Annotated in this window: 191 protein-coding genes, 5 pseudogenes and 1 riboswitch (2 of these 197 cut by a window edge); of the genes and pseudogenes, 98 read left to right on the top strand and 98 right to left on the bottom strand. The window is 58.1% G+C overall.

Annotation, left to right across the window (positions count from 1 at the left end; genetic code table 11):
• Window positions 1-238 carry the 3' portion of a hypothetical protein gene (locus ABCS64_RS10040; protein WP_418891699.1) on the top strand. The gene continues 1,124 nt to the left of window position 1, outside the view, so only the last 238 of its 1,362 coding nucleotides appear in the window; the start codon falls outside the window, past its left edge; it ends in the stop codon at window positions 236-238.
• A gap of 48 nt (window positions 239-286) precedes the next feature.
• Here the strand turns inward: ABCS64_RS10040 and ABCS64_RS10035 are convergent, their stop codons facing one another.
• The 6 genes from ABCS64_RS10035 to metK all read right to left on the bottom strand — a co-directional run bounded on the left by ABCS64_RS10035 (window position 287) and on the right by metK (window position 7,633).
• A complete protein-coding gene (locus tag ABCS64_RS10035; protein WP_418891698.1) occupies window positions 287-1,795 on the bottom strand; it encodes a rhomboid family intramembrane serine protease in 1,509 nt (502 codons plus the stop codon).
• Between the two features lie 540 nt (window positions 1,796-2,335).
• The gene (locus ABCS64_RS10030; RefSeq protein ID WP_418891697.1) at window positions 2,336-2,914 is read right to left on the bottom strand and encodes a hypothetical protein; all 579 of its coding nucleotides are present in this window, start codon (window positions 2,912-2,914) and stop codon (window positions 2,336-2,338) included.
• A 146-nt stretch (window positions 2,915-3,060) separates the two neighbouring features.
• Window positions 3,061-3,885, bottom strand: coding sequence for a methylenetetrahydrofolate reductase [NAD(P)H] (gene metF / locus ABCS64_RS10025; protein ID WP_418891696.1), 825 nt, complete (start codon window positions 3,883-3,885; stop codon window positions 3,061-3,063).
• Between the two features lie 41 nt (window positions 3,886-3,926).
• Window positions 3,927-4,271, bottom strand: coding sequence for a phage holin family protein (locus ABCS64_RS10020; RefSeq protein WP_418891695.1), 345 nt, complete (start codon window positions 4,269-4,271; stop codon window positions 3,927-3,929).
• Between the two features lie 123 nt (window positions 4,272-4,394).
• Complete coding sequence (gene ahcY / locus ABCS64_RS10015) at window positions 4,395-5,810, bottom strand: adenosylhomocysteinase (RefSeq protein ID WP_418891694.1); 1,416 nt, start codon at window positions 5,808-5,810, stop codon at window positions 4,395-4,397.
• Between the two features lie 147 nt (window positions 5,811-5,957).
• Window positions 5,958-6,052, bottom strand: a riboswitch (S-adenosyl-L-homocysteine riboswitch).
• Between the two features lie 414 nt (window positions 6,053-6,466).
• Complete coding sequence (gene metK / locus ABCS64_RS10010) at window positions 6,467-7,633, bottom strand: methionine adenosyltransferase (protein ID WP_418891693.1); 1,167 nt, start codon at window positions 7,631-7,633, stop codon at window positions 6,467-6,469.
• A 246-nt stretch (window positions 7,634-7,879) separates the two neighbouring features.
• Between metK and ABCS64_RS10005 the strand changes: the two genes are divergently transcribed.
• The gene (locus ABCS64_RS10005) at window positions 7,880-8,740 is read left to right on the top strand and encodes a lysophospholipid acyltransferase family protein (RefSeq protein WP_418891692.1); all 861 of its coding nucleotides are present in this window, start codon (window positions 7,880-7,882) and stop codon (window positions 8,738-8,740) included.
• A gap of 282 nt (window positions 8,741-9,022) precedes the next feature.
• Here ABCS64_RS10005 and ABCS64_RS10000 read toward each other — a convergent pair whose 3' ends face one another.
• From ABCS64_RS10000 to ABCS64_RS09980, 5 genes are all read right to left on the bottom strand, one after another.
• A complete protein-coding gene (locus ABCS64_RS10000) occupies window positions 9,023-10,048 on the bottom strand; it encodes an NAD-dependent epimerase (RefSeq protein WP_418891691.1) in 1,026 nt (341 codons plus the stop codon).
• A complete protein-coding gene (locus ABCS64_RS09995) occupies window positions 10,045-11,370 on the bottom strand; it encodes a UDP-glucose dehydrogenase family protein (RefSeq protein ID WP_418891690.1) in 1,326 nt (441 codons plus the stop codon). Before ABCS64_RS09995 ends, ABCS64_RS10000 begins: the two co-directional genes overlap by 4 nt.
• A gap of 52 nt (window positions 11,371-11,422) precedes the next feature.
• Entirely contained in the window at window positions 11,423-12,604 is a 1,182-nt protein-coding gene (locus ABCS64_RS09990; RefSeq protein ID WP_418891689.1) for a glycosyltransferase family 4 protein, read from the bottom strand.
• Entirely contained in the window at window positions 12,601-13,695 is a 1,095-nt protein-coding gene (gene rfaQ, locus ABCS64_RS09985; protein ID WP_418891688.1) for a putative lipopolysaccharide heptosyltransferase III, read from the bottom strand. The genes ABCS64_RS09990 and rfaQ overlap by 4 nt, the downstream gene beginning before the upstream one ends.
• Window positions 13,696-13,779: 84 nt before the next feature.
• Window positions 13,780-13,923, bottom strand: coding sequence for a hypothetical protein (locus ABCS64_RS09980; RefSeq protein WP_418891687.1), 144 nt, complete (start codon window positions 13,921-13,923; stop codon window positions 13,780-13,782).
• A 114-nt stretch (window positions 13,924-14,037) separates the two neighbouring features.
• Between ABCS64_RS09980 and tviB the strand changes: the two genes are divergently transcribed.
• Window positions 14,038-15,312 (top strand): Vi polysaccharide biosynthesis UDP-N-acetylglucosamine C-6 dehydrogenase TviB, encoded by a 1,275-nt coding sequence (gene tviB, locus ABCS64_RS09975; protein WP_418891686.1) that lies wholly within the window; start codon window positions 14,038-14,040, stop codon window positions 15,310-15,312.
• A 28-nt stretch (window positions 15,313-15,340) separates the two neighbouring features.
• On the top strand, window positions 15,341-16,390 hold the full coding sequence (locus ABCS64_RS09970; protein WP_418891685.1) for an NAD-dependent epimerase/dehydratase family protein: 1,050 nt from the start codon (window positions 15,341-15,343) through the stop codon (window positions 16,388-16,390).
• Between the two features lie 53 nt (window positions 16,391-16,443).
• Here ABCS64_RS09970 and ABCS64_RS09965 read toward each other — a convergent pair whose 3' ends face one another.
• The 8 genes from ABCS64_RS09965 to msbA are packed head-to-tail and all read right to left on the bottom strand — an operon-like array spanning window position 16,444 to window position 25,406.
• Window positions 16,444-17,838 (bottom strand): O-antigen ligase family protein, encoded by a 1,395-nt coding sequence (locus tag ABCS64_RS09965; protein ID WP_418891684.1) that lies wholly within the window; start codon window positions 17,836-17,838, stop codon window positions 16,444-16,446.
• 9 nt (window positions 17,839-17,847) lie between these two features.
• Window positions 17,848-18,030 (bottom strand): hypothetical protein, encoded by a 183-nt coding sequence (locus ABCS64_RS09960; RefSeq protein WP_418891683.1) that lies wholly within the window; start codon window positions 18,028-18,030, stop codon window positions 17,848-17,850.
• Window positions 18,011-19,171, bottom strand: coding sequence for a glycosyltransferase family 9 protein (locus ABCS64_RS09955; protein WP_418891682.1), 1,161 nt, complete (start codon window positions 19,169-19,171; stop codon window positions 18,011-18,013). The genes ABCS64_RS09960 and ABCS64_RS09955 overlap by 20 nt, the downstream gene beginning before the upstream one ends.
• Entirely contained in the window at window positions 19,168-20,430 is a 1,263-nt protein-coding gene (locus ABCS64_RS09950; protein WP_418891681.1) for a glycosyltransferase, read from the bottom strand. The genes ABCS64_RS09955 and ABCS64_RS09950 overlap by 4 nt, the downstream gene beginning before the upstream one ends.
• Window positions 20,427-21,605: a glycosyltransferase family 9 protein gene (locus ABCS64_RS09945; RefSeq protein WP_418891680.1), complete on the bottom strand. Its 1,179-nt coding sequence runs from the start codon at window positions 21,603-21,605 to the stop codon at window positions 20,427-20,429. The genes ABCS64_RS09950 and ABCS64_RS09945 overlap by 4 nt, the downstream gene beginning before the upstream one ends.
• The gene (locus ABCS64_RS09940) at window positions 21,605-22,426 is read right to left on the bottom strand and encodes a polysaccharide deacetylase family protein (protein WP_418891679.1); all 822 of its coding nucleotides are present in this window, start codon (window positions 22,424-22,426) and stop codon (window positions 21,605-21,607) included. Before ABCS64_RS09940 ends, ABCS64_RS09945 begins: the two co-directional genes overlap by 1 nt.
• A complete protein-coding gene (locus ABCS64_RS09935) occupies window positions 22,423-23,586 on the bottom strand; it encodes a glycosyltransferase family 4 protein (RefSeq protein ID WP_418891678.1) in 1,164 nt (387 codons plus the stop codon). The genes ABCS64_RS09940 and ABCS64_RS09935 overlap by 4 nt, the downstream gene beginning before the upstream one ends.
• A complete protein-coding gene (gene msbA / locus ABCS64_RS09930; protein WP_418891677.1) occupies window positions 23,583-25,406 on the bottom strand; it encodes a lipid A export permease/ATP-binding protein MsbA in 1,824 nt (607 codons plus the stop codon). The genes ABCS64_RS09935 and msbA overlap by 4 nt, the downstream gene beginning before the upstream one ends.
• Before the next feature lie 371 nt (window positions 25,407-25,777).
• Between msbA and ABCS64_RS09925 the strand changes: the two genes are divergently transcribed.
• Window positions 25,778-26,557 (top strand): glycosyltransferase family 2 protein, encoded by a 780-nt coding sequence (locus tag ABCS64_RS09925; protein WP_418891676.1) that lies wholly within the window; start codon window positions 25,778-25,780, stop codon window positions 26,555-26,557.
• Between the two features lie 932 nt (window positions 26,558-27,489).
• Here the strand turns inward: ABCS64_RS09925 and ABCS64_RS09920 are convergent.
• Window positions 27,490-28,377 (bottom strand): lysophospholipid acyltransferase family protein, encoded by an 888-nt coding sequence (locus ABCS64_RS09920; RefSeq protein ID WP_418891675.1) that lies wholly within the window; start codon window positions 28,375-28,377, stop codon window positions 27,490-27,492.
• A 134-nt stretch (window positions 28,378-28,511) separates the two neighbouring features.
• On the opposite strand from ABCS64_RS09920, the gene ABCS64_RS09915 reads away from it, so the two are divergent.
• From ABCS64_RS09915 to ABCS64_RS09890, 6 genes are all read left to right on the top strand, one after another.
• Window positions 28,512-29,171 (top strand): DUF484 family protein, encoded by a 660-nt coding sequence (locus ABCS64_RS09915; protein WP_418891674.1) that lies wholly within the window; start codon window positions 28,512-28,514, stop codon window positions 29,169-29,171.
• A 100-nt stretch (window positions 29,172-29,271) separates the two neighbouring features.
• Complete coding sequence (xerC, locus tag ABCS64_RS09910) at window positions 29,272-30,270, top strand: tyrosine recombinase XerC (protein WP_418891936.1); 999 nt, start codon at window positions 29,272-29,274, stop codon at window positions 30,268-30,270.
• Between the two features lie 99 nt (window positions 30,271-30,369).
• On the top strand, window positions 30,370-31,530 hold the full coding sequence (locus ABCS64_RS09905; RefSeq protein WP_418891673.1) for an STAS domain-containing protein: 1,161 nt from the start codon (window positions 30,370-30,372) through the stop codon (window positions 31,528-31,530).
• Between the two features lie 17 nt (window positions 31,531-31,547).
• A complete protein-coding gene (hslV, locus tag ABCS64_RS09900) occupies window positions 31,548-32,084 on the top strand; it encodes an ATP-dependent protease subunit HslV (protein WP_418891672.1) in 537 nt (178 codons plus the stop codon).
• Between the two features lie 128 nt (window positions 32,085-32,212).
• Window positions 32,213-33,544, top strand: a complete 1,332-nt coding sequence (hslU, locus tag ABCS64_RS09895) for an ATP-dependent protease ATPase subunit HslU (RefSeq protein ID WP_479686658.1) — start codon at window positions 32,213-32,215, stop codon at window positions 33,542-33,544.
• Window positions 33,545-33,763: 219 nt separating this feature from the next.
• Window positions 33,764-34,273 carry an ankyrin repeat domain-containing protein gene (locus ABCS64_RS09890; protein ID WP_418891671.1) on the top strand — a complete coding sequence of 170 codons (510 nt, stop codon included), beginning with the start codon at window positions 33,764-33,766 and terminating at the stop codon, window positions 34,271-34,273.
• Between the two features lie 143 nt (window positions 34,274-34,416).
• On the opposite strand, the gene ABCS64_RS09885 is transcribed toward ABCS64_RS09890, so the two are convergent.
• The 3 genes from ABCS64_RS09885 to ABCS64_RS09875 all read right to left on the bottom strand — a co-directional run bounded on the left by ABCS64_RS09885 (window position 34,417) and on the right by ABCS64_RS09875 (window position 37,492).
• The gene (locus ABCS64_RS09885; RefSeq protein WP_418891670.1) at window positions 34,417-35,919 is read right to left on the bottom strand and encodes a butyryl-CoA:acetate CoA transferase; all 1,503 of its coding nucleotides are present in this window, start codon (window positions 35,917-35,919) and stop codon (window positions 34,417-34,419) included.
• Between the two features lie 173 nt (window positions 35,920-36,092).
• Window positions 36,093-36,542, bottom strand: a complete 450-nt coding sequence (gene dtd / locus ABCS64_RS09880; RefSeq protein WP_418891669.1) for a D-aminoacyl-tRNA deacylase — start codon at window positions 36,540-36,542, stop codon at window positions 36,093-36,095.
• Window positions 36,539-37,492 carry a cation diffusion facilitator family transporter gene (locus ABCS64_RS09875; protein WP_418891668.1) on the bottom strand — a complete coding sequence of 318 codons (954 nt, stop codon included), beginning with the start codon at window positions 37,490-37,492 and terminating at the stop codon, window positions 36,539-36,541. Before ABCS64_RS09875 ends, dtd begins: the two co-directional genes overlap by 4 nt.
• A 225-nt stretch (window positions 37,493-37,717) precedes the next feature.
• Here ABCS64_RS09875 and ABCS64_RS09870 point away from each other — a divergent pair, with 225 nt between their 5' ends.
• The gene (locus ABCS64_RS09870; RefSeq protein WP_418891667.1) at window positions 37,718-38,497 is read left to right on the top strand and encodes an IclR family transcriptional regulator; all 780 of its coding nucleotides are present in this window, start codon (window positions 37,718-37,720) and stop codon (window positions 38,495-38,497) included.
• Here the strand turns inward: ABCS64_RS09870 and pbpG are convergent, their stop codons facing one another.
• Window positions 38,498-39,409 carry a D-alanyl-D-alanine endopeptidase gene (pbpG, locus tag ABCS64_RS09865; RefSeq protein ID WP_418891666.1) on the bottom strand — a complete coding sequence of 304 codons (912 nt, stop codon included), beginning with the start codon at window positions 39,407-39,409 and terminating at the stop codon, window positions 38,498-38,500.
• 761 nt (window positions 39,410-40,170) lie between these two features.
• On the opposite strand from pbpG, the gene ABCS64_RS09860 reads away from it, so the two are divergent.
• Window positions 40,171-42,009 carry a phosphoenolpyruvate carboxykinase (GTP) gene (locus tag ABCS64_RS09860; protein ID WP_418891665.1) on the top strand — a complete coding sequence of 613 codons (1,839 nt, stop codon included), beginning with the start codon at window positions 40,171-40,173 and terminating at the stop codon, window positions 42,007-42,009.
• Between the two features lie 145 nt (window positions 42,010-42,154).
• Here the strand turns inward: ABCS64_RS09860 and ABCS64_RS09855 are convergent, their stop codons facing one another.
• The 3 genes from ABCS64_RS09855 to uvrA all read right to left on the bottom strand — a co-directional run bounded on the left by ABCS64_RS09855 (window position 42,155) and on the right by uvrA (window position 46,519).
• Window positions 42,155-42,883, bottom strand: a complete 729-nt coding sequence (locus tag ABCS64_RS09855) for a DUF599 domain-containing protein (RefSeq protein ID WP_418891664.1) — start codon at window positions 42,881-42,883, stop codon at window positions 42,155-42,157.
• A 342-nt stretch (window positions 42,884-43,225) separates the two neighbouring features.
• The gene (locus tag ABCS64_RS09850) at window positions 43,226-43,519 is read right to left on the bottom strand and encodes an HU family DNA-binding protein (RefSeq protein WP_418891663.1); all 294 of its coding nucleotides are present in this window, start codon (window positions 43,517-43,519) and stop codon (window positions 43,226-43,228) included.
• Window positions 43,520-43,645: 126 nt separating this feature from the next.
• Entirely contained in the window at window positions 43,646-46,519 is a 2,874-nt protein-coding gene (gene uvrA / locus ABCS64_RS09845) for an excinuclease ABC subunit UvrA (protein ID WP_418891662.1), read from the bottom strand.
• Window positions 46,520-46,736: 217 nt separating this feature from the next.
• Here uvrA and ssb point away from each other — a divergent pair, with 217 nt between their 5' ends.
• A complete protein-coding gene (gene ssb, locus ABCS64_RS09840; RefSeq protein WP_418891661.1) occupies window positions 46,737-47,207 on the top strand; it encodes a single-stranded DNA-binding protein in 471 nt (156 codons plus the stop codon).
• Window positions 47,208-47,400: 193 nt separating this feature from the next.
• On the opposite strand, the gene msrAB is transcribed toward ssb, so the two are convergent.
• From msrAB to ABCS64_RS09810, 6 genes are all read right to left on the bottom strand, one after another.
• Window positions 47,401-49,044 carry a bifunctional peptide-methionine (S)-S-oxide reductase MsrA/peptide-methionine (R)-S-oxide reductase MsrB gene (gene msrAB, locus ABCS64_RS09835; protein ID WP_479686657.1) on the bottom strand — a complete coding sequence of 548 codons (1,644 nt, stop codon included), beginning with the start codon at window positions 49,042-49,044 and terminating at the stop codon, window positions 47,401-47,403.
• Window positions 49,045-49,533: 489 nt separating this feature from the next.
• Window positions 49,534-50,601 carry a tartrate dehydrogenase gene (locus tag ABCS64_RS09830; RefSeq protein WP_418891660.1) on the bottom strand — a complete coding sequence of 356 codons (1,068 nt, stop codon included), beginning with the start codon at window positions 50,599-50,601 and terminating at the stop codon, window positions 49,534-49,536.
• A 319-nt stretch (window positions 50,602-50,920) separates the two neighbouring features.
• On the bottom strand, window positions 50,921-51,688 hold the full coding sequence (gene xth, locus ABCS64_RS09825; protein ID WP_418891659.1) for an exodeoxyribonuclease III: 768 nt from the start codon (window positions 51,686-51,688) through the stop codon (window positions 50,921-50,923).
• A gap of 103 nt (window positions 51,689-51,791) precedes the next feature.
• Entirely contained in the window at window positions 51,792-52,313 is a 522-nt protein-coding gene (locus ABCS64_RS09820) for a glutaredoxin family protein (protein ID WP_418891658.1), read from the bottom strand.
• Between the two features lie 11 nt (window positions 52,314-52,324).
• Window positions 52,325-54,388: a M3 family metallopeptidase gene (locus ABCS64_RS09815; protein ID WP_418891657.1), complete on the bottom strand. Its 2,064-nt coding sequence runs from the start codon at window positions 54,386-54,388 to the stop codon at window positions 52,325-52,327.
• Window positions 54,389-54,579: 191 nt separating this feature from the next.
• Entirely contained in the window at window positions 54,580-55,521 is a 942-nt protein-coding gene (locus ABCS64_RS09810) for a phosphoribosylaminoimidazolesuccinocarboxamide synthase (RefSeq protein ID WP_418891656.1), read from the bottom strand.
• Between ABCS64_RS09810 and ABCS64_RS09805 the strand changes: the two genes are divergently transcribed.
• Window positions 55,513-55,773 (top strand): hypothetical protein, encoded by a 261-nt coding sequence (locus tag ABCS64_RS09805; RefSeq protein ID WP_418891655.1) that lies wholly within the window; start codon window positions 55,513-55,515, stop codon window positions 55,771-55,773. The genes ABCS64_RS09810 and ABCS64_RS09805 overlap by 9 nt on opposite strands.
• A gap of 196 nt (window positions 55,774-55,969) precedes the next feature.
• Here ABCS64_RS09805 and fba read toward each other — a convergent pair whose 3' ends face one another.
• The 5 genes from fba to gap all read right to left on the bottom strand — a co-directional run bounded on the left by fba (window position 55,970) and on the right by gap (window position 61,953).
• Window positions 55,970-57,034, bottom strand: coding sequence for a class II fructose-bisphosphate aldolase (gene fba / locus ABCS64_RS09800; protein WP_418891654.1), 1,065 nt, complete (start codon window positions 57,032-57,034; stop codon window positions 55,970-55,972).
• Between the two features lie 14 nt (window positions 57,035-57,048).
• A complete protein-coding gene (pyk, locus tag ABCS64_RS09795) occupies window positions 57,049-58,515 on the bottom strand; it encodes a pyruvate kinase (RefSeq protein ID WP_418891653.1) in 1,467 nt (488 codons plus the stop codon).
• 151 nt (window positions 58,516-58,666) lie between these two features.
• The gene (locus ABCS64_RS09790) at window positions 58,667-59,452 is read right to left on the bottom strand and encodes a hypothetical protein (protein WP_418891652.1); all 786 of its coding nucleotides are present in this window, start codon (window positions 59,450-59,452) and stop codon (window positions 58,667-58,669) included.
• Between the two features lie 199 nt (window positions 59,453-59,651).
• Complete coding sequence (locus ABCS64_RS09785; RefSeq protein ID WP_418891651.1) at window positions 59,652-60,821, bottom strand: phosphoglycerate kinase; 1,170 nt, start codon at window positions 60,819-60,821, stop codon at window positions 59,652-59,654.
• A 130-nt stretch (window positions 60,822-60,951) separates the two neighbouring features.
• On the bottom strand, window positions 60,952-61,953 hold the full coding sequence (gene gap / locus ABCS64_RS09780) for a type I glyceraldehyde-3-phosphate dehydrogenase (protein ID WP_418891650.1): 1,002 nt from the start codon (window positions 61,951-61,953) through the stop codon (window positions 60,952-60,954).
• Window positions 61,954-62,429: 476 nt separating this feature from the next.
• Here gap and pgi point away from each other — a divergent pair, with 476 nt between their 5' ends.
• From pgi to ABCS64_RS09755, 5 genes are all read left to right on the top strand, one after another.
• Window positions 62,430-64,067 (top strand): glucose-6-phosphate isomerase, encoded by a 1,638-nt coding sequence (gene pgi / locus ABCS64_RS09775; protein WP_418891649.1) that lies wholly within the window; start codon window positions 62,430-62,432, stop codon window positions 64,065-64,067.
• 132 nt (window positions 64,068-64,199) lie between these two features.
• Window positions 64,200-65,837: an alpha-D-glucose phosphate-specific phosphoglucomutase gene (locus ABCS64_RS09770; protein ID WP_418891648.1), complete on the top strand. Its 1,638-nt coding sequence runs from the start codon at window positions 64,200-64,202 to the stop codon at window positions 65,835-65,837.
• A gap of 94 nt (window positions 65,838-65,931) precedes the next feature.
• Entirely contained in the window at window positions 65,932-67,206 is a 1,275-nt protein-coding gene (gene glgC, locus ABCS64_RS09765; RefSeq protein ID WP_418891647.1) for a glucose-1-phosphate adenylyltransferase, read from the top strand.
• Between the two features lie 134 nt (window positions 67,207-67,340).
• Window positions 67,341-68,792, top strand: coding sequence for a glycogen synthase GlgA (gene glgA, locus ABCS64_RS09760; protein WP_418891646.1), 1,452 nt, complete (start codon window positions 67,341-67,343; stop codon window positions 68,790-68,792).
• Window positions 68,793-69,597: 805 nt separating this feature from the next.
• Window positions 69,598-70,977 (top strand): IS1380 family transposase, encoded by a 1,380-nt coding sequence (locus ABCS64_RS09755; RefSeq protein WP_418889980.1) that lies wholly within the window; start codon window positions 69,598-69,600, stop codon window positions 70,975-70,977.
• A gap of 594 nt (window positions 70,978-71,571) precedes the next feature.
• Here ABCS64_RS09755 and ABCS64_RS09750 read toward each other — a convergent pair.
• The 8 genes from ABCS64_RS09750 to ABCS64_RS09715 form a co-directional block, all read right to left on the bottom strand.
• On the bottom strand, window positions 71,572-75,573 hold the full coding sequence (locus ABCS64_RS09750; RefSeq protein ID WP_418891645.1) for a cobaltochelatase subunit CobN: 4,002 nt from the start codon (window positions 75,571-75,573) through the stop codon (window positions 71,572-71,574).
• Between the two features lie 88 nt (window positions 75,574-75,661).
• Window positions 75,662-76,021, bottom strand: a complete 360-nt coding sequence (locus ABCS64_RS09745) for a DUF2149 domain-containing protein (RefSeq protein WP_418891644.1) — start codon at window positions 76,019-76,021, stop codon at window positions 75,662-75,664.
• 5 nt (window positions 76,022-76,026) lie between these two features.
• Entirely contained in the window at window positions 76,027-76,608 is a 582-nt protein-coding gene (locus ABCS64_RS09740) for a MotA/TolQ/ExbB proton channel family protein (RefSeq protein ID WP_418891643.1), read from the bottom strand.
• Between the two features lie 581 nt (window positions 76,609-77,189).
• Window positions 77,190-78,044, bottom strand: coding sequence for a cytochrome c1 (locus ABCS64_RS09735; RefSeq protein ID WP_418891642.1), 855 nt, complete (start codon window positions 78,042-78,044; stop codon window positions 77,190-77,192).
• Window positions 78,041-79,276 (bottom strand): cytochrome b, encoded by a 1,236-nt coding sequence (locus ABCS64_RS09730; protein ID WP_418891641.1) that lies wholly within the window; start codon window positions 79,274-79,276, stop codon window positions 78,041-78,043. The genes ABCS64_RS09735 and ABCS64_RS09730 overlap by 4 nt, the downstream gene beginning before the upstream one ends.
• Before the next feature lie 52 nt (window positions 79,277-79,328).
• Window positions 79,329-79,937 (bottom strand): ubiquinol-cytochrome c reductase iron-sulfur subunit, encoded by a 609-nt coding sequence (gene petA / locus ABCS64_RS09725; protein ID WP_418891640.1) that lies wholly within the window; start codon window positions 79,935-79,937, stop codon window positions 79,329-79,331.
• A 646-nt stretch (window positions 79,938-80,583) separates the two neighbouring features.
• Window positions 80,584-80,880, bottom strand: coding sequence for a hypothetical protein (locus tag ABCS64_RS09720; protein ID WP_418891639.1), 297 nt, complete (start codon window positions 80,878-80,880; stop codon window positions 80,584-80,586).
• 56 nt (window positions 80,881-80,936) lie between these two features.
• A complete protein-coding gene (locus ABCS64_RS09715; RefSeq protein WP_418891638.1) occupies window positions 80,937-81,548 on the bottom strand; it encodes a glutathione S-transferase N-terminal domain-containing protein in 612 nt (203 codons plus the stop codon).
• A gap of 322 nt (window positions 81,549-81,870) precedes the next feature.
• On the opposite strand from ABCS64_RS09715, the gene ABCS64_RS09710 reads away from it, so the two are divergent.
• The 4 genes from ABCS64_RS09710 (at window position 81,871) to ABCS64_RS09695 (ending at window position 85,910) form a co-directional block, all read left to right on the top strand.
• A complete protein-coding gene (locus ABCS64_RS09710; protein WP_418891637.1) occupies window positions 81,871-82,128 on the top strand; it encodes a SemiSWEET family transporter in 258 nt (85 codons plus the stop codon).
• A gap of 196 nt (window positions 82,129-82,324) precedes the next feature.
• Window positions 82,325-83,722, top strand: a complete 1,398-nt coding sequence (locus ABCS64_RS09705; RefSeq protein ID WP_418891636.1) for a DHA2 family efflux MFS transporter permease subunit — start codon at window positions 82,325-82,327, stop codon at window positions 83,720-83,722.
• 131 nt (window positions 83,723-83,853) lie between these two features.
• A complete protein-coding gene (locus ABCS64_RS09700) occupies window positions 83,854-84,240 on the top strand; it encodes a DUF488 domain-containing protein (RefSeq protein WP_418891635.1) in 387 nt (128 codons plus the stop codon).
• A 1,028-nt stretch (window positions 84,241-85,268) separates the two neighbouring features.
• Entirely contained in the window at window positions 85,269-85,910 is a 642-nt protein-coding gene (locus ABCS64_RS09695; RefSeq protein WP_418891634.1) for a transaldolase family protein, read from the top strand.
• Between the two features lie 211 nt (window positions 85,911-86,121).
• Here ABCS64_RS09695 and ABCS64_RS09690 read toward each other — a convergent pair whose 3' ends face one another.
• The gene (locus ABCS64_RS09690) at window positions 86,122-86,475 is read right to left on the bottom strand and encodes an MmcQ/YjbR family DNA-binding protein (RefSeq protein ID WP_418891633.1); all 354 of its coding nucleotides are present in this window, start codon (window positions 86,473-86,475) and stop codon (window positions 86,122-86,124) included.
• Between the two features lie 195 nt (window positions 86,476-86,670).
• Between ABCS64_RS09690 and ABCS64_RS09685 the strand changes: the two genes are divergently transcribed.
• Window positions 86,671-87,252, top strand: coding sequence for an NAD(P)H-dependent oxidoreductase (locus ABCS64_RS09685; RefSeq protein ID WP_418891632.1), 582 nt, complete (start codon window positions 86,671-86,673; stop codon window positions 87,250-87,252).
• A 245-nt stretch (window positions 87,253-87,497) separates the two neighbouring features.
• Here the strand turns inward: ABCS64_RS09685 and ABCS64_RS09680 are convergent, their stop codons facing one another.
• Entirely contained in the window at window positions 87,498-87,905 is a 408-nt protein-coding gene (locus ABCS64_RS09680) for a VOC family protein (RefSeq protein ID WP_418891933.1), read from the bottom strand.
• A gap of 27 nt (window positions 87,906-87,932) precedes the next feature.
• Here ABCS64_RS09680 and ABCS64_RS09675 point away from each other — a divergent pair.
• The 4 genes and pseudogenes from ABCS64_RS09675 to ABCS64_RS09660 all read left to right on the top strand — a co-directional run.
• A pseudogene (locus ABCS64_RS09675) lies at window positions 87,933-88,155 on the top strand (IS1595 family transposase); the annotation flags it as partial.
• A gap of 261 nt (window positions 88,156-88,416) precedes the next feature.
• Complete coding sequence (locus tag ABCS64_RS09670; RefSeq protein ID WP_418891631.1) at window positions 88,417-89,460, top strand: lysophospholipid acyltransferase family protein; 1,044 nt, start codon at window positions 88,417-88,419, stop codon at window positions 89,458-89,460.
• Between the two features lie 84 nt (window positions 89,461-89,544).
• Window positions 89,545-90,342, top strand: a complete 798-nt coding sequence (locus tag ABCS64_RS09665; protein WP_418891630.1) for a phosphatase PAP2 family protein — start codon at window positions 89,545-89,547, stop codon at window positions 90,340-90,342.
• A 67-nt stretch (window positions 90,343-90,409) separates the two neighbouring features.
• Entirely contained in the window at window positions 90,410-92,917 is a 2,508-nt protein-coding gene (locus tag ABCS64_RS09660; protein ID WP_418891629.1) for a PEP/pyruvate-binding domain-containing protein, read from the top strand.
• A gap of 132 nt (window positions 92,918-93,049) precedes the next feature.
• Here ABCS64_RS09660 and ABCS64_RS09655 read toward each other — a convergent pair whose 3' ends face one another.
• The 8 genes and pseudogenes from ABCS64_RS09655 to ABCS64_RS09620 form a co-directional block, all read right to left on the bottom strand.
• Window positions 93,050-94,696 carry a tannase/feruloyl esterase family alpha/beta hydrolase gene (locus tag ABCS64_RS09655; RefSeq protein ID WP_418891628.1) on the bottom strand — a complete coding sequence of 549 codons (1,647 nt, stop codon included), beginning with the start codon at window positions 94,694-94,696 and terminating at the stop codon, window positions 93,050-93,052.
• Between the two features lie 98 nt (window positions 94,697-94,794).
• Window positions 94,795-95,199 (bottom strand): acyltransferase, encoded by a 405-nt coding sequence (locus ABCS64_RS09650; RefSeq protein WP_418891627.1) that lies wholly within the window; start codon window positions 95,197-95,199, stop codon window positions 94,795-94,797.
• Window positions 95,200-95,394: 195 nt separating this feature from the next.
• Entirely contained in the window at window positions 95,395-96,156 is a 762-nt protein-coding gene (locus ABCS64_RS09645) for an alpha/beta hydrolase (RefSeq protein ID WP_418891626.1), read from the bottom strand.
• 302 nt (window positions 96,157-96,458) lie between these two features.
• Window positions 96,459-97,643, bottom strand: coding sequence for a DEAD/DEAH box helicase (locus ABCS64_RS09640; protein ID WP_418891932.1), 1,185 nt, complete (start codon window positions 97,641-97,643; stop codon window positions 96,459-96,461).
• A 447-nt stretch (window positions 97,644-98,090) separates the two neighbouring features.
• Window positions 98,091-98,300, bottom strand: a pseudogene (locus ABCS64_RS09635) (nuclease-related domain-containing protein); the annotation flags it as partial.
• Window positions 98,301-98,490: 190 nt separating this feature from the next.
• Entirely contained in the window at window positions 98,491-99,462 is a 972-nt protein-coding gene (locus ABCS64_RS09630; RefSeq protein ID WP_418891625.1) for an Acg family FMN-binding oxidoreductase, read from the bottom strand.
• Window positions 99,463-99,729: 267 nt separating this feature from the next.
• Complete coding sequence (locus tag ABCS64_RS09625; RefSeq protein WP_418891624.1) at window positions 99,730-100,722, bottom strand: CAP domain-containing protein; 993 nt, start codon at window positions 100,720-100,722, stop codon at window positions 99,730-99,732.
• 13 nt (window positions 100,723-100,735) lie between these two features.
• Window positions 100,736-101,272: a hypothetical protein gene (locus ABCS64_RS09620; protein ID WP_418891623.1), complete on the bottom strand. Its 537-nt coding sequence runs from the start codon at window positions 101,270-101,272 to the stop codon at window positions 100,736-100,738.
• Here ABCS64_RS09620 and ABCS64_RS09615 point away from each other — a divergent pair.
• Both ABCS64_RS09615 and ABCS64_RS09610 read left to right on the top strand, forming a co-directional pair.
• Window positions 101,271-102,236, top strand: a complete 966-nt coding sequence (locus ABCS64_RS09615; RefSeq protein ID WP_418891622.1) for an AEC family transporter — start codon at window positions 101,271-101,273, stop codon at window positions 102,234-102,236. The two genes, ABCS64_RS09620 and ABCS64_RS09615, sit on opposite strands and share 2 nt — an antisense overlap.
• A gap of 35 nt (window positions 102,237-102,271) precedes the next feature.
• Complete coding sequence (locus ABCS64_RS09610) at window positions 102,272-103,909, top strand: NAD-dependent malic enzyme (protein ID WP_418891621.1); 1,638 nt, start codon at window positions 102,272-102,274, stop codon at window positions 103,907-103,909.
• Window positions 103,910-104,073: 164 nt separating this feature from the next.
• On the opposite strand, the gene ABCS64_RS09605 is transcribed toward ABCS64_RS09610, so the two are convergent.
• The 7 genes from ABCS64_RS09605 to ABCS64_RS09575 all read right to left on the bottom strand — a co-directional run bounded on the left by ABCS64_RS09605 (window position 104,074) and on the right by ABCS64_RS09575 (window position 115,640).
• Entirely contained in the window at window positions 104,074-104,823 is a 750-nt protein-coding gene (locus tag ABCS64_RS09605) for an SDR family oxidoreductase (RefSeq protein WP_418891620.1), read from the bottom strand.
• A 562-nt stretch (window positions 104,824-105,385) separates the two neighbouring features.
• Window positions 105,386-105,775 (bottom strand): DUF2934 domain-containing protein, encoded by a 390-nt coding sequence (locus ABCS64_RS09600; RefSeq protein WP_418891619.1) that lies wholly within the window; start codon window positions 105,773-105,775, stop codon window positions 105,386-105,388.
• A gap of 161 nt (window positions 105,776-105,936) precedes the next feature.
• A complete protein-coding gene (gene malQ / locus ABCS64_RS09595) occupies window positions 105,937-107,496 on the bottom strand; it encodes a 4-alpha-glucanotransferase (protein ID WP_418891618.1) in 1,560 nt (519 codons plus the stop codon).
• A gap of 53 nt (window positions 107,497-107,549) precedes the next feature.
• Window positions 107,550-109,580, bottom strand: a complete 2,031-nt coding sequence (glgX, locus tag ABCS64_RS09590; RefSeq protein ID WP_418891617.1) for a glycogen debranching protein GlgX — start codon at window positions 109,578-109,580, stop codon at window positions 107,550-107,552.
• Between the two features lie 5 nt (window positions 109,581-109,585).
• Complete coding sequence (gene glgB, locus ABCS64_RS09585) at window positions 109,586-111,787, bottom strand: 1,4-alpha-glucan branching protein GlgB (RefSeq protein WP_418891616.1); 2,202 nt, start codon at window positions 111,785-111,787, stop codon at window positions 109,586-109,588.
• A gap of 70 nt (window positions 111,788-111,857) precedes the next feature.
• Window positions 111,858-114,317, bottom strand: a complete 2,460-nt coding sequence (locus ABCS64_RS09580; protein WP_418891615.1) for a glycogen/starch/alpha-glucan phosphorylase — start codon at window positions 114,315-114,317, stop codon at window positions 111,858-111,860.
• A 579-nt stretch (window positions 114,318-114,896) separates the two neighbouring features.
• Window positions 114,897-115,640: an SDR family oxidoreductase gene (locus tag ABCS64_RS09575; RefSeq protein ID WP_418891614.1), complete on the bottom strand. Its 744-nt coding sequence runs from the start codon at window positions 115,638-115,640 to the stop codon at window positions 114,897-114,899.
• A 90-nt stretch (window positions 115,641-115,730) separates the two neighbouring features.
• On the opposite strand from ABCS64_RS09575, the gene ABCS64_RS09570 reads away from it, so the two are divergent.
• The 4 genes from ABCS64_RS09570 (at window position 115,731) to ABCS64_RS09555 (ending at window position 118,733) form a co-directional block, all read left to right on the top strand.
• Complete coding sequence (locus ABCS64_RS09570) at window positions 115,731-116,558, top strand: 16S rRNA (uracil(1498)-N(3))-methyltransferase (RefSeq protein WP_418891613.1); 828 nt, start codon at window positions 115,731-115,733, stop codon at window positions 116,556-116,558.
• Between the two features lie 146 nt (window positions 116,559-116,704).
• Window positions 116,705-116,944 (top strand): hypothetical protein, encoded by a 240-nt coding sequence (locus ABCS64_RS09565; RefSeq protein WP_418891612.1) that lies wholly within the window; start codon window positions 116,705-116,707, stop codon window positions 116,942-116,944.
• Window positions 116,945-117,013: 69 nt separating this feature from the next.
• Complete coding sequence (argA, locus tag ABCS64_RS09560) at window positions 117,014-118,333, top strand: amino-acid N-acetyltransferase (RefSeq protein WP_418891611.1); 1,320 nt, start codon at window positions 117,014-117,016, stop codon at window positions 118,331-118,333.
• A gap of 127 nt (window positions 118,334-118,460) precedes the next feature.
• On the top strand, window positions 118,461-118,733 hold the full coding sequence (locus ABCS64_RS09555) for an oxidative damage protection protein (protein WP_418891610.1): 273 nt from the start codon (window positions 118,461-118,463) through the stop codon (window positions 118,731-118,733).
• A gap of 144 nt (window positions 118,734-118,877) precedes the next feature.
• Here ABCS64_RS09555 and rpiA read toward each other — a convergent pair whose 3' ends face one another.
• Complete coding sequence (gene rpiA / locus ABCS64_RS09550) at window positions 118,878-119,537, bottom strand: ribose-5-phosphate isomerase RpiA (protein WP_418891609.1); 660 nt, start codon at window positions 119,535-119,537, stop codon at window positions 118,878-118,880.
• A gap of 332 nt (window positions 119,538-119,869) precedes the next feature.
• On the opposite strand from rpiA, the gene ABCS64_RS09545 reads away from it, so the two are divergent.
• Complete coding sequence (locus ABCS64_RS09545; RefSeq protein ID WP_418891608.1) at window positions 119,870-120,244, top strand: diacylglycerol kinase; 375 nt, start codon at window positions 119,870-119,872, stop codon at window positions 120,242-120,244.
• A gap of 208 nt (window positions 120,245-120,452) precedes the next feature.
• A pseudogene (locus ABCS64_RS09540) lies at window positions 120,453-120,948 on the top strand (transposase); the annotation flags it as partial.
• 470 nt (window positions 120,949-121,418) lie between these two features.
• Here ABCS64_RS09540 and ABCS64_RS09535 read toward each other — a convergent pair.
• Together ABCS64_RS09535 and ABCS64_RS09530 are read right to left on the bottom strand one after the other, a co-directional pair.
• Window positions 121,419-121,850, bottom strand: a complete 432-nt coding sequence (locus tag ABCS64_RS09535; RefSeq protein ID WP_418891607.1) for a hypothetical protein — start codon at window positions 121,848-121,850, stop codon at window positions 121,419-121,421.
• Window positions 121,843-122,346, bottom strand: coding sequence for a hypothetical protein (locus ABCS64_RS09530; RefSeq protein ID WP_418891606.1), 504 nt, complete (start codon window positions 122,344-122,346; stop codon window positions 121,843-121,845). Before ABCS64_RS09530 ends, ABCS64_RS09535 begins: the two co-directional genes overlap by 8 nt.
• A gap of 1,018 nt (window positions 122,347-123,364) precedes the next feature.
• Between ABCS64_RS09530 and ABCS64_RS09525 the strand changes: the two are divergent.
• Window positions 123,365-123,457 (top strand): annotated as a pseudogene (locus ABCS64_RS09525) (diacylglycerol kinase); the annotation flags it as partial.
• A 293-nt stretch (window positions 123,458-123,750) separates the two neighbouring features.
• Here ABCS64_RS09525 and ABCS64_RS09520 read toward each other — a convergent pair.
• The 3 genes from ABCS64_RS09520 to ABCS64_RS09510 form a co-directional block, all read right to left on the bottom strand.
• Complete coding sequence (locus ABCS64_RS09520) at window positions 123,751-124,581, bottom strand: histidine phosphatase family protein (RefSeq protein ID WP_418891605.1); 831 nt, start codon at window positions 124,579-124,581, stop codon at window positions 123,751-123,753.
• 590 nt (window positions 124,582-125,171) lie between these two features.
• Window positions 125,172-125,618, bottom strand: a complete 447-nt coding sequence (locus tag ABCS64_RS09515; RefSeq protein ID WP_418891604.1) for an ACT domain-containing protein — start codon at window positions 125,616-125,618, stop codon at window positions 125,172-125,174.
• A 17-nt stretch (window positions 125,619-125,635) separates the two neighbouring features.
• Window positions 125,636-126,988 (bottom strand): phenylacetate--CoA ligase family protein, encoded by a 1,353-nt coding sequence (locus ABCS64_RS09510; RefSeq protein ID WP_418891603.1) that lies wholly within the window; start codon window positions 126,986-126,988, stop codon window positions 125,636-125,638.
• A gap of 175 nt (window positions 126,989-127,163) precedes the next feature.
• On the opposite strand from ABCS64_RS09510, the gene ABCS64_RS09505 reads away from it, so the two are divergent.
• From ABCS64_RS09505 to ABCS64_RS09490, 4 genes are all read left to right on the top strand, one after another.
• Entirely contained in the window at window positions 127,164-128,813 is a 1,650-nt protein-coding gene (locus tag ABCS64_RS09505; protein WP_418891602.1) for a thiamine pyrophosphate-dependent enzyme, read from the top strand.
• 67 nt (window positions 128,814-128,880) lie between these two features.
• Window positions 128,881-129,375, top strand: a complete 495-nt coding sequence (locus ABCS64_RS09500; protein ID WP_418891601.1) for a 2-oxoacid:acceptor oxidoreductase family protein — start codon at window positions 128,881-128,883, stop codon at window positions 129,373-129,375.
• A 133-nt stretch (window positions 129,376-129,508) separates the two neighbouring features.
• A complete protein-coding gene (locus tag ABCS64_RS09495; protein ID WP_418891600.1) occupies window positions 129,509-130,879 on the top strand; it encodes a phenylacetate--CoA ligase family protein in 1,371 nt (456 codons plus the stop codon).
• A 141-nt stretch (window positions 130,880-131,020) separates the two neighbouring features.
• Window positions 131,021-131,452, top strand: coding sequence for an ACT domain-containing protein (locus tag ABCS64_RS09490; protein ID WP_418891599.1), 432 nt, complete (start codon window positions 131,021-131,023; stop codon window positions 131,450-131,452).
• Here ABCS64_RS09490 and miaA read toward each other — a convergent pair.
• The 3 genes from miaA to ABCS64_RS09475 all read right to left on the bottom strand — a co-directional run bounded on the left by miaA (window position 131,424) and on the right by ABCS64_RS09475 (window position 135,327).
• On the bottom strand, window positions 131,424-132,416 hold the full coding sequence (gene miaA, locus ABCS64_RS09485; RefSeq protein WP_418891598.1) for a tRNA (adenosine(37)-N6)-dimethylallyltransferase MiaA: 993 nt from the start codon (window positions 132,414-132,416) through the stop codon (window positions 131,424-131,426). The genes ABCS64_RS09490 and miaA overlap by 29 nt on opposite strands.
• A 3-nt stretch (window positions 132,417-132,419) precedes the next feature.
• Window positions 132,420-134,297, bottom strand: coding sequence for a DNA mismatch repair endonuclease MutL (gene mutL, locus ABCS64_RS09480; RefSeq protein WP_418891597.1), 1,878 nt, complete (start codon window positions 134,295-134,297; stop codon window positions 132,420-132,422).
• Between the two features lie 73 nt (window positions 134,298-134,370).
• Window positions 134,371-135,327 carry a DctP family TRAP transporter solute-binding subunit gene (locus ABCS64_RS09475; RefSeq protein ID WP_418891931.1) on the bottom strand — a complete coding sequence of 319 codons (957 nt, stop codon included), beginning with the start codon at window positions 135,325-135,327 and terminating at the stop codon, window positions 134,371-134,373.
• A gap of 572 nt (window positions 135,328-135,899) precedes the next feature.
• On the opposite strand from ABCS64_RS09475, the gene ABCS64_RS09470 reads away from it, so the two are divergent.
• The 4 genes from ABCS64_RS09470 to ABCS64_RS09455 are packed head-to-tail and all read left to right on the top strand — an operon-like array spanning window position 135,900 to window position 139,514.
• Complete coding sequence (locus ABCS64_RS09470) at window positions 135,900-137,444, top strand: acyl-CoA carboxylase subunit beta (protein ID WP_418891596.1); 1,545 nt, start codon at window positions 135,900-135,902, stop codon at window positions 137,442-137,444.
• Window positions 137,445-137,478: 34 nt separating this feature from the next.
• Entirely contained in the window at window positions 137,479-137,883 is a 405-nt protein-coding gene (locus tag ABCS64_RS09465) for an OadG family protein (RefSeq protein ID WP_418891595.1), read from the top strand.
• Window positions 137,884-137,888: 5 nt separating this feature from the next.
• On the top strand, window positions 137,889-138,383 hold the full coding sequence (locus ABCS64_RS09460) for an acyl-CoA carboxylase biotin carboxyl carrier protein subunit (RefSeq protein WP_418891457.1): 495 nt from the start codon (window positions 137,889-137,891) through the stop codon (window positions 138,381-138,383).
• A gap of 3 nt (window positions 138,384-138,386) precedes the next feature.
• The gene (locus tag ABCS64_RS09455; RefSeq protein ID WP_418891456.1) at window positions 138,387-139,514 is read left to right on the top strand and encodes a sodium ion-translocating decarboxylase subunit beta; all 1,128 of its coding nucleotides are present in this window, start codon (window positions 138,387-138,389) and stop codon (window positions 139,512-139,514) included.
• Window positions 139,515-139,882: 368 nt separating this feature from the next.
• On the opposite strand, the gene meaB is transcribed toward ABCS64_RS09455, so the two are convergent.
• The 4 genes from meaB to lptM form a co-directional block, all read right to left on the bottom strand.
• The gene (gene meaB, locus ABCS64_RS09450) at window positions 139,883-140,887 is read right to left on the bottom strand and encodes a methylmalonyl Co-A mutase-associated GTPase MeaB (RefSeq protein WP_418891594.1); all 1,005 of its coding nucleotides are present in this window, start codon (window positions 140,885-140,887) and stop codon (window positions 139,883-139,885) included.
• Window positions 140,888-141,261: 374 nt separating this feature from the next.
• Entirely contained in the window at window positions 141,262-143,418 is a 2,157-nt protein-coding gene (gene scpA / locus ABCS64_RS09445; RefSeq protein WP_418891593.1) for a methylmalonyl-CoA mutase, read from the bottom strand.
• Window positions 143,419-143,880: 462 nt separating this feature from the next.
• On the bottom strand, window positions 143,881-145,125 hold the full coding sequence (gene lysA / locus ABCS64_RS09440) for a diaminopimelate decarboxylase (RefSeq protein WP_418891592.1): 1,245 nt from the start codon (window positions 145,123-145,125) through the stop codon (window positions 143,881-143,883).
• Window positions 145,122-145,355: an LPS translocon maturation chaperone LptM gene (gene lptM, locus ABCS64_RS09435; RefSeq protein WP_418891591.1), complete on the bottom strand. Its 234-nt coding sequence runs from the start codon at window positions 145,353-145,355 to the stop codon at window positions 145,122-145,124. Before lptM ends, lysA begins: the two co-directional genes overlap by 4 nt.
• A gap of 43 nt (window positions 145,356-145,398) precedes the next feature.
• Between lptM and cyaY the strand changes: the two genes are divergently transcribed.
• Window positions 145,399-145,716, top strand: coding sequence for an iron donor protein CyaY (gene cyaY / locus ABCS64_RS09430; RefSeq protein WP_418891590.1), 318 nt, complete (start codon window positions 145,399-145,401; stop codon window positions 145,714-145,716).
• Between the two features lie 72 nt (window positions 145,717-145,788).
• Here the strand turns inward: cyaY and ABCS64_RS09425 are convergent, their stop codons facing one another.
• Window positions 145,789-148,137, bottom strand: coding sequence for a penicillin-binding protein 1A (locus tag ABCS64_RS09425; RefSeq protein WP_418891589.1), 2,349 nt, complete (start codon window positions 148,135-148,137; stop codon window positions 145,789-145,791).
• Between the two features lie 193 nt (window positions 148,138-148,330).
• On the opposite strand from ABCS64_RS09425, the gene ABCS64_RS09420 reads away from it, so the two are divergent.
• From ABCS64_RS09420 to aroB, 7 genes are all read left to right on the top strand, one after another.
• The gene (locus tag ABCS64_RS09420; RefSeq protein ID WP_418891588.1) at window positions 148,331-149,410 is read left to right on the top strand and encodes a pilus assembly protein PilM; all 1,080 of its coding nucleotides are present in this window, start codon (window positions 148,331-148,333) and stop codon (window positions 149,408-149,410) included.
• Complete coding sequence (locus tag ABCS64_RS09415; protein WP_418891587.1) at window positions 149,407-149,985, top strand: PilN domain-containing protein; 579 nt, start codon at window positions 149,407-149,409, stop codon at window positions 149,983-149,985. The genes ABCS64_RS09420 and ABCS64_RS09415 overlap by 4 nt, the downstream gene beginning before the upstream one ends.
• A complete protein-coding gene (locus ABCS64_RS09410; RefSeq protein ID WP_418891586.1) occupies window positions 149,982-150,653 on the top strand; it encodes a type IV pilus inner membrane component PilO in 672 nt (223 codons plus the stop codon). The genes ABCS64_RS09415 and ABCS64_RS09410 overlap by 4 nt, the downstream gene beginning before the upstream one ends.
• Window positions 150,650-151,171: a pilus assembly protein PilP gene (locus tag ABCS64_RS09405; RefSeq protein WP_418891585.1), complete on the top strand. Its 522-nt coding sequence runs from the start codon at window positions 150,650-150,652 to the stop codon at window positions 151,169-151,171. Before ABCS64_RS09410 ends, ABCS64_RS09405 begins: the two co-directional genes overlap by 4 nt.
• Window positions 151,168-153,267 (top strand): type IV pilus secretin PilQ, encoded by a 2,100-nt coding sequence (locus ABCS64_RS09400; RefSeq protein ID WP_418891584.1) that lies wholly within the window; start codon window positions 151,168-151,170, stop codon window positions 153,265-153,267. Before ABCS64_RS09405 ends, ABCS64_RS09400 begins: the two co-directional genes overlap by 4 nt.
• Before the next feature lie 84 nt (window positions 153,268-153,351).
• Window positions 153,352-153,888: a shikimate kinase gene (locus ABCS64_RS09395; RefSeq protein WP_418891583.1), complete on the top strand. Its 537-nt coding sequence runs from the start codon at window positions 153,352-153,354 to the stop codon at window positions 153,886-153,888.
• Window positions 153,876-154,961: a 3-dehydroquinate synthase gene (gene aroB, locus ABCS64_RS09390; RefSeq protein WP_418891582.1), complete on the top strand. Its 1,086-nt coding sequence runs from the start codon at window positions 153,876-153,878 to the stop codon at window positions 154,959-154,961. Before ABCS64_RS09395 ends, aroB begins: the two co-directional genes overlap by 13 nt.
• 910 nt (window positions 154,962-155,871) lie before the next feature.
• Here aroB and pntB read toward each other — a convergent pair.
• Window positions 155,872-157,299 carry a Re/Si-specific NAD(P)(+) transhydrogenase subunit beta gene (gene pntB, locus ABCS64_RS09385; protein ID WP_418891581.1) on the bottom strand — a complete coding sequence of 476 codons (1,428 nt, stop codon included), beginning with the start codon at window positions 157,297-157,299 and terminating at the stop codon, window positions 155,872-155,874.
• An 18-nt stretch (window positions 157,300-157,317) separates the two neighbouring features.
• Window positions 157,318-158,925, bottom strand: coding sequence for a Re/Si-specific NAD(P)(+) transhydrogenase subunit alpha (locus ABCS64_RS09380; protein ID WP_418891580.1), 1,608 nt, complete (start codon window positions 158,923-158,925; stop codon window positions 157,318-157,320).
• 115 nt (window positions 158,926-159,040) lie between these two features.
• Between ABCS64_RS09380 and ABCS64_RS09375 the strand changes: the two genes are divergently transcribed.
• From ABCS64_RS09375 to glmS, 3 genes are all read left to right on the top strand, one after another.
• On the top strand, window positions 159,041-159,736 hold the full coding sequence (locus ABCS64_RS09375; protein WP_418891579.1) for a hypothetical protein: 696 nt from the start codon (window positions 159,041-159,043) through the stop codon (window positions 159,734-159,736).
• Window positions 159,733-161,091: a bifunctional UDP-N-acetylglucosamine diphosphorylase/glucosamine-1-phosphate N-acetyltransferase GlmU gene (gene glmU, locus ABCS64_RS09370; protein ID WP_418891578.1), complete on the top strand. Its 1,359-nt coding sequence runs from the start codon at window positions 159,733-159,735 to the stop codon at window positions 161,089-161,091. The genes ABCS64_RS09375 and glmU overlap by 4 nt, the downstream gene beginning before the upstream one ends.
• 175 nt (window positions 161,092-161,266) lie before the next feature.
• Window positions 161,267-163,096, top strand: coding sequence for a glutamine--fructose-6-phosphate transaminase (isomerizing) (gene glmS, locus ABCS64_RS09365; RefSeq protein WP_418891577.1), 1,830 nt, complete (start codon window positions 161,267-161,269; stop codon window positions 163,094-163,096).
• Window positions 163,097-164,190: 1,094 nt separating this feature from the next.
• On the opposite strand, the gene polA is transcribed toward glmS, so the two are convergent.
• The gene (gene polA / locus ABCS64_RS09360) at window positions 164,191-167,013 is read right to left on the bottom strand and encodes a DNA polymerase I (protein WP_418891576.1); all 2,823 of its coding nucleotides are present in this window, start codon (window positions 167,011-167,013) and stop codon (window positions 164,191-164,193) included.
• 42 nt (window positions 167,014-167,055) lie between these two features.
• Here polA and ABCS64_RS09355 point away from each other — a divergent pair, with 42 nt between their 5' ends.
• From ABCS64_RS09355 to ABCS64_RS09320, 8 genes are all read left to right on the top strand, one after another.
• A complete protein-coding gene (locus ABCS64_RS09355) occupies window positions 167,056-167,781 on the top strand; it encodes an LOG family protein (protein ID WP_418891575.1) in 726 nt (241 codons plus the stop codon).
• A 129-nt stretch (window positions 167,782-167,910) separates the two neighbouring features.
• Window positions 167,911-168,270 (top strand): DUF2782 domain-containing protein, encoded by a 360-nt coding sequence (locus ABCS64_RS09350; RefSeq protein WP_418891574.1) that lies wholly within the window; start codon window positions 167,911-167,913, stop codon window positions 168,268-168,270.
• 103 nt (window positions 168,271-168,373) lie between these two features.
• Window positions 168,374-169,114, top strand: a complete 741-nt coding sequence (locus ABCS64_RS09345) for a BPSS1780 family membrane protein (protein ID WP_418891573.1) — start codon at window positions 168,374-168,376, stop codon at window positions 169,112-169,114.
• Window positions 169,115-169,119: 5 nt separating this feature from the next.
• A complete protein-coding gene (locus ABCS64_RS09340; RefSeq protein WP_418891572.1) occupies window positions 169,120-169,896 on the top strand; it encodes a BPSS1780 family membrane protein in 777 nt (258 codons plus the stop codon).
• 10 nt (window positions 169,897-169,906) lie between these two features.
• Window positions 169,907-170,599, top strand: a complete 693-nt coding sequence (nadD, locus tag ABCS64_RS09335; protein ID WP_418891571.1) for a nicotinate-nucleotide adenylyltransferase — start codon at window positions 169,907-169,909, stop codon at window positions 170,597-170,599.
• 7 nt (window positions 170,600-170,606) lie between these two features.
• On the top strand, window positions 170,607-170,999 hold the full coding sequence (gene rsfS / locus ABCS64_RS09330; RefSeq protein ID WP_418891570.1) for a ribosome silencing factor: 393 nt from the start codon (window positions 170,607-170,609) through the stop codon (window positions 170,997-170,999).
• A gap of 20 nt (window positions 171,000-171,019) precedes the next feature.
• Window positions 171,020-171,490: a 23S rRNA (pseudouridine(1915)-N(3))-methyltransferase RlmH gene (gene rlmH / locus ABCS64_RS09325; protein WP_418891569.1), complete on the top strand. Its 471-nt coding sequence runs from the start codon at window positions 171,020-171,022 to the stop codon at window positions 171,488-171,490.
• 201 nt (window positions 171,491-171,691) lie between these two features.
• Window positions 171,692-172,339, top strand: coding sequence for a Maf family protein (locus ABCS64_RS09320; RefSeq protein WP_418891930.1), 648 nt, complete (start codon window positions 171,692-171,694; stop codon window positions 172,337-172,339).
• Window positions 172,340-173,027: 688 nt separating this feature from the next.
• Here ABCS64_RS09320 and ABCS64_RS09315 read toward each other — a convergent pair.
• Window positions 173,028-174,248: a hypothetical protein gene (locus ABCS64_RS09315; RefSeq protein ID WP_418891568.1), complete on the bottom strand. Its 1,221-nt coding sequence runs from the start codon at window positions 174,246-174,248 to the stop codon at window positions 173,028-173,030.
• Window positions 174,249-174,304: 56 nt separating this feature from the next.
• Window positions 174,305-175,588, bottom strand: a complete 1,284-nt coding sequence (gene trhP / locus ABCS64_RS09310) for a prephenate-dependent tRNA uridine(34) hydroxylase TrhP (RefSeq protein ID WP_418891567.1) — start codon at window positions 175,586-175,588, stop codon at window positions 174,305-174,307.
• A 115-nt stretch (window positions 175,589-175,703) separates the two neighbouring features.
• Between trhP and rng the strand changes: the two genes are divergently transcribed.
• The gene (gene rng, locus ABCS64_RS09305; protein WP_418891566.1) at window positions 175,704-177,158 is read left to right on the top strand and encodes a ribonuclease G; all 1,455 of its coding nucleotides are present in this window, start codon (window positions 175,704-175,706) and stop codon (window positions 177,156-177,158) included.
• 716 nt (window positions 177,159-177,874) lie between these two features.
• Here rng and ABCS64_RS09300 read toward each other — a convergent pair.
• The 4 genes and pseudogenes from ABCS64_RS09300 to ABCS64_RS09285 all read right to left on the bottom strand — a co-directional run bounded on the left by ABCS64_RS09300 (window position 177,875) and on the right by ABCS64_RS09285 (window position 181,483).
• Window positions 177,875-179,008: a Fic family protein gene (locus ABCS64_RS09300; RefSeq protein ID WP_418891929.1), complete on the bottom strand. Its 1,134-nt coding sequence runs from the start codon at window positions 179,006-179,008 to the stop codon at window positions 177,875-177,877.
• A 207-nt stretch (window positions 179,009-179,215) separates the two neighbouring features.
• Window positions 179,216-179,374: pseudogene (locus ABCS64_RS09295) on the bottom strand (Lrp/AsnC ligand binding domain-containing protein); the annotation flags it as partial.
• Window positions 179,375-179,820: 446 nt separating this feature from the next.
• The gene (locus tag ABCS64_RS09290; protein WP_418891565.1) at window positions 179,821-180,741 is read right to left on the bottom strand and encodes an AraC family transcriptional regulator; all 921 of its coding nucleotides are present in this window, start codon (window positions 180,739-180,741) and stop codon (window positions 179,821-179,823) included.
• A 280-nt stretch (window positions 180,742-181,021) separates the two neighbouring features.
• On the bottom strand, window positions 181,022-181,483 hold the full coding sequence (locus ABCS64_RS09285; RefSeq protein WP_418891564.1) for an Lrp/AsnC family transcriptional regulator: 462 nt from the start codon (window positions 181,481-181,483) through the stop codon (window positions 181,022-181,024).
• Between the two features lie 178 nt (window positions 181,484-181,661).
• Here ABCS64_RS09285 and leuA point away from each other — a divergent pair, with 178 nt between their 5' ends.
• Window positions 181,662-183,317, top strand: coding sequence for a 2-isopropylmalate synthase (leuA, locus tag ABCS64_RS09280; protein WP_418891563.1), 1,656 nt, complete (start codon window positions 181,662-181,664; stop codon window positions 183,315-183,317).
• Window positions 183,318-183,397: 80 nt separating this feature from the next.
• Here leuA and ABCS64_RS09275 read toward each other — a convergent pair whose 3' ends face one another.
• Entirely contained in the window at window positions 183,398-184,642 is a 1,245-nt protein-coding gene (locus ABCS64_RS09275) for an MFS transporter (protein ID WP_418891562.1), read from the bottom strand.
• 412 nt (window positions 184,643-185,054) lie between these two features.
• Here ABCS64_RS09275 and ABCS64_RS09270 point away from each other — a divergent pair, with 412 nt between their 5' ends.
• From ABCS64_RS09270 to ABCS64_RS09260, 3 genes are read left to right on the top strand one after another with little or no spacing between them, the layout of a single operon-like run.
• On the top strand, window positions 185,055-185,438 hold the full coding sequence (locus ABCS64_RS09270; protein ID WP_418891561.1) for a transcriptional repressor KorB C-terminal beta-barrel domain-containing protein: 384 nt from the start codon (window positions 185,055-185,057) through the stop codon (window positions 185,436-185,438).
• Window positions 185,439-185,454: 16 nt separating this feature from the next.
• Window positions 185,455-185,778, top strand: coding sequence for an antitoxin VbhA family protein (locus tag ABCS64_RS09265; protein ID WP_418891560.1), 324 nt, complete (start codon window positions 185,455-185,457; stop codon window positions 185,776-185,778).
• Window positions 185,768-185,920 (top strand): hypothetical protein, encoded by a 153-nt coding sequence (locus ABCS64_RS09260; protein WP_418891559.1) that lies wholly within the window; start codon window positions 185,768-185,770, stop codon window positions 185,918-185,920. Before ABCS64_RS09265 ends, ABCS64_RS09260 begins: the two co-directional genes overlap by 11 nt.
• Here the strand turns inward: ABCS64_RS09260 and ABCS64_RS09255 are convergent.
• Complete coding sequence (locus tag ABCS64_RS09255; RefSeq protein WP_418891558.1) at window positions 185,898-186,212, bottom strand: hypothetical protein; 315 nt, start codon at window positions 186,210-186,212, stop codon at window positions 185,898-185,900. The two genes, ABCS64_RS09260 and ABCS64_RS09255, sit on opposite strands and share 23 nt — an antisense overlap.
• Here ABCS64_RS09255 and ABCS64_RS09250 point away from each other — a divergent pair.
• The 16 genes from ABCS64_RS09250 to hprK all read left to right on the top strand — a co-directional run bounded on the left by ABCS64_RS09250 (window position 186,187) and on the right by hprK (window position 199,752).
• Window positions 186,187-186,819 (top strand): riboflavin synthase, encoded by a 633-nt coding sequence (locus tag ABCS64_RS09250; RefSeq protein WP_418891557.1) that lies wholly within the window; start codon window positions 186,187-186,189, stop codon window positions 186,817-186,819. The genes ABCS64_RS09255 and ABCS64_RS09250 overlap by 26 nt on opposite strands.
• Entirely contained in the window at window positions 186,819-187,970 is a 1,152-nt protein-coding gene (ribBA, locus tag ABCS64_RS09245) for a bifunctional 3,4-dihydroxy-2-butanone-4-phosphate synthase/GTP cyclohydrolase II (protein WP_418891556.1), read from the top strand. The genes ABCS64_RS09250 and ribBA overlap by 1 nt, the downstream gene beginning before the upstream one ends.
• Before the next feature lie 46 nt (window positions 187,971-188,016).
• Window positions 188,017-188,496: a 6,7-dimethyl-8-ribityllumazine synthase gene (ribH, locus tag ABCS64_RS09240; protein WP_418891555.1), complete on the top strand. Its 480-nt coding sequence runs from the start codon at window positions 188,017-188,019 to the stop codon at window positions 188,494-188,496.
• Window positions 188,493-189,281: a transcription antitermination factor NusB gene (gene nusB, locus ABCS64_RS09235; RefSeq protein WP_418891554.1), complete on the top strand. Its 789-nt coding sequence runs from the start codon at window positions 188,493-188,495 to the stop codon at window positions 189,279-189,281. The genes ribH and nusB overlap by 4 nt, the downstream gene beginning before the upstream one ends.
• A gap of 367 nt (window positions 189,282-189,648) precedes the next feature.
• On the top strand, window positions 189,649-189,840 hold the full coding sequence (locus tag ABCS64_RS09230) for a hypothetical protein (RefSeq protein ID WP_418891553.1): 192 nt from the start codon (window positions 189,649-189,651) through the stop codon (window positions 189,838-189,840).
• Between the two features lie 435 nt (window positions 189,841-190,275).
• Window positions 190,276-191,283 (top strand): thiamine-phosphate kinase, encoded by a 1,008-nt coding sequence (gene thiL, locus ABCS64_RS09225; RefSeq protein ID WP_418891552.1) that lies wholly within the window; start codon window positions 190,276-190,278, stop codon window positions 191,281-191,283.
• Between the two features lie 196 nt (window positions 191,284-191,479).
• On the top strand, window positions 191,480-192,412 hold the full coding sequence (locus tag ABCS64_RS09220) for a hypothetical protein (RefSeq protein ID WP_418891551.1): 933 nt from the start codon (window positions 191,480-191,482) through the stop codon (window positions 192,410-192,412).
• A 48-nt stretch (window positions 192,413-192,460) separates the two neighbouring features.
• Window positions 192,461-192,967: a phosphatidylglycerophosphatase A family protein gene (locus ABCS64_RS09215; protein WP_418891550.1), complete on the top strand. Its 507-nt coding sequence runs from the start codon at window positions 192,461-192,463 to the stop codon at window positions 192,965-192,967.
• 11 nt (window positions 192,968-192,978) lie between these two features.
• Window positions 192,979-193,539: a CinA family protein gene (locus ABCS64_RS09210; protein WP_418891549.1), complete on the top strand. Its 561-nt coding sequence runs from the start codon at window positions 192,979-192,981 to the stop codon at window positions 193,537-193,539.
• Between the two features lie 229 nt (window positions 193,540-193,768).
• Window positions 193,769-194,782 carry a recombinase RecA gene (recA, locus tag ABCS64_RS09205; RefSeq protein WP_418891548.1) on the top strand — a complete coding sequence of 338 codons (1,014 nt, stop codon included), beginning with the start codon at window positions 193,769-193,771 and terminating at the stop codon, window positions 194,780-194,782.
• 22 nt (window positions 194,783-194,804) lie between these two features.
• The gene (recX, locus tag ABCS64_RS09200) at window positions 194,805-195,416 is read left to right on the top strand and encodes a recombination regulator RecX (protein WP_418891547.1); all 612 of its coding nucleotides are present in this window, start codon (window positions 194,805-194,807) and stop codon (window positions 195,414-195,416) included.
• A gap of 3 nt (window positions 195,417-195,419) precedes the next feature.
• The gene (gene lptB, locus ABCS64_RS09195) at window positions 195,420-196,214 is read left to right on the top strand and encodes an LPS export ABC transporter ATP-binding protein (protein ID WP_418891546.1); all 795 of its coding nucleotides are present in this window, start codon (window positions 195,420-195,422) and stop codon (window positions 196,212-196,214) included.
• A 92-nt stretch (window positions 196,215-196,306) separates the two neighbouring features.
• Entirely contained in the window at window positions 196,307-197,782 is a 1,476-nt protein-coding gene (locus ABCS64_RS09190; protein WP_418891545.1) for an RNA polymerase factor sigma-54, read from the top strand.
• A gap of 143 nt (window positions 197,783-197,925) precedes the next feature.
• On the top strand, window positions 197,926-198,237 hold the full coding sequence (gene hpf, locus ABCS64_RS09185) for a ribosome hibernation-promoting factor, HPF/YfiA family (RefSeq protein WP_418891544.1): 312 nt from the start codon (window positions 197,926-197,928) through the stop codon (window positions 198,235-198,237).
• A gap of 106 nt (window positions 198,238-198,343) precedes the next feature.
• Window positions 198,344-198,805, top strand: coding sequence for a PTS IIA-like nitrogen regulatory protein PtsN (gene ptsN, locus ABCS64_RS09180; RefSeq protein WP_418891543.1), 462 nt, complete (start codon window positions 198,344-198,346; stop codon window positions 198,803-198,805).
• Entirely contained in the window at window positions 198,802-199,752 is a 951-nt protein-coding gene (hprK, locus tag ABCS64_RS09175) for an HPr(Ser) kinase/phosphatase (RefSeq protein ID WP_418891542.1), read from the top strand. Before ptsN ends, hprK begins: the two co-directional genes overlap by 4 nt.
• Window positions 199,753-200,296: 544 nt before the next feature.
• On the opposite strand, the gene ABCS64_RS09170 is transcribed toward hprK, so the two are convergent.
• The 5 genes from ABCS64_RS09170 to metH form a co-directional block, all read right to left on the bottom strand.
• Window positions 200,297-201,277 (bottom strand): FHA domain-containing protein, encoded by a 981-nt coding sequence (locus ABCS64_RS09170; protein ID WP_418891541.1) that lies wholly within the window; start codon window positions 201,275-201,277, stop codon window positions 200,297-200,299.
• Window positions 201,278-201,290: 13 nt separating this feature from the next.
• The gene (gene ttcA, locus ABCS64_RS09165; protein WP_418891540.1) at window positions 201,291-202,238 is read right to left on the bottom strand and encodes a tRNA 2-thiocytidine(32) synthetase TtcA; all 948 of its coding nucleotides are present in this window, start codon (window positions 202,236-202,238) and stop codon (window positions 201,291-201,293) included.
• 75 nt (window positions 202,239-202,313) lie between these two features.
• Complete coding sequence (locus ABCS64_RS09160) at window positions 202,314-203,114, bottom strand: pteridine reductase (RefSeq protein WP_418891539.1); 801 nt, start codon at window positions 203,112-203,114, stop codon at window positions 202,314-202,316.
• Between the two features lie 242 nt (window positions 203,115-203,356).
• Window positions 203,357-204,532 carry a UDP-N-acetylmuramate dehydrogenase gene (gene murB, locus ABCS64_RS09155; protein WP_418891928.1) on the bottom strand — a complete coding sequence of 392 codons (1,176 nt, stop codon included), beginning with the start codon at window positions 204,530-204,532 and terminating at the stop codon, window positions 203,357-203,359.
• A gap of 273 nt (window positions 204,533-204,805) precedes the next feature.
• Entirely contained in the window at window positions 204,806-208,507 is a 3,702-nt protein-coding gene (gene metH, locus ABCS64_RS09150; protein ID WP_418891538.1) for a methionine synthase, read from the bottom strand.
• 1,529 nt (window positions 208,508-210,036) lie between these two features.
• Between metH and ABCS64_RS09145 the strand changes: the two genes are divergently transcribed.
• The 3 genes from ABCS64_RS09145 (at window position 210,037) to ABCS64_RS09135 (ending at window position 213,597) form a co-directional block, all read left to right on the top strand.
• The gene (locus ABCS64_RS09145) at window positions 210,037-211,011 is read left to right on the top strand and encodes an NAD-dependent epimerase/dehydratase family protein (protein ID WP_418891537.1); all 975 of its coding nucleotides are present in this window, start codon (window positions 210,037-210,039) and stop codon (window positions 211,009-211,011) included.
• Window positions 211,008-211,568 carry a sugar transferase gene (locus tag ABCS64_RS09140; RefSeq protein ID WP_418891536.1) on the top strand — a complete coding sequence of 187 codons (561 nt, stop codon included), beginning with the start codon at window positions 211,008-211,010 and terminating at the stop codon, window positions 211,566-211,568. The genes ABCS64_RS09145 and ABCS64_RS09140 overlap by 4 nt, the downstream gene beginning before the upstream one ends.
• A 73-nt stretch (window positions 211,569-211,641) precedes the next feature.
• Complete coding sequence (locus ABCS64_RS09135; RefSeq protein ID WP_418891535.1) at window positions 211,642-213,597, top strand: polysaccharide biosynthesis protein; 1,956 nt, start codon at window positions 211,642-211,644, stop codon at window positions 213,595-213,597.
• Window positions 213,598-213,954: 357 nt separating this feature from the next.
• Here the strand turns inward: ABCS64_RS09135 and ABCS64_RS09130 are convergent, their stop codons facing one another.
• Window positions 213,955-214,911: an NAD-dependent epimerase/dehydratase family protein gene (locus ABCS64_RS09130; RefSeq protein ID WP_418891534.1), complete on the bottom strand. Its 957-nt coding sequence runs from the start codon at window positions 214,909-214,911 to the stop codon at window positions 213,955-213,957.
• Window positions 214,912-215,454: 543 nt separating this feature from the next.
• On the opposite strand from ABCS64_RS09130, the gene ABCS64_RS09125 reads away from it, so the two are divergent.
• From ABCS64_RS09125 to ABCS64_RS09085, 9 genes are all read left to right on the top strand, one after another.
• Window positions 215,455-216,441: a glycosyltransferase family 2 protein gene (locus ABCS64_RS09125; protein WP_418891533.1), complete on the top strand. Its 987-nt coding sequence runs from the start codon at window positions 215,455-215,457 to the stop codon at window positions 216,439-216,441.
• 244 nt (window positions 216,442-216,685) lie between these two features.
• The gene (locus ABCS64_RS09120) at window positions 216,686-217,474 is read left to right on the top strand and encodes an ABC transporter permease (protein ID WP_418891927.1); all 789 of its coding nucleotides are present in this window, start codon (window positions 216,686-216,688) and stop codon (window positions 217,472-217,474) included.
• Window positions 217,475-217,478: 4 nt separating this feature from the next.
• The gene (locus ABCS64_RS09115) at window positions 217,479-218,696 is read left to right on the top strand and encodes an ABC transporter ATP-binding protein (RefSeq protein WP_418891532.1); all 1,218 of its coding nucleotides are present in this window, start codon (window positions 217,479-217,481) and stop codon (window positions 218,694-218,696) included.
• Window positions 218,693-219,388 (top strand): methyltransferase domain-containing protein, encoded by a 696-nt coding sequence (locus tag ABCS64_RS09110; RefSeq protein WP_418891531.1) that lies wholly within the window; start codon window positions 218,693-218,695, stop codon window positions 219,386-219,388. The genes ABCS64_RS09115 and ABCS64_RS09110 overlap by 4 nt, the downstream gene beginning before the upstream one ends.
• A gap of 68 nt (window positions 219,389-219,456) precedes the next feature.
• Window positions 219,457-222,501, top strand: a complete 3,045-nt coding sequence (locus tag ABCS64_RS09105) for a methyltransferase domain-containing protein (protein WP_418891530.1) — start codon at window positions 219,457-219,459, stop codon at window positions 222,499-222,501.
• Complete coding sequence (locus tag ABCS64_RS09100) at window positions 222,498-223,832, top strand: glycosyltransferase (protein ID WP_418891529.1); 1,335 nt, start codon at window positions 222,498-222,500, stop codon at window positions 223,830-223,832. The genes ABCS64_RS09105 and ABCS64_RS09100 overlap by 4 nt, the downstream gene beginning before the upstream one ends.
• A 57-nt stretch (window positions 223,833-223,889) precedes the next feature.
• Window positions 223,890-225,569: an acyltransferase family protein gene (locus tag ABCS64_RS09095; protein ID WP_418891528.1), complete on the top strand. Its 1,680-nt coding sequence runs from the start codon at window positions 223,890-223,892 to the stop codon at window positions 225,567-225,569.
• A 172-nt stretch (window positions 225,570-225,741) separates the two neighbouring features.
• On the top strand, window positions 225,742-227,133 hold the full coding sequence (locus tag ABCS64_RS09090) for a glycosyltransferase family 4 protein (protein WP_418891527.1): 1,392 nt from the start codon (window positions 225,742-225,744) through the stop codon (window positions 227,131-227,133).
• Window positions 227,134-227,188: 55 nt separating this feature from the next.
• The gene (locus ABCS64_RS09085) at window positions 227,189-228,016 is read left to right on the top strand and encodes a symmetrical bis(5'-nucleosyl)-tetraphosphatase (RefSeq protein WP_418891526.1); all 828 of its coding nucleotides are present in this window, start codon (window positions 227,189-227,191) and stop codon (window positions 228,014-228,016) included.
• 145 nt (window positions 228,017-228,161) lie between these two features.
• Here the strand turns inward: ABCS64_RS09085 and ABCS64_RS09080 are convergent, their stop codons facing one another.
• The 4 genes from ABCS64_RS09080 to ABCS64_RS09065 form a co-directional block, all read right to left on the bottom strand.
• Window positions 228,162-228,482: a hypothetical protein gene (locus tag ABCS64_RS09080; protein ID WP_418891926.1), complete on the bottom strand. Its 321-nt coding sequence runs from the start codon at window positions 228,480-228,482 to the stop codon at window positions 228,162-228,164.
• Window positions 228,400-228,711 (bottom strand): lysophospholipid acyltransferase family protein, encoded by a 312-nt coding sequence (locus tag ABCS64_RS09075; protein ID WP_418891925.1) that lies wholly within the window; start codon window positions 228,709-228,711, stop codon window positions 228,400-228,402. The genes ABCS64_RS09080 and ABCS64_RS09075 overlap by 83 nt, the downstream gene beginning before the upstream one ends.
• Before the next feature lie 307 nt (window positions 228,712-229,018).
• Window positions 229,019-229,954 carry a carbohydrate kinase family protein gene (locus ABCS64_RS09070; RefSeq protein WP_418891525.1) on the bottom strand — a complete coding sequence of 312 codons (936 nt, stop codon included), beginning with the start codon at window positions 229,952-229,954 and terminating at the stop codon, window positions 229,019-229,021.
• Window positions 229,955-230,068: 114 nt separating this feature from the next.
• Window positions 230,069-230,686, bottom strand: the 3' portion of a protein-coding gene (locus ABCS64_RS09065; protein ID WP_418891524.1) for a DUF3426 domain-containing protein. It continues 381 nt past the right edge of the window; the window shows 618 of its 999 coding nt (coding positions 382-999); the start codon falls outside the window, past its right edge; the stop codon is at window positions 230,069-230,071.

Genomic DNA, 230,686 nt, shown 5'->3' with positions numbered 1-230,686 from the left:
TAAAGAGGCACTGGTTCTGCTCAAGGGCTTCGACAAACGCTTTCCGGGTCACGCCGACATCCCCGCCGTCTACCTTTTTGTCGCGCAGGTTCTGAGCGAAAACCTGCATCAGGACGCACTCGCGCAACAGATATTAAACGGCTTGCTGGCGCGCTACCCGGATCACCCAGTGCGGATAGAGGCGCGCCAGTTGCTCGCGGTGATTGCGCAGATGCAGGCGAAGCCGCCGGCGCAATAGCAGACGAAATAGCAGACGAAATAGCGGCGGGCAGGGAAGAACGCAGCTTTAGTTTCTGATGATTGCCGCCGTGCGCGCCGCTTCGCTATCCGGGTGCTGCGCGTGCAGGCGCGCGATCAGCGCATCGCGCCCGGCGGCATTGCCAGCTTTCTGGTATGCCCCGGCCACCCGCAGGAGCAAATCGGGCAGGCGCGCATCTTCCGGCGCGCGCCGCGCCAGCGCCTGCGTCAGCCGCTCGGCGTCGGCGGTGTAGCCCGCGCGCGCCAGATGGCGGATCAGCGAAACCAGTAGGTCGGCGCTCAAACGCACCGTCGGCTGCGCCCGCTTGAGGTAATCAACAAAGCACTCGTGTACCAGGCGTTCGCTGTCGGGCGCGTTTTCGGGCAGCGTAAAAATCAGCGCCGCCGCGCGGTGATAATCCTCACTCACCGGCGCGTAGCGCGCCACCTGGTAATAACGTTCCAGCACCGCGATGTCACGCGGGTGTTTGCGGGCAAGGCGAGCGAGCGCCTGGCGCGCTTCGTCGATGCGCAGCTCGCCCAGCAGCGCATCAATTTTCGCCAGTTGCCCAGGCAGCAAAGGCGGCAAAGGGGCGGTGGGCGCTTCGTTTGTCGGCGCGGCGGCGCGCGGCCGGCCAAGGATTTTTTCGTACACACGCAGCGCGGCAATCAGCGCTGCGCCCGTCACCAGGCCGCCAAAGTGCGCCATGTAGGCGACCCCGCTGCCGCGGGCGAAAAAATGCTGATACAGCTCCCCAATCAGCCAGCACGGCAGCATGATGATTGCCGGCGCGGTAAAGAAACCAAAATAGACAAGCGCCCAGTAGAAAAAGCGGATTTTCTGAAAGCCGTACAGCGCCACGAACATCGCCATCACGCCCGAAATCGCCCCCGATGCGCCGATGACCGTATTCATATTCGCACTGCTGAATAGCCAGAAAAAAGCCACTGCACCCAGGCCAGACAACAGGTAGAAACAGAGATAACGTCGCCAGCCCAGCGTCTTCTCGACCAGGCAGCCGATGATGAACAGAATCGCCATGTTGCCGAGCAGGTGGGAAAAATCGCCGTGCAGGAACATGTGCCCGAACAGCGACGCCAACGTGGGCGCGGCGGTTTTAAAGCCGAAGCGGTCGGTCAGTGGGGGACGCTTGTTTTGCCGCCGCTCATATTCGTTGCGCGCTTCCCGCCATTCGGCGTATTTGACGTCGCTGGGGGCGATGATTTTGTCTGCGCGCAACTGCTGCATGAAGACCTCGTCCGTTTCCATTTTCTGAAGCACAGGAAACCATTTGTCGTTTTGGTCCATTTGGGCAAGCGCCTGTTCGGCGTCTATGGCCTCGCGCACATGCCCGCGCGCTTCGAGATGTTTGACGTAGCGCGGCAATTCGATCTGCGGCAACGTTGACTCTGCGTAATAGTAGTAAGCGCGTATCGCGCGCACATTCTCATCGTGCTGCACGCCGAAATAAATCAGTGTGTTGACTAGAATCAGAAGCAGCGTGACCAGCGGCGGAATGCGCCAGTCCAGGCCACGGCTAACAGGAAGAATGAGCATGGGGCGATTATGCCGGGAATCTATCTGCCTAATCCAGTGCCCGCTCTGAACATGGCGGTTCCATCTGCCAAAATGTTTGTCTGCCCGCCTCGCCCCTTTTTAAAGAGGCGCTGCCTGAAGGGCTGAGGGGTAACCGTTTTTTACATGCAAAGTCCAGCTGCTATTAAGCTTTCGGGGCACGCCTCTGGAACCCGCGTGGATAAAGGATCTCCGGGTAGGTGACCTGAAACCCGCATGAATAAGGCGACGCAGCGATGCCTACCCGCCAGCCCAGTGTTTACGCGGGCTGCAGCGGCACCTGCCCGCAAACGCCCTAAATACGCGGGCTTCCGGGCAGGCTATTTTCGGATTCCGATCAACGATGGGCGGATTGATGCACGCCGCTCTCTGTCTTGCAGACTTAGCAGCAGCCTGCGCCTTTCAGGGCAAACGGCCCGCAGGTTGGCCGCGAAATCATCCGCGGCGTCCTCGGCTCGATCCTCGGCGGCTCGAAGCGGCGCTAAATGAATTTGAATGGTAATAAAGTAAAGTCAAATCCCTTTAATCTGGGGATGGCTGGCTACTTGATGGATTTTTTTCATAAGGGATTATATGAGTATATTTTTTATATTCTTCTTTTTTACATTCTTCCTTTGTTAGGTGTTTTTTTAGTTTCTCGTAAGAGTAAAACGTACGCCCTGGTGGATGCTCAAATATTTTATTTTTTAATAAGGATAAATGGGAGTACCAAGGCTCTGCTTCATATTTTGCCCGCTCCCAGTCATGTTTAAGCAATAACGCAACGCGATCGGAAAATTCCTCTAGTTTTTTAGATAGGCTTTCTTCCTGATTTTGTTTATCTTTTAGTTTATAAATGGTTTCAAGAATGCCAATATCTTCATCGTCATATGGGTTTAACCTAACCGCAAATTCTATTTGTAATTTATCGATTTCTTGATATTTTCCTTCTATAGCAGCTTTATAAACTTCAATGGATAATTCCCTAATTTTATCCCTCCATTTTGCTCTTTCCTGTGTAATATTTTTAATCTGGATTTTGCGGTTGCCAATGTAAGCAGTTATTGCGCCACCTATTACTCCAGATATTAATGAAATTATTAGATTAAGTGATGTGTCCATGTTCTAATTACTATATAAATATATTGTCTGAGATTCTTAAGTATTCTAATTTAACAATAAAAAAATCCTTACCCTGAAGTTATATCAATTAATTCTTTACGCCAATTAATTAATATCTTTTATTTGCTGAATAAATCGATATTCGGTCAACACCGCCCGAGCCGCCGGCAGATTTCCAGGGTGAGTTCGGCCTGGTTCATCGAGTAGAAGTGCAGGCCGGGTGCGCCGCCGGCGAGCAGGCGTTCGCACAGGCGGGTGACGAGGTCGAGGCCGAAAGCGCGGATGGACGCCGTGTCGTCGCCGAGGCTTTCGAAAGTCCGCCGCATCCAGCGCGGCAGTTCGGCGCCGCAGGCGTCGGAAAAGCGCGCCAGCTTGAAGAAGCTGACGATCGGCATGATGCCGGGAATGACGGGGATGTCGACGCCGCGCGCGCGGATTTCGTCGACGAAGTGGAAATAGGCGTCGGCGTTATAGAAGTATTGGGTGATCGCCAGATTGGCGCCGGCCTTGGCTTTGCGGGCAAAGGCGTCAAGGTCCTCGCGCGGGGAGCGCGCCTGCGGGTGCCATTCTGGGTAGGCGGCGACGGCGAGGCGGAAGGTGTCGCCGGTTTCGGCGCGGATGAATTCGACGAGTTCGCTGGCGTAGCGGAATTCCCCGGCTTCGGCCATGCCGGAGGGCAGGTCGCCGCGCAGTGCGACGAGGCGGCGGATGCCGCGCGCCTGGTAATCGGCGAGGATTTCGCGGATGTTTTCGCGCGTCGAGCCGATGCAGGAAAGATGCGGGGCAACGGGCTGGCCGGCTTCGGCAATGTCCCGGCAGACGGCGAAGGTACGTTCGCGCGTCGAGCCGCCGGCGCCGAAGGTGACGGAGAAGAAATCGGGCTGGAGCGCCGCCAGTTGGCTCCGCACGGCGCGCAGTTTTTCAAGTCCCTCGCCGGTTTGCGGAGGGAAAAATTCGATGGAAAGTTGCATGGGCGTGATATGGATCGGAAATCAGAGGAGTCGGGGAAAAATCAGCGGCTGCCGAGCAGGGCGCCGGTCAGCACCCAGGAGACGATGCTGTAGATGATGGAGCCGAAAACCGCCGGCCAGAAGCCGTTGACCGTGAAGCCCTGGAAAATGGAGCCGGCCAGCCAGAACATCAGCCCGTTGATGACGAAGATGAACAGGCCGAGCGTCAGCAGCGTGACGGGCAGGGTGAGAACGACCAGTAGCGGGCGGATGACGGCATTGACCAGGCCGAGAAGGAGTGCGGCCAGCATGGCTGCGCTGAACGATCCGATCCTGATCGATGGCATCAGGTAGGCGACGGCGAGCAGGGCAACGGCGTTGAGTATCCAGAGCAGAATAAGACGCATGGCACACACTCCTTTCGGTTATGGCGGCTTCCTTTGCCAAAATACGGCGTTGGTTTGCCTTGTCGTTTGGCAAAGTTAAACCGCCATGGTTTAGGTTGATCGGCTTGCTTTCGCTGAGATTGCCTAGTAGCGGTAATGTTCCGCCTTGTACGGGCCTTCGACCGGTACGCCGATGTAGGCGGCCTGTTGTGCGGTCAGGACGGTGAGCGGCGCGTCGAATTTTTTCAGTTGCAGGCGGGCAACCTTTTCGTCGAGCTGCTTGGGCAGCGTATAGACGCCGACCGGATAATCCTGCGTGCGCGTAAACAGTTCGATCTGCGCGATCGTCTGATTGGCGAAGGACGAGGACATGACGTAGCTGGGATGGCCGGTGGCGCAGCCCAGATTGACCAGCCGCCCCTTGGCCAGCAGGATGATGCGCTTCTCAGGCTTGCCGTTCATCGGCGGAAAGATGACGTGGTCGACCTGCGGCTTGATTTCTTCCCACTGATAGTTGGCCAGCGAAGCAACGTCGATCTCGTTGTCGAAGTGGCCGATATTGCAGACGATGGCCTGATCCTTCATCGCCGCCATGTGGTCGTGGGTGATGACGTGATAGTTGCCGGTGGTGGTGACGAAGATGTCGGCGAGCGGCGCGGCCTGTTCCATGGTCACGACGCGGTAGCCTTCCATCGCCGCCTGCAGCGCGCAGATCGGGTCGATTTCCGTGATCCAGACCTGCGCCGAAAGCGCGCGCAGCGCCTGCGAGCAGCCTTTGCCGACATCGCCATAACCGCAGACGACGGCGATCTTGCCGGCGACCATCACATCGGTTGCGCGCTTGATGCCGTCAACCAGCGATTCGCGGCAGCCGTAAAGGTTGTCGAACTTCGATTTGGTCACCGAGTCATTGACGTTGATGGCCGGAATCTTCAGTTCGCCGCGCGCGTGCATCTGGTAGAGGCGGTGTACGCCGGTCGTCGTTTCCTCGGTCACGCCGCGGATGTGCGCCAGGCGGCTCGAATACCAGGCCGGGTCGGTCGCCAGATGCGCCTTGATCGCGGCAAAGAGGACGGTTTCTTCTTCCGATTCGGGATGGGCGAGCACGGAAATATCCTGTTCCGCGCGTGCGCCCAGATGCAGCAGCAGCGTTGCGTCGCCGCCATCATCCAGGATCATGTTGGCGGGCGTGCCGTCCGGCCATTCAAAAATGCGGTGCGTGTATTCCCAATAATCGGCGAGCGTTTCGCCCTTGACGGCGAAAACGGGCACGCCGCTCGCAGCAATGGCGGCGGCAGCGTGATCCTGCGTCGAGAAAATATTGCACGAGGCCCAGCGGACTTGCGCGCCCAGCGCAGTCAGCGTCTCGATCAGCACGGCGGTCTGGATCGTCATGTGCAGCGAGCCAGCGATGCGCGCGCCGCGCAGCGGCTGGCTGGCTGCGTATTCTTCGCGGATGGCCATCAGCCCCGGCATTTCGGTTTCGGCGATGCGGATTTCCTTGCGCCCCCAGTCGGCCAGCGACAGGTCGGCGATGGTGTAGTCGGTAAAGCGTGCCACAGCAGTTCTCCTTGGAACAGTGGCCGGCGCGGAGCGCAGAATGAGGAAAACGGCGGAGAATGGCTGTTGCGGGTCGGCGCCATCGTTTGGCGGCTGCTGCCTTGTCACCCGCCACCCGTTCCACGGTACCCGCGCCGGCGCGGGTTGGTCAGGTGAGCGCCGTTGGTGATTCCGAGCCTGAAACTGTGGGCTTTGCAGGATTTGCAAGGTCTACCGGCAGTTTTGCAGCGCTCCTCGGATAGGGCGGATTATAGTCGATAACCGCGCTTGCCCCATAACGTGAAATTGTCCGGCCTTGCCGTGTTCGCCACGGATTTTCCGTGCTACGCACGGCCGTCCACCCCATAAGGAAAATCTCTCGATAGACCTGCCAGCCAGCCCAGTGTCCACGCGGGATTCAGCGATGCCTGCCCGCAAATGCCCAATCCACGCGGGCTACAGGGCCGCGGCAGCCCTTGATTTACCTGGCCTGCGCCGTGGTGAATTGTGGCATTCTGGGTGGGATGGCCGATGGGGAGCGCATCCGTGATGCGCCGGTGCAGCGGCATCAGGCAGTGGCGGCGGTCAAAGCGTCGGGCAATAAAAAACGCCGGGCAATAAAAACGCCGGCGGGGAGCCGGCGCTTTGCTGGGCTGTTGCGAGCCTTGGGAGGGGGCTTATCGCCCGGCGTCTGCCTTCAGTGCCTGAACCTTGTCGAGCGCTTCCCAGGTGAATTCCGGTTCGTCGCGGCCAAAATGGCCGTAGGCCGCGGTCTTTGTGTAGATCGGGCGCAGCAGGTTGAGCGTCTGGATGATGCCTTTCGGACGCAGGTCGAAATGCTTTTCGATCAGCTTGACAATTTTCTCCTCGGGAATCTTGCCCGTGCCGAAGGTGTCGACCATCAACGATACCGGCTTGGCGACGCCGATAGCGTAGGCAATCTGAACCTCGCAGCGATCAGCCAGGCCGGCGGCGACGATGTTCTTGGCCACGTGCCGGGCGGCGTAGGCGGCCGACCGGTCGACCTTGGACGGGTCTTTGCCGGAGAAGGCGCCGCCGCCGTGCCGTGCGGTGCCGCCATAGGTGTCGACGATGATTTTGCGCCCGGTCAGGCCGCAGTCGCCGTGCGGGCCGCCAACGACGAAGCGCCCGGTTGGGTTGATCAGGTAGCGGATATTGCCGCCGAGCAGTTCCTTGGGCAGCACCGGCTTGATAATTTCCTCAATGACCGCTTCGGATAGTTGTGCATGCGAGACGTCCGGGTTGTGCTGGGTGGAGACGACGATGGCGTCGATCTCGACCGGCTTGCCGTCCACGTAGCGGACGGTGAGCTGGCTCTTGGCATCGGGGCGCAGCCAGGGCAGGCGCCCGTCGCGCCGGACTTCGGCCTGCCGCTGCATGATACGGTGCGCATAGTAGATCGGCAGCGGCATCAGCGCCGGCGTTTCGTTGCAGGCATAGCCGAACATCAGCCCCTGGTCGCCCGCGCCCTGGTCGAGGTCGATGCCTTCGCCCTCGTTGACGCCCTGTGCGATATCCGGCGACTGGCGGTTGATCGCCGTCAGGATGGCGCAGCTCTTGTAATCAAAGCCGATGTCCGAATCGTTGTAGCCGATGCGGCGTATGGTGTTTTGCGCGATTTCCCGGTAGTTGATGTGCGCCTTGGTGGTGATTTCGCCGGAGATGACGACAAGGCCGGTGGATACCAGCGTTTCGCAGGCGACGCGGCCGTGGGGGTCTTCGGCCAGCACCGCGTCGAGCACGGTATCCGAAATCTGGTCGGCAACTTTATCAGGATGGCCTTCGGATACTGATTCCGAAGTGAAAAGGAATTCGCGTGACATCTTGTTTCTGCTCCAAATAAAAACCCCGGTCAGGCTGCGTGGCCGGCTCCGGGGTTTGAGCAGACGACGCTTTAGCAGTATTTTCACAAGCGGCCGGCGAGCGCGAAACATGCTTTGTGACGACTCGTTGCACTTTTCTTGTGTCCGCCCTGCAAGTTGTCCTCATTAACTCGGCGGATGCGATAATTATAGAAAGAAAGCTCCCTTCGTCAAATTTCCCTGAATCGACAACCCATAAATCATCGCATGATTACATTTTTCCGCTTTCTTAGCCGCCTGTCGCTGGCCTGGCTGCACATCCTTGGTGCGGCGCTGGGCTGGCTGGTCTGGATGGGTTCGCCGACCTACCGGCGGCATATGCGCGAGAACATGGTTTTGGCGCTGGGCGAGGCGGGCGCGCGGCGTATCCGCAACGCCGCCATTGCCCACGCCGGGCGGCAGTTCATTGAACTGCCTAAAATCTGGCTGCGTCCCTTAGAGGAAGTGGCTGCCCGCGTTGTCCGCATTTCCGGCTGGGCGCATATCGAAGCGGCCGTGCGCGCTGGCAAGGGCATTGTCTATCTGACGCCGCATTTGGGCTGCTTTGAAATCACAGCGCAATATCTGTCGACGCAAGCGCCGATCACCGTTCTCTATCGTCCGCCCAAGCGCGCCTGGATGCAGACATTGATCGAAACCGGGCGCCAGCGCGCGCAGCTGCATATTGCCGCCGCCGACCTGGCGGGTGTGCGTACGCTGCTCAAGGCGTTGAAAAAGGGCGAGGCAGTGGGGCTGCTGCCCGACCAGGCGCCCAAGAAGGGCGAGGGGCGCTGGCTCGACTATTTCGGTAAGCCGGCTTACACGATGACGCTGGCGGCACGGCTGACGGAGAGCGGCGCGGCAGTGATCATGGTCTGGGCGGAACGCCTGCCGGGTGGGGCGGGCTACCATTTCCATCTGCAAGCGCCGACGCAGCCGATCAGCGGTGATATCGTGGAACGCGCCCAGCAGATCAACCACGAAATCGAAGCGCTGATTCGCCAATGCCCGCAGCAATACCTGTGGGGCTACAACCGCTATAAACACCCCGCCGGCGCCGAACCACCGCCGGAGAGCGTCGCTTCTTAAGTCCGCTACGCGCCAGTCAAGGCCGGAAAGCCCCATTGCCGGCGGCAAGTACTGTTACCGGACGACAAGCGTTTGGGTCAGCCAGCGCTGGCAGCGGATGCGGCAGGCCGAAATTCAAAGCGGCGTGCAGCGGCAGCGTTGATTGGCAGAATCGAAAGTGAACAAAACAGTAAGCTTAAACTCGCGGCTGCGCCGCGAGATGTGCCGCTGCCGGGCGGGCAATACCTGACCGTATTTTTACAGCCTTACGATTGCTGGCGTGCCGACGCTATCCTGCTTGCCCTAGCGCCCGCGGTAGGCGCGGAACCAATCCGCCCAGCGGGCGAGACCCTCGGCCAGCGGGGTGCGCGGTGCGAAGTCGAAGTCGCGGCACAGGTCGTCGGTGTCCGCATAGGTCTCCAGCACGTCGCCGGCCTGCATGGGCAGGAATTCTTTGCGCGCGGTTTTGCCCAGCGCGTTTTCGAGGGTTTCGATGAAGGTCATCAGCTCGACCGGCTGGTGGTTGCCGATGTTGTAAATCCGGTAGGGCGCACGGCTGCGGCTCGGGTCGGGGTGTTCCGCATCGAAACCGGGGTCGGGCTGGGCGATGACGTCCATGACGCGGATGGTGCCTTCGGCGATATCGTCGATGTAGGTGAAATCGCGGCGCATTTTGCCGTGGTTGAAAATCTGGATGGGCCTACCGGCAAGGATGGCGTCGGAAAACAGCCAGGGCGACATGTCCGGGCGTCCCCACGGACCATAGACAGTAAAGTAGCGCAAACCGGTGGTGGGCAAGCCGTAGAGGTGGCTGTAGCTGTGCGCCATCAGTTCGTTGGCTTTTTTGGTGGCGGCATAAAGACTGACCGGGTGATCGACGGCATCATGGACCGAAAAGGGAGTTTTGGCATTGGCGCCGTACACGCTGGAACTGCTGGCATAAACGAGGTGTTCGATGCCGTATTGCCGGCAGGCTTCGAGGATGTTGAGGAAACCGGCCAGATTGCTGTGCGCGTAGGCATGCGGATTGACCAGTGAATAGCGCACGCCGGCTTGCGCCGCGAGGTGAATGACGCGCTCGAAGCGCCGGGAGCGCTGGGCGGCGAACAGCGCCATAATGCCGGCGGTGTCGCCCAGATCGAGTTTTTCAAAACGAAAGGCGGCGCACGCCGTGTTTTGCGTCAGCGCATCAAGCCGCGCCTGTTTGAGTTGCGGGTCGTAATAGTCGTTGAGGTTATCGAGACCGACCACTTCATCGCCGCGGGCGAGCAGGCGCTGTGCAACGTGCATGCCGATGAAGCCGGCGACGCCGGTGACGAGGACTTTCATGCCTGTCGCCCGATCGGGAAGTATTCAAAACCTTCGCGGCGCATCGTCGCCGGGTCGTAGAGGTTGCGGCCGTCAAAAATCACCGGTTGTCTGAGCAAGGCTTTCATCGCCGCGAAATCCGCGCTGCGGAAGGCTTTCCATTCGGTGACGATAAGCAGCGCATCGGCGTCCCGTAGCGCGTCCATCGGGTGCGGTGCCAGCATCAGGCTGGGATGCTCGCCGTAGAGACGTCGTGTTTCAGGCATGGCTACCGGGTCGTAGGCGGCGACAGTGGCGCCCATCGCCCAGAGCGCTTCCATGATCACGCGGCTTGGCGCTTCGCGCATATCGTCGGTATTGGGTTTGAAGGCCAGCCCCCAGAGCGCGAAGCGGCGGCCGTCGAGCTGCGCGCCGAAGCGGGATTTGAGCTTTTCGACCAGTATCCGCTTTTGCGCTTCGTTGGCGGTCTCGACGGCGTCGAGGATGCGCAGTGGCGCGCCGTACTCCCGCGCCGTGCGGCGCAGCGCCTGTACGTCCTTGGGAAAGCAGGAGCCGCCGTAGCCGCAGCCGGCGTAGAGAAAGTGGTAGCCGATGCGCGGGTCGGAGCCGATTCCCTGGCGGACCCGTTCGATGTCGGCACCCAGTTTTTCGGCGAGCAAGGCCAGTTCGTTCATGAACGAAATACGCGTTGCCAGCATGGCGTTGGCCGCATATTTGGTCAACTCGGCCGAACGCACATCCATCACGACCAGCCGCTCGTGGTTGCGCTGGAACGGCGCATAGAGGCGGCGCAGCAATTGCGTGGCGCGCTCGCTGTCCGTGCCGATGACGATGCGGTCGGGACTCATGAAATCGTTGATGGCTGCGCCTTCCTTGAGAAATTCCGGATTGGAAGCGACGCAGAAATCGACCTCCAGCCCGCGAGAAGCCAGTGTTTCTGCGATGGTGGCGCGCACGCGGTCGGCGGTGCCGACGGGCACCGTGGATTTGTCGACGACCAGCTTGAAGCCGTTCATATGCCGCCCGATGTTGCGCGCGGCGTCGAGGACGTATTGCAAATCGGCCGAGCCGTCCTCATCCGGCGGCGTTCCGACGGCGATGAACTGGATGTCGCCAAACTGCACGGCGGCGGCGATATCCGTAGTGAAATCCAACCGTCCGGCGGCGACGTTGCGGCGCACCATATCTTCCAGCCCCGGTTCGTAGATGGGGATGCCGCCGGATTTGAGCGTGGCGATCTTGTGCGGGTCAACGTCGAGGCACAGTACGTTGTTGCCGACTTCGGCGAGACAGGTTCCGGTGACGAGGCCGACATAACCGGCGCCAATCAGAGTGATTTTCATAGGTCATCAAAGCCCGGGAGTTTGTGTGTAATGGAGGTGAAACCGCTAAATTCTAGCGCAGGCGTTCATAGAGGCTAAGCAGTTTCCCGGCCAGGGTGTCGAGATCGAGGTCAATGACCGAGGCGCGCGCCGCCGCGCGCATCCTCTCGGCTTTGCCCGGCGCGGCCAGCGTGTCGATGCGGCGCGCCAACGTATCGACATCCAGGGCATCGACGACAAACCCGTTTTCGCCTTCGATGATTCGTGAAGCGATGCCGCAGGTGGGCGAGGTCAGCACCGGCAGACCGCAGGCCAGGGCTTCGAGCGCGGCATTCGGCATGGGGTCATAGCGCGTAGGCAAAACAAAGGCGTCGGCCATGCCATAGAGCGCGTATACGTCGCGTCGCGGCCCGGTAAATAGCACGCGCGCCGATAGCCCTGCTTTTTCCGCTTGTCGTTGATAGGTCTTCAGATGCCGGTCTTCGCCGACAATAACCAGGCAGCTGTTGCGGCCATGCTGGCTTGTACAGCGGGCCAGCGCGGCAATGAGTTGCGGCACGCCTTTGCGCATGAAGCCGCCGCCGACGTAGAGAAACACCGGCACGTCAGCGTCGATACCGAGCGCCTGACGCTGGCGTATCCGCCATTCATCGGCCAGCGCGGGATGAAAATGATTGAGATCCACGCCGTTCTCAATGACGACGAGCTTTTCATCCGGCACGGCATAATAACGGCGCATTTCTTCACGCACCATGTCTGAATTGCAAATGACCGCGCGCAGTTCGGGCGCGGCAAGCATGGCCGCTTCTTGGTGGAGAATGAAGCGGTGGAAGGCGGAAATGCGTGTTGCCATGCGCGCCAGCGGCGACTGGTCGCGGCCGCGATGATCCAGCCAGGCGGCATGTACGCCGTCGCCGGCGCGGAAAATCATGCATCCGGGAATACGCTCGTGCGCTTGCGTGATGTCGTAATTGCCTTCACGCATCGCGCGTTGTGCGCTGGCGGCGAAACTGCGGTCACGCGCGGCGCGGCCGCCGAAATGGCGCGAATAGTGTGGGTCGCAAATGATGTGCCGGTAGTCGTGAGGCGGAGCGCCATCCCAGTTGCGCGTGATCAGCGTGATTTCGGCGCCCTTGCGCACGAGTTTGCCGAGCGCCCGTTCGATGAAGCGCTCTGCGCCGCCGTATGGGTTGTAGCGCTGACGGATAAAGGCGATGCGCAGCGGCTGCGTTTGGGAATGTGTTTGCAGATTCATTGGGCCAACAGTTCCTGGACGGCGTGCCATACTGGTTCAAGCGGCAAAGAAGCGAGGCAGTCGCTGATTTTGCTGCCCGCGCAGCCGTCCATGCCACAGGGGCGGCAAGGGTGGGCGAGGCTAGTGACGATACGGTGCGACGAACCCAGAGGCCCATCCCAAGGCCCCCATTCCTTATCGCCGGATGGGCCAAATAGTGCGACAACCGGCGTATTCATGGCCGCGGCAATATGCATTGGCGCGGAGTCGACGCCAATGAAGAGTCGCGCGCGCGCGGTCAAGGCGGCCAGCTCCTTGAGTGAAAGCTGTCCGGCAAAACTGACGGCCGGCGTACGGGTTTTCGACTGGATCTCATCAATCATTTTGCGCTCTGTCGTGTCGGGCGCGGCCGTCAAGACGACGGTATGGCCGCCCGCCTGAAGACGATTGATCAAGTGCGCCATTCGGTGGCTGTCCCAACATTTGAAAAACCAGCGCGAAGCCGGGTGGATATGAATGAAAGGCCGCCCGTTCAGCCCGGCCTCTGTCAGCAGCGTGGTGACGCGCGCTTCCGCCGCATGGCCGGGAACCAGGACAAGACGCCGCTCTTGCGGCGTGGGTTGGATACCGATGCGGCGCAAAGCGTCGAGATGCTGCTCAACGGTGTGGCGCCGGGCATTTGCCGGCGTTGGATACGTGTGACTGAAGGCTTTTCGCCACCAGCGTCCGCGTCCACCAATGCGCCGTGTCACCGCCCAGCGTGCATTGCACATATATGTGATCCAGGCGCCGCGCGGGTGGTCGGTGAGATGAACGATGAGGTCGTAATGGCGATCGCGCAGGGCTTTCAGTAAACGCCATTCGGCAGATAGATACTGCAACGCGCCGAGTTTTTTCCAGTTCCGGTCAATGACGTGCAATTGGGCGAGAGCCGGGTGCAAGGAAAGCATTTCCGCCGTTTCGGCGTAGACCAGCGCATCAATTTCCGCGTGCGGGGCATGAGATTTCAATACCGAAAGGACGGGCGAGCTGAGCAGTACGTCGCCGTGGTGGCGTAGCTTGATGACGAGGGCACGCCGGATCTGGTCGAGAGGAATGGCGTCTTTGAGCATGGGCGGATTCTACAGCCGATGAAATTTGTAATCCATGCAAGCCCCGCCCTATCAAATGGGACTTTGCCGTCTGTTGCTTGCCATTCATCGCCAGAGATGAATGGCAAAGTGCGCCGGAATTTCCGGCAAGCCATACGCCTTGTTTGCAGCCGGATCGGCATGGACAAAGCGGAGTAAAGGCCAGTCACTATGGTCGCTCATCATGGATGTCTGTAAAATCCAGCCCATATTTTTTGCATGGATGGCTCGCCATCTTGAGGCGTTCCGCACAAAAGCCTGGACTCTGCGCGGATATGCAGCGATGTCTTGAACATGGAACCATAATCGGACGCGAACGAGCGAATGAAACCTTCTGAAATCAAACTGGCAGTTATCGGACTGGGCTACGTCGGTTTGCCGCTGGCCGTTGAGTTTGGCAAAACGCGGCGTGTTGTCGGATTCGATATCAGCAAATCACGGATCGCGGAACTGAGCGCCGGCTATGACCATACGCTGGAAACGGCGGAGGAAGCGCTTGCCGCTGCCAAGGGTCTGAGTTTTACGACGCAGGTCGATGAACTGCGCGCGTGCAACTGCTTTATCGTCACCGTGCCGACGCCGATTGACTGCCACAAGCGGCCTGATCTGACACCACTGCTGCGGGCCAGTGAAATCGTTGGTTCGGTCCTCAAGGCGGGAGACATCGTTATCTACGAATCGACGGTCTATCCGGGATGTACCGAAGAAGACTGCGTGCCCGTGCTGGAAAAGGTGTCTGGCTTGAAATTCAATCAGGATTTCTTTGTCGGCTATAGTCCGGAGCGGATCAATCCGGGCGACAAGGCGCATCGGCTGACAACAATTCGTAAGGTAACTTCGGGGTCGACGCCGGAAATTGCCGCGCAGGTTGACGCGCTGTATAACGAGATTATTTCCGTTGGCACGCATCCCGCACCCAGCATCAAGGTGGCCGAGGCGGCCAAAGTCATCGAAAACACCCAGCGCGACCTGAATATCGCACTGGTTAATGAGCTGGCCTTGATTTTCAACCGGATGGGCATCGACACCGAGGCCGTGTTGTTGGCGGCGGGCAGCAAATGGAATTTTCTGCCGTTTCGCCCCGGCTTGGTGGGTGGCCATTGCATTGGCGTCGATCCCTATTACCTGACGCACAAGGCGCAAAGCATCGGCTATCACCCCGAAATCATCCTTGCCGGGCGTCGCCTGAACGATGGCATGGGCGCGTATGTCGTCGCGCAACTGGTCAAGGCCATGGTCTGCCGACGTATCCAGGTCAATGGCGCGCGCATTTTGATCATGGGACTGACGTTCAAGGAGAACTGCCCGGATTTGCGCAATACCCGCGTTGTCGACATCGTCAATGATCTGCGTGAATACGGCTGCCGGGTGGAGGTTTACGATCCCTGGGTTTCTCCCGAGGAGGCGCGCCGCGAATACGGGATCGAGATGGTTGCCGAGCCTGAAGCGGGCATGTTTGACGCCATTGTGCTGGCGGTTGCGCACCATCAGTTTGTGGAAATGGGAGCAGCCGCGATTCGACAACTGGGGCGGGAAAACCATGTGCTCTATGACCTGAAGTATTTGCTCCCGCCAGACGCATCGGATCTGCGCCTGTAACCACCTTTCAATCCCCGTAAAGATTGCCATGATGATGCCTGAGCCCCATGCTTTTAGCGAATTGAAAACCCGCCTGTCCGCGTTTCCGGAAGTTTGGCTGGTCACCGGCGTCGCCGGCTTTATCGGTAGCAACCTGCTGGAAACCTTGCTGATGCTTAATCAGAAGGTTGTCGGGCTGGATAATTTTTCTACCGGATTCGCGCGCAATCTTGAAGAGGTGCGCAGGCTGGTTGGCGAGGATCGTTGGGCAAACTTCCGGTTCGTCGAGGGGGATATCCGCAACCCTGATATTTGCCGCGACGTATGCGCTGGCGTTGATCATGTTTTGCATCAGGCGGCGTTGGGCAGCGTTCCGCGCAGCCTGGCCGATCCCGTGACGACCAACGCGGTCAATATTTCCGGCTTCCTCAATATGCTCGTTGCCGCGCGCGACGCAAAGGTTGCCAGTTTTACCTATGCAGCCAGTAGCAGCACGTATGGCGATCACCCGGATTTGCCAAAGGTCGAGGACAAAATTGGCAAGCTGCTGAGTCCCTACGCGGTGACCAAGTACGTCAATGAGTTGTATGCAGACGTTTTTGCACGTGCCTATGGGATGCAGACAATTGGCCTGCGTTATTTCAACGTGTTTGGCCCGCGTCAGGATCCTGATGGCGCCTATGCGGCGGTTATTCCCAAATGGGCGGCCGCGCTTGTGCACGACGAGGCCGTGTTTATCAATGGTGACGGCGAAACCAGCCGCGACTTCTGCTTTATCGCCAATGTCGTGCAAGCCAATCTGTTGGCGGCGACTACGAAGCAGGCCGAGGCACTGAATCAGGTATATAACGTTGCCGTTGGAGAGCGCACGACGCTCAACGCCTTGTTTGGCCTATTGCGCGAGAATCTTGCCAGACTTGGCGTGGTGTCTTCTTCGATGCCCGAATACCGCGACTTCCGTGTAGGCGATGTGCGTCACAGTCTTGCCGACATCGGCAAAGCGCAGCGTTTACTCGGTTATGCCCCGACACATCGGCTTGCCGACGGAATTGCGCTGGCAATGCCGTGGTATGTACAAAGGGCCGACGCAAAACTGTAGTGCGCTTGGCTTACGGCGTGGAGTGTGCGTAGAAATGCCGGCGTCGGTAGTGGTCAGGCGCCTTGATTGGAGGCTGCTGGTGAGGGTGCCATGTGTAGGTCGCGGCTCGCATTATGCGCAATGGCGGTAAGCAGTGCGCCGTTTAAGAAAAAGAAGATTTGCAGCATGTGATCGCGGCCGATGCTTTCAAGTACCATGCGGCTGGCGAATCCGGCAACCAGGATCGCCAACAATAAGCCGGCCGGGAGGTTGCAGCGGATGAAAGCGCGCCAACCGGTCACGAACAGCGTACCGAAAAAAACCAGCCACAGGATCACGGCGGGAATGCCACCCCCGGCAAGGAGATCAACGAACCCGCTGTGTGAATGCCCCAGGTGCGCTTCGTAGCCCATGCGCACAAGCGCCCGACGATAGGCGTTGCGGCCGTAACCGACGCCCAACGGCACTGCCGTGGCAATGCGCGCGCTAGAGCGCAACCAGGCGATTCTCTGATAGGCCGATTCGTCAACAGGCTGGCCGTTGGCAAGTAATGGCAGGGGATAAATATCCGGGGCGTACCACGACCGATGCGTATCAATGTCGATGGCGATACGTGCCGTTTCGGCAAACACCTGCCAACGCGGGTCAGCTTTGTAGCTGGCGGTTGCGAATATCCCCATGCTGACAATGACCGCTGCGGCGATTCCCAGGACTTTGTGCAGCCCGAGTTGCGCGCGCGCCCTGAACAGAAACAGCGCAACCGTTGTCAAGGCAAGCAATACCATGCCAATCATGCCATTACGCGCGCTGGCCGTGTAATTGGCGCCCACGCCAAGCGCCAGGCAGGTAAGCATGGTACTCACCGACAGACGCAGGAAGCGTTGTCCTGTCGCGGCGCGAAAAAAAAGATCAACGGCGATGATGGCGAGCATGATGTTTACGATGAAGCTCAATTCCAGCTTGGTGCCGGTTAATGGCACGATATGTCGCAGCAGGCTGCCGTGCTCGATCCAGTGCCAGACTGATTGGCCGATGGCAATGGCCGATTGCAGCGCAAAGACCAGTACGATGCCGGACCACAGGAATGAGCCGTTCTTGCCGGAAGCGTCCTTGTCGATGCGTGCGCCCAGAATGCCAATAACGCCGGCGATCAGTGGGAGCAGAAGCTGCCCTTTGAGTTCAGAAAGTGCCCATTTCGTCTCCTGGGAAATGAATAACGCCTGAACTAGCAGCCAAATGGAAAATACGGTGAGTGCGATGAGAGGTGCGCGTGGAAGATCCCAATGTACTTTGTCTGGCGCGCCGTTGTGGGGGCTGAAAATCCTGTGTGTCCCCATTACCAGCGCGATGAGCAGCAGGCCATATCTGAGCGCAATGGTCCCCGGTACAGACCAGACGAAGACCAGTGAAAAGATGACGCCGTAAAAGATGCCGTCACGGCGTGTCAATGAAAAATCACGACGGTTCACGGTATGGCCTTAGCAACCGACAGTTTGTTGTTTGTGTACCGTGAATAAACACAATCTCAATGCTTCGCTATTTTTTCGGGCATCATAATGCGTGCGTGCCCTCTCAGATAAAAAAGTAGCTTCTGGAATATTGTCAAACAACTGGGCGAAATAACGCCCAATACCATGGTCGCTAAAAACAGCGAGTTTCATCAAAAAGTTCCTTTCGTATAGCGGCGGTGACGGTATGGTTGTCTATCTCCAGAATGCAGGCGCGTGTCCCCGTGGCGCAAGTATATGGCGCGTGAAAAGCGTGTGAGCACGGTGCGCAGGGCAGGTCGCGGCGAAGGAGGATGACTTGCGCGCCTGTCGGGCGCTGGTCTTGCGGGTCGGCCGGACCCATGATGTCAATGACGGGAATGCCGCGCGCGTCGGCAAGATAGGTAATGCCCGAATCGACGCCGACGTAAAGCCGGAACCTGTCTACCAACGCAGCCAGTCGCTCAAGCGGAATACGGCCTGTGGTGTCGAGCACGCGATTGCCGGAGGCGTTCGCGGCTTGTGATACGGCCGACAACTCTGCCAGCAATTCGCTGGCAAGCGGGCTATCCGATGGCGCTCCGACCAGTGCAACCTGAATGCCGGGCGCCAGCGCTAGCAGTCGGGATATCAGATCCAGCAGCTTTTCCTTGCCCAGCTCCTTGAGCTTGTTGCCGCTGCTGATGCCGAGGCCGATCCAGCAACCATGCTTCAACGCCGGAAACTGCGCCTCGACCCAGGCGTCCGCGCCGGGTTCCGGTACGATGCGTTTTTTGGGCAGCGGTGCGTCGATGCCCAGTTGCGCCAGTAAGGCCATGCCCGTTTCAACCGTCATGCGTCCTTGTAGATGACGCTCCGCAGCGCTAAGAAACGGCGTCGCCAGGCGATAACTGCGTATGGCGAAGTTCGGCAGGATTGACGCCCTGCATGTAACGCCCGCGAGGAACGGCATGGTGAGAAAAGCCTGGTTGGGGCTAAGGCAAATCGTTGTGTCAAAGCGCTCGCGTTTGAGCAGGCGGTAAAGCCAGTAGCGCCCGGCCGCTCCGCGTACTTTGCCTCCGGGCAGCACAAATACCTGGGCAATGCCCGGCTGGTGGCGCGCCAACGGCTCGGTGACCGGGGCGACCAGCAGGCAGATGCGGGCCGTCGGCCAGCTTTTACGCAACGCTTCGATAATCGGCGTGGAGCAGATGTAATCCCCGATTTTGGCCGTCTGGATAAGTAGGATATTTCGCTGCGCGGTGGGCGTTTTTGCCCGCGCGAGCCGTAAGAATGCCAGCGGCGAGAGTAGCCAAGTCAGCAATAAATACATCATGCGGATGCGCTTTCCAGAACACGTTCGACCGCGTTGACATAGCCTTCAATCGCATAATCTTTTTCGACGATGGCGCGGCCGGCAGCGCCCATGCGCGCGCGCAACCGAGAATCGCTGATCAGGCATTCCAGATGCGCCGCCAGCGCCGGGATATCGCCGAAGGGATAGAGCCGGCCGCTAATGCCATCGGCGACCAGTTCGCGCGAACCGATCACGTTACTGGCAATCACGGGTTTGGATAACAGCATGGCTTCGAGAATCGTACGCGGAAACCCCTCGTTGTTCGATGAGAGGACGACGATATCCATCGTCGCCAGCCAGGCCAGGACATCTGAGCGGAAACCGGCAAAAGTGATGATGGACGCCAGACCGCACGCTTCGGCGAGCCGCGTCAGACGTTCGCGTTCTGTTCCGTCGCCGACCAGAACGAGCTGAACGCCGGTGTTGAGCCGTGGCCGTACTGCGGCGAGCGCGCGGATCAGATGGTCTTGCGCCTTGCGCGGCAACAAGGAACCTACCGAGCCGACGACCACCGTGTTCCCAACAGGCTGCGGCAGTGTGGCCGGGGCGGGCAAGGGCTGCCTGATATCGATGGCGTTGTGGATGACGTGGCATTTTTCAGCCAGGACGCCCTGTGCGACAAGATGATCCTTGACGCCGTGCGAGACACAGATGATGCACGCGTTGGCGCGGCGGATGAGGCGATTGACGATCACGCGCTCCGGCGCGCTGAGATCGGCATTGCTGCGCGCGTGCTGAACGAGCGGCTTGCCCGTCATTTCTGCGGCCAGATAGCCCTCCAAATTGGAAGACGGCTGGTTGTTCATGTAAAGCAGGTCGTAGCCGCTGCTTTCCCCGTCGCCACGTAATTGGCTGGCGATTCTGCGCGCGGCCGGAACGATCCGCCAGCGCTGTTCGATGGCGAACAACGCGCGCCTACGCAGCGTCGGAAAAGGCCAAAAAATGCCGCGGACAAGCTCCTTCGCCAGCTTGGCCCAGAGCGGCTGCGGGCGTGGCGGTTCGATGATCAGCGGGATGCCGATGGCGGCAAGCTCGCGTCGCAGATCGGAGTCCTTGCCCTTTGCGTAATTGCGGTAAAACAGCGCGGTGACGCTAAAGCGCTGGCGATCGATGCGCTTGAGCAGTTCAAACATGCTGTTTGTACCGCCGCCCCATTCCTTGCCGGTGTCAAGTAACAAAATGCGCTTGACGGGCTGGGTGTGAGCCGGCGTGACGGCCGGGCCGGGAGCCGGTTTCATAAAAAGATCTCCGGCGGCGCGCTGGCGCGAGAAACTCGGCCCGGCTTGCCGGCCAGACAATCGGTAACCGCTGTTTCCACCTCATCGACGCTGATATTGGCCATGCATGGCGGCTCGGCGTACGGACAGCGCTTCGACAGGCAGGGAGTGCAGGTACGCCATTTCTGGATGACGAAATGGCGGCTGCCCTTCTCTCCGGCGGGCGGTCCGGAGCACTGCCAGTCGGAGACTGCAAACAACGCCACCACCGGCGTATCGACGGCAACGGCCATATGCATCGGGCCGGTATCGCCAGTGACCAGCAGCGCTAGACGTTGCATCAGAGCGGGCAGCTCTGCGAGCGGCAGCTCGCCCGCGGTATTCCAGACGCGCGGCGCGGCAATTGCCTCGGCAATGCCGGCAGCAAGTTTCCGCTCCTTGGGCGAGCCGGTCAGAATCAGATGGCAATCCGGATAACGCGCCAGCAGGCGGCGGCCAAGTTCAGCAAAGTTGTTGGCCGACCAGCGCCGGCTGATTGTTGAAGCGCCTGGCTGAAAGCCGATTAACGTGGCCTTGCCAGTGATGCCGCGACTGGCAAGGCGCTGATCCAGCGCGGCGGCATGAGCTTCTGCGACGGGCAGGGTCATGCGATGGTCGGTTGGTGCGCCGCCCGCCAATGCGGCGACGGCAAGGCGCTGGTCGATGCCGTGCGCAAACGCATCCCAGCCATGTTCGGCTTCATGATTACTGAGCAAAAAGCGGAAGTCGTTGTTATTGGGCAGCTTGAAGCGGAAATCCGCGCCCGAGAGATAGGCCAGCGGCGTTGCCTGCGGCTCGTTGCCGTGCAGGATGACGACCATGTCGAAATGGCGGCGGCGCAATGAGCAGGCCAGCCGCAGAAAGCGGCGATAACCGCCGGCATAGGGAATGATCTCGTCGATATCGGGATTGTTGGCAAAGAGCGCCGTGTAATCGGTGTTCAGCAGCACGCTGATCTGCGCCTGTGGATAAGCCAGGCGCAGGCTGCGTAAGGCGGGCGTCGATAACAGCGTGTCGCCGATGGCTGTCGAAGAAATGGCGAGAATGCGGCGAATAGCCTTGGTGCCGAGCCGGTGCGGGGCGGGCTGCCGGGCATCGAATTTATGCAGCAGACGCAGACCGTGAAGCAACAGGGTTTCGCGGAGACGAGTCCCCATCAGCGTCGGCCCCTAATGCGGCCGTACCAGCGCGTCAGCAAGGGGCTTTGGTAAATGCGCAAGCGGCTGGCCAGCCAGCCCGCGCCTTTGTCCTTGACGACGATGCGCGGTAATGCCGTGGCCTCGCCGCCAACGATGACGGTACCGGGCTGCGTTGTATAAAGATGCGTGAAGCCTTGTGCGGCGGCAATGCGTTGATAGTCCGCATCGAAGTAACCTTGCGGCCAGCACAGGTGGCGGTCTTCAATTCCCAGCTGCTGTTTCAGCGTCGAGCGCGAGCGTTGCAGATCGTCGGCTAGCGCCGCCGATTTTTCTTCGGCATGGGCGCAGCGCTTGTCCCAGCGCGTGTGCGATGCGGTGTGCGAATGGAATTCAAAAACGCCTTCATCGCGCATGCGCAAGACCTCCGACCAGCGCATCATGGCTGCGTCCGCCCGGCCGGCGGCAACGACTTCCATGCATTGCCGGTGGTTGAGCGTCGACGGCGCGCCCGGCTCGCCGGCCAGGGCGCGCGCTTCGCCGTGCTCGCCGATCCAGTCAGTCACCAGAAAAATGACGGCATGCAGGCCCAGCCGGCGGAGTATCGGGTAGGCGTACACATAGTTGTCCAGATACCCATCGTCGAAGGTAATCAGCAGCGATTTGTCCGGCAACGGCTCGCCGCGTAAAAAGCTTTCCAACCCGGCGCAGCCGACGGTGTGATAACCGGAAGCGGCGAGATATTCCATCTGGGCGGCGAAATTTTCTGGCGATAGCGTCACCAGTCCAGGCTGCGGGCAGACGTGGTGATACATCAGGATGGGCAGGGCGCGCGCTGTCACGATCCGCGCCTCCCGTGCGGCGGCAGGGCGCGGCCGCAGATTTCGGCATAAAGGCGCTCGGTGGCCTCGAGCATGGCGGCGCGGCTGAAATGGCGATGAACGTGTGCGCGGCCGGCGGCGCCGAGCCGATGGGCGAAATCCGGGTCTGCGGCAAAGCGGCTGAGCCCGGCTGCGATGGCCTCGGTATCTTCCGGCGCGACAAGCAGCCCGGTCTTGCCGTCCTCGATCAGTTCGGGGACGCCGCCAACCCGCGTGGCAATGGTCGGTAGGCCGCAGCCCAGCCCTTGCGTGACGGCCTGCGGCACGCCTTCGGAGCGGGAGGTGAGCAGGGCGCAGTCTGCGGCGGCGAAAAGATCGGGCACGTCTTCCCGATAGCCAAGAAAGCGCACGGTGCCGGCAAGGCCGAGATCTTGCGCCAGCCGCTCCATGTCGCCGCGCATCGGCCCGTCGCCGGCGAGCAGCAGCACGGCCTGCGGCGTTGAGGCGTGGAATCTGGCGAAAGCGCGCAAGGCGACTTCGTGACGTTTGACAGACCGGATGATGCCGACCATCAAAATGACGAAGGCGGCATCGTCGACGCCCAGGTCGCGGCGGGTTTCGGCGCGCGTACGCTGGGCGACGAAGGTTTCAAAATCAATGCCGGTTGGAATGCTGACAACCTGCGCTTCCGGAAACCCGCAGTTGTCGATCAGGTTGCGACGCATCGTTTCGCCGCAACTGACGACGCGCTGCGCCATGAAATGCACGAAGTTGTACCAATGCCGATGCAAGGGCAGGTTCAAGTGCCGCGTGCGCACCAGATGCGCGCCGCCGAGGCGGGCGGCGAACGCCCCGACCCAACTGTCGATGCCGCTATGCGTGTTGACGATGTCGATGCGCTCGCGCCGGATAAGGCGCGAAAGCGGCAGAATCGAGCGCAGGTCGAATTTGCCGGAAAACGGCAGATCAATCGTTTCGATGCCGCACTTCCGCGCTTGCGCGGCCAGCTTTGCCTGTCGCCGGGTGGCCAGAATCAAGCGGTGCCCGCGTTCGGCCATGCCGGTCATTTCAGAGAGAATGCGGCGCTCCTGGCCGCCCCAGCCATCCGACCATTCGGTGTGCAGGATGGAGAAGGGCGCTGGCGGCTGTTTTTCCAAGGGGTTCGGCAGCATGTCCGTCATTGCCTTTGCAGGTGCCTGTGCAAGTCGTTGGCGCCGGTTTTTTCTGCCTCGTCGCGGCTGCGTTCTTCCTGCGCGTACTGGATCTGGTACAAATGCGCATACACACCGCTCCGGACGATGAGTTCGGCGTGCGTGCCGGTTTCGACGATGCGTCCATGCTGCATGACGACGATCCGGTCGGCATTTTCGATGGTCGACAGCCTGTGTGCGATGACCAGCGTGGTGCGCCCTTGCATGAGGGTATCCAGCGCGTCCTGCACGCGGCGTTCCGATTCCGAATCGAGTGCCGAGGTCGCTTCGTCAAGAATCAGGATCGGCGCATTTTTCAGGAGGGCGCGGGCAATCGCTAGCCGCTGCCGCTGCCCACCGGAGAGTTTGACGCCTTTTTCGCCCACCAGCGTGTCGAAACCTTGCGGCATCGTTTCGATGAATTCGAGCGCGTTCGCGGCTTTGGCGGCGGCGTATATTTCCTCACGGCTGGCGTTGCGACGCGCGCCGTAGGCGATATTGGCGGCGACGGTGTCGTTGAACAGGATGACCTCCTGGCTGACCAGCGCGATATGGCTGCGCAGGCTGTCGATGCGAATGTCGTTGATGTTCTCGCCGTCGACGCGTATCGCGCCCTGGCTGACCGGATAAAAGCGCGGCAGCAGATTGGCGATGGTCGTTTTGCCGCTGCCCGACGGGCCGACCAGCGCCACGCATTCACCGGGCTGCGTGGTGAAGCTCACCCCCTTGAGCGCCTCGTCCGTGGCGCCCGGATAGGTGAAATGCACCGAATCGAATTCGATTTTCCCTTGGATATTCTCCAGTTCGATCGTGCCCTGATCGAGTTCGGGCTGCTCATCGATCACGGTAAAAACGCTTTCGGCCGCGGCCAGCCCGCGCTGGATCGTCGCGTTGATGTCGGTAAGCCGCCTGAGCGGCGCCAGCAGCATCAGCATCGCCGTGATGAAGGAGACGAAACCGCCGACCGTCGTTTGGTCGTTGGCGGCCTGCCGCAAGGCGACAGCCATGATGATGGCCAGCGCCACGGCGGCGAAAAATTGCACGATGGGGCTTTGTGCGGCAGCGGCGATGGTGGCGCGCATTGCCAGCCGACGCTGTAGCTGTACCGTGCTGACAAACCGTTCGCGCTCGTAATCCTGCCCGCCGAAAATCTTGACGATTTTGTGCCCTTCGATCGACTCTTGCAGAACCTGCGTAATAACGCCTTGTGATTCCTGAATGCCGCGCGAGATGCGTCGCAGCCGCCCGCTGAAGGCGCGTACCGCAATGGCGATGAACGGGAAGGTAGCGATGGCGACCAGCGTCAGCTTCCAATTGAGATAGACCAGCCAGCACAGCAGGCCAAAAACCGACAAGCTGTCCTTGACCAGTGTGGTCAGCGCGCCGGTCGCCGCGCCGGTAACGCCGCTGACATCGTAAGTGACGCGCGACATAAGGCGTCCGGACGTATGATCGCTGAAATAATGGGCCGGCAACCTGATGATGCGCTCGAACATCGCCTCGCGCAGCTCGGAGACGACGTTGTTTGACACCCAGCTCATGGCGTAGTCGCCAACGAAGCCGAGCAAGGCGCGAATGATGAAAAAAACGAGGATGCCGAGCGGATAGAGCAGCCAGTCGAGGCGGCCGGTCGCGCCGGAAAAGCCGCGGTCGAGCAGGCTCTTCATGACTGCCGGAAACACCGGCTCGACAATCGAGGAAATCCCCATGCAGACAATTGCCGCGACGAAAGCAAACCAATAGGGGCGGACGTAGCCGAGCAGGCGGAGATAAAGGCGGCGGCTATCAAGCGGCGTAGCGGTGTCTGACATGTGGGAAACGAAGCGCAATCCAAACAATCGAGAAAATGGGGATGTCGATCAGCCGTAGCGACAAGGTTCGGCCGGGCGCCCCCGACAATTTGCACCTGCCCGCTCCGGTGCGAAGTCAGTCCCCGGCGCCTGCCTCGCCGATGCGGGCGCTGGCCCGGCCTGTGCCTGACGCTTCTGCCTGACATGGCTGCATCCTGCGGCGGATACGCGCGGATTATACCCGGCCGCGCCGATTTACGGCTGACCGCGCCGCCTTAAACCGGAAGCCTGTTACCGGATGCACGCTGCCATAAAGCGAAAAGGAAAATGGCATTTGCCGGTGACGGATGTTAGGCTTACCGCCTGAATCATTTTGGAGCGGATTTTTTGCCATGCAGCCCGTCACGCCCCCACGCACACCGCCGCTTAGCGTGGCGATCATCACCCAAGACGAGGCATCGAACATCGTGCCCTGTTTAGACAGCGTCGCCGGGCTGAGCGACGACATCGTCGCGCTCGATTCGGGCAGCGTCGATGGCACGCAGGCGCTGTGCGCGGCGCGCGGCGTGCGCGTGTATGAAGAAGCCTGGCGCGGTTTTGGCAAAACCAAGCAGCGCGCCGTCGAACTGGCCCGCCACGACTGGGTGCTGTGTCTGGACGCCGACGAGCGCCTGACGCCCGAACTGGCCACAAGCATCCGCCAGGCGCTTGCCGCGCCGCAGTTTTCCGCCTACCGCTTCGCCCGCGCCAACAAGTTCCTCGGCCGCTACCTGCGCCACGGTGAAGGCTATCCCGACTGGAACCTGCGCCTCTTCGACCGGCGGCGCGCCCGCTGGTCGGACGACGAAGTGCACGAAAAAGTCCTGTGCGATGAGCCCGTCGGCACCTTGGCCGGCGACCTGCTGCACGACTCGGCCGAATCGCTGGAAAACTACCTGAACAAGCAGAACCGTTACACCTCCCTGGGCGCAGGCATGGCCGACCCCGCGCAGGGCGTACCGGCGCTGCGGCTGGTCGTCTCGCCGCTCGTGCGCTTCGTCAAGTTCTATTTTTTGCGCGGCGGCTTCCGCGACGGGCTGCCGGGGCTGGTGCATATCGCCATCGGCTGCTTCAACAGCTTCATGAAATACGCCAAGATCGTCGAACGGCAACAGCGGATGCGGCGGGATTAAGGGATTACACGGATTCAGCGCCAGGCCGGCGACAACGGCGCATGGGCGCCTGCCTTGGGAAGCATCAGAAATGCTTGCACTTGCCGTAACGCTGGCCGGCATCCGCCGCGCTATCGAAAACCCCTTGATATTCAATGCCCTGTAGCCCTAGTGAATAGGGCGTTTGCGGGCAGGTGCCGCTGTAACCCGCGTAAACATTGGGCTACAGGGCAGGGGGCGCTAGGATGCCCTATTCATGCGGGTTTTGGAGGCGTATGGCTGGAAACCCGCTATTCATAAGCCTTTCAGGGCGCCCTTCGCGGAAAGGCCGTAAATACAAGGGCTTCCGGGCAGCACCGCTTGCAAAGCCGACCAGAAGAGCGCAGCCGAAACATCTGAACAGCCCCGGCCGCTATGCCTGAACGGTGCGGGTTCGGCGCGCCTGTGCCCATCCGCCTGCTCGCCGGTCGCTTTCTCTCCCTGATGGAGAAAGCTGGGATGGGAGAAAGGCTAGGATGCTGGGAAGGCTGGGATGCGGTGAAAGGTCGGGATGCGAGAGAAGAACAGGATGGGAGAAGGTCGGGGCAGCTTGAATTACCCGCTGCGTCTGGTCATCCCCTCCATCCTCACACTGCCTTCTCCACCCCGCGGGAGCGGGAACATTCGCCCGCCTTTCGTTGATTGCAATTCGAAAAACGCCCTGCTCGCAAGCCCGTGTATTTAGGGCGTTTGCGGGCAGCCGCCGCGGTAACCCGCGTAAACACTGGGCTGCGGGGCAGGGGGCGCTGGAATGCCCTATTCATGCGGGTCTTGGAGGGGTATGGCTGGAAACGCGCTATTCACAGTCCTTTCAGGGCATCCCTCGCGGAAAGACCGTAAATACGCGGGCTTCCGGGCAGCGCTGGCGGCCAAGTCCATCGGGAGCGGAGCGGTCGGAGCGCCTGCGCCGCTGCTCAGTAGAGGCTCGCTTCGCCTTCCGGGCGCGTTTTGAAGCGGCGGTGCACCCAGTAGTATTGCTCGGGCATGGTGCGGATTTGCGCTTCGATCATCTGGTTCATGCGCTGCGTGTCGGCTTCGACGTCGTTGCTGGGGAAGTCCGGCCAGGGGTCGCCGATTTCGAGGACGTAGCCCTGGTTGCCGGGCAGGCGGCGGGTGATCGTAAAAAGCACGAGCGCTTTGGCGGCGCGCGCCAGGCGGGAGAGGCCGGTAATCGTGGCGGTCTGGATGCCGAAGAAGGGGACAAAAATCGAGTCGCGGCGGCCAAAGTCCATGTCCGGCAAGTAGTAAAACGGCCGTCCGGCGCGCATGGCTTTGATGGTGGCCAGCGCGCCGTCCTGCCGGGAAAGCAACATCTGGTCGCGGAAGCGTTTGCGGCCGCGGTAGAGCAGCGCGTCGAAGACGGGATTTTTTTGCGCGGAGTAGATGCTCAGCGCGTCAAAGCGCATGGCGAGCGCGACGCCGCCGGCGTCCAGGCCGACGAAGTGCGGCGCCAGCATGATGACGGGCTGGCCGGCATCGAGCAGGGCGCGGATTTTTTCCTCGCCGTCGACGCGGATCAGCCGGTTTAGGCGTGCGGGGCGGCTCCACCAGAGCAGGCTGCGCTCGAACAGGCTTTGACCGAGCACGCGGAAATGCGCTTTGACAAGCGCTTTTCTGGCGGTATCGTCGAGTTCGGGGAAACACAGCGCCAGATTGGTTTGCGCGATGTGCCGCCGTTGTGCGCCGAGCAGGAAAAAGAGCCGGCCTACGCCGCTGCCCATGGCCGCCAGCAGCGGCTGCGGCAGGAAGTGCAGCAGCCAAAGCAGGGTGACGGCAAGCTGGCTCAGAAGTCGTTTAAGCATGGTTGCTGGAAGGTTTGTTTTCTGGATTCCGGACGGTGTTTCAATTGGCACGGAAGGCGGCCTGAATGGCCGGAAGCGGCGCACAATTTTATAATGATCGAAACCGGTACCGTTTTCAATGGAGAAATCAAGCCATGAAGTCCCAGGAGGTCTTGAGTTATTTGCAGGAAAACCCGCAGTTTTTTGAGGAACATGCCGAACTGCTGTCGCATATTCCTATTCCGCATCCGCATGGCGGACGGATGATTTCCATCACCGAACGGCAGATGGTGAGCCTGCGCGAAAAGAACCGCAAACTGGAAAATAAACTGGGCGAATTGCTGCGCTTCGGTGAGGATAATGACGCGCTCAGCGACAAGGTGCATCGACTGGCGGTGGCGATGATTTCGGCGGCGACGCTGCAAGCGGTGCTGCATTCGCTTAATTTTTATCTGCGCGATGATTTTGGCGTGCCGTATTTTGCCTTGTGCTTTTGGGAGCGTCCCGACGCCATTGCCGAAGTGCCGGACTTTGTCGGGGTTAATCGCGCGCTGCGGTCGTTTGCCGAGACGCTGACACAGCCTTATTGCGGCGCGGCGCCCGCGCATGATGCGGCGGCGTGGTTTGGCGAAAAGGCACCGGAAGTTCGCTCGCAGGCATTGATTACGCTGCGTTCGGGCGGTGGCGCGATCGCCTTGCTGGCGCTTGGCAGTAAAGAGGGCGACCATTTTTACGAAGATATGGGAACGCTCTATCTCGAACGGATTGGCGAAATGCTCTCGGCAGCGCTGGTTCGTGTGCAGCGCTTTGTCTAGAGGGGCGGCCACGGCAGACGAAGCAGCCGCAGGCAAGACTGTGACCACATCCGACGCCGGCACGAATACGAGTCGCCCGGATAAAGCCAGCGGGGAGAGGCTGGTCGAGGCCTATCTCGATGAATTGGCGCAGCAGCGCCGGCAGTCGCCGCTGACGGTGGCCAGCTATCGGCGCGACCTGGAGGTGTTGTCTCGCCTGCATGCCGATCTTGTCCAATCATCGGGCGGTTTGCCGACCTTGCAGGCGCATCATATCCGGCGCTTTGCGGTGCAGCTGCACGCTCGCGGACTGTCCGGCCGCTCGCTGGCGCGCACCCTGTCGGCCTGGCGCGGCTTCTATCGCTGGCTGGGGCGGCGCGGCGAGATTTCCGCCAATCCGGTCGATGGCGTGCGTGCGCCAAAAAGCGACAGGGGGTTGCCCAAGGCGTTGTCGACGGACGAGGCAAGCCGATTATTGGCGCGCAAGGTCGATACGCTGCTGGAAATCCGTGATCAGGCGATGTTTGAGTTGTGCTATTCATCCGGTTTGCGCCTCTCCGAGTTGGCGGCGCTGGATATGGACGGGGTGCCCGATCTGTTGGCGGGAGAAGTCCGGGTGCTGGGCAAACGTCGCAAGGAGCGGCTGGTGCCGGTCGGGCGTTTTGCGCGCGAGGCGGTGAGCCGCTGGGTGCAGCAGCGCAGCCAGTTGGCGCGCCCCGGAGAAACGGCTTTGTTCGTCAGCCGGCGCGGCGGGCGTATCAGCATGCGGATGATCGAGATTTGCCTGCAACGCCTGGCAGTCAAACAGGGAATGCCGGTCGGTGTGCATCCGCATATGTTGCGGCATTCCTTTGCAACGCATATTTTGCAGTCTTCGGGCGACTTGCGCGCCGTGCAGGAGATGCTCGGCCACGCCAGTATTGCCTCGACGCAGGTGTACACGCATCTTGATTTTCAGTATCTCTCCAGGGTCTACGATGACACACATCCGCGCGCTAAACGGGATGGCGTGAGGGGTGAAATGCAGGATAAAGCGCAGGATGCGGCGCAAGACGGTCAACGGGGCGCCAAACAGTGCGGCGCGCAAGATGATAGCGGTGCAAAATTCAATTTGCCCTGATGGCGGGCTTATGCTAAAAATAAAGCCGCGATTGCTCTGCCTTGAGGGGCCCGGGCTGTAGGGGCCAGGCTGTACAACACAAGAACTTTCGACGGAATTATGATTTTTTCCCTTTTCAAGAAGTCATCAAAAACAACAGCTTCGGAAGCTGCCACTCAGAACGGGGAAGCGCAAAATCCGGATGCTGACAATGCGGATGTAGAAAATTCCCGTTTTTCGGATTTTTCTCCCAATGAAAGCCAGGGAAGCATCATTGTCGAAGAAGATAGCTCCCATGCCGATGCGGATGCCGAAGAGGCGGCGATGCTGTACGCCAACCGCCAGAACGACGAGGCGCGAAGCGTACTGGAAGAGGCTGTTAGGCATCGTAAACGTGAAGCTGGCGAATGGCTGTGGCGAATGCTGTTCGATCTGTACCGGATTATTGGCGACCACAAGGCGTTTGACGCGATGGGCATCGAATATGCGAAAGCCTTTGAAAAATCGCCTCCGGTCTGGCATGGAGAAACCGACAGCCAGTCGAAGTCATCGGCGCTTGTCGGCGGCATGAACTTCAACGGCGATCTGGTGGGATCAAACAAACCTGCATTCGCATCGATCCGTCAGACGCTGGAAAAAAGGAAGCGTCTGCGTATCGATTTTTCGCGGACGCGACAGGCTGATGCGGCAGGTTGCGCCAGCCTGCTGGCACTGATCCAGGAAGCCCGGCAGAAGCAGAAAGAAATCGATTTACTGGGTGTGGATCCGTTGGCGAACCTCTTGCAGGCGCGGCTTGTTCCCGGCGAAGCGAAAGAGCAGGAATCCTGGCTTTTGTTTCTTGAGCTATGCCAGCGGCAGGGAAAACAGGAGCTCTTTGAAAATACGGCAATCGACTACGCCGTAACCTTTGAGTTGTCGCCGCCTTCATGGGACGAAACGCGCGTTGCAGCGTCCAGGCGCCCCGCAGAGACTGCCGAGGACGAGGATAAAAATGTCGAGCAGGAAACGCCGACCAATGCCTATGTGCTGGAAGGCGATGTGCGCGGCGTGCGTTTTGACGACTTCGGCGAATTTGCCGAGGCGCATGAGAATATTGTGATCGACTGTACCCGCCTGGTCTGCATGGATTTTGTCAGCGCCGGCGTGCTGGCGAATATCTTGGCGGGACTCAAGCGCCAGGGGAGGCCGGTCGTGCTGTATCAGCCTAACTATATGGTTGCCGGCCTGTTCCGCGTGCTTGGCCTGAATGCCTCGGCGCGAATGATTTTGCCTAAACCCTGACTGATTTCGAGCCTGTCATGGAGCAGTATCACGGTACGACGATTCTTTCCGTGCGCCGCGGCAACCAGGTTGCCATGGGCGGCGACGGCCAGGTGACGCTGGGAAATATCGTTATCAAAGCGAGTGCGCGCAAGGTGCGCAGAATTTATCAGGAGCGCATTCTCGCTGGATTCGCTGGCGGTACGGCCGATGCTTTTACCCTGTTTGAACGCTTCGAGGCCAAGCTGGATAAGCATCAGGGGAACCTGTTGCGTTCGGCCGTCGAGCTGGCTAAGGACTGGCGCAGTGATCGCGCCTTGCGCCGTCTGGAAGCGATGCTGGCCGTCGCCGACCGCGAGCATTCTCTGATCATTACCGGCAATGGCGATGTGCTGGAGCCGGAGTACGGCATTGTCGCCATCGGTTCGGGCGGCGCATATGCCCAGTCGGCCGCGCGAGCGCTGATCGAGAATACTGATTTTGCGCCTGTCGAAGTCGTGCGCAGATCGCTGGAGATCGCCGGCGATCTGTGTATCTACACGAATCGGAATTTCACCATCGAAGCGCTGGATTGAGCCGTGCCCATCATTGACACGGCACCTTCTCTGGCGTTGGCATTCGCTTGCTCCGGTATTCGTATTGCGCAGGGCTTCGTTCATTTTCAACCCTTTTGTTTTGTTGATTGCTGTCTATGCCAAACACCATGCAGATGACGCCCCAGGAAATCGTTCACGAACTCGATAAACACATCGTCGGGCAGGATCAAGCCAAGAAGGCTGTCGCCATTGCCTTGCGCAACCGCTGGCGGCGCGCACAGGTGGCCGAGCCGCTGCGTCAGGAAATTACACCCAAAAATATTTTAATGATTGGGCCGACGGGCGTTGGTAAAACGGAAATTGCACGGCGCCTGGCGCGGCTGGCTAATGCTCCGTTCATCAAGGTCGAGGCGACGAAGTTTACCGAGGTCGGTTATGTCGGACGCGATGTCGAGACGATCATCCGTGATCTGGCGGAGATTGCCGTCAAGAGCGGGCGTGAACAGGCGATGAAGGCTGTGCGTGTGCGCGCCGAGGATGCGGCCGAGGATCGCATCCTGGATGTCTTGCTGCCGCCGGCGCGCGGCGGCGTTGTCGGTGACGGCGCGGTGGATGATGAGAACGCAACGCGCCAGAAATTTCGCAAACGTTTGCGGGAAGGCGCACTCGACGATAAGGAAATCGAGATCGAAGTGGATGGCCCGTCCATACAAGCGGAGATTTTTGCGCCGCCGGGCATGGAAGAGTTGACTTCGCAGATTCAGGGCATGTTTCAAAACATGGGTAGCGGGCGCAAGAAAACGCGTAAGTTGCGTATTGCTGAAGCGCGTAAGCTGCTGGTTGACGAAGAGGCCGCCAAGCTGGTCAATGATGAGGAAGTCAAGCTGGCTGCTGTCAGTAATGTCGAACAGAACGGCATTGTCTTTCTCGACGAGATCGACAAGATCGCGTCGCGCAGTGAAGTGGGTGGCGCCGATGTTTCCAGGCAGGGCGTGCAGCGGGATTTGCTGCCTCTGGTCGAAGGGACGACAGTATCGACTAAATACGGCATGATCCGTACCGATCACATTCTGTTTATCGCCAGCGGTGCCTTCCATTTGTCCAAACCTTCGGATCTGATTCCGGAACTTCAGGGGCGCTTTCCTATCCGGGTGGAGCTGGAATCACTGTCGGTCGGCGATTTCGAGCGTATCCTGACACAGACCGACGCCTGCCTGACCATGCAGTATCAGGCTTTGATGGCGACTGAAGGGCTGGCGCTGGAATTTATACCGGATGGCATCCGACGTATGGCCGAAGTGGCTTGGTCGGTTAATGAGCGGACGGAAAATATTGGCGCGCGTCGTTTGTATACGGTCATCGAACGGCTTCTGGAAGAGGTGTCGTTTTCTGCGGGCAATGCCGGGCAGGCAAAAAATGTTCGCATCGATGCAGCGTATGTCGATGCGCGCCTTGCGGATTTGTCGCAGAATGAGGATTTGTCCCGCTACGTGCTCTGAGCCGGCTGATCGACCCGGTGAGCATTCTGGGCCGCTATTGGGGCGTATGGCAGATCTTACGGTGAAGCGGCCTGACGCCCTCTGCTAAGGCAGGTAAGCAGGGCAGAAATGGATTGCCGAGCAGGCAGACAGCGCGCATCCGTGCATCATAATCAGCTTGCGAAACGGCTATAGGGTTTATACTATTCGCCGAGATGGTATTTTTTTGGAGCTGATTCTGTGAGTTCTTCTGATGATCTGATCAAGAGTATTCGCAACGGCGAACTGGATAAAGTGCGCGCCCTGCTGAATGCCGGCGTTCCCGTTGATATCGACGGCAGCCATGGCCAGCCGGGACTGCCGATAGCGATGGCCTGTTTTCTTGGGCATGTGGCTATCGTCAAAGCGCTTGTTCAACATGGCGCCAAGGTGAATCTGGCCGACAACAGCATTTCGACATCTCCGCTATCTATGGCGCTGCGGGGCAATAAACGGGATGTTGTCAGGCTTCTGATCGAACTTGGCGTAAAAGTGCCGGAGAGTATGCAAGGTAGCCTGAATGCCGAAGAGCTGGCACTCCTCCGACAAAGGGAAAAACTGACACCGAATGTAGAGACGCGTGGCCGCAGCGGCAGCTCGGCTATTGAAGAAATTGATATGGTGGGTTGCTACGGTACGGACACGGGCACGTTGGAGGCGGATGTGATGCGCATGGCCCGTGAAATGGCCGCCAAGAAAAAGTTGCGCTGAACCGCTAAACAGTACATGGCGTAGACCGGTCTAATCGTAGTTATCAATCGTTTCCGTTCGCTGACCATGAAAAAGCCCCGCTTTGTGCGGGGCTTTTTGGTGCGCTGATGAATGCTTGACGCGCATCAGCAGATCGTGCGGAATCAGCAATAATCGGCCCAGTTGATGCCGCGCATATCGCCGGTTTTCTCGAACTGACGATGCATGCCGTAGGCCATGCTGAGCGAGAACGGCTGATGGTTGATCTTCTTGATGCGTCCCATGTAGTCGCGCAGCTGATCCTTGAAGTCGGGATGTACGCAGTTGTTGATGATCAGCTCGGCACGTTGCAGCGGATCCTTACCGCGCAGGTCGGCCACGCCTTGATCAGTGACGACGACAGAGACTGAGTGCTCGCTGTGATCCAGGTGTGAGACGAATGGAACGACGGCTGAGATCTTGCCGCCTTTGGCGGTTGACGGGCACGAGAAGATCGAGACATAGGCCGCGCGTGTGAAGTCGCCCGAGCCACCGATACCGTTCATCATCGTCTTGCCCATTACGTGCGTAGAGTTGACGTTACCTGCAAGGTCGAATTCGATAGCCGTGTTCATTGAGACGACGCCGATGCGGCGGACAATTTCCGGATTGTTGGAAATTTCCTGCGGGCGCAGCAGAATGTGGCGCTTGTAAAAATCCAGGTCGTCAATGACTTTCTTCATCGCTTCATGGCTGAGCGTCAGCGCAGTCGTCGAGGCGAACGAGCAACGGCCGGCTTCGATCAGCGGGATGACGGAATCCTGCAGCACTTCGGTGTACATCTGGAAGGTCGGAATATCCTTGCTCTTACCGATGGCAGCGAGTACGGCATTGGCGATGTTGCCGACGCCCGATTGCAACGGCAGGAAAGATTTTGGAATACGGCCGGCTTTCATTTCACCAACCAGGAAGTCGGCAACGTTCTGGCCGATTCTGTCGGTTTCCGGCGTGGAAGGATCGAAGCCGCCGGTTTCATCCTGCTGGTTGTTCAGCACAACAGCAACGATTTTTTTCGGATCCACGACGCAGATCGGCGAGCCAACCCGGTCGGACGCCGAGTAGATCGGGATTTCGCGGCGGAAGGGCGGATCCTGCGGTTCGAGAATGTCGTGCAAGCCGAGCAGCGTGGCTGGGTGCGCGGAGTTAAGTTCGAGGATGATTTTTTCCGCATGTGCCAGATAGGTCGGCGCTGCACCGACCGAGGTCGTCAGGACAACGCCGCCGCCCGCGAGGATGTCGCACACTTCGACGACGGCCCAGTCGATCTTGCCCAGCGCGCCGTAGCGTACGGTCTGCGGCAATACGGAAAGGTGCATATCGACGTAATGGACATCTCCGGCATTGATTTGTTTGCGCAGGTTGGGGTTGCCCATGTAGGGCGTACGGAAGAGCGTGGCTTCGGCTTCGGCGAGCGCGCCGTCGAGCGACTTGCCGGTCGATGCGCCCGTCAGGACGCTGATTTTGAAGGGACGCCCCGCGTCGTGTTCACGCTTGGCTTTTTGCGCCAGTGCGGCAGGAACGGCTTTGGCGGCGCCCGCCGGCGTAAAGCCGCTAAAACCGATTTTTTGACCATCCTTGATTAATTCAGCCGCTTCTTCGGCAGTGAGAATCGGGAAAGGTAGTGCCATTTCGAAAACTCCTTTTTTAGATAGACAGTTAGTCAGACAGGCTGAAAGGAAATGTGCAACCAGGAAATAGTAGCGCATGGGGAAGATGCCGCGGTTGCGGCTTTCCACATAATTTGCCCGATTCACGCATCGGCGAAGGTTGCCGTGAAAGCGGTGCCGAGCGGATTGTCTATCTAGCGCGCTTTGGTGTCGATCAATAGCGTGACCGGTCCGTCGTTGATCAAGGAAACCTGCATGTTGGCGCCGAAGATGCCCGCCTGGATCGGGCGTCCCAGCTCGATTTCCAGGCAATGCAGGAAATATTCGAATTGCGGCTGCGCTACTTCCGGCCTCGCGGCACGGTTCCAGGAAGGGCGATTGCCTTTTTTGACCGAAGCGAACAGAGTGAATTGACTGACTGCCAGAATTTCGCCGCCGACATCGCGCACGCTGCGATTCATAACGCCGGCTTCGTCATCAAAAATGCGCAGACCGGTGAGTTTGGCCGAAAGCCAACGGGCGTCTTCTTCGCCGTCACCCTCTTCACAGCCGACGAGTACCAGTAGCCCTTGTCCAATGCGGCCCACGGTGCTGCCGAAGGCATCAACCTGCGCCTCGCGTACCCGCTGCACGACGGTTCTCATGGCGCCGCCTGTTCGGGTGGGAGCGCGTCGGAGTTCTTGGCTAGCCAATGTATGGCGTATACCTGAACTTCCGGCTGCAGGGTGACGTGTCCGATGCCGGCATGAAGCAGCGTGTGCTGCGCCTCGGCCAGCGTTTCCGCCCAGGTATCGAGCGAGTTGACCACCAGGTGTGCGGACAAGGCGATGCGGTTCGACGACAGGGTCCAGATATGCAGATCATGTACAGAGAGGACGCCGGGTACGGTCGCCAGCATATGGCCGATCTTTTCAACGGAAAGATGTTCCGGGACGCCTTCCAGCAAAGCCTGGACAATTTCACGTAGCAGGCGCAGGCTGGAGAAGAGGATCAGGCCGCAAATCAGCAGGGAAAGCAGCGGGTCGATCTGCATCCAGCCGACCCACCAAATCACCGCGCCGGCGACGAGCGCCGCGACTGAACCAAGCAGATCGCCCAGTACATGCAACAATGCGCCGCGTGTATTCATTGTCTGTTCGCCGTGCATCAGCAGCGCGGCAGCACCGATATTTACAAACAGGCCGACGATGGCAACCAGCGTCACCGTTTCGCCGTGAATCATCGTTGGCTCGAGCAGCCGGCGCACGGCGGCGACTGCGATGCCGACGACGATCAAGGCCATGAAAAGAACGTTACCCAGTGCTGCCAAAGTCTCGACGCGCCCCAGTCCATAGGTATGCTGGCGCGAGGGGGGACGTTGTGCCAGTTTGGCGGCGACGGCGGCCAATCCCAGCGAAGCGCTGTCGGTCAGCATGTGGCCGGCATCGCCCAGCAGCGCGAGTGAACCAGACCACAGACCGGCAAATGCTTCGACGCCGGCAAAACCCAGCGTCAATGCCAAGGCTGCGATCAGGCGTGGGCCGGCATCCACGCCATGATGATGGTGGTGATGCGCATGCCCGCCAACGTGAGAATGATGATGTGCATCGCTCATAATAAAGCCATTATAGCCCCATGCGCTGAGCGTTAGCTTGGCATACTGGGCTTAGGCTGCCTATCGATGAACAGACACTCGTTTGAGCATCATGTCGGTGTCGACCTCTGCGGTGATTTCGCCTGCCGTTTGGGGAGGGTGATACCATTGCGCACGTATTTTTAAGGACGGCGCGATCATCATCGTTGGCCGGTGGCAGTGAACTCGGAAGATTGTCAGGTCATCATGTCTGCGCAGCAGGAATCTAAAGGTTCAATTCAGGTGATCGAGCGGATGATGTCTCTGCTTGATGCGCTTTCGGAGAATAGTGAGCCGGCGACACTGAAGGTGCTGGCACAGCGTACGGGATTACATCCGTCGACGGCGCATCGCATCCTCGGCGTTATGTGCCACACGCGGTTGGTCAGACGCCATGGAAATGGGGCGTATACGCTGGGCATGCGCTTGCTCGAATTGGGCAGTATCGTCAAGTCGCGTATTGAGATCGGGGCGATTGCACGGCCGTTCATGCAAGCGCTGCACAAAGAGATCGGCGAAGTCATTAATCTCGCCATCCGCGACCGGGATGAAGTGGTGTATGTCGAGCGCACGTCGGGCGGGCAGTCGCTGGTGCGCGTCGTCTATCTGGTCGGGTCGCGCGCGCCGCTGCATCTGACGTCGCTCGGCAAACTGTTTCTGGCGGCCGATACGCCGGAAGAAGTGCATGCTTATGCCGAACGCACGGGGTTACCCGGCAAGACGTTCTACTCGCTGACCCATCTCGAAGCGCTGGAAAACGATCTCGATAAAGTGCGCAGCACCGGCATTGCTTACGATGTCGAGGAAGCGGAAATCGGCTTGCGTTGCATTGCCACGCCGATTTTCGATAGCGAAGGTGAAATTGCCGCCGGTCTGTCGATTTCGGCGCCCACAGACCGTCAGCGGTATGACTGGGAGCTTGAGCTCAAGCGGACGGCGGATGCGATTTCATATGCGATCGGCTATCGTCCGCGGACACCGGCCTAACTAGCTAGCGTTGCCGGATGCGGCGAGGGCGCGTGCCGTGTCACGTTGTTGTGTGTATTCCATCCAGCGCTTGATGCGGTTCGCATCGCCGACGCGCGTCAGCTTGCCTGCCGAATCGAGTAAAACGATGACGACGGGCTTGTCGGTCAGCCAGGCCTGCATGACCAGGCAGCGGCCGGCTTCGTGGATATAGCCCGTTTTCGATAGCCCGACCGCCCAGTCGGAATGGCTGACCAGCGGGTTGGTGTTACGGAATGTCAGTGACTGCCCGCTGATGTCGATAGATGCCTCGGCTGTTGTCGACCATGCGCGGATCAGCGGGTAGCGATAAGCGGCTGCGACCATGCGTGCCAAATCGTGTGCCGTGGATACATTGGCGCTGCTCAGTCCGGTGGGATCGTCAAAGCGTGTGTTGTACATGCCCAGGGCGTTTGCCTTGGCGTTCATCGCCGTAATGAACGCCGGCATACCGCCCGGATAATGTCTGGCCAGGGCATGCGCCGCACGGTTTTCGGAGGACATCAGTGCCAGTAGCAATGCCGTTTCGCGGCTGATCGACAGTCCGACCGGCAGACGGGAACGGCTGCCGCGTAGAGAGTCGATATCGTCTTCGCCGATTGAAATCATGGCTTGTAAATCGGGTGCGCTATCCAGCACGACCATGGCAGTCATCAGCTTGGTGATCGAGGCGATTGGTGTAATTTCGCTGGCATTCTTTTGAAAAAGCGCATTGCCTGTTTTCTGATCAAAAACCAGCGCCGATGCGGAATTCACGGCAAGATGCTGGGAAACCTGCCATTGCTCGGCCGCTTGTGCCAGTGGGCGGTGCGGGAAACGGGATTTCACGACGCGCTTTGCCGAGCGGGAGAATTTCTCCGCATGTTTTGCCAGGCGCGCCTGTGATTTTGTCATGGACTTGGCGGAACGAGAGGGCGCTGCAGTTTTGGCCTGTTTCGTCGTGGACGTCCGGCCTTTCGCTAACGTTTTTTCTGCCTGCTTGGCGGGGAGCGCTGCGTTTCGGGCGGGCGCTTTACGTACCGATACCGTGAGATTAGCCGGTTGCTTATTTGCCTGTTTGGTATGTGGTGCAGATGATCCCTTGATTTTTTGCGCGATGGGACGCTGTTTGCTCTTATTTGCGGGCGCGGCGGCCACCAAGGTCGCGCCGCTGTACATCAGAATGATGGACAGTAGGGTGGGTCCCAGCTTTGAGCGCACGATGCCTTCTCCTTCCTAGCGCAAAATCCTATAAATTCGGAGTATTTTTAGAAAATACTAAAAATATTAAAAAACATGGGGCTATGAGTGTTAGCTAATATAAAGCATTAAATAAAAAATGCAACTTCTTTCTGTGCGGAAATTAAAAAATCTTTTGGACGCCAAGGTGCACAGCATTGGTCGATAAAGGGAATTCGATGTGATAGCATGGCATCGAATCAGGAAATAATTGATTTCCCAGCATGGTTTGCTACCCGTAGCAGTGGGTGTTTGCTGTGAAATCTGCGCGATTTTACAGTTTTTGTAGTAATTGATTCATTTGTATCACCGGTGTTGTTTGACTGCTTCCATCAGGCATGGAAGATCAAGATCGTTTTTGCCGGCTGAAAGGATTGTGTTTCTGAAAGATTGCATGTTCGTTTTTCATTTAATCCTGTAGAAGAGAGAGTGCCACTATGAATCAGACTGTTGCAATCAATGCCCCTGAATATGTCAAACATGAGGGACTCAAAAAATGGGTCGCCGAAATCGCTGCCCTGACGACGCCTGAACGTGTTGTGTGGGTCGACGGGTCTCAGGAAGAATATGATCGCCTGTGCCAGGAACTGGTTGATGCCGGCACCTTCGTCAAACTGAAAAAGCGCAAAAATTCTTTTTTGGCGTGTTCTGATCCTTCGGATGTTGCACGTGTCGAAGATCGAACATTTATTTGTTCTGAAAAACAGGAAGACGCTGGCCCGACCAATAACTGGGAAGATCCAAAAAAGATGCGCGAAACCCTGAATGGCCTGTTCAAGGGCTGCATGAAGGGGCGCACTATGTATGTGATTCCGTTCTCGATGGGGCCTCTCGGTTCGCCGATTGCCCAGATCGGCTTCGAGATTACCGACTCGGCTTACGTTGTCGTCAATATGCGCATCATGACGCGCATGGGCAAGGATATTTTTCCGATTCTCGGAACGGATGGTGAGTTTGTACCGTGCGTACATTCGATCGGCGCCCCGAAAGCGCCGGGTCAGAAGGATCCGAGGTGGCCGTGCAACCCGACGACCAAGTACATCGTTCACTATCCCGAAACCCGTGAAATCTGGTCATACGGCTCAGGCTATGGCGGCAATGCGCTGCTCGGCAAAAAATGCCTTGCCCTGCGCATCGCTTCCTCGATGGCGCGCAAGGATGGCTGGCTGGCCGAGCATATGCTGATTCTCGGCGTCGAGTCGCCCGAAGGCAAGAAGCATTATGTGGCAGCGGCCTTCCCCTCGGCCTGCGGCAAGACCAACTTTGCCATGCTGATTCCGCCGGCTGGGCTGAAGGGCTGGAAGATCACCACGATTGGCGACGACATCGCCTGGATCAAGCCGCGTAAGGACAAGGACGGCGTGACCCGCTTTTACGCCATCAATCCGGAAGCCGGCTTCTTTGGCGTTGCGCCCGGTACCAACGACAAGACCAATCACAACGCCATGGCTTCGCTAGCCGAAAATACCATCTTCACCAACGTCGCGCTGACCGATGACGGCGATGTCTGGTGGGAAGGCATGGGGCCGGCGCCGGCACACGCCATCGACTGGCAAGGCAATGATTGGACGCCGGAAATTGCCAAGGAGAAAGGCACCAAGGCCGCCCATCCGAACTCGCGCTTTACTGCGCCGGCCTCGCAATGTCCATGTATCGACAAGGACTGGTCGAATGGCGACGGCGTGCCGATTTCGGCCTTCATCTTTGGCGGTCGCCGTGCTTCGACCGTGCCGCTGGTTTGTCAAAGCGCTGACTGGGACCACGGCGTTTATATCGCTGCGACGCTGGGTTCAGAAACAACAGCCGCTGCTTTTGGCGCGCAAGGCGTTGTTCGCCGCGATCCGTTCGCCATGCTGCCCTTCTGCGGCTACCACATGGCGGATTACTATAACCACTGGTTGCAGATGGGCTCGGTCACGACGAAACAGGTGCCGATCTTTATGGTCAACTGGTTCCGCACCGATGAAAAAGGCAATTTCGCCTGGCCGGGCTTTGGTGATAATGCGCGTGTCCTCAAATGGATCATTGAGCGTTGCGAAGGCAAGGTCGGCGGTGTCGAGTCTGTGCTTGGCACGATGCCCAACTATGAAGATATCGACTGGACGGGACTGGATTTTTCGAAGGAGCAGTTCAACAACGTCACCAAGCTCGACAAAGAAACCTGGTTATCTGAACTCGCGGGCGTCAAGGAATGGTTCGCCAAGATGGGGTCCAAGCTGCCTGCCAAGCTCGCAGTGATCCGCGATGCCTTCGAAACGAAGTTTAAAAACTCTTAAAGTATTTTTTGTTCTGCCTAAAAAGCCGCCTGTAGGCGGCTTTTTTATTTCAGAAGATTTTTCTTAAAAGAAGGCTATTGTGCGCCGCTGATGCGTTACCGGGGGTGGGACAAAGCGATGCTCAGCGAATGCCCTCCCGCCGGCATTATTCAGTTTTTCCGGATGCGCTACTGATCAGCAGGCCTTTGAGTACTGGCGAAACAAACTCACGGCGGGCCAGAACGTAAACGATGATAAATGTCGAGATAATGAACGCGGTGGCCGAGACCATCCAGGACATGACGGCCATACCAAAATAATAGGCGCGCAGTCCTCGGTTGAAATCGTTGCCAGCGCAAGTATTGACGGCGGCAAATTTCAGGGAGAAATGCTCGATTTCTTCCTCGCTTGGCATTTGCGGTACCGAGCCGAGCGTAATCAGCAGCAGGTTGAACTGGCGTAGCGCCCAAGTAAATTTGAAATAGGCCAGAACGAATATGCCGAACAGGATCAATAACTTTAATTCCGCCACCTCACGCGAAGGGGCGCGCGCAAAAGGCAGCTCCGAGGCCATGGCAATGAGTTGGTCGAGGGCACCGAGTGCGGCGAACAAGGCGCCGATGATATAGATCGAGGTATTGGCGTAGTAGGAAATACTCTGCAGCAGGTTGCCGATCAGCGAACTGTCGATGATGCGCTGTTCCCGCTGCACCATTGCTCTTCCCCAGGCAAGGCGCAGTTTGTTGGCTTCCCCGTGCAGGGTCGCATAACCCAGCCAGCCGTAGCTGATAATCAGTTCGATACCGATCCAGCAAACTAAAAACCATGCCAGACCAATCCAGTCGAGTAGGGAAAACTTTGCCAGTAATTCAGCAACAACTTTGATGTTCTCCATATTCTAAGAAATATCTAATTTATGGTTTTCCTGGGAGTTGGCGGGAATCATCATGATTGAGTCTGTTTCGTGATTTCGTCGTGTTGATTGGTCTGTATTTATGTGTGCTTTAGAGGTTTATCGTGTCTGGCGAAGCGCCAGAGAATCGCCGGCCGACAACATATAGTGAACCCTAGAAATTCGGCAAATGCTTCGCCTTGAATACTGCCTAAGAATGCTGACATTCGCTGGATTGTAGGTACGAAGCGGTCAAGATGGATCTGTCGGAATGCTCCGTGCGTCCCTGATAAAAAAGGCTTGCTGACCGCAAGCCCTTTTTGTATTTCCTGATTCTGGTGTCGCTTATTTTTTCTTCTTTCCTTTAGCTGCAACCGTTGCTTTGAAGGTTGCGCCTGGCGTGAATTTTGGAATAACCGTAGCAGGAATTTTGAGTTTCTCACCGGTCCTCGGGTTCTTGCCATCGCGTGCGGCACGTGCGGTGGATTTAAAGGTGCCGAACCCGACAAGGCTGACGCTATCGCCTTTGGCAACAGCCTGCACAATCGTCTGAATCACGGCATCCAGTGCCTGACCGGAAGCCGCTTTGGATAGCTCGCTTTTAGCGGCGATTGCATCAATCAATTCAGATTTGTTCATAGTATCTCCTATTGATGATTGGTGAGAGTCCGATAGGACCTCTGGCGCGATTCTGGCATTTTATATGTCCGATGGAAAGGGCATATCCCGGGATTTTTCAGGAAAAAATGTAAAAGTGGCGCATTTCTATGGCTTTTCGGAGGTATTTCCTTTTTGCCGGCGTGTCAGCAGGGGTTTGAGGAATACGCCGGTATAACTATTTTTGGCACGAGCGATGGCTTCTGGCGAACCGGTGGCAAGAATTCTGCCGCCGCCCGCGCCGCCTTCCGGGCCGAGGTCAACGATCCAGTCAGCGGTTTTGATCACATCCAGATTATGTTCGATGACGACGACGGTGTTGCCGTTGGCGGCGAGGCGATGCAGTACGCGCAGCAGCATTTCGATATCCTGGAAATGCAGGCCAGTCGTCGGTTCGTCGAGGATGTAGAGCGTGCGCCCGGTATCGCGCTTGGACAGTTCGAGCGCCAGCTTGACACGTTGCGCTTCGCCGCCAGAAAGCGTCGTTGCGCTTTGCCCCAGCGTGATATAGGAAAGGCCGACGTCTATCAACGTTTGCAGTTTGCGTGCCACGACGGGCACGGCGTCGAAAAATTCGCGAGCCTGCTCGACTGTCATTTGCAGCACTTCGTGAATGTTTTTGCCCTTGTAGCGGATTTCCAGCGTCTCGCGGTTGTAGCGCTGGCCGTGGCAAATGTCGCAGGCGACGTAAATATCGGGCAGGAAATGCATCTCAACAGTCACGACGCCGTCTCCCTGGCAGGCCTCGCAGCGCCCTCCCTTGACATTGAAAGAAAAGCGTCCCGGTGCGTAGCCGCGTGCGCGTGATTCGGGGACGCCGGCGAACAGCTCGCGGATCGGCGTCAGGAGGCCGGTGTAGGTGGCCGGATTGGAGCGTGGAGTGCGCCCGATCGGTGACTGGTCGACGTTGATGACTTTGTCGAACTGGTCAAGACCGACGATGGCGTCGTGTTCGGCGGGGTCGAGTGTTGAACCGTAGAGATGCTTGGCAGCGGCGGCGTAGAGCGTATCGTTGACCAGTGTCGACTTGCCGGAGCCGGAAACGCCGGTGATGCAGGTGAACAGGCCAACAGGTAGCTCCAGCGTGACGTTCTTTAAGTTATTGCCGCGCGCGCCGACGATCTTCAGCCAGTGTTCAGGGTCAGGCTTGCGCGGTGCGCCCGGCGATTCGATACGGCGGCGGCCGGAGAGATAGTCGCCTGTGAGCGAAGCCGGATTGGCGGAAATTTCGTCGGGGGTGCCTTGCGCAACAACGGCGCCGCCATGTACGCCCGCACCGGGGCCGATATCGACGACGTAATCAGCGCAATGAATGGCGTCTTCGTCATGCTCGACGACGATCACCGTATTGCCGATGTCGCGCAGGCGTTCCAGCGTCTCCAACAGACGACGGTTATCGCGCTGGTGCAAGCCGATTGACGGTTCGTCGAGTACGTACATGACACCGGTCAGCCCGGAGCCAATCTGCGAGGCCAGGCGGATGCGCTGTGCTTCACCGCCGGAGAGCGTTTCTGCCGAACGGTCGAGCGACAGGTAATCGAGGCCGACATTAATGAGAAACTGCAGGCGGCTGATAATTTCCTTGAGTACCTTTTCGGCAATCTGTGCCTTATTGCCCGCCAAGACAAGATGGCGAAAATAGTGGTGCGCGTCGGTGAGCGTCAGGCGGTTGATATCATGCAGCGTCAGCGCCTGCGCACCTTCGCCGATACGTACATGGCGCGCCTCGCTGCATAGCCGGGCACCACCGCATTCGGGGCAAACCTGATCGCTGATGTACTTGGCCAGGTCTTCCCGTGCGCCGGGGGAACTGCTTTCCCGATAACGCCGGGCGTAGTTGTTAACGATGCCTTCGAACGGATGGGTCTTGTCGTAGTGCCTACCGCCGAAATCGCTGATGTAGCGGAAGCGGATCGGCTCGCTGCCAGAACCGTACAGAATGGCATTGCGGATTTTTTCCGGCAATCGGTTGAATGGCGTTTCTACGTCAAAGCCATAGTGTTCGGCCAGCGCCATCGTAAACTGGAAATAAAAATGGCTTTTCCTGTCCCAGCCGCGGATAGCGCCCGCCGCCAGTGAAAGCTCCGGGTGAGCGACAATTCGCTTGGGGTCAAAGAACTGGATGACACCCAGGCCATCGCACTTCGGACAGGCGCCTACCGGGTTATTGAACGAGAACAGCCGTGGTTCGAGTTCGGGCAGCGAATAGGCGCAGACCGGGCAGGCAAAGCGGGCGGAGAACAGATGCTCCCGTCCGCTGTCCATTTCCAGCGCAATGGCGCGGCCGTCGGCCTGGCGTAGCGCGGTTTCAAAGGATTCGGCCAGGCGCTGGCGCAGATTGTCGCGTACTTTCAGGCGGTCGACGACGACATCGATCGTGTGTTTCTTCGTTTTGGCAAGCTTGGGCAACGCATCGATTTCATGAATTTCGCCATCGATACGCAAACGCGCGAACCCTTGCGCGCGTAATTCGGCAAACAGTTCCTGCTGTTCGCCTTTGCGGTTGGCGACCACCGGCGCCAGAATCATCAGGCGCGTGTCGGCAGGTAGCGCCAGCGCCTGATCGACCATTTGCGAGACGGTTTGCGATGCCAGCGGCAAACCGTGTTCCGGGCAGTACGGCGTGCCCGTGCGCGCGAACAACAGGCGCAGGTAGTCGTGAATTTCGGTGACGGTACCAACCGTCGAGCGCGGGTTATGGCTGGTCGCTTTCTGTTCAATGGAAATGGCCGGCGACAACCCCTCGATCAGATCGACGTCGGGCTTGTCCATCATTTGCAGGAACTGCCGTGCATAGGCCGAGAGCGACTCGACATAACGGCGTTGCCCCTCGGCATAAAGCGTGTCGAAAGCCAGCGAGGATTTGCCCGATCCGGATAGCCCGGTGATGACAATCAGCCGGTTGCGCGGCAGGTCGAGGTCGATGTTCTTGAGGTTGTGCGTGCGTGCGCCGCGAATGCGGATATGTTGAAGGTCTTCCATCCAATGCTGCCTTGTCAGTCGCTTTTTAGTCTTTTGTTTGTATTGTCATGCTGAAATTCGCGCCTAATATACGCGTTTCTGGCCGTACGAACCAATTCCCGAAACGGACGTGATCCGGCCGATGGCTCTCCGGCTTGCCGCCGGAAAGCGGCAAATCCGATAAGCCTTTATAATGACTATCATCCATTGACGCCTTTCATTTTTTTGTGGAGATAACATGGCCTCGGTGAACAAAGTCATTCTCGTCGGCAATCTGGGCGCCGACCCGGAAGTGCGCTACATGACCAACGGCGATGCCGTAGCCAATATCCGCATGGCAACAACCGAGTCGTGGAAAGACAAGGCCAGCGGCGAGCGGCGCGAAATGACCGAATGGCATCGTGTCGTCTTCTACCGGCGCCTGGCCGAGATCGTCGGGCAATATCTGAAGAAAGGCTCGCCTGTCTATATCGAAGGCCGTATCCGCACGCGTAAATGGCAGGATAAGGAAGGCCAGGAACGTTATACGACCGAAATCGAAGCGACGGAAATGCAGATGCTCGGTAGCCGCCAGGGGCAGGGCGATCCGTCGTCTTCATCTTCCTATGGTGGCGGCGAGGCGGCGCCCCGGGCTTCTTATGGCGGCGCCAAACCCACACCGGCGAAGAAAGCCGCCTTTGAGGACATGGACGACGATATTCCGTTCTGAGCCTGCCAGCGAGGCGTCGGCATACTGCGCCCCTGCGCATTCTTTGTAGCGCGGGCAGCGGGTGAGAAAACAGCAAACGGAGACGCATGGCGCGTCTCCGTTTGCGTTATGTGGCCGGTGTTAGCCCGGTTAGCCCGTCGAGATAACAGCGCGAAATGGCCCGAAATCGCCGATGCGGCGAAGGCGGGCATTTTTATTTTTTTGTCTCGCTGCGCCGGATGAATTCGACAAGATCGCCGTAACCGGCCGCCTGCATTTGAGAGAGCGGGATGAAACGCAGGCTGGCGCCGTTGATGCAGTAACGCAGGCCGCCCTTGTCTTTGGGGCCGTCTGGAAAAACGTGACCAAGATGGGCGTCGGCGACGCGGCTGCGAACTTCGGTGCGGCGCATGTTGTAACTGGTGTCCTCATGCTCGGTGATGACGGTGCGGCTGATGGGCCGGGTAAAGCTCGGCCAGCCGCAGCCGCTGTTGTATTTATCGGCAGAGGAAAAGAGCGGTTCACCACTGACAATGTCCACGTAGAGACCTGGCTCGAATAAATGGTCGTATTCGTGGCTGAAGGCGTATTCCGTCGCGCCGTTCTGTGTCACATCGTATTGCATGTCGTTGAGCGTACTGCGCAGTGCGGCCTTGTCGGGTTTGCGGTATTTGGCCGGATCGATGATGGGGTTACCCTCATTATCTAGCGTGGTTTGCTGTGTGTTGTCGGTAACGTTCGCAGCGGATTCGGCGGACTTTTCCGACGGCGAGAGCGGAATGTCGGCCTGCCGGATGTCGATGTGGCAGTAGCCGTTGGGATTTTTTGCAAGGTAGTCCTGATGGTATTCCTCGGCTTCGTAGAAGGCTTGTAGCGGCAGGTTTTCCACGACCAGCGGCTTTTTATGTTTTTTCTGTTCGCGCGCAAGCGCCTTGTCGATAACAGGGCGTTCGGCAGGGTCGATTGAATAGATGCCGGTGCGGTACTGCGCGCCGCGGTCGTTGCCCTGTTTGTTGAGGCTGGTCGGGTCGATGACGCGGAAGTAGTACTGCAAGATGTCATCCAGGCTGATGCGTTCGGGATCGTAGGTCACTTTCACGGTTTCGGCGTGGCCGCTGCCGCGGATCACGTCTTCGTAGCTGGGTTTCTGGGTTTTGCCGTTGGCGTAGCCGGAAACGGCGTCGGTCACGCCGTTGATGCGTTCAAAGTAGGCTTCCAGCCCCCAGAAGCAGCCGCCGGCAAGGTAGATGGTTTTGCTGTTCATGTTTACGGCTTTCTTTTGTGTGGGTTTGTAGAAGGTTTTTTTGGCGCTGATGTCGGCCTGCGGATTGGCCATCAAGGCAACAAGCTGCTCGCGCTGGATGTTGCCTTTGATCACGCGCTGGATATTGCCTTTGCTATCGAGCAGCGCCCAGCTCGGGTAGACGGCAATGCCGATGTCGCGCGCGATGCTGCCGCCGGTGTCGATCAGCGTCGCCGGTTTGGGGCGGTCGAGGCCGCGATACCACTGGACGAAATCCGCTTCCGGCTGTTCGCTCAGATAACCGGGCGAGGCCAGCGAGATAATGTTGATGCCGGCAAGCGCCTTGTCGTCATGCCACTTCCGCGTTTCCTCGAGCGTGGACAGGCAGAGCGGGCACCAGCTCGCCCAGAATTTGACGAGCGTCGGTTTGGCCGGATCGAGATGTTTAGCGGCCGGATTGCCGTCCACATCCTTCAGGGCGAGTAGACGTTGTTGCAGCGGGCTTGCCGCCATGCTGATTTCTTTCGGGCGGGCAAGCAGATTGAGCGCCGCCGTCATGAGCAGGATGCCCGCTGCGGCAAGGCCGCAGTACATTACCCGGGTAAAGTTGTTCATGGATACTCCGTTACACGTTCATGAAATTGAGGCACAAATTGTAGGGAAAAAATGTAACACGCAAAGTGATCAGCTTGTTTCAGGATGTAAACAACGGGGCGTTTCCAGGCAGGTGGCTCTGGAGCCCTTATAAATAAAGGGCTGGCGGGCAGGGCGCCAGGAGATGCCCTGTTTATAAGGGTTTCAGAGCACTCCACTTGGAGATGCCCTAAATACGCGGGCTTCAGGCCACCTCTTTTGGTAGATGCGCCCGCGCTTTCGCCCCTGGGTTTTTCTAATTTTCCCCCTGTCGGGGAGATGCCCGGAAACCCTCGCGGATAAAGGAACTCAGAGCGTTTCCCGCTGAGATGTCCTGTTTACAAGGGTCTCAGAGCGCCCCTTCCGAAATCTGCAAAAATAGTAAAGAAAACATAAAATGCCCTGAAGCCCCCGTAAATAAAGGGCTTCAGGGCATCAAAAAATATAAATCTGTTTTCCGCCTTTCTGTCTTCAGTTGCCGGCAATGACTTCGGCGATGGCTTTGCCAAGATCGCCCGTTTTGGCTTTGCCACCAAGGTCGGGGGTGTGTGGCCCCTCGGCCAGTACCGTTTCGATAGCGCGCAGTACGTCAGCCGCTGCCTGCGGATAGCCCAGGTGATCGAGCATCATTGAGCCGGCCCAGATCTGCCCGATCGGATTGGCGATCTGCTGTCCGTAAATATCCGGCGCGGAACCGTGTACCGGCTCGAACAGCGAAGGGAAGCGGCGCTCCGGGTTGAGATTGGCTGATGGCGCGATGGCGATGGTGCCGGTGCAGGCCGGGCCGAGGTCGGAGAGAATATCGCCAAATAAGTTAGAAGCGACGACGACATCGAAATAATCCGGCCGCCGGACGAAATTGGCGGTCAGGATGTCGATGTGAAACTTGTCCGTGCGCACGTCGGGAAACTCTTCGCCGATGGCGGCGAAGCGCTCGTCCCAGTAAGGCATGGAGATCGAGATGCCGTTCGATTTGGTCGCGGAAGTCAGGTGCTTTTTGTCGCGCCGCTGCGCCAGCTGGTAGGCGAAGCGGATGACGCGGTCGACGCCGATGCGCGTGAATATGCTCTCCTGCACGACGAATTCGCGTTCGGTGCCTGCGAACATCTTGCCGCCGATGCTGGAATACTCGCCCTCGGTATTTTCGCGCACGATGAAAAAATCGATGTCGCCCGGCTCACGGCCGACCAGCGGCGACTTGACGCCCGGCATCAGGCGCGCCGGACGCAGATTGACGTACTGGTCAAATTCGCGCCGAAATTTGAGGAGAGACCCCCAAAGCGAGACATGATCGGGCACGCGCGCCGGGTCGCCGACGGCGCCGAAAAAGATCGCATCATGGTTTCCGATCTGCGCCTTCCAGTCGGCGGGCATCATCGTTCCGTGCTTGAGATAGTAATCGCAGCTCCAATCAAACTCGTCCCACTGGATGGCGATACCATGCTTGCGCGCTGCCGCGTCGATGCAGCGCAACCCTTCCGGCATGACCTCTTTGCCAATGCCGTCACCGGCAATGACTGCAATTTTGTGAGCTTTCATGGCGTTTCCCTTTTCGGTTGGCAAGACAGTGAAACTGCGCTGTTTTTATGCCCTTTTTTACGCCAATGCGCAAGCGCGAACAGCCAAGAATATCGGCCGCTTTTCGCGACGGGAAGATCACTTCATCGGTTAGCGTTTTGTCGAAAAGACCAATGCAGGGCAAATGCAACGCACGCTTTAGTACGGGCGTGGGATCTGTCTTCTTTCCGTGGCGTACCTTGTGCGGGGCCATGCGGCGCGGCCAATGGTTCGAACTGTTTATTAAACGACGTCAGCAAAGGTCTGCCGCGTTTCTTCGCGGTGCGGCACTTCGTCGCGATTATGGTTCCAGCACGGTGATAACCGGCGCATGATCGGAAGGACGCTCATGCTTGCGCATCTCGCGGTCGATCAGGGACGCCGTGCAGCGCTGTGCAAGCGGCGTGGAAAGCAGGAGATGATCGATGCGCAGGCCTAAGTTTTTCTGGAAGCCCAGCATGCGGTAATCCCACCAGGAGAAACTTTTCTCGGGCTGGTCGAACAGGCGAAAACTATCTTTCAGACCGCAATCGAGCAGCGCGCGGAAGGCGGTGCGCTCGGCCTCCGAGCAAAGAATTTTTCCTGCCCAGACAACCGGGTTATGCACATCACGGTCATCCGGCGCGATGTTGAAATCGCCGGCGATGGCCAGATGCGGGTACTCGGCGACTTCTTCACGCAACCAGCGGGCGAGCGCCGCCAGCCAGGCAAGTTTGTAGGCATATTTCTCGCTGCCGACTTCCTGACCGTTCGGCACGTAGGCACAGATGACGCGGATGCCGCCAATCGTTGCCGCGATCAGGCGTTGCTGCGGGTCGGGAAAATACGGGTTGCCGATGGCGATGTCGACGAGCGGCTGTCGTGCGAGCAAAGCGACGCCGTTATAGGTCTTCTGTCCGGCAAAGGCGACACTATAGCCCGCAGCCTCAATTTCGAGGCGAGGAAATTTGGCGTCCTCCAGCTTGGTTTCCTGTAAGCAGACAATATCCGGCTGACGTACTATCAGCCATTCCAGCAGTTGCGGCAGACGAACCTTCAGTGAGTTGACATTCCAGCTAGCAAGCTCCATGACGATTCGTCCCCTTCCGTGGTTCGCGCATTTTTGCCGCTTCCGGTTTCACGCCGAACAGGCGCAATGGTATGCCGGGTGCCGACGGCGCCGATTTATCCGCTTATTGGGATTCGGTGAATGCGCCCGACGGCTTGCTGCCATAGGGGGCCGTGGTGGGATAGCCTGCCAGATCGAGGATGTTGTTCCAGGCGGTCGGGTCAAGCCCTAGCAGGTTCTGCGAGCCGATGCTGATACTCGGAGCAACCATCTGGCCGCCGAAACGCTTGTTTAGATCGTCGATTTCCTGCTTGTCGCGCATCATTTTTTCGGTGAAGGGCACGCCGCGTTTGTTGAGCAGGTCGCGCGCCTGTTTGCATAGATCCACGCAATCGGCGCTCGTGTAGAGCGTCACCGGAAATCTTTCGGCGGCCTGCCGCGCGGCGTAGGGAATCGGCGATGAGCCTGCTGCCGCTGATTTGTTATTGATGGTCGCGTTGATGCCCGCAGGCGGCGGTTGGTCGGAATAGACCGTGCGACCGCTTTTCTTGTCGACCCAGCGGTAGGTCGTTTGGGCATGCGCCGTAGCGATACAGGTCAAGGCGGTGAACAGCAGCGCGGAGCGCAGGGCAATTTTGACGTTCATGGTCTCCTCCTTTATTCGATAATCATACCACTGTGACGCAACAGGGCGTCCACCCGAGGTTCGCGGCCGCGAAATGCGCGGAAGCTGTCAGGGGCCGGGCGTGAGCCGCCGACGGAAAGGATTTCGTCAAGAAAACGTTTGCCGGTCGTCGGATCGAAAGGATTGCCGGCTTCTTCGAACGCGGCGTAACAGTCGGCGGAAAGGACTTCCGCCCATTTGTAGCTGTAATAGCCCGCCGCGTAGCCGCCCGCGAAAATGTGCGAGAAGCTGTTGGCAAAACGGTTCCACTCCGGCGGGAATATGACCGCGACTTCGCGCCGCACGGCCTCGAGCAGTTGCAGGATCCCCTCTTCGCCGGCAGCCGGATCGAAGCGGCTGTGCAGTAGCATGTCGAACAGCGAAAATTCGATTTGGCGCAACATCTGCATGCCGCTCTGGAAATTTTTTGCCGCGCGCATTTTCTCGAACAACGCGCGCGGCAGCGGTGCGCCGCTTTCAATGTGCGCGCTCAACGTCTCGATGACCGACCATTCCCAGCAATAGTTTTCCATGAACTGCGAAGGCAGTTCGACGGCATCCCATTCGACGCCGCGGATGCCGGACACGCCCAATTCGTCGACCCGCGTCAGCAAATGGTGCAGGCCGTGCCCGGTTTCGTGGAACAGCGTTTCGACTTCATCATGCGTCAGGGTGGCGGGCAGCGGGCGGCCGTCTTTTTCACCAACCGGGCGCGCAAAGTTGCAGACCAGATAGGCGACGGGCGTTTGCACGGAGCCGTCGGGCAGCCTGCGCCGGGCGATGGCTTCGTCCATCCAGGCGCCGCCCCGTTTTGTTTCGCGCGCGTACAGGTCAAGATAGAACTGTCCGACGCGCTGACCGGTCGCGTCCGTAATACGGAAGAAACGCACGTCGGCATTCCAGACCGGCGCGGTGTCGGGCGTAATGCGGACGCCGTACAGCGTTTCGATAGCGCGGAAGAGGCCAGCGAGGACAGTCGGCTCCGTGAAATAAGGTTTGACTTCCTGAGCGGAAAAGTCGTAACGCGCCTGTCGCAGCTTTTCGGCGGCATAGGCGTAATCCCAGGCTTCCAGTACCGGCAACCCCAGCGTTTTGGCGGCAAACTCACGCAGCTCGGCCAGGTCTTTCTCGGCGAACGGGCGCGCCTTGGCGGCCAGGTCGCGCAGGAAAACCAATACCTGCTCGACCGATTCAGCCATTTTCGGCGTCAGCGAGACCTCGGCAAAATTGGCGTAGCCCAGCATGTGGGCTTCTTCCTGCCGCAGTTCGAGCAGACGGCGTATGAGGGGGGCATTGTTCAGCGCAGGCGGGCCGAATTCCGAGGCGCGCGTGACATAGGCGCGATAGAGCGCGGCGCGCAGCCGGCGGCTGTCGGCATATTGCATGACGGGGAGATAAGAGGGCATGTGCAGCGTGAATTTCCAGCCATTTTTGCCTTCTTTCTCCGCCGCCTCACGCGCGGCCTGGATGACATCGTTTGGCAGGCCGGCGAGTTCGGATTCGTCACTGACGTACTCGGCAAAAGCATTGGTGGCGTCGAGCAGGTTTTCAGAAAATTTGGCGGATAGCGCGGCCTGTTCTTCCTGAATTGCCTGAAAACGCGGTTTCTGCGCCTCCGGCAGTCCTGCGCCGGAGAGGCGGAAGTCGCGTAGCTCGTTGTCGATGATGCGCTGTTGCGCCGCCGACAGCGAGGCATAGTCGGCACTGTCGCGCAGCGCCTTGTATTGGGCGAACAGCGCGAGATTCTGCCCCAGTTCGGCGTAGAAACGGGACACTTCGGGTAGCAGGGCGTTGTAGGCTTCGCGCCAGTGGGGAGTGTCATTGACCGAATGCAGATGGCCGACAATGCCCCAAGCGCGCGCGAGGCGTTCGATACCGTCATTGAGCGGCGCGACAAAATCTTTCCAGGTGGCGGGAACGGTGCCTGTCGTCAGCCGTGCGACGAGTGCGCGGGATTCGGTGAGCAGCGCATCGATGGCGGGGCGGACGTGTGCCGGTTCGATGCGGTCAAAACGGGGAAGTCCAGAAAAATCGAGTAAAGGATTGGCGTCAGTCATGGTGAATAAAACGGTTTGATGGATGATGGGTTCGGGAGCGGTATTTCAGGCACGGCCGGCAGTTGCGGCTGCACGCCGTGCTATCGTATCCGATGGGTTTAGATCCTCTACGGCGTCGCCCCACCGCCTTGCAGAAAGGCTTGCCGGATCAGCGCAAATGCGCCGGGGCAAGCCGGCAGGCAGGGCGATGCTCAGTGCGGGTCAGCCAGCTTCCGGCCGGTCAGTTGTTGGTAGGCCTCAATGTATTTGGCGCTGGTACGCGCAATGACCTCGGCGGGCAGTGCCGGCGCAGGCGGCTGCTTGTTCCAGCCGATCGCTTCCAGATGGTCGCGCACATATTGCTTGTCGTATGAAGGCGGATTGTGGCCGGGCTGATAACTGTCTTTGGGCCAGAAACGCGATGAATCGGGCGTGAGCGCCTCGTCGATCAGATGCAGCGTACCGGCGGCGTCAACGCCGAATTCAAACTTGGTGTCGGCAATGATGATGCCGCGTTCAAGCGCGTAGGCAGCGGCTTCCGTATAAAGCTGAAGGGCCGCCGCACGCGCCTGCTCGGCAATCTGCGCGCCGGTTTTGCCTGCGCGGGGCAGGATGTCTGAGAGGGCTGCCTCACAGTCGGCCTGCATCCGGGCGAAGGAAATATTCTCGTCGTGGCCTACCGTGGCTTTGCTGGCCGGTGTGAAGATGGGTTCGGGCAGGCGGGCCGCCAGTGGCAGACCCGGCGGCAGTGCGATGCCGCAGACGGCGCCGCTGCGCTGATAATCCTTCCAGCCGGAACCGATCAGGTAGCCGCGCACGACGGCTTCGATCGGCAGCGGCCGAAGCCGTTTGACGACGAGACTGCGGTTGCGTACCTGCGCGCGTTCTTCCGGTGTGACGACCGATTCCGGGTCGATTCCGGTCAGTTGGTTGGGCAGGACATGCGCCAGCCTGTCGAACCAGAAATTGGCCAGTTGCGTGAGCACCTGGCCCTTGTGCGGAATCGGGTCGGGCAGTACGGCGTCGAAGGCGGAAAGGCGGTCGCTGGTGACGATCAACAGTCGGTCGTCATCGATGGCGTAGATGTCGCGGACCTTGCCGCGCCCGAGCAGCGGCAGACTTTTGAGCGAGGACTGATAAAGAGCTTGGGTCATGATGAGTGGCAGGAAAATAAAAAGGAAATTGCCGCCGGCCGGGGTCGTAAAGCGGAATGCAGCAAATGGTTAGGCCGGTATGGCCGGTCGGTGAAAAACGCCCTCTCCGTGAAAGCGCGAAAGGGCGTGCCGCAGGCAATACGGCAAAACATGCCGACATTGCAGGAAAAATCAGGTTCATCAAATATTGCTTTTTGGTCGAAACGCCGCTTTTTCAGGGCAGTAGAACCAGGGGTTATTGGAAGTGCTTAATTTCTTTCAAATCGGGACAGCACATAACAGCGCAACATACGCCGCCTCATGTGTCGTGCTGTGTTGGAACGCCGACCGCAGAAAGCGGCAAGACCAAGCTAATTGTTGATCTGCCTGGCCCTGCCGATGCTTCAGGCCGCCCGTATCGCGCGTGGATACGGGTCGGCACGACAGACTTCGGTGGCGCGACAAGTCATCAGCGGACGATCTGATCGAGTTCGCCTTGACTGTAGCGTTCAGCCATCTTGCTGAGCGGAATCGCCTTGATCTTGCCGGCCTGTCCGGCGGCGCCAAAGGCTTCAAAACGGGCGCGGCAGAGTTTCTTGGCAGCTTCGCGCGCGGGTTTGAGGTAATCGCGTGGGTCGAATTTGCCGGGGTTCTCGACAAAGTAGCGGCGAATCGCGCCCGTCATTGCCAGACGAATGTCGGTGTCGATGTTGACCTTGCGTACGCCGTGCTTGATGCCGCGCACGATTTCTTCGACCGGCACGCCGTAAGTTTCCTTCATGTCACCGCCGAATTCGCGGATTTCGGCGAGCAGTTCCTGCGGTACCGACGAGGAGCCGTGCATGACCAGGTGGGTATTTGGGATGCGCGCGTGGATTTCGGCAATGCGGTCGATGGCCAGAATGTCGCCGGTGGGCTTCTTGGTGAACTTGTATGCGCCGTGGCTGGTGCCGATGGCGATAGCCAGTGCGTCGCACTGCGTCTGCTTGACGAAGTCGGCGGCCTGTTCGACATCGGTGAGCAGCTGCTCGCGCGTCATCGTGCCTTCGGCGCCGTGGCCGTCTTCCTTGTCGCCTTTCATCGTTTCGAGCGAACCGAGTACGCCCAATTCCCCTTCCACCGAAACGCCAATCGAGTGGGAGAATTCGGTGACTTTCTTCGTCGTTGCCACGTTATATTCGTAGGAAGAGACCGTTTTTCCGTCCGCCTGGAGCGAGCCGTCCATCATCACCGAAGAGAAGCCGGAGCGGATAGCCGCCATGCAGACTGCCGGCGATTGGCCGTGATCCTGGTGCATGACGATGGGGGTGTCGGGATAGGCTTCGAGCGCAGCCAGGATCTGGTGGCGCAGGAAAGGTTCACCGGCATATTTGCGTGCGCCGGCCGAGGCCTGCATGATGACGGGCGAGTCGGTTTCGCGGGCGGCTTCCATGATGGCGATGACTTGCTCCATGTTATTGACGTTGAATGCCGGCAGGCCGTAGCTATGTTCGGCGGCGTGGTCGAGCAACTGGCGCAATGAAACGAGTGGCATGGTTTTCTCCTTGGTCAATGAAACGGTGGAATGTGCATGTTCGGGACGGCTGTCTGGGCGCCTTCACCGATACGCATGATGGACAGTGTGTTGGTGCCGCCGGGTGTGCCGTGACGGTCGCCGTAGGTAAGGACGATAAGGTCGCCTTCGGCGGCAACGTCAGCTTCTATTAGCCGACGCTCGATTTCGCGCCGCATACCGGCTCGGTCGTCGGGCATTGGATCGATCAGCAGGGGCGTGACCTGGCGGAAAAGTGACATTTTGGGTAATGAGGCGGCTTCCTGCGTCAGCGCAAAAATCGGCACGCCGCAATCAAGGCGGCTCATCCAGAGCGCCGTAGAACCGGAGCTGGTCAGCGCAACGATCGCCTTGACGTTCAGGTGATAGGCGGCAAACAGTGCGGACAGGGCAATCGATTGGTCGATACGGGTAAAAACGCGATCGAGAAATTCGCGGTCAAGCGTGATCGGCATTGATTTTTCCGCTGCCCGGCAGATGCGCGCCATGGCCTCGACCGTCTGCTCCGGGTAGGCCCCTACAGCGGTTTCGGCCGAAAGCATAACGGCGTCGGTTCCGTCGATGACTGCGTTGGCGACGTCGGAAACTTCGGCACGGGTCGGTGTCGGCGCGTGAATCATCGATTCCATCATTTGCGTCGCCGTGATCGCCAGTTTGTTCCGTTCGCGTGCCATGCGGATCATCCGTTTTTGCAGTGCCGGCACCGCTGCATCGCCGACTTCGACCGCCAGATCGCCGCGTGCGACCATCAGCCCGTCGGAGGCGTCGAGGATTTCCGCCAGCGCATCGACGGCCTCGACACGTTCGATTTTTGCGATGGTCAATGCGCTCCCGCCCGCAGCCCGCATCAACTGGCGCGCCATGTACATGTCCGAGGCGCTCTTGGGGAAAGAAACGGCGAGGAAGTCCGCACCCATCTGCGCCGCCGTCTTGATGTCGTCCATATCCTTGGCGGTCAGCGCCGGCGCTGAGAGGCCGCCGCCCTGACGGTTGATGCCCTTGTTGTTCGAAAGCTCGCCGCCGTGGCGCACGCGCGTATGGATTTCCGCGCCGGCCACATGGCTGACCTCCAAGACGAGGCGACCGTCGTCTAGCAGCAAGATGCTGCCGCGGTTGACATCGTGCGGTAGATCCTTGTAGTCGAGGCCGACGCGCGCCTGGTTGCCGAGCGTGCACTGGGCATCGAGAATGAAGCTGTCGCCTTCTTTAAGCAGAATTTTGCCGTTCTCAAATTTGCCAATGCGGATTTTCGGCCCCTGCAGGTCGGCCAGAATACCGACGGGACGCTTGAGGCGGGCAGCGACCTGCCGCACGGTATCGGCCAGTGCGATGTGATCCTCCGCCTTGCCATGTGAAAAATTCAGCCGAACGACATCGACGCCGGCCTGCAACAGGCGCTCCAGTGCCTGCGGGCTGCTGGAGGCCGGGCCGAGTGTGGCAACGATTTTGGTGTGGCGAATCATGGCGTACCCTTAAAACGCGGCCGGCAAAACCGCAGGGGAGGCATTGGAAATGCTGCCGTTTGAAATCGCTGTCCAGGGGGCGATTTCGCTGAAATTCTACTGTAAACCGCCCTCTGGCCACAGGGCGGTTTACAGCGCGGTTGCATCGTGTTTAGAGGTTGGCCGAATGCCACCACTTGCTGTATTTGTCGCGCAGTTCGTGGTGTGAGGGCATCGGATAAAAAGCCATGTCATGACCGTTGCCGATGTAGAAGCCGCGCTTGACCATCCGGTAGGGGAATTCGAGCGAATGTACGCGGTGTACCAGCTTGGTCTGCTTGATGCTTGGCGCCGTCCCTGTTGGCGGCTTGAGTTCAAGCAAGGCCTCGCGCAAGTGATGGATGAACGAGTAGGGCAGGTCGCCGACCGGCCCGTTTTCCGGGTCGTTAGCCAGAGCGCCGAGTTCAAGCTCGACGAAGAACAGACCAGGGAAGCGGATGAATTTTTCCGGGTGAAGCGTCACGCTTTCGTAGAAATGCCCCGGGTCAAGGTTGCTGACGACGAGACTGTTGACCGGCACCATGTCCTGATACAGATGCAGGCTGTATTCCGGATCGCGCGGAATGCTGCTGCCCCGTTCGATACCGATGGCGTGACCGTAAGCGGTCGTCAAATAAAGCTTGCCGAGCGCGCTGACCGGCAGGTGTTCGAGCACGCGATAGACCGAGATGTACACCGAATGTTTGGGGCGGCCCTCGGCATTGGGGACGCAGCGGGCAAAGGCACTATCGATGTCGAAATATTCGTTGCGAAAATTCGGATCGACCTCGAAGAACATGCTCTGTCCCTTGGACTTATAGCTGTTGCCTGTCGAATAATACTGACCGAACCGTTCCGGCGGCAGATTGGAGGCGATGAGCGCTTCCGGGATCAGCGAGAAATAGAGATGAATATCCATGTTATGTGACCTTTTCGATAAGTTTTCTCATGCACTCGATTTTTGATTTTCCTGCAAACCGTTCGCACATACAAGCCAAGCGCGCATTTGCGGGCTGCTTCATGCATCCGGCCATTTTTAGCAGAAACCGAGAAAGAGGCGGATTATGCCAGTGTTGCAGGACCTGAATGTTCGTATGGCCGATGCCTACGCCGTAGCCTCAGCCTGCGTTACGCGATTCGAGAATTTCCACGGCAGGCAGGCGTTTGCCTTCGAGAAATTCGAGAAAGGCGCCACCTGCGGTAGAGATATAGCCGACCTTGTCTTCGATACCGAAAACGTGGATGGCCGATACGGTGTCGCCGCCGCCAGCCAGGGTAAACGCCTTGGAAGCCGCGACAGCTTCTGCCAGCGCTTTGGTGCCGCCTGCAAAAGGCGCCATTTCAAAAACGCCGACCGGCCCGTTCCAAACGACAGTGCCGGCCTGGGCGATGATGTCCGCCAGCGCCTTGGCTGATTGTGGCCCGATGTCGAGGATCATATCGTCGTCGGCGACTTCATCGACGCTTTTGACTGTCGCCTGCGCTGTAGCCGAGAATTCCTTGGCGACGACAACATCGGTTGGTAATGGCACCTTGACTTTGGCCATGACGGCTTTGGCCTGGTCAACGAGATCGGGCTCGGCAAGCGACTTGCCGATTTTCTTGCCAGTAGCAAGCAGGAAGGTATTGGCGATGCCGCCGCCGACAATCAGCTGGTCGACCTTGGCGGACAGACTTTCCAGCACGGTCAGCTTGGTCGAGACCTTGGAACCGCCGACGATGGCGACAAGCGGGCGTGCCGGTTGCGCCAGTGCTTTGGTCAGCGCTTCCAGCTCGGAGGCGACACAGGGGCCGGCGCAGGCGATTTTTGCGTACTTGCCCATGCCATAGGTGGTGGCTTCGGCGCGGTGTGCGGTGCCGAAAGCGTCCATGACCCAGATGTCACAGAGCGATGCCATTTTCTGTGAAAGGCCATCGTCGCACTTTTTTTCGCCCTTGTTGCACCGGCTGTTTTCGAGCATAACGACTTCGCCGGGGGTGACCTCGAAACCGCCATCAACCCAGTTTTGTACCAGACGGACAGGTTGCCCAAGCAGTTCGGACATACGTTTGGCAACGGGGGCGAGCGAATCTTCAGGTTTGCATTCGCCTTCGGTCGGACGGCCCAGGTGCGAAGTCACCATGACCGCGGCGCCTTTGGACAAGGCGTAGCGGATGCCCGGCAAAGCGGCGCGAATGCGCGTATCGTCGGTAATGGCGAGGTGGTCGTCCTGCGGCACGTTGAGGTCGGCGCGGATAAAGACGCGCTTGCCGCTGACATCAAGATCGGTCAGGCGTTTGAAAGTCATGACAGTCATCCGTTAAAAAGTCGAAACAAAAAAATAGGGAAGGCGTTTGGAGCAATGCACTCTTCCGCCTTCCCTGTGTGTAACCGCCGCGGCATTGCCTGGCTGGGAACAGTTGGTCGCAGCCGGGCGCTTACTTGGCCGCCATAACGCGGATCATTTCCAGCACCTTGTTGGAATAGCCCCATTCATTGTCATACCAGGAAACCAGCTTGACGAAAGTTGGGTCAAGCGCAATACCGGCGTCGGCGTCGAATACTGAAGTACAGGCTTCCCCACGGAAATCGGTCGAGACGACCTTATCCTCGGTATAACCGAGCACGCCCTTGAGTGCGCCTTCCGATGCGGCCTTGAGCGCAGCGCAGATTTCCTCATAAGAAGCCGGTTTTTCAAGCTCGCAGGTCAGGTCGACAACGGAAACGTCGGAGGTCGGTACGCGGAAGGCCATACCGGTGAGTTTCTTGTTCAGCGCGGGAATGACCTTGCCGACGGCCTTGGCGGCGCCGGTCGAGGACGGGATGATGTTTTCCAGGATGCCGCGGCCGCCGCGCCAGTCCTTGTTCGACGGCGCATCGACCGTTTTCTGCGTATTGGTCGTGGCGTGTACCGTGGTCATCAGGCCGCGCTTGATGCCGAAGGTGTCGTTGATGACCTTGGCCAGTGGCGCCAGGCAGTTGGTTGTACACGAAGCATTGGAGATAATCGGCTCGCCCGCATAAGAGGCGCAGTTGACGCCAAAGACGAACATTGGCGTGTCATCCTTCGATGGCGCCGACATGATGACTTTCTTGGCGCCCGCGTCGATGTGCTTCTGCGCCGTTTCTTTCGTTAGGAACAAGCCGGTGGATTCAACAATGATGTCTGCGCCGACCTCACTCCATTTCAGTTCGGCAGGGTCCTTGCAGGCGGTCAGACGAATCTTTTTGCCGTTGACGACCAGAAAGTTGCCTTCGACCGACACATCGCCCTTGAAGCGACCATGAACAGAATCGAATTTCAGCATATAGGCGACATAGTCGGGTTCGAGCAGATCGTTGATGCCGACGATCTCGATATCCTTGAAATTCTGAACAGCGGCGCGGAACACCATTCTTCCGATACGACCAAAACCGTTGATGCCTACTTTAATAGCCATGACTGCTTTCCTTTATATACAGTGAAAAAATCTGATAATCCGGTTCAACAATAATACAAATACCATCGACGAAATTTACGGCAGCGTCTTATCGACAAAGCGATGCATGCCGATAGACGCATTCGATGCAAGATGCCTTTTGATCACGGAAGGGTTCGGGGACACGCCCCTTGCGTGGGGGCTGATACGAACCCTGGCGGCGCGCAGTTTTTTCTGCCTGCTTCCTGCTTGTCCCGCGACGTCACCCGCTATTATCCCATGCTTTTGCCTGCTTTTTGGCATTGTTTGGCCGCATTTAAGAGCGAGCGTTTTCTGGCATGCCGGAGTTCCGCCAACCGGCTCCGCAAGCACAGATTTTTTTGCCGTCAGCCTGTTGTATGCGCCGGTTCTTTGCCATAATGGTATGGCAGGAACGCTGCATGCCGTAAGGCGGGCGGGGAACAGAAAAGATGAATCAAGGGGAAAGGGAAAGCATCATGATGCTGACGCGTTCGAAGACATGGCGGGATCTTGAAGCGCATCGTCAGGCGCTGGCAGAGAAATCGTTGCGCGAACTGTTCGCGGAAGACCCACAACGGGTTGCTGCGCTCAGTTTCTCGTTTGAAGGTTTGTTCTACGATTTTTCCAAGCAGCGCCTCACGGGGCAGACATTGCAGCTGCTGCGCGCGCTGGCGCAAGAGCACGGCGTAGAGGAAGGCATTCGGCGCATGTTCGCCGGCGAGCACATTAACAATACCGAAGACCGTGCCGCGCTGCATGTAGCGCTACGCCATTCCGGCACGCCGTTCCCTTCCGCAGGCGTCGACGTGATGCCGGAAGTGCTGGCAACGCGCCGCCGGATGGCCGAATTCGCCGACCGCCTGCGCGCCGGAAAATGTCTGGGCCACCAGGGCGCGCCGATCAAGGATGTCGTCAATATCGGCATCGGCGGCTCCGATCTGGGGCCGAAAATGATGAATTATGCGCTGCGTTCGGTCGCGCATCCGTCGCTGGGCGTGCATTACGTTTCTAACCTCGACGGCGCGCAGATGGCGACGCTGCTACAGACCCTCGATCCGCGCACGACGCTGTTCATTGTCGTCAGTAAAACATTTACGACGCAGGAGACGCTGTTCAACGCCAATACCGCGCGTACCTGGCTGCGCGCCAATCTGGGCGAGGATGTGGTGCTGCAGAACCATTTCGCGGCGGTGTCGAGTAAACCCGAACGCGCCGTCGAATTCGGCGTCAATAAGGACTGCATCTTTCCAATCTGGGACTGGGTTGGCGGCCGCTATTCCTTGTGGTCGGCGGTGGGTCTGGCACTGATGATCGCCATCGGCCCGCAAGCTTTCGATGAAATGCTGGCGGGCGCCGAGCGCATGGATAGGCATTTTGCCAGCGCGCCGTTCGAGCGGAACCTGCCGGTCACAATGGCGTTGATCGGTTTCTGGAACACCAGTTTTCTGGGCGCGGAAAGTTTGGCTGTGCTGCCCTACAACGAGTCGCTCAAATATTTCCCGTCTTTCCTCCAGCAACTGGAGATGGAGAGTAATGGCAAATCGGTCAGCCGCGACGGTGAGCCGCTGGCGATGCCCGCCTGCCCGATCGTCTGGGGCGAACTGGGCAACAATGGGCAGCACGCTTTCTTTCAGCTGCTCCATCAGGGCGGGCGTCTTATCCCCTGCGACTTCATCGCCGCCGTGCACGCCGATTTTCCACTGCCCGGGCATCAGGAAGCGCTTCTGTCCAACTGTTTTGCCCAGAGCGCTGCCTTGGCCTTCGGCAAGACCGACGCCGAGGCGCGCAGGGATATGGAAAAAGCGATGCTGCCCGTCCATGAAATCGAGCGCTTGCTGCCGCACCGCGTTTTCAAAGGCAACCAGCCGTCCTCGACGCTGCTACTCGACGGCCTGACGCCGGCGACATTGGGCGCGCTGGTGGCGCTGTATGAGCACAAGGTCGCGGTGCAGGGCATGCTCTGGGGCGTCAATTCGTTCGACCAGTGGGGGGTTGAACTGGGCAAAGCCATGGCCAGCCAGATCCTGCCGGCTGTGCGTGACGCCGCGCAGGCGCAGGGGCTGGATGCCTCGACACAGGCGCTGCTCGATTTCAGCCGCCGGCATCTTGACTGAGGCGCTGCGGGCGTTCGCACGATTCGCGTGCGGCGGATGTTGGCGAAAGGGCGAAAGGCGGCGGATTCATGGCTTGCCGGCCTGGGGTCGTAAATGGTTTGAGACATTGGAACGAACGGGAGGAAGCGTGCAATGAGCGTCAAAACAGTGGCAACCCGGCCCTTCGCCGGCCAGAAACCCGGAACCTCCGGGCTGCGCAAGAAGGTCAAGGTTTTCAGCCAGCCCGGTTATCTGGAAAATTTCGTCCAGTCGATTTTCGATACCTTGAACGGTCAGCAAGGCCAGACGCTGGTGCTGGGGGGGGATGGCCGCTATTTCAACGACGTTGCCATCCAGATTATTTTGCGCATGGCAGCAGCGGCCGGCTTTGGGCGCGTCCTGGTCGGGCAGGGCGGAATCTTGTCGACGCCGGCGGCGAGTGCAGTCATCCGCAAACGCGCCGCGTTTGGCGGCATCATTCTTTCGGCCAGTCATAATCCCGGCGGTGTCGAGGGTGATTTCGGCATCAAGTACAACCTGGCTAACGGCGGGCCGGCCAACGAAACCTTTACCGACGCGGTATATCAGCGGACGCAGGGCATCACCGAATACCGTTACGTCGAGGCGGACGACATTGATCTTTCCCGTTTGGGTGAAACGCGCATCGGCGCAATGACGGTCGAAGTTATCGACCCGGTGGCCGACTATGCCGAACTACTCGAATCGCTGTTTGACTTTGAGCGCATTGCCGCTCTGCTGGCGCGTCCCGGTTTCCGCATGCGTTTTGATGCCATGCACGCTGTCACCGGCCCCTATGCCAAAGCCTTGCTGGAACGGCGCCTGGGCGCGCCGGCCGGTACGGTCGTCAACGGCACGCCCTTGGCCGATTTCGGCGGCGGGCATCCCGACCCCAATCCCGTCTATGCCGCCGATCTGGTTAATGCCATGGCCGACCCCGGGCTGGGCCTGTCGTTTGGCGCCGCCTCCGACGGCGATGGCGATCGCAACATGATCGTCGGCAGCAATTTCATCGTCAGCCCGAGCGACAGTCTGGCGATACTGACGGCCAATTATTCTCTGATTCCGGCCTATGCCAAGGGGCTGGCCGGCGTGGCGCGCTCCATGCCGACGAGCTGCGCGGTGGATCGGGTGGCCGCCGATTTCGGCATCCCGTGTTTTGAAACGCCGACCGGGTGGAAATTCTTCGGCTCGCTGCTCGATGCCGGAAAAGCCACGCTGTGCGGCGAGGAAAGCTCCGGCACAGGCTCTAATCACGTGCGCGAGAAAGACGGCTTATGGGCGGTGCTCTACTGGCTCAATATTCTGGCTGCGCGCAATGAGTCCGTCGAACAGATCGTGCGTGCCCACTGGCAGAAATACGGCCGCAACGTCTATTCCCGCCATGACTATGAAGGCGTCGAATCAGCGAAGGCGGAGGCGATGTTCACGGCGCTGCGCGGCAAGCTGCCGACGCTGGCTGGGCAGACGATTGGAGGCATGCGTGTGCGCATGGCCGACGACTTTAGCTACACCGACCCGGTCGATGGCGCGCGCAGCGAGCACCAAGGCGTCCGCATTCTGCTTGAGGATGGTTCGCGTGTGGTGTTCCGGCTGTCGGGCACCGGTACCGAAGGCGCGACGATCCGGCTTTATCTGGAACGCTATGTTGCCGACCCGGCACAGCATAGCGTGCCGACCCAGCAGGCGCTGGCGCCGCTGATTGCCTTAGCCGAAAGTGTGGCGCAGATCACGGCCACGACGGGCAGGACGAAGCCGGATGTGATCAGTTGATGGGGTGGCGGTCTGGCGGTTGCGTGCCGTATAAGCATTTTTGTGGAACGCAGCCCTTTGAATCTTGAATGGATGAATGACCTGGGAGCGGAAGATGATCGATAAACGAACGTTTCGATTGCCCGGACGGGCCGTGGCGCTGGTATTGGCGGGTGGGCGCGGCAGCCGTTTGTATGAACTGACCGACTGGCGCGCGAAACCGGCCGTCTATTTTGGCGGCGAATACCGCATCGTCGATTTTGCCCTGTCCAATTGCGTCAATTCCGGTATTCGCCGAATCGGCGTCGTGACCCAGTACAAGTCGCACAGCTTGCTGCGGCATTTGCAGCGCGGCTGGAGCTTTTTGCGCGCCGAAATCAACGAGTTTGTCGACCTTCTGCCGGCGCAGCAGCGGGTGGATGAGGAGTCGTGGTATCGCGGTACGGCCGATGCGGTTTACCAGAACCTGGACATTGTTGAGACCTATCTGCCGACACCGGAATACGTCGTTATCCTCGCTGGCGACCATATCTACCGGATGAACTATGCGGCCATGCTCGTCGATCATGTGGAAGGCGGCGCGGAATGCACGATCGCCTGCATCGAGGTGCCGCGCAAGGACGCTACCGGCTTTGGCGTGATGGCGATCGACGATCAGTGGAAAATCACCGACTTCGTCGAAAAACCGGCTGATCCGCCCCCCATGCCGGGCAAGCCGGATGCCTCGCTGTGCAGCATGGGCATTTACATTTTCAATGCCAAATACCTCTATAGCGAGCTGCGGCGTGATATCGAAGATCCTGAATCGAGTCACGACTTTGGCAAGGATATCATTCCGCATGCAGTCAAAAATGGGCGGGCCAAGGCGCATCCCTTCCATCTGAGCTGCGTGCATGCCCCGGAAGAAGGCCCTGGCAAAGAGCACTACTGGCGCGATGTCGGCACGATCGACGCCTATTGGGAAGCGAATATCGATCTGACGGCGACCGATCCGGCGCTCAATCTCTACGACCGCGCCTGGCCGATCTGGACGTACCAGCAACAGTTGCCGCCAGCCAAATTCGTGCATAACCAGGCCGACCGGCGCGGCATTGCCATCGAATCGGTTGTTTCCGACGGTTGCATCATTTCCGGCGAAATCAACCGTTCATTGCTTTTTTCCTCATGCCGCGCGCACTCGCACACCCGTATCGACTGGTCGGTGCTCCTGCCGGAGGTCGAAGTGGGGCGTGGGGCGCGTTTGAGTCGTTGCATCATCGACTACGGTGTCAAGATTCCACCGGGCTTCGTCATCGGCGAAGATCCCGAAGCGGATGCGCGCCGCTTCCGGCGCACGTCGAACGGCATTACGCTGGTGACGCAGAAGATGATGGATCAGGTGGTATCCTGAACCGCCGTACTCTTGCGTGCTATTGCAGAAACCGTCGTGAGTGAATACATAAATCAATCCGTGTGAATGCTGTCGGCGTCTGGCTCGTCCGGCCGGACGCCGCCGCGGCCATTCCAACAGGCGCAGGCGATGCCATGAAAATCCTTCACGTTGCTTCGGAAATTTTTCCCCTGGTTAAAACCGGCGGGCTGGCCGATGTTACCGCCGCCCTGCCGCCGGCGCTGGTTCGGCGCGGACTGGATGTGCGCATGCTGCTGCCCGGTTTTCCCGGCATTCTAGCCGGCATGGAATCACTCAAACCGGTGTGCGCCATTGGCCCTGTTTTCGGCGCAGCGGCGGTCAGGCTGCTATCCGGCCGTCTGCCGGATAGCGGGCTGCCGGCCTACGTGATCGACGCGCCTTTTTTATACCGACGTCCGGGCAACCCCTATCTGGGGCCGGAAGGCCAGGACTGGGCGGACAATCACCGCCGCTTCGCCCTGCTCGGCTGGGCGGCTGCACACCTGGCCTCTGGCGAACTTGATACCGGCTGGACGCCTGACATTATTCACGCCCACGACTGGCATGCCGGACTGGCCGCCGCTTACCTGCGCCAGAATCCTGCGCTGGATACGAAAACCGTCTTTACCATCCACAACATGGCCTTCCGCGGTATTTTTCCGATGGACTGCCGCTATGAACTGGACTTGCCGATGAGCGCCATGACGCCGATGGGTATGGAATTTCACGGCAATCTCTCATTCATGAAGGCTGGCCTCGTCTATTCCAGCAAAATCACCACCGTCAGCCCCACCTACGCGCAGGAAATCTGCACCGCCGAATTCGGCTGTGGCCTGGAAGGCGTCATGCGTGACCACGGCCAGGATCTGTCCGGTATTCTCAATGGCGTCGATTACGCCGTCTGGCGACCGGACGATCCGCTAATCGCCAAGCCCTACAGTGCAGACAACTTGAAGGGTAAGCAAGCCGTCAAACAGGCGCTACAAGCCGAGTTTAAGCTCGACCGCGCGGCGAAAGGACCGCTGTTCGGCGTGGTCAGCCGCCTGACCGCGCAGAAAGGGATGGATCTGCTGCTGGCCGCTTTGCCCGAACTGTTGCAGGAAGGCGGCCAACTGGTCGTCCTCGGCACGGGCGACGCTGAACTGGAAACGGGCTTTCGTGATGCCGCTGCGGCACATCCCGGCCAGGTCGCCATTCATCTGGGCTACGACGAAGCCATGTCGCATCGCGTCATCGCCGGTGCGGATGTTCTACTCGTCCCTTCCCGCTTTGAACCCTGCGGTCTGACCCAGCTTTATGCCTTGCGCTACGGCACTCTCCCGCTCGTGCGGCGCGTGGGCGGGCTGGCCGATACCGTTGTCGATGCTTCGCCGGAAAATCTGCAATCCGGCTGTGCGACGGGATTCGTGTTTGAAGAAGCGACGCGCTACGCACTGGGCGCACGCATCCGCGAAGCCAGCCAGTTTTATCACGACGCGGCAGCCTGGCGGCAGGTGCAGCAATGCGCCATGCGGCAGGATTTTTCCTGGGACGATGCCGCTGCACATTACGAAGCGCTCTATCAAAGCCTGCGACAAAGCGAATAAAAGCCTACAAAAAAGCTTCCCACAAACCCGTGCAAGTAGGGCAGAAAACATAAAATGCCCTGAAGCCCTTTAAATACAAGGGGTACAGAGCATCAAAAAACATAAACCGGAAAAATAGCGGCTTCCTTTACAGGAAGGCCGCATTAACTTGCCGTGCTTTTTATAGCGCCTTTCTTTGCCAAAATACGGCGTTGCTGTGTTGGCTTAGCATTGTCGTACTAAATGTACTGTCAGTGGCTTTACTGCCTTGTCTTTTGGCAAATTCGAGCCGCTATTTTTTAGCGCCTCAAAAGGGATACCCGGAAACCCGCGCGGATAGGGCGTTTCCAGGCATCCCCTCGGAAATTCCCTAAATACAAGGGCTTCAGTGCAGACACCCTGAGATACTTTAAATATAGGGATTGCCAAGGCCTACGCGCTGACCTTCACCCACGACTTCTCTTGATGTCGTTGCGCTAAGCGGCAGCGCGCCCCGCTGACTTTCTTTGCCTCGCCAAAGAAAGTCAGCAAAGCAAAATCTGAAAGATTTTGAATGTTGCTTTAGCAACGGCACGCAGTGCGAGCGAAGTGAGTAAATGCGACTCTAGGCGCAGAAAACTCCTTGTCGCGGGTTGGAGTGGTACTTGTGCAGCGGGCTTGATCACTTGCTTGCGCTCAGACAATCAAGCCCTTGCCTCCGCCAAGCTCCCCGCGCCTGCGGCTGCGCCTAACCCGCATTTCTCACAGATAGAAGGTGCATCGCGGCCGGAGATATGAGAAAGTTTTTTTGCGAGAACGACTTAACCATATCTCTGAGGAAGCCGCGATGCCGACACAGTGTACCGTAGTCAGCCCATGCGCGAAGCGTATTGATGGCCGCCAGGTGGCGGTGGATTTCGACGGAGGGCAGATCAGTTCGGATGCGGGCGCGCTGTTGCTGCGCGAGGTCGATCGCACCTTGCGGCTGACCGAACGGGTGGCGGCCTGCTTCGAGGATGGGCGCGATCCGGAGCTGATCGAACACACGGTGCACACGTTGGTGATGCAACGGATCGTGGGGATCGCGCTGGGCTACGAGGACCTGAACGATCACGATCAATTGCGCCGTGACCCGGTACTGGCCACGCTGGCCGGTAAGCTCAGCGCTCGGCGCAAGGGCTGCGAGCCGCTGGCGGGCAAGTCGACCTTGAACCGGCTCGAACATGCCCCCGACACCAAGGACGGTTCGCGCTATCACAAGATCGCTCACGATCCGGCGGCCTTCGAGTCGCTGTTCGTCGCGTGCTTCATTGAGGCGCACGAGCAGGCACCTGACGAGATCATCCTCGATCTGGACGCCACCGACGACCCGCTGCACGGCCAGCAGGAAGGGCGTTTCTTCCATGGTTACTACGGCGGCTACTGCTACCTGCCGCTGTACATCTTCTGCGGCCGACATCTGCTCGCCGCCAAGCTGCGCCGGGCCAACACGGATGCCTCGGCGGGCAGCATCGATGAACTCGAACGCATCGTCACCCAGATCCGCCGCCACTGGCCGGAGGTGCGCATCGTGCTGCGTGCCGACTCGGGCTTTGCGCGCGATGCCTTGATGAGTTGGTGCGAGCAGACGCACATCGACTTCGTCTTCGGGCTGGCCAAGAACGACCGGCTCAAGGCCCAGATCGAAACCGAGATGAGCCAGGCGCAGGCCGAATGCACCCAGACCGGCAAGCCCGCACGGCGGTTTCGCGACTTCACCTACCGCACCCTTGACAGCTGGTCGTGCGCCCGGCGGGTCGTCGGCAAGGCCGAGCAGCTGCCGGGCAAGGCCAATCCGCGCTTCATCGTCACCAGCCTGGACGCTCAGCGCTGGCCGGCACGCGAACTGTACGAGGCGCTGTACTGCGCCCGAGGCGAAATGGAGAACCGCATCAAGGAGTGCCAGCTACACCTGTTCGCCGATCGCACCTCAACGGCGACGATGCGGGCCAATCAGCTGCGGCTGTGGTTCGCCTCCTTCGCCTACGTCATGCTCGAAGCGCTGCGCCGCATCGGGCTGGCTGGCACCGAACTGGCCGAGGCCACCTGCGAGAGCCTGCGCCTGAAACTGCTCAAGATCGGCGCACGGGTCAAGATCAGCGTGCGCCGCATCCATGTCAGCATGGCCAGCAGTCATCCGTTCCAGACCACCTGGCGCCTGGCCCAGGCCAGACTCGCCCCCGGCTGATCCGCCACGCCACCGTGGCCCTGCTGATCCGATCGCGCTCCCGTTCGCGCGAGGCGGTCTCATGCCCAAACAGCGCCGCTTGCCCCCTCAACGCACCTGACCGCCCGCAGAACCTCACCCGCCTGCACTCCATTGGCCGCTCGCGGGCCTGAATCCTCGCGGTCACGGCAACGCGTGAAGGAAAAAGCCGCGCCAACGGGGGCGCCGAACCGTGAGAGTGTGAGAAATGCGGGTTAAGGAGGTTTTGGGGTGCTTCGTCGTTATCGTATGCGCGAAAGGATATGCCTGCGATCCTGCGTAAACAGGGCATTTTCCGAACCTCCTCCGAAACCCGCGCAGATAAGGCTTTTGCGGGCGGGTGCTCTGATGTGCCCTGTTTATAAGGGTTTCAGGGCAGCTCTTCGGGGATGCACTGAATACATGGGCTGGCGCGGTGTGTGGCATGCTTCGTAGCAAAAGGTGCGCGGTGCAGAATCCTTCAGCCTTATTTTGGCCGTGACGCCCCAAATGCCTTTGGAGTCCATTACGCCGAAAACCGCGGTTTGCCGATCCGTCTGTATTTCGTACAGACCGGCACGCCGGTTTCCGGGGCGATCACTTTCGTACAGCCACGGCGGCGCCGATCCGGCCATTCGTAAGTTGCACCATCCGTCGCTGTTGCAGCCACCAGCCGAGAGAGAACAAGAATGCCGCCAGGCCGGCCAGCCAAGACCAGATCCATGCCGTTGCCCGGAAGGTTTCCGCCGTTGGCCGCTGCACTTCTTCCACGACCTGACCGCTGACTTGCTGCGCGCCGGGTGCGGGCGCTGGCCCGGCGGCGGCTTGGGCGATGGCGGCCTGGTAGGCCTCCAGCAGAGGTGCCGCATCGGGCAGGGTCGCCAGGGCCTTGCCAACAAACTCAGTCATTTCGGCGTTGCGACACTGGTTGGCCTCACACGCCGGCCCGTGTTCGCTGACGCTGTGCACGAGTTTTTGCGCGACCGAGGCCAGTTCTTCGGCGCTGGCTTGCCAATGCCCGCGTTGGGCGGCGCCCAGTAGATTGGTCAGCAGCATTTGCTGTGCGAACGGGTTGTGGTTGTCGAAGAACTCTTGCATATGCAGACCAAACTTGTCGTCTACGTATACGCTTTTGACTTCGGACCAATCGGCGCTACTGACTTCATGGGTTGCGGTTGAATCCCAGAGGTCGAGGTGATCGGTCAGGAACATGAAGTTGCGGGCGCCGTCATAGCCGTGCGCCATGTTTTCCTTGATCCATTTCGGATTGAAGTAGCGCGTGCGCATTTCCGTCTGCAACGCACGTGCCGCGCTTTCTATCTGCGGATTTGCGGAATCGCGCAGGTTGCTTACATAGAGTTTGATGTCCTTTCCGGTGAGCGCTTTAGCCGCCAGGTTCAGGCCACCAAGAAACGCGGCGGACTGAGAATGATCAAGCAAACCGTTGACGTCACTGCTGCGCGGCAAGGTTGCGGCATCGGTTCTGGCCAGGTTGCCTTCAAAGGCAGGGCGCGCATATGTGCCATACAGGCCGCCGCCATAGGCATGCGCGAGCCGTTGCGTATAAAGGTCGGCCATGCGTGATTCGCCGCCGCGCTGGTCGCCGGATTTGGCCAGGAACTGGATGTTGGGCGAATAGGCGCCCGGCGCCGGTGAAAATACCCGCGCCAATGCCAGCCGGTGGGCGTTGGCCGCATTTTCCCCCCCTTTGATCAGATCTGCTTCCGCCGCCTGTGTAGTGCGGGCTACCGGATTGTCGGGCTCGGGGCTGGCCGCGGCCAGTTGCGTAGCTTTGGCGATCAATTCCACCTTGCTCTGGTAGCCGTCGCGATAGGCGCCGCTGGTGGTTACCAGCACGTCGATGCGAGGCCGCCCAAGCGCCTCGCGCGGAATCAATTCCACGTCCACCACTTCGCCGCGCCAGTTGCGCACGGCGCGGGTGCCGAGCATGTGGAGAATCTGCGCTTCGGTAATGCCGTTATTTTTGGCAATCTCGGCCGACCATAGTACGTAGGCGAATTTTTGCGGATAGGCGCCGTGATGCTCTTTGCGCCAGATTTCGATCTGTGCGTTGGCTTGACGGATGCCGATCGCCTCGGCTTCGACGGTGGGCACCAGGCTCAGGTCGAAATTATGGAGGACGCGCCCCGGAGGCAGCACCTCCGGCCGACGGAACGGTTCTCCCATCGGGCCCGGCTCGACCCATTGGCCACCCAGCTCGGCAAAGATGGCGGCTACCTCGCGCGGCGCCTTACGCAGTGCGTCGGCGTGGCGCTGCGCCAGTTTCAACTGGGCCGCGATGCGTTTGGCGTGTTTGGCATTTTCGGCGCGCCGACCGAGAAATTTCTGTACAGCGGCATCGGCCGTCAGGTGCGCGTTGAGCACGGCATCCACCAACTGGCGGGCGACAATCGCGGGCTCATCGGTCAGGCCATGCAAGGCGTCGGTCAGATCCTTGCCCAGCATGCCAGCGACCATGGCGCTCATGGCTGGCCCTTGCGGTGTCGTGCCAAGCACTTTGCCGCCCCATGGCATGTTGGCTTTTTCGAGTTCGGCAAGATAGGTGTCAATAGCTCCCAGCAGAACCTCCGCCGGCGCATGTTCCACATCGACATGCTGCGCCAGCGCACGGTCGATGCCTGCATCGTGGATCGCCTGGCGCAAACTTGGTACGATGCCGTCGCGGGTCGCGGTGTCATTGGCGCTGCGATAACGTGCGATCAGGGCGCGCAGTTCGCCCAGGTTTTCATAGGAATCGGACGGCACGACGATGTTGTACCAGCCGGGTAATGCCGCCAGCGCCTTGCGCTTGTTACCCGTGCCGCCGTTGGCGCCCAGGCGTTCAGGATGGATGTGCGGCAGCCCGCCGAGCAGGATACCGATATGGTCGTCGGCCAGCGGCCCCTGCACGTTGCCTGGTTGCAGCACGATATTCGTAAACAGGCTGACCCAGGCGTCGGCATGCCATTTCTTCTGCAGCCACAGGAAAAAGGCCAGATATTGATGGTGTGGCGGCAGCGCCTCTCTCGATAACAGCGCCTTTTGATTTTCCAGATAGCCCCACATGGGGTGCGGGGCGATCAACACGTTGCCGTATTCGATGCGCGGAATAACGATGAAACGCTGCCCTTGCGCATTGGTGTAAATCATGGTCTTGCCTGGCGCCGGCCCCCAGACGGCCTCAATTTCCTTGCGGCGCTGCTCGGGAATGGCGTTAAACCATTCGCTGTACTCGGCTTCCGGGATCAGTATCGGATTTGACTCGGCTACCCGTTTGGCGATTTCTCCCGGCGCCCAGTTGCCCATGTTGGAGGCTTCGCGCGCCATTCGTTGAGCCAGTGTTTCGGCATCGGGCAATGCCCCTTTCCCCACGTTGTAACCGCGCTCGCGCATGGCGGGCAGAAGCATGGCCAGCGTACCCTGTACATCAAGGAAGTCATCCGGGTCGCCGCCGACGTCGGATTTGCCGCCGGCCTCGCTCCAGTAGGTCAACACCACTTTTTTGTCGGCATTGGCGGCACGGTGCAGTTTTGCCCAGGCCAGTGCGCGGGTAATGCGCCATTCGATCTGTTCATCAAGCGGCTGCTGGCGGCCGACTGCCTGTTGGGCATTCCTGGCAGCTACGACCATGGGCTCGAAGCTGCCGTCACGCTCGCCGCCGACGATTCGGAAGGCCAGGTCGGGAATGTAACCCCCGGGCGCTTTACGATATTCTTCCGGGCTCAGGCGATGGTGGTTGAGCGCCATCAGTATCGGCACGCCAAGCTGTGCGGCCTGGGCGTGAGCCTTGGCGCGATCATTGAAGTTCAGTACGCCTGCGCCGTATAACAGCGCATCGATCAGCGTATGCCCGTTTTTCCGGAACTGCAGCAGATCGGGGCTGGCGTTGCCGACCAGGGCAATAGCGTTCTGGCCGCGCTTCTCGGTTGCGGCAATGAGGGCATCCCAGGCGCCGAGATCTTTGCGCCGCACGTTGGCATGATGGATCAGCAGGCCCAGCGTCAGCGCTTTGGGGTCGTATGCATGGCCGCCCTTGCGTCGCCGATACCAGTCCAGATAGGCATCCAGCGAGTCGAACAAGGCCGGCGCCGCCGGATGGTAGAAGGCATGCGCCGGATAGACGATAGGCCTGGGAATCGGTTCTTTGCACGGGATATTCAGTATCCGGCTACTCAGGTAGGCCAGCAGCGCTGCGTCATTGTCGGCGGAGCGATTCGCCCAGTAGCGAGCGATGTCGGGATGCCGTGCCAGCGGCACATTACCCTGCAGACCGGCTTGCGGATTGACCACGACCAGTCGTGTAGTCTGTGCTAGTTGTTGGATTTTCGCGGCATTCAGCGGCAATCCCTTGGCCGCGCCGTCGATGAATACCAGCGCGTAGGCATGCAAGTCTGTGTCTTGGGGCAACACCATGCCGCCTGGCCCCGGTGAATAGATATCCACCTGCACGGGAGCGGATGATTGCGCCAATGCATACCGCAATTCCGCGGGCCCGGTAGATTCTCCGCCTTCATAAATAATGGCGATGCGCGGGGAAGCCATGGACAGCGACGGCGCCACGGTGAACAGCACGGTGAGGAGCAGAAATAGAAATCTCATAATGGATTGTCAATCGGGAAAATTCACACCGAGCGTCAAGGCTCGTGCCTTGCGGAAAACGACAGTCATCCTGCGGCGGTTTTCGGCATTACGAACCGCCGGGCGGCGCCTGGCCCTCCGGCACATAGACCACCTGCCCGTTGGAGAGCTTGTAGGCAACGCCCAGACGAACCCCCTGGCCGGAGAGCGTCTTGTCAGTGACCCGCTGTACTTTGATTTCCTCACGCTGCTTGGAAATGATTTCTATCGTGCCGTCTTCGTTCTGCTTGACCATCGTGACGCTGCTCTGCGGGTTGAGAAACTCGACAGCGGAGAACAAGGTAAACATGGCAATCAGCAGGGCGACAATGAATGCCACGCTGACATCGAACAGGTTGGCGATGCCGGCCAGGGGGTCCTCGTCATGCCCATGCGGTTCCGAGGTGTTGCGGTGACGAACGAAGCGCATGGCCGTCAATCCTGTTGCCGTGCGGCCGGTGCGTTAGCAGCCTGCAGGAGCGCCTCTGCGCGAAAAGCCAATGCCTGATTATCTTCGCGAATCCATTGCTCGCGTATAGACGTAATCAGGTAAATGGTCACGCTGATGGCCAGGCCGATGACAGTGGCGGCAAAAGCCGTCACCATATTGGACGCCAGCGAAGGAAGATTGCCGTCGGCCAGACCCTGCAAGGCGTTGGCCATTGGAATCAGCGTGCCCATCAGGCCCAGTGCGGGGCCAATCCGCACGCCCTGGCGTAGCAAGGCCAAAGCCGACCACCGCCGTCGCTCGCTATCCTGCAATACGCGCTCCAGCCGTATGTCCAGCGGGTCTGGCGAGGTCTGATCGGCGGCCGCCGCTTCCAAAGCGGCGCCGGTGATCTGCTGCCATGGACGCCGCTTGCCGCGCCGCGACCAACATTCCTGAATAAAAGCTCCCAGCGCCACTAAGGTCAATGCAGCAAGCAGCAACAGGGCAATCAATACGGGCCAGACCAGGACGCCGGAGACTACGTGCAGTAACTCGCGAATCGTATCGATCGTACTAGTAGAATTCATTATCATTTTCAACCTTTAACAAAGGCGCATAGTATCACGCGGAATTTCGAGGGCAGCCCGTATTCGGCGTGCTCATCCTGATCCGCGTGCGGATGATCGAATGGATTATTTGGCGAAGCCCTGATTCTTCGGCGCGTAGCCATTTCGTTACCGGCCGCCGCATTTGCTCTCTGTCGCATTGCGCTTCACTTTTCACGTCATGGGCCCGATACCGGCGCTTTCCGCTAGGCCTGATATAGAGGGTGGCGCGCAGATCAACGGATTAAAAAAACTAACGCTCCGGTTGCAGGGCAGCTCCCAATATCGCCCGGCATCGGGGCTGCTACCCGGAGATGTACGTGGATAAAGGGTCCCAAGGCACCCCACTTGCTCCTCTCTTCTAAAGGGGAGCAGCCCGAAGGGCTGAGGGGTTTTTATGTTTTTTGATGCCCTGAACCCCTTGTATTTAGGGGATCTCAGGGCATTTTATGTTTTCTGGCCTGTTTTTACGGATTTTATAGGGGACTTCGCAAGTTTAAAGAGCGGCTCGACTTTGCCAAAAGACAAGGCGAGCTAACGCAGTATTTTGGTAAAGAAAGCCGCTATTTTCTGCGGTAGTGCATGGTGGCCAGCAGCAGCCCAAGGAAGACCGTCAGGTAGCCGAGCACATACCATCCCGTGCGTTGGCGGGCGGCGCGGTCCGGATCGGCCGCCCAGGTGAGGAAGGCCGTGACGTCTTTGGCGTACTGGGCTTCCGTCTGCGGCGCTTCTGGCTCGCCGGCGGCGTTTTTCGGGTATTCAAATTCGTCGTCAAACAGCGGTTTGGCCATGTTGAGCTTGCCGCCCGGCGCGTAGCGGTTGGTCGTCAGCGCCGGGTCCTGGTCGTCATAGCCGGTGAGGATGGCGTAAACGTAGTCGCTGCCCTGCTCGGCATAGGGAATGAACAGGTCGCGGACAAATTGCGTGAAGCTGCGGTCGTAGCTGCGCGCCAGCGTCATGTAGGTCAAATCCGGCGGCGCGACGCCGAGATTGAGGTATTTCGCCTGCTCCGGGTTGGCGTAGGGTGAAATGAAATGGTCGCTCAACCGGCCTGCGCGCTTGGCCGGTTCGCCGTCATCGCTGACGGTCGAAAATTCGTAGCTGGCTGCGATCTCTTGCGCTTCTTTCAGAGTCAGTTCCGGGCCGCCTGGTCGGGTGAGCGCGCGAAAATCCAGATGCTTCATGCTGTGACAGGCGCGGCATTTCTGTTCATAAATTTGTAAGCCGCGCCGAAGCTGCGCTTTGTCGTAGGCGCCATTGAGGCCGGAAAAACTCCACGTCTGCCGCGGCGGGATGTCCCCGGTCGGTGCGGCGGTCGCGTACATTGTCGCGGTGGCAAGCCACACAACAAAGCCGGCCAGCGTCAACCATGTACGCGGGAATGTACGCCGGAACGCACGCCGGATTTGTGCTGTCATGGTTTTTGCCCTTCCCGCTTTTTTTCCTGCCGCGGTTCCTGCTTTTCCAGCCAGCGCCGGCAGGGCAGCACGACGACGAACCACGCGAAATAGAGCACCGTGGAGAGTTGCGACAGTGGGCGTATCCAGCCGGGTTCGGCGCTGCGCCCGAATAACCAGTCGATAAAATCCGGCCCGACTAGCGCCTTGGATCCCATCCAGCCCAGCCAGACCATGTTGAGAATCCAGAGAAAGAAGCCTGCCTTGATCCAAGGGCTATGATGGCGGAAACGCGAATTTGATGTATCCAGCCACGGCAGAAAGTAGAAAATCGCTATCGCGCCAAACATCAGGACGATGCCCGTCACTTCGTCCGGGAAGCAGCGCAGAATGGAAAACAGCGGTAGGAAATACCATTCCGGCGTGACGATCAGCGGCGTCACGGTCGGGTCGGCTTTAATGAAGTTGTCGGCGCTGCTGAAATAGTTCGGCGCAAAAAATACGCCCCAGGTAAAAAGTATCAGGTAGAGGGTGATTTTGGCCGTATCTTCGTCCGTGATCCGGTAGTCCAGCAGCAGGCGCTGGTTCTCCTGGGGAGTGAATTCTTTTTTGATGGCATCGGCAAAGGCACGGCGCACTGTCCTGACGTGTACGACGGCCATGCCGGTAATAATGAGCGGGATGAGAAAATGCAGTACGAAGAAGCGCCCGAACGTCGGTGTGCCCACGGCATAGCCGCCGATCAGAAAGCTCTGGATATCCGCGCCGATGAACGGAATGGCGCGCGCAAACCCGGTGATGACTGTTGCCGCCCAGTAACTTTTCTGCCCGCCCACCAGGCTGTAACCGAGGAATGCCGTGGCAATCAGCAGTACATACAGCGTGACGCTGATCATCCACATTTTGATATAGGGCCTGCGGTAGGTGGCGTAATGCATTGCGCGGAACATGTGCAGATAGCAGGCGAAAAAAAGCAGCGACGCGCCGATGCCGTGCACGTTGCGGATCAGCTCGCCGTGGTGGACGTGGCGCATGATGTGAATGATGGAATCCCAGGCCTGGTCGGCCGTGGGCACGTAAAACATCGCCAGCGCCAGGCCGGAAATCATTTCGATGGCCAGCATGACCAGCAGGATGGCGCCGGCGGCGAACAACCAGAAGCTGCGCGTGGAAGCAGGCCGCGGAAAGCGCGCCAGAAAGCGCCTCAGCATGCTGGCGCGTTCTGCCGGAGCATCTGGCTGCGTATTAATCATTGTCTGCTTTCTGCGCCATCGTTTGTCTTTGCCCTTGTACGCACCGGGCGGCTTATACGCTCTTTACGCCCAGGCGAAGCGTGAGTCCGTCCGCATGGAAAGCGTAGTCGGGAATCGCCAAATTTTCGGTGGACGGGCCGCGCGTCACCCGCCCGGACAGATCGAATTCGGAACCATGGCAGGGGCACAGCCAGCCGAGATTTCCGCCTGCCAGCTCATTGGGAATACAGCCGGCATGCGGGCAGTGACCATACACCACCAGCCACTGCTCGTGGCCCGGCTTGACCCGCTCGGCATCCGCTTGCGGCGAAATCACTGTCTTGCCGTCCAGCGCCCTGGCCTGTGCGATTTCTTCTTCCGTCCGGTGGCGAATCAGCACCAGCCGGCCGCGCCAGAGGCGGCGTACCGTCTGACCGGGCGCGATATCTCCCAGCGCAATATCGATAGGTTCGCCATCGGCCAGGGTTTTCTCGTCCGGCCCCAAAGCGGAAAGTAGCGGCCACATCGCGGTCGCAACCCCCGCAGCGCCGACCAGCCGCGTCAGCTTGCACAAACACTGGCGTTTGTGTTCCTGCAACGGCGGCAGATTTTCTCCGGCGTCTTTTCTGGGTTGCGCCGAAGCTTCTTCCGGCGGCGAAATAGGGCGCTTAAGTTTGAACATGTTCCGGGTGACAAATACGTCAATTATCAATTGCCGTATCAGATGTCTTTGAATGGTAAAAAGCACCTTGCGTGGTATAAGCGGTGAATTTGCCTGTATTTACCCGCGCAAGAATAGGTAGTATTGAGTATAGCATATTGCCTATTAGCACCAGATAAATTGTCTCCAAGGGGTGTGTGGGCGCACTAGAATTTATTTACTCGTATACGCCAAACTGGCGATCAGTAAAAAAGCGCGAGTAAAGAGCTGCCTAAATGACTAGATAATAAAATCATAAAATGGATAGTAAGTTTTATTAAAAGCGATTAAGTAAAATATATCCTTATTCTAAAATAAGTAAAGGCTTTAATAGGGTAAATTTAGCTCAACAATTATTGGGTTATGGTCGCTTGCTTTATGCCATTTTTCAGTGCTAAGAATTTCGCACGATTTCATTATTAATTTTGAACAATAACAATAGTCGATATGGTATGATTTATTAAGGTTGTGATGCATAAAAAATGTTGGTTGGTTTTCTTTACCAAATATCACCTGATGTAAAGTGTGATAAATAGAAAATAATCCTTTTTCAGATAATTTTTGATTAAGGTAGGAATGGTTACGAAAATCATTTTTTTGTCCCAAATAATATTACTATTAAAATCTCCTATAATAACTGTATTATTATATTATCATTGATTCTGGCCGGAAGATAGTTTCTAAATAAATAGTCTGGCCAGTCACAGGCTTCCAGTTTTATTTGTGAGTTAGCAATAATTGCCAATCCCTTATAAGGGATCAGTCCTGTCCAGATATGGTTAATCGCCCATTTTTTGTATTCTTCAGATGCTGTTGTTTCAGGGTTTTCACATTCTGCGATAACAAACAAGTCGGCGTTTATTGATTTCAATAACTGGATTTTGGCGCGCAAGTTTCCTTGGCAATTCCAAAAAAATATTTTCATATTTTCGGGCGTTTTGCCGATGCGGCCGATGTGCCTTGCTGGGCGGAAGGTTGGGTTTATTGCACCGCGTGGCGCAATTCGCCGATGCTGGCGGGGTGCTGTTCCAGTTGGGTGATGGCGACGGCGCGCACATCGGGGCGTTGGCAGTAAGTAGCAAAGGCTTGCTGGTTGGCGGCGCTGAGGTGGGCGCGGTAGAGGTCGCCGTGGCGCAGTTCAGCGTAAGACAGCGCCATGCCAAGAACGTGGGTGGCAACGTCGTTGCTTGCCGGGTCGAGCGGCGGGCAGTGGGCCAGGCCACGCGCAACGGCATCACGGGCGCGCGCGATGTGCGGGTGCGCGGGGGCGTTTTCTGGCTGGAAGCGGGCGAGCGAGTAGGCTTTTACGACCTGGTCGAGCAGTTCGTAGCCATAGCCCGCCAGCGCCGCCTGCTGCGCGCCCTGGAAGGGGTGGTCGAAAAGGTAGTCGAGAATGAGCGGGCTGTTGGTGATGATGGCGCCGTTGTCGGCAATGAGCGTTGGCACTTGCGAGAGCGGGTTGATGGCGGTGAGTTCGGCCGGCGTCGTCCACGGATCGACGTAAGCGAGTTGCAACTCGTCCATGCCGCGCGCGAGGGCGGCGAGCATGACCATGCGGGCGTAGGGGGAAGTGGTGCTGGTATAGAGTTTCATGAGATGGTGCTCCGGGAAGGTGGACTTAAAGACATTTTACGCGGTTTATAATAGCGCATCACGGATAATAGAGAAATTCATTTTTTACTATATCAATAGATTGGTGGCGGCTGTAATATTTATGGTATTGCTGTTATTGCAGGTTGCTATATATAGTATTCTATAAAGCTTGTTAATTATTAGTCCAATATTGATCGATAGTAAAAGCACGCAAAGTATAGAAAAGTAATTATGATATACGGACGAGTTTGTCACGTATAGAAAAATAAATATGTTATACTATATCCCTAAGATTATTATTTACCATAGGACACGTTTAATCATGACTGAAAAACAAATTCGTCTTTTAGCTGTTGTTGCTACAGTTGCTTCCATTTGTATGTATGTATCTTATGTTTTTCAAATTCAAAATAATTTGGCCGGGAATAAAGGAAGCCCGATCCAACCGCTCTGCGCCGCAATCAACTGCACGCTGTGGGTGGTGTATGGCCTTTTCAAGAAAGATCGCGATTGGCCAATTGCGATTGCTAACGCACCCGGTGTCGTGCTGGGAATAATCACATGCGTGACGAGTTTGTGAACGCCGCGTAGGATTCGTCCCAGTTTTATTCCATCCGCTGCCAACCCCTGTAATATCACGAGGCATTTAGCCGGCTGTTCAAGCCGGCTAAATGCCTCGAGCTGTTCTGCGGATATTTCAAGCGCTACCGCATCGGTATGCCTGGTTATTTATTCAACTGTAAACAATAGCGCCTGACTTCTTCACGCACAGCCCCATGCTAAGCCGTTACGACTATTTCGCCCAAGATCCTGATTTCCCCGCCGTGCTGATTATCGGCACCTTATTCCTCGGTGCATTCTTTGGCTTCTTGAATGAAACGTTATTGAATGTTGCCCTGACCCATATCATGCACTACTTCTCCATTGATAAAAGTACAGTGCAATGGATGACCACCGGTTTTCTGTTGATTATGGGGGCGTTAACGCCGATTACTGCCAATGTTATTCAATGGTTCAGTACACGCATGACGGCGCTCCTGACCCTCGGCATTTTTTTAACGGGAACGGTTATTTGCGCCTTTGCGCCCAATTTTTCCGTCCTCTTGGCCGGTCGCCTGATACAGGCTATCGGCGCCGCCATTCAGATACCGCTGCTGATGAATGTGCTGCTCGCCATTTACCCGCCGCAGCAACGCGGTCGGGCGATGAGCCTGGTCGCGATGATTTTTACCGCCGCCCCGGCCATTGGCCCGACCTTATCCGGTTTTATTGTCGATCATTATGGCTGGCGCTATTTGTTTATTTTTACGATGCCATTCTTTATCGCGGCGATGCTGATTGTCGTCACGGTACTAAAGGTCAATATTATTCCGACCACCAAACCGCGTATTGACGGTTTATCGGCCTTATTGGCGATGACGGGATTCGGCAGTCTGGTTTTTGCCGGCAGTCAATTCAGCCATTTGACGCTGCCGCAATTTGGCGGCTTATTTGTTGCCGCCATCCTGTTGATTGCCTGGTTTTGCCGCCGCCAGTTATCGCTGCAAGAACCTCTGCTGGATGTGCGCGCCTTCATGTATCCGCAATACCGCTATGCGATGATTATTCTCGCCCTGGCTTTTTTCCTTTTTCTTGGTCTGGAATTGCTGCTGCCCATGTATATGCAGCAGGTGCTGCTGCTTTCCGGTACGGTCACGGGGCTGGTTCTTCTGCCAGCGAGTATCGTCGAAGCTGTTTGCGCGCCGCTGTTTGGCTGGGTGCTCGACCGCAAAGGCGCGCGCTACGTCATGCTGCCCGGCGGCATCATCATGGCGGCGAGTTTTCTCGCGCTGTATGCCAGCCTCGACGCCAGCGGCAATACCGTGCGGCTGGCCGTTCTCTTTGCCTGCTTCGCCATCGCCATCGCCAGCGCGATGACCTGCGAAACGCACGGCCTGAATGCCCTGCCGAAACACCTCAACCCGCACGGCACCGCCATCATTTCCACCATTAACCCGATTGCAGGCGCCCTCGGCGCGGCGTTTTTTGTCGGCGTAACCGGCGTGGGCGAACGTTTTTCTACTCAGGCAACTGCCCCGCTGCGCATGCTGGACGGCGTGCATCTCGCCTGCGGCTGCGGCGTTGTCCTAACCATTGTTGTGCTGTTTTTTGCCACCAGAATCCGTAACCGCTGATGCTGTGATCCAGCGGTTTATCGCCCGCATCCCGGGCGAATCCTGCGGTGTCGGATCAGACGTTGACGGCGATCTGCCGAATGATTACAACAAACGGTACGAAATCGTGTCCTCCTCTGAAAGGAAAAACCATGTTCAGCGTCCAGCGCATCTACGACTACACCCCCCAAGCGGATAGCACCGGCGTATTCCTCGACCGCCTCTATCCACGCGGCGTCCATAAGGAATTGATGGCGCAGGTGGTCTGGCTGAAAGACCTGACTCCCTCAGCTGAACTGCGCCGCTGGTACCACGCCGACAGCGGCAATCGCTACGCCGAATTCGCCGCACGCTACCGCGCGGAATTGCTTGACCCCGTCCATCAGGCGGCGCTAGCCGAACTATGGCGGCTCAGCCAGGCACGCCCGCACACCGTGCTGCTTACCGCCGTTAAGCAACCCGAACACTCGCACATCGCCGTCCTGCTCGATTACCTGCACGAAAACGGCGAACACGGCAGCGTACAGAACCAGAACTGACGCGCTGGCAAAAGCGCGCGGCTATGGCAATCATCCCCTTGGTACGATAAAAGTCGCTTTCCAAAGCCTCACCACATTGGTGGGTAGATAAACCGCAGCAACAGCCATCCCCGGCGGACTACGCATTAACTGGACGAGTCTGGCAACTGCCTTGCCTGAGATTTTGCTGTGTCCAGGTTTGCGGCCATTGGCGGCCGTGTGCGGTGCTCGTTTTCAGTCCGTACGGGTTGGCGCTTAATCCATAAAAATCATCTGATACCGATCCCAGAAAATAATCCGGGTGTGCTGGCGCATTTTGCCGGGCACCCATAAAAATTGGGGGGGCGCCAAACTCGGACGCCTGCCGGCAGGCCATCCGGAAACCCACGTAAATAGAGGGATTGAAGACAGACCGGCTGGAAACGCCCGTAAACAGTGGGTTTGCGGATAGGCAGGCTGGAAAGCCAAGTAAACACTGGGCTAGCGGGCAGCCCCTCCGGAAACGCCCGTTTTACGCGGGCTGCGGGGCAGGCGTTGTTGCCTGTCTCCAGTCGCGGCGGCTGTGCTTCGGACGGTGATGCTTCACCCGCGCGGCCGGGGGACAGCCGGCTTCAACGCGCCGAATAGATTGCTTTACGCTTTGCTCCTGCGGTCGGCGAGGCTAAGTTTTTCCTGCGAGGCAACTTTTTGCAAAGTCCGCCAAAAACAGGCCGTCCCCAGGAGTTCCAAGGAGCGAGGGGCGAGGGGCGTTAGAAGGCGGTTTTTTGTGCCATACCGTTTGGTAGACACGAAACTACGATCATTCCGCTTCCAACCAACAAGGAACGTACTCATGCTGCATGGCGTGCGCGAAACCGTGCGATTGAAGATGGAGCGCTTGGGGGGGGACGACCCGAAAAATGCGTTGTGACGGCGCTTTAGCGGCCTGCCTCAAACGGTATCAATTCACAGCCGCCAACCGCGTTGCCTACCTGCCGGCGTCGTCATGTAGGCAGACTGGTGAGGTGAGGTTCTACAATAGCGGTAATCCCAACTACGGAGCCCCTACCATGTTCCTCGATACCGCCAGTCTGCCCGACATTGAATACTACCGCGACCTCGGCATCCTCAAAGGCATCACCACCAACCCGACCCTGCTCAAACAGCATCCGGCGCCGCGCCATGAGCAGCTTGCCGCCATCCTCGCTACCCGTCCCAACCTGCTTTTCGTGCAGGTGCTGGGTAACAGCGCAGACGCGCTGGTTGAAGACTTCGAGTATCTACTTGCCGCCTTTCCCAAAGCGCCGCTTGGCATCAAAGTCCCCATCAACACCGCCGGCATGATGGCGGTGAAGCGGATGCGTGAACGGCGGCCGGATGTCCCGCTGCTCGGTACCGCCATCTACTCCGCTGGGCAGGCCATCCTCGCCGGTATCGCCGGCTGCGCTTATGTTGCGCCCTACGTGAACCGCATGGAAAACAACGGCATCGACCCGTATACAGTGATTGCCACCAGCCGCCGCTACTACGACAACCACGCCATCGACTGCCGCATCGTCGGCGCGAGTTTCAAAAACACCCGGCAAATTCTGCATGCGCTCGATGCTGGCGCACACACCTGCACCCTCTCGCCGGAGCTGCTGCGGCAAATGCTGGAAAATGCCGTGGCCAATGCAGCTATCCGCGTCTTCAATGCCGACGGCGGGCTATAAACTGCGTCGATAAAAGATCAATAGCGGCAGCATATTTTTATTTCAATGCCTGAAATCAAGGCCAATTTGGGGCATTAAGCCGAAAAGGCGGCATCCCGCAGACCAGACAAACAAGACGATCAGTAGGCGGGTACAACGGCCACGCCGATACGGCTGGTTTTTAGGCAGCCAGTAAAGCATCGGTGATGTTTTGTGTGCCCATACGGTGTGCTTAGCGGGTGAGGTGATAGCTGTCATCAAGCAGTTGCCGGATGGTTTCATCGTCCAGCCAGCCGTCGAGGATGACGCTGATCCAGTGTTCTTTGTTCATGTGGTAGCCGGGGAACACGCCTTTTATCTGACGCAGCCCGCCGATATATTCAGGGCGGGCTTTTAAGTCCAGTATGTCAATCACGCTGTGGTCATCGAGGCCGAGTTTGTCGCCGGAAATGTTTAGCAGCACACAGAACCATTTGCGGTTGTCCGTGTGGCGGAATACGGCGTAATCCGGGGTGCGCGCCCACAGGTGTTCGGGTGCGGCGCGGTAGCGTTCTTTGATATGGCGGATAAGGGTGGCTCGATTCATGGGGGCGCCTCGTATGTTTGGGTGATGGAAGGGTGATTTTCAGTTTCTAGTATTTTTGCCCGATGGGTGGAAAATACAGTTGCTACGACTACCTGAAAATATTGTCGACGCCTGCCTGATTGGCTTCCTGACTGCAAACAGTATGGAAGTCGATGATAACCGCGTTTTTTACCAAGGAGTTTTGTTATGAAAGTTTTGGTCAATCTGTTCCATCCGCACCTTGAACGCTCCGTTGTAAACCGTGCTTGGGCGGAGCGTCTCGCCAACCAGCCTGGCATTACCCTGCGCAGGCTGTATGCGCTCTACCCCGACGGAAAAATCGATGTGGCCGCCGAACAGCAGGCTTTGGCCGAACACGAGCGCTTGGTGTTCCAGCACCCGTTTTATTGGTATTCCACTCCGCCGCTGATGAAGCAGTGGCTCGACGACGTGCTGACCTACGGCTGGGCATATGGCCCGGGCGGTAACGCGCTGGCGGGCAAAGAATGGCTGTCGGCGATTTCTACAGGTGGGCCGGCAGATTCCTATCAGGCGGGCGGCTACAACCGCTTTTCCATGAGCGAGTTTTTGAAACCCTTGGTGCAAACCGCTTCCCTATTGCAAACCGTGTTCCTGCCGCCATTTATTTTCCACGGCGCGGTGGCTGCTGATAACGAAGCCGTGCGTGCTTCTGCCGATGCGCTGCTGGACTACGTTTGCAACCCGCTGCTCGATCCACAGAAGAAGTTGGCAGCGTTGCAGGCCAAAATGGAAAGCGAAGGCGTGAAGCTGGAGTAATGCGGACAGATTGATGATTCATCATAAAAGGCTACCTAAAAAGTTCAGGCGGCCTTTATTCATCTAGCAGTAGCTATAGGCTGGGCATGAATAGTAGCGCGGCGCAGAGGGCGACAAGAGTTTTTATGGAGTCTCCATAGTGGAGTGTTTTGATGTAAAAGGGAATCGTGTTTGCCGGTCGCCGGAAAATAGTATTCGGTAAGTGGTATCTACAAATCTTTTTCAAACGGCATCAATGCGCTGTTTCAGCGCAATTCCTGCAAAAACGGATTAAAGGCAATTTCCCATAAAAAGCCGTCGGGGTCGGCGATATAGCCGCTGTATCCGCCCCAAAACACTTTCTGCGGGGCTTTGACGATATGCACATTTTTTGCGGCAAACGCGGCAAACAGCGCGTCCACTTCGGCTTCGCTGCTGACATTGTGCGCCAGCGTAAAACGTGGAAAACCGCTGTCCCGCGCCGATACCTGCGCGTCTTCTGCCAAGGCTTCCTTGCTGAACAGAGCGAACCGCAGCGCCTTTCCTGCTTGAAAAAACGCAATGTTTTCATTGCTGTCCGCCGTCCCCTTCCAGCCGAATACGTCTTGGTAGAAACGGCGCGACATGGCAAGGTCGCCGACGCCGAGCATGATGTAGTTGATATGCTGTTCCATCGCATTCCTTTGGTTTTGGTGGGCTGATATTACGGCAACAACGAATTCGTCAAAGGCTCTAGGCATGTCAACGGCATCGAGTCTTTCTGGAGCGATGCCAAACAATCGGCTGACGCAGTTTCATGGCGTGCGAAGGGACAAGTTCGAGCTGCATCTCAAGGAGACCGAATTCCGTTTCAACCACCGGCACCTTGATCTCTACAAGACATTGCTTAAACTGCTCAGAGATGACCCTTGGGGAAACGTTTGATCCCTAAGACCCTAAGTAATTGATAACACAACTAAGTGTTGCATCCCGCAGCGGCGGGCAAACCACTTTTGCCATTCCGCTTCGCATATCTTTTGATTTAACCCAAACTTTCCTCGCAAATTCCGTTGCGGGAAAGCGGCGCACACCCGCAAATTCCGTACAATAACCAACTCCGCCAAGCATTAGGGTAGCCTGAAAGCGAAGTTTCAACGAAGTTAAAACGCTTTTTGCCCGTTTTCAGGCTGTCTTTCCGCATCTGCCATGACCGCCCCATTCGCTCCGCCGCTGAAACTTTCACGCCGCATCACCCTGTTTGCCGCGCTCATTCGCCGCTTTTATTTCCGCCGTGTCGATGTGGTTGGTGCGCCGTTGTCCGCCAAGCCCACGCTTTTTATCGCCAGCCACCGCAACGGCGGGGCGGACGGATCGGTGTATGCCGAAGCGCTGGGCGATGTGCCTTCGTTGGTGTCGGTTCAGCTTTTACGCAGCCCATTTTTGCGGCTGTTTATAAACGGAATTCCGGTGGTGCGCGACACCGACCGCGCGCGTTACGGCATACGTGCCGATGCCGTTCCTTCCCCGCTGGCGGCGGGTATCGAACAAATCCGCGCGGGCGGCAGCCTGTGCCTGTATCCCGAAGGCACCAGCGAATGGCAGCCCCGCCCGCAGCCTTATCTAGGCGGCATGGGGGTGATGGCGGCCAAACTCAAAGCGGCGGGTGCGGACTTCGTCGTGCAGCCGCTGGGAGTGTTTTACAGCAAACCGGACGGTTTCCGCAGCCGCGTGTCGATTGTGATGGGCGAGGCGTTTTACCCGCAGGCGGACGGTGTGAAGGCTTTGCAGGCAGAACTGGCCGATGCGTTGGATCGGGTTTCCGTCTGTTGTGCCGATGTTGAGGCTTTCAATGCCGCTCAGTCTGCCGCCTGGCAGGCCGTGCAAAATGGGGAAGATTTCGGCGCGGCTTTTTTGGTAGCGCAGGAAACGGGTTGTCGTTCCGACGTGCCGCCCCCGTCGCCTCCCGTGCGGACGTGGGCAAAGATCCTTTTTGCTGCGAGCTTTCCGCTGCCCGCTGCCGCCGCGCTTTGGGCGCAATGCCGCTCGGACGGGCGCAACAACGTTTCTTTCCTGCGGGTGGTCGGCGGTGTGTATGGCGCGCTGTTTCAGGTTGCCTGCTGGCTGACGTTGCTGCTGTTTTCCCCTGCCGCCGTGCTGCTTTGGCTTGCGGCGGGCGTTGCCGGCTGGTATTTTTATCCCGAACCTCTGCCCATCCCTCTCACCGAAGCGGACGGGGAAGGGACAGCCTGAGGCAGCCTGAATGCGAAGCTTCAACGAAGTTAAAACCCGAACCCCAGCCGCCTGTTTTTCAGGTTGCCATTTTGAATGGACAACATGCCCATAAGCCCCCGTATTGCTCGCCCCCTGCTTGCCCTGCTGGCCGCCATCATCGTGTCGGCCGCGTTGCGCCCGCTGAATCCGTGGCTGCCCTATGCCGCTGCTACCGCGTGGTTGGCCGTGCTGCAGCTGCATCTCGCCCGTTCCTCTTGGCAGAATGTGGCGCTGTTCGCGCTGGTGTGGCTGGTGTTCCCCCTGCTCAAAGCGGTGAACGCATATTGGCTGGCGTGGCATGCCGACGGCCTATTATCGGCGGCGGACAGCGCCTTGTGGGGTGGAAAAATCCTGCCCGCCTATTTCCGCTACGAAGACTTTCCGCTGGCGGCGGATGTGTTTGCCGCCTGCTATTTCGCCTTTTTCTTCACCGTTGCCGGGGCGTCCGCCTATTACGCCGTGCGCCGCCGCGCGTCCGCCCCCGCCTTTTTCAACGGCCTGCTGGGGATTTACCTGTTCGGGTTGATGGGCTACCTGCTGCTGCCCGCCGCCGGCCCCGCGTTTACCACCCTGCCAGACGGCGGCGCGCGCGGTCTCATTGCCCCGCACGTTATCGCCGTTGTAAACGACGGCGTAACCGGCATGGACGTGTTCCCCAGTTTGCATACCGCGCTGCCGCTGTTTATCACCGCATTTTTGTGGCGCGACGGCTGCTGCAAAACTGCGTTGGCGCTGCTGCCCGTGTCGCTCGGCATTGTGGGGGCGACCGTGTTCCTGCGCTATCACTACGGCGTGGACGTGCTGGTGGGCATACTGCTGGCGGCGGCGTTTGCGTGGCGTTATGCGCCGAAGACAGCCTGAAAACGGCTTTTCGGTGAAAGACCCAATCCAATGCCCTTTTTTCCACACGACCGAAAGAAGACCCACCATGACCCAAACACACCATCCCCACCTCCTTTTCTTCCACTCATCCGCCGCACTCGACACCGCCCTGGCCGGCGGCAAAGGTGTCGGTTTGGCGCGCGCGGCACAGGCCGGGCTGCCTGTTCCCGACGGCGCGGTACTCTCCACCGAAAGCTACCGCGCCTGGTTCGCCCCGCACCGTGCCGCCGTGCGCGACATACTGCGCCGCGAAACAGACGACACTGCCCGTAGCGCCGCTGTGCAAAGCTACCTGAAAACCCAGCCGCTGCCGCAAGAATTAACCGATGCGCTCACCCAATGGCAGCAAAGGCAGCCTGAAACCTATTTCGCCGTGCGTTCCTCCGGCAGTGCCGAAGACCTGCCTGGCGCCGCCTTTGCCGGGCTGCATGACACCCTGCTCAACGTGCGTGGCGCAGAAAACCTTGCAGCCGCGGTCAAACAATGCTGGCTGAGCCTGTGGAACGCTGAAGTGCTGCCCTACCGCGAACGGCTCGGCCTGGCACACGAAGATGCCGCCATGGCCGTCGTCATCCAGCAAATGGCCGACGTGGGCGCAGACGAAGCCGCCGGCGTCGCCTTTTCCATCGACCCCGTGCGCGGCAGCCTTGATAACGTATTAATTAACGCCGCCTTCGGACTAGGCGAAACTGTGGTGGCCGGCGGCGAACCCGTAGACGAATATCGCGTGAACCGTGCGGGAGAAACCGTAGAACGCCACATCGCTGCCAAATCCGCCGCCCTGATACGCGGCGCAAACGGCGGCAGCGAAGTTTTTAGGCTGCCTGAAAACCGCCAAACCCAGCCCGCCCTCACCTCCGTGCAAGCCGCACAAGTCGCCGAACTTGCACGCCGCGCCGAAGCCCATTTCGGCTTTCCGCAGGACACCGAATGGGCATTTTCCGGCGGTAGCCTCTACCTGCTGCAATCCCGCCCCGTTACCCGCTTCGCCCCCCGCTGGACGCGCGACGAATCCGCCGAACGCTTCCCCAACCCTATCACCCCCCTTACTTGGCAGCTTTGCGAAGCTGGTTTCCACGAATCGCTCAACTATTCCTTCCGCCTGATGGGTCTGCCCCCGTTTTACGACAAATGGTTTGCCCTCAAAGACGGCTATGTCTACGGCAACCAGAACGCCGTGGAAATCTACGCCGGTCGCCTGCCGGCCGTCCCGCTGAGCGACGCTGAAGCCCTGGCCCGTTTCGTGGAAAACGGCGGCTTGTGGCGCTTTGCCTGGATCAGCGAACTGCCCACCCGCTGGATGAACGACCTCGACGGCTACCTGCTCGCTATCGGCCGCTTCAACGCCCTCGATTACACCGGCAAAAACATCGCCGAATGCTGGCAGACCGTACGCGATATTAGTGCCGAAGGCACCCGCTATTTCCTGCCTAACATCGCCATTTCCCTCACCCAAACTCTGCTCTACCGCGTCTTGCAGCGCGTGCTGGCGATTATCGGTTGCCCGCAGCCGCAAGACCTGTTTGACCGTCTCACCGCCGTTTCTGACACCAAAACCGCCGATGTCAACCAAGCCATGTGGCAACTCTCCCGCCTGCTGCGCGCCCAACCCGCACTCGCCGCCGAACGCTTTCACAGCCCCGAAGCGCTGTGGCATGCACTGGATAGGCAGCCTGAAATACAAAGCCGCTTCAAGCAGTTTCTTGCCCAACACGGTCACCGCGAAACCGACTTCGATTCCTACCGCCCTACCTGGATCGAAGCCCCGCACACCGTGTTCAGCCAAATCCAAATGATGTCCGGCCAAGACGATACCGAACGCGAACGCCGCTACTGGCTCGCCAAAGACGCCATGTATACCGCCGAACATGAACTGTTTCAGGCTGCCCCCGCTAACCTCCACTTTTTCCTACACGAACTGCTGCGCCTCGTCCGCACCTACACCGCGCTGGACGATTTGGAACACTACCAAACCACCCGCCTCACCATTCCTTTCCGCTGCGCCGCCTACGAAACCGGCCGCCGCCTCGTCAATCTTGGCGCGCTGGATGATGCCTGGGACATCTTCTTCCTGCCGCCCGCCGACATCGATCAAGCCGTGGCCGACGACGACTTCCGCCGCCTGCGCCCGATTGCCGAACGTGAAAAAGCCGCCTATCAGGCCGCCTGGGCTCGTCCTGCCGAATGGGAATACGGCAGCGCCCATTCCCATACCCCTGCCCAAACTGCAGCGGAGGCCTGGCAGGGCTTGGGCGGCAGCCCGGGCAGCGCAGAAGGCAGCGTATTCGTCATTACCGACCCCACCCAATTCCCCGACTTCCCGCAAGGCGCCATCCTCGTCGCCCGCACTACCAACCCCGCCTGGACACCTCTGTTCTATCACGCCGCCGGTGTTATTACCGAAAGTGGCGGCCCCCTCTCACACGGTGCCGTAACCGCCCGCGAACTTGGCATCCCCGCAGTGATGGGCATCCGCAACGCCTGCCACCGCCTGAAAAACGGCCAGCGTGTGCGGATAGACGGCCGCAACGGTACGGTGGAAGTATTGGATTGAGCGATTTATCGAATACGCCATCTAGATATAAGTAAGTCGGGCATAAATGCCCGACTTACGGATCTCGGCATAGACCCCGGTCGTTGACTCACCGGATAGGGCGTCAAACATCAATAAATAATAGAACCCATTTCATCGGCATTCGAAGCTTTCCGCCTTGTTCTCATCGCCGCCAGTATAAAACGCGGCTTTGGGATAGGCGCAAACGGGCATTTGTTTGCCAGGGAAAGATTTGCCTTGGGCAATCATGCGCTCGGGCGCTTGGTTTTTGCCGTGCCAGTTTTCCAGAAGCGTGAGCGGGTCGAAGTCGTTGAAGGCTTGCCCGCTGCCGCAGTGGTTCATGCCGGGCACCATAAACAGGCGGCTGAAATCCTGGGCGTTTTTCATATCGGCATTCATTTGGCGGAACCATGCCACTTGGTCTTTGGCGGAGAACACGGGGTCGGACACGCCGGTAAGCACAATCAGTTTGCCGCCGCGTGCGCGGAAGCTGCTCAAATCGGTGGATACGGCATCGTTAATCGCGCCGGTTTGGTAGGTTTTGGGCGTGTCGCGGTCGAAATCAAATTTGTTCAAATCAAAGTTCGGCACAGCAGGAGTCATGAAATACCAAGTGAGCGCACCTGCGCCGAGCGTTGTGCTGATGGCATCGGGCTTGGCGGTTTGCGAGCTGCCGAGTTTCCATGCGCGCCAGTCGGGCTGGTTCAGGCCGGTGTCGTAATACCAGCCGCTGTAAATCGGGTTGCCACGTGAGTCGCGCACGCCATCCATCACGGCTTTGAGCGCGGCGGTTTTGGCGGGGGAGAGGCCTGCGTGTTCGGCTTTGAAATCGCAGCTTTCCCAAGCATTAATCACGCCGTCTTTCAGGCCGTCGCGCGCGTCGCAGCGGTTTTTCACCGCTTCGCTCACTTTGTTTAAATCGGCTTGGGTCAGCGCGTTGGCCAGGATTTTGTTGCCCTGCGCGTCTTTGGGGGCGATTTTCATGAACTGTTGGTAATCCCACTGCTGGGCAACGGCGGCGCGCGACAGGCGAAAGCCCGGGTTGGCGGCAATCACGCCGTCAAATTCCAGCGGATAACGCTGGGCGGCCATCATTGCTTCACGCCCGCCGTTGGAGCAGCCCATGAAGTAGCTATGTTGCGGGGCGGCGGCATACATTTTCTGAATCAACTGCTTGGCAACCGTGGTGACTTTACCGGTGGACTGGTAGGCAAAATCCAGCCGCGCCTGCTGGTCGGCGCCGAAATCGGGCGTGGGCGTGGGGTGGCCGCCGTCCATGGAAACCACAGCGTAACCGCGCATCAGTGCGGGCCTGGCGGTGGAGCTGCGCACGGGAATGCTGCCGACGGCAGGGGCGACAAAGCCGTCCACTCCGCCGCCGCCTTGGAACAGGAAGCTGCCGTTCCAGTTTTCAGGCAGCCTGAGTTGGAATTTCGTGCCGTAGTGTTTGCCGTCCGCACCCGTGCGTGCGCCGATTTCGCCTTCCACCACGCAATGCGGTTTCGCCTGCAAGACATTGGTCGAGCCGCCGGTGAGGGACGACATTCTGTCGGTACTGATTTCGCCGTTCGACCATTCGGCTTTGGTGATGGTGGTGTCGGCGATTGGGGTGTTTTTCAGAGCAAGGCACTGCTGTTTGTGGTTGATGGTGGCGCTGCCTGCCTGCGTCTGATTGCCAGGTGTTTGCGATGCTGCCTGATGATTCTGACCGCTTTGAGAATGAGCGCAAAGCCCGCACAGGGCGGTTGCAATAAAGGTAAGTACAGCTTTCTTTTGCATGGAGATTCCTTTTCATGGAGAAAGGGGCAAATAAAACCAGATTTACTTCTTGTAATTATCTTGCTTGCAAGATAGTGTTTTTCAAACCAACAATTTTTTCAAACGTCGTCAATTGTTTTCAACACCTTGGCGGGCACGCTACTAACTAGCGTATTCGCCGGCACGTCTTTGTTGACCACTGCGCCTGCCGCGACGATTGCATTTTCGCCGACGGTAGCGTTCGGCAATATGATTACGCCTGCATCTATCCATGTGTTCTTTTTGATGATGAACGTTAAGCCGCGCTGTTGTGCGGGGTTCTCGGGGTGGCCCACGGTCAGGACGCTCATGCGCGGGGCAATCAAAACATCTTCTTCCAGCGTGATGCCGCCCAAATCGGTAAACATTGCGCTCGAATTGTTAAACACGCCGCGATTGATGCGGATATGCCTGCCGCAGCGGCTGTAAAACAGCAGGTTAACGTGCAAATAGTTTGGGGTATCGTTTTTGAAGTCGGCAAGCACAGCGCGGATTTGCGCCTGCGTGCGGAACGCTCCCGATAGCTCAGCGATTTTCAGCGCGTTTTCGCCGACGATGACGTGGATTTCCGCAAAGATTTTGCTGTTAACGGGGGAATGGCGTTGAGAGGATGGGGGGATTCTAAGTTTCCTTGTTTGAGGAAAATTGTCTGAAAGAAATAGCGCAGGTATCAGAACTGGTTATATAAATTCCTTAAACCAATTATCCAGGGAAATCATTTGCTCCTCTGTATGAAACCAATGTTCGCCATTCTTCATCACGGTCAGATTCGCGCCAATTTTATTGGCAAAATCCGTTATGGTTTCCAATGAAGTCATCGTGTCTTTCTCTGCGTAAAGAATATGGGTCGGTATATGCCAAATTATCGGATGATTTCTCACATAAGAAAGATATTCCCAGGATAAAGATTCTCCAAAGGATGTTTCGATTACTTTTTCTTTATGCAGTTCTTCTTCTGTTACGTTTGAGCGGGCCAGCATGTTCAAAATCAATTTCTCCATGTCAACGATAGGAGAGATGAACATCGCTTTCTCAATAGGGCTATCCGCCAGTGACAGCATGGCGTAATAAGCACCAATACTATTTGCTATCAAAAAAATCTTGTTATATCGCGGGGCGATGGAAACAAAGAATTTGGAAAATTCCTCTTTGGCATCCCAGGGAAATTCCGATTTGTAATCAAACCCGATAATGTCATATTCATCGCTAAAGAATTTTTTATAGTGTTCGGCTTCTTTCGCATTTCCACCTTGACCATGTATGTAGATCACTGCATTTTTCATTCGCATTACCTGTACTGTCTTCGACGTGCCGTCTTTCTTTCGGCTTAATTTTACAGCGGTAGCTGCGGCAATTCGCGCAGGCGGTGGGCGGCATCGAAGCGGTTGGGCAGCCCCGGCTTGCACGCGATTCCCCTCTGCGCATTTTTTATCGCCCCGCATAGCCAGATTTTCAGCGGTATAGGCCGGGTTTTGCCCCAGGCGCGGTAGAACAGGCGGCCTTTGCAGTTGGCTACGATGTAGGACAGTTCCCTGTCGCTTAACGGCTCGCCCCCGTCTTTGTCGTATTGGTATGCGCTCAGGCGGTAGTGTCACCAAGCAGGGCGGTGTCGCAGCCTTAACAATCGGGCAGAGCGTGGGCGCCGTGGTTGTAAGTGGTCATGTAATTTCGCAGGAGACGATAGCGTTTCTTTCGGGCATCGGGATGAAACCATGCGGGTGTGCATGGTTTTGGCGCAGATGATTTATCGTTGTTCTAGTAAGCGGGTGTAGGTGTTCTCGCCAGCGGCGGTCAGCAGCAGGTGGTTTTGCGCGCGGGTCATGCCAACGTAGAGCAGGCGGGCGTTTTTCTGGCGCTGTTCTTCGCTATCGTCATGCAGGGTGTCCACGCCGCTGATGATGACGCATGGGAATTCGCCGCCTTTGCTACTGTGAATGGTACAGACCAGAATTTTGTCTGGGTCAGGGCGGTAATGTTTGCGTTCGTCGCTGCTAATGGGATTTTGCAGCGGGATGCCTGCCTGTTGTAGCGCCGTACCAAGTTCTCTGCACTGGTCTTTTTTGTAATAGAGGACGGCAATGTCGCCGTAGGGCGTGCCCGCTGCGTGCCAGGCGCGGATGGCGTCGGTGATGGTGCGGATTTCTTCGCTGCGGTTGGCGGTTTGCCGGTATTCAGGCGCGATGCCGCTATTGCCGCCGCCACTTTCGACGGCAATGATGGGAATGGGCTGCGCTTCATTTTCTGCGGTGTTTTCGTTTTCCTCGTCTTCTTCGCCGGTTTCTTCGCTGCTGATGGGGGTATCGGTCATAAAGCGGTGTTTAAAGTCATTGGCGTAGTGGCAGATTTCTTCACTGTTGCGGTAGTTCACACGCAGGATGCGGGTGCGTCCTTGTGCCTGGATGCCGACGGAAGTGAGCGAGAAGTCGATGCTGTGGCGATCAGCATAGAGGGTTTGCGCGTCGTCGTAGAGCAGCAGTAGTCGTTGTTCTTTGGCATCTGCGCCTTCCGGCATCTTGGCGAGCGCGCGCAGCCACTCTTCGGCGAAGTCGTGCCCTTCGTCAATCAGCACGGCATGGTATTGCCCTCCCGGGATTTTGCCGTCAATCACAGCAGCACAGATGGTTTCAGCCAGTTTATCGGCGTAGTTGCTGCTGCGCGGGATTTTGATGTCGTACTGCGTTTTCATCTGCGCGCACCAGTCATGGAAATGGCAGACTTCGATATTTGCCACATCGTCTAAACGGGCTTTAAGCAGGCTGGCCAGCAGGATGTTGTAGCAGATAACAAGAATGGGTTTTTGGGGGTGGGCTTTAGCGAGTTGACGTACACGGTGTTGCAGGATGATGGTCTTACCCGAGCCAGCGACACCGTGGATGACACGGTGGCCGTCGCCGAGTTCGCGCGCAAGGCGTTCCTGGGCTTTGTCCATGATTTTAATGGTTTCGACGCGGTCGGGGTCGGCTTTGAAGAGTTCTTCCTGGGCGTTGGCGATGTATTCAGGGTAGATGTGCGCACGCACGCGGCGGCATTGTTCGTCACTGAGTTTTACCGGGAATTTGTATGGCAGCATGCCGTGCAGTTTGGCAAGAAATTCGTGTCGGCTGAGGACGCCTTCGAGGATGTCTTCTTTGTACCAGGTGAGGCGCGGCGGGAAGCAGTCTCCCAGAAGTTCCCGCGCAGCTTCGCTGATGCGACTGCGCTGCCAGTTGCACATCACCGCACCGAAACCCCAGGGGAAGCGCAGCTTGCCTTGATATTTGCCGTCTGCTTGGCACAGCAGGCTGTCTTTTTTCATGTGATCAATGACGGGGAAACAGCAGTCACGCGCCTGCTCAATGGGGTTGGCGGTTGTGGTGAGTTGGTCATCGCCGATTTTCAGGATTACGCTATTTTTGTTTATGGTTTTGATGTTGCCCATATGCCAGTCCTTGATTTCCAAACACCACAAGCCGTGACTGGGGTGAAAAATGAGGAAATCCGGGTAGCGGCGATGTTCGCCATTGCTGGGGACGTTATACCAAACAAGGTAACCATCATCGAGGTAGTCGCGCAGCAGGCTAGCAAAGCGCCATTCGCCGACGGTCATTTTGCTTTTTTTCAGAGGGGTGAGAATTTGTGCCACGGCGTACTTTCTGTGGGTGATTGATAGGGAGTTGGTGATGGTTAGGCGGTGAAGGCTGCACGAGAAGATTCGTTTATTTTACGCGGCTGTAGTTTATGATAAGCAGGTATTTTTATCTAACGGAAGTGGCGGTTTTTCCCGGTGGTAGGTTGGTTCAAGCCTCGGACACAATCACTTCGTCAATAGGGCGGCGGAGCGAGTAGGGTTGTGCAGCGGCATAGCCGATGCGCAGCAGGATCTGCGGATAGGCGTGGCCGATGGGCAGCGTTCCGCGCAGTTCGGCACGGATGGCTACCACTTCGCAGGGCTGGTTGAGAAAGGCGCAGGCGAGGTTCGCAGCGCTCAGGCGCAATAGCAGGCGTTGCAGGACGCGGCCGGTAGCGATGCGGGCGGCGTTGTCATCGCTGTCGCTGCTGATAAGGAGCATGTGAGAGGCGGCGGCGAGATGTTTGGCGTCGGTTTTGTTCTGGATTTTGCCGTTCATCATGCTTTTGACGATGATTTTCGCCAGCCAGCGTGGCAGGTTGGGCGCGCCCAGCACGGCATTGCTGATGCCGTCGTTGTGCGCCTCGCTGTGTTTCCGGTTGTAACGTATCCATCTCAGCAGTTCGTTTTTGAAGGCGGGGTCGTTCATCTGTACGTCGTTACCCCGGCGGATAGCATCGCCCAGTTGGGTGAAGGCCGGCGTGTCGCGGGCGAAGGCATGGATGTGGATGTTCGCGGTTGCTTCCGCCAGCAGGATTTGCAGAACGTCATCCGGCACCATTCGCCCGTCGCAGGTCGCGCGGTTGGTCTGGCGGCGTGTGATACTGGCAGCGAGCGGGTCGGCAGGCAGGGTATCATCCGCACGCAGATGTACGTCAATGCGACCGTCGGTGCCGATGGTGGCTGTGCCGGCGTAGTGCAGGGTGGTGGCGTGCAGACAGAGGTTTTCCAGCGCGCAGCCGAGGCTGATGAGGAGTTCGCGCTGGTCGCCATCGACGGCGGGCAGTGTCCGCGCCGGGTCGGGTAGGATGGTGATACCATCGGTGGTGGCATAGAAACGCCAGGGCTGGCTGTTGTGTCCGGACGGTGCCCGGGTGGCGGCTGTGACCAGTTGGCGGAAAACGGTGTCGTTGACGTTCATGAGTGTCTCCTTGCGGTTTGGTACACGTCCCAGAAAATAGTCTGAGTGTGTTGGCGCGCCTGAGCGGGTACTCATAAAGCCGTGTAGCGATTTTTATGGGAAACCCGTGCCGTATTCCAATACCGTCTGCGGCGCGCCGCTGTCTCAGCAATGTCGGGCGGGCTTTAGCTTCCCATTTATATGATTTAGATGGTAGCCAAGGCCCACCTTACGACCCGGCTCCATTTATCGCTGCGCTATAAATTGACAGCCTATCTCGACGCCCTATTACCACTCAAAGGTTCTGCGCTTGCGGGTGCGGAAGGTCCAGCGTTCCGTTTGTTCCTTGCCACCCTGGGTGTAGCGAAATTCGGCGGTGTATTCGGTGTCGTAATCAAGCGGGGCAGGGGCGAACAGGGCAAATTCGTTTGCCTGCATCAGGCGGTTTCGGTCATTGGTGGCGGTGAGGATGGTCGGGTTGCGGATTTCGCCTTTGTTGGAACGCAGGGTGAAGGCGCGCATTTCCACGGGGGCCGTCGTGCCGTAAAAGGCGATGCTGACCGGGTTGCCGACGGCTTTCTTGCCGGGCATGGGGTTGGGGATTTCCTTGCCGTCGTAGGCAGGCTCGATGTTGCCGCCGGCGGGGTATTTGACTGCGCCGATGTAGCGGTGTGGCACGGTATCCAACGGAATTTTTACCGCCTGGCCGTTGCATTCCATGGTGAGGACGTAGCGCTTGCTCGCTTGATTGCCCGCCTGCGCGCACAGCTCGCGTTCGCGGCGGCTGCCCTGCACGATGACGAAGGCAGCATGGCGGCCGCGCACCCAGGCGGCGCCCGCTTCGTCATGGTCGGGGTTGAGCAGGGTGAGGCGGTGATAAAGGGCGGTCATCAGGCCGTCGGTGCTGCGGATGCCGCTGCGCGCAAAGTTGCCGGCAGTGAGGTTTTCTACCACCGGAGCGGGGTAACCGGCGGCGGTGGCGCGCGTCTGCGGGTCAGCGCCGGTGTAGTACGGGTTGCGGCGGTTGTTTTCGCTGTGGCCGTGTGCGTCCTTGCCGAGGTAGGCGGCGTGATTCTGCGCCGCTTTGGCCAGCGCAGGGTTGGGGCGCAATTCCTGCACTCCTGCCTGCATCCGCCAGCGGTTGAGGCGTTCCAGTCCCGCTTTCGCTTCTTTGTTGGGGTCATAACGCCATTGCGAGAACCAGGCGATGCCGAGCAAGGCGACGGCAAGCGGCAGCCATAATCTAACGATGCGCTGCATCATGAAGGCGTGTTGCGACATGGGGGAGGATGAATTATGGATGAATGGCGGATTGTATAGTCGTTCCAAATAGGATTGGTACCGCGTTGGCTCGTTTTGCCGAACTATCTGTACTGTTTTCGATGCGCCGTCTTCTCAGCTTAATTCCTGGAATGGTTATGATTCGACGCTGCTTATAGGGCATTCCCCCCTGACTGCCTGTTCGAGCAGGCGTACGACGTTGAGCGTAAACAGGCCGTATTTCATGCGCAAAGCGGCTTCGTGCTTTGCCGATGTACAGCATCGCCACCTGTTCCTGCATAGGCCTACTTTGCTGGCGGCATTTGACAATGGCGCTGCCGATGCGTTTAGCAATGTCGCTATGATTTAGGTTCATTTCTCTGTTTCTTTTGGCTCTTGTAGGCTGAATGCCCGACCTTTTGACGGAGTGGTTAAGAAGTTTTCGATGCGGTAAATCATCTTCATAGTTTGGATAGTGGACGTACAATGCGACGACGCGGGCTGTCCTGTTACCGCCTGTATTGTGATTTTCCTTTCTTCTTCCGCCGGTTATGGCCGAGGCGCCACCCATGATCTTCCTCACCGCTGTGGAAAGTGTCCTGTCCGTCGTGTTGCTGATTGCGCTGGGTTTCGTGTTGCGACAGCGCGGCTGGTTTGCCGATACGTTCGCTGCCAACATCTCGCGGCTGATTATGAATATTGCGCTACCGGCATCGATTTTCGTGTCGGTGCTGACGTATCTTCACCGCGACCAGCTCGCCGCATTATCGGACGGACTGATATATGGTGTGGTATCGCTTTTGTTGGGTTATCCGATGGCCTGGCTGATGGTGAAGGTATTGAAGGTGCGTCCGGGGCGGCGTGGGGTATTTATCAACACCATCGTTAATGCCAATACGATTTTTATCGGCCTGCCGCTCAATGTGGCGCTGTTCGGCGATGTGGCCATGCCGTATTTTCTGGTCTATTACGTGTTGAATACGGTCTCGACCTGGGCGTTCGGGGTCTTTCTGATTGCCCGAGACCCGCTGCCCGGACAATCCGCCGCACCGCAGAAAAAATTTGACTGGAAAAAACTATTGCCCGCGCCGCTCTTGGGCTTTTTGCTGGCGATGGTCTTCCTGCTGGCCGATATTCCGGTGCCGTCGTTCGCCCATGCCGCGCTCGGCTATATCGGCGCGACGGTAACGCCGCTTTCGCTTCTCTATATCGGAATCACCTTGTGCGATGCGGGGCTGGCAAGCATCCGCTTCGACCGCGATACCATCGCCGCGCTGCTGGGTAAATTTGTCTTTGCGCCGCTGTTGATGTTCGTCCTGATTTATCTTGGCAAAAGTTGGCTGGCGCTGCCTGCGGCGGAGGCCAAGACTTTGATTGTGCAGTCGTCCGTATCCGCGTTGGCTGTCCTGCCGATTCTGGCGAACGAGGCCAGGGGCGACGTGCGCTTCGCCACCAATGTTGTGACCACCAGCACGCTGCTCTTTGTGGTGGTAGTGCCGCTGGTGGATTGGTTGCTGGCATGGCTGCCCCTTTAAACCCTTTCCCTTCAATATCCCCATAGGAGACAACGATGAGTAATACCCCCGATGTCATGCAAAACCCGCTGACCAACAAAGGCACCGCGTTCACGGCCGATGAACGTGCAAAATATGGCCTCACCGGCCGACTGCCCGTCGCCGTGGAAACCCTCGACCAGCAGGCGGCGCGCGCCTATCGCCAGTTCGCGTCCTACGAGAATGACATGGAGAAATACATTTTTCTCGACCAGCTGCACAACCGCAACGAGGTGCTCTACTACAAGCTCTTGACCGATCATCTCGCGGAAATGCTGCCGATTGTTTATGACCCGACCGTCGGTGAGGCGATCAAGCAGTGGAGCCGCGATTACCGCCGCTCGCGCGCCGTGTATCTGGATGTGAACCATCCGGAGAATATCCGCGCTTCGTTTGCGACGCTGGGCCTTGGCGCGGATGATGTCGATTTGCTGGTGGTGTCGGACGCGGAAGAAATCCTCGGCATCGGCGACTGGGGCGTGAACGGCACGGATATTTCCGTGGGCAAGCTGGCGGTGTACACCGCAGCGGCAGGTATCCACCCCGCGCGCACCATCGCTGTCAATCTTGATGTCGGCACCGACAACGAAGCGCTGCTCAATGACCCCGCCTACCTCGGCAATCGCCACGCCCGCGTGCGCGGCGAACGTTACGATGCGCTGATCGCCGAATACCTGAAAGTGGCGACGGAACTCTTCCCGCACGCGCTGCTGCATTTTGAAGACTTCGGCCCGTCCAATGCCCGCCGCATCCTTGTACAGAACCGCGATAAATACCGTATTTTCAACGACGATATGCAGGGCACGGGCGCCATCGTTATGGCCGCCGTCTTCTCCGGGCTGAAAGTCACTAAGCAAACCTTCGCCGAACAGCGGTTGGTCGTTTACGGCGCGGGCACGGCGGGCACCGGCATGGCGGATCAAATCAGCGCGGCGATGGAACGCGACGGCCTCTCGCGCGAAGAAGCGAAGAAACGGGTGTGGCTGATCGACCGCAACGGTCTTGTTACCGACGATATGTCCGACCTACCCGACTATCAGCAGGCATACGCCCGCCCCGCCGCCGAAGTGGCCGGCTGGCAGAAAGCGGACGGCAAAATCGGCCTGCTCGAAGTGGTGAAGCAGGTGAAGCCGACTATCCTTATCGGCACGTCCACCGATCACGGCGCCTTTACCGAGGCCGTCATCAAGGCGCTGTGCGCCGGGGTGGAGCGCCCCATCCTGTTGCCGCTATCCAACCCGACCGAGCGCATCGAAGTGATGCCCGCTGACGCCATTGCCTGGTCGGACGGAAAGGCGTTGTTGTCGGTCGGCATTCCCGTGCCGCCCGTACCGTATAAAGGCGTGAATTACGTCATCGGTCAGGCCAACAACGCCATGCTTTACCCTGGCCTTGGCCTGGGGGTCATCGTCTCTGGAGCCAAACACGTTACCGACGGCATGCTGCTTGCTGCCGCCGAAGCCGTCGCTTCACAGGTCAACCCGCAAGACGTAGGCGCATCGCTGTTGCCGCCGGTGGATAATCTGCGCGCCTCGTCCGCCACTGTCGCGGTCGCCGTCGCCAAACAGGCGGTGAAAGACGGCGTCGCCACCAAGCAGACGGATAATTGGGTGCAGGCGGTGCAGGATGCAATGTGGCAGCCGCGTTACAGTTAATCGCCTGGTCGCAAAAAACCGCCCTTCGGGGCGGTTTCTTTTTTACCCAATGAGCGCATATCGCTTCATTCCAAAAATCAGGCCGAAAAAGCAGTGCGCTGCGGACAGATTCCAGTAATACGGTGAGGAGACCCGTTACATTCAGGTTGTTCCTGGGCTGGGTATTACCACGGCTGGGTGGTCGGGCCGATGGTGAACTCGCTGATATTGGTGTCATCCGGCTGGTTCAGGGCGAAGGCGACCACGCTGGCAACGCGTTCGGCGGGGATTTCGTAAGTGTCGTAGAGCTTGCGGTAGCTGCCGGAGGTGGCGCTGTCGGTGATGTGGTCGACCAGTTCGGACTGTACCGCTGCCGGGTAGATGGTCGCGGTGCGGATATTTGTTCCCGCCTGGGCCGACTCCATGCGCAACGATTCCATGATGGCCTTGACCGCCCATTTAGTGCCGCAGTACACGCCCGCGCCCGGGTAGGCTTTCAGCCCGGCCACCGACGAAGTCGCCAGCACATGTCCGGATTTTTGTGCGATGAACGTCGGCAGCACGGCGGCGATGCCATTCAGGACGCCTTTGATATTGACGTCCACCATCGCGTTCCAGTTGTCGGTTTCCAGCGCAGCGAAGGGCGAGTTCGGCATCAGCCCGGCATTGAGGAAGATGGCGTCCACTTTGCCAAAACTATCCAGCGCGAGTTGTACCAGTGCTTTGCTGTCTGAGGGGTTGACGACGTCGGTCACGCGATAGACCGCAGCGCCGCCCTTGCCATTGATGCTGTCGGCGATGGCTTTGAGTTTTTCTTCACGGCGCGCGCCCAGCACCAGCTTGGCGCCCGCTTCGGCCAGCTTGTAAGCGGTGGCTTCGCCGATGCCCGATGAGGCGCCGGTGATGATGACGACCTTGTTCTCGATGTGGTTCATGGTTTTTTCTCCGTGCTTGGGGGTACAGGGGATTATACGGGGCAACAGGCAGAGTGGCGCCTGCGGCGACGGGTAGGATCAGGAAGGTACGGCGACGGATGATGGGTTGGTTACAGCTTCCGCCCGAATCAACGGGGAAAGGCGCTGGGGCAGGGCGCCCCATATATTCGGCAGCACCAACTGGTTCGCACTATTCCCTGCTGGCGGCTTCTTTAGGCACGGTCACGGAGAGGTGCGAAAACCAGCGGTCTTGGGCAGCGCCGGTCGAAAAAACGCCGGTTTCGTCCGCCTGCGGTTGATTGCCATAGATACGCTGCACGGTGAGTATCGGCGTTTTCGTTAAGCTTTCGGGTTTGTCGCCCTCTTTGTATTTGTTTCTCCGTCGCCCCAGATACGCCGGTCAAAGGACTTGAACGCAGACCGATCCAGATACGTGCGCTGTATTGCCTGCGTCGTATGCAGGCATTGTGCATTCGTGTCGGGATACTGGATAAAGTGTGCGCATACGCGCAAAAACGGCGGCGGCCAGCGAAATATCGCTCGCCGTGCCGCCGCCGGTTTTTTAGTCCTTGCCGAGCAGGGTGGCGATTTCCTTTTCCGCCTCGACCCAGTCGCTGACTGGATCGCTTTGGAACTGACTGTTCTCGGCGCGGTAGTAAGCGGCCTCGGCAATCATACGATAGCGTTCGTCCTCACTAACGACGATCAATCTTTTTTGCACGATTTCGACGGGAGGCGGCGAAACTGGGGCGGGTGCCGTCGATAAGCCGGTCAGCCTGCTCGCTGTCTTAACCGTTTTTTTCGGTGCAGGTTGTACTGCAGCCTTGTTTAAGGCTGCGGCATTTGCCTTGGCCGCCGGTTTCTTGGTGGCGGCTGCGGTTTTTGCAGCGGATTTCGCGGCCGGTTTAGCAGTGGCAGTTCCCTTTCTGGTGGTTTTTGCGGTGCCGGTCATAGCGCTTCCTTTCAGGGGTTGGGGACGGTGCACTTTCAGTATAGCATTCAGAAAATGGCATTCAGGAAATGCGCTGGAATGTTTCAGCAAGGGCATAAAAATGGCGTCGAATGCCGTGGCATGGCGCGATGCACGGAAGCAGGCGCATCGCGGTGCGGGCGTTATGCAAATGCCGGCCGAGGGGCGTTGGGGTGACGGCCGTATAGATGCGCCAGTTCGGCGAGGCGCCCGGCGTGCCAGGGTTCGACTTGACGCCACTGGAAGCGCCATTCCCAGTTGCCGTGGCTTTGTCCGGGCCGGTTCATGCGGCTGTGCGTATCGAGGCCAAGCACGTCCTGCATGGGGGCGATGCTGATCGCGGCAACCGAAGCGGCAGCGGCGCGGATCAACGCCCAGTGTATGGCGCTGCCGTCGGTGTCGAGGTAACGGCGTACATCGTCCTGCTGGTGCGTGCCGAGCGCGTTCCACCAGCCGAGGCTGGTGTCATTGTCGTGGGTACCGGTATAGACGACGGTGTCCGGCGTAAAGTTATGCGGCAGGTAGAGGTTGTCGCTTTGGCCGTCGAAGGCAAATTGCAGGATGCGCATGCCGGGCAAACCGACGGTACGGCGCAGGGCAACGACTTCTGGGGTGAGGATGCCGAGGTCTTCGGCGAAGATTTTTGGGGTGCCGCCGTCCGCGCTGTTCATCTCGTCGAACAGGCCGGCCTGGCGAATGGCCTCGAAGAGGGCGAGGCCGGGCCCCGGCTGCCAGTGGCCGTGAACGGCCATCTCCGCATCGGCGGGAATTTCCCAGTAGGACTCAAAGCCGCGGAAGTGGTCGATGCGCACGCCGTCGCAGAGTGAGAGCACGCGCCGGATACGCGCGATCCACCAGCGATAGCCGTTCTGTGCGTGAATATTCCAGCGATAGAGCGGGTTGCCCCAGCGCTGCCCCGTAGCGCTGAAGTAATCGGGCGGGACGCCGGCAATGACGCGCGGGCGGCCGTCGGCGCCTAGATCGAACAGCGCTTGATGCATCCAGACATCGGCGCTATGTGCGGAAACAAAAATGGGCATGTCGCCGATGATGCGAATGCCGCGTTCATTGGCATATTGCTTGATCGCGTGCCATTGGCGGTCGAAACACCATTGGCAGAATTTCCAGAAATCGCATTCGCCGGCCAGCGTTTGCGCGGCTTCTTGCAGGGCATCGGGGTCTCGCAGCGCCAATGTCGCGGGCCAATCCTGCCAAAGTTTGCCCTCGCCGCCGTATTGTTGATCGAGCGCCATGAACAGCGCGTAATCGTCCAGCCATGACTGTGCTTCGGCGCAGAAGGCGGCAAAGTCCTGATGGGCTTCCTCGTGCCCGTGCGTTTCGCTGAAAAAGCGTTCGGCCGCCAGACGCAGGCGCCGCATGCGGTAGGGGATCACGGCCGAGTAGTCGACACGCTCGTCGCGCAGCGCGGATTCGGGTGCGATGTCCTCGGCGCGCAGCCAGCCGCTATGGTGGAGTTGCGTCAGGTCGATCAGCAATTCGTTGCCAGCGAAGGCCGACGGACTCATATAGGGCGAATTGCCGGGACCGATGCCGCTCAGCGGCAGAATTTGCCAGAGCGTCTGTGCGCCGGCGGCCAGCCAGTCGATGAAATGCCGGGCGGCTTCGCCAAAGTCGCCGGAACCATGCGGGCCAGGCAATGAGGTCGGGTGCAGCAGAATGCCGCTGAGTCGTTTGCTTGACATGAAAATCCCAGTAAAAATTCCAGTGTCCGTTGTTATCCGCAGCGATTTGCCGGTCAGTCTTGCCGCAGCCACTGCACGCTGCGGCCCGCCAGCGTCGTGCAGCCGCACATGCTGCGTTCGGCGAACGGCACGTCGGCGGCAGTGTCGCACAGCATTTGCCAGCGGCCCGTCGGCAAAACAAAGTTCTGCGCGTCGGCGCCGCGATTGAACAGCAGTAGCAGCTTCCCGGCAGCGTCATCGAGCAGGCAGCCGAGCATATTTTGTTGCACGCCCGACGGCGTTGCCTGCCAGTCGTCCTGGCGCATTTCGCGTCCTTCGGCATGCAGCCAGATGACATCGCGGCGTCCACACGCCGCGGAACGGCCGGTCAACCAGGCGCGCCGGCGCAAGTGTGGCAGCCGCTTGCGCAGCGCAATCAGGCCGGCCGTAAAGTCGAACAATTCACTATCGACACGCGTCCAGTCGATCCAGGTCAGCGGATTATCCTGACAATAGGCGTTGTTGTTGCCCCGTTGCGTACGGCCAATTTCGTCACCGCCTTGCAGCATCGGTACGCCCTGCGCGGCAAACAAGGTAGCAAGCAGGGCGCGTTGCAGACGGCGTCGGCATTCGTTGACAACGGGATCGTCGCTGTCGCCTTCGACGCCGCAGTTCGACGAAAAATTATGGCTGTGGCCGTCGCGGTTGCCTTCGCCGTTCGCCGCATTGTGTTTGTGCCGGTAGCTGACCAAATCGCGCAGGGTAAAGCCGTCGTGTGCGGTGATGAAATTGATGCCCGCCTGCGGTAGCCGCCCATCATGCCGGAAAACTTCGCTCGACCCGGCCAGCCGCTGCGCCAGTGCGCCGATACCGGCCTCACCCGTCAGCCAGAAGGCGCGCACGTCGTCGCGGAAACGATCGTTCCACTCGCTCCAGCCGGGCGGGAAGCGGCCGAGCCGATAGCCATCCATGCCCAGATCCCAGGGCTCGGCAATCAGCTTGACGCGCTGGAGCACCGGGTCCTGGCGGATCGCGGCGAGAAAGGCGCTCTCGCGCGTCAGTGCCGTGGCCAGATCGAAGCGGAAGCCGTCGATGTGCATTTCCTCGACCCAGTAACGCAGTGCGTCCATGACCAGTTGCAAAACGCGCGGATGCGTGAGATTCAGCGTATTGCCGCAGCCGCTAAAATTTTCATAGCGCATCGGGTCGTCGGCCGGCAGGCGGTAGTAGCTGACGTTGTCGATGCCGCGAAAACTCAGCGTCGGGCCGGATTCGTCACTCTCGGCCGTGTGGTTGAAAACGACGTCGAGAATGATCTCAATGCCTTCCCGGTGCAGTGTCCGCACCATGGTTCGGAATTCATCAATGACCGGCTGTTCGCCGCCGGCGTAGCGTGATTCCGGTGCGAAAAAGGCCAGCGTGTTGTAGCCCCAGTAATTTTTCAGGCCGCTGCTTGCCAGTCGTGGCTCGTCGATGAAGGCGTGCACAGGCAACAATTCGAGGGCAGTGACGCCGAGCTTCTTAAAGTGCTGCAGCATGGCGGGAGAGGTGAGGCCGGCATAGGTTCCACGCTGTGCTTCGGGGACGTCGGGATGCATTTGCGTGGCGCCTTTAACGTGAATCTCATAAATCACCGAATCGGCCAGTGGAATATCAGGCGGGGCATCGTTGCCCCAATCGAAGGAAGTGGGGTCGGCGACGCGGGATGTCAGGAGGGCCCAGGCGGGAGCAGCGCCGGTGCCAGAGTCGGCCTGGAAAAGCTGCCGGTCGCCGGCCAGTTCGCGCGCATAGGGATCGAGCAGCAGGTGTTGGGGGGCAAAGCGGTTGCCGGGGACTGCCGCGCACGCTTTCCCTTCCTCCGGCCCATAGACGCGATAGCCGTAACGCAGGCCGGGACGCGCGCCGGGCAGATAGCCGTGCCAGATCTGGTCGGTTCTCCCGGGCAGCGTCAGGCGGCGTTCCTGCCCGCCGTCAAACAGACATAATTCGACGCGCGCGGCATGCGCCGAAAACAGGGCAAAATTGACGCCGGCGCCATCCCAGCGTGATCCGAGCGGCCACGGGCGGCCGGTTTCCAGCGTTTTTTCCGGTGTCTGTGTGGTCACGTGGTTCAATGCTCCCATTCAAAAATCACCGTGGCCAGTGGCGGCAAGGTCAGCGATACTGACCAGTCGCGCCCGTGCGAGGGAATATTTTCGGCATAGGCGCCGCCGAAAGGATTACCGACGTTGCTGCCGCCATAATAATGCGAGTCAGTGTTGATCCGCTCGACAAAGCGCCCCGGCCCGGGGACGCCGAGCCGGTAGTCGTGGCGGACGACCGGCGTGAAGTTGCAGACGCAGAGTACGGTGCGCGCGCGGTCACGTCCATAACGCAGAAAGGCGATGACCGAGTTGTCGGAATCGTTTGCCGAAATCCATTCGAAGCCTTGATGTTCAAAGTCGATCTCGTACAAAGCGGGCGTGTGGCGGTAGAGCTGGTTGAGGTCACGGATCAAGCGGCGCACGCCGTCGTGCATCGGGAAGTCAAGCAGGTTCCAGTCGAGCGCGCCGGCATCGTTCCATTCGTTCCACTGGGCAAATTCTCCGCCCATGAACAACAGCTTCTTGCCCGGATGGCCCCACATAAAGCCGTACAGGGCGCGCAGATTGGCGAATTTCTGCCAGTAGTCGCCCGGCATCTTGCTGATCAGCGAGCCTTTGCCGTGGACGACTTCATCGTGGGAGAGCGGCAGGACGAAGTTTTCGGTAAAAGCGTAAAGCAGGCCGAAGGTAAGCTGGTTGTGGTGATAACGGCGATGAATCGGGTCGCGCGTCATGTAGTCGAGCACATCGTGCATCCAGCCCATGTTCCATTTGTAATGAAAGCCGAGTCCGCCCATCGACGGCGGACGGCTGACTGACGGCCAGGCGGTCGATTCCTCGGCGTAAGTGGCTGCGCCGGGACATTCCTGACCGATGACTTCATTCATGCGGCGCAAGAAATGCACGGCTTCCAGATTTTCGCGGCCGCCGAAGGCGTTGGGAATCCACTCGCCTTCCTTGCGGCTGTAGTCGCGGTAGAGCATTGAGGCAACGGCGTCGACGCGCAGACCGTCGATGCCGTAACGCTCGATCCAGAACAGGGCGTTGCCGGTCAGGAAATTGAAGACCTCGCGGCGGCCGAAGTTGTAGATCAATGTGCCCCAGTCCTGATGCCTGCCTTCACGCGGGTCGGCGTGCTCGTAGAGCGCCTGTCCGTCAAAGCGCGCCAGGCCGTGGGCGTCGCTTGGAAAATGCGCGGGCACCCAGTCAACGATGACTTGCAGTCCGGCGGCATGGCAGGCGGCGACAAAATCGCGGAAGCCTTGCGGTGAGCCAAAGCGCGCGGTCGGCGCGTAAAGCCCCAGCGGCTGATAGCCCCAGGAGCCGTCGAACGGATGTTCCGACACGGGCAGCAGTTCGAGATGGGTGAAGCCGAGGTCGGCTGCGTAGGGAATCAGGCGTTGCGCCATTTCCTGCCAGTCGAGAAAACCGCCGTCGCTGTTACGCTGCCAGGAACCGAGATGCACTTCGTAGATCGAGACCGGTTGGTCGAGGCGCGTTTCCTGATGCTGACGCGGCGCGGGCGGCGGCATATGGGTGACGATGGAAGCGGTGGCCGGGCGCAGCTCGGCGGCAAAACCGTAGGGGTCGGCCTTGTGCGGCATGATTTCGCCGCTGCGCGCGCGGATCTCATACTTGTAGCGCGCGCCGACATCGATACCGGGGAGGAAGATTTCCCAAACACCGCATTCCGGTCGCTGGCGCATCGGGTGGCGGCGACTGTCCCAGGTATTGAAATCGCCGACGACGCTGACGCGTTGGGCGTCCGGCGCCCAGACGGCGAAGGCGACGCCGTCGACGCCATCGATCTGGCACGGGTGTGCGCCAAGCCGTTCAAAAGGGCGAAGATGGGAGCCTTCGGCCAGCAGCCAAACGTCCATCTCGCCCAGCACAGGCGGGAAGCGGTACGGATCGTCGGCTTCCTGAACGCCGCCGGGCCAAACGATGCGCAGGCGATAGCGTGGCGGTGCGGCGTCGCCGGCGGCGGGCCGCGCCGGTATTTGCGCCTCGAACAGGCCTGAAAAAGCGCCGAAAGGTTCGATTTCGCGCTGCTTCAGCTCGACCAGAAACTGGCCGCTCTCCGCGTCGATCGCGTACACGGCGTCGGCGCCCGGCTGCAGGGTTCGCAGCCATAAGCACCCCTCGGCATCTTTGTGCGGCCCCAGAACAGCGAATGGGTCGCCGTGTTCGGCGCGGCAAAGCGCCAGCGCTTCGTCCTTGTTCAGCATGCTCGCTCTCCCGATGGTTGGTGAGGATTGGCCTCAGACGGGTTGAAAACTTGAATGCGGTGGCATTCGTTCATTCGGGTTTCAGGGCTGCGGCCAGATCCCAGGTCTCGGTCGCATATTCGCGGATGGTGCGGTCGGAGGAGAATATGCCCATCCCGGCCACGTTGAGAATGGCCTTGCGCTGCCATTCGTCCGACGAACGGTAAAGCGCACCGACGCGTTGCTGCGTTTCCATGTAACTGGCGAAATCGGCGAGCAGCTGGTAGTGGTCGCCGTAATTGACCAGCGAATTGAAGATGTCGTGGTAGCGCTTACGGTCGTTCGGCGCGAAATAGCCGCCGTCGATCTTGTTCAGCGTTTCGTTGAGTGCCGGGTCATTCTGGTAGATGGCGCGCGGGTCATAACCCTCGCGGCGCAGCGCTTCGACCTGCGCGGCACTGTTGCCGAAGATAAAGATGTTGTCGGCGCCGACCTGATCGCGGATTTCGATGTTGGCGCCGTCCTCGGTGCCGATGGTCAGCGCGCCGTTGAGCGCGAATTTCATGTTGCCGGTGCCGGAAGCCTCGGTGCCGGCGGTGGAAATCTGTTCCGACAGGTTGGCCGCCGGAATGATGATTTCGGCCAGGGAAACGCCGTAGTTCGGCACGAAAACGACTTTCAGGCGGTCACGCACGCGCGCATCGTTATTGACGACGTTGGCTACGTCATGAATCAGGTGAATGATGCTCTTAGCCATGGCGTAGGACGACGCGGCCTTGCCGGCGAAGATGACGCAGCGCGGCGGCGCATCGTCGGCGATGCCGTGAATGATGGCGTTGTAGTGGGAGATGACGTGCAGCACGTTGAGCAGTTGCCGCTTGTATTCGTGGATGCGCTTGATCTGTACGTCGAACAGCGCGTCGGGGTCGAGCGTGATGTCCAGCTCGCGTTTGATGTATTCGGCCAGACGCAGCTTGTTTGCCCGTTTGACGGCGGCAAAGTCACTGCGGAACTGGGCGTCGTCGGCCGCCGAACGCAGCGCGGACAGGCGGTCGAGATGCAGCCGCCAGCCGGGACCGCCCAGCCGCTGATCGAGCAGGGCGGCAAGGCCGGGGTTGGCCTGCGCCAGCCAGCGGCGCGGCGTGACGCCGTTGGTCTTGTTGTCGAAGCGGTCGGGATAGAGGCGGGCAAAGTCGGCGAAGATGGTTTGCACCATCAGGTCGGAATGCAGCTTCGAGACGCCATTGACGCGGTGACTGCCGACGATGGAAAGATTGGCCATCCGCACGCGCCTGTTGTTGGCATCGCCGCTGGTATCGTCGATCAGGGAAACGCGGCGGATCAGCTCGATATCACCGGGGAAGCGCTGTTCGACCTCGCTGAGAAACTCCTGATTGATACGGTAAATGATGCGCATGTGACGCGGCAGCAGGTACTGCATCAGGCCGACTGGCCAGGTCTCCAGCGCTTCGGGCATCAGCGTGTGGTTGGTGTAGGAGAAAATGCGCTGGCATTGCTCCCAGGCGTGCGCCCAGAGGATGCCGTGCTCGTCGCAGAGCAGGCGCATCAGCTCGGCGATGCTGATGGCCGGGTGCGTATCGTTGAGGTGAATGGCGACTTTGTCGGCGAGGTTGTTGAGGTTGCCGTACTCTTCCAGATGATTCTGGAGAATGTCCTGCAGTGAGGCCGAGACGAAGAAATATTCTTGACGCAGCCGCAGTTCGCGGCCGGCGGCGGTGCTGTCGTTCGGATAGAGCACCCAGGAAATGTTTTCGAAGCGGTTCTTGAATTCGGCGGCGCGGCCGTAGTCGCCGGAATTGAAGGCATTCAGGTCTATCTGCGCCGGTGCGCCCGCCTTCCATAGGCGCAGGGTGCTGACGCGCTCGGTGCCGTGGCCGGGAATCACGTAATCGTAGGCGCGCGCTTCAACGGATTCGGCGGCGTTCCATTCCGCCCACTCGCCGTAATGTTCCTCTGTTCCGCCAAAATGCACCGTATAAACGGTACCGGGACGGAAGAATTCCCATGGTGCGCCTTCCGTCAACCAGGCATCGGGCCGCTCGACCTGCATACCGTTGACGATGGACTGCGCGAACATGCCGTATTCGTAACGCATGCCGTAGCCCCATGACGGCAGTTCCAGCGTTGCCATCGAGTCGAGGAAGCAAGCGGCGAGGCGGCCAAGACCGCCGTTACCAAGCGCGGCATCCGGTTCGCATTCGAGCGCGTCGGCGAGCGAGGGTCCGCCGGGTTCGGAGAATGCGGCCTCCGCCTGCTCGTGCAGACCCAGCGCTGAGAGCGCATTGTTCAGCGCGCGGCCGATCAGGAATTCCATCGATAGGTAGTAGATGCGTCGCGCCTGGTTCTCGCGGTCTTCAATCTGTGTTTTGACCCAGCGCCTGGAAAGCTGCTCGCGGGCGACGTGGGTAAGTGCGCGATACCGCTCCTTGTCGTTTGCCGTCGCTGGATCGGCAGCGACCACATTGAGCAGTTTGTCATTGACGCGTTCGAGGAAGCCGGATGCTTTATCGGCGATATTTTGGCTGGACATAATGAGTTTCTCGCTAAGACAGGCTGAAATCGAGTGGAAGAAAGTAGAGGGGATTTTACGGCAAGCCCTGCATTTGACGAAACGCGCGCTGCGTATCCGTGTGGGTGTCACAGTGTATCGGCGGGGTTCCGATGCGCTGCCGGCAGACGCCTTTGGAGCCCGCGTCAATAGGGCGTTTCCAAACGTCTCCTCTGAAGCCCGCGTGAACAGGGCGCCTCAGAAGGCAAAAAGAAGATGCGCTGAGAGCCACGCAAACAGGCCAGAAAACATAAAATGCCCTGAAGTCCTTTAAATACGAGGGGCGCAGGGCATCAAAAAACATAAACTGGAACACCGTGCCCGGCCAGCCTTCTGAAACCAGCATGGATAAAGAAGTTCCAGTCAGATGCCTCTGGAATCCTTATAAATAAAGGGCTGGCGGGTAGGCGCCTCTGAAACCCGTGTGAATAAAGGACTTCCGGGCAGGGTTCCCGGAACGCCCTGTTTACAAGGGCTTCAGGGCGCCCCTTGGAAACATCCGTAAATATAGGCGCTCCAGGCAGCTCTTCTGAGGTTTCCTGCTCCGGCGCTGCGGGTCGGCTATTCGCCGCTGATCAGCTCGCGCAGATCGGCCGTGGCGAGCGCGCCGAATTCCGGGTCGAGCACATAATCGACGATGCGGGCGGCGGCTTCGGCAGGCGGAGTCAGCAGGCCGTTGCGTTTGAGTTTCTGGAATTTTTTCAGCATGGGGAAACTCGTTTCGGACAGGCCGCGAATTTCCGCCTGCATATCCGTATCGATGACGCCGGGCGCCAGGCTGCAAATGCGGCGGTCGTCGCGGTTCCCCGCCGCAACGGCGCGCGCGTGCTGGTCGAGCGCCGCCTTGGTTGCGCCGTAGATCGACCAGCCGGGGTAGGCGAAGCGCGCCGCGCCGCTGGAGATGTGCAAAATGCGCAGTTCTCCGTCGTGCCGCTGCGCCAGCGCCGCCGCAAGCATCAACGGCGCGCCGACATTCAGCGCGACGGCCTGGCCGATGGCTGCGGGATTCTGGCTGTCCAGCGAGCCGACCGGGCCGAGCACGCCGGCATTGTTGATCAGAATCAGGGCGCTGGCATCGGCACAGAACAGGTCGAGCGCCTCGCCGTCGAGCCATGCCGCCAGCGCGCCGGTATCCGCCAGGTCGATGCGCTGCTGGCGCAATAGCTCCGGAAAACGTGCCGCCAGCGCGGTATTTTCTTGGCGCGCACAGGCCAGCACGGGAATGCCGCGTTGCAGGAGCGCCTCGGCCACCGCGGCGCCCAGACCGCGCGAATGCCCCGTGACCAGGGCTTTCAACGCATGCATGTGATCTCCTTCCTGTCTTTCTCGTTGTCGTTTCGTTTCTTCGCGTTGCCATCATGCCAGAGCTTGCCGCACACTGCCAAGCCTTGATTGATGATTCGCAGCACATTTCTGGCGATCCGCGGGCTTCCCTATAATGTCGGCATGACGCCCCCCCGTTTTTATTGCCCCGCACCCCTGCGGCCCGGCACGACCCTTGATTTGCCTGAGGCGCAGGCCCGTCACGCCTGCCGTGTCCTGCGTCTGCGCGAAGGAGATGCGCTGACGCTGTTTGACGGCCGGGGCGGCGAATATCGGGGACGTATCGTTTCTGCCGGGCGCGCGCGCGTTTGCGTCGACGTGCTGGCATGGCTCGACTGCGAACGTGAATCGCATTTGCCGGTGACCTTGATCCAGGCGCTGCAAACGGGCGACAAAATGGACGCTACCGTGCAGAAGGCGGTCGAACTGGGCGTGGCGCGCATTGTGCCGGTGCGCTCGCATCGCAGCGTGCTGCGCCTGGACGGCGAACGCGCCGCGCGCCGGGTCGCGCATTGGCGCGCGGTGGTCGCGGCGGCGTGTGAGCAGTGCGGCCGCAATCGTTTGCCGGTTGTGGAGGAAATTACTGATCTTGATGCCTGGCTGACGCAGCGGCCCATGTCGCCTGCCTCGGCGGAATTGCCTGCGTTGCGCCTGTGCCTGTCGCCGGCTGCGGATGCGGCTTTGTCGACGTTGATGCCGCCTGCGCCGGGGAGGTGCGTCGATCTGCTGATCGGTGCGGAAGGCGGGCTGGATGCGGAAGAGATGGCCTTGGCTGCCGACGCCGGCTTCCGCGCCGTTCGGCTCGGGCCGCGCGTGCTGCGTACGGAAACGGCTGGGATGGCGGCGGTGGCTGCTATTCAGGCGCTATGGGGCGATTGGGCCTCGGGATGCGCCGCTTGATGAGCGATTGATGGCTGTACAGGCACGCCGCCGCGCATGCCCCGCTTGCGGTCGGTAGAGTGTGCGGCGGTGGCTGACAAGGCGTCAGGACGGATGCCGCTCAATTCCAGCGCGTACCCGGCATATACCTAGCATATACCCAGCGCATGCCGCTGCTTTTCCCGCTTTCCGCCGGGGCTGCGCCGTGGCATGCCGTGTCGGCGCGTGTCGGCAATGCGACGGCGGCAGACGGCGCGCTGGCCAAAACTATTGCGCACCGGCCGGCGGTGCGTCAGGATTTCGCCTGGTGTTTGCGGCGGCAGAAGGTTCGGGTCGGTGCGAGTGTTATCCGCCTTCGTGATCGACGGGGAAGGCGCTGCAAAGCGCGTCTGGAATCAGAAAATTAACCGGAAGTTTGCTGGCAAGCCGACGTACATCGGCGCCCGCTTTTCCGGCTGGCAAGGAGTGGTGATGCGATGACCGAATATTCGGGAAACGCTCAGTTCGTTTCGTTGTTTCGCGCGGTGGCGCCCTATATCAATCTGTTTCGCGGCAAAACGTTTGTCGTCGCCTTTGGCGGCCGCGCAATCGCCGGTCCGTTTGCGCGGGCGCTGGCCTATGATGCGAATCTGTTGGCGGCGCTGGGCGTACATCTGGTGCTGGTGCATGGCGCGCGCCCGCAGATCGAGGAGGAACTGCGCGAGAAAGGCATGGAATCGAAATTCCACGACGGTTGCCGGGTGACTGACGCCGTGACGCTCGATTGCGTGATCGATGCCGTCGGCAGTGTTTATCTGGAAATTGAGGCCTTGCTTTCGCAGGGACTGCCGGATACGCCGATGGCCAACAGCCGGATGCGCGTGATCGGCGGCAATTACCTCGTGGCCAAGCCGCTGGGCGTGATCGACGGCGTCGATATGCAGTATGCCGGCAGCGTGCGCAAGGTCGATGCCGAAGGGATCAAGGCGCAGCTGCGTATCGGCAATATCGTTGCCGTATCGCCGATCGGCGTGAGTCCGACGGGTGAGATTTTCAATCTGTCGATGGAGGAGGTGGCAGAGGCGACGGCCATTGCCATCGGCGCGGACAAGCTGATTTTTCTTTCCGACAGCCAGGGCGTGACGAATCGCCAGGGCGAGCTGCTTGATGAACTGACGGTCGATGCGGCCGAGCGCGTCATGGCAGAAGGCGACTGGCTTTCGCCCGATGTCCGCCGTTATCTGCCGGCGGCCGTGCGCGCCAGCCGGGCGGGGGTCGGGCGCGTGCACCTGATCAGTTATGCCGAAGACGGCACGCTGCTGCGCGAACTGTTTTCGCGCGACGGTGTGGGCACCATCATCACTCGTGAGTCGCTGGAAATCCTGCGCGATGCGCGGCCGGACGATATCGGCGGCCTGATCGCCCTGATCGAACCGATGGAAGACGCCGGCATTCTTGTGCGCCGCTCGCGCGAGCTGCTCGAACGCGAGATTTCCCGTTTTTCGGTCGTTGAGCACGACGGCATGATCGTCGGTTCTGCCGCACTCTATCCCTATGGCGACGATCAGGCCGAGCTGGCGTGCCTGGCGGTGCATCCGGACTTTAGACGCTGGGGGTATGGCGAAAAACTGCTCCGGCGCATTGAGGCGCGCGCGCGCGCCGTGGGTATCCGCCGCCTGTTTGTCCTGACGACAGTCACCTCGCACTGGTTCCGCGAACGCGGTTTCGTTGAGCAGTCGGTCGAAGATCTGCCGGAGGAAAAACGGCTGATGTACAACCTGCAACGCCGCTCCAAAGTCTTTTCTAAGGCACTGTAGGCCGCGTGGTTTCTGGCGGCCAGCAGCGCGCTACAATCCTGCCATTGCCGATTGACGGCCTTTTCATGGTCTTTCTTTACGGCTTTTTTGTCCGTCGGTTTATTTTTGATGCAAGGGAGTGCGATTCATGGCAAGAATGGTGAAATGCGTCAAACTCGGCTGCGAGGCCGAAGGGCTGGCCGCGCCGCCTTATCCGGGGGAACTCGGCAAGCGTATCTATGAGCATGTTTCCCAGGAAGCGTGGCAGCAGTGGGTGCGCATGCAGACGATGATCATCAATGAAAACCACCTGAATCTGGCCAATGCCGCGCACCGCAAGTACCTGGCCGAGCAGCTCGAAAAACACTTTTTCGGCGAAGGCGCGGACAAATTGCAGGGATACGTGCCGCCGCAGCAATAAACTGGCGGATCAGGCGGCGCGGCGGTCGTAGTGCAGCAGTGCAGCGGCGGCCGAACGCCGCCAATCGTGCGGGTGTTGCCTGTAGACCATCCGATGGCGCACCGCCCGCCGCGTGCTTCGGCGTTTGTTTGGCGCCTTGCGTTTTTATCCGCCCAGGGTGACGACACCCTTGTCGGTGCCCATCAGGCAGACATCGGCTGGGCGGCGCGCAAACAGCCCGCTGGCGACGATGCCGACGATATGGTCAAGCGCAGTTTCCAGGCTGACGGGGTCAGCGATGTGCAGGCCATGCACGTCGAGAATGATATTGCCGTTGTCGGTGACAAAACCTTCGCGCAGCGTCGGACGCCCGCCCAGGCGCATCAATTCGCGGGCAACCTGCGCGCGCGCCATAGGAATGACCTCAATCGGCAGCGGGAATCTGCCCAGTGTGTCGACGGATTTTGAGCTGTCGACGATGCAGACGAATTTTGCGGTGACCGCAGCGATAATTTTTTCCCGCGTCAATGCGCCGCCGCCGCCCTTGATCATGTGCAGTTGTGGCGTAATTTCATCGGCGCCGTCGATGTAGACAGGCAGGTCGTCGATGTCATTGAGGTCATAGACCTTGATGCCGTAGGCTTCGAGGCGGCGGCGGGTATCTTCCGAACTGGCAACCGCGCCGGCGATTTTGTCCTTGATGCCGGCCAGGGCATCAATGAAGCAGCGCGCCGTCGATCCCGTGCCGACACCGACAATGCGCCCTGCTACAACGTAATCAAGCGCTGCGCGTGCGGCAGCCCGTTTGAGATCATCCTGTCCCATGACATTTATGGCGAACCCGCCCCGTCGGTAAAGAGGTGCGGTCATTGTATAGCGGAGCCTGCGCGCAGGCTATACGATGGGTCCGTTGATGGGGATAGACCTGGTTTTCTCCGTGGCATTGCCGGCATGTTAATTTCTCCGCTGCTCCTTTTTGCCGCATGTGCAACCGTTGCAACCGTTGTAGTTTGCCAGCGTCCCGTGGGCTTCCGCCTGCAGCGGCGGTGTCTGGCGATACAATGGGCGCGTATCAGGCATATCAGGTGTATCGGAGCGATGGCGAGTCATGGCGTCGTCGTTGCTCTCCGCACATCAATCCGGCTGAAAGGAAGCGCGTGTCAGAAGAAAGCCCATTCAAAGGAAAATCCGGTGTTCAGCGTCTCTGGAATGCCTGCCGCTATTCCGCCGACGGCCTGCGCCAAGCCTGGCGCAGCGAAGCGGCTTTCCGTCAGGAAGCACTGCTCGTCGCGGTGCTCGTCCCCTTGAGCTTTTTCCTACCGGTCGGCGGTATCGGCCGCGGATTGATGATCTTCAGCGTATTGCTCATTCTGATTGTCGAACTGCTCAATTCGGCGATCGAGGCCGCCATCGACCGGATTTCCCTGGAACGGCATCCGCTCGCCAAGCGCGCCAAGGATGCGGGCAGCGCCGCCGTATTGTTCTCGCTCGTCAATGCGGCGGTGGTTTGGGCGTGCGTGCTGCTCGACTGAACATATGGGTCAGGATTCAGTAGAGGGAGCCAATGGTCGGCATTAGTCGCTTTTTCCCGTATCCCAAACATATAACGGTCAGTCATTTTGACTCTTCTGCCCAAGGTACACATTACACATGGGCGGCGTATCTGTTTAGATATGCCTGAGAATATGTTCATAATCTCCATAAAATATCGGCATGAACAGAAAGGCCTGACCGAGCGATATGCGTCGCACACAATTTAAGCACCTCCTTCACTGCTGGAAAGTGCCGGCAGGCGCACGGCAGAGTGGATTTACGCGATGTCTGTGCCATCCTTATCTTTAGCGCACTGGCCGCGCCTGGCGCGCCTTGCCGGGCAATTTCCCCAAATGGCGTACGGTCCGTCCCTACTTCCAGAGAGGGATCGGGTCTCGCGAGAATAGCATCAGCCTCCTTGAGGAAGCGTTAAAAAATCAGGTTGCCGCAGCGCGCCTCAAACAGGGAGGCAATGAAAAAAACCGCCTTGCTGATCGTTGATGCGCAAAGCGTGAAGAACACCGATGCCGCAGGGGAAAAAGGCTACGATGCAGGCAAGAAAGTTAGCGGCATCAAGCGACATATCGCGGTTGACACGCAGGGTTTTCTACATGCCGTTGTGGTCATGACAACCGATGTTACCGACAGGAAAGGTTGCCTGGCGGTACTGGAACGCAGTCGGGATAAGATCGGCGCAGTGAAAGGTCCTTGCCGATGGCGGCCGCGATGTGTTTGCGGACTGGCGCGATAGGAAGGACGGTCAGGTGAAGATCGCCATTGACCGGCGCATTTACCGGGTAAAGCTTAGCAACTTCGGTGATTACAAACCATGCAGGGAAAGGGTGTGGAAGCTTCGTATTGACACAAGTTCAGGCTACAGGCCGTGCGAACCGTAATCTTGTTGCTCTGCAGCGGCGTACAGTTGGTGGCGGAAGTAGTGGTAGTTGTGGAGGAATGGTTGGCGACACAAATGCACGTTCACAAATACGGTGCTGGTGGTGGAGTACTTGATCCGAGTATCCCCCGGCAAGGCCAAGAGTACTGACTACATCAACCCGTACTGTAGTGACCTAGGGCAGGCGTTCTATATTTCTGACCAGTACATGTCGCCAAGCCGTCTATGATTTTCTTGTTAAACCAGAGCTTTTGGGTAGCAAACGTTTTGTCACATTATTATGCGCCAATACAGCGGTAGCTTTGTTTATCCAACAAGCCCGTTTTCTTACTAATCGAAAATTCCAGACCATAACGCCACACAGTTTCATCTTTCTCTTGTGAAAGCATAAAGCGAGCAAGCCATTTTTCTTTTTCCGGCATATCCTGCACGTTGACCGTAAGGCGGTTATTCATATCTTCATTCATGTAGGCCATTAGTCCAGCAATATATTGTCCCAAGTTCTTATCTTCTTCCGAAGTGCCAACACTTTTGCAGCTGGGGTGAATGCTCAAAGGAATGGCATGACTAGCAAATACCATTGCAATAACCTCTTGGTCAGACGGTTTGCTTCTTATGCAGGAAGGGCAGGATATCTGATCTTTCACTGAAGAAGTGGCCAATACCGGAGTTGAACATATTGCTAATGCGAAAAAAACTTTTTTATACATTATCAAATTCTCCTGCAAACTGTGCTTCAGGTGGCAGACTCCCCCAGAAAAGCGAGTTGTATGGACTTCTATAATGATTTGAAAACTCATTGAGCGCTTGTTTGATAACTTTATCTTTAGTGTTGGAATAATGCCATATATAGCCTTGGCAAAAAATTCCAATATGCTTTCTTGGGATATTATCCATACGCTTACTCCCCAAATTTACATGATTGGCTGCCGTAATGAAAATAAAACACTGTGTGACATCATTAGGTTTTTCATCCCAATTTCCTACTTCAGGGCAGTGCGAGAAAAGCTCTTGAACACGCAAGCTTGCTGCCAGTTTAGCACCATGTGACATTGTGGCGCATGTGGTGCCATAGTTTATTTTGAGTGCATGCGATACAAAGTGAGCGCAATGATTATCGGAATCAGATATATATCCAGTCCTGCCACAAAAATACGAAATATGTTTTCCTAAATATTTATCAAGTTGTGTCGAATTTAAAATCATATTTTATTTACCTTAAGAATGTAATGCTCACGTATATAGTATGAAAAAAGTTGACTGTATCAGTTAAGAAAAAGTACTTCATAACCCCCTCCTTTTTAAAGTTTAAGAATTGGGTATATTTAGCCCATCAATATTAAGTAAATTTTACTATTGACTAAATTGACAGACATGCAACAGATGCAGACATCTTTGCCTTCTCTGCCCAGGGCAGATATGAGCTAGCCGGGCAATATTTCTTTAGATGTTGCGATTATACGCCATTGATTTCTCTTGTTCAGAAATATTTTTATTGCTTTTTGTCACTTTATGGTTTTAGAAACACCACCTGAGCCGGTTCATAGTTTCTTCACCTTCTTGTTCGATCTGCTCTTTGCCTTCACCGAATATCCAGTTGGCTCTTTTTTTAACTGCTGCTCCTGCGATGCGTCTGCCAACACCGGGGATGGCCGTTCTTACCATATCCCCGGCTTGCTAAGAGTTGTCTTTGATTAAATTGGCGATTGCCTCGGTAAGACGTTTCAGGTTGAACGCTGCAATATTTCTGGTCAGCGTTTTTTCAACATCCTCATTCATCAATGTGCCCCCGGTTTCTGGCCTTGACCAGCACCTGATAAAGTTTCGGGGCCTGCGAAGCCGTTTTGTCGATGTCCTGGAGAAACTCTTCGGGGCGTTTTTAGCGCCTTCTGTGGCGACCAGGGTACGGAACACCACTGACTGTTTATTGGAGATAACATCCGCCAAGCGGTTAAGCCCGGTCTTGTAGGAAGCGCCGGACTGACCGAACATGATATTTTTGTTAATGTCTGAAATGGACTGGTTGACGTTGTTTTTCAGGTTGTCGGTATTGGGCATCTTGGTCGGATCAGGCGCGCCCAACGTCCTTCTCTGGCTGTCAACGGTGCCCATATTGGACTGGTGTTGATTGGCAACGGCATCCTTGTCGCCTGTGGCGGAGCCGACCGCAGATTTTTCTTCCTCACGTTGCTGCTCGACACTTTTAACAGGTTTGTAGGTTCCGCTGGCCAAGCGCGCCAAGGATGCGGGTAGCGCCGCCGTATTGTTCTCGCTCGTCAATGCGGCGGTGGTTTGGGCGTGCGTGCTGCTCGGCTGACGGCGCGCGGGGTGTCCGCATCCCGACGGGCCTTGCGGTAAGCGATGCGCGGATGTCAGCGCATCGACGATCTGACTGCGGAGAGCGCCCTGTAGCCCGCATGGGCCGGTCGATGTCGAGATGCCTGCTCTGCAGCCCGCTGCTGGCAAGGGTTCTGGCGTACCCTGCCCGCAAGCCCAGTGTTTATGCGGCTTCCAGAGGCACCTGCCCGCAAACGCCCAAAATACGCGGGCTTCCGGGCAGGTCTTACATCGTTTTGCAGATGGCGGCGCGCGCCGATAGGCGATGCGCGCTCAGGGTTGGGCGAGTTGGATTTCCCAGCGGTCGCCGCGGCGGATCAGGGTGATCGGCTTGGCGTTTTCAACCTTGGTGGCGAAGGCGTTGTCGTCGATCTTGCCGCGCGTAAGGTGGGCGACCAGGGTTTTGATCGTCAGTTCATGCGAGATGACGATAATGCGGCGTTCCTGGGTCAGGGCTTCGTCGATGGCCGCCGAAGCGCGGCGGTAGACGAGCGCCAGGGATTCGCCGTTCGGATAGGCAGCGTCCGCTTGATGGAAGACGGTAGCCTGGCGTCCTTTGGCCATTTCCGGCCAGTGCTGTGCGGCTTCCGGCCAGGTGAGGTTGGTGAGGCTTCCGGCCGAGCGCTCGAAAATGCGGGTATCCGGGCGGAGTTTCAATGCCTTTTCGTTGTCCAGTTGCGCGCCGAGCAATACGCCCGAAAGCGTTTGTTTGGTGCGCAGCAGGGGCGAGTACAGCCAGAGGGCGTCACGCAGTTTGGGGGATGCGGCGCCGGCGGTGTCGCCAGCGTTCTTTTCTGCCTCTTTTTCCTGTTTGAGCAGGACTTCCCCCGCTTTAACGGCCTGGCTGACGCCGCGCATGGTCAGGCTGGCGGAGTTCCACCCGCTCAGCACTTTGCCTTTGCTTGGCATCAACGTGCCGTCGAGGCGAACGACGGTTTTTCCCTCATTGAGATTGTCCTCGCTCTCGCCGTGGCGAATCAGGTCGATGCGCTCGGCAAGCACCGTCTGGGCGGGCTGCGCCGGTTCGGCGAAACAGCCAAAAGCCAGCAGCGTACCGGCCAGCAGGGCGAAATGGCGAATAAAGCGGAGCGGATGGGTTGGCATGAGCGTTTTCCTTTCTGAACTTTCTGAAAAATCCTGCCAGGCGGCGGCGAAACCGGCGAGGTGATGTGCGCCCCGATAAAGCTGCCAGGGCAGTACCGGCAGCCCCTCAAGGGCGCATTGTAGCCAACAGTGTGTTGCAGACAAGGGGTGATTGCAGTCAACCCGCACTGACATTGCGGGGTAGCGAAATTTCCGGTGCGTTGCCAATGTTTACGCCATAACGTAGTGATTTTGAGCGAGGCACTCATGGCTGCCATACGTGCCGATCGCATGCTCTTGTCGAGGGACGAAGCCCTTGCCCTTGCCGCCGCCAGCGGGCGCAGGTAGATGCGGGGGGAGAGCTGAATTTTCAGATCGGCGGTCAGGAAATCGCGGACGAACAGCGGCGGACAGACAGCAGGCGGGCAGGCAGCGAATGCGGCGTTCCCTCAACAGGTGCGCGTCTATCGTGGTGCCTTACCGCAGGGAGAAGCCGAAAAAATTGACGCAGGGCGTCCGCTGGCTGAAATGCACTGACGCACTTGTCGCACGTGTGGATGCGAGATCACTCTGTGCCGTATGTGCGCATGGTGCGCATGGTTTTTTCAGATTTATTGGCGCTTCCCGCGCGGGCCATATACCGCGCTGTCGTCGAGAATCCGCAGGCCGATGGCGCGCAAACGTTCCCTGGCCTCCGGCATATCCTGGATGTCAATGACAAAAAAGGCGCTTTCGCCGTCGCGTATCGTGTGACCGTAAGCATTGGTGAAGCTCACGCCGGCACGCACGACGCTTTTGAGCAGTTCATCCAGCCCCCCAGGGCGATCCGGCATCTCCACGACGGCGATTTCGCGCAGGGCTGACGCCATCCCCTGCGCTGACAGCCGCCGCTGCGCTTCTTCCGGATCGGAAACGACGAGGTTGAGCACCCCCCAGCCATTTGCCGTGTGATTGAGATGGAGCGAGCGGATATCGATTTGCGCCGCGCTCAGCACTGCCGTGACCTTCTCGATGCTGCCCAGCTTATTTTCGAGAAATACTGAAACCTGATGACTCATTGTCGTTTCCCCGCAGCTTATTTTGACGTTTTGCGCCGGTCGATGACCCGCACCGCTTTGCTCTCCGTCCTGGGGAGGGATCCTGGTTCGACGAGCCGCACCAATGGCCGCAAGAGCACCTCGTCGCGCAGCAGGTGTGCGATGCGGCGCTGCAGACGGGTGAGCCGTTCCACGTCGCCGCTGAACCATTCCCGTTTCAGTTCCACCTCGACGATCATTTCATCTTGGTCGTCAAGGTGGTCGAGAATGATGCGGTAATTGTCACCGACTTCCGGCAATTTCATCAATATGCCTTCGACCTGCATCGGAAAGACGTTGCAACCCTTGATGATGAACATGTCGTCCGAGCGGCCGGTAATCCGGTCGATCCGGCGGTGCGTGCGGCCGCAAGGGCACGCCCCGGGCAGGATACGGGTCAGGTCGCGCGTGCGATAACGGATCACCGGCATTGCCTGCCGGTCGAGCGTCGTCATCACCAGTTCGCCGCGCTCGCCGTCGGGGAGCGGTTCCAGCGTCTGCGGGTCGATGATCTCGACAATGTAGGCGTCTTCCCAGATGTGTAGCCCGTTCTGTTCGGTACACTCGAAGGCGACGCCCGGACCGTTCATCTCGGAAAGCCCAAACGAGTTGTAGGCTTTGACGCCGAACATTGCCTCGATGCGCCGCCGTTGTTCCTCGGTATGTGGCTCGGCGCCGATGACCAGCGTGTGCAACTGCGTGTCGCGGCGCGGATCGAGTCCTTCGGCCAAGAAAACTTCGTGCAACCGCCCCAGATAGCTCGGAATGGCATGCGCCACTGTCGTGCCAAAATCGCGCATCAGCTTGATCTGGCGCAAGCTGTTGCCGGCGCCGGCCGGGATCGAGAGGCAGCCAAGCCGTTCGATGCCATACTGGAAACCGAGGCCACCGGTAAATAATCCGTAACCGGACATGTTCTGGAAAACGTCCGTCTGGCGAACGCCGGCGGCGTAGAGCGAGCGCGCCATCAGGTTCGCCCAACTTGCGAGATCATGCTGATTGTGAAATACGACGGTTGGATTGCCGGTCGTACCGCTTGAACTGTGCAGACGGATGACTTCGCGTTTGTCGGCGGCGAGAAAGCCCCACGGGAAATCCTGACGCAGGTCGTCCTTGGTCGTGAATGGCAGTTCGCGGATCTGCTCGATCGACTTGATCCCTTCGCGCAGCATCCGCCCGATCTGTGCGCATTTCGCATAATGCGGCGAACGTGCGGCCAGATGCAGCGATTCGTTCAGTCGCCGGAGCTGTAGTTTTTCAAGCTCGGCGCGCGGCAGGGTTTCGAGCTCGCTTTCCCAGTACGTCCGGTTTTCGCTATCCATAGCGCGTGTCGCGTCACTTTCCATAATCATGAATGTTCCATCGAGGTTTCATGAAGAATCGCAAGACGCGAATCTAGCATGAGCGCTTGTTATCTGGCACGGCCAATTTGTCTGCCCGCGGCATGTCTGGATTGACCACGGTGGGCAAGACGGCGATACTTCGACGCTTCATGCTGGTGATTTCTTACTTCAACCGAGGTTTTTCATGGCTGCCATACTTGCCGATCGCATGCTCTTGTCGGGGGACGAAGCCGTTGCCCTTGCCGCCTTCAATGCCGGTGTCCGTCTGGGGACGGGGTACCCGGGCACGCCATCTACAGAAATCCTCGAAGCCTTTGCCCGCCTGGGCGGTAAGGCGCAATGGGCGCCGAATGAAAAGGTTGCGCTTGAAGTGGCGCTGGGCGCCGCCTTCGGCGGGGCGCGGACATTGATAACGATGAAGCACGTCGGCGTCAATGTCGCGGCGGATGCGCTATTTACGGCGGCCTACACCGGCGTGAGCGGCGGCCTGGTATTGGTTTCGGCCGACGACCCGGGCATGGCGTCGAGCCAGAACGAACAGGATAACCGCCATTATGCGCGGGCGGCAGGTATCCTCATGCTGGAGCCGGCCGATTCGCAGCAGGCCTATGATTTCACCGGGGCGGCTTTTGCCCTTTCCGAACGCTTTCAGCTGCCCGTCATGCTGCGCATGACGACCCGTGTCTGTCATTCAAAGAGCATTGTCGAACAAACCCCCGTGCCGCCGCCGGCCGGCGATCCGGATTTTCGGCGGGATGTGCCATCGCGCGTGATGATTCCTGCCTATGCCCGACCTGCACACCGTAAATTGCGTCACAAGTTGGCGCTGGCGGCGGAATATGCCGAGCATTGTGCCCAGACAGTCGTCGACATGAAGGGCAAGGCGCTGGGGATTATCGCGTCTGGCGTTGCCGCGGCCCATGCGCGTGAAGCCGCGCCCGAAGCCAGTATTCTGCAATTGGGGTTTTCCTATCCTTTGCCGATGCAGGCGATCCGCGATTTTGTCGCCTCGGTCGAACATTGCGTGGTGATCGAGGAAGGCGATCCGATTCTCCTGACCGAGCTGCGGGCGGATGGGCTGGCCGTCGAGGGTAAGCCCGATTCGTTCCGTTTCGGCGAACTTAATACAGAGCGCGTGCGGCGTATCCTGGCGCATGACGATTCGCCGGAGGCCGCGCCGCTGGCCGGCAAGCCGCCGGCTTTGTGCGAAGGCTGCTCGCACCGCCCGGTATTTGAGGCGCTGCACCGGCTTGACTGCATTGTGGCCGGTGATATTGGTTGCTATACGCTGGGCGTGCTGCCGCCATTTTCCGGCATGGATACCTGCGTCTGCATGGGCGCGAGCATTGGCGTCGGCCTTGGCTTGCGGCATGTGCTGCCTGCCGCGCAGGCGCGGCGCGTGGTCAGCGTCATCGGCGATTCGACTTTCATGCACAGCGGGCTGACCGGGGTTGCCGAGATGGTCTATAACCCGCCGCCTGGCGGCCATGTGCTGATGATTCTGGATAACGGAACGACGGCCATGACCGGCCAGCAGGAGCATCCGGGCACCGGGCGCGGCCTCATGCACGAGGCGGCGGGCAAGATCGTCTTTGAGGATGTGCTGCGCGCCATGGGCGTTGATTCTGTGGTGACGGTCGATCCAATGGCTAGCGGCACCGATCTCGACCAGGTGATTCGTGAAGCGCTTGACAGTGGCAAACTGAGCGTCATTGTCGCGCGCCGCCCCTGTATTCTGGCGGCGCCGAAAATCCGTCAGTACGAAAAAATCATCATTGAAAAGAAAAAGACCGCAGAAAGCGGCCGGCAGGGGAGCGGCGCCGAGGCGTCTTAGCGCCGGCGTGAGGCGTTCGGGAGCTGTAATGATGGAGCAATGAAAAATCGTGGAACGGTGATCGAAGATGGTGACGGAAAAAACAGCGAATCGGGCGGTGAATGTCGTCATTGCCGGCCTCGGCGGGCAGGGCGTGGTCAAGGCCTCGGATATCCTGGCCGATGCGGCGTTCCGGCAGGGACTGGACGTCAAAAAAAGCGAACTGCACGGCATGAGCCAGCGTGGCGGTTCGGTCTCCAGCGACGTACGCTTCGGGCCTAAGGTTGATAGCCCGATGATTTCGCCTGGTCAGGCGGATTTTCTGGTCGTTGTTGCCGCCGATCAGGTTGACGTCAATCGTCCGGCGCTGAAAGCCGGCGGCAGGCTGATTTCACCGGCGCTGCTGGCCGGTGCGCCAGGCAAACTGCCTGCCAAATCGGTCAATGTTGCTTTGCTCGGCCTGTTGAGCCGCCAGCTCGACATTCCGGTCGAACACTGGGAAGCGGCGATTCGCGCCAATCTGGCGGAAAAGCATCATCGGCTCAACCTGGAGGCTTTCCAGCTTGGCCGGCAAATGGCCTGAAAGGGCCTGAAAGGGCCTGAAAGAGCCTGACCGGACGAAGGCGGCGCGCGGCGGAAATCAAGTTGAGCGTTGAACGTTGAGATGGGGCGCATGAGGCAAGGAAAACAGCAGGTCACACGACAAGAGGCGCGAAATGCTTGAGGAAAACTGGAACGAATGGGATAACCAGGACAACCGGGATAGCTGGAACGACTGCGGCCACGGTATCCATCCCGTCAGTGCGCTGGATTACTTGCCGGCGCCGCAGTTACGCCAATTGCAGCTGCGGCGGTTGAAGGCCGTGGTTGCACGCGCCTATGCCAATGTTGCGCCGTTCCGCGCCCGGATGGAGGCACGGCAATTGACGCCGGCTTCGGTCGAGCGTCTGGAGGACATCGCCCAACTGCCTTTCTCGGCCAAGGCCGATCTGCGTGACAACTATCCGTTCGGCCTCTTTGCCAGTCCGATGCAGGAAATCGTCAGGCTGCACGCCTCCAGCGGCACCACCGGCAAGCCGATCGTCGTTGCCTATACCCGCGAGGATCTGCGCGTTTGGTCCTCCGTCGTGCTGCGCGCCTTTGCCGCTGCGGGGATCCATCGTGGCGATATTGTCCAGAATGCCTTCGGCTACGGCCTGTTTACCGGCGGGCTCGGCGTGCATTATGGTCTGGAGGCGCTGGGAGCAACCGTGGTGCCGACCTCCGGCGGCAATACGGATCGGCAGATCATGCTCATGCGTGATTTCGGCGTCACGGCAATCTGCTGTACGCCCAGCTATTTTCTGCACATGATCGAACGCGCTGCGGCGCTGGGGATTGATTTGCATACGCTCCCGCTGCGCACCGGCATCTTCGGCGCCGAGCCCTGGTCGGACGATATGCGCGCACGCATCGAACGCGACAGCGGCATTCGCGCTTTTGATATTTATGGCTTGTCGGAAATCATCGGGCCGGGCATTGGCGGGGAGTGCACAGCGCAGCACGGGCTGCACATTTTCGAAGACCACTTCTACCCAGAAATCATTGATTCGGAGAGCGGCCGCGTACTGCCGGATGGCGAGGAAGGGGAGCTCGTATTGACGACGCTTTCCAAACGCGCGATGCCGATGATCCGCTACCGCACGCGCGATATTACGCGCCTGATCGCCGAACCCTGCGAATGCGGCCGCACCGTGCGCCGTATCGCCCGTGTGGCGCGGCGCAGCGACGACATGTTCATCATTCGCGGCGTCAATGTTTTCCCCACGCAGATCGAAGCGGCGCTGTTGGCGGTGGAAGGCGTCTTGCCGCATTACCGGATCGTGCTGACGCGCGAAGGCGGGCTGGATCAGCTGGGCGTCGAGGTCGAAGTCGGTCCCGAGCTGTTCAGCGACAAGGTCAGCGCCATAGAGAAGGTGCATAAGCGCCTTTCGCACTCCATCGAACGTATTACCGGCATCCGCGCCGGCGTCCGCCTGGTCGAGCCGAACACTTTGCCGCGCAGCGAAGGCAAGATCCAGCGTGTTCTCGATCTGCGCCGTGGTTGAGTGTTCCTAAAAACCCGTGTCGGTCGTGACTGCGCGAGGCATTCTGCCGATGATGACGATGACGGATTGCCGGGTGATCTGTGCTCAGCGCGCCGTGGCGAGCCGGATCGACGGATCTTTCTTTGCACAGGGGTTTGAGCCATGAAAATTACCCAGCTTTCCTGCTTTATCGAAAATCGCCCTGGCCGCCTGCACGCAGCGTGTATGGCGCTTGCCGCGCGGGGCGTCAATATCCGCACGCTCTCACTGGCGGATACCGCCGAATTCGGCATCCTGCGCCTGATCGTCGCCGATCCGGAAGCCGGCAAGGCCGCGCTTGAGGCGGCCGGCTATACCGTGCGGCTGACGGATGTGATCGCGGTCGAAGTGCCCGACGATGCCGGCGGTTTGGCGCGGGTGCTGGCCGAGACGGATGCAGCGGGGTTGAACATCGAGTACATGTACGCATTCAGCACGGCGGTTGGCCGGAACGCCGTCGTGATTATCCGTTTCTCCGATCCCGATCGGGCGGTGGCGGAGCTTTCCCGACACAGCATCAGCATCGTCAAGCCGGTGACGCTGCTGGAGCGCTAAGTTCCGGTAAAGCTTCGGCGACGCGCGAGATGATGCGTGCGCTCAGGTCGGCTGCGAGGCAGTCGAAGATTTCCGGCTTCAGCGTGTTGTTCATCCAGGTGATCTGTCGCTTGGCCAGCTGCCGCGTGGCGTAGATGCCGCGTTCACGCAGCGCCTTGTGCGGGATGAGGCCGTCCTGCGCTTCCCAGACCTGCCGGTAGCCGACGCAGCGCATCGACGGCAGGTCGGGCGAGAGGCGATATTTGCTGCGTAATCCGCCGACTTCCTCTTCCAGGCCGGCGGCGAGCATGGCGTCGAAACGCTCGGCAATGCGCGCGTGCAATGCGGTGCGGTTGGCAGGCAGCAGGCCGAGCTTCAAGAATCTTCCTGATGGTTTGGGTGCCGCCGATTCGGCCAGCAGCGCCGACATCGGGCGGCCGCTGAGGCGATAGATTTCCAGTGCGCGCTGAATACGTTGGGCGTCAGTGGGCGGCAGGCGCGCCGCAGTATGCGGGTCGACCTGCGCCAGCAGGCGATGCACATGCGGCCAGCCATGCGCGGCAGCCAGTGCATCAATCTCGGCGCGGACGGTCGGGTCGGCCTGCGGCAGTACGGCCAACCCTTCTAGCAGCGCTTTGTAATAGAGCATGGTGCCGCCGACGAGCAGCGGAATACGCCCGGCGGCGGCAATGTCGGCCATGGCAGCCAGGGCGTCGGCGCGAAAGCGCGCGGCCGAGTAGCGTTCTTCCGGACTGACGAGATCGATCAGCCGGTGCGGAGTGGCGGCCAGTGTTTCGTGATCGGGCTTGGCCGTGCCGATGTTCATGTCACGGAAAACTTGTGCCGAGTCGACGCTGATGATCCCGACCGGAAAACGGCGCGCCAACGCCAGGGCAAGGGCGGTTTTACCGCTGGCGGTGGGGCCCATCAGCAGAATGGCGGGGGGCTGGCCGGCCATTTGTGCGGGCGTCGAATCGACGGACATCGTTTATCGTCCGCGCAGAAAGAGACGGTCGAGTTCACCGAGCGAGAGCTGTGTCCAGGTCGGCCGGCCATGATTGCATTGATCGGCGCGCTCGGTGGCTTCCATCTGGCGCAGCAGCGCATTCATTTCGGGAATCGTGAGCAGGCGATGGGCGCGTACCGCGCCGTGACAGGCCATCGTCGAGAGCAGTTCGTTGCGGCGGGCGAGCGTCAATTGTGTCACGCCATGTTCGCGCAGGTCGGCCAGGACGGCGCGTACCAGCGCTGCCGGGTCGCTGGCCTGTAACAGCGCCGGAACGGCGCGAACGGCCAGTTGTGTCGGCCCTGCCGGCGTGATTTCAAAACCGAGCGCACTCAGGGTGTCCGCGTGCTCTCCGGCGGCGGCGATATCGAGCGCATCCGCACTGAAAACGGCGGGGATGAGCAGCGTTTGCGCGGCGATACGGCGGCTATCGACGGCCGCCTTGAGCCGTTCATAAAGAATGCGTTCGTGTGCCGCGTGCATATCGATGAGCACCAGGCCGTGCGCGTTCTGCGCCAGGATGTAGATGCCGTGCAGTTGTCCCAGCGCGTAGCCGAGCGGCGGGGCGTTTTTTTCCTCTTCCGCCGTACCCGTTTCCGCATAGATTGGGCGAGACACTTCGCCGTGTGCGGGCGAGGCGGCAGGGCGGGAAAAGGCAGCCTGGGCAAAGCTGGTGTAAGCCGAGACCGCCGGTTCGTTGATGCGCAGCGAGGCCTGACGCGCAGCGGTGTATGAAGCCGGTCTGGCGGTTGGAGCGACTGAATCGGGCGAGGCGGTGGCTTCAGCGGGTTGTGTCGTCGCCTGTATTGGCGCGCTGTGATCGGAAAAGCGGGGCGACACAGGGTTCGAGAGGGCATGCAAGGGGCTGGACAGCACTTTCTGAACGGCGTGGAAAACGAACTGGTGTACGGCGCGCGCATCGCGGAAACGGACTTCGCTTTTGGCTGGGTGGACATTGACATCGACCGCCGCCGGATCGATGTCGAGGAAAATGCAATAGGCGGGATAGCGGCTGCCGTGCAGCATGTCGCGGTAGGCTTCGCGCAGGGCGTGCATGAGCAGTTTGTCGCGCACAAAACGGCCGTTGACGTAACAATATTGGGCGTCGCTGCGCGCCCGCGAGTGTGCGGGTAGGGCACAGTAGCCGGTGAGTTTGAGCACGCCGGCATCCGCAGTGACAAGGCGCGATTCCGCCGTGAAGGCATCGCCGAGAATGGCGCCGATGCGCGCCTGCATGTCGCTTTTGGGCAGACGCAGGCTGGTGCGGCCATTGTGTGACGCCATGATGGCGACTTCCGGATAGGCCATCGCGACGCGCTTGATGGCTTCCAGACAATGCGCCAGTTCAGTGGCTTCGGATTTGAGAAATTTCCGGCGTGCCGGCGTGTTGTAGTAGAGATCGCGCATCTCGACGAGGGTGCCCTGCGCCAGCGCAGCCGGTTCAGGCAGGTCAGCATCGGCTGCCAAGCGCCAGGCATGGGGGGCGCCTGCACGGCAGCTGATGAGCGTCAGGCGGGCAACCGAGGCGATCGAAGCCAGTGCTTCGCCGCGGAAACCAAACGTGCTGACATGTTCAAGATCGTTGAGCGAGGCGATTTTGGAAGTGGCATGGCGGGTAAGCGCCAGTGCCAGTTCATCCTTGGCGATGCCGGCGCCGTCATCCGTGACCCGAATCAGTTTGACGCCGCCCTCTTCGAGTTGTATTTGCAGGGATGCACTGCCGGCATCGAGCGCATTTTCCAGCAGCTCCTTGAGTACGGAAGCAGGACGTTCAACGACTTCGCCTGCGGCAATCTGACTGATGAGCGGATCGGGCAGGCGGCGGATGGCAGGGAACGAGGACGGAGATGAATCGATCATTGGCCGATTATAGCGGCAAGGCCTATGAAAAATCCGTCAGACGCAGCGTGGACGGAATGGGCGGGGGCGTCGGCTATTGCTTGTTGGGATCGAACCCTGTTTCTTCGTAGACCGCGTTAACGACGCTTTGGCCGATATAAGGCGCCATTTTTGCATGCGTTGCGAGCATGGCGCGCCGCAGTTCGGCGCGCTCCGCCGCGCTGAGCGTATAAATGCGGGTTTTGCCGGTCGCCTTGATTTTCTGGAGCGCTTGGTCGTTTTCTTCCTGTGCAATGCGGTTAGCGTACTCGGTGGCTTCCCCGATGGCCTGTGTCAGTTGGTAGCGGATGCGGGCGGGCAGGTTGTCCCAGAAGCGTTTGTTGGCGATGACCGCATAGCCCAGGTAGCCGTGGTTGGTCAGTACGATGTGTTTTTGCACTTCGTATATTTTTTGTGTAAAGAAGTTCGAGTGCGGGTTTTCCGCGCCGTCAATAAAACCCGTGCGCAGCGCCTGGTAGGTGCCGGAGAAAGGTAGCGCCGAGGGCTGGGCGCCAAGGGTGCGAATCTGCGCTTCGAGAACTTTTGAGGGCTGGATGCGGATCCTCAGCCCCTTGAAGCTGGGCAAATCGTGCAAAGGGCGATTGGCCGAGAAGGATTTGAAGCCGTTATCCCAGAACGCCAGTCCTTTCACGCCCTTCGTTTCGAGCCGCCCTAGCAGATTGGCGCCGAGCCAACCTTCTGTGACCCGGTGCAGCGTCTGGATGTCATCGAATAAATAGGGCAGATCGAATACCTCGAATTCGTGGATGCCCAGTTGGGTTAGTTTGGCCAGAGAAGGCGCGAGCATCTGGACGGCACCGAGCTGCAAGGCCTGTATTTCATCCTTGTCCTTGTACAGCGTCGAATTCGGGAAGACTTCGACACTGACTGCGCCTTCGGTCAGCTCGGCGGCGCGTTGGGCAAAATAGTTGGCGGCTTTCCCTTTGGGTGTGTCAGGGGTGACGACATGACTGAACTTGATCACGATCGGCAACTTTGCGTTTGCCGGCATCGGCGCAAAGCCATGCAACAGAACCAGGAGCAAGAGTTTTATCAGGGTTGTCTTCATCACCAGACATTGGCGGCATAGGTTGTATTGGTGCGGAACAGGGTGTCAGTGTGCTGTCGGCGAATGCCTGGATGCCACTGGAAACATAGATAAATAAATGGCCAGAGCGCTATGGCGCTGACTAACGCTTTCACAAACTTAAAAAGCGGTGCTTGCCGAGTGTATCCGATGGCACAGAGCAAATTACCCTATTTAATATGCAGGCATTCTGCAGGATTAGCCATTACGGAAAGCCACAGACGCGTGGCTGTTTTAAGGTTGCTGCTGGTAACAATGCACCCTGGGTATGTAAGGGCAAGCGTGAATGCCCTTCTCGGGGGCGTGGTATTAAATTCGGAATATGGCCTTGTGGATTCCCACAATTGAGATTTAGGGATAGAAAGATGATAGTTTCTTAGTGTATGAGGGTGCATACATCCCGACGATAGTAGGGAAGGCCACGTTATTTGCGCGTGGCCCAATTATTTTCAAAACGTTAAGTTGTTTAACCTGATGGAGTTCTGACGATGGATGGAATGACAAAGAAACTTCTGGATGGACTGCGTAAAAAACGCGAAGGCGCAATGCTGGGCGGTGGTCAGAAGCGTATCGACGCGCAGCACGCACGCGGCAAACTGACGGCGCGCGAGCGGATCAATCTTCTGCTCGACGAAGGGTCGTTCCAAGAAATCGGTATGATGGCGACGCATAACCTGACTACATTTGGTCTCGATAAACAGCGTTTCGTCGGTGATGCCGTTGTCACCGGTTTCGGTAAGATCAACGGTCGTCGCGTTGCCATTTATGCACAGGATTTCACGGTGCTGGGCGGCTCTTTCTCCGAAGTGCAGTCGCAAAAAATTACCCGCGTCATGGACAAGGCGCTGGAAGCCGGTATTCCCTGCATCGGCCTGGGTGACTCGGGCGGCGCCCGTATTCAGGAAGGCGTGCGCAGCTTGGCTGCTTACGGCGAAGTGTTCGTGCGTAACGTCGAATCTTCCGGCGTCATCCCGCAGATTTCCGTCATTCTTGGTCCGTGCGCAGGCGGCGCAGTGTATTCGCCGGCTTTGACCGATTTCATCATCATGGCCGGCCAAAGCTATATGTTCCTGACCGGGCCGGAAGTTATCAAGTCCGTGACGGGCGAGCAGGTTTCGGTTGATGACCTGGGCGGCGCGGGCGTGCACATGGGCACCAGCGGCGTGGCGCATCTGTCCGCGGAATCGGAAGAAGATGGCCTTAACCTTGTCAAGAAGCTGCTCAGCTATCTGCCGCAGAATAACAACGAAGAGCCGCCGCGCGTTGTTCCCGAAGATTCGATCGGCCGCATGGAAGAATCGCTCAACAGCATCGTTCCCGATGGTCCGAATAGCCCGTACGACATTCGTGACGTGATTGATGCCGTCTTCGACCGTGACAGCTTCATGGAAATCCAGCCTGCCTACGCGCAGAACGCTGTCGTTGGTTTTGCACGTATGGATGGCTACGCGGTCGGCATTATTGCTAACCAGCCCTGCTATATGGCCGGTGCGCTCGACATCAATTCGAGTGACAAAATCGCCCGCCACATCCGCATTTGTGACGCCTTCAATCTGCCGATCGTCACCTTTGTCGACTGCCCGGGCTTCCTGCCGGGTACGGGTCAGGAATACGGTGGTGTTATCCGTCACGGCGCCAAAGTGCTGTACGCCTACTGCGAAGCGACTGTGCCAATGGTTTCAGTCATTACCCGCAAGTCCTACGGCGGCGCTCACCTCGCCATGAACTCGCGTCAAATGCGTGCTGACGTGGCCTTCTCCTGGCCGACAGGTCAAATTGCCGTGATGGGCGCTGAAGGTGCGGTTAACATTCTCTTCCGTGACGAAATCAAGAAGGCCGAAGATCCGAAGAAGCGCAAAGAGGAAATTCTTGCCGCTTATCATGAAGAGTTCCTCAATCCGTACCGTGCTGCTGACATCGGCCAGATCGATGAAGTTATCGAGCCGAAGGAAACCCGTCCGCGGCTGGCTATGGCGCTCGAGATCCTGCGTACCAAGGTCGTCCAAAATCCGCCGCGCAAACACGGTTTGATGCCGGTTTGATGGCCTTTTCTTTAACTAATTACGAGAGAAGACAATGGAGCATTTAGACTGGGGTCTTGAGATGACCGTTCTCGGCATGGGGCTGGTCTTTGCCATGCTAGCGTTGTTGTGGTTGATACTGACGATTGTGCTTAAGTTCGACAAGGAAGAAGAAGTCGAAGAAGCCTCTGCGGCGGACGACGATGCAGCGGACGATGACGCAGCTGAGGAAGCCGAAACTGCGACAGCTGCTGTGTCCGCGTCTGATAATGGTCAGACGATCGACGGTATGGCTGCGGATGTTCTGGCAGCAATCATGGTTGCTGCCATGAAACACAAACTGATTCTGCGGGGCGAAGCTGCGCCCATGGTGCGCACCAACTGGCCGGGCACACAACCCAGCCGGTGGGCTGCCGCTGGCAGAGTTCGTCAAACCAGTACTTGGACCCCGAAAGGATAATCACCATGCGACGCTATACACTGAACATAAGTGGGAAAGACTACGTAGTAGACGTACAAGAGACGGATTTTGATCAATTTGAAGTCCAAGTAGGCGGGCAGAGTTACAGTGTCAGTCTGACGGAAGACCAATCGGTTGGTGGGGTATCCGCGGCTCCGGCGGCGGCTCCCGTAGCGGCGGCGCCGGCCCCGGCAGCATCTGCGCCGAAGGCGGCAGCGCCCGCGCCGGCAGCGGCGGCTCCGAAAGCGGCGGCGCCGAAGAAACCTGCGGGCGGTGGTGGCAAAGGAGCGCTCAAAGCCCCGATGCCGGGAGTCATTCTTGAAGTTAACGTCAAAGCGGGCGACAAAGTCACGCGAGGGCAACAAGTTGCGGTACTTGACGCCATGAAGATGCACAACGTAATTGGAGCGCCGCACGACGGCACGATTGCAGAAGTGTGCGTTGCGGCCGGCCAAAACGTCGGTCACGGCGACGTTATCGTCACCTTTGCGGAGGGCTAAACAATGATCGATCAACAAACGATCGAACTGCTGATGAAAGGGCTCACCCACATCACCTGGCAGTCGATGGTCATGATCGGCGTCTCGTTCGTCCTGTTCTACCTAGCAATCGTCAAGGACTACGAACCGCTGCTTCTTCTCCCTATTGGCGCAGGCTGCATGCTCGCCAACCTTCCCCTATCGCCGCTCATGGACGAGCACGGCATGCTCAAGATCCTCTACCAAGTTGGGGTCGAAAACGAGCTCTACCCGCTGCTCATCTTTGTCGGCATTGGCGCCATGACCGACTTCGGGCCACTACTAGAAAACCCGAAATTCGTTCTTCTCGGTGCGGCGGGCCAGTTCGGCATCTTCATGACCCTGATCCTGGCCCTAGTGCTCGGCTTTAACCAAAAAGAAGCCGCCTCCATCGGCATCATTGGCGCCATTGACGGCCCCACCTCGATCTACGTCTCCGGCCTGCTGGCCCCGCATTTGCTCGGACCCATCACCGTGGCTGCCTACAGCTACATGTCGCTGGTACCGATCATCATGCCGCCGGTCATCTACGCCCTGACGACCAAGCACGAGCGCGGCATTGAAATGGCCTACAGCTCGCGCAAGATCAGCCGTCGCACCCGCATTATCTTCCCGATCATCATCACCGTCATGGTGGGCAGCCTGGTACCTTTTGCCACCCCCCTGATCGGCATGCTCATGCTCGGCAACCTCATGCGCGAATCGGGCGCCGTCGAACGGCTCACCCAAGCCTCGTCGAATGAAATCGCTAATATGGTTACCCTCTTCCTGGGACTGGCCATTGGCTCCACCATGGGGGGCGAAGCCTTCCTCAAATCGGAAACCCTGTTCATTCTCGGGCTCGGGCTACTCGCCTTTGGTGTTGACTGTGCGGCAGGCGTTCTTTTCGCCAAACTGCTCAACTTCCTCAGCGGCGGCAAGGTCAACCCCATCATTGGAGCGGCTGGTATCAGCGCCTTCCCGATGGCGGCGCGGGTTTGCCAACAGCTGGCACAGAAAGAAAACTTCCAGAACTTCCTGCTGATGCACGCGATGGGCGCCAACGCGGCGGGTCAGGTTGCTTCGGTGGTTGCTGGGGGTGTCGTACTTGCACTCATGGGTGCGGGCGGCTAGAACCTTTTCTGTCTCCTTGGGGCGCTGCCTCACAAAAAGCCCGCAATTGCGGGCTTTTTTATTGCTGCTCGTCAATAATCAAAACGTGCGGTAAAAATGTATTGTTATATAAAACAGCAAAACTCCTCTCACGCAATCAATGGACTTAAAATGTTTGATCCATCGGAGAAATTCATCCGTAATGCTTTATAGCATTAGAAAAAAGCGTGCAATAGCAGCTGACAAAATATATTTTCTGGTAATAAAGTAGGTGCAATTCGATAAGGCCAAACAAACATTGCTAACGCTGTTGATAAAAAATAAGGCGGGTCTTTGCCCACCTTATTTCATCAATCACACACTGTTTTTTAAAAGTTCGGTACTCAATATCAATGTTGATCGAGATAATCAAGCAGCGTACGTGCGGCAACCCCCGGCGTGATTTGTCCGCTGGCGACTTCGCCGGAAAGTTTGGGCAGTGCGGCGTGAACTTGGGGATGGTTGCGAAAGCGTTGACGCAGACCACCCTCTATCATGCTCCACATCCAGGCAAGCGCCTGCTTTTTCCGTTTTTCTTCCAGCTCGCCTGTTTTTGTCATAATTTCACGGAATTTTTCGATTTCACTCCAGAAATCGTCGATCCCCTGTTTTTGTAAGGCACTCAGTGTGATAACTGGGGGACGCCAGTTGGGTGAAGTTGGACGCAGCATCTGAATGGCCTGTTTCCATTGTGCGCAGGCAATAGCTGACATTTGCGGGTTGATGTCGCTCTTATTAATGGCAACGAGATCTGCAATTTCGACAATGCCTTTTTTGATAGCCTGTAAATCATCCCCAGCATTAGGCAGTTGCACCAAGATAAACATGTCGACCATGCCGGCAACGGTCGTTTCGCTTTGACCGACGCCGACAGTTTCGACGAGGATGACGTCGTAGCCGGCAGCCTCGCAGGCCAGCATAGATTCGCGCGTTTTGGCAGCAACACCGCCCAGAGAACCTGCAGAGGGGCTGGGACGAATGAAAGCTCCGGGGCGCTGGCAAAGCTGCTCCATACGCGTTTTATCCCCCAGGATCGATCCGCCAGACACCGAAGATGAGGGATCGACAGCCAAAACGGCAAGCTTGTAGCCGTGATCAATAAGCCAGATACCCAGCGCTTCAATAAATGTCGATTTTCCCGCGCCGGGTACTCCAGAAATACCAAGACGAATCGCTTTGCCGGAATGTGGCAGCAATTCTCCAAGAATTTCGTTTGCCCGCTCTTGGTGATCATCGCGGGTCGATTCAATCAGCGTGATGGTTTTTGCAAGCGCGCGCCGCTGTCCGGCCAGTACGCCATTAACAAGCTGCTGATCTGCTTCGGAAAGCGTATTGCGTGGGGTGTTGGCATCCATGATTGAGCTTTCGTTTTGTTTAAAAAGGCCAAAGCAACGATTGGTAAAGTGAGGCGCAAAAGCATCAATAATCGATAAACCAGATCTTTCCTTATTGCGTTGACTTACCGATCCGTGCTGTTTCTGGCCCGCTGTTTTAGGGAAAAGTTAATTTTTCCGAAACTATAGCTAAATGTCTAAAAATCAGTGACGCGATGTTGCGCTACCCCTGTCGTTCCATTGTAGTAGCGTTTCTTCTTGTGACTGTCTTTTTTATTCAGCTATCTCGTTAGTACTGCTTTTAGTTCTGACGGCAACTGAGCACATCGCCGTCAAAAAAGAAAAAAAGCCAAACTCCGGCGGAGACCCCCGGAGTTTGGCCAGATAAAACAAAATTACTTTCTGTTGGCCTTAATGATTTCTTCCAGCACCTTGCGGGCGGAGTCTTCAATACGGGTACCAGGACCAAATACGGCCTTGGCGCCGCCAGCATACAGCGCATCGTAGTCTTGTACCGGGATAACGCCGCCAGCAAAAACCACGATATCGTCAGCACCTTGATCCTTCAGCGCCTTAACAAGTTGCGGAACTAGTGTTTTGTGGCCGGCAGCCAGTGACGAGCAGGCAACGGCGTGCACGTCGTTTTCAATAGCCAGGCGAGCAGCTTCTTCCGGTGTCTGGAACAGCGGACCGACATCGACGTCGAAACCAAGGTCAGCATAGGCGGTAGCAACCACCTTCGCCCCACGGTCGTGACCGTCCTGACCGAGCTTGGCGACCATGATACGCGGACGACGGCCTTCCTTGGCAGCAAATTTCTCGATATCCGCCTTGATACTTTCCCAATCACTTTCGCCAGCCACGATGCCTCCGTAAACGCCAGAGATGGTTTGATTGTTGGCGCGGTAACGGCCGAAGACCTTTTCCAGCGCATCCGAGACTTCACCGACCGTGGCGCGCAGGCGCATGGCCTTGATCGTCAGGTCGAGCAAGTTGCCTTCACCGGTTTCAGCACACTTGGTAAGCGCCGCAAGTGCTGCGTTGACTGCAGTGTTGTCGCGGGTTTCGCGAATCTTCTTGAGGCGAGCAATCTGCGATTCGCGCACGGCAAAGTTGTCGATATCGAGAATTTCGATTTCGGCTTCCTTGGCCAGCTTGTACTTGTTGACGCCGACGATGACTTTTTTGCCGGAATCGATCAGCGCCTGGGTTTCGGCTGCGCACTTTTCGACTTCCATCTTCGCCCAGCCCGATTCGACCGCCTTGACCATGCCGCCCATCTTGTCGATCTGCTCGATGATGGCCCAAGCCTTGTCGGCCATGTCCTGAGTCAGTTTTTCCATCATGTAGGAACCGGCCCACGGGTCGACGACGTTGCAGATGTGGGTTTCTTCCTGAATGATGATTTGCGTGTTACGCGCGATGCGTGCCGAGAATTCCGTCGGCAGGGCGATCGCTTCGTCGAGCGCATTGGTGTGCAGGGACTGCGTGCCACCAAATACCGCCGCCATCGCTTCGATGGTGGTACGGATCACGTTGTTGTACGGATCCTGTTCGGTCAGCGACCAGCCGGAAGTCTGGCTGTGCGTACGCAGCATCATGGACTTGGCGTTCTTGGCGCCGAAGCCGCTCATGATGCGGTGCCACAGCAGACGCGCGGCGCGCATTTTGGCAATTTCCAGATAGAAATTCATGCCGACGGCCCAGAAGAAGGACAGACGACCTGCGAAAACGTCGACGTCCATCCCCGCGTTGATGCCGGTTTGCACGTATTCTTTACCATCGGCAAGCGTAAAGGCCAGTTCAAGCGCTTGGTTAGCACCTGCTTCGGAGATATGGTAGCCGGAGATCGAGATTGAGTTGAACTTCGGCATGTTCTTCGAGGTATAGGCGAAGATGTCCGAGATGATCTTCATTGAGGGCTTGGGCGGATAGATGTAGGTATTCCGCACCATGAACTCTTTGAGGATGTCATTTTGGATCGTGCCGGTCAGTTGCTCTTGCTTGACGCCTTGTTCTTCGGCAGCAACGACGTAGCCGGCCAGTACCGGAAGTACCGCACCGTTCATGGTCATTGAGACGGAGATCTTGTCGAGCGGAATGCCGTTGAACAGGATCTTCATGTCTTCAACGGAATCAACGGCTACGCCAGCTTTACCGACGTCACCGACAACGCGAGCGTTGTCGGAGTCATAGCCGCGGTGCGTTGCCAGGTCGAAGGCAACCGAAACGCCCTGACCACCGGCAGCCAGTGCCTTGCGGTAAAACGCATTGGAGGCTTCCGCGGTCGAGAAACCGGCGTATTGGCGGATGGTCCATGGACGCACGGCATACATGGTGGCCTGTGGGCCACGGATGTAGGGGGGCAGGCCGGGCAAGGTATCCGAGTAGGGCAGGTTGGCGACGTCCGCCTTCGTGTAGAGCGGCTTGACGACGATGCCTTCGGAAGTGACCCAGTTCAGTTTGGCAACATCGCCGCCTGGGGCGGATTTGGTTGCTGCTTTTTGCCAGGCGTCCAGATTGGACGAATCGGAAAATTTATCATTGGACATGACTTTACCTTTCAGGAAATGAAAACTTTTCGTTTTCAACTTGAGATGCAATCCGCCGTATCGGACAAAAGCGCGGTGATACCAAAGCGCAGAATCAATACGGCATTACAGACTATCAAAACGCGCCTGTAACGATTAATCCTACTGTATCGCTTGTGGTCGGACAAGGAGATGCGATACAAAATGTGGAAAGCCACAAGCCCTGCCGTAATGTGCCTCGAGCGATAACGATCTGTCCTGTTGTGGTGCAACGGCGGAATATTCTTGGGCGCTAGTAGCTAAGTACCGTGGTACTGTGCGGAGGCCGTTTACTGATCGGCAAATTGACGGGAATGATCTGCACAAGACTACGTGCCGTATCCAAGATGGATGTGGCAGACAGTCGTTTAGCAGCTTAAAGGGTAGTCAGTGATTAATCCGTAGCCATTGTTTAGGTATGGCCGGCGAAGGACGGAAAAAATGTCAGGGAAGCCGGGACTCCAGGGCGTACAGTGCTTCCTCGGTTTCACGGTGACGAATCAGATGCACGATGCTGCCATCAACCATAACCTCAGCGGCGCGCGGGCGCGAATTGTAGTTTGAACTCATGGTCATGCCGTATGCGCCCGCCGAAAGAACAGCAAGCAGATCGCCGGCTTTCAGCGCAAGAGAACGGTCATGACCAATAAAATCGCCCGTTTCGCAGATGGGGCCGACAATTTCCCATGTGCGTGGTGCATCATGGCGTGGTTGAACCGGAACGATTTCATGCCAGGCGTCGTAGAGCGCTGGCCGGGCAAGGTCATTCATGGCGGCGTCGACAATGGCGAAATTTTTTGCCTCGCCGGGCTTGAGATATTCAATTTTGGTGAGCAAAACGCCGGCATTGCCGACCAGGCGGCGACCAGGCTCCAGGATGATTTTTAGACCGCGTCCTTTGAGCTTTGTCAGTAGAGGCTGCAGATAGCTTTTGACAGTTGGTTCCTGCTCATCCTTGTAGCGGATACCGAGGCCGCCACCCAGGTCGATGTGGCGCAGTTGGATGCCGTTAGAGGCAAGCTGATCGACGAGTATCAGAATTTTGTCGAGCGCTTCGGCGAACGGCGAAGGATCGAGCAGTTGCGAGCCGATATGGCAATCGATGCCAGTGATTTCAAGATTCGGCAATGTCACTGCGTGCTGGTAAAGGGAAAGCGCATCATCATAGGCCACGCCAAACTTGTTCTTCTTGAGGCCGGTAGAAATATACGGATGTGTTTTGGGATCGACGTTGGGATTGACACGCAAGCTGATGGGCGCTTTTTTTCCCAGCACACCAGCGACTTCATTGAGCCGCTCAAGTTCGGGCGCTGATTCGACGTTGAAACAAAAAATATTGTGTTCGAGCGCCAGCTTCATTTCTTCGCGCGACTTGCCGACGCCGGAAAAGACCACCTTCTTCGGGTCGCCATCGGCTGCCAGAACTCGTTTGAGTTCGCCGCCTGAAACAATGTCAAAGCCCGCACCGAGACGGGAAAAAACATCAAGAATAGCGAGATTGCCGTTGGCCTTGACGGCGAAACAGACAAGTGCATCGACGCCCATTAATTCTTGCAGATATTCGTCAAGTGCCGCTTCCAGCGCTGTGCGTGAGTAGACATAGCAGGGTGTGCCAAAGCGGGCGGCAATATCGGACAGGGCGACAGATTCGGCGTATAGCTGACCGTTTTTCAGCGTGAAGGCGTTCATCGGGACGCGTCCTGTGGGGTATTGGTGTTAGTATTTGTCGGTGTTGGTGCAGGGGGTGCGGCCTTTTGTGCCGACTGGGGCGGGAGTGTCAGCGGGCCTCGCGTACCGCAGGCACTGACGCCGCAGGCGACGGCAATCACGGGCAGAAGAAGTGAGAAACACCGAGAAATCCTTAGTGAGCGCCGTGCGGGAAAATGCGCATGCGAAGTATGCGCAGGTTTTGGAAACATGGGTATCAAGCGGAATTAATCAGAACCTGGATGGTAGCATAGGATGACTGAAGCAGAATTTAATGCGTTGGCCGATGTTGCCTTGGCGCGAATCGAATCGGCATTGGAGGCAAGTGGGGCTGACCTTGATTACGCTTGGGTGGGGGACGGTATCATTGAGATCGAGTTTGCCGATAACAGCAAAATTGTGGTGAACCGCCACTTGGCAGCCCAAGAGTTGTGGGTGGCGGCGCGTTCTGGTGGTTATCACTTTCGCTGGGATGGGGCGGCGTGGCATGATACCCGAGATGGGACGGAGCTAATGAGTTCGCTTGCCCAGCTGGCGTCTGCGCAGGCAGGTGAGAGTGTCAATCTGGCCTGAAGCGTGCAAACAGCAAATTGCCTAATTCGGCATAACCGTTTTGTCGCGTGTTTGTGTGGTTCTGTGTAGTGGTCAGTGGAACTGCTGCAGGTGATCGTAAATAGGGTCGTTCTGCGTATCTTCTTCTACAGGACTGTCAGGTTCAGGCTCGGGTGGTGTGAGATCGGGCACGTTTTCCTTATAGAAAATTTCCCGGCTTGACCACGGCGTTTCAACGGAAACTAATCCTGGCGGTTGCGGCAGGAAAGTCTGCGGAACATTTTTAAGCGCTGTTTTCATGTAGCCGATCCAGATAGGGAGCGCCGTCGTACCGCCGGTCTCTCCTCGCCCCATATTTTTGGGCTGGTCGAAGCCGATCCAGGAACAGCCGACGATGGTGCGCTGATACCCGCAGAACCAGGCATCGACGTGATCGTTTGTCGTGCCTGTTTTGCCTGCCAGATCACGCCGTTTGAGTGTTGCTGCGGCGCGGCCAGCAGTGCCGTAAATAGTCACGTCGCGCATCATGCTATCCATGATATAGGCGTTGCGTGGATCGATGACCAGCGGCGCATCAGCGGCCTTGACAGGCCGCGCCTGCGCTATGACCTGATCCCTGGCATCGCGGATTTCGCTGACGATATACGGCTGGATGCGGTGGCCGCCATTGGCGAATACCGAGTAAGCTGTGACCATTTGCCAAGGTGTCACCGAGCCTGCGCCAAGCGCCATAGTGAGATAAGGCGGATGTTTGCTGGACTCAAAGCCGAAACGGGTCACGTAATCCTGGATGAAATTGACCCCACTGGCTTGCAGCAGGCGGATCGACACCATATTCTTGGATCGGGCGAGCGCTGTACGCATACGCATCGGCCCATCATAACGGCCATCGTAGTTTTTCGGTTCCCAGGCCTGGCTGCCGGTTACGGAGGCGGGAATACTGATGGGGCTGTCGTCGATGACCGAGGCGGCCGTAAAACCTTTTTCAAGCGAGCCGGAATAAATAAACGGCTTGAAGCTCGATCCCGGCTGTCGCCATGCTTGGGTGGCATGGTTGAACTTGTTGCGGTTGAAGTCAAAGCCACCGACGAGTGCGCGAATGGCGCCTGTCTGCGGGTCAGCGGCAATGAAGGCAGCTTCAACATCCGGCATTTGCGTGATGCGCCATTTATTTTTGCTGTCTGATTGTAGGCGGATAACGGCGCCACGCCGCAGGCGTTTGTTCGCCGGCGCTTTGCTGTCGAGCATTCTAAGCGCTGGTCTGAGCTCATTGCCCGCTAGAGTGACGATCTCGCCGCCGTGCCGGTAGGCGCGAATTTGCTTGGTGCTGGCTTCGAGCACGATTGCCGGATGCAGGTCGGGCGAATCTTCAAAGTCCTGCAAAAGCTCGTCCAAGGTTTCATCCTGGTCGGATTTGATTTCGCTCAAGTCCACGTAGGCTTCGGCGCCGCGATAGCCGTGGCGCCGGTCGTAGTCGAGTACGCCCTTGCGCAAACTGTCGTAGGCCGCATCCTGGTCTTCTTTACGAATTGTCGTATAGACCTTTAAGCCGTGCTGATAGACGCCGTCCGGGAACTGTTCGACGACCATCTGGCGCGCCATTTCCGCAACGTATTCAGCATGCATGGAGAAACCGCTGGGTTCACGCTTGATGACCAGTGTTTGGTCGAGCGCTTCTTTGTGTTGCTGATCAGTAATGAAGCCGAGTTCGCGCATGCGACGTAGTACATATTGCTGTCGAAGGCGGGCGCGCTGCGGGTTGACAATCGGGTTGAAAGCCGACGGCGCTTTTGGGAGCCCGGCGAGCATGGCGGCTTCGGCCGTGGTGATTTCCTTGAGTGGTTTGCCGTAATAGATCTGCGAGGCGGCAGCAAAGCCATAGGCACGGTGCCCGAGAAAAATCTGGTTGATGTATAGCTCGAAAATCTGATCTTTGCTGAGATTTGCTTCGATTTTGAAGGCGAGTAGCGCTTCGTAGATCTTGCGGAGGTAAGTTTTTTCCGGTGATAGGTAGAAATTACGGGCGACCTGTTGCGTGATGGTCGATGCCCCCTGTTTTTTAGCACCGCCCAGAATATTCTGAATGATCGCGCGTAGTACCCCAGTGGCGTCGATGCCGCCATGCTGATAAAAACGGTCGTCTTCGGCCGCCAGGATCGCTTGTTTCATGACCTCGGGAATATCTCCGATATGCACGAAAGCCCGTCGTTCTTCGCCAAATTCGCCGATTAGATGATCGTCAGCTGAGTAGACGCGCAAAGGAATTTTGGGCTGATAGTCGGTGAGAATATCCAGCGAGGGTAGGTTGGGGTAGGTGAGCGCCAGAACGACGGCAACCATACCTGCAACGACGGCAATGGCGCCGATGACGACCATAAAACCATAAAGTACCCAGCGGGAAACGCTGGGTAAAGTTTTGTCCGAAAAGTTAAAAGGTACCATCTCTCATATTATAAATAAGATGCTTACCGATATCATCAGTGGTTAGGGGTGTGGCGACAAAGCGACGATTTGTGTTTTTTTCATAAAATTCGCTTTACATATCTTAAGGCTTGCTGTTAGCATCTAAAGCAGATTATCGATAAACAATCTAACTATAAATTATCCAAGGGTTTTTCTAGCAAGGAGTAAAATCTTGCAACTCGGTCTGCCATTTTTAGGTTCGCAGTCCCGATCCCTCATCGGGCTGGACATTAGCTCGTCTGCAATCAAGATGGTCGAGCCGTCGGTTGACGGCAAGAAAGGCTATCGCGTCGAGCGTTATGCAATTGAGATGTTGCCAAGAGACGCAGTTGCCGACGGCAATATCGTCAACCTTGAGGCGACAGCTGATACTGTGCGATTAGCCTGGAAGCGTCTGGATTCCTCGACGCGTTCTGTAGCTGTCGCGTTGCCTCCCTCACACGTAATCACTAAAAAGATTATTGTGCCGGCCGGGATGCGCGAAGATGAGCTTGAAGTACAAGTGGAATCTGAGGCTAGCCAATATATCCCCTTTGCACTTGAAGAGGTGAATTTAGACTTTCAAGTGTTGGGGGTTGCGCCGTCGTCACCAGATGAAGTCGAAGTGTTGATTGCTGCTTCGCGCAAGGAGAAGGTCGAGGATCGCGTGGCGGTAGTTGAGGCGGCCGGATTAAAAACCGCCGTAATGGATGTTGAATCTTATGCTGTTCTTTCTGCGCTGGAACTGATTGAGCAACAGTTGCCCAGCGGCGGCAAGGGGTGTGTTATTGCCGTAGTAGATATTGGTGCCAATACGACGAATCTTATGGTCTTGAAAGATGGGCAGCAACTTTATGCCAGAGAGCAGGCTTTTGGCGGCAATCAATTGACTCAGGATATTGCCCGTCTGTTTGGAATGGCATTTGAGGAGGCTGAGGCAGAAAAGCGGCGCAATAATCTCCCGGAAAATTACGAAACCGAATTGCTTCATCCGTTTGTCGAAAATATGGCACTTGAAGTTTCTCGGGCGCTGCAGTTTTTCTTTACTTCAACTCAGTTTTCCAAAGTCGATTATATTGTGTTATCTGGGGGCTGTGCGGCTTTGCCTGGCGCAGAAGGAGCGGTGGCTACGCGTACCCAGGCAAATACGCGTGTGGCTAACCCATTTTCCGGCATGACTTTTTCTGGCAAGGTTTCCACCAAGCGTTTGCTGGCGGATGCTTCATCGTTAGTAACGGCTTGCGGCCTCGCGCTTCGGAGGTTTGACGAATGATACGCATCAACTTACTTCCTCATCGGGAAGAGAAGCGCAAGGCTAAACGGCAACAGTTTTATGTGTCGCTTGGTTTGGTTGGGGTGTTGGCCTGCTTGATGGTGTTTTTGGGGTATACCATTATCAATGGTTATATCTCTGCACAGGAAAGCAGAAATGATTTCCTGAAAAAAGAAATTGCTGTTCTTGATAAAGAAATCGAACAAATCAAACGCCTCAAAGAGCAGATTCAGGCATTGCTTGCGCGTAAACAGATCATTGAGTCATTGCAGCAAGACCGTGCGGATGCTGTCCATTTGTTGAGTGAGTTAACAAAGCAGATGCCAGAAGGTGTGTATATCCGCTCACTCAAACAAGTCGGTGAAAAAGTTACGCTCAATGGCTTTACGCAATCAAATGCCCGCGTTTCGACGTTGATGCGGAATGTTGAGGCGTCACCGTGGCTGACGAATCCCCAGTTGATCGAGATCAAGGCTTCGACGGTAGATAAACGGCGGCTGAATGAGTTTACGTTGGAATTGTCAATGAAGCGGGAACAGCCACAACAGGATAAACAGGATGAGGGGGTAAAATGAGTTCTCTTACTTCCCAGAAGATTGATTTTCAATCAATTGCTGATGACTTTCGTAATTTAAATCAGGATGTCGGTGCATGGCCTGCGGCTCCGCGAATTGCTGTTCTAGTTGGCGTGCTGTGTTTTATTTTGCTGGGGGGGTGGTGGTTCTTGTGGAAAGATCAGCTGGACGAATTGGATCAGCGCCAGCAAGAAGAGTTAAAACTCAAAGATGAATTCATTGCAAAAAAAGGCCAAGCAGTGAATCTGGATCTTTATACACAACAACTTAATGAGATTGATCGTTCATTTGGGGCACTTCTCAAGCAGCTGCCTAGCAAGGCGGAAGTGGAATCGCTTTTGGTTGAGATCAACCAGTCAGGAATGGGGCGCGGACTTCAGTTTGAGCTGTTCAAGCCAAATGCCGAGATTGTCAAGGATTTCTATGCTGAATTGCCGATTAGCGTGCGTCTGACAGGGGTATACCATGATTTTGGGGCATTTGCTGGTGATATTGCCGCCTTGTCAAGAATCGTGGCGTTGAGCAATATTTCGATTGGTGTAAATAAACAGGCCAAGGACGATAGTCTGGTAATGGATGCCGTTGCGCGGACGTTCCGTTATCTTGATGAAGAAGAAATTGCCGCAAATAAAAAAGCGGCTCAAGCTGCCAAGGGCGGGAGAAAATGAAACATATCCTTGTTGCAGTCATAGCGGTAATTCTGGCCGGCTGCGCCAGTGAAGAGCATAGCGATTTGCGCGCCTGGATGGCTGATGCCTCAAAAGATCTCCGAGGGAAAGTGCCGCCTTTGCCGCAGGTTAAACCCTATGAACCTGTGCCCTACGATGTGGGCAACCTTCTTGATCCTTTCAAACCTGGAAAAATAATTGGTGCAGAAAAGAAAAAAGAGGGAGGGGGACTGCGTCCGGATATGGATCGTCCGAAAGAACCGCTGGAAGCCTATCCTTTGGAGTCGCTGAAATATGTAGGCTTCATGACGAAGAAAAAGAAAACCTATGCTTTGATTCAGGTTGATGATGCGCTGTATCAGGTAAGGACGGGAAATTACATGGGACAAGACTTTGGAGTGATTACAAAAATCAACGAGACCGAAGTTTTATTGAAAGAACTGGTACAAGATCCGGTTGGCGACTGGACTGAAAGAGACAGTTCGTTGCAGCTGCAAGAACAGGAGGGTGGAAAGTGAATCAAATCAAACGGTATTTTCTTGGCCTGGTTGCAACCCTGTTTATGGCCATTCCGGTGCACGCACAAGATGCACCACCTAATTCGCTTGAATCGATTGCGGTTGCGCAGCAAGGTGCGACGCTAAATGTCAGAATGACTTTCAGGGATGCACTAACGGCGGTTCCACCAAATTTTAGTGTGGCAAATCCCGCGCGGATTGCGTTTGATCTGTTGAATACAACCAATGGTTTGGGAAAAAACTCGCAGACCTATAAGGAAGGTGATTTGCGTAGTGTCAATATTGCCCAGGCCGCTGGAAAAACGCGCGTCGTTCTGAACCTGCTGAAGATGGCGGCGTATGAAAGCCATTTGGATGGCAATAATCTGATCGTGAGCTTGACGCCCAATCCTGGTAACGAATCGACGAGTGGCGTTATCTCGAAGGTTGAGCATTTTTCTCAGGCGCCGTCATTGCTGACTTCAAATATTATTCGTGATATCGCATTTCGCCGCGGAAAGGATGGCGAAGGTAGAATTATTGTAAATCTTAGCGATCCTAATGCCGGGATTGATATTCGCCAGCATGGAAAGGAACTTTCCGCTATTTTCCTGAAAACTAATGTGCCGGATTCACTACGTAAGCGTCTGGATGTTACCGATTTTGCAACACCTGTCGTTTCGGTTGACACGCTTCAGGATGGTGCTAATGCGCGAATCAAGATTAACTCGCACGGATTATGGGAACACAATGCTTATCAAAGCGATGGCCAGTTTGTGATTGAGGTTAGAAAAGTTATCGTTGACCCGACCAAATTGGTTCAAGGGACTCGCGGCGGCTATCAGGGTGAAAAACTTTCATTAAACTTCCAGAATGTCGAAGTTCGCCGTCTGTTGCAGGTAATTGGTGAATTCACTGGAATGAATATTGTGGTAAGCGATTCTGTGAGCGGATCGATTACGCTGATTCTGAAAGATGTTCCCTGGGATCAGGCGCTGGATATCATCTTGAAGCAAAAAGATCTTGATATGCGCAAGAACGGGAATGTCATTCTGGTTGCGCCGCGTGAAGAGTTTGCTGCCAAAGAAAAACTCGCTTATGAGGCGAGAGCGCAGCTTGATGACTTGGAGCCACTTGTCACCGAAACTTTCACGATGAATTATGTTAAGGGCGAAGAGTTGCGCAAACTGATGATTGATCCCAAGCAAAGCATGCTTTCGAAGCGAGGTAGCGTGTTGCTGGATAGCCGCTCAAACATCATGATCATCAAGGATACGCAGAAACGAATTGAAGATATTCGTACGATGCTTGCTCAGATCGATATTCCTCTGCGTCAGGTGATGATCGAAGCGCGTATTGTCGAAGCGGGTGACTCTTTTGCCAAAAACTTGGGAATTCGCCTGTCTATGGGCGCAGTGGAACTGGAAACGAAGAAAGATTCAAATACTGGTAACCTTACTTATACGTTTAAGCCAACTGACAAGGCGTTTATCGCAAATAATTACACTGGGCACAAAGGTTCTGTTAACTTGCCAGCAACGCCGCGTGCCTCCAATGCAGGTAGCTATGCGCTGACGCTATTTAATAGAGGTATGTCGCGGTTTATTACTGCCGAAATCTCGGCGCTGGAAGCGGATGGCAAAGGTAAGATTATTTCCAGCCCGCGTGTGATGACCTCAAACCAGAACGAAGCGCTGATTGAACAGGGCGTGGAAATTCCTTATCAGGAAGCGAGTAGTTCTGGTGCTACGAGTGTATCTTTCAAGAAGGCAAACCTGTCGCTGAAAGTTAAGCCACAGATTACGCCTGATGGCAAGGTAGCCATGATTCTGGATATCAACAAAGATACGCCGAATACCTCGCTTTCAACCGGTTCAGGTGTGGCTATTGACACCAAGCACGTCAAGACGGAAGTTTTGGTGGATAACGGCGGGACGGTGGTAATTGGCGGTATTTATACGCAAACCACGAGCAGCAATACCAACCGTATTCCACTCTTGGGAGATTTGCCCTACATCGGTTGGCTGTTTAAGAACCGAGAATGGATCGACGACAAAACAGAATTGCTGGTATTTATTACACCGAGAATTATGGCGGAAGGGCTGTCTATTCGCTGACCAACTCTTAAAGCAAAAAACCGGCCGCAAGGCCGGTTTTTTATGCCCTAAAAAAGCAGAAAAAGCATGCGGTAAAATGCTTTTATGGAAAAAAAGTACGAAACAAAGAATATTTTTCTGGTTGGATTGATGGGCGCAGGTAAGACGACGGTTGGCCGTATGTTATCTCGTCGTCTGGGGCTGGACTTCGTGGATTCTGATCGAGAGATCGAAAGTCGTACAGGTGTAAATATTTCAACGATATTCGAAATTGAAGGTGAAGAAGGGTTTCGCAAACGCGAGGCACGGATAATCAAAGATTTAACGGCACTGAATGGGTATGTCCTAGCGACAGGCGGAGGGGTAATCTTGCATGAAGAAAACCGGAAAAATCTCCAGAAAAATGGCTTTGTCGTTTATCTGAATGCACCGCCGCATGTCTTATGGGAACGTACGCGCAATGATAAAAACCGTCCGCTACTAAAGGTAAAAGATCCCTTGCAGAAATTACAGGAATTGTTTGTGAGCCGCCATCCGCTTTACCAGGAAGTCGCCGATTTTGTGGTCAATGAAAGACGGGGAAATATACGTTCTGTGGTTCAGTTACTCGTTAAGGAGGTCAGCGAACGATGGAATCGCTAAATGTGGCGCTTGGCGCGCGCACCTATTCGATTTTGATCGGTGCGGGTCTGCTGGGCAGTAAGCGGCTGCTATCCGGATATTTTCAGTCGGTACATCGGGTGGCTATCGTCAGTAATGTCACCGTTGCGCCGCTGTATTTGCCAACGCTGCGCACTTTGATGGAACGTCTGGGTATTACCGTGTCAGCGGAAACGATTCTGCCGGATGGCGAGATCTATAAGAACTGGGAAACGCTGAATATGATTTTCGACGCTTTGCTGGTAGGGCGTTGTGAGCGTTCGACTACCCTGATCGCACTGGGCGGTGGCGTGGTGGGTGATATGACAGGATTTGCCGCTGCGTGTTATCAGCGTGGCATCCCGTTTATCCAAATTCCAACGACGCTGCTGGCGCAGGTGGATTCTTCCGTGGGGGGTAAGACGGCAATCAATCATCCCCTGGGCAAAAACATGATTGGTGCGTTTTATCAACCTCACCTGGTATTGGCGGATACGGATGTGCTGAAAACCTTACCGGATCGTGAATTGCGCGCGGGACTGGCGGAAGTCATCAAGTACGCGCTGATTCGGGATATGGCGTTTCTGGACTGGCTGGAAACGCATCTAGATGCCCTGTTGAACAAGGATTCTGCCGCACTCGAATACGCCATTTATCGCTCGTGTCAACACAAGGCCGAGATTGTGGCCAACGATGAACAGGAACATGGCGAACGCGCCTTGCTTAATCTAGGCCATACTTTCGGCCATGCTATCGAAACAGGGCTGGGCTATGGTGCATGGTTGCATGGAGAAGCGGTTGCTGCCGGTATATTGATGGCAGCCGAGCTCTCTGCCGATCAGGGCTGGCTGTCACGCGGCGATATTGCGCGCATCGAGCAACTGTTCGTGCGCATTGGCTTGCCCGTGCGCGGTCCGGCCATGCCGGTGGATCGCTACCTTGAACTGATGTGGCGTGACAAAAAAGTACAGGGCGGGAAAATGCGATTGGTGCTGCTCAAACGGCTGGGTGAGGCGCTTATCGTTGATACGGCGACGCCGACGGCAATTAGCAACGCAATCTGCGCACGCTCTTAGCCACTCGTACATTGTGTCGCGGCGGCATGCTTGGCAACGGGTTTGCGCGTCAGGTGGCCTCACTCCCCTGGTCGGAAACTAGGCGCCCTAAATTCCGCGTGGTAAAGGATCTCCGGGCAGCCCTTCTGAATATGGCGGTTTCCTTTGCCAGAATACGGCGCTGGCTCGCCTTGCTGTGCTGAGTGTACTGTCTGCGGTTCCGCCGCCTTGTCTTTTGCAAAGTCGGTCCGCTATGTTTTAAATGTCCTAAATATGGGCGCCCTGAACTCCCCGTGGATAGGGCATTTGCGGGCATGCCTCTCTGAAATTCGTATGGATAAAGGATCTCAGGGCAGGGTACTCTGGAACCCTTATAAATAAAGGACTGGCGGGCAGGTGCTCGGAGATGCTCTGTTTACAAGAGTTCCAGAGCATCCCCTCTGAGATGCCCGTAAATAAAGGGCTTGCGGGAACCCTTCTCTGAAATGCCCCAAATACGCTGGCTTTCGGGCATCCTCTTTAGGAGGGCGTAACGGAGCGATATAGCGTAGGCGGTCGATGGGTTTTTAATTCTCCCACTGTGAGGCAGATGCCCCGCAGGGGCGGAGAGCGTAGCAAGCCGAAGGCTTCGGTTTCTTTATTTCAGATGGGGTTTGATTTTGCGCTCGGCACTTTTTCTACCTTTTTTGCCCTTGACGCTCTTTTTACCGCCTTGCCCTTCTCTAAATCCTTTTCCCAAAGTGCGAGAGGCTTTTGGGGCGCTCCAGAACCCGCGTGGATAGGGCATTTGCGGGCATGCCTCTCTGAAATTCGTATGGATAAAGGGCTTCCGGGCGCCTCCTCCGAAATGCCATAAAACAAGGGCTTCCATGAAAGATGGAAGCCCTTGGTTCGATTGTCTTCGAGGTGTCTGCCGCAGGCAGACGGCATTTTATTTGGACGCGTTGAGCGTATTGAGTACCTCGTCCAGCATTTTCTTGGCATCGCCAAAAAGCATCCGGTTGTTCTCTTTGTAGAACAGCGGGTTATCGACACCGGCATAGCCGGAAGCCATACTGCGCTTCATGACAATCGATGTCTTTGCTTTCCATACTTCGAGAATCGGCATACCCGCGATCGGGCTGTTCGGATTTTCTTGCGCAGCCGGATTGACGATATCGTTGGCGCCAATCACGATGGCGACATCCGTGTCGGCAAAGTCGTCATTGATCTCGTCCATTTCAAGCACGATATCGTAGGGCACTTTGGCTTCGGCGAGCAGAACATTCATGTGGCCGGGCATCCGTCCCGCCACCGGGTGGATGCCAAAGCGGACATTGACGCCACGCTCGCGCAGGACGCGCGTAATTTCATAGACGCTATGCTGTGCCTGAGCAACGGCCATGCCGTAACCGGGGACGATGATGACATTTTTGGCTTCGCTCAGAAGCTCGGCAGTTTCCGCGGCCGAGATCGGTGTCGTTTCACCCGCTGGCGCCGCGTCGCCGCCCGACGCCGGTTTGGACGCATTGCCGCCCGAACCGAAGCCGCCGCTGATGACGCTGAGGAAGTTGCGGTTCATGGCATTACACATGATGTACGACAAAATGGCGCCGCTCGAACCGACCAGCGCACCGGTTACGATCAGAAGGTCGTTGGACAACATAAAACCGGTAGCCGCCGCCGCCCAGCCTGAGTAGCTATTGAGCATCGAAACAACGACAGGCATGTCGGCGCCGCCGATGGCCATAACCATATGCACGCCAAAAAGCAGCGAAATAACCGTCATGATGACCATTGGCGTAATGCCTTCGGCAACGCTTTGCGCGTTGAGGAACTCGCGGCCATACCAGATGACGACGAGCAGGCCGACAAGATTGATCAAATGGCGGCCGGGCAGCAAAAAGGGTTTTCCGCCAATGCGGCCGGACAGTTTGCCGAAGGCAACGACCGATCCGGAAAAAGTCACCGCGCCGATCAGAACGCCCACGTACATTTCAACCTCGTGCACGGTTTGCTCTGCGGGCGAAAGGCCGACCGAGGCGGCCGGGTCGATAAAGCTTGCATAACCGATGAACATCGCCGCCAGGCCGACCATGCTATGCATGAAAGCGACTAGCTCGGGCATCTGTGTCATCTGGACGACGCGCGCCAGATACAGCCCGATTGCACCGCCGACGACCATGCAACCGATGATCCACGGCAGCCCGGCGCTCAGGACGCGCGGCCCAAATACCGTGGCGATGACGGCAATTGCCATGCCGATGACGCCGTACAGGTTGCCGCGTCGTGCGGTTTCCTGGTTCGACAGCCCGCCAAGGCAAAGAATGAAAAGGATGGTGGCCCCGATATAGGCGACAGTAGCCAAACTGGTAGGCATGAGTTTTTCTCCCTTTTCTTATTTGCGGAACATTTGCAGCATGCGCTGTGTGACCGCAAAGCCGCCAAACATGTTGATCGTTGCCAGCACGATGCCGCCGATGGCAAAACAGCGGATCCAGTCTACGGAACGGCCGGCAATGATATCGGCGGGAATGTCGGTGAGCGGCGGCGCGATTTGCACCAGCGCGCCGATGGCGATGATGCTGCTAATGGCGTTGGTGACGCTCATCAACGGCGTATGGAGTGAAGGTGTGACATTCCAAACCACCATATAGCCTACGAAACAGGCCAGCACGAACACGGTAAAGTGCGACAAGAAGGCGGGCGGTGCCGTCAGGCCGACCAGCACGAAGAGCACGGCAATGATGCCGCCGATGATGGCTAGCGTACTGGCCGGCATCGGCTCTCCACTGGCGCCGTGTCCATGCCCTTTTTTCGCGGCAGGCGCAGGGGCTGCGGCCGCAGGCTTGGCGGGCGGCGGCGCGGGAAGTTTCAGCGGAGGGGGCGGCCAGGTGATCTCGCCGTTCTTGATGACGGTCAAGCCGCGAATGGCATCATCTTCCATATTAACGTTCAGGGTGCCGTCCTTGGTCTTGCACAACTCTTCGGTTAAACGAAGCAGATTGGTGGCGTACAGTGTCGAAGACTGTTTCGACAGACGGCTGGGCAGATCCGTGTAACCGATGATCGTGACGCCATATTTGACGATAGCCTGGCCCGGCTCGGTCAGCTCGCAGTTGCCACCCTGTTCGCCCGCCATATCGACGATGACGCTGCCCGGTTTCATACTTTTCACCATGTCTTCGGTGATCAGTTTGGGCGCCGGCTTGCCGGGAATCAGCGCGGTCGTGATGATGATGTCTGCTTCCTTGGCTTGCTGGGCATACATCTTGCGCTGCGCCTGCTGGAAGCCTTCGCTCATCACCTTGGCGTAACCGCCGCCGCCAGAGCCGTCCTCTTCGTAATCTACCTTGACGAATTCACCCCCCAGCGACTTGACTTGGTCGGCGACTTCGGCGCGCGTATCGTTGGCGCGCACGATGGCGCCCAGGTTGGCCGCCGTGCCGATCGCCGCCAGGCCGGCGACACCCGCCCCGGCAATGAACACTTTGGCGGGAGGCACCTTGCCGGCGGCCGTAATCTGACCATTGAAAAAACGGCCAAAAGCATTTGCCGCTTCAATGACGGCCCGGTAGCCGCTGATGCCGGCCATCGAGGTCAACGCATCCATTTTCTGGGCGCGGGAAAGCTGGCGAGGCAGAGAGTCGATGGCCAGAACGGTGGCTTTCCGGGCAGCGAGTTGCTCCATGAGTTCCGGATTCTGGGCGGGCCAGATGAAGGAGATCAGCGTACTGCCTTCGCGCATCAGCGCGACTTCTTCTACCGTCGGGCCGCGTACCTTGAAAATGATGTCAGCGCCAGCCCAGAGCTGGGCGGCGTCGGCGACAATGTCTGCGCCGGCTGCGCGATAGGTCTCGTCATTGAAATTCGCTGCTTCGCCCGCGCCAGACTCAATCGCAACCTTGAATCCAAGCTTGATCAGCTTTTCGACGACATCGGGAACAGTCGCAACCCGTTTTTCGCCGGGAAAAATTTCGCGCGGCACGCCAATAGTCAGTGGCATTTAAAGCTCCATGTCATGAGAACAGAGGTATTTTGGATTGTCGGCAGGGTACTTGCGGGAGGTTTTTTATGATCGTGCGTAAATCACAAGAAGCTTCCGGAAAATTCGACCGAAAATGCATCGTGCGAACGGGAGAAAAACCACGGAGCGCGCGGGCAGTAAATACGACAATCAAAGCTGCCCCGCGTCATTAGTCATGCATTTCTACCGTCATGGACGCAAGGTTCCGGCACAGCAGTCCTTTCGACAAGGACAAAATCGTATCACGGCAAACCGTTTGGCAGAAGAAATCGCGCTTGCCGAACAACCCGTTGCGTATCATTTCCATCCAATTTCTGCCTGTTCAGGCCTCTGCAAGGGGGCGATTGGATCGTATGACCTGTTTGTGAAAGACGAGTGTGCGGCCAAATTGCCGGCCGTATCAGCAGATGCGGTCTTCCTGTTGCATAGAATAGCCGGCCGGCCTGTGTCGCCAATCGAGCGGTCGAATGTATTGATCGAACGCTGCCCGACAAATTTCTCCGGCGGCATAGGTCGGTATTGTCCGGGCGTATCTGCGCCTGACGCGCGACAATCAGCAAACCGCCGTCGGCAGTGGCGTTCGCTTCGGTTCCGCGTGACGCGCGACGGCTGGAAAGAAGGCTGTTATGCTATGAAAATCAAAATCTTTATTGCTGATGGCGTTTTTTGCCGCCAATTTCGCTGCCAGTTTCCCGATATTTGGGAAGCGGGCGTAAAGGGTTCGCAAAATACGCCGAGAGCGGCTCATTGCGCCGCGACGGCTTCATGGAGTGTGGAGTTGAAACGATGAATATTGTCATTCTGGCGGCCGGGCAGGGAAAGCGGATGCATTCTGACTTGCCCAAGGTGTTGCATCCCCTTGCCGGAAAGGCGCTGGTCGCGCACGTTATCGACACGGCGCGCAGCCTGCATCCGGAAACACTGTGCGTGGTCTATGGATATGGCGGCGAAGCCGTGCGTACTGCCCTGGATGCGCCGGATATTTCCTGGGCATTGCAGTCACCGCTGCTGGGGACGGGGCACGCCGTCATGCAGGCGTTGCCGCATCTGGCGGCTGCGGCGGAAACGACGCTGATACTCAATGGCGACGGGCCATTGATCCGCAAAGAAACACTGCAGCGACTGGTTTGCGAGGCGCACAATGCGCTGGCAATTCTGACTGTCGAACCCGCCGATCCCTACGGCTATGGTCGTATCGTGCGCAATGCCGCGGGCGAAGTCGTGCGGATTGTCGAGCAGAAGGATGCGACACCGGCAGAATGCGCTATCCGTGAGATCAATACCGGCGTGATCGCTGCGCCCACGGCCTGCCTTGGCGGGTGGCTCCAGCGCCTGTCGAATGACAACGCGCAGCATGAGTATTACCTGACCGACATCGTGGGCATGGCGATTGCCGACGGCGTGCCGGTGCGCACTACGCAGCCGGATGCACCGTGGGAAGCGCTTGGCGTTAATGACAAGGCACAGCTGGCGGAACTGGAGCGTATCTACCAGCGCCGTCAGGCCGAGCGGCTCATGGCGCAGGGCGTGCGCCTGGCCGACCCGGCGCGTATCGACGTGCGCGGCGAGCTTGTTTGCGGGCGCGACGTATTCATCGACGTCAATTGCGTTTTTGAAGGGCGGGTGGCGCTGGGCGACGGCGTTGAGCTGGGACCCAACTGCGTGCTTAAGGATGCCGTCATCGAAGCGGGCAGTCGCCTGGCCGCCTTTACGCATATCGAAGAAGCTGTCGTCGGCGCGCATGGCCGTATTGGTCCTTTTGCCCGCCTGCGCCCGGGGACGACGCTGGCTGAGGACGTCCATATTGGTAATTTCGTCGAAGTCAAACAGAGTGCGTTTGCAGCGCACGCCAAGGCCAATCATCTCGCCTATATCGGTGATGCCAGCGTCGGCCAGCGCGTCAATATCGGCGCGGGGACGATCACCTGCAATTACGACGGCGCCCATAAACATCAGACGGTGATTGAGGACGATGCCTTCATCGGATCGGATACCCAACTGGTTGCGCCGGTAACGGTGGGCCGTGGAGCCACTCTGGGCGCTGGTACGACGCTGACGAAGGACGCGCCAGCCGATGCGTTGACTATTTCGCGCGCCCGGCAGACTTCGATTCCCGGCTGGAAACGCCCCCGTAAGGAACGGTGATAAGCTTGCGCCCATCCATGATTTTGACTGGACTCGCCCTTTTTTAGGGCGATGAAGGCGCAATGAGCGCGATCAGAGGACAGCCGCTTCCGATTGAGGGCAACGCAAGCGCTCTGCGCGCCTGTCCTTCTGCTCGTTGAGACGTTGAATATTCTGTTTGAGATGCGGAGTAAAAATGTGTGGCATCGTTGCTGCGGTCGCTGATCGCAATGTTGTATCCGTATTGCTGGAAGGCTTGCGGCGGCTTGAGTATCGCGGCTATGACTCGGCCGGGCTGGCGTTGATCGGTCAGGGCGGTTTGCAGTGTCTGCGCGCCGTCGGGCGCGTTTCAGAACTGGCGGCGCAGGCCGAGCAGTCCGCCGCCAGCGGTGAAACGGGCATTGCCCATACGCGCTGGGCGACGCATGGCGTCCCGAGCGAGCGCAACGCACATCCGCATGTATCGGGCGGTTTGGCGGTCGTTCATAACGGCATCATCGAAAATCACGAGCCTCTGCGCACCCGCCTGCGGGCGGAAGGTTACGAATTCGTTTCGGAAACCGATACCGAGGTTGTGGCGCATCTGATCGCCTCGGAGCTGAAAAAGCACGATGATTTCTTTGCTGCCGCACGCGCCGCAATCGCCCAACTGCGCGGCGCTTTTGCCTTGGCCATCCTCCGCAAAAGCGAACCGGGGCGGATCGTCATGGCGCGTGACGGCGCGCCATTGCTGCTCGGCATCGGCGAGAACGGTCACTATGCCGCATCGGATGTTTCCGCGCTGTTGCAGGTAACGCGGCGTATCGTTTATCTAGAAAACGGCGATTGCGCCGAGATAACCCGCGACGGTTTCCGGATCACCCGCGTCGACGGGACGCCTGTTAAGCGCCTCGAGTCGGAATCGCAACTGTCGGCAGATGCGGTGGAGCTGGGCCAGTATCGTCATTACATGCAGAAGGAAATTTTCGAGCAGCCCGCCGCCTTGTCCAATACGCTGGAAATGCTGGGTACCACGCACAGCGTGCAGCCCGGACTGTTCGGCGCATCGGCAGAGCCGGTGCTCAGGGCGGCGCGTCAGGTGCTCATTCTTGCCTGCGGCACCAGCTACCATGCCGGTTTGACGGCGCGTTACTGGCTGGAGGCGATTGCCGGCCTGCCCTGCAGCGTCGAGGTCGCCAGCGAATACCGCTACCGCGATTCGGTCGCTGACCCGGCAACGCTCGTCGTGACCCTTTCCCAGTCCGGCGAAACGGCCGATACGCTGGCTGCGCTGCAACACGCCAAATTGCTGGGAATGCGGCATACGCTCTGTATCTGCAACGTGCCGGAATCCTCGCTGGTGCGCGAAAATGCCTTGCGCTTCATTACGCGCGCAGGGCCGGAGATCGGCGTCGCCTCGACCAAAGCCTTTACGACGCAGCTGGCCGCGCTTTATCTGCTGACGCTGACGCTGGCAAAACTGCGCGGCCGGCTGACGCCTGCCAATGAGGGGAAAGGACTGAGCGCCTTGCGCCATTTACCCGTCGCCGTTGGCAAGGTGCTCGAGCTTGAACCCCACATTCGCGTCTGGGCAGAACGCTTTGCCATGAAACAGAATGCGCTGTTCCTCGGACGCGGCCGCCATTACCCGATTGCCATGGAAGGCGCGCTCAAGCTCAAGGAAATTACGTACATCCATGCCGAAGCCTATCCGGCCGGCGAACTCAAGCATGGGCCGCTGGCGCTCGTCGATCAGGACATGCCGGTGATTGCCGTTGCTCCGAACGACGCCTTGCTGGAAAAACTCAAATCCAATTTGCAGGAAGTGCGCGCACGCGGGGGCGAACTGTTCGTATTCGCCGACGCCGACAGCGAAATGTCAGCGTCCGACGGCCTGCACATCCTGCGTCTGCCCGAACACTATGGTCAGCTCTCGGCGCTGCTGCATACGATCCCGCTGCAACTGCTCGCCTACCATGTCGCGCTGGTGCGCGGCACCGATGTGGATAAACCGCGCAACCTCGCCAAGTCGGTGACGGTGGAGTAAGGCTCGAACCCCCACAGGGCAGCTATCGCTGCCCGGCCGGAAAAGTACCTGTTCGGAAATGCCCTAAAGACAAGGGGTCCCGGGCAACCCCGTTGAAATAGCGGCTTCCTTTGCCAAAATACGGCGTTGGCTTCGCCTTGCCGTACTGAGTGGTCTGTCAGCGGCTTGCCGCCTTGTCTTTTGGCAAAGTCGAGCCGCTATTAAGCTTTCAGAGCACCCCCTCGGAAACCCGCGTGGATAGGGTGTTTGCGGGCAGGCACCTCTAAACCCCTTATAAATAAAGGGCTGGCGGGCAGGGCGCCCGGAAACGCCCTAAATACACGGGCTTCAGGCCACCTTTTTTTGGAGATGCGCCTGCGCTTCTGCCACTGTGTTTTTCCAATTTTTTTCTCGTTGGGGAGAGGCTCCGAAACCCGCGCGGATAAAGGACTTCAGGGCATCCCTTCTGAAACGCCCTGTTTACAAGGAATTTCGGGTAGGTGCCTAAAGATAGATGCCCTAAAAACTAAAAAACAAGGATCGCCACAGCCTGCGCGCTGACTTTCATCCACGGAACTCTTTTTGATGCCGTTGCGCTGAGCGGCAGCGCGCCCCGCTGACTTTCCTACCTTCTTTCTTTATCTCGCCAAAGAAAGTCAGCAAAGAAACACGACCCCGAGGCGCAGGAGACTCCTTGTCGCGGGCCGCTTGGCGGCGGGCTTGATTAACTCGCTACGCTCAGACAATCAAGCCCTTGTTCCCGCCAAGCCGCCCCGTGTCTTTCTGAAATCGCGGCTTTCTTTGCCAAAATACGGCGTTGCTGTGTTGGCCTGGCCTTGCTGTACTAAACGTACTGTCAGCGGCTCGCCGCCTTGTCTTTTGGCAAAGCCGAGCTGCTATGTAAGGGGATTATGGCATCCCTCTGAAGCCCAAGTGGATAGGGCGTCTGCGGGCAGGCACTTCCAAAACCCGCATGGATAAAGGCGCTCCGGGTAGGGTGTCTGGATATGCCCTATTTATAAGGGTTTCAGGGCAGGGGTTCCGGAGATGCCCATTCCACGCGGGCTGGCGGGCCTTCTAACGAAAGGTGCATCGTGGCCTGTGCGGGCGTCGCGTCAATGTGCTTCGTCCCAGTTGGCGCCGACGCCGACTTCGACGGCCAGCGGTACGCGCAACGCGGCGACGCGCGTCATAAGCGGCGGCAGTTCGGCACGCAGGCGGGGGAGTTCGGCTTCCGGCACTTCCAGCACGAGTTCGTCGTGCACTTGCAGAATCAGTCGCGTGTGCAGGTGTTCGTGGCTGATCCAGTCCTGCACGGCAATCATGGCCAGTTTGATGAGATCGGCGGCAGTGCCCTGCATCGGCGCATTGATGGCGGCGCGTTCGGCGCCCTGGCGGCGGCCGGCTTGCGCTGCGCGGATGTCGGGCAGCCAGAGCCGGCGGCCGAACACTGTTTCGACGTAGCCGTTCATCCGTGCCTCATGGCGCGTTTCTTCCATGTAGCGGGCAACGCCGGGGTAGCGGGCGAAGTAGCGCTCGATGTAGCCCTGCGCGGCGCTGCGTTCAAGGCCGAGCTGACGGGCAAGGCCAAAGGCGCTCATGCCGTAGATGAGGCCGAAGTTGATGACCTTGGCGACACGCCGCTGGTCGGCGCTGACTTCGGGTGGCGTGAGGCCGAAGATTTCGGCCGCTGTGGCGCGGTGTACGTCCTCGCCGTGGGCGAATGCATCGAGCAGGCCGGCGTCCTGCGAAAGGTGCGCCATGATGCGCAATTCGATTTGCGAGTAGTCGGCCGAAACGATGCGGCTGCCGGGCGGTGCGACGAAGGCGGCGCGGATGCGCCGTCCCTCGGCGGTGCGCACGGGAATGTTTTGCAGATTGGGGTCGCTGGAGGCTAATCGGCCGGTGACGGCGACCGCTTGTGCGAAATGGGTGTGTACGCGGCCGGTTTTCGGGTCGATCATTTTCGGCAGCTTGTCGGCGTAGGTGCCCTTGAGCTTAACGATCTGGCGCGATTCGAGCAGCAGCTTGGGCAGCGGGTAGTCGAGCGCGAGTTCGGAGAGCACTTCTTCGTCGGTCGAGGGCGTGCCCGACGGCGTTTTTTTGCGGGCGGGCAGGCCCAGTTTGCTGAACAGGATGTTGCCGAGCTGTTTGGGGGAATTGATGTTGAACGGCTGGCCGGCGGCTTCGTAAATCTGCGCTTCCAGTTCCAGCAGGCGCTGGCCGAGTGCGTTGCTCTGCCGCGCCAGCGCCTCGGCGTCAATCAGCACGCCGTTGCGCTCCATGCGGAACAGCACTTCGCGCGCCGGTATCTCGATATCGCCGTAAATATAGGCGAGCCCGGCATGGGCGGCGATCTGCGGGTAAAAGCAGGCGTGCAGGCGCAGGCAGAGATCGGCGTCTTCCGCGCCGTATTCGGCGGCCTGCTCGACGGCGACCTGGTTGAAACCGATCTGGCTGGCACCCTTGCCGCACAGGCTTTCAAAAGAAATTGTCGCCAGGCCGAGATGGCGCTCGGCCAGTTGACCGAGGTCGTGTCCGCGCACACCGGATTTGCCCGATTCGAGCACGTAAGATTCCAGCAGCGTATCGTGGGCGATGCCGCGCAGGGCGATGCCGTGGTTGGCAAAAACGTGTTCGTCGTACTTCAAATGCTGGCCGATCTTGGCGTGCTGCGGCGATTCCAGCCAGGGCTTCAGGCGCGCCAGCGCCTCGTCGATCGGCAACTGCGCCGGTGCGCCGGCATAATCGTGGGCAAGCGGCAGGTAGGCCGCTTCGCCGGGCGCGACGGCAAAGGACACGCCGACGATACGTGCGTTCAAGGGGTCGAGGCTGGTCGTTTCGGTGTCGAGCGCGGTTAGCGGCGCGGCGCTGATTTTTGTCAGCCAGCGTTCAAACGTCGGCCAGTCGAGGATCGTCTCGTAATGCTTTTCCGGCGGCGTTGGAAAGGCCGTCGGTTCGGGGCTGGCGGCTTCCGCAGATGCCGTATTGACGGCCTTTGCGGCCCGTGCCGACGAGGCGGACGTGCTGGCGGAATGGCCGACGGGAAAGGGCTGCGATGGCTCCAGACGCTGCGCTTCCTTGAGCCAGGATTTCATTTCGTAGCGCGTGAAGAATTCGATCAGCGTATCCCGCTGCGGCAATTGCGGCGTGAGCGGCGCAAGACTATCGGGCAGCTGCGGCAGCTCGGCCGGATCGAGATCGCAGCGAACCGTCACCAGCCGGCGGCCGAGCGGCAGAAAATCCAGCGCCGCGCGCAGATTCTGGCCGACCGCACCGCCGATGTCATTGGCGGCGGCGATAACGCCGTCGAGCGAGCCGTACTGCGTCAGCCATTTGACCGCCGTTTTTGGCCCGACTTTGGCCACGCCCGGCACGTTGTCGACCGCATCGCCGACCAGCGTCAGATAATCGACGATGCGTTCCGGCGGCACGCCGAACTTGGCGAGGACGCCGGCGGTATCCAGCGTTTCGCCGCTCATCGTATTGACCAGCGTGATGCGGTCATCGACGATCTGCGAGAGGTCCTTGTCGCCGGTTGAAATGATGACTTCGAGTCCCTGCGCTGCCGCACGCCGCGCCAGCGTGCCGATCACGTCGTCAGCCTCAACGCCGGGGACGCTCAGGATCGGCCAGCCGAGCGCGGCGACGCCGGCGTGAATGGGCGCGATCTGGCGCACCAGGTCATCCGGCATGGACGGCCGGTTGGCCTTGTAATCGGGATACCAGTCGTCGCGGAAGGTTTTTCCCTTGGCATCGAACACGCAAGCCTTGTAAGCTATGTTTCGCTGTCGCGTGTCGGCGTCGAGCCGGCGCAGCATGTTGAGGACGCCGTAAATCGCTCCCGTCGGCTCGTCGCGCGAATTGCGCAGGTCGGGCAGGGCGTGAAAGGCGCGGTAGAGGTAGGATGATCCGTCGACCAGAAGCAGGGTTGGCATGGCAAAGAACCGAACGATTCAAATGAAGGACTGAAACTCAAGATGAGCGAGAAAGCAAAAATCCCGGAGCCGGCGGATATCGCCGAGTCAAAATTCACCGCTGCGCAGGAGGCGTGGCGGGTTTTCGGCATTATGTCAGAGTTCGTCGAGGCTACGCAGCGTCTCTCGGCCATTCGTCCGGCGGTGTCGATCTTCGGCAGTGCGCGCACGCCGCCCGGCTCGCCGTATTACGTCTTGACCGAGGAGATCGCGCGCAAACTGTCCGATGCCGGTTTTTCGGTGATTTCCGGCGGCGGGCCGGGCATCATGGAGGCCGCCAACAAGGGGGCGTACCACGGCAAATCGCCGAGCGTCGGCCTCAATATCCAGTTGCCGCGCGAGCAGGTCAGCAACGGCTATCAGGATATTTCGCAGACTTTCCGCCATTTTTTTGCACGCAAATATATGTTCGTGCGTTTTGCCAGCGCCTACGTCGTCATGCCCGGCGGCTTCGGCACGCTCGACGAGTTGCTCGAAGCGCTGACGCTGGTGCAGACGGGGAAAAGCCAGAAAATTCCGATCATCCTTGTGCATTCGCCCTTCTGGCGCGGACTCGTCGACTGGCTGGGCGCCCGTCTGGTCGAGGAACAGATGATTGCGCCGGAAGATATGCAACTGCTTCAGGTGCTCGACCGTCCCGAAGAAGTCGTCGACGCGATTTTCGACCATTACGCAACGCGCGGTTTTGCGCCGCTGCCGTCCGAACACGAGCTGCTGCTCAATCTGTAATACAATGAGATTGTGTTTCCTGGCCTGGAGCGAAGACGCGCAGCAAGCGTGTTTCCGTGTGTTCATCGGTGTTTCAGGCCGTGTTCCGGAGCGTGTTTACCGCCCGATTCCCTTCCCTGGACGATTGCCATGCGCCACACCGCTCACCGTTTTACCTTTCTACTGACCCTGCCGTTTATCGCGCTCATTGCCGCCACGGCGCCCGCCGCGGCGCAGTCGCAGGCGGCACCACCGCCTGCCGCCGATGCGCCGCCGCCCCCGCTGGAGATCATCGACGATGATTTCGAGCCGGACGTGACGATCCGCAAGCGCGACGGCGACACCATTGAGGAACACCGCATCAAAGGGCGACTCTACAAGATCGTCGTCACGCCAGCGCACGGCGTGCCCTATGTTCTGGTCGATCCGAAGGGCGACGGCACCTTTGTGCAGATCGACCAGGGCGCGCCGCAGATTGCCGTGCCGATGTGGGTTCTCGGCACATTCTGAGCGCGGTGCGTAGAAGCTGCGGCGGCATTTGCCATTTATCTTTGCTTTCAGCTTTTTTCTTTTTCCTGTCACCTTGAATTTTCTAAACAAGGAAGGTCATTTTATGGAGCAACTGCCTGTCCCCGTCCGCAAATTTACCGGCGAGAGCCGCGTCGTCGATGTCAATCGCGTCTTTGACTGGTTGCAGCGCGGATGGTTGCTATTCATGGCTGAGCCGGCGCAATGGCTGCTGATGACGCTGGTGCTGATCGTCATCATGCTGGTGTTGTCGCTCATTCCCTTGCTGGGCAACCTGCTTGCCATTTTACTGACGCCGGTTTTCGTCGCCGGCATGTTGTACGTCGCCCAGCGTGTGGATGATGAACAGGATCCCACCTTCGAAAGCATGTTTGTCGGCTTCAGCCAGAAACCTATCAGCCTGATGATCCTCGGCGCGCTGTATACCGCAGCCAACCTGCTCATTATGCTGGTCTTGTTTCTGATTGTCGGCGGCGCTATCTTCAGCGGTGCAATGCGCGGCGATATGACCGGCGTTGGGATGGCGATTGGCAGCGTGCTGGTCGCATTTGTGTTGTCAATAATTCTCTTTGTTCCCGTGATGATGGCCATGTGGTTTGCGCCGGCGCTGGTCTTCTTTGAAGACGCCTCGCCCATTGATGCGATCAAGGCCAGTTTCAGCGCCTGCTGGAAAAATATCGTGCCCTTTATCGTCTATGGGCTGTTGATGTTTATCGCCTCAATCGTTGCGGCGCTGCCTTTCATGCTTGGCTTCCTCGTTTTGCTGCCCATCATATTCGGCTCGATGCTGGCTTCGTACAAAGATATTTTTGCCAGCCAATCGTAAGCCCCATGCAAACAAAAACCCTGATTGTTCCTGCCAGAAATGGCTGGCAATGGATTGCCGAAGGCAGCCGTATTTATGGCAAAAACCGCATGCTGCTGGCGTTGGCGGTCATTGGCTTCTGGCTGCTGATGGGGCTGGTCGGCAGCCAGGTGCCTCAAATCGGCAGGCTGCTGGCGACGATCTGTATGCCGGCCATATCGGTCGGCCTGATGGGGCTTTGCCGCTATCTCGATCAGGAGGATACGAAGGCGCCTTCGGCCCTGCTTTCCGGACTTTCCAGCCACATGGGCGCGTTGCTGTTGCTGGGCGTGATGTACATCGTCGTGCTGGCGGCGGCGCTGGGCGTCGTGGCGCTGATCGATGGCGGCCGTTTCTTTCACGTGTTTCTCATGGGTGGGAAACTGGATGCGGCCGAGGCCAACCCGCTGGCGACCTGGGCTTTGCTGTTGCTGATGCTGCCGGTGGCCATGGCGTACTGGTACGCGCCGATACTCGTCGCCTGGCATGGGCATTCGGTGGGCAAGTCCCTGTTTTTCAGCCTCTTTGCCTGCCTGCGCAACTGGCGGGCCTTCGTTGTTTATACCTGCTCGCTGATCATGCTGATGATTCTGATGACCATCGTCGCCGGCATGATGGCTTCCTGGCTGCCCGCCAGCCTGCCGCGCGTGGCGCAGAGCATCCCCGCCGTACTGCTGTTTTTCTTCCTCGCCATGCCGGTGCTGTATGCCAGTTTCTACGTCAGCTACCGCGATGTGTTCGTGGCGGGCGGCGATCAGGGTTGAAAGGCCTGAAATGCCCGAAACACGGGGGCTTGCCCCGTCGTCTTCTCTAGCTCCGCAGGGGGTGTTCGGCGGCACCTTCGACCCGGTGCATTACGGCCATCTGCGCCTGGCCGAGGAAGCCGCCGAAGCGCTGGGGCTGTCTTCCGTCCGCTGGATACCGGCCGGGCAGCCGGCGCTGCGCGCGGTGCCGCAGGCAAGCGCTGCGCACCGGCTGGCGATGACGCGGTGCGCCATTGCCGACAATCCGCGCTTTATCCTTGACGATGCCGAAGTGGCGAGCGAGCGTGTCAGCTATACCGTGCCAACGCTGGAGCGCCTGCGCCGCGCGGAGGTTTGCGGCAGCAGGCAGCCGCTGGTGCTGCTCACCGGCGTCGATGCGTTCCTCCGCCTGGAGGCGTGGCATCGCTGGCGGCAGCTGTTTGAACTGGCGCATATCGCCGTCGTCTGCCGCCCCGGCTATTCATTGCGTGCGGAAGACTTGTCGCCAGCGCTGGCGGCGGCGTTCCGCGCGCGCTGCGTCGATGACCTCGCCGCGCTGTCTGCATCGCCCGCCGGACAGATCGTAGCCTTCGCCATGACGCCGCTCGATATTTCCGCAACCCGCATTCGGGCGTTTCTGGTGCGGGGCATGACGCCGCGCTACTTGCTGCCCGACGCGGTCATCGACTACATTCGCCGCCATAACCTTTATACGGAGCATTGAAACCTTCATGAGCACCCGCCGCCCAACCCGCAGCCAGATTGAAAAAATCGTCATCGCCGCCCTGGAAGACATCAAGGGCAAGGAGATCGAGGTCATCAGCACGAAAAAGCTGACGTCGCTGTTCGAGAGCATCGTTATCGCCAGCGGTGACTCCAACCGGCAGGTGCGTTCGCTGGCGCGCAGCGTGACCGACAAGGCGCGCGAAGCCGGCATCGACATCCTGTCAACCGAAGGCGAGGATGCGGGCGAATGGGTGCTCGTCGATCTCGGCGACGTCGTCGTGCATATCATGCAGCCGGCCATCCGCAGCTACTACAACCTGGAAGAACTCTGGGGCGGAAAAGGGCCGCTGCGCGTGCGCGAGGCCACTCAATCTCAGGCAACGGATGCCTCCGCGTAAGCGAGGGGATGTGACAGCCGATGAAACTGGGCATTCTGGCGGTGGGGCACCGGCTGCCGGGCTGGGTGGCGGAAGGCTGCGAGGAATATCTCAAACGGCTGCCGCGCGAACTGTCGGTGAGCGTGACCGAAATCAAGCCCGAAGCGCGCGCCGGCAAAACGCGCGCGCAACTGCTGGCCGCGGAAAAAACGCGCCTGCTGGCGGCTCTGCCAGGATATGCGCGGATCGTTGTCCTCGATGAGCGCGGCGAAGATCTACCCACGATGCAGCTGGCGCAGCGCTTGCAAGACTGGCTGCGCGAAGGCGGTGATACCGCTTTTGTCATTGGCGGCGCCGACGGCCTTGATGAAGACATCAAACAGCGTGCCCACATGAGGCTGCGCCTTTCCAGCCTGACCCTGCCGCATGCGCTGGCGCGGCTGGTGCTGTGCGAGCAGCTTTATCGCGCGGTCAGCATCGTCAAGAACCACCCTTATCACCGGGAGGGCTGAGTAGTCGTGTCCGCCCGGCATCTCTCCAACCATCCGACGCAGAGGACGCGATCATCCGTACTGCCAGCGCAGCGGCGAAGCGAAGCGCGTGCAGCCCGACCCAAAAACGACGGGGCGCGCCAATCGGCGGAGAAATGCGCTTCCCCAGCAATCACTCCATGACATGCCATGAACGAAATAAGCTCTGAAACCACAATTGATATGCCCGAAATTGCCGCCAGCGAAGCGGTTGATGACATCAAGGCGCCGCAAATTTATCTCGCCTCACGCAGCCCGCGCCGGCGTGAGCTGCTCAAGCAGATCGGCATCCGTTTCCGGCCGCTGCTCTTTCGCCTGCCGCCGCGCGAAGACCCGGAAGTCAGTGAGGCGGTATTGCCCGGCGAGGCGGCGATCGACTACGTGCAGCGCATCGCCCTGGCCAAGGCGGAACATGGCCGGCGGCTGGTGACCTGGCGCAATCTGCCGCCGTGTCCGGTACTGGCGGCGGATACGACGATCGAATTTGAAGGCGAAATCATCGGCAAACCGGTGGATGAAGAAGACGCCGTGCGTATCCTCAAATGCCTCTCCGGACAAACCCACCGCGTGTTGACGGCCGTGTCGGTCGCCGATGCGGCGCACATCGAATCGGCGCTGTCGATCAGCGAAGTCCGCTTTTCTCCGCTTGATGAAGCGGGCATCCGCCGCTACGTCGCCACCGGCGAGCCGCTCGACAAGGCGGGGGCTTATGGCATCCAGGGCGGCGCGGGGCTGTTCATCCAGCATCTGGTCGGCAGCTTCAGCGGCGTGGTGGGGCTGCCGCTCTTTGAAACCGGCGAGTTGCTGCGGCAGTTCAAAGTCATGCCCTGAGATAGCGGCTTTCTTCGCCAAACTACGGCGTTGGCCTTGCCTTGCCGTACTACGCGTACTGTCAGCGGTTTACCGCCTTGTTTTTTGGTAAAGCCAAGCCGCTATATTTTGGGCGTCTCAATCAAATGTGGGTGCCCTGAACCCCGCGTATTTAGGGCATCTCCGGAACCCCTGCCTTGAAGCCCTTATAAATAGGGCATATCCAGACACCCTACCCGGAGCACCTTTATCCATGCGGGTTTTGGAAGTGCCCGCCCGCAAACACCTTATCCACGCGGGGTTCAGGGTACCCGAAAATCCTCTCGTCCTTTGGGAGGGGAATTTGGGGAGAAAGTAAAAAAGCAAAAAGAGCGCAGGGGAAAAATCAAATCCCATCTGAAATAACAGAAACCGAAGCCTTCGGCGTGTTGCCCTCTCTGCCCCTTCGGAGAATCTCCCCCACAAGGGGAGAATCAAAAATCCATCGACCACTGACGCGACGGCTCCGTGACACCTTCCCCCAAAGGAGTGCTGCCCGCTATCCCGCGTATTTAGGGCATCTCCGGGAGGTATGCCCTGAAGCCCCTTATAAATAGGGCGTTTCCGGGTGGATACTTCTGAAACCCTTATGGATAAAAGGCTGCAGGGCAGCAAACTCTGGAATGCCCTGTTTGCGCGGGCTTTAGCGGTGCCTGTCGGGATTCCCAATTCAGCGCGTGAGCTGTGCCGATAGCAGCTGGGCGGCTTCGGCGATGCCGTCCGGGCGCGGCGGCCTGTTCGGCGTTTCCTCGGCATCCCGCCAGAGCGCTTTCAGGCTGCTTGCCAAGGCGCCGCGTGCCAGCATTTCCGGCGCGATTTCCCGGCAGCAGGCGTTTTTTTCCAGCCAGTCGATCAGATAATCCTGTTCCGGCCAGTCGCCTCGCCGCTGGTAGAGCACGGGGATGCCGTTGCAGGCGGCTTCGACGAAGGTGCCGTAGCCCGGCTTGGCGAGCAGTGCATCGGCGCTGGCCAGCAGATCGGAAAAGGTGAAGTCGGGGGAAAGCAATGATTCGAGCGCCGTCATGTCCGGTCGCCGGATCTGCCACGACTGCGGAACCAGCCAGCGGATGCCCGGCAGGTGCGGCCAGCGGGCGGCGCCCAGATCGTGATCAAACCCGCCGTAGGTGATGAGCACCAGGCGCTCGTCGGGCGCAAGTGCCAGTTTCTCCGCCAGTTCGGCGCGGCGCGGCGTGCCCAGTGCAGCGACGGGGGCGATGGCGCGCGTGTTGCCGAAATCGTGCATCGGCATGGCCGGCGTCAGGCGTAGAAAAGGCGCCGCACTGCGGTAGGCGGCCAGAATTTCGCCGTGGATTTTGCAACGCTCCTCGCGCTTGCGGCGGGCGGCCGCATCTTGTCCGTGATCATCATTTCCCCGATCGACGAAAAAATGGGCAAACAGGTCGGCCCAGTTGAGCGAACACATCGACCAGGCGGGAATGCCGGCGTGCGCCGCACCGGCGAGCGGCAGATAGGCGACATCGGTGAGCACCAGATCGGGGCGCAGCGTGTCCAGAAAACGCGCTTCGGCATCGACGCGCCGCGCCCAGTCCGCGTGCTGCCGGCGGTAGCGCCGCAATGTGGCTGGCAGGTCGATATTGAGGGCGTTATGCATGGCAAAGCCGAAATCGGAAGCGGCGGCGATGTGCGTGAACGCGCCGTCGATACGGCTTTTCAGCCGCGCTTCCGGCAAGGCGCTGCGTAGCGTCAGGCGCAGGCCGGGGCGCTGCCGCTGTAAGGCATTGAGAATCGGCGCGGCCTGAGCGAGATGGCCGAAGCCATGCGCAGAAATATCAACGAACAGGTGCGCGGCCGGAGGTGTGACCGAATGTGCGAGCGAACGGCCGCCCGGATCGGTGCCTGCGGCGGCGTTATGTGTCTGCGCTTGGGCCATGCTGCGTCTGGGCGTGGGAGGGCTGTTCACCGGGCAACGGTCACGGCGCCGGTGTTTCAGGAAAACCGCGCCAACATGGCTTCCGCTAGCGGCGTCGGGCGCGGCGCCGGCAGCGGAATCCAGACGCGATGGCCGTTGCCGGGCGCCGTCGGGATCGCTTGCCCGTCGGCGTTTTCCATGCGTTCAAGGCGCAGGGTGACATTGCCCGACGGGTGGATGAGTTCTAGACGGTCGCCGACGGCAAAATGGTTTTTGACGTCGACTTCAGCGAGTTGGCGTGTTTCATCCCAGTTGAGCACGTCGCCAACGTAGCGGCTGTGTTCGGACTCGGAACTGCCGCGCTGGTAGTTTTGCAGCCGGGCCTGGTCGGCCAGATCGGCGTTGCGCCGCGGCCGGTAAAAGCCGTCGGTATAGCCACGGTTGGCGAGGCTTTCCAGCGCGCTGAGCAGGCGCGGATCAAACGGCCGGCCGGTGACGGCGTCATCAATGGCGCGGCGGTAAATTTGCGCGGTGCGCGCGGCGTAGTACGGCGACTTGGTTCGCCCCTCGATTTTCAGCGAATCGACGCCGATCTCGACCAGACGCTGGACGTGCTCGACGGCGCGCAGGTCTTTGGAATTGAGAATGTAAGTGCCGTGTTCATCCTCCTCGATCGGCATCATCTCGCCGGGGCGCTCGCGCTCTTCCAGCAGCCAGACATCGCCGGCGGCGTCCGCGGCCGCCGCGTTCAGCGTGTAGTTCCAGCGGCAGGCATTGGTGCAGGCGCCCTGGTTGGCGTCGCGCCGGTTGAAGTAGCCGGACAGCAGGCAGCGGCCGGAATAGGCGATGCACAGCGCGCCGTGGATGAAAACTTCCAGTTCGATGTCCGGGCACTGCTGGCGAATTTCGGCGATTTCCGGAATCGACAGCTCGCGCGAGAGAATGATGCGCCGCAGGCCGAGCTTCTGCCAGAAACGCACGGCGGCGAAATTGACGGTATTGGCCTGCACCGAAAGGTGAATCGGCATATCCGGCCAGCGTTCGCGCACCAGGTCGATCAGGCCGGGGTCAGCCATGATCAGGGCATCCGGCGAAAGCGCGACAATGTCTTCCATGTCGGCCAGATAGGTGCGCACCTTGGCATTGTGCGGCACGACATTGCTGACGAGGTAAAACGCCTTGCCCGCGGCGTGCGCTTCGTCGATAGCCTGGCCGAGCCGCGCCGCATCGCCGAATTCGTTGTTGCGCACACGCAGGCTGTAACGCGGCTGGCCGGCGTAAACGGCGTCGGCGCCGAAGGCAAAAGCGCGGCGCATCATGGCCAGCGAGCCGGCGGGAGAAAGCAGTTCGGGAACGACCATGACGGGATTGACGTGAGAAGGCAGAGGAAAAAAGCGAAAAGAAAGGCGGAGAGATCGCGGTAGAATGCCCGGAATTTCAACATTCTACAGCGTTTGTTTAACGCTTTTGTTTGCCATGTCAGAAGAAATTTTCATCAACTTCACGCCGCAGGAAACGCGCGTCGCCGTGATCGACCAAGGGTCCGTGCAGGAGTTGCACATCGAGCGCACCGCCAGCCGCGGTCTGGTCGGCAACATCTACCTGGGCAAGGTCGTGCGCGTGCTGCCGGGCATGCAGTCGGCCTTTATCGATGTCGGCCTGGAGCGCACGGCCTTTCTGCATGTCGCCGATATTTACGAGCCGCGCACCAACGGCGATTCGCCGCGGCCGATCGAGCGCATTCTGCACGAAGGGCAGAGCCTGATCGTCCAGGTCATCAAGGATCCGATCGGCAGCAAGGGCGCGCGCCTGTCAACACAGATGTCGCTGGCCGGGCGATTGCTCGTCTATCTGCCAAAAGAGAAACATATCGGCATCTCGCAGCGCATTGGCGACGAAGCGGGGCGCGAAGCGCTGCGCGAAAGGCTCGCGCAACTGGTGCCGGACGAAGAATCGGGCGGCTTCATCGTGCGCACGATGGCCGAGAACGCCAGCGACGAAGAACTGCTCAAGGACATGGCCTATCTGCGCAAGCTGTGGGCGGATATCGAGGCGCGTGCACAAATCCGGCCGGCGCCTTCGGCAATTTACTGTGAGTTGTCGCTGGGATTGCGCGTACTGCGTGATTTTGTCAATCCGGAGACGCAGGGAATCGTCATCGACTCGCGCGAAAATTTTCAGGCGCTGCGCACCTTTGCCGAAACGTATACGCCGGATGTCGTCCCGCTGCTGGCGCACTACGGCGGCGACCGCCCGCTGTTCGACCTGCACGGCGTCGAGGAAGAAATCCAGAAAGCGCTGGCGCGGCGTGTCGATCTAAAATCCGGCGGCTATCTGATCTTCGACCAGACCGAGGCGATGACGACGATCGACGTCAACACCGGCGGCTTTGTCGGCGTGCGCAACTTCGACGACACCGTGTTCAAAACCAATCTGGAAGCCGCGCAGGCTATTGCCCGCCAGCTTCGCCTGCGCAATCTCGGCGGCATCATCATCATCGACTTCATCGACATGGATAGCGACGAGCACCGCACCGCCGTGCTGGCCGAATTCAACAAAGCGCTGTCCAGCGACCACACCCGCCTGACGGTCAACGGCTTCAGCGCCCTTGGGCTGGTCGAAATGACGCGCAAGCGCACGCGCGAGTCGCTGGCGCACATCCTGTGCGAAGAATGCCCGACCTGCGGCGGCCGCGGCGAAGTGAAGACGGCGCGCACCGTCGCCTATGAAATCCTGCGCGATCTGCTGCGCGAGGCGCGCCAGTTCAACGCGCGCGAATACCGCATTCTCGCCGGCGTGCCGGTGATCGACGTCTTTCTCGACGAAGAGTCGCAGGGGCTGGCGAAGCTGTCCGATTTCATCGGCAAGCCGGTCTCCCTTCAAGCCGAGCCGAGCTATGCGCCGGAGCAGTACGATATCGTGCTGCTGTAAAGCCGCCGTCCGCCCCCCTGCCCGATAATTTATTTCGTCGGCCGCTGGCCGCTAGCCCTTGTCTATCGGGCGTTTCCAGCCTGCCTGCCCGGAACGCCTTATAGGACGCGGGTTCTGGCGATAGGTGCCCGGAAACGCCCAAAAGACGCGGGCTTCAGCCGAGGGGTATGGCGACAGACGCCAGTTCCGGCACGGCGCTGGCTTGCCGGTCAGGAAGGCGGGGGCAAAGATGGGGCGGCTGTAACCCGGCACGGCCGTCCATTCAGCTTGACCGGCGCCCTCAACTGAGGCGCAGGCTGAGGCAAGGTTTGGGTCCATTTCGGGAAGCCTTCCGGAACGTATACCGCCGCTTGCCTCTCTGGTCAGTGATTGATTACTGCCGTCTGTCTCTCTGTCCGATAATTTATGCCGCTGGCCGCTAGCCCTTGTCTATCGGGCATTTCCGGCCGGCCTATCCGGAACGCCTTATAGGACGCGGGTTCTGGCGAGGGGTGGCTGGAAACACCCAAGGGACGCGGGTTTCCGACATGGGTGCCCGGAAACGCCCTGTTTATAAGGGCTTCGTCGGCGCTATGCTGCCCGCACTGCAATTGGTTGAGGTTTAAATGCATTCACCTGGGTGCAGTGGTTTTTTGTACGGCAAGCATTTCCAACGCAATATGAAAAATTAGGTAATTCCAGAATTTTTCATATTCGTTAAAGTCAATCGGTTTCTCTTAGCCGAGGAACAGGTCGAGGTAGGATTTGAAGGAGTACAGCCGGGCGCGTTTCTGGCTGGTGATTTCGCTCAGAATGTCGAGGCGAACCAGATCTTTGATCAAGGCCTGCGCCGTGGGCGTGGATACGCCAAGCGCTTGTTCCAGATGGGCGGCGGCGATGATGGGGCGGCTGTATAGCAGGTTCAGTGCGGTATGGGCATTGGGCGTGCGTTTGCCCAGGCTCAGGATGCGCTGTTCCGCATCTGTGCGTAAGGCAAGAATTTTTCTGAACGTTTCGCGCCCTTTGATCGAGGTTTCGGCAACGCCTTGCAGAAAAAAACACACCCAGTGAATCAGGTCGCCGGAAGTGCGCACGCGGGTCAGCGCATCGTAGTAGCTGCCCCGGTTGCGCTCGAAGAAATCCGACAGATAGAGCGAGGGTTTGGCTAGCAGGCCATTGCTGACCAGATAAAGCGGAATCAACAGGCGGCCGATGCGGCCGTTGCCGTCGAGAAACGGGTGAATGGTTTCGAACTGGTAATGGCTGATCGCCACCCGAATCAGGTGCGGCAAGGTAATGGCTTCGTTGTGCCAGAATTTTTCCAGATCGCCCATCAGTTCCGGCACATTGTCGTGATGCGGGGGGATGAACGCGGCATCGGCGAGGCTGGAGCCACCAATCCAGTTTTGACTGATGCGGAATTCGCCGGGCTGCTTGTGCTGCCCGCGTACGCCGCGCATCAAAATGGTATGGGTTTGACGCAGCAGACGGTTGGATAGCGGCAGGCTATGCAGCTCGGCTATGGCGTAATTGACGGCCTCGACGTAGTTATTGACTTCGTGCCAGTCATCGCGTTTTTCGGGGGTGATTTGCTCTTCGGGCAGGACGGCTTCGTCAATGCTTGTGCGCGTGCCTTCGATGCGGCTGGAGGTTTGCGCTTCCTTGACTACGTGCATTGCAATGAACAGGTCAATATCCGGCACGATCAACGAAAAAGCATTGAGCTCGCCCAGCGCGCGGTTGGCGGATTCCAGCAGCAGGTTGATTTGTGGGTCTTCCCAGGCCCAGTCATGATTGACCGGAACGGGTTCAAAACTCTTATATTGCAGGCGCTGCTGCCAGCGGCCGGGGGTGAAGTTCTCGAATTTCATAGGCAAGATGGGCGGTGCCGGATAGATGGAATGATGGAAAGATGGAATGTGGGCTGGGTGGCGATTAGTTTAACTTAAGCGCCTGTGTTAGTTAAAGTTAATCGCATTTCCTTAACTAAGCATCTTTTTTAGTTAAGGTTAATCCATTTTTCTTAACTAAGAAATGGGACAAGTTAAGGTTTGAAGGTGTAATTCCGGCGAAACCGGCTACACCGGCACGTCGGTACGGTCGACGACCCGGCGCAGGACAAAGCTCGAATGCACGCCGGTCACGCCCGGAATGCGCGTGATGCGGTTGAGCAGCAGTTCCTGAAAGGCGTCCATGTCGGGCACGATGACCTTGAGCTGGTAGTCGGCCTGCCTGCCCGGAGTGCCTTATAGGACGCGGGTTCTGGCGATGGGTGCCCGGAAATGCCCAAGGGACGCGGGTTTCCGGCATGGATGCCCGGAAACGCCCAAAAGACATGGGCTTCAGCCGAGGGAGTATGACGGCAGGCGCCAGTTCCGGCACGACGCTGGCTCGCCGGCCAGGAAGGCGGGGCCAAGAATGGGGCAGCTTGATCTGCGCAAGCGCGTGATGCGGCTGCGCCCGGCCGCCGGTTGTTCAGACCGGCGGCGATTACGGGATGGCAGAAAGTGATCGGCGCATATCGCAGGTTCAGCACTATGCGGCTGGGTGCGCATTTCCCCAGGTGCAGGATATGCTGTTCCGCGCCGGTGCACGAGGCAGGAATTTTGCCGAATCATACAAATCGTACGAAATCCTACGCCTTGCGCTGCCTGTGAGAGGGAGGACTGTGTGCGGCATCCCGTCAGAGGCGGACAGCCGTGCAAAAACTCACGTCCGCCTCGCCTGTGGCCATATCGTAGCGGTGGTAACGCTCAAAGCAGGGACGGGCGTCGTCAATCTCCAGATGCGCGGCGATGATGGCGGCAATGGCCTCTTGCCAATACTGGCGGTATTGCTCGGGCGCTGTCACGGTGCGGCGCAGGGTCGCGTAGCTACCGCCGGGCAGATGCCGTTTTTCGATGTCGCCTTGTAGCGGCACGCTGTCTGCCACCGCGTCGGGCAGGGTGATGGCAATGTCGGTGCGGCACTTTTCGGCGGGCGTGGTTTCCGGGTTGTCGAAATAGATAAACAGGCATTCGCCATCGGCCAGGCCATGCGCGCCGGCCCATTGGTACAGGCGGTTCGTGGCCGCTTCGTAGCCTTGGCCGTAAGAGCCGGTCACGCGGATGTAGGCGACGGTGCAGGGGGTAAGACGTTCGGTTTTCATGGGACGCTCCTGTTGGGTTGCAGAGGCCTCATGATGCGGATTGGCGGGGGCGCTGGCGTGTCCGCTTTTGTGCAAGAGGTGTCCGATCTTGCTGTTGTGCATAGTGCGGATGATGCTTTCCAGATCGGTGCAGGCGCGAATCTCGCTGGGCGGCACGCCAAAGTGCTGGCGAAATGCCTTGGCGAGCGCCTGCGAGGAAGAAAAACCGTATTCCAGCGCCAGCGCAGTGATGTGGGCGCTATCGTCGTAAAAAAGCTGCCGGGCCGCGGCTTCCAGCCGCAGGCGGCGCAAATAGGCCGCCGGCGTTTCGCCGGTGACTGCCTTGAAAACGCGGTGAAAGTGATGTGGCGAAAAGGCGGCCAGGCGCGCCATTTCATGCAGATCAATCGGCTCGGCGTAATGCAGCTCCAGATGGCGGATGACGGGCCGCAGGCGGTGGTGGTAGTCAGTCTTCATGGGTTGTGCACGGGGTTGTCGGTACGCGGCCGGCGCTCGATCCCTCGTGCCGTGCATACCCCGGACGCACGGCATTGGCGATGGTTACCTGTTGCGCCAGCATCGGGCGGCTGCCTGGGGACGGCGCGCGGTTTGACGGCAGCAAAAGTGGAAGCGCTCCGCATTTTATAGGCGCAATGAGCTTTTTGCTGGACAGAATGAGGACGGCTACAGAATGAGTGCGGCCATTTCCCGATCAAAAGCGTTGCCAGGGCGTGCGCGACCTCTGCATCCGGCGGCGTCATACCGGAATATCCGTGCGGTCGACGACCCGGCGCAGGACAAAGCTCGAATGCACGCCGGTCACGCCGGGAATGCGCGTGATTCGGTTGAGCAGCAGTTCCTGAAAGGCGTCCATGTCGGGCACGATGACCTTGAGCTGGTAGTCGGCTTCCTGCCCGGTGATTAGCAGGCATTCGAGCACTTCCGGCATGGCGGCGATCTCCTGGTCGAAATGCTCGAAGCGCTCGGGCGTGTGGGCGTCCATCGAGATGTGGATGAGCGCCATCAGCGTATAGCCGAGCTGTTTGGCATCGAGCCGCGTGTGATAGCCGGCGATGATGCCGGCCTCTTCAAGCGCGCGCAGGCGGCGCAGGCAGGGTGAGGGCGAGAGACCAACGCGGTCGGCGAGTTCCTGGTTGCTGATGCGCCCGTCCTGCTGGAGGTGCCGAAGCATCTGGCGGTCGATGCGGTCGATTTGCATGATTTTTTCCTGAAAGGGATATATTGGCAATATTCTGCCGAATATTTTCTTATTTGGGGTATTTTATTTCGTATTTGAGCCATTCTCAGGAAAAAATCGCAATCGTCTGCGCCGGCGCCCGGAGTATGATTCCGTTATCGAAAACTTGTCTGAACAACGACTTCCGAAAGAGCGCATCATGTTGAAAAATCCCGCCAGCAAATACACGCCGTTTCCCCCGATACCCCTCGCTGACCGCCAGTGGCCGGGCCGCACCATCGACAAGGCGCCGATCTGGATGAGTTCGGATCTGCGCGATGGCAATCAGGCGCTGTTTGAGCCGATGGACAGCGAGCGCAAGATGCGCATGTTCCGCACGCTGTGCCAGATCGGCTTCAAGGAAATCGAGATCGGTTTCCCATCCGCTTCGCAGACCGATTTCGACTTCGTGCGCATGCTGATCGAGGGAAATCATATTCCTGACGATGTCGCCATCGAAGTGCTGGCGCCGGCGCGCGAGGAGCTGATCCGCCGCACCTTCGAGTCGCTCCGGGGGGTAAAGCGCGCCATCGTTCATCTTTACAACGCCACGTCCAAACCTTTCCGCGAATTCGTCTTCCACCTGAGCAAGGCGGAAGTCGTCGATATGGCCGTCTCCGCCGTCAAGCTGGCGCGCAATCTGTGCGAGGCGCAGCCGGAAACCGAGTGGATGCTCGAATACAGCCCGGAGCATTTCACCGGCACCGAACTGGATTTTGCCCTGGAAGTCTGCGATGCCGTCAGTGCGGCGTGGGGGGCGACGCCGCAGCGCAAAATCATCCTCAATCTGCCGACGACGGTGGAAATGGCGACGCCCAATGTGTACGCCGACCAGATCGAATGGATGCACCGCCATCTGGCGCGGCGCGACAGCGTGATCCTCAGCCTGCACCCGCACAATGACCGCGGCACGGCCGTGGCGGCGGCGGAGCTGGGGCTGATGGCCGGCGCCGACCGCGTGGAAGGCTGCCTTTTCGGCAACGGCGAGCGCACCGGCAACGTCGATATTGTCGCGCTGGCGCTCAATATGTATACGCAGGGCGTCGATCCGCAACTTGATTTTTCCAATATCAACGAAGTTGCGCGCTGCTACGAACATTGCACGCAGATGCCGATCCATCCGCGCCATCCCTATGTTGGCGACCTTGTCTTCACGGCCTTTTCCGGCTCGCATCAGGACGCGATCAAGAAAGGCTTCGCCATGCAGAATGGTGCGCAGCGGTGGAATATGCCCTATCTGCCGATCGATCCGAGCGACCTTGGCCGCAGCTACGATTCCGTCATTCGCATCAACAGCCAGTCGGGCAAGGGCGGTATCGCCTACTTGCTGGAAACCGAGTACGGCATTGCCATGCCACGGCGCTTGCAGGTCGAATTTTCCGGCGAGGTGCAGCGGTATACCGACCATTACGGCGGTGAGATGGACGCGGGCGATATCTGGTCGCTTTTTGCGCGCACTTATTTGAATACCGCCGCCCCTGTGCGTTACGTCAGCCATCAGCTGTTCGACGCCGGCGTGCAGCAGGGCATCCGGCTGACCGTCGAGCACGATGGCATCGCCCAGGCCATTGATGGGCGCGGCAACGGCCCGATCGACGCCGCCGTGCAGGCGCTGGCGGCCATCGGGATCAGCCTGCAGGTGCGCAGCTACGAGGAACGCTCGATGGGCAAGGGCGGCGATGCCCGCGCCTGCGCCTTCATGGAAGTGATGGCCGGCAACGGCGAGCATGAATGCTACGGCGTCGGCCTGGATGAGAATATCGTGACCGCTTCGCTCAAAGCGCTGGTTAGCGGCGCCAATCGCCTCATCCGGTAAACCGCCGGCAAATCGGCGATCAGCCGCCGCAGTCGCTCGCGCGCAAGGCGCATGAAGCAGCCACCGATGAAATCTGAAACCTAGTTTTCCGGAGGGGTGTGCGGCGACGTTGTTGGCGTGGCCTGACGCCAGCCGAACCAGGCAGCGACGGCGGCGACGGCCTGAGCCAGAATCATGGAAATGACCGATCCGCTCCAGCCGTATGCCTCGAACGCCAGCCCGGCCACCCAGGCGCCGGTTGCGCCGCCGCCGTAATAGGCCATGTAATACAGGCCGCTGGCCAGCGAACGACCCTCGCTGACATTATGGGCAATGGCGCTGAACGCCGCGGCCTGGCAGATGAATATCGCCGAGGAACACAGCGTCAAGCCGGCGAGAACGGCGAAGAGCGAGGGCAGCAGCGCCAGGCACAGTCCGCCGGAAGACAACGCCAGAGCAATGAGGAGCGCCGCGCGGCTGCCGATGCGGGCGATGAAGCGCCCGGAAAAATGCGTGATAAACGCGCCGACCAGATAGATGGAGAAGATGTTTGCCAGCGCGGCGACCGACAGGTTGAAAGGCGGAAAGCCGAGCAATACGACCACATAGGTAAAGGTGCCGATCAGCGAGAACAGTACGCAGAAGCCAACCACGCAGGCGGTGAGCAGCGGAATGTTGTGCAGATGCCGGGCGAGGATGCGCAAGGCATTGCCAAAATCGCGGTTAGCCGTGAAATGGCGTGAAGCGGGTATTCCGCGCCATACGATCAGCGCGCCGAGCGCATCGAGCAGCGTCAGCGCAACGAAGGCGCTGCGCCAGCCGAAAAGATGCCCCAAATGGCCGGTGATAAAGCGGCCGCAGAAGCCGCCTATGACCGCGCCGCTCATAAAAACGCCGTTCAAGCGCGCAATCGCCTCCCCTTCAAACTCCTCGCCGATATAGGCCAGCAGCACGACGACGATGCCGGGAATGAATAAGCCTTGCAGAAAGCGCAGGACGATGAGCATGCGCAGGCTGTCGGCAAAAGGCACCAGCGCCGTTGGCAGGCATAGCCCGAGCAGCGAAAAGAACACGACCGATTTACGCCCCGCAGCGTCGGACAGCATGCCGATGAACGGCGACATCAGCGCCAGCGCGAAAATCGTTGCGCCCACGGTGAATCCGGCCTGCACCGGCGTGGCGCCGAAGTCGCGCATAACCATAGGCAGCACAGGCTGCATGGCGTAGATATTCAGAAAGGCGAAAAACGCGCATAGCCAAGCCACTGTACTGGACAGCCGGCGGGGATCTCCGGGCTGGGATATCGGGGGAGAGGGAGGGACAGGCGCGGGCGGTCTGGCTGACATGGGCGGGCGGATGAACGTCAGATGAACAGAGGGCGGATGAAGCAGATAGATAAACGATAAACGCCCAGCGGGCACGACTGCCGCGGTTGCGTAACTGGCCTGGCGTGGGCAGGGCACCACTCTAGCACCAACGCCCGGCGACACCAATGCCGTATCCACCATCAGCGCTCTTGTCCGAAACGGGCGGTGGATGCGGCATACGGCCTTTCTCCGTTTGGTAGCATGAGTGCCTGTCTATGGATGATGGATATGCGTGAGAGCTATGGCGGCGCCCGCACCCGCGTGCGAGGCGGCAGGAAACTACAGCGGGAGTTCTTCAGCGTGATAACAAACTTTCTTTCATTTTCCCGAGCAGGTTTAATCTTGGGTTGCCAATAAAGAACAGGACATTACTCGCAGGAGTATCGCGATTTTGGAAGAAAGTCTGCGGAATCCCACTGCCCTACTGCCTAACAAGACAGATGAAGATGCACTTTCGGATGTAATAGTAGAAACAGGCAGTAAAAAACTTCGTCATGACGAAGTTTCTGATAGCGGTAGCGATGGTGATGCGGCAAGCAAGCTTCCGTACCACAATTCCGACATCGAAAAAGAGCAGAAGCCTGCTATGTCTGACTCAATGACCTTGAAGAAACCTTTGCTTTTGGGTATTTACAATGCACGTGCTGTCATGTTGCTGCTGAATCGTAGGCCATCAAAAGACGGTTTGATATTTATCAGATACGAGGACAACGGGCAGGATGAAGAGGTTGAAATTTCCCGTGTATGTTTGAATTTGTTGACGGCAGCGAGTTGAAATATAGGAGCAAGTTATGACTAAAGAAGCCACCATGACATTTCAAGTTGAGGCAGAGCTTCAAGCCAATTTTTACAGTGCAGCCGAGGCAGATCACCGCCCGGCCGTGCAAGTATTGCGCGAGTTGATGAGTAACTATGTGCAGCAAGTGCGTAACCGCACGGCATCCATTTCGCCAGAAGAGCGCGAGCGCAGAGAAGAAGCCTTCAAGTATGCACGTGCTTCCGTCGGACTGGAAGGCTTCAAACTTAGCGAAGCTGCAGAGCAGCATGCACTCCGCTACATCAATGGCGAAATTAGCATAGAAGAGCTTGTTAAAGGCTATCGCCATGAGCGATAAGCTGACGCTGACCCCTCAAGAGAGGTATGCGTTAGAAGCTGAGCAGATGGCTTTTCGTATCATTGATCTGCGTGCTAGTCCAGTGCGTGGCGACTTCGATGCAGCACACCTAAAAGAAATTAACCGCCGTATTTTTCAATGAGTTGCTCGGCTTGGGCTTTGATGATGTTAAGCCAGGTGAATATCATCCAACCGTAGCAGCCGGCAATGATTGGACCTTTCTTTCCGCCCCGCGCACAAGGCGACAGGTGGCTGCAGCGGGAGTTCTTCAGCGTGGATAGCGAACTTTCTTTCTGCGCGCGCGGTGGGCAGGGGGTACGTCGATGTTCATTGGCTTCCCCGCGACGCGCGTGGAGCGGCAATGCTAGAATCACCGCTATCTTTTGATCGCTGTGAAACGCTCCTGCCATGTTTTCCGGAATCATCGCGGCCATAGGCCGCATTACTGCTCTGACGCCGCGTAACGACGGCGCATCAACCGTGCGTCTGACCATCGAGGCCGGCGCGCTGGATTTGGCCGATGTTGCCATCGGCGATTCGATTGCCTGTAACGGCGTTTGCCTCACCGTCGTCGAGATGAAGGATACGACCTTCAGCGTCGATGTCTCTCCGGAAACGCTTTCCTGCACCGTCGGGCTGGCCGCGCCGGGCGCCATCAATCTGGAAAAGGCGCTGCGCCTCTCTGATCGGCTGGGCGGGCATCTTGTTTCCGGCCACGTCGACGGCGTCGGTCGGGTGCTGCGCTTTGATGCGCTGGGCGACAACCGCCTACTTGTCATCCGCGCGCCGGCGGCGCTGGCGCGGTATATCGCGCGCAAAGGGTCGATTACCGTCAATGGCGTCAGCCTGACTACCAACACGGTTGAAGTGGCGGATTTTTCCATCAACCTGATTCCCCACACTCTGACGGCAACGACGCTGGGCGAACTCAAAGTGGGCGATGCCATCAATCTGGAAGTCGACCTGATCGCGCGCTACGTCGAGCGCATGCTGAATGCCGACGAAGCCGGCGAGGGCGATAATTCTCAGGAGGCGCACTGATGTCGCCCGAGCACACATCATCGGCCATCGCGCCGATCGAGGAGATCGTCACCGAACTGCGCAACGGTCGCATGGTGATCCTCGTCGATGAGGAAGACCGCGAAAACGAAGGGGATCTGCTGATTGCCGCCGAACACATTACGCCGGACGCGATCAATTTCATGGTGACGCATGCGCGCGGCCTCGTCTGTTTGACCCTGACGGCGGCGCGCGCACGCCAGCTAGGGCTGACGCCGATGGCGCGTGATAACCGCAGCCCCTTTCACACCGCCTTTACCGTTTCGATCGAAGCCGCCAAAGGCGTGACCACCGGCATTTCGGCGCACGACCGCGCGCGCACCGTGCAGGCTGCCGTGGCGCGCCATGCCCGGCCGGAAGATGTGGTGCAGCCTGGGCATGTTTTCCCGATCATCGCGCGCGAAGGCGGCGTGCTGGTGCGTGCCGGCCATACCGAGGCGGGCTGCGATCTGGCGCAGATGGCCGGCCTGGAGCCGGCGTCCGTGATCTGCGAGGTGCTGCGTGAGGACGGTACCATGGCGCGCCTGCCCGACCTGCTTGAATTCGCCGCGCGTCATGGGCTGAAAGTCGGCACGATCGCCGATCTCATAGAGTTCCGCAGCCGCCATGAGACGCTGGTCGAGCGCTGTTTCTCGAAACCGGTGCGGACGGTGTACGGCGAGTTTATCCTGCATGCCTACGCTGACCGCGCCGCCAACGACGTGCATCTGGCGCTGACTCGCGGCGAGATCGCGCCGGACAGGGAAACGCTGGTGCGTGTCCATGAACCGCTCAGCGTGCTCGATTTTCTCGATCTCGATAACAGCCGCCATACTTTTTCGCTCAACGACGCTCTGCATCTGCTGGCGCGCAGCGAATCGGGCGTGATCGTGCTGCTGCGCAGCCCGGAAAGCGGCGCGGATATCCTGAAGGCGCAGGCGACGCCGCGCGAAACGCATGCGACGCGCTGGGACCCGCACATTTTCGGCATCGGCGCGCAGATTCTGCGCGATCTCGGCGTGCGCAAAATGCGCCTGCTGGGCAGCCCCCGCCGCATCCCGAGCATGGCTGGGTTTGGCCTGGAGGTCACCGGCTACATCACGCGGCCTGGCGAGGCGGATGCATTGCCGCCATCGTCGGCGTCGGCCGCTTAAGGCCGGTTGCAACCGACTGTTTTGATCTGTTTTTGAAGGACGCACCATGCCCCGATTCGACATTTTTGAGTATCCGAACGATCTGACCGGCGGCGGCGTGCGCGTCGGCATTGTCATGAGCCGCTTCAATCCGGAGATCGGCGAGGCGCTGCGCTCCGCCTGCATCGAAGAATTGCGGCGGCTGGGGCTATCCGATGCGGATATCGAAATTGCCACCGTGCCGGGCGCGCTGGAAATTCCGCTGGCCCTGCAAAGCATGGCGCAGAGCCGCCGCTACGACGCGCTGATCGCGCTGGGCGCGGTGCTGCGCGGTGAAACCTACCATTTCGAGGTCGTTTCCAACGATTCCTCACGCGGCCTCATGGAAGTGCAGCTCGATACCGGCATCCCAGTCGCCAACGGCATTTTGACCTGCGAAACTGACGCGCAGGCGCAGGCGCGCACGCGCGAAAAAGGGACCGACTGCGCTCGCGCCGCCGTCGAGATGGCCCATCTGCTGCGCGCCATCAACGAAAGACCGGCATGAACGGCACGCGTGACACGAATGGCATGAATGACATGCACGACATGCATACGCCCGGCCGCATAACGGAAGGGCAGACGATGCCGGACACACAGGACGCGCAGGATGCGCAGGCGGCGCCTCACGGCCAAACGCCGCCCGGCGCGATGAAAAATCGCCCGAACCGCCCATCCAGCCCATCTGCCCCGTCTGGCCGCGCCGCCGCACGCTCGCCGCGCCGCCGCGCCCGCGAGTTCGCCATGCAGGGCCTGTACCAGTGGCGTCTGTCCGGAAACGACGAAGCGGCCATCGAAGCGCATCTGCGCGACAGCGAAGGTTTTGGCCGGGCCGACCGCGAATTCTTTTCCGCACTGCTGCATGGCGTGCTTGCCCAGGAAAACCAGTTGCAGGCGCAATTGCAGGAATTTCTCGACCGCCCCTTTGCCGAACTCTCGCCCGTCGAGGCCAGCATTCTGCTGGCGGGCGCTTACGAACTGGGCAACAACCCGGAAACGCCGTACCGCGTCATCATCAACGAAGCCATCGAGCTGACCAAAGGCTTTGGCGGCGCGGACGGCCACAAATACGTCAACGGCGTGCTCGACCGGCTGGCCGCCAAACTGCGCCCGGCCGAGGTAAATGCCCGCCGCGCTGCCGGCAAGACCGGCGGGAAGGTATCCGGAAAAGCATCCGGGAAAGCGTCGGAAAAAGCGCCCGATCAGCCAGGGACGGCCGAGCGTGTCGAGAACGCCGAGAGCGCCAAAACGGCGGCCGATACGGAGAACGACGCAGTCAACCGCCAGCCCTGACCCCACGGCGTGGCGGTGCGTAAAAGATCGCCTGCCCGCCGGTGATCCCCATCTAACGCACACGGCGCATCTAGCGCACCCAGCACATCCGTGCGCGGAAAAACTACTAGGCTGGGCAACGACCTTACCCCGCTCACCCGCCGTATCGAAGCCCCGCTGAAGCCCGCGTATTTAGGGCGTTTGCGGGCAGGCGCCTCTGAAAGGCTTATGGATAAAGGGTTTGCGGGCATGGGTCTCTGAAACCCTTGTGGATAAAGGGATTTCGGGTGAGTGTCTCTGGAGTCCTCATGGATAGTGGTTTTTTGGGTAGGTGTCGCTGAAGACCGCATGAGTACTGGACTTGCAGGCAGGCATCTCTGGGAGGCTTATGAATAGCGGACTTACGGGCGAGGATGCTGCGTTACCCTATCCATGCGTCTTGCCGGGCAGCCTCGGCGGAGAGTCCCTAAATACGCCGGCTTCCGGGCATTGCCTTTCCCGTTTTTCCCATTGCCAGCGGGCTGCCGCATTGCCGGCGCGGCTTCGTCCTTCCGCCAATCCGCCGGTCATTCGCGTCTAATGCACGCAACTGAACGCGCCCAGCGCACCCAGAGTATCGAGCACACCACGCACACCCAGCACATCCGCGCACGGAAAAACCGCTAGGCTGGGCAACGACCTTACCCCGCGCACCCGCCGTATCGAATGCCCCGCTGAAGCCCGCGTATTTAGGGCGTTTGCGGGCAGGTGCCTCTGGAAGGCTTATGGATAAAGGGTTTGCGGGTAGGCATCTCTGGGAGCCTTATGGATACTGGGCTTGAGGGTTGGTATCTCTGAAATCCTTATAAATGCTGGGTTTTCGAGTAGGGGGCGCTGCGTCGCCCTATCCACGCGCCTTACCGGGCAGCCTTGGCGGAGAAGCCCTAAATACGCGGGCTTCCGGGCATTGCTTTCCCCGTTTTTTTCCATTGCCGACGGGCTGCCGCGCCGTAGCCGAATCGTATAACATCGCGCCATGACCTCTGAAAAACGCTCCGAATTTGCCCTGATCGACCGTTATTTTGCCCGCCCGACGCCGCAGACCGCACTCGGCCCCGGTGACGATTGCGCCCTGATCGCGCCCGCACCGGGCATGGAACTGGCGATCACGACCGATATGCTGGTTTCCGGCACGCATTTTTTGCCGGAGACCGACCCGCGTCAGCTGGGCTGGAAAACGCTGGCGGTCAATCTTTCCGACCTCGCCGCCATGGGCGCGCGACCGCGCTGGATCCTGCTCGCCGGCAGCCTGCCGCAGGCCGATGAGGCCTGGCTGGCGGCGTTTGCCGAGGGACTTTTTGCCTGCGCCGGGCGTTATGGCGTCGACCTCATCGGCGGCGACACGACGCGCGGGCCGCTCAATTTCTGCGTCACGGCCATTGGCGAAACCCCCGCCGGCATGGCTTTGCGGCGCGACGGCGCGCAAGCCGGCGACGACCTGTGGGTGTCCGGGCAGCCGGGGCTGGCGGCGCTGGGGTTGGCGCATCTGCAAGGCCGCACGGCGTTGCCCGCCGCGCTGGCGAAGCGTTGCGTCGACGCCTTGCAGCAGCCGCTGCCGCGCGTCGAGCTGGGGCTGGCCTTGCGTCAGGACGCTCTGGCGCACGCCGCGATCGACGTTTCCGACGGTCTGCTGGCGGATGTCGGCCATATCGCCGAGCGTTCGCGCTGCTGCATCGACGTGTGGATGGCGCACCTGCCGTGCCTGCCGGCGGGGGCCGACCCGGTGCTGGCGCGTGATTGCCAGCTCGCCGGCGGCGACGATTACGAACTGGCTTTTACGGTCGCGCCCGATCGGCGTGCCGCGCTCGCTGCGCTTGCCGCGCGGCTCGACCTGCCGCTCTGGCGGATCGGGCAGGTAAGCGCGGCCGTTCAGGGAGGCGCAGTTGGGCGGGACGATGTGCCCGGCGCGGTGAATCTTATCGATGCCGACGGCCAGCGCGTTACGCCGCAACGCCGGGGTTTCGATCATTTTGAGTCAGCTTGAAGTTTGAAAAGGCAAAATGTGCGGAAAATTTGTGATAAGCCGGTAATTTAAGAAGTTTGAATGTACGAATTGTCCGAATCAATCAACCTTTATTTATTATTTGACTGAAATGTTGCGTGTAATAAGTATGTTGTTATTGGTGCTGGGGATAATAATAATTGGCGTCGGAATCGCACTAAGTCTTAGCGATATGGATATGGCGGTCATTGTTATTATCTTGGGTGTGGTGATAATTATATGCGCAAATATTCTAGATAAAAAATATTTGAAGGAGAAAGAAAGAAGATATTTCCAAAAAATGGTCAAAGAAATACAAAACCTGAGGGAAATAGGTTCCCGGCCTGCTGAAAAAGTATTAAAAACCGACTCTGAGCTAGAGTTCGGCATGCTTTTGTTTAGTCTATTTTTTATCGTGATGGGCCCCATTCTGATACGCAATGAAATGGCATCAGACCCGGTAGATTGGAAAGCTATATTAGTAAGTAGTTGCGTGCTGGCTATAGCGGTTTTGTATCTCTCTAATATTATTCCTTATTTGGGAAAGCCTGCGTGTGAGCTGAGCCAGGATGGCTTTTTTACACCTCGATACGGTTTTATTCCCTGGCATCAGGTTTTTGGCATTTATCTTTTGCTCCAAGAAAATATATTTGACTCGCGTCATTACACTTTATTTTTTCATGTTAAAAATAGCGAGTCTATACTGAAAAAACATAGCTGGTTATGGAGAATACTTGTTTATTTAAGTCTGGTACGCACCAGGGCTAAATATTTTAATATTAGTATTGCATTACATAGTAAATGCGAAACGCCGGAAACAATTGAAATGGCGGCCAAATCACTTTGGGACAAGGCTACGGGGCGCCAGTATGATTGGAAACCATGGCTTTCCGATGCGTACAATGATGCGGTAAGACGTATTTCAGAAAATAGCGTCAATATAGAGGATGGGCAAGAGAATGAATTACTGCCCGATCAGGCGCAACAATTAAAGCAGCACAAAAGAGATCTCAAGATAATTAAAAATGAACTTCGTCGTAGTGCATCCCAGTTAAAGTGGATGATTAAAATATCAATATTTGGAATGTTGATGGCGCTATTATGGATGTTTCTGGAGCAGTTTTTTCTATAAACGTGGGATTCATTCCCTCTGTTTCCAATATTGCTAAAGTGCATTGATATGTCCGGCATCGATATCTTGCCCCGTAAAGCGCTGTCCTTGCGTTTTCTGTTCTCGCATCCGGCGCATTTTGTCGCCTGCGGTTTTGGCAGCGGCCTGTCGCCGCTGGCGCCGGGGACGGCCGGGACGCTGCTGGCCTGGGTCTTGTTTCTGCCGTTGCGGGCGTGGCTGGGCGATGCACAGTTGGCGGGCCTTTTGGCCGTGTGCTTTGCCCTCGGCGTGCCGGCCGTGCAGAAAACAGGCGCCGATCTGGGCGCGGTTGATCACGGGAGCATCGTCTGGGATGAGATCGTGCCGTTCTGGCTGGTGCTGCTCTGCTGCCCGCCGGGCTGGGCGTGGCAGGGGGCGGCGTTTTTGCTGTTTCGCTTTTTCGATATTGTTAAGCCGCAACCGGCCCGGTATTTCGATACGCAGGTGAAGAATGCTTTTGGCGTCATGGCCGACGATCTGTTCGCCGCCTGTTATGCGATTCTGGTGCTGGCCATCGTGCAATTTTTCGGAGTTTGAGGAGGGAAAACATGACGGATGCCGACCCTATGCCTGCTTCTGCGCCTATTTCCGCGCCCACTCAGGCGGCGCTTGAAGCGCTGGCTGCGCGTGTGGGCGAGATGCTGGGCACACGCGGGCAGCGGCTGGCGACAGCGGAATCGTGTACCGGCGGCTGGGTGGCGCAATGCCTGACGGCGATTGCCGGCAGTTCCGTCTGGTTCGAGCGCGGTTTCGTCACTTATTCCAACGCGGCCAAGCAGGAAATGCTCGGCGTCGCTGCGGAAACGCTGGCCCTGCACGGGGCGGTCAGCGAAGCCACGGCGGCAGCTATGGCTACCGGTGCGCTGGCGCACAGCTGCGCTGATTTTGCGCTGGCAATTACCGGCGTGGCCGGGCCGAGCGGCGGTTCGGCGGAAAAGCCGGTCGGTCTGGTCTGTTTTGCCTGGGCGGCGCGGAGCGGTGCATTGCGCGTCAGCACGCGCCGTTTTTCTGGAACGCGCGCCCAGGTGCGGGCGCAGGCGGTGGCCTATGCCTTGAGCGGCCTGCTGGCGGAACCTGAAGATAGTGCGGTCGGCGTCATGAGCGCATAAGCAGTGCGCATAAACAGCGCGCATGATTGGTTTTTACGGGTAAAAGCTGTATATAATTACAGTGATCCGGTATATAAAGATCGCGTATTCCGCACATGTGCCTGTCCGGCATCGTGCGATAATCCGGCCGTATTTGTTTCGCCTGGTTGCCGGGCAATTCGGGCGACGGACGGCATCATTCAGATAGACGAAAAGGACGAAGGAACGAAAAGGATGAAGAGGACACGCCATGGACGATAACAAGGCAAAGGCGCTAGCCGCGGCGCTGGCCCAGATCGAAAGGCAGTTCGGCAAAGGCTCGATCATGAAAATGGGCGAGGGCAGCGTCGAAAAGGATTTGCAGGTGGTTTCGACCGGCTCGCTCGGTCTTGACATTGCGCTGGGTGTCGGCGGCCTGCCGCGCGGGCGGGTCATCGAGATTTACGGTCCGGAATCTTCCGGCAAGACAACGCTGACGCTTCAGGTCATCGCCGAGATGCAGAAACTCGGCGGGACGGCGGCTTTCATCGACGCCGAGCATGCGCTCGATCCGGTGTATGCGCAGAAGCTGGGCGTCAAGCTCGACGATCTGCTCATCTCGCAGCCGGATACCGGAGAGCAGGCGCTCGAAATCGCCGATATGCTGGTGCGTTCGGGCAGTGTCGACGTCGTGGTCATCGACTCGGTGGCGGCGCTGGTGCCCAAAGCGGAAATTGAGGGGGATATGGGGGATTCGCTGCCGGGCCTGCACGCCCGTCTGATGAGTCAGGCCTTGCGCAAGCTGACGGCGAACATTAATCGCACCAATACGCTGGTTATCTTCATCAACCAGATTCGCATGAAGATCGGCGTCATGTTCGGCAACCCGGAAACGACGACCGGCGGCAATGCGCTCAAGTTCTATGCCTCGGTGCGCCTGGATATCCGCCGCATCGGCGCCATCAAGAAGGGCGATGAGGTGATTGGCAACGAAACCCGCGTCAAAGTAGTTAAAAACAAGGTTTCTCCGCCTTTCCGCGAAGCGATTTTCGACATTCTGTACGGTGAAGGCATTTCGCGCGAAGGCGAGATCATCGAGCTGGGCGTAACCCACAAGCTGATCGACAAATCCGGCTCCTGGTACGCCTACAACGGCGACAAGATCGGCCAGGGCAAAGACAACGTGCGCGAATATCTGCGCGTCAATCCGCAGGTGGCGGGTGAAATCGAGGCGAAGATCCGCGCTGCCGTCAATGTGCCGTTGCCGCAGGCGGATGAGGCCTAGGCAAGGCACAGCAGCGGGCCAGATGCCGATGTGGCGGGAAAAAGCGCGCCAGGAAGGTAAAGCCCGCCGGTTCGGGCACAAGGCTGCATACGGCGCCGAAGAGGGAATCGGCGATGACGGAAGCGGCGTCGAAAGGCCGCCGGAAGATGCGGCAAGGCGCCTTGACCGCGCGCGCAATACGGCGAATTCCGGCATCAGCCTGCGCGCGCGGGCGCTGGGCATGTTGGCCCGCCGTGAACATTCCCGCGCCGAGTTGGCGCGTAAACTGGCCGCATACGCCGAGTCGGACGAGGTGCTGGCTGCGCTACTCGACGATCTGGAAGCGCGTCGCCTGCTTTCCGACGCGCGTTATGTGGAAGCGCGCCTGAATGCGCGTGGTGCGCGTTATGGCAATCGGCGTCTGTCGCAGGAACTGCGCGCCCGTGGCGTCGACGCCGCGCTGGTCGAGACGGCACTGGCTGCCTGTGGGGATGAAGTCGCGCGGGCGCGCCAGGTGTGGCAGCGCCGGTTTGGTGCGCAGCCGCCAGCGCTGGATGTCGCCGGACGGGCGAAGCAGGTGCGCTTTCTGATGCGCCGGGGATTTTCCGGCGAAACCATCCGCCGCGCCCTGGGCGCGGATTTTGATGAAGAATAAAGCATGAACGAAGCCGAAAACAGCCACGTTGACAGCAATGCCGACGGCGATCCTGTCGAGAATCCGATCCGCGTGCAAAGTACGCTGGCGACGCAGGATTTACGCAAGCATTACAAAAAACGCCAGGTCGTACAGGGCGTTTCGCTTGAGGTGTGCAGCGGCGAGGTCGTCGGGCTGCTGGGGCCAAACGGCGCGGGTAAAACCACCTGCTTTTATATGGTGGTCGGGCTGGTCGCCTGCGATAGCGGCGAGGTGCTCATCGACGGCCAACGGATCACGCACCTGCCGATTCATTGCCGCGCCCATATGGGGATTTCCTATCTGCCGCAGGAAGCCTCGGTGTTCCGCAAGCTGAGCGTGACCGAGAATATCCGCGCCGTTCTGGAGCTGCAAGGGCACTCGGCGGCGGAAGTCGAACGCCGCACCAGTGATCTGATCGAAGATCTGCACATTGGCCATATCCGCAACAGCCCGGCGGCAGCGCTGTCCGGCGGCGAGCGGCGGCGTGTCGAGATCGCACGCGCTTTGGCGACGCAGCCGCGCTTTATCCTGCTCGACGAACCATTCGCCGGAATTGATCCGATCGCCGTGCTCGACATCCAGAAAATCATCCGTTTTCTCAAAGAGCGCAACATCGGTGTGCTGATTACCGACCATAACGTGCGCGAGACGCTCGGCATTTGCGATCACGCGTATATTCTCAATGACGGCATGGTATTGGCGGCCGGTCGGCCCGATGAAATCATTTATAATGAAGACGTCCGTAAGGTGTATCTCGGCGAGAACTTCCGCCTCTAAATCGCCGCGCGGTTTACCGATGGCCAGTCCGGCCTGATCCGGCCATCGCGCGGTCCCATCGTCCGGGCGGGCGATACGCTACCGATCATTTTATGAAACCGTCCCTACAGCTCAAGCTTTCACAGCATTTGGCACTGACGCCTCAGTTGCAGCAGTCGATTCGCCTGCTGCAACTCTCTACGCTGGAACTGGAGCAGGAGCTGGAAAAATTCCTTCAGGAAAATCCGCTGCTGGAGCGTGTGGAAAACGAATACGCTACGCTGTCCAACGCCCATGTACAGGGCGATGACATGCATGTAAACGGGGGGATTCCGGATGGGGCGGGCGATACGCACGATGTTCCGGAGTCCGCCGACGGGGAAAGGGAGGACAGCCTGCCGGCTTCCCTTGCCGATGATGGCGAAAGCTGGTTTGCCGACGCCGATGAACCGCATTTTTCGGGGCCGCCCAGCTCGCCCGATGACGATGACGGCGATTACCAGGACATTCAGGCCGCCCGGATTTCGCTGCGCGAACATCTCACGCAGCAGGTCGGCTTGCTGAAACTGTCCGAACGCGATCGTGTGTTGCTGCAATGCCTGGTCGATGCCGTCGATGAAGGCGGGTATCTGACCATGTCGCTGGAGGATGTGGCCGAGGCCTTGCCTGCCGAGCTGGAAATCGAGCCGGAAGAATTGCAGATTGCGCTTCGGCGGCTTCAACACCTCGAGCCGGCGGGCGTTGGTGCGCGCAATGTCAGCGAATGCCTGGCGCTGCAACTGGCGCTGCAGCCGGCTGGGGCAACGCGCGATCTGGCGCTGGCTATCGTGCGTGACCATCTCGATCTGCTGGCCAGCCGCGACTTCGCCAGGCTGAAAAAACTTCTTGCCTGCGACGATGACGCCTTGCGCGAGGCGCAATCACTGATCCGCAGCCTCGATCCGCGTCCTGGCGCGCCTTACGATACGGCCGATACGCGCTATATCACGCCCGACGTGGTGGTGCGCAAGGTGCGTGGACAATGGACGGCGAGCATCAATGCCGACGCCTATCCGCGACTGCGCATCAACAGCCTGTATGCGCAGATTCTCTCCGGCCAGCGCGGTTCCGGGCTGGCCGGACAGCTACAGGAAGCGCGCTGGCTGATCAAGAATGTCGAACAACGTTTCAACACCATTCTGCGTGTGGCGCAGACGATCGTTGAGCGCCAACGGCAGTTTTTCGACCATGGCGAGATCGCCATGCGGCCGATGGTGCTGCGTGAGGTCGCCGACCTCCTCGGTTTGCATGAATCGACGGTATCGCGGGTGACGACGCAGAAATACATGGCGACGCCGCGCGGCATCTTTGAACTGAAGTATTTTTTCGGCAGCCATGTGGCGACCGATGCGGGCGGCGCCTGTTCGGCCACGTCTATCCGGGCGCTGATCAAGCAGCTGGTCGCTGCCGAAGACGTGAAAAAACCGCTCTCCGACAGCCAGCTTGTCGACTTGCTCGGCGAGCAGGGGGTTGTCGTGGCGCGGCGAACTGTGGCGAAATACCGGGAAGCTTTGGGTATTCCGCCCGTCAAGCTGAGAAAGGCGCTTTAGGTACGCGTGGGCGTACCGGACAGGCGCCGGTTGGATTGCTGAATTGGGGAGTGGTTTCAATGCGCCTTGCAGGATGCGGTCCAGCCCGCAAGGCATGAGGGCGGCCGGTAGCGGCCGGTAACACGAAAAGAAAGGAGTCACGCATGAACCTGAAAATCAGTGGACGTCATGTCGAAGTTACACCGGCGATTCATGATTATGCGCTGGAAAAAATCGGACGCGTCGTCCGCCATTTCGACCATGTGATCGATGCCAATGTGACCCTGTCGGTGGAAAAACTAAAGCAGCGTGCCGAGGTGACTGTCCGTATGCCGGGCAAGGATGTGCATGTCGAGGCGGATGAAGCCGATCTGTACGCCGCCATCGATGCGCTGGCCGATAAGCTGGACCGCCAGATCCAGCGCTACAAAGAAAAACTCCAGAATCATCGCAGCCAGAAGGCAGACGTAAACTGAGCGCGCCGCCCGGGCGCCGCACCGGTAACGGTGCGCAGCGCCTGGCACCCCGACGCTGGTAAGGTCAGATTTTTTATTGTCTTTTTATTGCAGTCAGCCAATTCCCATGAAGCCTCTTTCCCGCCTGCTGCCTCCAGAGAATATCCTGCTTGATTTTCAGGCAACCAGTAAAAAGCGGGTGTTCGAGCACATCGGCCTGCTCTTTGAAAACAATCAGGGCATTGGGCAGCGCGTCGTCTTTGACAGCCTGCTGGCCCGCGAACGGCTCGGTTCGACCGGTCTGGGGCAGGGCATCGCCATTCCGCACGGGCGCATCGAGGGACTCAGGGCGCCACAGGGCGCCTTCATCCGCCTGGCCTCGCCGGTGCCTTTTGAATCGCCGGACGGTCTGCCGGTTTCCATGCTTTTCGCCCTGCTCGTGCCTGAGCAGGCGGCGGAACAGCATTTGCAGATTCTGGCGGAACTGGCCGGGCTGTTTTCTGATCGCGCGCGCCGCGAAGCCTTGCAGGCGGCGGCATCTATCGATGAGGTGCGCGCCGTTTTTGCCTGTCGGGAGGCGCCGGCATGAGCGCGGCCCGTTCGCTCAGCATTGCCAGAATCTACCGCGAACATGCCGAAAAACTTGGCCTGCGCTGGATCGTCGCGCAGGATATCGACCGTGAAGTCGAACTGGCCGATCACGAAGTCTTCGGCCCTGACGTTGTCGGTCACTTCAACCTCATCTACAGCCATCGCATTCAGGTGATCGGTAACGCCGAGTGTCGCTGGATCGCCCGGGTGGGCGAGGCGGACTGGCGGCGTCAGGTGGAGATGATGATGGCCGCCCGGCCGCCGGCAATCATCGTCGCTGACGACTATCCGCCGTCCGAAATGCTCACGACGCTGTGCGAACGCCATAGCACGCCCCTGTTTGTGACGCCGAAGCCCTGCTCGATGGTCATCGACGCGCTGCACCTCTATCTGGCGCGCGAATTTGCCGACACCGTGTCGATGCACGGCGTATTCATGGATGTTTACGGCATCGGCGTACTGATTACCGGCGATGCCGGCATCGGCAAAAGCGAACTGGCGCTGGAACTCATCTCGCGCGGTCACGGCCTGGTGGCCGACGATATTGTCGACCTGTCGCATACCGCGCCGAATACGCTGGAAGGGCGCTGCCCGCCGATGCTGCGTGACTACCTTGAAGTGCGCGGCCTGGGGATGCTCAACATCCGGACGATCTTCGGCGAAGCGGCCGCACGCCGCAAAAAGCGGCTCCGGCTGATCGTACACCTGCAACGGCAGGTCGCGGTCGCGGAACTCCCGCGTCTGCCGCTGGAAGCGCAGTCGCAGGAAATTCTGGGCGTATCGGTCAGGAAAGTGACCTTTCACGTTGCGCCGGGGCGCAACCTTGCAGTGTTGCTCGAAGCGGCCGTGCTCAACCATATTCTCCAGTTGCGCGGCATCGACAGCATGGGCGAATTCATCAGCCGCCAGCAGCAGGCGCTGCGCGACGGGCAGGACGGCCGATAAAAGGTCGATCAGATTTTCCGGCGCCTTCTTTCCCTACTCTGCCGGAAAGCGACGAGTGTTCGGAGATCGGCGGAAAAAAGTACATTGGGTGAATTTTGCGATGCGCTGGGGACGAGCCGCCGAAAAGCAGTCGCCCGAAATTTCATGAGGATGTTGTTTCCCGAGTGGCGATGTGCATTCGCGCATTCATCGAATATTTCTTTTGTCCGAAATGCCGCCATTGCTGGCCATTTCCGGCAGCAGCGCCAAAGTTTATTGGGCGCGCCGTTCTTTCCCAATCAGGGCAAGACAGCGCGCCGCAGCTGATGCGTATTCCCGCGTTGAAACAGTGCCGCTAATGCCTCTCAAAAATACCCGATGATGCCGATCCTGAGCGATCCGGCTGCCCGGAACCCCGCGTGGATTGGGCATTTCCAGCCTGCTGCTCTGTAACCCGCGTGGATTGGGCGTTTCCGGCCGGCTATCCCGCAAGATGCATAAATGAGGGCGATTGGGGCGCGGCCATGCACCCGCCTGGAATGTGGGCGGCGGCACTGTCGTGATGCTATGACCCCGCGCGGCTGACTTGAAACGCAATCTGCGGGATGGCAGGGTCCTTCGTCGAACCGGCAAGGCCGATGAGGCCCGCTTCGCGCAGGACGATTTCCTGACGATGCAGATAAATTTCCGGTGCGTTGCCGATTCTGACGAAGGTGCCGTTTGTGCTTTGGTCGAGCAGGATGAAGCGTCCGCTTTCTTCGTGAATCCAGGCGTGCAGGCGCGAGATGTTGGCGCCGGTAATGCAAAGATGACAGCTTCGGTTGCGGCCGATGGTGAAGGTTTGCTGGTTGCCGTCGAGCACAATGCGCGTGTCGGCGTGGGTGAGGTAGAGGCGGGCAGGGCCGGCCGGCTGCGTGTCGTGTATGGCGGGAACCGGCGTCTGCGCGCGCGGCGGTTGCGCCGCCGGAACGAGCGAGGCATGGCCATAGGCCGCGGGCGCGGCCATTTCGGTAGCGTCGGTGTCGCGGACGGCCAGGTATCGGTAGAAACGGTGGCCGGCCGGCAGGCGATGCGCCGGCGCGTCAACTTCCGGCTGGAAATGGCGCTGCAAATCGGGCGAAAGCGCCTTGAGCGTGTCCGTATCGATATGCATGCGTCCGGCGACCTCGCCTGTCATCAGGGCGTCGATGATGGGCGAGAGCTTTTCCATCAGAAGACTGCCGGTTTGTATGCTGACGTATTCGCGCTCCTGGAGGCAGATGATCGGGATGCCCGGCGCGGCGCGGCCGCTTTCGGCCGCCAGCAGGGCGGCGGTTTTTTCGCGGATAACGAGCGCCGCCCGGCAGGCGGTGTTGGCCGAGCTGAAGGCGGCAATGATCGGCGCTGATTGCGGGCTAGGCGTGTGTCCGCCAAAAATTTCGATGCAGCGCAGGGTCAGTCTGCGGCAATGTGCGATAACGGCCTGCATGGCGCTGTCCGTTGGACAATCGCCGTGGTCGATGCCGATCAGCAGCAGTGAGTTTGCGGCGTTCCCGTGCGTGTTCATGGTTTGGGGCTTTCTATGGGGCGGAGCCTGCCGGCAGCGGCATCAGCGGAAGAAAATCGCGGGGCAGCGTGGCGACCGCCGGCGCAAAGGGATCTTCGTCGAGCGCTGCCCCGTCGCCAGCAGCTGGTGGCTTGCCGACCCGCAGCCCTTTGAAGTCGAAGCGCGCCGTATCCGCCAGGTGGGAGAGAACAATATTTTGCATGGCGGTAAATACCGACTCGGTTCGGCCGGGGTAACGCCGGTCCCATTCGGCCATCATTTCGCGGACTTTCTGACGTTGCAGATTGTCCTGCGAGCCGCACAGGTTGCAGGGAATAATCGGGAAAGCCATCCCGCGCGCGTAGCGGGCGATGTCGCGCTCGTTACAGTAGGCGAGTGGGCGGATGACGATGTGCGCACCGTCGTCGGTCAGCAGTTTGGGCGGCATGCCCTTGAGCTTACCGCCGAACAGCAGGTTGAGGAACAGCGTATGCACCATATCATCGCGATGGTGGCCGAGCGCGATCTTGTTGGCGCCCAGTTCCTTGGCGATGCGGTAGATCACGCCGCGGCGCAGGCGGGAGCAGAGCGAGCAGGTGGTTTTGCCCTCCGGAATCTTCTCCTTGACGATCGAGTAGGTGTCCTGTTCGATGATGTGGTATTCGATGCCGAGTCCGGCCAGATACTTTGGCAATACGTCGGCCGGAAAGCCGGGCTGTTTCTGGTCGAGATTCATCGCGATCAGGCGAAAGTCGATGGGCGCGCGCTTGTGCAGCGCCATCAGCAGCGCAAGCAGGGTGTGCGAATCCTTGCCGCCGGAGAGGCAAACCAGCACCGTATCGCCCTGTTCGATCATGTTGTAATCGGCAATCGCCTTGCCGGTCTGTCGTTCCAGGGTTTTGGACAGCCGCTTCAGGGTGTTTGAATGTTCCACATAACCTCGACAACTGAAATGGGCGGATGAAATGGGTGCAATGGCCATATAACACACAGGGTACACATGGCGCACATGGCACGGGTTTCGGAGAATGTACCACTGAGCATCGGGTCGGCGAGCCTAAAGATGCGCCGTGCGCCCGCCGTCGACATTGATCACCTGCCCCGTAATGTAGGGCGCCTCGGCCAGCAGGAAGCGCACCGTCCGGGCGATATCGCCGGCTTCGCCGGTGCGTTTGAGCAGCGTGTGGGCGACAATGCGCGCCCGCTCATCAGCATCAAAGCCGCAGGCGGAGGAAGGAAAAGGGAAAGAGGAAGGGGCGGACGGCGCGTCGGCATGGGAGGTTTCTTCGGCTTCCGGCCAGAGGATCGGGCCAGGCGCCACGGCGTTGACGCGCACTTCGGGCGCCAGCTCGATCGCCAGCGCCCGCGTCAGGCCGAGCAGCCCGGCCTTGGCGGCGCAGTACAGCGGGTAGCCGGCCAGCGGCCGTTCGGCATGCACGTCGGTCACATTGACGACGGCGCCGCGCGCCGCGCGCAGATAGGGAGCGGCCGCCTGCGTCAAAAAAAGCGGCGCCTTCAGGTTGCTGCCGATCAGGTCATCCCAGGCGGCGGTGTCGATGCTGCCCAGCGGCGTTGCAAAGAAGGTCGATGCGTTGTTGACCAGCGCATCGAGCCGGCCAAAGCGGGCGATGACAGCCTCGACGAGCCGCTCCGGGGCTTTTGCCGCGCGTAGATCGGCCGCCACCGCGCAGGCCGAACCGGGACGCACGGCATTGAGTTCCCGAACCAGCGCCTCGGCGGCTCCGGCGGCGCTTCGGTAATGCACCGCGACGCAGGCGCCCGCAGCGTGTAGCTCACTGGCGATGGCCCGTCCCACCCGCTTTGCCGCGCCGGTAATCAACGCCGTTTTTCCGTGCATGTCGTTTCTGCAAATCTCATTGATCGTTCAAGCGCAAAATTCTAGCGGATTCTTCTCGTTCGATGCAGCCGTTTTTCCAGCCGGCCGAAGCATGGGCAATGGTGGTGTTTCTACCGGCCCAGCAGACCCATGCCGGCCGTTAGCCAATCCTCAGGCGTGCAGAGCGGACAAATACCTGCTGAAAAATGGATGTATCGACATCAATGTGTCGATCAGGCACCGTTCATGCGATCAGGCCAGGATCACTGCTCTGTGCTTTTTTCTCGCAGCGTGCCGTTTTCGTATGTGTCTGATGGGTCGAAGGCGATATTTGGCATGTACACCGGCTCAGGCGTCAGTTCAACGCCGAAAATTCGCCGCACGTCATTCTGCACGGCATGCGCCAGCGCCAGCACGTCCCGTCCCCTGGCGCCGCCGTGGTTGACCAGCGCCAGCGCCTGATGCGCATACATGCCGACGGGGCCGAGACGGCGACCCTTCCAGCCGGCCTGTTCGATCAGCCAGCCTGCGGCCAGCTTGACCCGGCCGTTCGCCTGCGGATAGACGGGCAGGCCCGGATGCGCGGTGCAAAGCGTTGCGGCGGCGGTTGCCGCGACGACAGGGTTCTGGAAAAAACTGCCAGCGTTGGGCAATACGGCCGGGTCGGGCAGTTTGCGCCGGCGCAAGGCAATCACGGCATCGGCAATCTGCCGGGGCGTGGGGCAATGGCGCGTATCGGCGGGCGTCGCCGTCGTCATCTCCATCGCCGTTTCGATGCCTCGCATCGCCAGTTCCTCGGCGATACCGGCATAGCGGATGTTCGGCCGCCAGTGTTTAGGCAGGCGAAAAGTGACTTCGGTGATGGCGAAGCGCCCGTCGAGATGCCAGCCTTCCTGCTTGAAAACGCTGTCGCGGTAGGCAAAGCGGCAGGCGGCGCGGTCAAACCGGCGGACTGTGCCGGTATCCAGGTCGTATGCCGTCAATGAGTGGATGCGCTCGGCAACTTCCATGCCGTAAGCGCCGATGTTTTGCACCGGCGCGGCGCCGACCGTGCCGGGAATCAGGGACAGGTTTTCCAGCCCCGGCCAGCCCTGCGCCAGCGTCCATTGCACGAAATCGTGCCAACGCTCGCCCGCGCCCGCGGTGACGTACACGGCCTCGGCGTCTTCGCCCGTCTTCGCCTTGCCGGCGATCGCCATGTGCAGCACCAGGCCGTCGATGTCGCCGGTCAGCACCAGATTGCTGCCGCCGCCGAGTACGAAACGCCGGGTACCGGCAATGTCTGGCGCGGTCAGCTGCGCCGGATCGGTGATTTTCAGATAACGTGCGGCGCAGCTGGGCAAGGCCAGCGTATTGAAGGGCGACAGGTCGACCGAGTGCGCAACAGGCCAGGCGTGCGGGGCGGGAGCAACGGCAGGTGTGGAATCCTCCGCGGCCAGGGGAGCCTGAGGGGGCGCTGTAGTGGACGCAGCAGCGGAGGAAGAGGAATTGGCTGGGAAAGCGGATCGGGCGGCAGACATGGCGCGCATCTTACCGGCTAAGGGTGTGCCTGGCGAATGGTTGTGCCGGCAATAAGGCGGAGGTATTCATTGCGGTATAGAGGCATGGTGTGGCGAATACACAGGCCGATCAAGCCTGCTCTGCACGAGGTGCAGCAGTACTGGCGACGTTCTTTCCGCATATTTCTTTTCGGGCGGCCATGCGTTTGCCAATTACAACAGCGGTGCGAGCCAGCGTCGAGCTGCGTCCAGCGGCATGCCCTGGCGTTTGGCCCAATCTTCGAGCTGGTCGGCAGCGATTTTGCTGACGCCGAAATAACGCGCCTGCGGGTGCGCGAGGTAGAAACCGGAGACCGACGCGGCCGGTGACATGGCGAAGTTTTCGGTCAGCGTCATGCCGGCGTTGCCGGGTGCATTGAGCAGGGCAAAGAGCCCGCCCTTGGCGGTGTGGTCCGGACAGGCGGGGTATCCGGGCGCAGGGCGGATGCCGCGATATTCCTCCCGGATCAGCGCGCTGTTGTCGAGTTGTTCGTCAGGTGCATAGCCCCAGTATTCACGGCGCACGCGTGCGTGCAACCACTCGGCGCAAGCTTCGGCCAGGCGGTCGGCCAGCGCCTTGAGCATGATGGCGTGGTAATCGTCGTGCGCCGCTTCAAATTCGGCCAGTTTTTTCTCGATGCCGATGCCCGCTGTGACGGCGAACGCGCCGATCCAGTCCGGTGTGCCTTTGTCGGCAACGAAGTCGGTCAGGCAGTAATTCGGCTGGCGTGTCGGCCGGTCGTGCTGCTGGCGTAGGTTGTACCAGACCATGCGGCAATGCTGGCGCGTTTCGTCGGCGTAGATTTCGATGTCGTCGCCGACGGCATTGGCCGGATAGAGGCCAAAGACGGCATTCGCCGTCAGCCAGCCCTCCTCGATGATGCGCGCCAGCATGGCCTGTCCGTCCGCATACACGGCGCGCGCCGTTTCGCCGACGACGGCGTCGTCGAGAATCTTCGGGAAAGCGCCGGCCAGATCCCAGGTCTGAAAGAACGGCCCCCAATCAAAAAATTCGGCCACTTCGGCCAGATTGACACTACGCAGCACGTGCAGGCCAGGGCAGGCGGGCGCCGTGGGGCGGTAGGCGGGGTCAGCGTTCCAGACGAAACGGTTTTGCCGCGCTGCGTCGAGCGTGAGGAGCTTGAGTCCTTTTTTCTGCGCATGCTGTTCGCGCACGCGCGCATAATCATCGGCGATCTCCTGCCGGTAGGCGGCGGATTGTTCGGCTGACAGCAGGCGCGTGACGACGCCGACGGCCCGTGAGGCGTCGGCCACATAGACCACCGCGCCTTCGTAATTCGGCGCGATCTTGATGGCGGTATGCGCGCGGCTCGTCGTTGCGCCGCCGATCAGCAGCGGGACATTCATGCCCTGCCGCTGCATTTCGCTGGCGATAAAGCTCATTTCTTCCAGCGACGGCGTGATCAGGCCGGATAGCCCGATGGCTTGTGCGCCGTGCTCGCGCGCCGTGTGCAGGATTTTTTCGCAGGGCGCCATGACGCCGACGTCGACGACTTCGTAGCCATTGCAGCCGAGGACGACGCCGACGATGTTTTTGCCGATGTCGTGTACATCGCCCTTGACCGTGGCCATGACGATCTTGCCCTTGCTGGCGGCGCCGGTACGCCGCTTTTCTTCCTCAATGAAAGGCACCAGATGGGCGACGGCCAGTTTCATGACGCGCGCCGATTTGACGACCTGTGGCAGGAACATTTTGCCGGCGCCGAATAAGTCGCCGACGGCATTCATGCCGGCCATCAGGGGGCCTTCGATGACGGCTAGCGGCGGCTGGCCGGCGGCCTCAAGCGCGGCGCGGCATTCTTCCGTGTCGGCGACGATGAACTCGGTAATACCCCGAATCAGCGCGTGTTCAAGCCGCTTCTCGACGGGTTGCGCGCGCCAGGCCAGATCGGGCGCAGCGTTTTTCGCCGGGCCGGATGTCGCTGTCCGCGCGAGCTGTTGCGCGTATTCGACAAGCCGTTCGCCCGCTTCCGGCGAGCGGTTGAGCACCACGTCCTCGACCTTTTCACGCAGGGTGGGGTCGAGATCGTCATACACGCCGAGCATGCCGGCGTTGACGATACCCATCGACAGCCCAGCCTGAATGGCGTGGTAGAGAAATACCGTGTGGATGGCCTCACGCACCGGGTCGTTGCCGCGGAAGCTGAAGCTGACGTTGGAGACGCCGCCGGAAATCTGTGTCTGCGGTAGATGGGCGCGAATCCAGCGGCAGGCTTCGATGAAGTCGACCGCATAGTTGTCGTGCGCTTCGATGCCGGTGGCGATAGCGAAGATATTCGGGTCGAAGATGATGTCTTCTGCCGGAAAGCCGATGCCGGTCAGCAGCCGGTAAGCGCGCTCGCAGATTTCGATCTTGCGCGCATACGTATCGGCCTGGCCGCGCTCGTCGAAGGCCATGACGACAACGGCCGCGCCATAACGCCGGGCCAGGCGGGCGTGTTCGATGAAAGCGGCCTCGCCTTCTTTCATCGAAATCGAATTGACGATGCCTTTGCCCTGGATGCATTTCAGCCCGGTTTCGATGATTTCCCATTTGGAAGAATCGAGCATGACCGGCACGCGGGCAATGTCCGGTTCGGCGGCGATCAGCTTCAGGAAACGATCCATCGCCGCAATGCCGTCGAGCATGGCATCGTCCATGTTGATGTCGATGATCTGGGCGCCGTTTTCGACCTGCTGGCGGGCGACGGCCAGGGCTTCGTCGAAGCGCGCTTCGCGGATCAGGCGGGCAAAGGCCTTCGAGCCGGTGACGTTGGTGCGTTCGCCGACATTGACGAACAGTGATTCGGCATCAACATTGAACGCTTCCAGCCCCGACAGGCGCAGCTTTGGTGCGATGACCGGCCGCCGGCGCGGTGCAATGTCCGCTACGGCGCGGGCGATGGCGGCGATGTGCTCCGGCGTTGTGCCGCAGCAGCCGCCGACGATATTGACATAACCGTTGCGCGCCCAGTCGGCGATTTCGGTGGCAAGCTGCTCGGGCGTCTCGTCGTAACCGCCGAAGGCGTTGGGCAGCCCGGCGTTGGGGTGCGCCGAAACGAAGCAGTCGCACAGGCGGGAGAGGGTTTCCACATGCGGGCGCAGGTCTTTCGCACCGAGCGCACAGTTGAAACCAAAAGACAGCGGTTGCACGTGGCGAAGCGCATTCCAGAAGGCTTCCGGCGTTTGTCCCGAAAGCGTGCGCCCGGACGCGTCGGTAATCGTCCCCGAAACCATCACCGGCCAGCGCCGGCCGGCGTGCTCGAAGAAGCTTTCCAGGGCAAAGAGCGCTGCCTTGGCGTTGAGCGTGTCAAAGACGGTTTCGACGAGCAGGAGGTCGGCGCCGCCTTCCGTCAACCCGCGGATGGCTTCGGTATAGGCGGCGACCAGTTCGTCGAAGCTGATGTTGCGGTAGCCGGGGTCATTCACGTCTGGCGAGATGGATGCCGTGCGTGAGGTCGGCCCCAGCACGCCGGCGACGAAGCGCGGCTTGGCCAGGTTCCGGGCGGTGAATTCGTCGCAGACTTCGCGCGCCAGGCGTGCGCCGGCAAGATTGAGTTCATAAACCAGCGCCTGCAATCCGTAATCGGCCTGTGAGGGGGCGTTCGAATTGAACGTGCAGGTTTCCAGAATATCTGCGCCGGCTGCCAGGTAATCGGCATGGATGCCACGGATGATGTCGGGGCGGGTGAGCAGCAGCAGGTCGTTATTGCCTTTCAGGTCGCGCGCGTGGTCGCGGAAGCGTTCGCCGCGATAGTCGGCCTCCTGCAAGTTGTGGCGCTGAATCATCGTGCCCATGGCGCCGTCGAGAATCAGCAGGCGCTCCTGTAACAAGGCCTGGAGTTCGGCGCTACGGTCGGTGTGTGCAGGTGGCATCAAAAATCCTTCGCTCTCTTTCAATAAAGCCCCCGCGATCGGAGGCAAAGTGATTCTATCGACAGCGGATTCCGCAAAATGTTGCCGGAATGTCTGTCGGCTGTTCGGGCGGCAAGTATAAAGCAATCAGCAAATGAGATGCCCGGAGCCCCTTTATTTACGGGCATCTCCGAGGGGCGCCCGGAAGTCCTTTATCCACGCGGGTTTCCGGGCATCTCACCGACAAGGAAAGAATTGGAAAAACTCAGAAGGTAGAAGCGCAGGCGTATCTCTAAACAGAGGTGCCCTGAAGCCCGCGTATTTAGGGCATTTCAGGACTTCCTGCCCGCCAGCCCTTTATTTATAAGGGTTCCAGAGGCGCCTACCCGGAAATAGCCTATCTACACGGGGTTCCGGGCATACACCTTTGCGTATTCGATCACTACGAAGCGCCCAGAAACCCCTTAGGCGCAGCCGCAGGCGCGGGGCAGCTTGGCGGGAACAAGGGCTTGATTGTTTGAGCGTGAGCGAGTTAATCAAGCCCGCCGCCAGGCAAACCCGCGACAAGGGGTTTTCTGCGCCTCGGGGTCGCGTTTCTTTGCTGACTTTCTTTGGCGAGGCAAAGAAAGTCAGCGGGGTGCGCTGCCGCACAGCGCAACGGCATCAAGAGAAGTTCCGTGGGTGGAAGTCAGCGCGCAGGCTGTGGCGATTCCTATATTTAAAGTATCTCAGGGCACCTGCCCGATAGCCCGCGTATTTAGGGCATCTCCGAAGGGGTGCCCCGGAACCCTTATAAATAGGGCGTTTCAAAGGTGCATTTTCGAAAACGCCCTATCTACACCGGTTTCAGGGCACCTGACTTGAAGTCTTTATCCGCGCGGGTTTCGGAACATTTCCCCGACAGGGAGAGAATTGGAAAAACGGGGGGGGCGGAAGCGCAGGTGAATCTCCAAAAAGAGGTGGCCTGAAGCCCGCGTATTTAGGGCATCTCCAAGAGGGATGCTCCGGAGCCCTTGTAAACAGGGCTTCTCCGGGCACCCTGCTTGAAACTCCTTTATCCATGCGGGTTTCTGAGGATTGGTCGGGCACGGTGTTCCTGTTTATGTTTTTTGATGCCCTGAGCCCCGCGTGTTTAGAGGGCTTCAGGGCATTTTATGTTTTCTGCCCTGTTTTTACGGATTTCAGAGGGGTGCTCCAGAAGCTTAATAGCGGCTCGACTTTGCCAAAAGACAAGGCGGCGAGCCGCTGACAGTACGAGTAGTACGGCAAGGCGAGCCAACGCCGTATCTTGGCAAAGGAAGCCGCTATGGCTCGACGTTGCCAAAGACAAGGCGCTAAGCCGCAGGCAGACCATTCAGTACGCCAAGGCCAGGCCAACACAGCAACGCCGTATTTTCGTATTTTGGTAAAGGAAGACGCTATACCTCTTCGGAGATGCCCAGAATACGCGGGCTGGCGGGCAGGTGTTTTCCGCATTGGCTTTTCCCTGACCGAGGCCGGTATCATGTCGGCCTGATATTGATTGCTTCGGATCATTGGGTGGAGCGGCTTTGAAAGTTCTTGTCACGGGCGCGAATGGTTTTGTCGGGCGCGGCGTCTGTGCCGTGCTGGCGCAGCGCGGCTATGCGCTGGTGCGCGCTGTTCGCGGCTTGGCGCCATCGGACAAGCCGGGCGCGCCGGATGCGTTGGCGGTGGGTGAGGTGAATGGCGAAACGGTGTGGGATGCGGCGCTGCGGCAGGCGCCGGAAGCCGTGGTGCATCTGGCCGCGCGGGCGCATGTGACGCGGGCGATTGCCGGCGATGCCGAAATCTGCCGCCAGACAAACGTGGCCGGGGCGGTGCGCCTGGCCGAACAGTGCGCGGCTGCTGGCGTGCGCCGGTTTATCTTTATGAGCAGCGTCAAGGTCATGGGCGAGGGACGCGCGTGTTCGTACCGGGAAAGCGACGCGCCCGCGCCGGTCGGCACGTATGCGGCGGCGAAATGGGAGGCGGAACAGCGCCTGCACGAGATTGCCGGGCGCAGCGGCATGGAACTGGTCGTGCTGCGCCCGACGCTTGTTTATGGACGCGGCGTCAAGGCGAATTTTTTTAGCCTTATGCGCGCCATCGATCGACGGATTCCTTTGCCGCTCGGTGCAGTCGCTAACCGGCGCAGCCTGATTTACCTGGGCAATCTGGCCGATGCGACGGCGCGGTGCCTGACGCACCCAAACGCCGCGGGAAAGACCTATTTGCTGAGCGATGGCGAAGATGTTTCCAGCGCTGAGCTGGTACGGCGCATTGCCGAAGCGCTCGGACGGGCGCCGCGCCTCATGGCCGTGCCGCCGCGCTGGCTGTATCTGGCGGCGCGTCTGATGGGCCGGGGGGATGCCGCCGACCGGCTGCTCGGCTCGCTGACTGTCGATAGCCGCGCGATCCGCACGGATCTCGGCTGGCGGCCTCCTTATACGATGCGTCAGGGGCTGGCGGCGACCGCCGCATGGTATCGAACGTGGGCGGATAGGGATAGGGCACCGCCGGCATGAAGCGCATTTTTGATATTGCGCTTGCCATCGGCCTTGGCGTGCTGTTTCTGCCGGTATTGCTGGCGCTGGCTTTGCTTGTCCGCCTGACTTCGCCGGGGCCGGCGCTGTACTGGTCGGATCGGGTCGGTCGGAAAAACAGGATCTTTCACATGCCCAAGTTCCGCAGCATGCGCGTCGATACGCCCGCCGTGGCAACGCATCTGCTGGCGGACCCGGAAGCCTGCATGACGCCGATCGGGTCGTTTTTACGCCGTTCGAGTCTGGACGAGCTGCCGCAGTTATGGAACATTCTGACCGGAGAGATGAGTTTTGTCGGGCCGCGTCCGGCGCTGTTCAACCAGGATGACCTGATTGCGCTGCGCACGGAAGCCGGGGTTCATGTGCTGACGCCGGGATTGACCGGCTGGGCGCAGATCAACGGGCGGGACGAGCTGCCGATTCCGGAAAAGGTGCGGCTGGATGCCGAGTATCTGCGGCGGCGTTCTTTCGCCTTCGATCTGCTGATTCTGTGGCGAACGGCGATCAAGGTATTGCGCCGCGATGGGGTCTCGCATTAGTCTGTGCCGCGAGCATTCATCCCTATTTTTCAATTTTTCGGAGCGATACCATGAGTTTTGGAGGGCGCGTCTTTTGCGATCCCTGATTCGATTTTCCTTGTCGGTGCTGGCCTTGCCGCGTTTTGCTAAGCGCCTGATCGTACTTGTCGGCGACGCTGGGCTGTGCGCGCTGACGGTCTGGCTGGCTTTCTATCTGCGCCTCGATCTGTGGCTGGGATTTTCCGAAGTCTATTTCCAGCCGGTGCGTGCGGCGATGGCGTCCATGCTGCTGGCGCTGCCCATCTTTATCAAACACGGTTTCTACCGCGTCATTTTTCGCCATTCCGGGCTGTCCGCCCTGGGCATGATGCTGCGCGCCTTCGCACTCTATGCGGCGTTGTATGCGGCGCTGATTGCCGGTATCGGCATTTCTGGCGTGCCGCGCAGTGTGGGCATCATTCAGCCCATGTTGCTACTGCTGGCGGTCGGCGCTTCGCGGGCGCTGGCGCGTTATTGGCTGGGCGGCCTGTACCGCGAGCAGTTGCGCCGTTCCTCTTTGCCCAAGGTGCTGATTTACGGTGCCGGTTCGGCGGGGCGCCAGTTGGCTGCGGCGATCGCCAACAGCCACGAAATGCGCGCTGTCGGTTTTCTCGATGACGACGACCGCCTGCATGGGCAAATCGTCAACGGCCTGCCGATCCACAGTTCCGATGCGCTTGAGGAAATCATTGCGGCTGAAAATATCAGTACGGTGCTGCTGGCTTTTCCATCAGCGTCCCGACGACGCCGCAATGAAATTCTGGAACGGATCCGATCGGCCCGCGTGGCGGTGCGCACGCTGCCGAACATGAGCGACCTGATTCAAGGGCGGGTCAGTGCTGCCGATGTTCACGATCTGGACGAGGACGATCTGCTCGGCCGCGAGCCGGTGCCGCCGGATGCGGCGCTGCTGGCGAAGAATGTGGCGGGGAAGGTGGTCATGGTTACGGGGGCGGGCGGCTCGATCGGCAGTGAGTTGTGCCGTCAGATCGCCGCGATCGGCCCGGCAAAACTGCTGCTGGTTGAACAGAGCGAGTTTGCCCTATATACGATCCACCAGGAACTGCGCGAGAAGTTTGCCGAGGACGGGCTGGAAGCGATTCCGTTGCTGGCTTCGGTGCAGGATGTGGGGCGCCTGCGCGAAATCATGGCGGCCTGGTCGCCCAGCACGGTTTTCCATGCGGCAGCCTATAAGCATGTGCCGCTGGTCGAGCACAATCCTGTCGAAGGCGTGAAGAATAATGTGCTGGGTACTTTGCGGGCTGCGCAGGCGGCAGAGGAAAGCGGCGTTGCCGATTTTGTGCTGATCAGTACCGACAAGGCCGTGCGTCCGACCAACATCATGGGCGCCAGCAAGCGGTTCGCGGAAATGGTTTTGCAGGCCCTGGCTGCGCGGGCGGCAGAGCGCGGCGGATGCACCTGCTTCACCATGGTGCGCTTTGGTAATGTGCTGGGGTCTTCCGGTTCCGTCGTGCCGATGTTTCGTCGGCAAATCCGTGACGGCGGGCCGATCACCTTGACGCACGCAGAGATGACCCGCTATTTCATGACCATTCCCGAAGCGGCGCAGCTTGTCATCCAGGCGGCCGCGCTGTCCCAGGGCGGCGACGTATTTCTCCTGGATATGGGGCAGCCGGTGAAGATCATCGATCTGGCGCGCCGCATGGTGCAACTCTCCGGCCTGACCTGCAAGGACGATGAAAATCCGGAGGGCGACATTGAAATCCGTATCACGGGGCTGCGTCCCGGTGAGAAGCTATACGAAGAACTGCTGATCGGCGATCACCCGCAGCCGACGCCACATCCACGCATCATGAAAGCCCGTGAGGCCTTTCTGCCCTGGCCGCAATTGGCGGAAAAAATGGCGGAGCTGGAAAAGGTGCTCGCCGCGAGCGATGTCAATGCGCTACGGGCGATGTTGAAAGCGCTGGTTTCCGGCTATACGCCGAGCGACGGCGTGGTCGATTGGGTTTGTCTGGAGCAGGAAAGTAGCGGCGATAGCGTGCACTGAGTGATCGAGTGAAGGTCGCAGAAACAAAAAAGTGCTGAAAATCGCCGTGCTGTGTCGGCTGCAAAGCTTTAGGCGCGATCAAACCCCTTGAAATGACAGGCAGGGCATTTCTGAACACCTTTCTGACAGGCACCGCTGGAGTCCGCGTGGATAGGGCGTTTCCGGGCAGATACCTCGGAAACACGCATGGATAAAGGGCTTGCGGGCACCCTCCCCGGAGAGGCCCTGAATACGCGGATCTCAGGCCACCCCTTTGGAAATGCGCTATCTACACCGAGTGGCGGCGTATAGGGAATGCCGTCTGCCGAAAGGCGCGCGGCGAAAACGCCAGGGCGCGGGCAAGGGCAAGGCCGGCAGTCATGATTCGTTCTGTTTCACCCAGGCGACGAATCGGCGCAACCCTTCTGCGAAGGATATGGTCGGCGTCCAGCCCAGATGGCGGCGGGCGTGGCTGATGTCCAGGTAGTTGACGGGAACGTCAAATGTGCGCCCGGGCAGATAGTTGCGCTGTGTCGGGTGTCCGGTGACTGATTCGATGGCATCCAGGATGTCGTTGAGGCTCAACCCCTGTCCGGAGCCAATATTGAAAACGTCATTGGCCTTGTCGTGATCCATTGCGGCCAGCAGCGCCGAGGCGACGTCGGCAATGTGAATGTAATCGCGAACGACCGTGCCGTCGCCCCAGATGTCGATGGTTTCCCCGCGCAGCGCCTTGCCAACAAAAACGGCAACCGCCCCCTGGCTAGCATGCGTGCGCTGCCGTTCACCGAAAGGATTGGCCAGGCGCAGTATCGTGTAGTTCAGGCCATGCAGTTCGCGGAACAGGTGCAGGTATTTTTCGATGGCCAGCTTGGCAATGCCATACGAACACAACGGGTTGGTTGGATGGCGCTCGTCGATGGGGGTGTACTGCGGAATACCGTAGACTGTGCCGCCTGAGGAGACGAACACGATTTTTCCCACTTTAGCCTGAACCGCACGTTTGAGAAGTCGGAGCGTACCGATGAGGTTGCTTTCGATATCGAAGACGGGATCGGCGTTTGAAGATTGCGGCAGGGTGGTCGAAATGAGATGAAAACAGACGTCGCACCCCGCGAGCGCTTGTGCAATATCAGCGTCGTTGCCCAAATCCCCTTCCAACAGCTCGAAGTTGCCTGACGGATTTACGCCGCCGCTCGAAGGCGCTTCCAGCCGCTTGACATTGGGGCGGTCAAAGCAACGTACCCGGTGACCTGCGGCCAGTAAGGCGTCGACAAGATGGGAACCGATGAATCCTCGGCCGCCCAGAACCAGGCAATGCTTGGCATGACTCATGTACAGCGCTCCTTCGTGAATGGGGCAAATGTACGGACGGCAGTCATGAGTAATTACATGGTACATGGCCGATAATTGCCCGCGTTCCGTCCGCTTACACAATGTGTAAGGGCGCATTTTACGCGATGCCGGGAGGACTCCGCCGATGTCCGGTAGATGACGTGGCGGATCGGTAGCGATCAGCTGAGTGAAACGTCAGCAATGATACGGCGGGCGGTTTGTCCGGCTGCCGGCGCACACAGTACAATTCAGCCTGGATTGGTGACCGGTCATTAGCGACGGGTCGATGGAACACGAAACACGCATCGGACGTTGTAGGCGGCTCATTTACGACCTGAGGTTTTTATAAACTTCCCTGGTTTTTCATAGTGTTCGTTCATAATTGATTAAAAATTTAGGTTGGCAAACTCCTTAAAACAAGCTTTCGCCAGGTGTTGCAAAGGTCTGTATCTACCTTATGTCGTATTGTTTTTTGAAATGGAAAAAATTTGATGGGGATGCAGTTTGGCTTGTCCATGTCGTGCTGACACAATGAGTGAACCTATGCTATGCGTACCGGCTGCATCTTGCGGCCGTAACGATTCTGTCCACCCTGATTTTCAGGACAAACCGGCGCAGGTCGCCATCTTGCTGTGTACGTATCAGGGCGAGCGGTTTTTGTCTGAGCAGATCGATTCTTTCCTTTCCCAGACTTACGGATCCTGGAAGGTCTGGGCTTCCGACGATGGTTCGACCGATGGCACGTTGGGCATTCTGGACGCTTACCGGGAAAAGCTCGGCCATGAGCGGCTTGCTGTTGTGCACGGGCCGGGGCGTGGGTTTGTTGCCAATTTCCTTTCCCTGGCTTGCCGCGACGATGTACAGGCGGACTTCTATGCCTACGCCGATCAGGATGACATTTGGCTGAATGACAAACTTGAGCGGGCTATCAAATGGCTCACTTCCTTACCGCGGGCTGTGCCGGCGCTGTATTGCTCGCGGACTTTGTTCGTTGACGAAGAGAACCGGGAAATTGGTATGTCGGCTTTGTTCAGCAAACCGCCGGCATTTTCTAATGCACTGGTACAAAGCATCGGCGGTGGCAACACGATGGTATTCAACGCCGCTGCCCGTGCATTGCTTTGCCAGGCAGGGGCAGATGTTCCGGCCGTATCCCACGATTGGTGGACTTACATGGTGGTGGCTGGGTGTGGTGGCGAGGTTCTTTATGATGCCGTGCCTTCTCTGCGCTATCGGCAACATGGCGACAATCTCGTCGGCATGAATACGGGTGTTGGTGCAAGGTTTGAACGCTGGCGTCTACTCTGGGATGGGCGCTTTCGAAGGTGGAACGAGGCCAACCTGATCGCGTTGCGGCGGTTACAGGAAAGGCTGACTCCGGAAAATCGGAAAATCATGGACGGCTTTTCCCATGCGCGGACATTGCCCAGGTTGCCAGGGCTCGTTGCACTATGGCATTCGGGCGTCCATCGGCAATCATGGGTGGATAGTCTTGGTCTGTTCGTGGCATTCTTTTTCAAAAAAATGTAAGGTACAAACTTTTTTCTGCCATATTTGCCATGTACGCAGCAGTTACGATTTTGGCAAGATGGTAATCAAATACAAATACGATCGATATGTTGGTTTTACGCTCGGCGAGAATATGACCAGTACAGAAAGGCAAAAATATATACGCATGGGAAATCAGGTTTATCGATTTACCCAGGCTGCTGGAAAGTACTCCAAGATGGGAATTTAAAGCTTTATGCAGGATTTTTTGACGAATCCCGTGGAGATGTTCGCCTCGCTATGGCGAAACCGAGAGTTGATCTTGGCGTCGGCTCGGCGGGAAGTACTGGGACGTTACCGCGGATCGTTCATGGGGCTGTTCTGGTCGGTATTTACTCCGCTATGCATGCTGGCGGTGTATACATTTGTTTTCGGTGAAGTATTTAAGGCTCGCTGGGGCGTCGAAAACGAATCAAAAATGCAGTTTGCGCTGATGCTGTTCGCCGGACTCATTGTTTTTAACCTGTTTGCCGAATGCGTTAATCGTGCCCCAGCTCTGGTATTGGCAAATGTCAATTACGTCAAAAAAGTGGTTTTCCCCCTGGAAATTTTGCCTGCCATTGCTCTGGTATCGGCGCTTTTTCATTGCTTAATTAGTTTAGGCGTCTGGTTATTGGCTTACATTCTGTTTTTTGGAGCCCCACCGCTGACAGTGTTTTATTTACCGCTGATTCTGCTGCCTTTTGCTTTCATGATCATGGGCGTGACCTGGGCGCTGGCTTCTCTTGGCGTCTATTTGCGTGATGTGGCCCAATTCATTGGTGTTCTGACTTCCATGTTCATGTTTCTTAGTCCGATTTTTTATCCAGCGACTGCTCTACCCGAGGCATACCGCCAAATTCTGTTTCTCAACCCTTTGACGCTGGTCATTGAGGAAGTGAGGGCGGTGCTGTTCTTCGGACGTTCTCCGGATTTTGTCTTGCTAGCCATTTATTGGATTTTGACGCTTATGTTCGCATGGTTAGGTTTTGTTTGGTTCCAGAAGACGCGCAAAGGGTTTGCTGATGTGCTCTGAAACCATGATCGAAGTTGAAAATCTCGGAAAGTGTTATCAGATTTATGAACAACCCCGCGACCGCCTCAAACAGATGCTCTTCCCGCGCCTGCAACGCTTGGCGGGAATGCCTGTACAAACATATTTTCGAGAATTCTGGGCGCTGAAAGACGTTAGTTTCAAGATCGAAAAGGGTGAAGCGGTCGGTATTATCGGGCGCAATGGCAGCGGAAAATCTACCTTGCTGCAAATGATTTGCGGCGTACTTGGCCCGACGTGCGGCCGAGTTGAAACGTGCGGGCGTATTGCGGCGTTACTGGAGCTCGGGTCCGGGTTCAACCCGGAGTTTACCGGGCGTGAAAATATTTATATGAATGCCGCGCTGCTTGGATTGAGTCGGCAGGAAATCGATGCGCGTTACGACGAAATTGTTGCGTTTGCCGATATTGGTAATTTCATTGAGCAGCCCGTCAAAACCTATTCGAGCGGAATGTTTGTGCGCTTGGCGTTTTCTGTTGCCGTACATGTTCAGCCCGATATTCTGGTCGTGGACGAAGCCCTGAGCGTCGGAGACATTACTTTCCGCAACAAGTGCATTGAAGTTATCCAACGAATGATGGCGCGCGGCGTAACCGTGCTTTTTGTCACCCACGATCTGAGCACGCTCCAGTTGCTATGCACGCGCGTGCTCTGGCTGTCCAATGGGCAGCTGCGGGCTAGCGGCAATCCTGTGTCGATTTCCCAAGATTATTACGTTGATATGCTGCCGGATGGTGGAACGCAATTGACGGTGGATCGAAGTTTTCTGCCGCCGCAACAAGAAACCGGCAAGGCACGCTTTACCGAGTTGCGCTTGCTCAATGGCGGTGAAGCGCATTACCGGGTAGGGCAGCCTTTACGCTTGGGTTTTGTTCTTCGGGCGCAGACAGATCTGCCGAAAATTGTATTTGCCGTCAGTATTTACCGTGCGGATGGTGATTGGCTGGTTGGGCAAACAAGCCGTGATGACGGGGTGTTCTGGGATGCGCCCAAGGCAGGCCAGGAGTGTTCCGGCACGTTAATCCTGAATCCCTTGTGTTTGGCACCGGGCGAGTATCTTGTGGCATTTGCTGCGTATGCGGAGGATTATTCTCTGTGCTTTGCACTGACCGATTTGTGTCTACCATTTTCTGTTCGAGCCGATTTCCCAACGTGGGGAAAATTTCACCATCCTGGTGTTTGGGTTATTGGAGGTGAGGCGTGAGTCAGAGCGAGCAAAGCGAGGTTCAAACGGGGCTGGAACGGATTCGTGTGGCCGAGGTTCCCATAGATCATCATCATTACATCGTGCTGAGCTTGCTGAACGCGTGGATGGAAACGGTTGCTGCGCCTATGGCAAGTGGTGTGGTGCTCGATTATGGCTGCGGCGGTCAGCCTTACCGGCGTTTATTGGAGTGCTACGCTACCCGTTATATTGGTGCAGATGTCGCGGCGGCTGCCGGTATCAAGCCAGATGTCGTTTTGACGCCAGGCAAACCGGCTCCTTTGCCAGATGCCTCTATAGATACCATTCTTTCTACGCAGGTGCTGGAACACGTTTATGATTTCAAGTCATATCTGGCAGATTGCAGCCGCTTGTTGCGACCAGGCGGCAAAATGATTCTAAGCGCGCCCATGCATTGGCGCCACCATGAAACCCCTTACGATTACTGGCGCTTTACCCGTTTTGGTCTTTGGAAAAGCATAGAGGACTCCGGTTTCGGTATTCTCGATTTTCGTCCTTGTGGTGGGTTTTTTGCCATGTTGGGCCAAGCTTTCATGGATTATCGAAATGAGAAAGGGAAGCGTGGCCAATTTACAGCCAGCATCATCAATCGAATTTCCTTGTGGCTGGATGGCCGGCTTGCCGATACGGACGATACGTTGGGATGGATGTGTATCGTAGAAAAACTATAGGCTGATGCTTGCCCAAAAAATTTAGCGAAATAAAGTAAAAGCACTGAAATTGGAGAATTGGAAAAAGAATGTCTACGAAACTTAAAGAGAAATTGGAAATGAATACACAAAAACTTTTTCCGTGTCCGGTATGCCAGAGCAGCGAAAATAACTCCCATCTGTGTGAAGTTGACGGTTATACCATTCGAGGGTGTAAGCGCTGCGGTGCGGAGTTTGTATCGCCGATGCCGGATGCTGAGATGCTGAAGGCTTACTATGATCGTAAACAGTGGTTCGAAGGTGGCGAGCGCGGTGGCTACGAGGATTACGACAGGCAAACTTCGGCCTCTGTTGCGATGATTAAGCCTTTGCTTGAGGCGTACGGAACGAAGCAAGGTCTCTCGATATTGGATGTCGGTTGTGGTTACGGCTCACATTTAAATATAGCCGCTGAGCTTGGCTGGAAATGTTTTGGCGTCGAATTGTCCGATTACGCACGCAAGATTGCACAAAGTCGGCTTGAAGGCCGGGCGTATATCGTTGAAAGTGCTGCCGATCTTATTCCGCATGAATTCGATGTGGTTCTGATGCTTGATGTCGTCGAGCATTTTCCCGACCCATACCCCTTGTTTTTTAGCCTTTTCTCGATAGGTGCAATTACGCCAAAAACACGTGTAATCATTAGTACGCCTAATGCCGGATCGAGTGAGGCGGAAAAGGATCCTAAAACCTGGGCATATCGTCATCCACCCTCACATCTTGTTTATTTTCATGCAGAAACTTTACGCTTCTTTCTGCAAAAGCTGCGTTTTACAAATATTGATGTACACGGCATCTATCCGTTGATTCCAGAGGGAACAAAAGCGCTTACATTCGCCGATTACGGTGGCTTGGTAGCTATAGCGGAAGGAAGTGATTTTACCGAGTTTATGCATGAACGCTATGTACCCGGAACTTGGTCGAAAATTGCCGAATATGAACATTTGCCACGTTATGAACTGGCGCGGCGTTTTGTTCAAGGAAAAGCGGTGCTTGATTTCGGTTGTGGCTCCGGGTATGGCTCGGCAATGCTGGCGGAGTGCGCGGATAAAGTCGTTGGTTTGGATATTGACGCGTCCGCAATTGATTGGGCAAAAACGACACACTGTCGTTCTGGTTTGAATCTGGAGTTTTACTGTTGTGATGATTTAGGAGGCACTTTACCGGAAGCCTCGTTTGATGTGGTGACGTGTTTCGAAATGATCGAACATGTAAATTTTGAGACGCAGTGCGCGACGTTAGCCTCTGCTGCTCGTTTATTGCGAGATGACGGCATATTGATTATTTCAACGCCTAATCCGGAAGTAACAAGCTTGTATGGAGAAAACCCGTATCATCTGCGCGAAATGTCGCGCGAAGAGTTTCTGGAATTGTTGTCAGAAAGCTTTGCGCATATCCATATGCTTGACCAAAGAGTTCGGGAAAGCGTGACTTTTGACGATGTGGACTTACCCAAGAAACCGCTGGAAATTCTCGGGCAACAGAAAGATAAGAAACCACCCTTAGCTTATATTGCTTTTTGTTCAAAAACTAAGTTACAAAATATAGTACCAGCTGTTGTTTTTAATAATTCCCGTGATGTGATTCGTGATTTTTTGAGTCAGGAGAATAAGGTAAACCTGATACGTTTTACGTGTTATTCTCAAAATGAGCTACTTGGTAACCAGTCAGACTCTATTAAAAATCTGAATGAGCAGCTTAGTAATCAGTTGGATTCTATTAAAAAGCTAAAAGCAACATTGGATAGGTATCAGATACAGGCAGAAATGTTGACGGCCAAAATTGCGGAGCTAAATGCTTCTAATACATCTTTACAAAATATAATCACAGAAATTAAGTCATCTAATTGGCATCAACTGGGAACAACGCTTCGGACAGAAAGATTCTCTTGGCGAGGCATCCATACCGCAACTATATTGGTTGCTAAAATGGTATTGCCAGTATCGATAAAACGTATACTGCGTAATATGATTCGAAGTCAGGATCGCACAAGCATAGTTACTAAGGCTGTTGAGTATGATCAGCATCAGGCTTATCGTGTTAAACAGCCTGCACCAATACCGGGGCGGCGTCCATGTGTTGTTCATATAATTGCGAATTTCTGTTTGGGAGGATCTTCTCGTCTTGTTATTGATCTGATTGAAAACCTTGGTCATTTTTATGAACATAAAATATTGACGAGCTATGCGCCTAATCCTCCTGCATATCAAGGAGTTGATGTTGATGAGATCTCTCATTCCAAGAATGAGCAGCCTTTTATTGCTTACTTGAAATCAAGAAAAGCAGATTTTATTCATTTTCATTACTGGGGAGAGTGTGATAAGTTATGGTATACATTGGCGATTCGATCAGCAGAGAAATTAGGGCTAAAAGTAATAGAGAATATCAATACGCCAATAGCTCCTTATATTTCTCCTTCAGTATATCGTTACATATATGTAAGCAACTATGTACGCCATAAGTTTGGTCAAAACAAACCAGAACATATTACGATTTATCCGGGGTCTGATTTTTCATTGTTTACGCGTAAGCCTGATGATGTCTTGCCAGAAAATTGTATTGGTATGGTTTATCGACTTGAGACTGATAAGTTAAATGAGTCTTCAATTGTTCCTCTAATTAAAGCTGTGCAAAAACGGCCTAATACTAAGGCATTAATTGTCGGCGGAGGGAGTTTATTGGAGGTATTTCAAAGGGCAGTGCAAGCTGCGGGGCTAAATGACAAATTTGAGTTCACAGGTTATGTGAGTTATGACAGCTTGCCTGATTACTATCGTAAGATGACAGTTTTTGTTGCGCCTGTCTGGAAGGAAAGTTTTGGGCAGGTCAGTCCTTTTGCGATGAGTATGCGGATACCCGTTTGTGGTTACGATGTAGGTGCGATTGGAGAGATTACTGATGATAGAGATGTGTTAGCACCGGCCGGAGATGCTGACGGATTGGCGGATATCATTGTTCGTCTGCTTGATGATGCCGAAGAGAGGAAAAAAATCGGTGAATTCCAATGTCAGCGTGCACAGTCAAATTTTTCAGTACAGGCAATGGTAGATGCTTACGCAAGATTGTACCGTGAGTTGACAGGTATGCCGGAATGAAAGTTGTATTTTTTGTCCATTGTTTTTTTCCGAATCATTTTTACGGCACGGAAACTTATACGCTTGAGTTGGCTAAGCATTATCAGGATTTTGGCCATGAAGTCATCGTGGTTTCCGCAATATTTCAAGGCGAACCACGGCAAGATGTCTTGTTAAAACAGTATTGTTTTCAGGGCATTCCTGTTGTGTCAATTGATAAGAACCACCTCCCACATTCGCGAATCAAAGAAACGTATTACCAAGCAGACATGAAGGCTGTTTTCCATGAACTCATGGATGAATTGGCGCCTGATGTGGTGCATGTGACGCATCTGATCAATCATACAGCGACGCTTCTGGAGGTAACTCAGGCGCGAGGCATACCGACTTATGCGACATTTACTGATTTCTTTGGCTTTTGCCTGAATAATAAATTGGAGAATGCTCATGGTGGGCTGTGCGCTGGCCCTTTGGCTTCTCGCCTCAATTGCGTGGCATGCCATCTAAAAGCTGCAACAGATGCAGGTGGGCCTGGCGGCATACTACGTTATGCAAAATACCCTAAAGTGGCAGAGGCGATGGCCTATGGTTTGGATGTGATACGCCGTTTTCCTGGTGTCTGCAAAGGTCCCACTGATGGGATGGTGGAGGATATCGTACATCGGCCTGATATCTTATCGACGCTTTATAATAATGCGTATCGCGCTGCCGTGGCACCAACCCACTTTTTAGGGGACGCGTACAAAAAAAATGGAATTAGTACGCCGCTGTACTATATTCATTTTGGCGTTGATATTGATCGCGCCGCTAAACCGGTACGCTCACGAGAGCATATTCCTACAATTGGTTTCATTGGTCAGATTGCGCCTCATAAAGGAACGGATTTGTTACTTTCGGCTTTTAATAGATTGTCTAAAGGTGCGGCGCGTTTGCTAGTGTATGGTCCAGCTGATCAGGATCGCCAGTATATGGAATCTCTCGAAAGGCTGGCCGATACATCACTGATTGAATTTCGGGGGACTTTCAAAAAAGAAAGTATGCTAACCGTTATGGCTGATCTCGATTTATTGGTCATTCCTTCGCGGTGGTATGAAAATAGTCCGCTTGTACTACTTAATGCACTTGCTACCCATACCCCCGTACTAGTTTCCGATGTGGCGGGCATGACGGAATTTCTCAACCCGGGCATTAATGGCTATGCATTTGAACGTGGAAATGTCGATAGTCTATATCAGTATTTACACAAACTGGTTTCACACCCAGATGATCTATATGCATTGACAGAAACGACAAATTATGAGCGAACGACAAAAAATATGGCACAGGAAACATTCGAGCTATACTCGATCTGATATTTGAGCTATTGACATTTTTAGTTTTTAAATCTAATAAATTTTTTAAAAATTTATATGCAAGTTAGAAAGAAACTTGATCCGTTAACTTCGTTGCGATTTTTTGCTGCCGCAATGATTGTTTCAGGCCATTCCCATCGCCTTATTGGTTCTATGAATTTGGCAAATATTTTTTCTTTTGCTCAAGGCGTTTCTTTCTTTTTTGTCCTTTCTGGTTTTATTCTGGCCTACAATTACCCATTTTTGCCTGCGAAAAGTGATGTATTGCGTTTTTTTAAAGCGCGTATAGCACGTATTTGGCCTTCACATATTGCTGCAATTGTCTTGTTATTTTTGCTAACAGGTGCATTGAATGTGGGTGGACTTCCTAATATTTCAATGGTGTTATTTACGGCGATTGCTAATTTCTTTTTATTTCAGTCAGCCATACCTATAAAAGATGTTTTCTTGGCTTTTAACGGTGTGGCTTGGAGTATTTCCACTGAGTTTTTCTTTTATTTATTTTTTCCGCTTCTTATTACAAGAATTTCTTGGTTCTTTAAGTTGGTAGGTGTGTTCTTTACTTTATGTCTATTTTTATGGCTGAGTATTGTCTGTAATATTTCAAGCGATGAGTCACTTCCTACAATAACACTTATGGGGTTGCTGTATGTCAACCCATTAGTGCGTCTTTTTGAGTTTTTCTTGGGTGTTGTTTGTTGCCGTGTTTTTTTAACCAAAAGAATTGTGGAACAAATGTATAAATTCCCTACGTATACATTTACATTAATTGAGTTAATGGTTGTTACTTTGGCGCTCTTTTCAATGTGGTTGACGCCAAGATTGACTAGTTTTTGGGGGCTTGAAGGCCAAGGAGGGGCAGTATTTAATTATTATCTTGTTAAAGCAGGTTCTGCCCCAGTATTTGCAATACTGATCTTTATTTTTGCGTTTGGTAGAGGTTTTATATCGAGGATGCTTTCGCTTTCTCCTATGGTATGGCTTGGCGAGGTTAGTTTTGCTCTTTACCTCGTGCATATGCCTATACTTAACTGGTATGAGAATAATATATCGCATTTTGTATTTTTTCCAAAACCTGTTGTGGCTGGATTATATTGGTTACTAAGTATTTATATAGCCTGGCTATTGTATAAGTCAATAGAAAATCCTTGCAGAATTGCGATACTAAAATTTGGCCAAATTGGAAAGCCTGTTTTGATAAAGATTTTTTTTGGAGGACGACAATCCTTATTCCTTTGTTTGCTGATTTCTTCTCTTTTGGCCTTTAAGTATTTACCTGGATTGATTTCTTACGAGGCATGTACAGCAGAATGTGAAAATTTTGTTTCACAATTTTCTCTCATTCCATCGGCAGGTTTTGACCGTTATGCTGATTTACTTGCTATACGTTTAAAACAAGCGCCTAGTCAGGAAGGGAAGTTTCTAGAGATGGTATTTCGTGCAAAGCGAATTACTAAATCTACTCATTTAGCAGTACATATTGTGGCAAAGGACGGGCAGATTGTTTCCCAAATTGACACTCTTTTGGTTAAAAGCCAGGGGCTTTCAGATGGGCAATTGTGGCTTGAGCGTGTTTTGATCCCTAACCGGCTAGTAGATGACCGGTCTGTAGGCATTGGCATAGCGCTTTATGATGATCCAAGGAAACCTTATCGCGTTTCTTATCCACGGACTGATTTTGATGGCCGACGGATATTGATTGATTTTAGCGAACTAAAATTAGCGGGTACCATGTGATTGATAAGTTAGTCTGGTAAGCTGGATATATGAATATGAGTGAGCGTATTTTAAGTACCATTTGTTAAAATATTATGATGGATTATTGAGCCGTCAAAATGGCTTTATTTTGGTTTGATTGGGGTGTGGTAAGGGGTTAGATTAAAGCTCTTCTAATAAAAGGTGCGTGAGTTTGAAGATACTGCTTACAGTACACCAATTTGTTCCGGAATATTTTGCTGGCACTGAAATATTGACGTTGAGCGTCGCCAAGAACCTTTTGCAACGTGGACATGAAGTATCTGTTTATACGGGCTATCCGACGAAGGAAATACTGCCCGATTGGAAGCGCTTCGATGCGTATGAGATTGAAGGAATACAAGTTCGCAGATTCCATCATGGCTTTATGCCGATGGGTGATCAGCATGTATTATCCGAATTGGAGTACGACAATCATTTGTCAGCCAGATATTTTTCCGCACTGATCGACGAGATTGCGCCAAATATCATCCATTTTTTTCATTTCGGCCGCTTGAGTTCTTCCGTGATCGACATTGCTCGGCAAAAACAGATACCAGCGTACTACACGCCGACTGACTTCTGGGCGGTTTGCCCAACTTGCCAATTGCTTCTTGATGATGGGCAGATTTGTCCAGGCCCCAGTCGCCATGCCGGTAATTGCATCAAACACGTGGCGGCGCTAACGCGTTGGAAAAATCGCGCCGGATTGCTGAAGTACCTGCCAACTCTTGCTGCCGATACGATTGCCTGGCTGGCCAAATCGCCCGTACGCGGGCAGTTACCTTTTCGCGGTGATATCGCAGGATTGAGCAGGCGTGCACAATTAAACATCGCGCGTCTCAATGCGTTGTCTGCCATTTTTTCACCAACCAGGCTGATGACTGACGTATTGACTCGAAATGGGGTCGATGCCCGGCTTATCCACCAATCCGCCTATGGCATCGATATGAACGGTTTTGATGCCGCCATGCCGTGCGAGTACAACGGTAAGCGCCCCCTGATCCTCGCTTACATTGGCACTTTGGCGCAGCACAAAGGTTGTCATGTGCTGATCGATGCCTTTCGGCGTTTGAATACTGAGGGTGTGCGACTCAAAATTTATGGCAACTTGAATGACTTCCCTGATTATGTGCATAGGCTGCAACGCATGTCCGAGGGGTATGACGGTATTGAATTTATGGGGACTTTTCCCAACACTGATATTGCGCAAGTGCTGAGTCGCGTCGATGCTTTGGTCGTGCCATCAGTATGGTACGAAAATACGCCGCTCGTCATATATTCTGCGCTGGCAGCCAGGCGGCCGGTGATTACTTCTGATTTTCCGGGAATGTCCGAAGTCGTTGAAAATGGGGTGAATGGCCTGACTTTTACGCCAGGCAATGTTGATGCACTGGCACAGTGTCTCAAACGTCTGCATGATGAGGCGGGGCTTCTCACACGCCTTAGCGCGCATTGTGCGCCGCCTAAATCCATCGAATCGTACGTCAACGAACTCTTGACGCTTTATGCGGAATCTCCTGCGCCTTTACATGATTTGCCAGTCCGTGCATCGTCCTGGGAGTAAAGGGGCGTGAGTGCCACAATCGTTGAGGCATCGTTCTGTTTGATCAATCATAAAAATGGCTACCTACGCAATCGGTGACGTTCAGGGCTGTTTTGGGACGCTGTGCTGTCTGCTGGAGCGCATCGCTTTTGACGCAGCGCGTGATCGGCTCTGGTTTGCGGGAGATCTTGTCAATCGCGGCCCGCGATCGCTGGAAACGCTGCGTTTTGTACGCAATCTGGGCGCGTCCGCTTTGACAGTTCTCGGCAATCATGACCTCTCTTTGCTGATGGCTGCGGAAGGTTTGGGCAAGCGCAGCCGCGGCGATACGTTCGATGACGTACTGACGGCAACAGATCGTACCGAACTGCTCGATTGGCTGCGTCATCAACCTCTCTGCCATGTAGAAGACGGTTTCTGCCTGGTGCATGCCGGGTTGTTGCCGGCATGGGACGTGATGCTGGCGCAGGTGCTGGCCAGAGAAGTCGAGAACGCGCTGACCGGCGCGAACTGGCGCGAATTTCTCGCCCACCTGTGGGGAAGCGAACCGGCGGCATGGGATGCGGATCTGACGGGCTGGGCGCGTCTGCGCGTCATCGTCAATGCCATGACGCGTCTGCGCTTTTGTACGCCGGAAGGGACGATGGATTTTCAGACCAAGGGCGAAACGGCATCTGCGCCGGCCGGGTATTTACCGTGGTTCGCGGTGCCGGGCCGGCGTAGCGCGGATGCGACGCTGATTTTCGGACATTGGTCGGCGCTTGGGTTAAAGGTGTGGCCTCATCTGCTGGCAACGGATTCGGGCTGTGTCTGGGGAGGCATGCTGACGGCGATACGGCTGGAAGACCGGGCCGTGTTTCAGGTGCCGTGCCTGCCGGAAGAAGCCTGCCCGCTATCTGCCTGATGCCGCCTCGGTGCCATCTTCCGCCCGTACCTTCATTGTGTGGTTTTCTTGCGGAGGGCAGGGTCGTCTTTATTGCAGCTTATTTGTGCGTTGGCCCAGCATGGATGCGCGAAGGTCGCACAATGCGTAATGTGCCCGCTCGTCGTTAAAGGCCGAGTTGCCGGGCAATGGCTGCATGTGCGGCATCGGCCAGCGCACGCCGCGACTGGTTGGCCGGAAAGATCAGCGATGCGGGCAGGATCCGCACAGTGAGCGCGCGACAGGCCAGAATTTCCGAAAAACACTGCATGAGCGTAATTTCTCCGGCGTAAGAGGGCGCCGGGCTAAAGTTCCCGTGCGCATCGCGGTAGTTCAGCGCCAGCGGCAGCAACGGCCGACCGGCGTCAATGGCCGGTTGCAGCAGCGCAGCATGAAAGCCGTGCAGCAGTGTTCCGTCCGATGTTGTGCCTTCCGGAAAAACGGCAATGTCTGCTTTGTGATGAAGCCGGGTGGCAATCTCGCGATTGATTTCCCCGGGAGTGAGTGCGGCTGCCGCGGTGCAGAAAAAGGGTGTCGTTGCGCGCCGATAACCAGCCGATGAAGGGCCAGCGTCGTACTTCCGATTTGGCAATGAAATCCGCTGGGCGCAGCGCGTTGATGGCAAAAATATCGAACCAGGAAATATGATTGGCGACGATCAGGCAGCCTGGCGGCATATCGACCAGCGGGGCGTCGATGTGGATGGATAGTAGTTCGAGCGTACGGCGCGACCAACGTTGTTTAATCCGCAGGCGCTTCGCCTCGTTGATCCAGGGGTAGATTGCCGCCGTGACCAGACTACCCCAGACAAAATGCAGTCCAAGGCGCAGGCAACGCCAGCCGAAGACCCCGTACGGCGTGGGCGGTAGCGGCGGTGAGGGGGGGTGGCGAAGGTGTCTGTCGTGTCTGTTGCAGCGGCTTGACCGAGGTCCTGTGATTCTCCGCTCACGGTCGGCATGATGGCCAAAGGCGGCTATGCGTGCGTTACCAGGGCTTCTGGCCGAATGCCTTGGCGTAGCGCGCGGCGATGTCTTCGCGGTCGGATCGGTGATTTTGTCCGCCGCGATGCGCAATCTTGATCGCACCCATGATGGCCGCCAAACGCCCCGTTTTTTCCCAGTCCCAGCCCTGCTCAATGCCATAAAGCAGACCGGCGCGATAGGCGTCGCCGCACCCGGTGGGATCAAGAATCGCGTCGGCCGGGGCACAGGGGATGTCGTAACGCCGTCCGCCCGCGTAGATATGCGAGCCGGCCGGCCCAAGCGTGACGATAAGCGCCCGCACATGTTCCGCCAGCCGTTCGAGCGGCAATCCGGTGCGCTCGCTGGTCAGCCGCGCTTCGTAGTCGTTGAAGCAGGCGTAGTCGCTCTGTTCGAGGAAATGCAGCAGTTCTTCGCCCGAAAACAGCGGCAGTCCCTGGCCCGGATCGAAGACGAAGGGAATGCCGGCGGCGACTAAATCACGTGCATGCTGCAGCATGCCGTCGCGTCCGTCCGGGGCGACGATGGCAAGTGTGGCTTGCGTGGCGTTGGCAACATGGTTCTGGTGCGAAAAACTCATCGCACCGGGGTGAAAAGCGGTGATCTGGTTGTCATCGAGGTCGGTAGTGATGAAGGCCTGCGCCGTGAAACTGCCGGCGATCTGTCGGATGAATGCACACGACAGGTTCAGCGTCTCCAGTCGGCGTAGATAAAGATCGGCGTCGTCGCCGACGGTCGCCATGATCAGCGGGTCGCCGCCCAACAGTTTGAGGTTGTAGGCGATGTTGCCGGCGCAGCCGCCGAATTCCCGGCGCATTTCCGGAACCAGAAAAGAGACGTTGAGGATGTGAATTTGCTCAGGCAGGATGTGGTTCTTAAAACGGTCATTGAAGACCATGATGTTATCGTAGGCGATCGAGCCGCAAATCAGCGTGGACATAAGAGAATGTTGAATGAAATCAGCGTTGTTGGAAGCAGAAGAATCTGCGGAATGAGTTGAGTACCAAAAATGCGGCGGATTATACCGGGCAGTCTGTGCGCGCTGCCGCGGGCGTCATGGATAAAAGACATATAAGCGGTATCCGGCGGCGCTCAGGTTAGTGGTCTCGACCCACAAATGCACGGTGATGTCCGTATTGGCGGTGAAGGCGGGCGCATTTTTCAGCCGTGCTGGCAGGTAATCGGCGGGCGACAGAATGCGCCGGGCGATGGCATTGTCGTCGGTGTTGGTCAGCGTCAGTTCCAGTGATGGGAACGCCTGCGCATAGGCTGCGCGATTGCGCAGCGTCGCGTTGAGCGTGAGCAGATTGGCATGAGCGGGATCGGTTTGCAGATCGGAGGCTTCGATGCTGATCAGTTCGCTGTGGCGCGGCAGGGGAATTTCAGCGCCGAACAGGCGGGAAAACGCCGTCAGCGCTGGCCGCATGGCCGGGGCGCGGATTGCCAGTTCACCGCGGAAATGGAAGGCGAGCTGGCCGAGCAGCGCCAGCAAAAGGACGACAGCGGCCAGCGCATAGGGCCAGCGCGGCGGTTTCTCGGCAGATGTCGTTGGTGATTCGGCCATGACACCGCTGGACCATTTATCGTAGCCGGGCGCTTCGGTGATGTCGCGCGGCATGATGAGTCCTGCGGCCTTGCCGAACGCCTGGGTTTCGGCATCGCTCATCGGCGG

The organism is Dentiradicibacter hellwigii, assembly GCF_041770905.1.
GTDB lineage: Bacteria > Pseudomonadota > Gammaproteobacteria > Burkholderiales > Rhodocyclaceae > Propionivibrio > Propionivibrio hellwigii.
Note: the sequence above shows the minus strand (reverse complement) of the source record. Positions and strands in the feature narration are given on the sequence as shown.

Excerpts from the sequence above, each read along its gene's own strand:
- pyk (WP_418891653.1), bottom strand. The coding sequence starts at position 58,515 with ATGATTCGCCACACCAAAATCGTTGCCACACTCGGCCCGGCCTCCAGC.
- metF (WP_418891696.1), bottom strand. The coding sequence starts at position 3,885 with ATGCAACTTTCCATCGAATTTTTCCCTCCGCAAACCGGCGAGGGACTT.
- ABCS64_RS09735 (WP_418891642.1), bottom strand. The coding sequence starts at position 78,044 with ATGACAGCACAAATCCGGCGTGCGTTCCGGCGTACATTCCCGCGTACA.
- ABCS64_RS09980 (WP_418891687.1), bottom strand. The coding sequence starts at position 13,923 with ATGGGCTGGATTTTACAGACATCCATGATGAGCGACCATAGTGACTGG.
- ABCS64_RS09660 (WP_418891629.1), top strand. The coding sequence starts at position 90,410 with ATGACCCAAACACACCATCCCCACCTCCTTTTCTTCCACTCATCCGCC.
- miaA (WP_418891598.1), bottom strand. The coding sequence starts at position 132,416 with ATGTCCGTCGATTCGACGCCCGCACAAATGGCCGGCCAGCCCCCCGCC.
- ABCS64_RS09625 (WP_418891624.1), bottom strand. The coding sequence starts at position 100,722 with ATGTCGCAACACGCCTTCATGATGCAGCGCATCGTTAGATTATGGCTG.
- ABCS64_RS09785 (WP_418891651.1), bottom strand. The coding sequence starts at position 60,821 with ATGACTTTCAAACGCCTGACCGATCTTGATGTCAGCGGCAAGCGCGTC.
- ABCS64_RS09830 (WP_418891660.1), bottom strand. The coding sequence starts at position 50,601 with ATGAAAGCTCACAAAATTGCAGTCATTGCCGGTGACGGCATTGGCAAA.
- ABCS64_RS09710 (WP_418891637.1), top strand. The coding sequence starts at position 81,871 with ATGACTGAAAAACAAATTCGTCTTTTAGCTGTTGTTGCTACAGTTGCT.
- ABCS64_RS09995 (WP_418891690.1), bottom strand. The coding sequence starts at position 11,370 with ATGAAAATCACTCTGATTGGCGCCGGTTATGTCGGCCTCGTCACCGGA.
- ABCS64_RS09215 (WP_418891550.1), top strand. The coding sequence starts at position 192,461 with ATGTCCGGCATCGATATCTTGCCCCGTAAAGCGCTGTCCTTGCGTTTT.
- recA (WP_418891548.1), top strand. The coding sequence starts at position 193,769 with ATGGACGATAACAAGGCAAAGGCGCTAGCCGCGGCGCTGGCCCAGATC.
- ABCS64_RS10030 (WP_418891697.1), bottom strand. The coding sequence starts at position 2,914 with ATGGACACATCACTTAATCTAATAATTTCATTAATATCTGGAGTAATA.
- malQ (WP_418891618.1), bottom strand. The coding sequence starts at position 107,496 with ATGTCAAGCAAACGACTCAGCGGCATTCTGCTGCACCCGACCTCATTG.
- ABCS64_RS09670 (WP_418891631.1), top strand. The coding sequence starts at position 88,417 with ATGACCGCCCCATTCGCTCCGCCGCTGAAACTTTCACGCCGCATCACC.
- gap (WP_418891650.1), bottom strand. The coding sequence starts at position 61,953 with ATGGCTATTAAAGTAGGCATCAACGGTTTTGGTCGTATCGGAAGAATG.
- ABCS64_RS09640 (WP_418891932.1), bottom strand. The coding sequence starts at position 97,643 with ATGGACAAAGCCCAGGAACGCCTTGCGCGCGAACTCGGCGACGGCCAC.
- pgi (WP_418891649.1), top strand. The coding sequence starts at position 62,430 with ATGATGCTGACGCGTTCGAAGACATGGCGGGATCTTGAAGCGCATCGT.
- ABCS64_RS09425 (WP_418891589.1), bottom strand. The coding sequence starts at position 148,137 with ATGGTACCTTTTAACTTTTCGGACAAAACTTTACCCAGCGTTTCCCGC.
- ABCS64_RS09190 (WP_418891545.1), top strand. The coding sequence starts at position 196,307 with ATGAAACCGTCCCTACAGCTCAAGCTTTCACAGCATTTGGCACTGACG.
- ABCS64_RS09160 (WP_418891539.1), bottom strand. The coding sequence starts at position 203,114 with ATGCACGGAAAAACGGCGTTGATTACCGGCGCGGCAAAGCGGGTGGGA.
- ABCS64_RS09105 (WP_418891530.1), top strand. The coding sequence starts at position 219,457 with ATGTCTACGAAACTTAAAGAGAAATTGGAAATGAATACACAAAAACTT.
- ABCS64_RS09260 (WP_418891559.1), top strand. The coding sequence starts at position 185,768 with ATGAGCGATAAGCTGACGCTGACCCCTCAAGAGAGGTATGCGTTAGAA.
- rng (WP_418891566.1), top strand. The coding sequence starts at position 175,704 with ATGTCAGAAGAAATTTTCATCAACTTCACGCCGCAGGAAACGCGCGTC.
- ABCS64_RS09475 (WP_418891931.1), bottom strand. The coding sequence starts at position 135,327 with ATGCCGGCAAACGCAAAGTTGCCGATCGTGATCAAGTTCAGTCATGTC.
- fba (WP_418891654.1), bottom strand. The coding sequence starts at position 57,034 with ATGCCACTCGTTTCATTGCGCCAGTTGCTCGACCACGCCGCCGAACAT.
- ABCS64_RS09290 (WP_418891565.1), bottom strand. The coding sequence starts at position 180,741 with ATGAAGACTGACTACCACCACCGCCTGCGGCCCGTCATCCGCCATCTG.
- lptM (WP_418891591.1), bottom strand. The coding sequence starts at position 145,355 with ATGTTTCCAAAACCTGCGCATACTTCGCATGCGCATTTTCCCGCACGG.
- glgA (WP_418891646.1), top strand. The coding sequence starts at position 67,341 with ATGAAAATCCTTCACGTTGCTTCGGAAATTTTTCCCCTGGTTAAAACC.
- ABCS64_RS09275 (WP_418891562.1), bottom strand. The coding sequence starts at position 184,642 with ATGTCAGCCAGACCGCCCGCGCCTGTCCCTCCCTCTCCCCCGATATCC.
- ABCS64_RS09915 (WP_418891674.1), top strand. The coding sequence starts at position 28,512 with ATGAAGTCCCAGGAGGTCTTGAGTTATTTGCAGGAAAACCCGCAGTTT.
- ABCS64_RS09925 (WP_418891676.1), top strand. The coding sequence starts at position 25,778 with ATGCAGCCCGTCACGCCCCCACGCACACCGCCGCTTAGCGTGGCGATC.
- hslV (WP_418891672.1), top strand. The coding sequence starts at position 31,548 with ATGGAGCAGTATCACGGTACGACGATTCTTTCCGTGCGCCGCGGCAAC.
- glgB (WP_418891616.1), bottom strand. The coding sequence starts at position 111,787 with ATGCTGAACAAGGACGAAGCGCTGGCGCTTTGCCGCGCCGAACACGGC.
- ABCS64_RS09120 (WP_418891927.1), top strand. The coding sequence starts at position 216,686 with ATGTTCGCCTCGCTATGGCGAAACCGAGAGTTGATCTTGGCGTCGGCT.
- msrAB (WP_479686657.1), bottom strand. The coding sequence starts at position 49,044 with ATGAACAACTTTACCCGGGTAATGTACTGCGGCCTTGCCGCAGCGGGC.
- ABCS64_RS09345 (WP_418891573.1), top strand. The coding sequence starts at position 168,374 with ATGGAGCAACTGCCTGTCCCCGTCCGCAAATTTACCGGCGAGAGCCGC.
- ABCS64_RS09115 (WP_418891532.1), top strand. The coding sequence starts at position 217,479 with ATGATCGAAGTTGAAAATCTCGGAAAGTGTTATCAGATTTATGAACAA.
- ABCS64_RS09320 (WP_418891930.1), top strand. The coding sequence starts at position 171,692 with ATGCCCGAAATTGCCGCCAGCGAAGCGGTTGATGACATCAAGGCGCCG.
- ABCS64_RS09380 (WP_418891580.1), bottom strand. The coding sequence starts at position 158,925 with ATGCCACTGACTATTGGCGTGCCGCGCGAAATTTTTCCCGGCGAAAAA.
- nusB (WP_418891554.1), top strand. The coding sequence starts at position 188,493 with ATGAACGGCACGCGTGACACGAATGGCATGAATGACATGCACGACATG.
- rlmH (WP_418891569.1), top strand. The coding sequence starts at position 171,020 with ATGAAACTGGGCATTCTGGCGGTGGGGCACCGGCTGCCGGGCTGGGTG.
- ABCS64_RS09405 (WP_418891585.1), top strand. The coding sequence starts at position 150,650 with ATGAAACATATCCTTGTTGCAGTCATAGCGGTAATTCTGGCCGGCTGC.
- ABCS64_RS09905 (WP_418891673.1), top strand. The coding sequence starts at position 30,370 with ATGATTTTTTCCCTTTTCAAGAAGTCATCAAAAACAACAGCTTCGGAA.
- hprK (WP_418891542.1), top strand. The coding sequence starts at position 198,802 with ATGAGCGCGGCCCGTTCGCTCAGCATTGCCAGAATCTACCGCGAACAT.
- ABCS64_RS09600 (WP_418891619.1), bottom strand. The coding sequence starts at position 105,775 with ATGACCGGCACCGCAAAAACCACCAGAAAGGGAACTGCCACTGCTAAA.
- ABCS64_RS09700 (WP_418891635.1), top strand. The coding sequence starts at position 83,854 with ATGTTCAGCGTCCAGCGCATCTACGACTACACCCCCCAAGCGGATAGC.
- ABCS64_RS09615 (WP_418891622.1), top strand. The coding sequence starts at position 101,271 with ATGATCTTCCTCACCGCTGTGGAAAGTGTCCTGTCCGTCGTGTTGCTG.
- ABCS64_RS09555 (WP_418891610.1), top strand. The coding sequence starts at position 118,461 with ATGGCAAGAATGGTGAAATGCGTCAAACTCGGCTGCGAGGCCGAAGGG.
- thiL (WP_418891552.1), top strand. The coding sequence starts at position 190,276 with ATGACCTCTGAAAAACGCTCCGAATTTGCCCTGATCGACCGTTATTTT.
- ABCS64_RS09075 (WP_418891925.1), bottom strand. The coding sequence starts at position 228,711 with ATGCCGCCAGGCTGCCTGATCGTCGCCAATCATATTTCCTGGTTCGAT.
- ABCS64_RS09350 (WP_418891574.1), top strand. The coding sequence starts at position 167,911 with ATGCGCCACACCGCTCACCGTTTTACCTTTCTACTGACCCTGCCGTTT.
- ABCS64_RS09740 (WP_418891643.1), bottom strand. The coding sequence starts at position 76,608 with ATGAATTCTACTAGTACGATCGATACGATTCGCGAGTTACTGCACGTA.
- ABCS64_RS09850 (WP_418891663.1), bottom strand. The coding sequence starts at position 43,519 with ATGAACAAATCTGAATTGATTGATGCAATCGCCGCTAAAAGCGAGCTA.
- ABCS64_RS09855 (WP_418891664.1), bottom strand. The coding sequence starts at position 42,883 with ATGGAGAACATCAAAGTTGTTGCTGAATTACTGGCAAAGTTTTCCCTA.
- ABCS64_RS09410 (WP_418891586.1), top strand. The coding sequence starts at position 149,982 with ATGAGTTCTCTTACTTCCCAGAAGATTGATTTTCAATCAATTGCTGAT.
- ABCS64_RS09990 (WP_418891689.1), bottom strand. The coding sequence starts at position 12,604 with ATGAATCTGCAAACACATTCCCAAACGCAGCCGCTGCGCATCGCCTTT.
- ABCS64_RS09130 (WP_418891534.1), bottom strand. The coding sequence starts at position 214,911 with ATGAGTCATGCCAAGCATTGCCTGGTTCTGGGCGGCCGAGGATTCATC.
- ABCS64_RS10035 (WP_418891698.1), bottom strand. The coding sequence starts at position 1,795 with ATGCTCATTCTTCCTGTTAGCCGTGGCCTGGACTGGCGCATTCCGCCG.
- pntB (WP_418891581.1), bottom strand. The coding sequence starts at position 157,299 with ATGCCTACCAGTTTGGCTACTGTCGCCTATATCGGGGCCACCATCCTT.
- ABCS64_RS09210 (WP_418891549.1), top strand. The coding sequence starts at position 192,979 with ATGACGGATGCCGACCCTATGCCTGCTTCTGCGCCTATTTCCGCGCCC.
- ABCS64_RS09665 (WP_418891630.1), top strand. The coding sequence starts at position 89,545 with ATGCCCATAAGCCCCCGTATTGCTCGCCCCCTGCTTGCCCTGCTGGCC.
- meaB (WP_418891594.1), bottom strand. The coding sequence starts at position 140,887 with ATGGATGCCAACACCCCACGCAATACGCTTTCCGAAGCAGATCAGCAG.
- lysA (WP_418891592.1), bottom strand. The coding sequence starts at position 145,125 with ATGAACGCCTTCACGCTGAAAAACGGTCAGCTATACGCCGAATCTGTC.
- ABCS64_RS10000 (WP_418891691.1), bottom strand. The coding sequence starts at position 10,048 with ATGAAAGTCCTCGTCACCGGCGTCGCCGGCTTCATCGGCATGCACGTT.
- ABCS64_RS09470 (WP_418891596.1), top strand. The coding sequence starts at position 135,900 with ATGACAAAGAAACTTCTGGATGGACTGCGTAAAAAACGCGAAGGCGCA.
- ABCS64_RS09100 (WP_418891529.1), top strand. The coding sequence starts at position 222,498 with ATGAAAGTTGTATTTTTTGTCCATTGTTTTTTTCCGAATCATTTTTAC.
- ABCS64_RS09170 (WP_418891541.1), bottom strand. The coding sequence starts at position 201,277 with ATGAACACGCACGGGAACGCCGCAAACTCACTGCTGCTGATCGGCATC.
- ABCS64_RS09645 (WP_418891626.1), bottom strand. The coding sequence starts at position 96,156 with ATGCGGGGCGATAAAAAATGCGCAGAGGGGAATCGCGTGCAAGCCGGG.
- ABCS64_RS09220 (WP_418891551.1), top strand. The coding sequence starts at position 191,480 with ATGGCGGTCATTGTTATTATCTTGGGTGTGGTGATAATTATATGCGCA.
- ABCS64_RS09515 (WP_418891604.1), bottom strand. The coding sequence starts at position 125,618 with ATGAGTCATCAGGTTTCAGTATTTCTCGAAAATAAGCTGGGCAGCATC.
- ABCS64_RS09730 (WP_418891641.1), bottom strand. The coding sequence starts at position 79,276 with ATGATTAATACGCAGCCAGATGCTCCGGCAGAACGCGCCAGCATGCTG.
- ttcA (WP_418891540.1), bottom strand. The coding sequence starts at position 202,238 with ATGGCCATTGCACCCATTTCATCCGCCCATTTCAGTTGTCGAGGTTAT.
- ABCS64_RS09300 (WP_418891929.1), bottom strand. The coding sequence starts at position 179,008 with ATGAAATTCGAGAACTTCACCCCCGGCCGCTGGCAGCAGCGCCTGCAA.
- ssb (WP_418891661.1), top strand. The coding sequence starts at position 46,737 with ATGGCCTCGGTGAACAAAGTCATTCTCGTCGGCAATCTGGGCGCCGAC.
- ABCS64_RS09415 (WP_418891587.1), top strand. The coding sequence starts at position 149,407 with ATGATACGCATCAACTTACTTCCTCATCGGGAAGAGAAGCGCAAGGCT.
- ABCS64_RS09705 (WP_418891636.1), top strand. The coding sequence starts at position 82,325 with ATGCTAAGCCGTTACGACTATTTCGCCCAAGATCCTGATTTCCCCGCC.
- ABCS64_RS09955 (WP_418891682.1), bottom strand. The coding sequence starts at position 19,171 with ATGATGTATTTATTGCTGACTTGGCTACTCTCGCCGCTGGCATTCTTA.
- ABCS64_RS09620 (WP_418891623.1), bottom strand. The coding sequence starts at position 101,272 with ATGGGTGGCGCCTCGGCCATAACCGGCGGAAGAAGAAAGGAAAATCAC.
- ABCS64_RS09755 (WP_418889980.1), top strand. The coding sequence starts at position 69,598 with ATGCCGACACAGTGTACCGTAGTCAGCCCATGCGCGAAGCGTATTGAT.
- ABCS64_RS09465 (WP_418891595.1), top strand. The coding sequence starts at position 137,479 with ATGGAGCATTTAGACTGGGGTCTTGAGATGACCGTTCTCGGCATGGGG.
- ABCS64_RS09140 (WP_418891536.1), top strand. The coding sequence starts at position 211,008 with ATGAAGCGCATTTTTGATATTGCGCTTGCCATCGGCCTTGGCGTGCTG.
- polA (WP_418891576.1), bottom strand. The coding sequence starts at position 167,013 with ATGCCAACCCTGCTTCTGGTCGACGGATCATCCTACCTCTACCGCGCC.
- ABCS64_RS09230 (WP_418891553.1), top strand. The coding sequence starts at position 189,649 with ATGAATAGCGGACTTACGGGCGAGGATGCTGCGTTACCCTATCCATGC.
- ABCS64_RS09265 (WP_418891560.1), top strand. The coding sequence starts at position 185,455 with ATGACTAAAGAAGCCACCATGACATTTCAAGTTGAGGCAGAGCTTCAA.
- scpA (WP_418891593.1), bottom strand. The coding sequence starts at position 143,418 with ATGTCCAATGATAAATTTTCCGATTCGTCCAATCTGGACGCCTGGCAA.
- ABCS64_RS09770 (WP_418891648.1), top strand. The coding sequence starts at position 64,200 with ATGAGCGTCAAAACAGTGGCAACCCGGCCCTTCGCCGGCCAGAAACCC.
- ABCS64_RS09950 (WP_418891681.1), bottom strand. The coding sequence starts at position 20,430 with ATGAAACCGGCTCCCGGCCCGGCCGTCACGCCGGCTCACACCCAGCCC.
- ABCS64_RS09255 (WP_418891558.1), bottom strand. The coding sequence starts at position 186,212 with ATGGCCGCGATGATTCCGGAAAACATGGCAGGAGCGTTTCACAGCGAT.
- ABCS64_RS09655 (WP_418891628.1), bottom strand. The coding sequence starts at position 94,696 with ATGCAAAAGAAAGCTGTACTTACCTTTATTGCAACCGCCCTGTGCGGG.
- rfaQ (WP_418891688.1), bottom strand. The coding sequence starts at position 13,695 with ATGCTCAAAGACGCCATTCCTCTCGACCAGATCCGGCGTGCCCTCGTC.
- ABCS64_RS09535 (WP_418891607.1), bottom strand. The coding sequence starts at position 121,850 with ATGTATAAAAAAGTTTTTTTCGCATTAGCAATATGTTCAACTCCGGTA.
- hpf (WP_418891544.1), top strand. The coding sequence starts at position 197,926 with ATGAACCTGAAAATCAGTGGACGTCATGTCGAAGTTACACCGGCGATT.
- hslU (WP_479686658.1), top strand. The coding sequence starts at position 32,213 with ATGCAGATGACGCCCCAGGAAATCGTTCACGAACTCGATAAACACATC.
- ABCS64_RS09970 (WP_418891685.1), top strand. The coding sequence starts at position 15,341 with ATGATGATGCCTGAGCCCCATGCTTTTAGCGAATTGAAAACCCGCCTG.
- ABCS64_RS09575 (WP_418891614.1), bottom strand. The coding sequence starts at position 115,640 with ATGCATGCGTTGAAAGCCCTGGTCACGGGGCATTCGCGCGGTCTGGGC.
- ABCS64_RS09960 (WP_418891683.1), bottom strand. The coding sequence starts at position 18,030 with ATGAAACTCGCTGTTTTTAGCGACCATGGTATTGGGCGTTATTTCGCC.
- ABCS64_RS09695 (WP_418891634.1), top strand. The coding sequence starts at position 85,269 with ATGTTCCTCGATACCGCCAGTCTGCCCGACATTGAATACTACCGCGAC.
- rsfS (WP_418891570.1), top strand. The coding sequence starts at position 170,607 with ATGAGCACCCGCCGCCCAACCCGCAGCCAGATTGAAAAAATCGTCATC.
- ABCS64_RS09460 (WP_418891457.1), top strand. The coding sequence starts at position 137,889 with ATGCGACGCTATACACTGAACATAAGTGGGAAAGACTACGTAGTAGAC.
- xth (WP_418891659.1), bottom strand. The coding sequence starts at position 51,688 with ATGGAGCTTGCTAGCTGGAATGTCAACTCACTGAAGGTTCGTCTGCCG.
- ribH (WP_418891555.1), top strand. The coding sequence starts at position 188,017 with ATGCCCCGATTCGACATTTTTGAGTATCCGAACGATCTGACCGGCGGC.
- ABCS64_RS09610 (WP_418891621.1), top strand. The coding sequence starts at position 102,272 with ATGAGTAATACCCCCGATGTCATGCAAAACCCGCTGACCAACAAAGGC.
- ABCS64_RS09680 (WP_418891933.1), bottom strand. The coding sequence starts at position 87,905 with ATGGAACAGCATATCAACTACATCATGCTCGGCGTCGGCGACCTTGCC.
- glmS (WP_418891577.1), top strand. The coding sequence starts at position 161,267 with ATGTGTGGCATCGTTGCTGCGGTCGCTGATCGCAATGTTGTATCCGTA.
- argA (WP_418891611.1), top strand. The coding sequence starts at position 117,014 with ATGACCGAATATTCGGGAAACGCTCAGTTCGTTTCGTTGTTTCGCGCG.
- msbA (WP_418891677.1), bottom strand. The coding sequence starts at position 25,406 with ATGTCAGACACCGCTACGCCGCTTGATAGCCGCCGCCTTTATCTCCGC.
- ABCS64_RS09690 (WP_418891633.1), bottom strand. The coding sequence starts at position 86,475 with ATGAATCGAGCCACCCTTATCCGCCATATCAAAGAACGCTACCGCGCC.
- ABCS64_RS09355 (WP_418891575.1), top strand. The coding sequence starts at position 167,056 with ATGAGCGAGAAAGCAAAAATCCCGGAGCCGGCGGATATCGCCGAGTCA.
- ABCS64_RS09815 (WP_418891657.1), bottom strand. The coding sequence starts at position 54,388 with ATGACTGACGCCAATCCTTTACTCGATTTTTCTGGACTTCCCCGTTTT.
- ABCS64_RS10020 (WP_418891695.1), bottom strand. The coding sequence starts at position 4,271 with ATGCGTCTTATTCTGCTCTGGATACTCAACGCCGTTGCCCTGCTCGCC.
- ABCS64_RS09495 (WP_418891600.1), top strand. The coding sequence starts at position 129,509 with ATGCTTGAGGAAAACTGGAACGAATGGGATAACCAGGACAACCGGGAT.
- recX (WP_418891547.1), top strand. The coding sequence starts at position 194,805 with ATGCCGATGTGGCGGGAAAAAGCGCGCCAGGAAGGTAAAGCCCGCCGG.
- ABCS64_RS09070 (WP_418891525.1), bottom strand. The coding sequence starts at position 229,954 with ATGTCCACGCTGATTTGCGGCTCGATCGCCTACGATAACATCATGGTC.
- ABCS64_RS10005 (WP_418891692.1), top strand. The coding sequence starts at position 7,880 with ATGATTACATTTTTCCGCTTTCTTAGCCGCCTGTCGCTGGCCTGGCTG.
- ABCS64_RS09570 (WP_418891613.1), top strand. The coding sequence starts at position 115,731 with ATGATTCGCAGCACATTTCTGGCGATCCGCGGGCTTCCCTATAATGTC.
- metK (WP_418891693.1), bottom strand. The coding sequence starts at position 7,633 with ATGTCACGCGAATTCCTTTTCACTTCGGAATCAGTATCCGAAGGCCAT.
- ABCS64_RS09745 (WP_418891644.1), bottom strand. The coding sequence starts at position 76,021 with ATGCGCTTCGTTCGTCACCGCAACACCTCGGAACCGCATGGGCATGAC.
- ABCS64_RS09455 (WP_418891456.1), top strand. The coding sequence starts at position 138,387 with ATGATCGATCAACAAACGATCGAACTGCTGATGAAAGGGCTCACCCAC.
- ABCS64_RS09750 (WP_418891645.1), bottom strand. The coding sequence starts at position 75,573 with ATGAGATTTCTATTTCTGCTCCTCACCGTGCTGTTCACCGTGGCGCCG.
- ABCS64_RS09885 (WP_418891670.1), bottom strand. The coding sequence starts at position 35,919 with ATGGCACTACCTTTCCCGATTCTCACTGCCGAAGAAGCGGCTGAATTA.
- ABCS64_RS09935 (WP_418891678.1), bottom strand. The coding sequence starts at position 23,586 with ATGACGGACATGCTGCCGAACCCCTTGGAAAAACAGCCGCCAGCGCCC.
- ABCS64_RS09820 (WP_418891658.1), bottom strand. The coding sequence starts at position 52,313 with ATGAACGTCAAAATTGCCCTGCGCTCCGCGCTGCTGTTCACCGCCTTG.
- ribBA (WP_418891556.1), top strand. The coding sequence starts at position 186,819 with ATGTCGCCCGAGCACACATCATCGGCCATCGCGCCGATCGAGGAGATC.
- trhP (WP_418891567.1), bottom strand. The coding sequence starts at position 175,588 with ATGGTCGTTCCCGAACTGCTTTCTCCCGCCGGCTCGCTGGCCATGATG.
- rpiA (WP_418891609.1), bottom strand. The coding sequence starts at position 119,537 with ATGGGACAGGATGATCTCAAACGGGCTGCCGCACGCGCAGCGCTTGAT.
- ABCS64_RS09605 (WP_418891620.1), bottom strand. The coding sequence starts at position 104,823 with ATGAACCACATCGAGAACAAGGTCGTCATCATCACCGGCGCCTCATCG.
- ABCS64_RS09630 (WP_418891625.1), bottom strand. The coding sequence starts at position 99,462 with ATGAACGTCAACGACACCGTTTTCCGCCAACTGGTCACAGCCGCCACC.
- ABCS64_RS09510 (WP_418891603.1), bottom strand. The coding sequence starts at position 126,988 with ATGATTATGGAAAGTGACGCGACACGCGCTATGGATAGCGAAAACCGG.
- mutL (WP_418891597.1), bottom strand. The coding sequence starts at position 134,297 with ATGATCGATTCATCTCCGTCCTCGTTCCCTGCCATCCGCCGCCTGCCC.
- ABCS64_RS09870 (WP_418891667.1), top strand. The coding sequence starts at position 37,718 with ATGTCTGCGCAGCAGGAATCTAAAGGTTCAATTCAGGTGATCGAGCGG.
- ABCS64_RS09810 (WP_418891656.1), bottom strand. The coding sequence starts at position 55,521 with ATGACCCAAGCTCTTTATCAGTCCTCGCTCAAAAGTCTGCCGCTGCTC.
- cyaY (WP_418891590.1), top strand. The coding sequence starts at position 145,399 with ATGACTGAAGCAGAATTTAATGCGTTGGCCGATGTTGCCTTGGCGCGA.
- ABCS64_RS09500 (WP_418891601.1), top strand. The coding sequence starts at position 128,881 with ATGGTGACGGAAAAAACAGCGAATCGGGCGGTGAATGTCGTCATTGCC.
- ABCS64_RS09285 (WP_418891564.1), bottom strand. The coding sequence starts at position 181,483 with ATGCAAATCGACCGCATCGACCGCCAGATGCTTCGGCACCTCCAGCAG.
- ABCS64_RS09315 (WP_418891568.1), bottom strand. The coding sequence starts at position 174,248 with ATGGCCCAAGCGCAGACACATAACGCCGCCGCAGGCACCGATCCGGGC.
- ABCS64_RS09395 (WP_418891583.1), top strand. The coding sequence starts at position 153,352 with ATGGAAAAAAAGTACGAAACAAAGAATATTTTTCTGGTTGGATTGATG.
- nadD (WP_418891571.1), top strand. The coding sequence starts at position 169,907 with ATGCCCGAAACACGGGGGCTTGCCCCGTCGTCTTCTCTAGCTCCGCAG.
- petA (WP_418891640.1), bottom strand. The coding sequence starts at position 79,937 with ATGTTCAAACTTAAGCGCCCTATTTCGCCGCCGGAAGAAGCTTCGGCG.
- ABCS64_RS09565 (WP_418891612.1), top strand. The coding sequence starts at position 116,705 with ATGCCGCTGCTTTTCCCGCTTTCCGCCGGGGCTGCGCCGTGGCATGCC.
- ABCS64_RS09860 (WP_418891665.1), top strand. The coding sequence starts at position 40,171 with ATGAATCAGACTGTTGCAATCAATGCCCCTGAATATGTCAAACATGAG.
- ABCS64_RS09520 (WP_418891605.1), bottom strand. The coding sequence starts at position 124,581 with ATGCCAACCCATCCGCTCCGCTTTATTCGCCATTTCGCCCTGCTGGCC.
- ABCS64_RS09490 (WP_418891599.1), top strand. The coding sequence starts at position 131,021 with ATGAAAATTACCCAGCTTTCCTGCTTTATCGAAAATCGCCCTGGCCGC.
- dtd (WP_418891669.1), bottom strand. The coding sequence starts at position 36,542 with ATGAGAACCGTCGTGCAGCGGGTACGCGAGGCGCAGGTTGATGCCTTC.
- ABCS64_RS09085 (WP_418891526.1), top strand. The coding sequence starts at position 227,189 with ATGGCTACCTACGCAATCGGTGACGTTCAGGGCTGTTTTGGGACGCTG.
- ABCS64_RS09250 (WP_418891557.1), top strand. The coding sequence starts at position 186,187 with ATGTTTTCCGGAATCATCGCGGCCATAGGCCGCATTACTGCTCTGACG.
- glmU (WP_418891578.1), top strand. The coding sequence starts at position 159,733 with ATGAATATTGTCATTCTGGCGGCCGGGCAGGGAAAGCGGATGCATTCT.
- glgC (WP_418891647.1), top strand. The coding sequence starts at position 65,932 with ATGATCGATAAACGAACGTTTCGATTGCCCGGACGGGCCGTGGCGCTG.
- pbpG (WP_418891666.1), bottom strand. The coding sequence starts at position 39,409 with ATGACAAAATCACAGGCGCGCCTGGCAAAACATGCGGAGAAATTCTCC.
- uvrA (WP_418891662.1), bottom strand. The coding sequence starts at position 46,519 with ATGGAAGACCTTCAACATATCCGCATTCGCGGCGCACGCACGCACAAC.
- ABCS64_RS09720 (WP_418891639.1), bottom strand. The coding sequence starts at position 80,880 with ATGAAAATATTTTTTTGGAATTGCCAAGGAAACTTGCGCGCCAAAATC.
- metH (WP_418891538.1), bottom strand. The coding sequence starts at position 208,507 with ATGCCACCTGCACACACCGACCGTAGCGCCGAACTCCAGGCCTTGTTA.
- lptB (WP_418891546.1), top strand. The coding sequence starts at position 195,420 with ATGAACGAAGCCGAAAACAGCCACGTTGACAGCAATGCCGACGGCGAT.
- ABCS64_RS09530 (WP_418891606.1), bottom strand. The coding sequence starts at position 122,346 with ATGATTTTAAATTCGACACAACTTGATAAATATTTAGGAAAACATATT.
- leuA (WP_418891563.1), top strand. The coding sequence starts at position 181,662 with ATGTTGAAAAATCCCGCCAGCAAATACACGCCGTTTCCCCCGATACCC.
- ABCS64_RS09945 (WP_418891680.1), bottom strand. The coding sequence starts at position 21,605 with ATGGGGACTCGTCTCCGCGAAACCCTGTTGCTTCACGGTCTGCGTCTG.
- ABCS64_RS09715 (WP_418891638.1), bottom strand. The coding sequence starts at position 81,548 with ATGAAACTCTATACCAGCACCACTTCCCCCTACGCCCGCATGGTCATG.
- ABCS64_RS09920 (WP_418891675.1), bottom strand. The coding sequence starts at position 28,377 with ATGCTTAAACGACTTCTGAGCCAGCTTGCCGTCACCCTGCTTTGGCTG.
- aroB (WP_418891582.1), top strand. The coding sequence starts at position 153,876 with ATGGAATCGCTAAATGTGGCGCTTGGCGCGCGCACCTATTCGATTTTG.
- ABCS64_RS09790 (WP_418891652.1), bottom strand. The coding sequence starts at position 59,452 with ATGGATATTCATCTCTATTTCTCGCTGATCCCGGAAGCGCTCATCGCC.
- ABCS64_RS09095 (WP_418891528.1), top strand. The coding sequence starts at position 223,890 with ATGCAAGTTAGAAAGAAACTTGATCCGTTAACTTCGTTGCGATTTTTT.
- ABCS64_RS09580 (WP_418891615.1), bottom strand. The coding sequence starts at position 114,317 with ATGTCCAGCCAAAATATCGCCGATAAAGCATCCGGCTTCCTCGAACGC.
- ABCS64_RS09340 (WP_418891572.1), top strand. The coding sequence starts at position 169,120 with ATGCAAACAAAAACCCTGATTGTTCCTGCCAGAAATGGCTGGCAATGG.
- ABCS64_RS09125 (WP_418891533.1), top strand. The coding sequence starts at position 215,455 with ATGCTATGCGTACCGGCTGCATCTTGCGGCCGTAACGATTCTGTCCAC.
- ABCS64_RS09505 (WP_418891602.1), top strand. The coding sequence starts at position 127,164 with ATGGCTGCCATACTTGCCGATCGCATGCTCTTGTCGGGGGACGAAGCC.
- ABCS64_RS09875 (WP_418891668.1), bottom strand. The coding sequence starts at position 37,492 with ATGAGCGATGCACATCATCATTCTCACGTTGGCGGGCATGCGCATCAC.
- ABCS64_RS09375 (WP_418891579.1), top strand. The coding sequence starts at position 159,041 with ATGCATCGTGCGAACGGGAGAAAAACCACGGAGCGCGCGGGCAGTAAA.
- ptsN (WP_418891543.1), top strand. The coding sequence starts at position 198,344 with ATGAAGCCTCTTTCCCGCCTGCTGCCTCCAGAGAATATCCTGCTTGAT.
- tviB (WP_418891686.1), top strand. The coding sequence starts at position 14,038 with ATGAAACCTTCTGAAATCAAACTGGCAGTTATCGGACTGGGCTACGTC.